The 186635-nt window shown below is 35.1% G+C and carries 132 protein-coding genes; 43 read left to right on the forward strand and 89 right to left on the reverse strand.

Features of this window, described 5'->3' with window-relative positions; genetic code table 11:
- Positions 1-49: 49 nt before the first annotated feature.
- Genes B0A67_RS05495 through B0A67_RS05505 form a run of 3 tightly spaced genes read right to left on the reverse strand, consistent with a single transcriptional unit; the run spans position 50 to position 5809 of the window.
- Positions 50-1456: an efflux transporter outer membrane subunit gene (locus B0A67_RS05495; RefSeq protein WP_072961989.1), complete on the reverse strand. Its 1407-nt coding sequence runs from the start codon at positions 1454-1456 to the stop codon at positions 50-52.
- Positions 1457-1474: 18 nt separating this feature from the next.
- A complete protein-coding gene (locus B0A67_RS05500) occupies positions 1475-4642 on the reverse strand; it encodes an efflux RND transporter permease subunit (RefSeq protein ID WP_072961992.1) in 3168 nt (1055 codons plus the stop codon).
- A 6-nt stretch (positions 4643-4648) separates the two neighbouring features.
- The gene (locus B0A67_RS05505) at positions 4649-5809 is read right to left on the reverse strand and encodes an efflux RND transporter periplasmic adaptor subunit (protein WP_072961995.1); all 1161 of its coding nucleotides are present in this window, start codon (positions 5807-5809) and stop codon (positions 4649-4651) included.
- A gap of 264 nt (positions 5810-6073) precedes the next feature.
- Between B0A67_RS05505 and B0A67_RS05510 the strand changes: the two genes are divergently transcribed.
- From B0A67_RS05510 to B0A67_RS05520, 3 genes are read left to right on the forward strand one after another with little or no spacing between them, the layout of a single operon-like run.
- Positions 6074-7123 (forward strand): sensor histidine kinase, encoded by a 1050-nt coding sequence (locus B0A67_RS05510; protein ID WP_072961998.1) that lies wholly within the window; start codon positions 6074-6076, stop codon positions 7121-7123.
- The gene (locus B0A67_RS05515; RefSeq protein WP_072962001.1) at positions 7120-7851 is read left to right on the forward strand and encodes a LytR/AlgR family response regulator transcription factor; all 732 of its coding nucleotides are present in this window, start codon (positions 7120-7122) and stop codon (positions 7849-7851) included. The genes B0A67_RS05510 and B0A67_RS05515 overlap by 4 nt, the downstream gene beginning before the upstream one ends.
- A gap of 17 nt (positions 7852-7868) precedes the next feature.
- Positions 7869-8162: a DUF3861 domain-containing protein gene (locus B0A67_RS05520; protein WP_072962003.1), complete on the forward strand. Its 294-nt coding sequence runs from the start codon at positions 7869-7871 to the stop codon at positions 8160-8162.
- A 54-nt stretch (positions 8163-8216) separates the two neighbouring features.
- Here the strand turns inward: B0A67_RS05520 and B0A67_RS05525 are convergent, their stop codons facing one another.
- The 10 genes from B0A67_RS05525 to B0A67_RS05570 all read right to left on the reverse strand — a co-directional run bounded on the left by B0A67_RS05525 (position 8217) and on the right by B0A67_RS05570 (position 13540).
- Positions 8217-8831 carry a thioredoxin family protein gene (locus B0A67_RS05525; RefSeq protein ID WP_072962005.1) on the reverse strand — a complete coding sequence of 205 codons (615 nt, stop codon included), beginning with the start codon at positions 8829-8831 and terminating at the stop codon, positions 8217-8219.
- Between the two features lie 3 nt (positions 8832-8834).
- Positions 8835-9314, reverse strand: coding sequence for a TlpA family protein disulfide reductase (locus B0A67_RS05530; RefSeq protein WP_072962008.1), 480 nt, complete (start codon positions 9312-9314; stop codon positions 8835-8837).
- Between the two features lie 121 nt (positions 9315-9435).
- Complete coding sequence (locus tag B0A67_RS05535; RefSeq protein WP_072962011.1) at positions 9436-10086, reverse strand: Imm19 family immunity protein; 651 nt, start codon at positions 10084-10086, stop codon at positions 9436-9438.
- A gap of 2 nt (positions 10087-10088) precedes the next feature.
- Complete coding sequence (locus B0A67_RS05540) at positions 10089-10403, reverse strand: aminoacyl-tRNA hydrolase (RefSeq protein ID WP_072962015.1); 315 nt, start codon at positions 10401-10403, stop codon at positions 10089-10091.
- Positions 10404-10455: 52 nt separating this feature from the next.
- Positions 10456-10971 (reverse strand): hypothetical protein, encoded by a 516-nt coding sequence (locus tag B0A67_RS05545; protein WP_072962019.1) that lies wholly within the window; start codon positions 10969-10971, stop codon positions 10456-10458.
- Between the two features lie 17 nt (positions 10972-10988).
- Positions 10989-11576: a hypothetical protein gene (locus B0A67_RS05550; RefSeq protein ID WP_072962022.1), complete on the reverse strand. Its 588-nt coding sequence runs from the start codon at positions 11574-11576 to the stop codon at positions 10989-10991.
- 14 nt (positions 11577-11590) lie between these two features.
- Positions 11591-11845 carry a hypothetical protein gene (locus B0A67_RS05555; protein ID WP_072962026.1) on the reverse strand — a complete coding sequence of 85 codons (255 nt, stop codon included), beginning with the start codon at positions 11843-11845 and terminating at the stop codon, positions 11591-11593.
- Positions 11846-11928: 83 nt separating this feature from the next.
- Positions 11929-12324, reverse strand: coding sequence for a hypothetical protein (locus B0A67_RS05560; RefSeq protein ID WP_072962030.1), 396 nt, complete (start codon positions 12322-12324; stop codon positions 11929-11931).
- Positions 12325-12459: 135 nt separating this feature from the next.
- Positions 12460-13149 carry a hypothetical protein gene (locus B0A67_RS05565; RefSeq protein WP_084074580.1) on the reverse strand — a complete coding sequence of 230 codons (690 nt, stop codon included), beginning with the start codon at positions 13147-13149 and terminating at the stop codon, positions 12460-12462.
- A 73-nt stretch (positions 13150-13222) separates the two neighbouring features.
- Complete coding sequence (locus B0A67_RS05570) at positions 13223-13540, reverse strand: winged helix-turn-helix transcriptional regulator (protein ID WP_072962034.1); 318 nt, start codon at positions 13538-13540, stop codon at positions 13223-13225.
- 166 nt (positions 13541-13706) lie between these two features.
- On the opposite strand from B0A67_RS05570, the gene B0A67_RS05575 reads away from it, so the two are divergent.
- The gene (locus B0A67_RS05575) at positions 13707-14624 is read left to right on the forward strand and encodes a DsbA family protein (RefSeq protein ID WP_072962374.1); all 918 of its coding nucleotides are present in this window, start codon (positions 13707-13709) and stop codon (positions 14622-14624) included.
- A gap of 43 nt (positions 14625-14667) precedes the next feature.
- On the opposite strand, the gene B0A67_RS05580 is transcribed toward B0A67_RS05575, so the two are convergent.
- The 3 genes from B0A67_RS05580 to B0A67_RS05590 all read right to left on the reverse strand — a co-directional run bounded on the left by B0A67_RS05580 (position 14668) and on the right by B0A67_RS05590 (position 18131).
- Positions 14668-15156, reverse strand: coding sequence for a CinA family protein (locus B0A67_RS05580; protein WP_072962037.1), 489 nt, complete (start codon positions 15154-15156; stop codon positions 14668-14670).
- A 28-nt stretch (positions 15157-15184) separates the two neighbouring features.
- Positions 15185-15841, reverse strand: coding sequence for a DUF6766 family protein (locus B0A67_RS05585; protein ID WP_072962040.1), 657 nt, complete (start codon positions 15839-15841; stop codon positions 15185-15187).
- A 139-nt stretch (positions 15842-15980) separates the two neighbouring features.
- Positions 15981-18131 (reverse strand): catalase, encoded by a 2151-nt coding sequence (locus B0A67_RS05590; RefSeq protein ID WP_072962043.1) that lies wholly within the window; start codon positions 18129-18131, stop codon positions 15981-15983.
- A gap of 262 nt (positions 18132-18393) precedes the next feature.
- Here B0A67_RS05590 and B0A67_RS24930 point away from each other — a divergent pair, with 262 nt between their 5' ends.
- The 4 genes from B0A67_RS24930 (at position 18394) to B0A67_RS05605 (ending at position 19809) form a co-directional block, all read left to right on the forward strand.
- Complete coding sequence (locus B0A67_RS24930) at positions 18394-18540, forward strand: hypothetical protein (RefSeq protein ID WP_207557313.1); 147 nt, start codon at positions 18394-18396, stop codon at positions 18538-18540.
- A 22-nt stretch (positions 18541-18562) separates the two neighbouring features.
- Positions 18563-18907 (forward strand): hypothetical protein, encoded by a 345-nt coding sequence (locus B0A67_RS05595; protein WP_072962045.1) that lies wholly within the window; start codon positions 18563-18565, stop codon positions 18905-18907.
- A gap of 192 nt (positions 18908-19099) precedes the next feature.
- Positions 19100-19498, forward strand: coding sequence for a hypothetical protein (locus B0A67_RS05600; protein ID WP_072962048.1), 399 nt, complete (start codon positions 19100-19102; stop codon positions 19496-19498).
- 29 nt (positions 19499-19527) lie between these two features.
- Positions 19528-19809, forward strand: a complete 282-nt coding sequence (locus tag B0A67_RS05605; RefSeq protein WP_072962050.1) for a PrgI family protein — start codon at positions 19528-19530, stop codon at positions 19807-19809.
- 181 nt (positions 19810-19990) lie between these two features.
- Here B0A67_RS05605 and B0A67_RS05610 read toward each other — a convergent pair whose 3' ends face one another.
- The 6 genes from B0A67_RS05610 to B0A67_RS05635 form a co-directional block, all read right to left on the reverse strand.
- The gene (locus tag B0A67_RS05610) at positions 19991-20395 is read right to left on the reverse strand and encodes a hypothetical protein (protein ID WP_072962053.1); all 405 of its coding nucleotides are present in this window, start codon (positions 20393-20395) and stop codon (positions 19991-19993) included.
- A gap of 115 nt (positions 20396-20510) precedes the next feature.
- Positions 20511-20885, reverse strand: coding sequence for a SpoIIAA family protein (locus B0A67_RS05615; RefSeq protein ID WP_072962056.1), 375 nt, complete (start codon positions 20883-20885; stop codon positions 20511-20513).
- Between the two features lie 300 nt (positions 20886-21185).
- On the reverse strand, positions 21186-22958 hold the full coding sequence (locus B0A67_RS05620) for a RagB/SusD family nutrient uptake outer membrane protein (RefSeq protein WP_072962059.1): 1773 nt from the start codon (positions 22956-22958) through the stop codon (positions 21186-21188).
- Between the two features lie 3 nt (positions 22959-22961).
- Positions 22962-26246 carry a SusC/RagA family TonB-linked outer membrane protein gene (locus B0A67_RS05625; protein WP_072962062.1) on the reverse strand — a complete coding sequence of 1095 codons (3285 nt, stop codon included), beginning with the start codon at positions 26244-26246 and terminating at the stop codon, positions 22962-22964.
- A gap of 74 nt (positions 26247-26320) precedes the next feature.
- Positions 26321-27244 (reverse strand): FecR family protein, encoded by a 924-nt coding sequence (locus B0A67_RS05630; protein ID WP_072962065.1) that lies wholly within the window; start codon positions 27242-27244, stop codon positions 26321-26323.
- An 83-nt stretch (positions 27245-27327) separates the two neighbouring features.
- Positions 27328-27852, reverse strand: a complete 525-nt coding sequence (locus B0A67_RS05635; protein ID WP_072962069.1) for an RNA polymerase sigma-70 factor — start codon at positions 27850-27852, stop codon at positions 27328-27330.
- Positions 27853-28119: 267 nt separating this feature from the next.
- Here B0A67_RS05635 and B0A67_RS05640 point away from each other — a divergent pair, with 267 nt between their 5' ends.
- Positions 28120-29181: a phosphatidylinositol-specific phospholipase C1-like protein gene (locus tag B0A67_RS05640; RefSeq protein WP_072962072.1), complete on the forward strand. Its 1062-nt coding sequence runs from the start codon at positions 28120-28122 to the stop codon at positions 29179-29181.
- A 271-nt stretch (positions 29182-29452) separates the two neighbouring features.
- On the opposite strand, the gene B0A67_RS05645 is transcribed toward B0A67_RS05640, so the two are convergent.
- The 3 genes from B0A67_RS05645 to B0A67_RS05655 form a co-directional block, all read right to left on the reverse strand.
- On the reverse strand, positions 29453-31396 hold the full coding sequence (locus tag B0A67_RS05645; RefSeq protein WP_072962075.1) for a metallophosphoesterase family protein: 1944 nt from the start codon (positions 31394-31396) through the stop codon (positions 29453-29455).
- Positions 31397-31672: 276 nt separating this feature from the next.
- A complete protein-coding gene (locus tag B0A67_RS05650; protein ID WP_072962078.1) occupies positions 31673-32311 on the reverse strand; it encodes an HAD family hydrolase in 639 nt (212 codons plus the stop codon).
- A gap of 79 nt (positions 32312-32390) precedes the next feature.
- The gene (locus B0A67_RS05655) at positions 32391-32867 is read right to left on the reverse strand and encodes an NUDIX domain-containing protein (RefSeq protein ID WP_072962081.1); all 477 of its coding nucleotides are present in this window, start codon (positions 32865-32867) and stop codon (positions 32391-32393) included.
- A gap of 163 nt (positions 32868-33030) precedes the next feature.
- Here B0A67_RS05655 and B0A67_RS05660 point away from each other — a divergent pair, with 163 nt between their 5' ends.
- The gene (locus B0A67_RS05660) at positions 33031-34200 is read left to right on the forward strand and encodes a DUF4861 family protein (RefSeq protein ID WP_072962084.1); all 1170 of its coding nucleotides are present in this window, start codon (positions 33031-33033) and stop codon (positions 34198-34200) included.
- A 47-nt stretch (positions 34201-34247) separates the two neighbouring features.
- Here the strand turns inward: B0A67_RS05660 and B0A67_RS05665 are convergent, their stop codons facing one another.
- Positions 34248-35342, reverse strand: a complete 1095-nt coding sequence (locus tag B0A67_RS05665; protein ID WP_317044079.1) for a substrate-binding domain-containing protein — start codon at positions 35340-35342, stop codon at positions 34248-34250.
- Positions 35343-35835: 493 nt separating this feature from the next.
- On the opposite strand from B0A67_RS05665, the gene B0A67_RS05670 reads away from it, so the two are divergent.
- The 13 genes from B0A67_RS05670 to B0A67_RS05730 all read left to right on the forward strand — a co-directional run bounded on the left by B0A67_RS05670 (position 35836) and on the right by B0A67_RS05730 (position 57610).
- Positions 35836-36285 (forward strand): YhcH/YjgK/YiaL family protein, encoded by a 450-nt coding sequence (locus tag B0A67_RS05670; RefSeq protein ID WP_072962089.1) that lies wholly within the window; start codon positions 35836-35838, stop codon positions 36283-36285.
- 5 nt (positions 36286-36290) lie between these two features.
- A complete protein-coding gene (locus B0A67_RS05675; protein WP_072962092.1) occupies positions 36291-36953 on the forward strand; it encodes a bifunctional 4-hydroxy-2-oxoglutarate aldolase/2-dehydro-3-deoxy-phosphogluconate aldolase in 663 nt (220 codons plus the stop codon).
- Positions 36954-37059: 106 nt separating this feature from the next.
- On the forward strand, positions 37060-37872 hold the full coding sequence (locus B0A67_RS05680; protein ID WP_072962095.1) for an SDR family oxidoreductase: 813 nt from the start codon (positions 37060-37062) through the stop codon (positions 37870-37872).
- 27 nt (positions 37873-37899) lie between these two features.
- A complete protein-coding gene (uxuA, locus tag B0A67_RS05685) occupies positions 37900-39084 on the forward strand; it encodes a mannonate dehydratase (RefSeq protein WP_072962099.1) in 1185 nt (394 codons plus the stop codon).
- 230 nt (positions 39085-39314) lie between these two features.
- Positions 39315-40955 carry a hypothetical protein gene (locus B0A67_RS05690; protein ID WP_072962103.1) on the forward strand — a complete coding sequence of 547 codons (1641 nt, stop codon included), beginning with the start codon at positions 39315-39317 and terminating at the stop codon, positions 40953-40955.
- 317 nt (positions 40956-41272) lie between these two features.
- Positions 41273-45364, forward strand: a complete 4092-nt coding sequence (locus B0A67_RS05695; RefSeq protein WP_072962106.1) for a two-component regulator propeller domain-containing protein — start codon at positions 41273-41275, stop codon at positions 45362-45364.
- A gap of 213 nt (positions 45365-45577) precedes the next feature.
- Positions 45578-48580: a SusC/RagA family TonB-linked outer membrane protein gene (locus tag B0A67_RS05700; RefSeq protein WP_072962109.1), complete on the forward strand. Its 3003-nt coding sequence runs from the start codon at positions 45578-45580 to the stop codon at positions 48578-48580.
- Positions 48581-48596: 16 nt separating this feature from the next.
- Positions 48597-50114 carry a RagB/SusD family nutrient uptake outer membrane protein gene (locus B0A67_RS05705; protein WP_072962113.1) on the forward strand — a complete coding sequence of 506 codons (1518 nt, stop codon included), beginning with the start codon at positions 48597-48599 and terminating at the stop codon, positions 50112-50114.
- Positions 50115-50337: 223 nt separating this feature from the next.
- Positions 50338-51516, forward strand: a complete 1179-nt coding sequence (locus B0A67_RS05710) for a glycoside hydrolase family 88 protein (RefSeq protein WP_072962117.1) — start codon at positions 50338-50340, stop codon at positions 51514-51516.
- 125 nt (positions 51517-51641) lie between these two features.
- Positions 51642-54059 carry a glycoside hydrolase family 2 protein gene (locus tag B0A67_RS05715; protein WP_072962120.1) on the forward strand — a complete coding sequence of 806 codons (2418 nt, stop codon included), beginning with the start codon at positions 51642-51644 and terminating at the stop codon, positions 54057-54059.
- A 176-nt stretch (positions 54060-54235) separates the two neighbouring features.
- The gene (locus B0A67_RS05720) at positions 54236-55093 is read left to right on the forward strand and encodes a hypothetical protein (RefSeq protein ID WP_072962123.1); all 858 of its coding nucleotides are present in this window, start codon (positions 54236-54238) and stop codon (positions 55091-55093) included.
- 37 nt (positions 55094-55130) lie between these two features.
- Positions 55131-56942, forward strand: coding sequence for a glycoside hydrolase family 2 protein (locus B0A67_RS05725; RefSeq protein WP_072962377.1), 1812 nt, complete (start codon positions 55131-55133; stop codon positions 56940-56942).
- 104 nt (positions 56943-57046) lie between these two features.
- A complete protein-coding gene (locus B0A67_RS05730; RefSeq protein WP_072962126.1) occupies positions 57047-57610 on the forward strand; it encodes a DUF2911 domain-containing protein in 564 nt (187 codons plus the stop codon).
- A gap of 90 nt (positions 57611-57700) precedes the next feature.
- Here the strand turns inward: B0A67_RS05730 and B0A67_RS05735 are convergent, their stop codons facing one another.
- Positions 57701-58474 carry a response regulator transcription factor gene (locus tag B0A67_RS05735; protein WP_072962128.1) on the reverse strand — a complete coding sequence of 258 codons (774 nt, stop codon included), beginning with the start codon at positions 58472-58474 and terminating at the stop codon, positions 57701-57703.
- A gap of 103 nt (positions 58475-58577) precedes the next feature.
- Here B0A67_RS05735 and B0A67_RS05740 point away from each other — a divergent pair, with 103 nt between their 5' ends.
- Together B0A67_RS05740 and B0A67_RS05745 are read left to right on the forward strand one after the other, a co-directional pair.
- Complete coding sequence (locus B0A67_RS05740; protein WP_072962381.1) at positions 58578-59333, forward strand: DUF1349 domain-containing protein; 756 nt, start codon at positions 58578-58580, stop codon at positions 59331-59333.
- Between the two features lie 369 nt (positions 59334-59702).
- Complete coding sequence (locus tag B0A67_RS05745; RefSeq protein WP_072962131.1) at positions 59703-60035, forward strand: YegP family protein; 333 nt, start codon at positions 59703-59705, stop codon at positions 60033-60035.
- Positions 60036-60105: 70 nt separating this feature from the next.
- Here B0A67_RS05745 and B0A67_RS05750 read toward each other — a convergent pair whose 3' ends face one another.
- The 9 genes from B0A67_RS05750 to B0A67_RS05790 all read right to left on the reverse strand — a co-directional run bounded on the left by B0A67_RS05750 (position 60106) and on the right by B0A67_RS05790 (position 83606).
- A complete protein-coding gene (locus tag B0A67_RS05750; RefSeq protein WP_072962134.1) occupies positions 60106-62043 on the reverse strand; it encodes a family 43 glycosylhydrolase in 1938 nt (645 codons plus the stop codon).
- A complete protein-coding gene (locus tag B0A67_RS05755; RefSeq protein WP_072962137.1) occupies positions 62043-63413 on the reverse strand; it encodes a glycoside hydrolase family 27 protein in 1371 nt (456 codons plus the stop codon). The genes B0A67_RS05750 and B0A67_RS05755 overlap by 1 nt, the downstream gene beginning before the upstream one ends.
- Positions 63414-63792: 379 nt before the next feature.
- Positions 63793-66927, reverse strand: coding sequence for a glycoside hydrolase family 2 TIM barrel-domain containing protein (locus tag B0A67_RS05760; protein WP_072962140.1), 3135 nt, complete (start codon positions 66925-66927; stop codon positions 63793-63795).
- Between the two features lie 255 nt (positions 66928-67182).
- Complete coding sequence (locus tag B0A67_RS05765; RefSeq protein WP_072962143.1) at positions 67183-68700, reverse strand: RagB/SusD family nutrient uptake outer membrane protein; 1518 nt, start codon at positions 68698-68700, stop codon at positions 67183-67185.
- A gap of 11 nt (positions 68701-68711) precedes the next feature.
- Positions 68712-71783 carry a SusC/RagA family TonB-linked outer membrane protein gene (locus tag B0A67_RS05770; protein WP_242670930.1) on the reverse strand — a complete coding sequence of 1024 codons (3072 nt, stop codon included), beginning with the start codon at positions 71781-71783 and terminating at the stop codon, positions 68712-68714.
- Positions 71784-71877: 94 nt separating this feature from the next.
- On the reverse strand, positions 71878-74301 hold the full coding sequence (locus tag B0A67_RS05775) for a sugar-binding domain-containing protein (protein WP_084074584.1): 2424 nt from the start codon (positions 74299-74301) through the stop codon (positions 71878-71880).
- Positions 74302-75106: 805 nt separating this feature from the next.
- Positions 75107-79174 carry a two-component regulator propeller domain-containing protein gene (locus B0A67_RS05780; protein ID WP_072962149.1) on the reverse strand — a complete coding sequence of 1356 codons (4068 nt, stop codon included), beginning with the start codon at positions 79172-79174 and terminating at the stop codon, positions 75107-75109.
- A gap of 284 nt (positions 79175-79458) precedes the next feature.
- The gene (locus B0A67_RS05785) at positions 79459-82014 is read right to left on the reverse strand and encodes an adenosylcobalamin-dependent ribonucleoside-diphosphate reductase (RefSeq protein ID WP_072962152.1); all 2556 of its coding nucleotides are present in this window, start codon (positions 82012-82014) and stop codon (positions 79459-79461) included.
- Positions 82015-82418: 404 nt separating this feature from the next.
- Positions 82419-83606: an MFS transporter gene (locus B0A67_RS05790; protein WP_072962155.1), complete on the reverse strand. Its 1188-nt coding sequence runs from the start codon at positions 83604-83606 to the stop codon at positions 82419-82421.
- Positions 83607-83807: 201 nt separating this feature from the next.
- On the opposite strand from B0A67_RS05790, the gene B0A67_RS05795 reads away from it, so the two are divergent.
- Positions 83808-84206 carry a winged helix-turn-helix transcriptional regulator gene (locus tag B0A67_RS05795; RefSeq protein WP_072962158.1) on the forward strand — a complete coding sequence of 133 codons (399 nt, stop codon included), beginning with the start codon at positions 83808-83810 and terminating at the stop codon, positions 84204-84206.
- A gap of 88 nt (positions 84207-84294) precedes the next feature.
- On the opposite strand, the gene B0A67_RS05800 is transcribed toward B0A67_RS05795, so the two are convergent.
- The 7 genes from B0A67_RS05800 to B0A67_RS05830 form a co-directional block, all read right to left on the reverse strand.
- Positions 84295-85197, reverse strand: coding sequence for a carbohydrate kinase family protein (locus B0A67_RS05800; RefSeq protein ID WP_072962160.1), 903 nt, complete (start codon positions 85195-85197; stop codon positions 84295-84297).
- A 176-nt stretch (positions 85198-85373) separates the two neighbouring features.
- Positions 85374-87065, reverse strand: coding sequence for a RagB/SusD family nutrient uptake outer membrane protein (locus B0A67_RS05805; RefSeq protein WP_072962163.1), 1692 nt, complete (start codon positions 87063-87065; stop codon positions 85374-85376).
- Between the two features lie 21 nt (positions 87066-87086).
- Positions 87087-90191 (reverse strand): SusC/RagA family TonB-linked outer membrane protein, encoded by a 3105-nt coding sequence (locus B0A67_RS05810; protein WP_072962167.1) that lies wholly within the window; start codon positions 90189-90191, stop codon positions 87087-87089.
- 23 nt (positions 90192-90214) lie between these two features.
- On the reverse strand, positions 90215-91822 hold the full coding sequence (locus tag B0A67_RS05815; protein WP_072962170.1) for a glycoside hydrolase family 32 protein: 1608 nt from the start codon (positions 91820-91822) through the stop codon (positions 90215-90217).
- Positions 91785-93143, reverse strand: coding sequence for a sugar porter family MFS transporter (locus tag B0A67_RS05820; protein ID WP_072962173.1), 1359 nt, complete (start codon positions 93141-93143; stop codon positions 91785-91787). The genes B0A67_RS05815 and B0A67_RS05820 overlap by 38 nt, the downstream gene beginning before the upstream one ends.
- Positions 93144-93367: 224 nt before the next feature.
- On the reverse strand, positions 93368-96112 hold the full coding sequence (locus B0A67_RS05825; RefSeq protein ID WP_072962176.1) for a substrate-binding domain-containing protein: 2745 nt from the start codon (positions 96110-96112) through the stop codon (positions 93368-93370).
- A gap of 265 nt (positions 96113-96377) precedes the next feature.
- Positions 96378-97226 carry an AraC family transcriptional regulator gene (locus B0A67_RS05830; protein ID WP_072962180.1) on the reverse strand — a complete coding sequence of 283 codons (849 nt, stop codon included), beginning with the start codon at positions 97224-97226 and terminating at the stop codon, positions 96378-96380.
- 124 nt (positions 97227-97350) lie between these two features.
- On the opposite strand from B0A67_RS05830, the gene B0A67_RS05835 reads away from it, so the two are divergent.
- Positions 97351-98319, forward strand: a complete 969-nt coding sequence (locus tag B0A67_RS05835; RefSeq protein WP_072962183.1) for an alpha/beta hydrolase — start codon at positions 97351-97353, stop codon at positions 98317-98319.
- Positions 98316-98897: an NAD(P)H-dependent oxidoreductase gene (locus B0A67_RS05840; protein ID WP_072962187.1), complete on the forward strand. Its 582-nt coding sequence runs from the start codon at positions 98316-98318 to the stop codon at positions 98895-98897. Before B0A67_RS05835 ends, B0A67_RS05840 begins: the two co-directional genes overlap by 4 nt.
- 92 nt (positions 98898-98989) lie before the next feature.
- Here B0A67_RS05840 and B0A67_RS05845 read toward each other — a convergent pair whose 3' ends face one another.
- The 7 genes from B0A67_RS05845 to rhaT form a co-directional block, all read right to left on the reverse strand.
- Positions 98990-99577, reverse strand: a complete 588-nt coding sequence (locus tag B0A67_RS05845; protein WP_072962190.1) for a LutC/YkgG family protein — start codon at positions 99575-99577, stop codon at positions 98990-98992.
- Positions 99570-100970 carry a lactate utilization protein B gene (locus tag B0A67_RS05850; protein WP_072962388.1) on the reverse strand — a complete coding sequence of 467 codons (1401 nt, stop codon included), beginning with the start codon at positions 100968-100970 and terminating at the stop codon, positions 99570-99572. The genes B0A67_RS05845 and B0A67_RS05850 overlap by 8 nt, the downstream gene beginning before the upstream one ends.
- Positions 100971-101079: 109 nt before the next feature.
- A complete protein-coding gene (locus tag B0A67_RS05855; RefSeq protein WP_072962193.1) occupies positions 101080-101820 on the reverse strand; it encodes a (Fe-S)-binding protein in 741 nt (246 codons plus the stop codon).
- A 315-nt stretch (positions 101821-102135) separates the two neighbouring features.
- Entirely contained in the window at positions 102136-103497 is a 1362-nt protein-coding gene (locus B0A67_RS05860) for an FGGY-family carbohydrate kinase (protein ID WP_072962196.1), read from the reverse strand.
- Between the two features lie 12 nt (positions 103498-103509).
- Positions 103510-104784 (reverse strand): TIM barrel protein, encoded by a 1275-nt coding sequence (locus tag B0A67_RS05865; RefSeq protein ID WP_072962198.1) that lies wholly within the window; start codon positions 104782-104784, stop codon positions 103510-103512.
- Positions 104785-104982: 198 nt separating this feature from the next.
- A complete protein-coding gene (locus B0A67_RS05870; RefSeq protein WP_072962391.1) occupies positions 104983-107124 on the reverse strand; it encodes a bifunctional aldolase/short-chain dehydrogenase in 2142 nt (713 codons plus the stop codon).
- A 25-nt stretch (positions 107125-107149) separates the two neighbouring features.
- Positions 107150-108199, reverse strand: a complete 1050-nt coding sequence (rhaT, locus tag B0A67_RS05875) for an L-rhamnose/proton symporter RhaT (protein WP_072962202.1) — start codon at positions 108197-108199, stop codon at positions 107150-107152.
- 390 nt (positions 108200-108589) lie between these two features.
- Between rhaT and B0A67_RS05880 the strand changes: the two genes are divergently transcribed.
- Positions 108590-109630: a GntR family transcriptional regulator gene (locus tag B0A67_RS05880; protein ID WP_072962205.1), complete on the forward strand. Its 1041-nt coding sequence runs from the start codon at positions 108590-108592 to the stop codon at positions 109628-109630.
- A gap of 426 nt (positions 109631-110056) precedes the next feature.
- Here the strand turns inward: B0A67_RS05880 and B0A67_RS05885 are convergent, their stop codons facing one another.
- Positions 110057-110746, reverse strand: a complete 690-nt coding sequence (locus B0A67_RS05885; protein ID WP_072962208.1) for a LytR/AlgR family response regulator transcription factor — start codon at positions 110744-110746, stop codon at positions 110057-110059.
- Positions 110743-111765 carry a sensor histidine kinase gene (locus tag B0A67_RS05890; protein WP_072962395.1) on the reverse strand — a complete coding sequence of 341 codons (1023 nt, stop codon included), beginning with the start codon at positions 111763-111765 and terminating at the stop codon, positions 110743-110745. The genes B0A67_RS05885 and B0A67_RS05890 overlap by 4 nt, the downstream gene beginning before the upstream one ends.
- Before the next feature lie 141 nt (positions 111766-111906).
- On the opposite strand from B0A67_RS05890, the gene B0A67_RS05895 reads away from it, so the two are divergent.
- Positions 111907-114297, forward strand: coding sequence for an outer membrane beta-barrel family protein (locus tag B0A67_RS05895; protein ID WP_072962211.1), 2391 nt, complete (start codon positions 111907-111909; stop codon positions 114295-114297).
- Positions 114298-114393: 96 nt separating this feature from the next.
- On the opposite strand, the gene B0A67_RS05900 is transcribed toward B0A67_RS05895, so the two are convergent.
- The 3 genes from B0A67_RS05900 to B0A67_RS05910 form a co-directional block, all read right to left on the reverse strand.
- Positions 114394-116184, reverse strand: coding sequence for a rhamnogalacturonan lyase (locus B0A67_RS05900; protein WP_455423285.1), 1791 nt, complete (start codon positions 116182-116184; stop codon positions 114394-114396).
- A 325-nt stretch (positions 116185-116509) separates the two neighbouring features.
- Positions 116510-118636 (reverse strand): hypothetical protein, encoded by a 2127-nt coding sequence (locus B0A67_RS05905; protein WP_072962216.1) that lies wholly within the window; start codon positions 118634-118636, stop codon positions 116510-116512.
- A 121-nt stretch (positions 118637-118757) separates the two neighbouring features.
- Entirely contained in the window at positions 118758-122168 is a 3411-nt protein-coding gene (locus B0A67_RS05910) for a DUF4450 domain-containing protein (RefSeq protein WP_072962220.1), read from the reverse strand.
- 421 nt (positions 122169-122589) lie between these two features.
- Here B0A67_RS05910 and B0A67_RS05915 point away from each other — a divergent pair, with 421 nt between their 5' ends.
- On the forward strand, positions 122590-124095 hold the full coding sequence (locus tag B0A67_RS05915; RefSeq protein ID WP_072962223.1) for a rhamnogalacturonan acetylesterase: 1506 nt from the start codon (positions 122590-122592) through the stop codon (positions 124093-124095).
- 118 nt (positions 124096-124213) lie between these two features.
- On the opposite strand, the gene B0A67_RS05920 is transcribed toward B0A67_RS05915, so the two are convergent.
- The 7 genes from B0A67_RS05920 to B0A67_RS05950 all read right to left on the reverse strand — a co-directional run bounded on the left by B0A67_RS05920 (position 124214) and on the right by B0A67_RS05950 (position 134949).
- On the reverse strand, positions 124214-124390 hold the full coding sequence (locus tag B0A67_RS05920) for a histone H1 (RefSeq protein WP_072962226.1): 177 nt from the start codon (positions 124388-124390) through the stop codon (positions 124214-124216).
- 318 nt (positions 124391-124708) lie between these two features.
- Positions 124709-126037: a rhamnogalacturonidase gene (locus tag B0A67_RS05925; RefSeq protein ID WP_072962229.1), complete on the reverse strand. Its 1329-nt coding sequence runs from the start codon at positions 126035-126037 to the stop codon at positions 124709-124711.
- Between the two features lie 96 nt (positions 126038-126133).
- On the reverse strand, positions 126134-127417 hold the full coding sequence (locus B0A67_RS05930) for a DUF4861 domain-containing protein (RefSeq protein ID WP_072962232.1): 1284 nt from the start codon (positions 127415-127417) through the stop codon (positions 126134-126136).
- A 92-nt stretch (positions 127418-127509) separates the two neighbouring features.
- Positions 127510-128580, reverse strand: coding sequence for a glycoside hydrolase family protein (locus B0A67_RS05935; protein ID WP_072962235.1), 1071 nt, complete (start codon positions 128578-128580; stop codon positions 127510-127512).
- 1 nt (position 128581) lies between these two features.
- Positions 128582-130114 carry a sialate O-acetylesterase gene (locus B0A67_RS05940; RefSeq protein WP_072962399.1) on the reverse strand — a complete coding sequence of 511 codons (1533 nt, stop codon included), beginning with the start codon at positions 130112-130114 and terminating at the stop codon, positions 128582-128584.
- A gap of 149 nt (positions 130115-130263) precedes the next feature.
- The gene (locus tag B0A67_RS05945; protein ID WP_072962239.1) at positions 130264-131799 is read right to left on the reverse strand and encodes a RagB/SusD family nutrient uptake outer membrane protein; all 1536 of its coding nucleotides are present in this window, start codon (positions 131797-131799) and stop codon (positions 130264-130266) included.
- A 6-nt stretch (positions 131800-131805) separates the two neighbouring features.
- The gene (locus B0A67_RS05950) at positions 131806-134949 is read right to left on the reverse strand and encodes a SusC/RagA family TonB-linked outer membrane protein (RefSeq protein ID WP_072962243.1); all 3144 of its coding nucleotides are present in this window, start codon (positions 134947-134949) and stop codon (positions 131806-131808) included.
- Positions 134950-135393: 444 nt separating this feature from the next.
- On the opposite strand from B0A67_RS05950, the gene B0A67_RS05955 reads away from it, so the two are divergent.
- Positions 135394-138192 carry a glycosyl hydrolase gene (locus B0A67_RS05955; RefSeq protein ID WP_072962247.1) on the forward strand — a complete coding sequence of 933 codons (2799 nt, stop codon included), beginning with the start codon at positions 135394-135396 and terminating at the stop codon, positions 138190-138192.
- A 23-nt stretch (positions 138193-138215) separates the two neighbouring features.
- Positions 138216-139340 carry a glycoside hydrolase family 88/105 protein gene (locus B0A67_RS05960; RefSeq protein WP_084074585.1) on the forward strand — a complete coding sequence of 375 codons (1125 nt, stop codon included), beginning with the start codon at positions 138216-138218 and terminating at the stop codon, positions 139338-139340.
- Positions 139341-139419: 79 nt separating this feature from the next.
- Here the strand turns inward: B0A67_RS05960 and B0A67_RS05965 are convergent, their stop codons facing one another.
- From B0A67_RS05965 to B0A67_RS06050, 17 genes are all read right to left on the reverse strand, one after another.
- Complete coding sequence (locus B0A67_RS05965) at positions 139420-139953, reverse strand: hypothetical protein (protein WP_123887345.1); 534 nt, start codon at positions 139951-139953, stop codon at positions 139420-139422.
- A gap of 521 nt (positions 139954-140474) precedes the next feature.
- The gene (locus B0A67_RS05975; RefSeq protein WP_072962255.1) at positions 140475-141272 is read right to left on the reverse strand and encodes a hypothetical protein; all 798 of its coding nucleotides are present in this window, start codon (positions 141270-141272) and stop codon (positions 140475-140477) included.
- A 37-nt stretch (positions 141273-141309) separates the two neighbouring features.
- Positions 141310-142131 carry a conjugative transposon protein TraN gene (gene traN, locus B0A67_RS05980; protein ID WP_072962259.1) on the reverse strand — a complete coding sequence of 274 codons (822 nt, stop codon included), beginning with the start codon at positions 142129-142131 and terminating at the stop codon, positions 141310-141312.
- Between the two features lie 17 nt (positions 142132-142148).
- The gene (gene traM, locus B0A67_RS05985; RefSeq protein ID WP_072962262.1) at positions 142149-143441 is read right to left on the reverse strand and encodes a conjugative transposon protein TraM; all 1293 of its coding nucleotides are present in this window, start codon (positions 143439-143441) and stop codon (positions 142149-142151) included.
- Between the two features lie 53 nt (positions 143442-143494).
- The gene (locus tag B0A67_RS05990; RefSeq protein WP_123887347.1) at positions 143495-143815 is read right to left on the reverse strand and encodes a hypothetical protein; all 321 of its coding nucleotides are present in this window, start codon (positions 143813-143815) and stop codon (positions 143495-143497) included.
- Between the two features lie 80 nt (positions 143816-143895).
- Positions 143896-144504 (reverse strand): conjugative transposon protein TraK, encoded by a 609-nt coding sequence (gene traK / locus B0A67_RS05995; protein WP_242670933.1) that lies wholly within the window; start codon positions 144502-144504, stop codon positions 143896-143898.
- Positions 144505-144534: 30 nt separating this feature from the next.
- Positions 144535-145734, reverse strand: coding sequence for a conjugative transposon protein TraJ (gene traJ / locus B0A67_RS06000; protein ID WP_072962272.1), 1200 nt, complete (start codon positions 145732-145734; stop codon positions 144535-144537).
- A gap of 11 nt (positions 145735-145745) precedes the next feature.
- Positions 145746-146381 carry a hypothetical protein gene (locus tag B0A67_RS06005; RefSeq protein ID WP_072962276.1) on the reverse strand — a complete coding sequence of 212 codons (636 nt, stop codon included), beginning with the start codon at positions 146379-146381 and terminating at the stop codon, positions 145746-145748.
- An 11-nt stretch (positions 146382-146392) separates the two neighbouring features.
- Positions 146393-147007: a hypothetical protein gene (locus tag B0A67_RS06010; protein WP_072962279.1), complete on the reverse strand. Its 615-nt coding sequence runs from the start codon at positions 147005-147007 to the stop codon at positions 146393-146395.
- Positions 147008-147030: 23 nt separating this feature from the next.
- Positions 147031-147720 carry a conjugal transfer protein TraI gene (locus tag B0A67_RS06015; protein ID WP_072962281.1) on the reverse strand — a complete coding sequence of 230 codons (690 nt, stop codon included), beginning with the start codon at positions 147718-147720 and terminating at the stop codon, positions 147031-147033.
- Between the two features lie 13 nt (positions 147721-147733).
- The gene (locus B0A67_RS06020; protein ID WP_072962286.1) at positions 147734-150202 is read right to left on the reverse strand and encodes a TraG family conjugative transposon ATPase; all 2469 of its coding nucleotides are present in this window, start codon (positions 150200-150202) and stop codon (positions 147734-147736) included.
- Positions 150203-150242: 40 nt separating this feature from the next.
- Positions 150243-150551: a DUF4133 domain-containing protein gene (locus B0A67_RS06025; RefSeq protein WP_072962289.1), complete on the reverse strand. Its 309-nt coding sequence runs from the start codon at positions 150549-150551 to the stop codon at positions 150243-150245.
- A gap of 18 nt (positions 150552-150569) precedes the next feature.
- Entirely contained in the window at positions 150570-150842 is a 273-nt protein-coding gene (locus B0A67_RS06030) for a DUF4134 domain-containing protein (protein WP_394364331.1), read from the reverse strand.
- 198 nt (positions 150843-151040) lie between these two features.
- Positions 151041-151577, reverse strand: coding sequence for a hypothetical protein (locus B0A67_RS06035; RefSeq protein ID WP_072962296.1), 537 nt, complete (start codon positions 151575-151577; stop codon positions 151041-151043).
- A gap of 154 nt (positions 151578-151731) precedes the next feature.
- Positions 151732-152922, reverse strand: a complete 1191-nt coding sequence (locus tag B0A67_RS06040) for a hypothetical protein (RefSeq protein ID WP_072962300.1) — start codon at positions 152920-152922, stop codon at positions 151732-151734.
- Positions 152923-152967: 45 nt separating this feature from the next.
- Positions 152968-153846, reverse strand: coding sequence for a helix-turn-helix domain-containing protein (locus B0A67_RS06045; protein ID WP_072962303.1), 879 nt, complete (start codon positions 153844-153846; stop codon positions 152968-152970).
- A gap of 308 nt (positions 153847-154154) precedes the next feature.
- The gene (locus B0A67_RS06050) at positions 154155-154844 is read right to left on the reverse strand and encodes a hypothetical protein (RefSeq protein WP_123887349.1); all 690 of its coding nucleotides are present in this window, start codon (positions 154842-154844) and stop codon (positions 154155-154157) included.
- A gap of 339 nt (positions 154845-155183) precedes the next feature.
- Between B0A67_RS06050 and B0A67_RS06055 the strand changes: the two genes are divergently transcribed.
- Complete coding sequence (locus B0A67_RS06055; protein ID WP_072962310.1) at positions 155184-156863, forward strand: AraC family transcriptional regulator; 1680 nt, start codon at positions 155184-155186, stop codon at positions 156861-156863.
- Between the two features lie 87 nt (positions 156864-156950).
- Here B0A67_RS06055 and B0A67_RS06060 read toward each other — a convergent pair whose 3' ends face one another.
- The gene (locus B0A67_RS06060; protein ID WP_072962314.1) at positions 156951-157265 is read right to left on the reverse strand and encodes a hypothetical protein; all 315 of its coding nucleotides are present in this window, start codon (positions 157263-157265) and stop codon (positions 156951-156953) included.
- Positions 157266-157852: 587 nt separating this feature from the next.
- Here B0A67_RS06060 and B0A67_RS06065 point away from each other — a divergent pair.
- The 3 genes from B0A67_RS06065 to B0A67_RS06075 are packed head-to-tail and all read left to right on the forward strand — an operon-like array spanning position 157853 to position 164891.
- Entirely contained in the window at positions 157853-160807 is a 2955-nt protein-coding gene (locus B0A67_RS06065) for a SusC/RagA family TonB-linked outer membrane protein (protein ID WP_317044078.1), read from the forward strand.
- Positions 160808-160817: 10 nt separating this feature from the next.
- Positions 160818-162209, forward strand: a complete 1392-nt coding sequence (locus B0A67_RS06070) for a RagB/SusD family nutrient uptake outer membrane protein (RefSeq protein ID WP_072962321.1) — start codon at positions 160818-160820, stop codon at positions 162207-162209.
- A gap of 12 nt (positions 162210-162221) precedes the next feature.
- Positions 162222-164891, forward strand: coding sequence for a S9 family peptidase (locus tag B0A67_RS06075; protein WP_072962324.1), 2670 nt, complete (start codon positions 162222-162224; stop codon positions 164889-164891).
- A gap of 72 nt (positions 164892-164963) precedes the next feature.
- Here the strand turns inward: B0A67_RS06075 and B0A67_RS06080 are convergent, their stop codons facing one another.
- Both B0A67_RS06080 and B0A67_RS06085 read right to left on the reverse strand, forming a co-directional pair.
- A complete protein-coding gene (locus tag B0A67_RS06080; protein ID WP_072962328.1) occupies positions 164964-165242 on the reverse strand; it encodes a DUF6520 family protein in 279 nt (92 codons plus the stop codon).
- Between the two features lie 99 nt (positions 165243-165341).
- Positions 165342-166862 (reverse strand): MauE/DoxX family redox-associated membrane protein, encoded by a 1521-nt coding sequence (locus B0A67_RS06085; RefSeq protein ID WP_072962406.1) that lies wholly within the window; start codon positions 166860-166862, stop codon positions 165342-165344.
- Positions 166863-167408: 546 nt separating this feature from the next.
- Between B0A67_RS06085 and B0A67_RS06090 the strand changes: the two genes are divergently transcribed.
- Positions 167409-167801, forward strand: coding sequence for a plasmid mobilization protein (locus tag B0A67_RS06090; protein WP_072962409.1), 393 nt, complete (start codon positions 167409-167411; stop codon positions 167799-167801).
- The gene (locus B0A67_RS06095; RefSeq protein WP_072962332.1) at positions 167786-169030 is read left to right on the forward strand and encodes a relaxase/mobilization nuclease domain-containing protein; all 1245 of its coding nucleotides are present in this window, start codon (positions 167786-167788) and stop codon (positions 169028-169030) included. The genes B0A67_RS06090 and B0A67_RS06095 overlap by 16 nt, the downstream gene beginning before the upstream one ends.
- Before the next feature lie 72 nt (positions 169031-169102).
- Here the strand turns inward: B0A67_RS06095 and B0A67_RS06100 are convergent, their stop codons facing one another.
- From B0A67_RS06100 to B0A67_RS06110, 3 genes are read right to left on the reverse strand one after another with little or no spacing between them, the layout of a single operon-like run.
- Positions 169103-171940 carry a type I restriction endonuclease subunit R gene (locus tag B0A67_RS06100; protein ID WP_072962335.1) on the reverse strand — a complete coding sequence of 946 codons (2838 nt, stop codon included), beginning with the start codon at positions 171938-171940 and terminating at the stop codon, positions 169103-169105.
- A gap of 56 nt (positions 171941-171996) precedes the next feature.
- Positions 171997-173211: a restriction endonuclease subunit S gene (locus B0A67_RS06105; RefSeq protein ID WP_072962338.1), complete on the reverse strand. Its 1215-nt coding sequence runs from the start codon at positions 173209-173211 to the stop codon at positions 171997-171999.
- Positions 173212-174804, reverse strand: coding sequence for a type I restriction-modification system subunit M (locus B0A67_RS06110; protein WP_072962341.1), 1593 nt, complete (start codon positions 174802-174804; stop codon positions 173212-173214).
- A gap of 515 nt (positions 174805-175319) precedes the next feature.
- On the opposite strand from B0A67_RS06110, the gene B0A67_RS06115 reads away from it, so the two are divergent.
- From B0A67_RS06115 to B0A67_RS06130, 4 genes are all read left to right on the forward strand, one after another.
- Positions 175320-175505 carry a hypothetical protein gene (locus B0A67_RS06115; RefSeq protein ID WP_072962344.1) on the forward strand — a complete coding sequence of 62 codons (186 nt, stop codon included), beginning with the start codon at positions 175320-175322 and terminating at the stop codon, positions 175503-175505.
- 433 nt (positions 175506-175938) lie between these two features.
- Complete coding sequence (locus B0A67_RS06120; RefSeq protein ID WP_123887353.1) at positions 175939-178464, forward strand: KAP family P-loop NTPase fold protein; 2526 nt, start codon at positions 175939-175941, stop codon at positions 178462-178464.
- 107 nt (positions 178465-178571) lie between these two features.
- Positions 178572-181460, forward strand: coding sequence for an McrB family protein (locus tag B0A67_RS24935; RefSeq protein ID WP_072962350.1), 2889 nt, complete (start codon positions 178572-178574; stop codon positions 181458-181460).
- Positions 181453-182697 (forward strand): McrC family protein, encoded by a 1245-nt coding sequence (locus B0A67_RS06130; protein WP_072962353.1) that lies wholly within the window; start codon positions 181453-181455, stop codon positions 182695-182697. The genes B0A67_RS24935 and B0A67_RS06130 overlap by 8 nt, the downstream gene beginning before the upstream one ends.
- 24 nt (positions 182698-182721) lie before the next feature.
- On the opposite strand, the gene B0A67_RS06135 is transcribed toward B0A67_RS06130, so the two are convergent.
- From B0A67_RS06135 to B0A67_RS06150, 4 genes are all read right to left on the reverse strand, one after another.
- Positions 182722-183225 (reverse strand): hypothetical protein, encoded by a 504-nt coding sequence (locus tag B0A67_RS06135; RefSeq protein WP_072962356.1) that lies wholly within the window; start codon positions 183223-183225, stop codon positions 182722-182724.
- Between the two features lie 363 nt (positions 183226-183588).
- Positions 183589-184656, reverse strand: coding sequence for a DGQHR domain-containing protein (locus B0A67_RS06140; protein WP_072962359.1), 1068 nt, complete (start codon positions 184654-184656; stop codon positions 183589-183591).
- Positions 184653-185285: a hypothetical protein gene (locus B0A67_RS06145; protein ID WP_072962362.1), complete on the reverse strand. Its 633-nt coding sequence runs from the start codon at positions 185283-185285 to the stop codon at positions 184653-184655. Before B0A67_RS06145 ends, B0A67_RS06140 begins: the two co-directional genes overlap by 4 nt.
- Before the next feature lie 48 nt (positions 185286-185333).
- Positions 185334-186269, reverse strand: coding sequence for an AlbA family DNA-binding domain-containing protein (locus B0A67_RS06150; protein WP_123887355.1), 936 nt, complete (start codon positions 186267-186269; stop codon positions 185334-185336).
- Positions 186270-186635 lie beyond the last annotated feature (366 nt).

The following is a 186635-nucleotide window of genomic DNA, read 5'->3' on the forward strand; positions in this document are numbered from 1 at the left end:
AGTTGTGAGACAGCTACTTTCTAAATATATAAATTAAGAATCACTGTGATTATTTCCATCCGCCACCTAAAGCGCGGTATAAATCAACTACAGCTTGTAATTTCTGTAAATTGTCATTAACACCGCTCAATTGAGCTGCCAAAAGGTTTTGCTCTGATGTTAGTACATCTGTATAATTGGTAGAAGAGCTATACTCTAAAAGCTGTTGTGTATAATCAACAGCTTTCTCTAAAGCTTCGATTTGTTTTTCTCTTGAATCTTCTTTGGCTACTGCCATTTCATAAGCATAAAGAGCGTTTGAAACTTCCTGTCCGGCAATTAAAAGACTTTGTTGAAAAGTATTAAAAGCCTGAACTTGCCTTGATTGTGCATTTGTTAATCTTTCTCTATTTAGTCCCTGATTAAAAATTGGCTGAGTCAATCCTCCTATTACAGAATAAAAAATAGACTGATCAAAGAAGTTTTTTAATTGCAAGGTCGATAAACCACCACTTGCTGTAAGGGTTAAACTTGGGTAAAAATAAGTCCTTGCCAAATTAGTCGTCTCAAAAGCCGTTCTAAAATTGAATTCAGCCTGACGAACATCCGGACGGTTTTCTAACAATTGAGCTGGTAAACCAATAGCTAATTTTTCAGGAATTACCTGATCGCCTAAAGCACCTCTTTCAATTGGTCCTGAAGCCTGTCCTAACAAAATATTAATGGCATTTTCAGTCTCACGAATATTTCTTTTTAAATCCGGAATCAAAACTTCTGCTGCATGTTGGTTGGCTTCACTTTGCACAACAGATGCACCTGTAACAATTGCTCCTTCTTTTAAAGCTTTGATCACTTCAACATTTTTGATACGGCTTTCCAGGGTCGATTTCGTTATTTCTAATTGTTTATCGTACGATAACAATAAAAAGTAATTGTTGGCAATATCTGATATCAATTGTGTCTGAACCGCTTGTTTAGCAGCATCTGTAGAAAGATAAGTTGCAAGGGCTGCTCTTTTAGTACTGCTTAGTTTTCCCCAAATATCAGCTTCCCATGAAGTGCTTAACCCCAACTTATATGTTGTTGTTAATGTATTGATATTAATTCCAGGAGGAAAGTTCAATGCTGCCTTAGATTGTTTGTTACGCGTTGCATTTGCATCAAAGTCTAAAGTTGGGTAATACCCTAATTTAGCCTGACGTAAAGTCGCACGTGACTGAACGATATTTTCGATAGCATTTTTTAAATTCAGGTTTTGATCTAATCCTTTTTGAATTAAAGCATTCAGTTTTTGATCTTTAAAAACAGTCTGCCAAGGCATATTGGCAATCGTAGTAGAATCGGCAGAAGCCTGATCTCTATATAACTTATCCGTCGAAATTGTCGAAGGACGTTCGTATTTCTTGGTAATCGAGCACGCACTCAAAAGTGCGGCTGCAACTACCATAAGAATATATTTATTTGAACTATGAGTCATTTTTTCTTAATTAAATTATTACTCTTTATGAGCCTCGATTAGTTGTACTTCCTCGTCATCATCTCCATCGTCATAACCATCTTTGGCCGGACCACTAATTCTTTCCTGTAAACTCTGGAAGATGATAAACAATACCGGAATAACAAATACTCCTAAAATTGTTCCAATTAACATACCTCCAACAGCTCCTGTACCAATAGATTTGTTTCCTACAGCTCCTGCTCCCGATGCAAACATTAAAGGAACAAGTCCTAAAATAAAGGCAAAAGAGGTCATTAAAATTGGTCTCAAACGCGCTACAGCTCCTTCGATAGCAGATTGTACGATTGGCATCCCTTTACGCCTTCTATCCAAGGCAAATTCAACAATTAAAATACCATTCTTCGCCAGCAATCCAATTAACATGATTAAGGAAATCTGTAAATAGATATTACTGTTTAATTTGAAAATGATCGAGAACAGATAAGCTCCTGCCAAACCAAACGGAATAGAGAATAATACTGCAAATGGCAAAATATAACTCTCATATTGTGCACTCAACAAGAAGTAAACAAAGACAAGACATAATATAAAGATAAAGACAGTTTCACTTCCAGAAGCCAATTCCTCACGTGTTAAACCTGAGAACTCATAACCATAACCTGCAGGCAACTCTTGTTCAGCAACTTCCTGAATAGCTTTGATCGCATCTCCAGAACTGAATCCTGGATTTGGCGCTCCTGTTATCGCAATAGAAGAGAAAAGGTTGAACCTTGAAATAGATTCCGGTCCAAAAACTCTTGTCATTTTTACAAACTCCGTAATTGGCGCCATTGTTCCTGCAGCATTTCTAACAAAAATTTTGTTTAGTCCTTCTGTATTAGTACGGTATTCAGGAGAAGCCTGAATCATAACACGGTATTGTTTTCCGAATTTATTGAAATTCGAAGCATACAATCCTCCATAATATCCTTGCATGGTTGACAAAATCGTATTGATAGAAACCCCCGCATCTTTGGCTTTTGCAAGATTAACCTCCATCATATATTGAGGGAAACCAGGATTAAATGGCGTTGTTGCATATTGTATTTCAGGACGTTTAGACAACTTATCTAAAAATTCCGTATTCACTTTAAAGAATTCTGCCGTTGTATGACCTCCTTTATCCTGCAATTGAAATTCGAATCCACCACTTTGTCCAAATCCCTGAATTGTTGGCGGCGATATGAAGAAAATACTTGCTTCACGAATACCGCTTGTTTTGGCAAAAAGCTGACCAATTACATCATTAACGCTTAAATCACGTTTTTCCCAGCTTTCTAATTTTATAATAACCATACTGTAAGCACTTCCTGCTCCTGCTGTAAAGTTCTGCCCCACGATACGAAGCGTATTTTTAACACCTGGAATAGTTTTGGCAATACTGTCTACTTTCTTGGCAATTACATCAGAACGTTCCATAGAGGATGACGGCGGTAAACTAATGTTGGCAAAAACAGTACCCTGATCTTCCGAAGGAACGAAAGCTGAAGGTGTCGTTTTCATCATGTAAAATAAGGCTGCTCCGGCAATAACAATAGATGCCAGTACAATCCATTTTTTTACAGAAAGAAACTGAACTGATCTTTTGTATTTACCTGTTACATTATCAAACGCAACGTTAAAGGCGGTATAAAATCTTTGTAAATAACTTTTATGTTTATGATCGTCTGCATGTGGTTTTAAAAGCAAAGCACATAATGCCGGACTCAAAGTAAGGGCATTAATTGCAGACAGGATAATCGCTACGGCTAATGTAATACCAAACTGTTTGTAGAAAACCCCAGTTGATCCTGTGATAAAAGTCACCGGAATAAATACGGCTGACATTACAAGTGTGATCGAAATAATCGCTCCTGAAATTTCATCCATGGCATCAATTGTCGCTTTTTTAGACGATTTATAACCGTGATCCAGTTTGGCGTGCACGGCCTCGACCACTACAATGGCATCATCGACCACAATACCAATGGCTAGAACCAATGCAAAAAGCGTTAGTAAGTTAATTGTAAATCCAAATAAATTAAGGAAGAAAAATGTTCCTACAATCGCTACGGGAACTGCAATAGCTGGAATTAATGTAGATCTAAAATCCTGAAGGAAAATAAATACTACGATAAATACCAATATAAAAGCTTCAATCAAAGTGTGAATTACTTTTTCTATCGAGGCATCTAAGTTTTCGTTAACATCCACAAGAGTGGTATATTTTACTCCTTTTGGAAAATCCTTTGAAGCTTCTTCAATCAGCTTCTTTGAGTTGATAATTACATCACGTGCATTAGATCCCGGAGTCTGGCTGATTGCCATAGCCGTAGACTCTATACCATTTGTTTTGGTTGTAGACGCATAACTTAATGATCCTAACTCAACTTTGGCAACGTCTTTTAATCGTAACATTTGTCCGTTTCCAACAGCTTTTATTACGATATCACCAAATTCCTGAGCACTTGTTAAACGCCCTTTGTATTTAATTACGTATTGAAAAGCCTGATTTCCGTTTTCACCAAATTTACCTGGTGCAGCTTCGATATTTTGTTCTGCCAAAGCAGCCGAAACATCACTCGGAATCAGTTTATATTGCTGCATTACATCTGGTTTCAGCCAGATTCTCATCGAGTAATCATTTGCACCAAAAACCGTTACATCTCCTACTCCAACTACACGCTGAATTTGGGGAACAAGATTGATTTTAGCATAATTCTGAAGGAAAGTTTGACTGTACTCATTTCCATCACTATATAAAGAGAAAATCAACAAGTTACTACTCTGGCTTTTTGTTACTGTTACCCCTGCCTGAGTTACCTCTACAGGTAATAAACTGGTCGCTCTCGATACCCTGTTCTGAACGTTTACTGCTGCTAAATCAGGATTTGTTCCAACTTTAAAGAAGATTTTGATAGACGCATTACCATCATTTGTCGCTGTAGAAGTCATGTAAGTCATGTTCTCTACACCATTAATCTGCTCTTCAAGCGGAATTACGATACTTTTTAAAACCACATCTGCATTGGCACCGGTATAACTTGCAGAAACGTTTACTGTTGGCGGTGCAATATCAGGATATTGAGAAATAGGCAGCTCAACGAGGCCTAAGATACCCAGAATGACAATAATAACAGATATTACGGTCGAAAGTACTGGTCTTTGTATGAATATTTTAAACATTTTTTCTTATTTTAAGTCGGCATATACTGTTTCTGCACTTTCATTATGAGCTTTAATTTCACTTCCGTCTTTCAACGCAGCTACTCCCTCTAATACAATTTGATCTCCAGCTTTTAAACCTTCTGTTACTACATAATAGTTTCCTGCAGGGTTTTCAAGTTTAGTAATGGCTACATTTTTAGTCTTACCATCTTTTCCTACTGTAACGGCAAATACTTTATCCTGAAGTTCGAATGTAGCGCTCTGAGGAACTAATATTGCATCTTTAACTTCATTAGGGATTCTTACAATTGTGCTGCTTCCGCTTCTGATAATTCCTTTTGGATTTGGGAAACGCGCTCTGATGTTAACAGAACCGGTTTCTGTATTGATTAATCCATTTACGGTTTCAATGCGTCCTTTTTCAGAATAAGTTGATCCGTCTGAAAGGACAAGTAGAACTTCCGGTAATTGTTTGATTTTTTGCTCCAGCGTAGTTCCGGCAGCACTTTTAGTAAAACTTAGAAGCGCTTTTTCATTCATAGCAAAATAAGCAAAAACATTTCCGATACTCGAAACAGTAGTCAACGGATCTGCTGTATTAGAGCTTACCAAACTTCCTAAACGAAACGGAATTGAACCTACAACACCATTAACTGGACTTGTTACTGTAGTATATCCTAAATTGACTTTGGCATTTACTAAAGCTGCATTTGCTTGTGCTAATGTAGCCAAAGCTGATTCATAAGTATATTGTGCAGATTCAAGATCATATTTACTAATAATTCCTTTTTCTACAAGTGGCTTTACTTTATTTACAGCTAATTTTGCTGAACTTAAGTCTGCCTGAGCACTTTTTATACTTGCTGTGGCTGTACGAACTTGTTGTTCGTATTCCGGCGCGCTGATTTTAAATAATGGCTGCCCCACTTTTACAACTGCTCCTTCATCAACATAGATTTTATCAATATATCCTTCGACTCTTGGACGAATTTCTATATTTTGCTGTCCCTGAATACTCGCAGGATAGTCTGAATATAATGTTGCTGATTTTGGCTGTAAAGTCAACGTTTTGTACTCTTTAACTTGTGGTGCACCTCCAGCCTGAGCTGATTTGTCATTTTTATTACCGCACGATGCGATGATAATAGATGCTGCGAGAATGCTTAAAAAGGATTGCTTATTCATTGTGAAAAATGTGTAATTATCAATTTATATCGAACAAAAGAACTAAAATATTACAAACAAAAAATTTACAATAGACAGAAGGCAAAAAACAATCGATGGATATCACATGAGAACCGATAGAACTTTATTTATAAATATCTCTGCATTTTAAAACAGGCTCGTCGGCTCTAAAATGGTTTTTAAAGGTTCTCATTCTATTTTGGGCGATTGCTTTTATATCTTTTATAAATATAATGTAATATTGTCATAAAATCAAAAAATATAATGTCACCAAACTTTTTTAAACCTTACATTTTCACCGGATTACATATTCTTGCCTGGCTTTTATTGGGCTTTATAATGTTATTCTATATTCCGATAACATGGAATGTAGTGCTTCCCACAGTTTTTTGGATTTGGCAGATCATTGTACTGGTTTTGCTTATTATTATATTTTATTCTAATGCCAAAATCATCGTTCCCAGAACCATTATAAAAGATAATACATCTCCTTTTTTACTTTGGGAGTTCTTTATGATCTTTGTTATGCAGCTGATTGCTTACTTCTATACGTCCCAAACAGATCTTCATACCAAAATCAGTCTGGTTTTAGGGTTTAAAAAATACAAAAATCCCTATTTCGACAATTATGTTTTCATGCTTACTTTATTGGTTTTGGGTATCAGTACGAGTTGGGCCATGTTACACCACTGGCAAAAAGCGGCGCAACACAAACAAAAACTGGAGCAGGATAAAACAATGGCCGAACTTGCCATGCTAAAGGCACAAATCAATCCGCACTTTTTCTTTAATTCCCTCAATAGTATTTATTCCCTTACCTATACCAATGTCGAAGATTCACGTAAGGCGCTTCATACCTTAAGCCGTATGATGCGATATTTGCTTTACAGTACCGAAGGCGAAAGAACTACTTTACTGAAAGAAGCCGATTTTATGAAAGATTTTATAGCTTTGATGAAACTGCGTGCCAATAGTAAATTGACGATAACGACAGATATTCCGGAAAAAATAATTGATTACCCAATTGTTCCCATGTTGTTGTTACCTTTAGTAGAAAATGCTTTTAAACACGGTGTACATGCCACAGATAAAAGTGAAATACATATTAAGCTGAGACAAAACGGAACCCACCTTGAATTTGAGGTCGAAAATACATTTTTTGAAAAAACTTCAATAACGGATCACGGGGGAATTGGATTAACAAATACAAAACGCAGACTGCATTTAATCTACCCACACAAACATATTTTGACATGTGGCGTGGATCAAAATGGCAAATACAGAGTAAATCTGCAAATAACTTTAGAACAATGATTGTATTAAAATGCATAGCAGTAGATGATGAACCTCTCGCGTTGAGACTTGTGGAAACTTTTATAGAACAGACACCTTTTTTGCAATTGGCTTGCAGTTGCGATAATGCTGTTGAAGCTATGACTCTGATCCGCGAGCAGCAGCCAGACATCGTTTTTTTAGACATCAACATGCCTAACTTAACCGGTATGGAACTGGCAAGGCTTTTGCAGGAACAGCCCGGACCATTACCAAAAATTATTTTTACAACGGCCTATAATCATTATGCAATCGAAGGTTATAAAGTAAATGCTGTCGATTATCTTTTAAAACCTTTTAGCTACGAAGAGTTTTTACGTGCTGCCAACAAAGTATTACAATTGTCTGAGGAAGCCTCAAATCATTTTCAGTCGATAGCGGCAGACGATGAATTTATATTTTTAAAAGTAGAATACCAATGGGTCAGAATTTCTCTGAAAGACATTTTATACATAGAAAGTTTAAAGGATTATGTAAAGGTTCATCTCGAAGATTCCCAAAAATCAGTCATGTCCCTTATCTCTCTTAAAGCGCTGGAAGAAAAATTACCGGCATCAAAATTTATGAGAATCAACCGTTCCTTTATTGTTTCATTAGAAAAAATAAATTCGATTAGTAAAAACTCCATATTCGTTAATAAAACCGAAATAACTGTTGGTGAACAGTATAAAGAGACCTTTAAAACCATTGTTGAAAAATGGTTGAAATAATTATAACATAAAGCAAAATGGAAAAAAGATCAAACAAATATTATCTGACACTTAGTCTGAAAGAATATGCAAACGGCGAAACAGCTCCTGCAAAAGAACTTGGAATGCAATTCGACAATCACGACGAAATTTTTAGCATAATAGAAAAAATAAAAGACAAAAATATTTTTCAGGATCCAAATGAAGCCGCTCAATTTGCGCTTGGCTTAAAATTATTTAGTGAAATAAAACTTAAGCATCGTAAAAATCCGCTCTTTGATGAATTGAATGAAGTGTTTCCTGTCTTCATGAAGAAACTGAAAAGTTTATAATATAAAAAATGCCTCATCTCTGAGGCATTTTTTATATTCAAAAAGAAATACAAACTACGCTTTCGCCTTTCTTTTTACTGTACAACCAATTTCTTTGGTTTCAGTAATAGCAGGTTTTTGATTGCTTTTTAATGCTGTAATCACATCTTCAGCATATTTCGTTTTCTCTGTTTTAGTTCCTTCCGGATCATTATCAATTGCTCCTACATATTCTACTATATTTCCTTTGGCTGTTTTAGAAACAATATAAAGATGTGGTGTATGTTTTGCTCCATATTGATCTGTAACTACTTGTCCCTGATCAAATAAATAAGGGAAAGGGTATTTTTTATCTTTTGCTAATTTTTGCATTTTGTCAAAAGAATCCGCTTTGGAAGCTTCAGGATCATTTGGATTTATAGCAATTACCGGATATCCTTGTGGTTTGAATTTTTTATCCAGATCTATTATTCTTTGTTCGTAAGCCACTGCATAAGGACAGGTATTACAAGTAAAAACCACAATAAAACCTTTGGCTTTTGGATAACTTGCAAAAGAGACTTCTTTGCCATCAACGTTTTTTAGTTTGAAATCCGGTGCTGTCTGACCCGCTTTTAGTGTGGCCGTTTGTGCCTGAGCAAATAAGATACTAAATACTAGTACCGTGACTGTTGTAATGAACTTTTGCATAATTTATAGTTTTTTATATTCAGTTAATAATTGTTCGTAAGTAAATTCAGACTCGATAAACTTTCTTTTATCTCCTTTGATGAAAAGTGTTGCCGGAATACTGCCTGACCAGGATTTGTCGATTCGGTCAATATATTTTTGGGGATCACTTTCGTTCAGTAAAAAAACTTCACTTTTCATGTTTTTTCTTTTTACGAAAGGAATGACAGCGGAATTTAATTTTGATTTAAAATCAACACTTACTAACAAAACAGCAAGTTTTTCTGATTTGAACTCTGTATTTAGCTTTTCAAAATGAGGCAACTCTTTAATGCAAGGTGCACACCATGTTGCCCAGAAATTCACTACATAAGTACTGTCTTGTCCGTTTTTGATTCTTTCGTTCAACTCATCGATCGTAAGCAATTTGACCTTTTGACTGTAACCACTTATGGAAATAGCGAATAAAAGAAAAATAGAAATTTTAAAGGCGTTGATTTTCATACTTGTATGTGCTTAAATTTAAATTTGCCTTACAAATATAAGCTAATGCCGATTTAGTTTTTGTTAATAAAAGTTTAATGCTTAATAAATTGGTTTTCAAATCACCAAGTCGTAAAGGCCATCATTTTAGAGACCGAAGAATGCTATTTAACTCCTTTACATCTTGCTGATAACGCGGGTATTTTATTATATTCCTTACGCTATGATTTTCATTATTTGTTATGCCAATTCCGGCTGTTTCCTGAAATGGAGACCCCATAATTAAGCCATTTAAAACACAATTGGCAATATATTCACAATGCAAGTCAAATTCAGAAATAGATTTCAGATGTTGTGTAATTACTGGCTTTAAAACTGATTTTTGATTTTCGTGTATTTCTGTCATTGGTAAAAGAAGCAAGAAGAAAACGGGGTCTTTTTCAAAAGCCAGCAATTCATCCAAGGTTAAAAACCATGCTTCAAAATGACCTCCCAAATTACCAATATAAATATCATTCAGAAAAAAATTGATTTCGTATTCCTGAAATTCAACAGCAAAATTTAGATCATCTGCCAGATTACCCGAAATATATCTTGGATTTTCTTCTATTGATTCATAATTAAAAAATATACGCTCCCAATTATAAAAATCTGTTTCATTGGTTTGTATAACTTCAACTGCTTCATCAATATTAATTTCTTCTTTATCATCAAAACCTCTGAACCAGCACAAATAAAACTTCCAGAAAAAGGTATTTCCTCTGATTTCTGCTATAGTTATTTCATTATTCATTCCTAATTGTGTTGTGGAGTCCACATTCTAAAGAACTTGAACATTTTTGGGTACTCTTCTCTGGGTACAAATGCCAAACAAACTTCCTTATTATCCAAAGCCGATTCAGTCAATACAATATTATCTGATTCTTTTTGCGCATTTTTAAATTCTGTTTCAGAAACAACGCAAACTACTTTTTTAAATATTCCGTTGATCCACGTCTGCATATTTTCATTATGTTCGAATTTTCTAAAACAGGCCAGAGAAGCATGTGCAGCTATTACAGGAACAAATTTATCAGGAACATCCTGTTTCATTAAAATATACATTTTCATATTATTCTTTTTTAGGGTTTATCCCTTACTCTTTTACGATTGAGAACCAGCATTATGCTACTAAAATGGCAACAAGCTCATCAATCGAATACTCAAAATAGTTTCCGTTTTTATCTTTGTTTCTTTGAAATAAATTAAGCCTGAATGTATTACAATTAATCTCGAGGAATTTCATAAAATATCTATTTCCGTAAACCGTATTATTATAAAACGTTCTAAAAAAATCTGATGCACTTTTTTGATCCGGTTCTTCGAAAGTTTTTAATCTTCTTACTATTTCATAAACTTCTTCTCTTGTGATCATTTTTACTTTTTCCGGCTCTGGTAAGGAAATATCGAACGCCAGATTCTCAACACCGTCTTCTTCCCACCATTCCCACAAATTAAATTTTGACATATCTTTACCCGTCATTAAATGCAGTCTTTCTTCGAGCTTTTTATATGCTATATTCTCTTGATCTCCATTTTGGTCGCAGTAATCTGTATAATCCAAAATTAATTTTAATACTCGGGGATAACGATTTTCTGCAACGTCAAATTGAGGTTCTATTTCTTTTCGTAATTCCACTTCTTCTACTTTATAAATTACACTTCAACTTTAAACGGATAAGTAAAGTCTGCCGTATAATCTGGTTTTTCTACAGAAGATTTCAATACAAATTCAAAAGTAGGTTCCATACTTTCAAATTCTTTCATTTCACCAGAAACCGTTTCTATTTCCGTTAGCTGCTTGGTTAATCCGGCTAAAACAGAAACGGTATACCAGCCATTTGGCAATTCGATCGTCGCATTTTTGAATTTCTTTAATGCTTCGACTGTAGCTTCTGTAAAATTTCTTAGATAAGGGATTGTGTAAAGATAAATTCGTCCGTTGACTACTTTTAGGCAATATCCGCCGCGCTGATGCTGAAGCTGGTTTTCCGGTTTTAGAAGCTCCGGAGTTTCAACCGAAAGATTGAAGTAGATGGTATACGGATGATTTTCGATTCCTATCATCGGTACAATTACTCCTTGTTCTACAACCTGATCACCGGTTTGCTCAGTGGTGAACTCCGTTAATAAATCATCAGGTAAATCATATTCAATTTTATATTGCAATAAATAATCAGGATCACCTAAAATAAAATAATCCATTAAATCATTTAATACTTCGTCGAATTTATATAATAACATCTTGCCTTTTTATATTATTTTGAATCATCCCAAACTCTCATATCAGGACTGCACCAACCTGTAATGATATCTAACACGTCATACGCCTTATTCTGCAGGTTTTCATTCTCTGAAAGCTTCTCAGCCAAATCCTCAACTAATCTTTTTGCAGTTTCTTGTTGCCCTCCTGAATTTTTATAGAATATTAAAAAAATTTGAACTTTTTTTGAAAAGCCTTGTCCCTGCTCAATTTCTTCGCGTATGTTTTTTAAAAATTCATTGTCTGTCATACATCTGTTAACTTTTACAATTCTCCCCGTAAAGATGACTCCGTGCAATCTCAAAATTTATAATGGCTGTTTTCCTGGAAAGGTTAGTTTTCTGCCATTATATTTAAATTATTAACAAATTTGAGTATCTCCATATTATCCATTTTAGTCAGGGATAGAATTCCATTCTTATTCACGTTTATTCCATTTATTCTGAAACAAAATTCGTTTCCTTCTCTGTCCGTTAAGGTGATATATTCAATAGTATCATCTGAATTATTCTGACAGCTATGTGAAATCGTATATCGATACATTACTTTAAAAACATCGTTGACATAATTGTAAACTCTTCCATCCTGACTAAATACCCACTTTGTACTTCGGTTTGCGTCAACATACCAAGTTCCAATGATTTTTTTAGATGATGGATCTTCACTTTGGTTACTTCCAGTCATGGGAATTTGCAATAGCAACAGCAAAATTAAAAGTAGCTTTTTCATATTTTCTAAGATATGTTAGAGTTTAAGATTTATTATTGGGTCGTATTTATTTCTTACAAAAATAATTTAAGTTACTTGAATTATCTAACATGCAACATGCAATTGTATGTATTAATTAATCATTTTAAACTTTTATTAATCGTCGTATCCCTCCTCATCATCGTATGAAAGGTAAGACCAATCAATATCTAGACTGTCTATCAGATCATCAAAACGATCGGGATCATTTGTTCCTATAAAAACTGCGACACAATTATTCTCTTTATCAAAAGACAGACTGATAAGATCATAAAAATCATCTGTATAAACTTTTTGATTTTTTCTGCTAATCTCTGGTAGTAAAGTAAAATTATCTTCGACAAAATCGACCGTCTGAGAATCAACTAAACCCAAAAAATTTCCGTTATACGGTAAGCCACCTAAAGTTCCGTTATAAACAGCCATTAGTAAAAAGAAATTTTCAGTTGTTTTGGTTTCAATCATCCAGTCTGGTTTTTCAATAGTGTCATACTTTACCCAAATTGGCGGATTATCTAATTTTAAATCTTCTTTTCTGATTCCCCAAAATGCCACAACCTGATTTTCTTCATAAAAAACTAAATATTGATCATCTGAAAATCCAATCTCGTGATCAGGTTTCAAAAGTCTGTTGTGCGAATAATTAAGATTTTCATGTTTCCCTAATTCAAGATAATATTCTTTAAGTTTTACAGGAAGCACGATATCTAATTTCTTTTCTAGTACTAAAACTTCACTTTCTGAAAATCCAAAATTTTCATATTCTGAAAGATTATAAATGTGTTTGATTTTTTGAATATTATTCATTAAAATTTATGTTTGATAAGTTGATAATGGTCACTTGAAGATGTATGGAGTCTGTAACTACGCGATCAATGATTTATTTCTCACAGAAAAACTCCAACTGCCTGAAAACCGGAATCAAAGATTTTCCTTTTTCAGATAGCGTATATTCGATATGAAGAGGTTTCTGTTTAATGATGTTTTTATCTAAGATCCCAAAATCTTCGAGTTCGCGAAGTGCTACTGCGACAGATTGTTTGTTAGCTCCTTTGATGTCTCTTAAAAGTGAATTGAAACGCAAAGGACCATTAACAGCCATTAAAAAAATCTGCGGTTTCCATTTTCCTGACAGCAATTTTAGAAGTCCCTCTGCAGGACATTTATTTTCTTTTACTGATTTATTTTCTGTAGTCATATTTTTTAGACTAATTGACTTATGATTAAAGATGAGCGAACTTTGCAGTAAAATTATGAAATTAAAAAACCGAAGCGTAAATTTAAAAGTATTATTTATGAAAAGGTTCTACCTATTATTAATTCTGATTTATAGCTTAAACTGTCAATCGCAAATAACTTCAAAAATGAACCAAAACAAAACTAATCCGTTATTGTGCGATCCGGTAACCGGAACATGCGAAATGCCAGCTGTGGAAGGATTAAATGAAAATGGTAGTATAACAACAGAAAATAAACCGGTAAAAATAGTCTATTATACAGATCCTATTTGTTCTTCGTGCTGGGGAATTGAACCGCAATTGCGAAAGCTAAAACTAGAATATGGCGCCTATATCGATATTGATTACAGAATGGGCGGTTTACTGCCTGATTGGTCTTACAACAGTGGTGGAATAAGCAAACCGGCAGATGTAGCACATCATTGGGATGAAGCAAGTTTACATTACCAAATGCCTATCGACGGAAATGTATGGCTTGAAGATCCTATGGATTCTTCTTATCCGTCTTGTATTGCGGTAAAAGCAGCACAAATTCAGGATAAGGATAAAGCGGTAAAATTTATGCGGATCCTTCGTGAGAAATTGTATCTCGAAAAGAAAAATATCGCAAAATGGAAGAACATTGCCCAAGCTGCTCAACTTAGTGGGTTGGATGTAAATCAATTAAAAACGGATTACGACGACAATGCTGAAAATCTTTTTAAAGATGATCTGAATTATGCGAAAACACTTGGCGTAAGAGGATTTCCTACTCTGTTTTTTTCTGATGGAAGTAATAATCAGCTAACTCTTTATGGTTCTAAACCTTATGTTTCTTATGAAAACGCTTTATTGGCTTTATACCCTGAAGCAAAAAAGAAGCATTTTATAAATGAAAATCCGTTATCACTTTTTGAAATTTATCCCACTTTAGCACCCAAGGAATATGCTGTTATTCTGGATACATCATATGCTGAAGCATCAGCTATTTTAGAAAAATTATTCGAACAGGGAAAATTAGATAAAAAGTCGATTAAAAACGGTTCTCTTTATAGTAGAAAATAAGCTAAAATTAAAAGTCGTAAAGATATTTCTTTGCGGCTTTTGATTATAACGCAGACTTCTGAATCTCATCGAGAATCATCTCTGCTACTGCATCGACAGCCTGATCTACAATACTGGCAGGTTTACCGCTAAAAGTAAAATGTCCGGCGATTTCTTTATCCGGAAAAATGATGTGAACAAATATAGTTCCCACAGGTTTTTTGGGTGTTTCGCTTCCTCCGGGCGTTGTTAGTCCGGTTAAGGCAACGCAAAGATCAGATAACACATAACGATGAAAATTCTGTGCCATTAACCTGGTGACTACTGGAGACTCTGCAGTATTTTTTTTAATTGCTCCATGGGGAATCAGGAGTAAATCTTCTTTCATTGAGGCGTGATAACAAACCATTCCTCCTATCAGGATCTTTCCTGAATCAAAAACTGTCGAAAACTCATAATTCAGTTTTCCTGCCGAAGCACTTTCCACAAAAGTAATCGTCCAGTTCTTCTTTATTAAAGCCTGACAGCAGGCAATAACCTTTTCTGAAGCCATAGTATTTCGTATTATATTAAACCTTACTTTATTCTCCCGTTTGATAGTGCGGCGCATCTACGGGTTTCGATTGCGAAGAACCTTTTTGCCGTAAAAAAACAGACAACACGATGATCGCAAAAACCGAAAGAAACTCACTTTGCCAGTTTTGAAAGGATTCAAACCAAAAGCGTGATTCTCCTAAATAGTTCATTAAAGAGAGTGGAGGATTTCCTTTTAACACGTTCGCTGTATTTTCATCTTTAAAACTTCCATAAAAATGAAGAAAAAAAGAAACAAAAAACAACAGGAATAAACTTACTGTGAGTGAATTTTTATAAAGCCATAACCAAGTTCCTCCTTTTCTAACGGGCCAGGGTGCGTCTTTTCGCTGTGCAGAAGGTTCTCGGTCAACTTCTTGTTCTCCATCAAAACCTTTGGATTCTGAGGATCCTTTTTGTTTGAGAAAAATAGTCAGCCATACTAATAAACCCATTTGCAGAAACTCACTTTCCCAATTCTCAAAAGTCGCTTCAATAAAATGTCCGGTCGTAAGATAATTACTCATCGTAACGGCATGTCCGCCATTTTCTATAAGCTCTTTGTTATATTCTTCTATACCAAAAATTATCTGACCGAAAAAAGCCGCGATAAAAAGCAACAGAAACACAATGGATAAACTGTTATGGTAGAAAAACTTTTTCATTTTCTTGGTGGTTAGAAATTACACTTTCTGAATCTTTTGGTAATCATATTTTAAACACATAGAAACTCAGATTTTATTTAAGGCAGGTATTTTTAAATTCTGTCTTTGTTTCTATGTGTTTAGTTTTAATAAATGTGGATTATTGTTTTTTTAATAATTCTTCTCTTTCCCAGAAACGGTGTCTTCCCATTGCTTTTATAAAAGAAGTAGCCAAAGCTTTATCTCCTATTTTTTCACTGGTTAAAATTCCCGCATCTTTATGAAAATCATCTTTTAAAGGAAGAACCTGAACGCCCTGACCTTCAGCAGCAATAAACTTACAATGGTGGTAAGCATCTTTTATAAATTCTCCTACTTCTTTCTTGTTTTTAAGGCTTAGAATTCCTTTTCCGGCGGGAATAAATACTGCATCAAACAATACTGATGCAGCAATAAGATAACTCTGATCTACCGGAATTTCCAATCCTTCTTCTGAAACAATTGTTCCTAAATGCGACGCAATAATTACAGCTTTTGCTCCAGCTTCTTTCAAGGCCAGTTTCATTGTTTTTATCGAATCGGCATTGACACCTTCAGCACATAAAAAAGCAACTTGTCTGGTCGCAATTGTATTGGATATTGTTGGATTCTTTAACATGCTCAAAGCATCAGAATTCTTTATGGATTGTTTCACTTCTTTAGGCTCATGTTTTCCCTCATCATCAGCTCCCACTCCATGATTGATAGGTTTTTCGGGCGTAGCGGGCACTTTCATTCCTAAAGCTTTACCCACTTTTGCAGCCAGATTATTATCGATTTGTGCAATCAAACCTAACATACGCTCTCTAATGGCTGCTGTTTCTACTTTACCTAATTCAAAAGACAATGCGTCGCCAATATGATTTTGCTCTATTGGTGTCTGACTGTTGAAAAAGAGTTTTGCCTGACTAAAATGGTCTGAGAAACTCTCGCTTCGCTCACGGATCTTCTGTGCGTCGATTCTCTCGTTAAAACTACTAAAACCTCCTTCATCAATTTTTGCCTGAAACGGACAACCACCGCCTAATGAATTTGGATGATAACTCACACGTCCGGTTGGAATCTCCTGACGCATGTGTCCGTCACGCTGATTGTTGTGCATAGGCGCAACGGTACGATTGATAGGGATTTCATGAAAATTTGGGCTTCCCAATCTCGATAATTGTGTGTCTGTATACGAGAACAATCTTCCCTGCAATAACGGATCATTTGAGAAATCGATTCCGGGAACGACATGTCCGGGGTGAAAAGCCACCTGCTCTGTTTCTGCAAAAAAGTTATCCGGATTTTTATTCAGCACCATTTTACCAATGATTTGTACGGGAACTAATTCTTCGGGAACCAATTTGGTTGGGTCTAAAAGATCAAATTCGAATTTATGCTCATCGGCTTCTGGAATGATCTGCGCTCCTAATTCCCATTCCGGGAAATTGCCGCCTTCAATCGCTTCCCACAAATCCTGTCTGTGAAAATCAGAGTTTTTTCCCGATATTTTTTGTGCTTCGTCCCAGGCAACGGCGTGCGTTCCTAATTTAGGTTTCCAATGAAATTTTACAAAATGAGATTCATTATTTTTATTGATCAGCCTGAAAGTATGTACTCCAAAACCTTCCATCATTCTTAAACTTCTCGGAATCGCCCTGTCGCTCATCACCCACATAATCATGTGCATGGATTCCGGCATTAGCGAAATAAAGTCCCAAAAAGTATCGTGCGCAGAAGCTGCCTGAGGCATTTCGTGATGTGGTTCAGGTTTTACGGCGTGTATTAAATCCGGAAATTTCATGGCGTCCTGAATAAAAAATACAGGCATATTGTTTCCTACCAAATCATAATTTCCTTCCTGTGTATAAAATTTAACCGAAAATCCACGTACATCACGCGCCAGATCAGTTGAACCTCTTGAACCGGCAACGGTAGAAAAACGTACAAAAACCGGAGTTTTGATACTTTTATCATTTAAGAAACCCGCTTTGGTATATTTTTCCATCGAATCGTACAATTCAAAATAACCATGCGCGGCAGAACCTCTTGCGTGAACGATTCTTTCTGGAATGCGTTCGTGGTCGAAGTGGGTAATTTTTTCCCTTAAAATAAAATCCTCTAATAATGACGGACCTCTTTCGCCCGCTTTTAGGGAATTGTTATTGTCATTAATTTTCAATCCCTGATTTGTTGTCAGGAATTGATTGTCGGCATTTGATTTATTGACTTCTAAATCTCTTTGCTTTTCATCAGCATGATCCTGACTTGGTTTTTTTGAATTTTTCATTTTTTTGATCGTTGTTTAAGATTTTTAAATAGTTAAAAAAACAGCCTTTCTAATTCTCTTTGTAGTTAAATATTGGAGATTATCAACTGTAACAAGCCTGACAAATGTAGTTTACAATGCAAACAACAGCTTACATGATTTAATTCAAATATTACATTATAAACTACTGTTAATTATACAATTAGATTTTATTTTTCTGTAAGGAATTCAGACATCTTATGAAGTAGATTTGTATCTAACGAACCGTTAAAAAATTACTATCATGAAAAATACAGATCAGAAAAACAGCAGTACGGCAACTTCAGGTGCAAAGTCAGTGGATAAAAAAATAGACAAGAAAGAAACCTCTCCAAAAAGAGAAGTAAAACATAATCCGAACGACGACAAGAAGCCTTCGGTAAAAAAATAATTAATTATAAAGTATACTAACTATGGAAAATCAAAACAATCAAAATTACGATCATCAAAATCGTGATTTTAATCAGGACTTAGATACTCTTATTGATAAAGAAAACGCCAATCAGGACAGCAAATATCATAATCAGGAGGATTTTATAGATGATGTCAATCATCAGACAAACGATTATAACCGCAATGAATTAAATCCGGGAGAAGAACCTATACTTAACGGAGAGGATCAGATTACAAATGATGAAGAGGATGAAGATCCGGATGATGACCATGACAATGATCAAGAAGACCTGAAAGACATTGAGGAAGATTTAGACGAGGTGTCACACGATCCTTTTCCAAGCACGAATCCCGGAAATTTCTAGCCATTATGACATATTTTAATTAGATAACCTTTAAAGATTTGAACTTAACGGTTATTTTTTGTAAATTCAATTTTGATATGAAATTTTATAATAAAAAAGTAAAACTATATAATTTTTCTAATTGTGAATGAAGTAATTTTAAATTATTGGTTTTAAACAAATTAAAATCGATTAAGAAAAAGTATTTGTATCATGGATATCACAATTCAACTCGTCTGGTTATTTGTTCTGGCTATTCCGATAGCCTGCATCAGCTGGACTGTTACGCATGAAGAAATATTTAAGGAACCTCGTGAATGGTGTGTAAAACATTCTAAAAATGACAGGACTATACTGTCCCGAAAGGTTTTTTATCTTTTTACCTGCGAATATTGTTTTAGCCACTACGTAACAATTGCCTTCTTGATCCTTTGTAATTATAAACTTTTGCTAAATGATTGGCGTGGCTACATTTTGGCAGGATTTTCGCTTGTTTTTATAGCTAATGTATATATGAGCCTTTTTGCCTTATTAAGACAAGCTATTAAAAAAGAAAAAGTAGAAATCGAAAAAATAGAGAACGAAACAGATAGTGAAAAGCTATCTACATAAAGAAAGTACAACTAAATAAATTAAAACTCATGGAAAATTTAAATTTTATAGATCCACTATTGCACGGAATTACACCCGAAAAAACAAACAACAAAATACCTAACCTTTCTGCTAAACAACTGGCTTGCGCGGGAGTAAGTTCTCTTATAGTGGGCGCTGTTTTAAAGAAAGCGGGACAAAACAAAGCTGCAGCTCTTATAGGCGGACTTGCTTTACCATTCTTAGCTTCAGCGGCTTACAAACAATTTACAAAAGTTTCTAAAGCAAAAAAAGAGCTTACAGATAGTAGTGGTATCGAATACAATCACTAACTTAGTGCTTCAGATTAAAACAAACAATCACACAAAGAAATATTGGTCAGTCAGGAATTCCCGAATTATGCTACATCATCAGCTATAAAGATTCGTGAATTCCTGGCTTTTTCAATTTTTTGACAATAAAAAAAGCCTAATATTTTAGGCTTTTTTGCATTTTTTAAAATTCAGTTTTACATTATTTTTTTACCGGATTTTTTATGGTATCCAAGTGAACGGGATTTGCCGTAGGATCTGAAACTACTTTTGTAGTGTTAGGCTGTTGCTTTTTTCCTAAACTTGCTTTTTGAACCGTGTTTTTATTTTTAGGGTGTTCAACATTTTTTATTGTATCAACATGTAACGGATGAGCTGTAGGATCTGATACAATCTTGGTAGTATTGACTTGCTGTTTTTTACCCGTTCCTAATTTTTCAGACTTGCTTTTCTTAGCAACAGCCTGATTCTTTACTGTATCAATTTCTTTTGGATTCGCTGTTGGGTCTGATACTATTTTGGTGGTATTCTTTTTTTGTGACGTTTGCTGGGCCATTACGGTTCCTGTAAAAAGGACCACGACACAAGCTAAAAATAAATTTTTCATAATGTTTGATTTTAAATTAATAATGGGGTAATTACATCAACCAATTTCAATTTAAAGCACACATCTGAATCACCTACTTCAATCAAAATCAATTTATAAGCGCATATTAGTCGGATTATTTTATTTCTATATTTCCTTCGGCCCAATTCAGGGCTTTATTGAAATCCAGCTTTTTGAAACCTTTGAATTCTCCGGGAACCACAAAACTAAATCCGTTAGTAAAAGTGATTATTTCTTCAGAGTCGGTAACGATAGCTGCTCTTTTCCATTTTCCGAGATGTTTTAATCCAAGTAATGCATCCTGCAGCCATGCTCCGGCAGTAAAATTCTGAATATCGGTATCTAAAACCAATAAAAAATTGATTTCATTGGTTTGCTTTACCAGATGTTCTACAGCAGGAACAACGGCTGTTAGAAAATCTTCTTTCGTTACTTCTGCTAAAGCTCTAAAAGCTACAATATTGTCTGTAGTGTCAATTTGATGTATCATTTTATTTTATTTTTTGAGTTGTTGCTAAGGGTGTTTTTATTCTGTTGATTTTCAACACATAATATAAAAACAACTCTCAAATTTAATTCTAGAATGGGTTTTAAGTGTTATATCTTCTCAATGGATTTTTATAGAATTTGAAGATTGTTTTTTTGAAGGTTCAAAGAGACAGAGTTGCAAGGGGCAAAGGTTTGTAAATTAAGATACAAATCTTATTTTATGTAGCTCAATGGCTTAGATAAAAAAAGCCTGCTTCTTTCGAAACAGGCTCTTGTAAAAAAAATAAACTAACACAAAACTTTAATTGTAACCTTCGTTTTGTTTGAACACTTTTTGATCGATAACCGTTTGTGGAATTGGAAAAGCTCTTCTAAAGGGTTGAGAAGCAGCTTTTGCAGTTCCTGGTAAATCAAATTTTCCAAAACGAATACTTTGAGGTCTTCTTTGTAATTCCCAGTACAATTCGAAGCCTAATTCTTTATATAATTGCTGTGAGTCTAAAGACGTAAGGGCTTTTCCCGGAGCATTTGCAAATAATGATTCTCTTTTTCTGCTTGTACGCAATTTATTAAGATCGATCATGGCAAGACCTGAATTTCCTTTTCTAAAATAAGCCTCAGCTCTCATGGCGTAAATTCCACCTAAACGGAATAACGGAATATCCACATTACTGTTACCATTTCCTCCTTCTGGATCAAATTCATATTTAAAAACACGAGCTCCCTGATTGATTTCGTTTTGAGCAAAAACAGATTTAGTAGGGTCAGCAAATGTTAAGGTTGGAGTAAAATTCATCCTTGTACCGGTACTTTTTTCCATTACTAATGGAGAAACTTTGATACGGTTACCTACCATTTCAAGAGATCCTGAAGCGAGTAATATTGGTCCGTATTGAAGTCCGGCCTGAATTCCTCTGTTAAAATGGAACCATGGCAATGCCGGGCTGCTTTTAGGTACAATGTCCGTTGCAGGAACACTTACATCTGTTCCGTCGTTCATAAACCAGGTACCATCAGCATATTGGTAATGCTGCTCGAATCTTGGATCATCGTGATTGCCATCCCAGGTTGCATAAAATTCCGGAGTTGTACACGCCGCATTTGTTCCTCTGTTTGCAGCAGATGTTCTCTGGTTACGCTCCATACACACATAAGCAAAACTGTTTGAACCATTACGGATATAATCTATTTTTTGAGAAATGGCGAAAATAAGTTCTTTACCATTCTCGTTATCTCTCGCAAAGTTTTTGAAGAAATCACTTTCTAAACTGTATTTTCCTGAATCGATTAGTAATGATGTATAATAAATAACGCGGTCCATATCTGTTCCTGTGCTTCCTGTTACTGCAGGCTCATTAAAATTGAATGCTGATGAAGCATTGTAACGGTCTTTAAATACAGCGCGATTCAAATACATGGTAGCTAAAAAAGCATAAGCGGCTTGTTTTGTAAATCTTCCGTGGTGTGTTCTTTGTGTACCAATGTCAGCTAAATTGGGTATTAAAGCTTCAACATCCGTGATTAATTGGTCAATCTGAGTCTCTGCTTTCAAAATTTGCAAAGGCGCCTCTACATTCAGCGGATCTCTAAATGGTGCTTGTCCGTAAAGATCTAATGTTGTGTAGGTATAATAAGCCAAAAGCGCTTTGGATTCGGCCAGAAATAATGCCTTTTCAGGAAAAGTACTTTCTTGCCCTGACTTAATTGCAGTCAAAGAACGTGTGATTCCGTTGGTCAGTAAATCCCAGTTACCCACTATAATCGCATTGCTGGACGTCCATGTAAATTCGTGCATGTCTCTCCATTTTCCACCGTCTCCCCAGTCACTTCCGCGCGTTGGTAAAATAGCTTCGTCTGTTGTATATTCCTGCATGGCAAAAACAGCACCGTGATCTGTAAAAGTTCCGTCTCCAAGCCTGTCATAAGCTGCAGCAAGTGCGCCTGCAGGATCTGTAGCGTCAGTTCCCAGTTTTTCATCTAGTACAACTTCATCAAGATCTGTACAGCTGTTTAATAGAAAAATAAAAGAGAATATTGTTAAAATTTTTATGCTAAAAAATGTCTTTGTCTTCATGTTTTATAATTTTAAAGTTGCTCCGAAACTGAACGTTCTCGAAGTTGGGTAACTAGCGTAATCAATACCAATAGATTGGTTTCCTCCGCTAGATTTCGGGCTGTTGATTAAAGGATCGTAACCTGAATAATGAGTAATGGTAAGTAAGTTTTGCCCTGTAATATAAAGTGTTAATCCGTTTAACCAGTTGACACCTTTCAAATCAAAATTATAACCAATACGAGCGGTATTCAATCTGATGAAATCTGATTTCTCTAAGAATAATGTTGATAAAATTGGCGAGTTTGCCGCATTTGCCCCAGATTCATAATAATTTGTTGCCACATTTCGGTCAGATGCAAGATTGTTGATGTTCAATGCATTCAGTCCTGTATTGTTCAACAAGTAACCTCCTGTTTGCCCAATGATAGAGAATGAAAATGTAAAGTTCTTGTATCTCATATCACTATTAAAACCGTAGTAAAATGTTGGCAAAGCTCCTTCGATAATAATTCTGTCGCTGTTATCAATTTTACCATCTCCGTTTTGATCTTTAAAAATGTTACCGCCTTTACTGTCAAATCCAATATGTTCTAACAAATAGAAGGAACCAGCTGCGTAACCACTTTTGTAAATATTTGCATTTACTCCGGATTGTCCAGGCCCTGAAATTGTTCCTGTTAAGATTTCTGAAACCGGTAAGTCTTCAATTTTATTTTTTAATGTTGCACCGTTCATATCGATGTTCCATGTAAAATTCTTAGTATCCACTAATTTTGAACCTAACATAAACTCAAAACCTTTGTTCACGATTTTCCCGTCGATATTGGTCCATACAGTCGTAGTTGGTTTTAAAGGACTTGAAGGAACATTTAAGATGGCGTCTGTAGTGGTTTTATTGAAATAATCAAGAGTTCCGTACAATTTGTCACCCCATAAATTAAAATCTAATCCTAAATTGAATTGTGTCACCACTTCCCATTTTAAATCAGGATTTGCTGTTCTGGTTACAGAAACTCCGTTTACCAGATTCAAATCATCGTATAAATAATATCCATCAGGACCGGATAGCGAATAACTTGCCTTAGTCAGTTTGTTCTGAACTTCCTGATTTCCTGTTTGTCCCCAGCTCGCTCTTAACTTTAAGTTGTTGATTGCTGTTACATTTTCTAAGAAATTTTCTTTAGAAATATTCCATCCTAATGCAGCTGACGGGAAATAACCGTATTTGTTATTTTCACCAAAACGAGTCGAACCATCTGCTCTCATCGAAGCTGTCAGAAGATATTTATTGTTGAAAGTATAATTGACTCTTCCAAAGTAAGACTGCAGTTCATTCTCCTGAGCATAACCATTGGTTCCGGACTGTATTCCAGTAAACCCGGGATTAATCGATGGTTTGATACCCGCTCCCTGAGCAGCAATTCCGTCAATACTGAAACTTGTTCCTGATCTTTCAAACTTTTGATAAGAGAAACCACCTAAAACCTCTAATTTATGTTTTTCCAGCAATAAATTATAAGTCAGATAATGCTCAATTAAAGAGTTCTTAGAATCTAAATTATTCTGAACGTATTTTCCTTTTGGGTTCAAATCCGTTACGTTTGGATAAATGGTTGTGTTTCTTTCAGCTGTAGAACGGTCGATACCAATGTTTAATTTGTATTCTAATCCGTCAACTATTCTTAATGAAGCTTCAAGATTTCCTAAAACTCTCAGTGTACGGGTCTGATCCTCATAGATACTCAATAAGTAAGCGGGATTGTAATGCGCATTCATGTTAAAGTTGGTAAACTTTCCGTTAGCATCATAAACTGATCTTGTTGGGTTTGCCATTAAAGTATGGACAATCAACTGACCGTTTGAACCTCCGTCATCACTAGTAGGAACTCCGTCATCTTTGGTTTCACTAGCCGTAAGATTCACTTTTACTTTTAAACGTTTGTTATCCAAAAACGATTCAGCAGCATTAATTCTACCCGACATACGTTTGAAATTACTGTTACGGATAATACCTTCCTGATCCATTTGTGCTACAGAAGCATAATAGTTTCCGGATTCTGTTTGTTTAGAAAAAGACAATGCATTGTTTTTTGTAACTGCCGTTCTGTAAATTACATCTTGCCAATCAGTATTTCCGCCATGATCAAAAGCTGGTTCTTTGATAGCGCTTCTGTATTGAGACGCGCTTAAAACATCGAGTTTATTAGCAACAGTAGATAAACCTGTGTAGGTATCAAAAGTTAAAGTTCCCTCGCCTTTTGATCCTTTTTTAGTGGTAACCAAAACAACTCCGTTCGATCCTCTTGCACCGTAAATCGCTGCTGCAGAAGCGTCCTTAAGAACGGTAATCGATTCGATATCACTGCTGTTCAAAAAGTTCAAAGGATTTTTTGCTGATGAAGCTCCAAAACCAACGTTGCTTCCTGAAGGGCTCACGTCATCATTTGCCAGGGGAACACCGTCAACAACGAACAAAGGTGTACTTCCGCTTCTGATAGATCCAACCCCACGAATGGTTACGTTTACTCCTGCTCCCGGTTCTCCACTTGTGCTTACAACACGAACTCCGGCCACTTTTCCCTGCAATAAATTATCAGGCGAAATCGTCACTCCCTGTTTAAAATTTGCTGCTTCAAGTTGTGTAACTGCTCCGGTAACATCTTTTTTAGATTGTTTACCATAACCTACAACCAAAACCTCATTCAACTCTGCTGTATTAGGCTCTAACTGAATTGTCATAAAACCATTCTGAATCGCAACTGTTTTAGTTTTATAACCCATGTACGAAACTTCGATCGTTTTACCCTCACCAACCGTAATTTCAAATTCTCCGTCAAAATTAGAAACCGTCGAATTTGAAGAACTCGTTTCCATAACCGTTGCTCCGGGAATTGGCACTTTGTTTTCATCAAGAACTTTTCCTTTTACCTTTACTCTTACCACTGCATTATTGCTGACAGCTTTAGGTGAACTTGTTTTTTGAATTAAAACTAATTTGCCATTTATATTGTAATTGAAATTGGCTTTTTTAGAAAGATCACTTAAAATTAAAGCAATCGATTCATTGGTATAATTTACTGTATAAGTGGTATTATCTGCAATAATGGCTTGTCCATAACTAAATTTATAGTCCGTTTGAGCACTTAGCTTTGAAAATATAGAAACAAGTGTAGCTTTTTCTATTTTATTTTTTACTTTTGATTCTCCAGGGAAATTAGTTTTACTGTAACCGCTTTGCACGGCCAGTAACGCTAGTACTAAAAAGACGATTCTCTTTAGATTTAAATAGGTAAGTTTAAAATACATGATTTAAGTTATTGGTTTTTTTACGATACTTAATTATAAATCGCAGTTGTTCTCAGCAACTGCTTTTTTTGTTTTTAATCTACTTTTACTATTTCGCCATAAACTTTGAATTTTAGGTTTGTGATGTAATTAATTTGTTGTAAAACATTCTCTAATGATGCGTCCTTCTTTATGAATACCGTTAATGGTGTTGCTAATACGTGTTCATTATTGTACTCAAATGAAACTCCGTATTTATATTGTAAAATCGTGATAACCTGCTGTAGTGTAGTTTGATTCAGCGTTACATCTGTATTGTACCAATTGACCAAAAATGCTTTATCTGCTTGTTGTTTGGTCAGTTTATGAGATTCAAACAAAGCTTCTTGGTTGGGAACCAAATCAACGCTTTGTCCTTTTCCGGAAACATTTACTTTTCCGGTTACAACAATAACTTCGCATTTTGATTTTGAAAGCTGAATGTGAAATGATGTTCCCACAACTCTGGTTTTAATATCTCCCGAAGTAATGATAAAAGGATGCTTTTTATCTTTGGCAACTTCAAAAAATGCATTTCCTTTTAATAGAGAAACTTTTCTCTCTTCTCCCTGAAATTTTTCAGGATATTGAAATAATGAATTTGCTGCCAGATAAATTTTCGAGCCGTCACTTAATTGGATAGATTTGGGGGTATCTGACGTTTTAAATGATAATTGCTTTTCGGCTATAACAGTTGGTTTGAAATAAATTCCTAAACCAACAAGAAAAAGAATACTGGCAGCTGCCATATATTTTAAATAAGGATTGAAGGTTTTCTTCTTTCCTATTCTAAGTTGAATATTTTCATATATATTTTGAGAAACTTCATCAGGATTTCCCATCGAAATTTCATTCCAACTGGAATTTTGATATTCGTTTAAAGCAAAATCATTCAGTAAATTTTCTTCTGCCTGAGATGTTTTATTTCGGGTGCTTTTATCGACAAGATATTCTAAACTATGTTTGATCCTTTTTATCATAATACTTATTATTACCAGTAAGTACCAGAAAGGCGAAATCGTACTATCGGGAAATATTATGAAACCGTTAACAGAAAGTTATCTTAAAACTTTTGATTCAAAATGATAAATGGAGCAAGCCAGGCAAGGTCTTTCAGGCCTTCTCTCAATTGTTTTAAAGCCGAAGAAATTTGGTTTTTAACAGTTTGTTTTGAGATCCCAAGTTCCTCTGCAATCTGATCAATTGACATGTCCTGAAATTTGTACATCAGTAAAACTTCTTTTCGTTTCTCGGGAAGCTGATCAAGCAAGGTATAAAGTAAATCCATTACTTCAGGATCAATCGAACTGAAATGATCAATAATATAATCTTCGAATTTATCTTCGAGAATCGTCTTGTCGAACCTGTTGTTTTGATAATGTTTGAAGACCTGGTTTTTTACTGCCCTGAACAAATAAGGTTCGATGGCATTAATATTCAAATCGTCTTTTCGTTCCCATAAATCAATAAAAACATCCTGAACAATGTTCTGCGCCAAGTCTTTATCCTGAGTCATCGTATACGAAAAGGCATTGAGCTTTTTCCAGTAATCTGTATACGTTTTTTCAAAAATTTCAGGGTTTTTCATAGCTTCTTTTGGAACTGTTTAGTGATGTAAAATAATAAAATGTTATACCAAACTTTTTTGCCTGAAGGTTATCTTTAAATTAAATAAAGAATTCTTTTGATATAGAAATACTACTATTTTCGGGCAATGTTGACAATCAGGTTGCGATTTCTTTTTTTTTTAATAACATAAAAAACAAATCCTATCTTTACTTTAGTCCTTTCTAAAAAAGGTAATTTTCTTTTGCTGCGTCCTCAGTATTAATAAAAAATTACACTTCTTAAAATCATGAAACAAATTCTGCTTACCTTATTTATTGCCGGCACACTGCATTGCAACAGTCAGATAAAAAACGACAAACTCAAAATCAATCAGCTCCAAGTAATCGGATCACACAATAGTTACCGCCAGAATATTGAACCTGAATTGTACAATCTCATTCAGGCAAAAGATACTTCTCGTTCTCTAAAAGGCCTACAATACACCCATATCTCTCTTACAGAACAATTGAATAAAGGTTTACGAAATCTGGAGATTGATGTTCAGGGCGATACTAAAGGCGGAAAATATGCGCACCCAAAAGGATTAGACCTGGCAAAATCTCAAGCTGCTTATGATCCGAACGCAGAGATGAAAAAACCGGGCTTTAAAGTCTTTCATATGATCGATATTGATTTTAGAACATCCTGCTACACGCTCCAAAATTGTCTTGCCGAATTAAAAAAATGGTCGGATGCCAATCCGGATCACATTCCGGTTTTCATTACGCTGGAACCAAAAGATGACGATAGTTTCTTAGGTACAAAAGCTGAGAAGTTCACGCCTGAATTGTTCGATGCTTTAGACAAAGAACTTCGTAAAGGATTAGCAGATAAAATCATCACGCCGGATATGGTTCGCGGTAAATACACAACTTTAGAAGAAGCTGTTTTACACCACAACTGGCCAACGCTAAAAAAAGCAAAAGGCAAATTTTTGTTTATTTTAGATAACAACGGAGCAAAAAGAGATTTGTATGCCCTTAATCATCCATCTCTAAAAGGACGTGCTGCTTTTATCAATGCCGATCCCGGAAAACCCGAAGCTGCCACTTTATTTAGAAACAATTCTGAGGATCCTCAAATTGCCGATTTAGTAAAAAAAGGTTACATTATAAGAACGCGCGCCGACTCTGACACCAAAGAAGCCAGAGCCAACGATTACAAACATTTTGAAGCCGCCAAAAATTCCGGCGCTCAGGTGATTACTACAGATTATTATTTGCCAAGTACATTTTTCGATTCTCCGTATCAGGTTAAGTATGATGATGGCAGTTATGTGAGGGTGAATCCTATTAATGGAACGGAGTAAGTTTCAAGTTTATTTTTTTTCATGTTTCAAGTTTTGCTTTGTGTGAAACTTGGAACTTATTTATGGCACGCCGATTTAAATGGAATAATGCTGATTTTTTATTCTCATTATATGTCATTTCGAAGCAGAAGAAATCACACTTGTGACTCGACAAAGATTGGCGATTTTCTTTGCGGAATTTCTTGTGTGATTTCTCCTTCATCAAAATGACAAGATTGTGGTTACTGGTTTATAAAATCAGCATAAATCCGTGTCATTCGTGTGCCATTTCTTATTTCAAACTTTTAATTGTTCCTGTTTTCAAATCGACACTAAAATGATCTGCAGGAACTTCGTGCATGAATTTATTGAAGATAATCAGAAACAATCGCATTTGGTTTTGTAATGGTTTTTCTTTTGAATTATCTCCTTTATGATTCTCGAAAAACAATTGAGATACTACTTTGTATTGTTTGGCTCTCAAGGTTCCAACATCAATTAATGCCAATTCATCTGCACTTCTGAAACGATAGAAATCCACCAGAAGATCATAACCTGTCCAATTGAAATCTTGTTTTTTAAGATTGTTCAGGGCCAGAAATTTATCTGTTTTACTTTCTGCTTCTGACCATTCTTTTTTAAAGTTTTCTTTGTCTTTCAACATCACATCAAAATCTTTATCGGATTGAATATTGGCTAAAACCAATAGATCTTCTGCCGAAACATTTAGAATAAAATTCTTGAAAGATTCTGGCCAATCGTCTTTCAGAAAACGTAAACGAACCAATTCCTTTAGATGGAAATCAGTAAAATCATGGTAATTTTTAGTCTTTAAAATATCACTATTCCAAATTCCTTTTGCGTTTTGACTTGCTAAGAATTGATATTCTATTGTATACAAATCAAAAAGTTCATCGTATCGCGGAACTTCATCGATTGTAATGGTTTGAATCTCTACCAGATTATCTTTTTTGATCGTCAGTAATTTATAAGCCGGAATATAGGCTGCCAAAGATGGCGTCTGAATATTCACTAAAGTATTTCCTTTTGCTGTGGTTCTGGTTCCTGTATCGTTAATGTGCATGTGTCCGCCAAAATGAATTTTAAGTCCCGCATCAGCAAAAACCTGTGCGACTTGCTCCACCGGAACGCGATTCAGTTGCCATTTATTCGGACCCAGAAGTTCTTTTATTTCCCCCGAAGCGTCGTCATTAAAATCGATCATCGGAAAATGACTGAAAGCAATTAGTGTCTTGCCTTGTTGTTTGGCTTGCGCCGAAATATCTTCGACCCATTTTATCAGGTGTTTTTTATTCGAAAGTACATTATTATAACCCGTACTGGCTTCAGCGTAACTTTTAGAATCTTTAGGATCTCCATCATTTTTCTTGGGGATATAAACGTTGCCGTCAATGGCAATCAACCAAAGTCCATCAACGGGTTCAACAACATAACTCACATCGGGAACTTCATATCCAGGCGCTACATTATAAACGCGATTCGATAATAAAGCGGCTTGAGAAGCTTTTTCAAAACTATAATTTTGAGACGTATAATTTGAAAAAGGTGTTGCCCAGAATTTATGTTTTTTATTGGGATAAAAGCCAAAGTTTCTCAGATTGTCTGTGATTCCTAAATACCCCATTTTAGTAATATCGGCAGTCACTACTACAGGCTGTTCAATCATTAAATTGGGCGTATACAAACCGTCTTTGCTATAAATAGGCTGACTTTTTCCTTCTTTACCCAGAAAATCTTCTTTACCGGATTGCTGAGCAAATGGGCCAACGGGATCGTGGTTTCCTGTGGTGATAAAAAATTCGATATTGTATTTTTTTCGATATTGATCCAAAATTTTCTCCAGTCCCTTTACATGAATCGGCTGACCATCATCTGTATAATCTCCCGGAAGTGCCACATATTGTATCTTTCTCTTTGCGATATCTTCCAGGGCTGCGATAAAAGCAAAATAGTTTTCATTGAAGATTCGGGTCGAATGCAATTGGGAAGCCATGGTTCGCATCAAAACATATTTACCGGTTTTCGGGTTGAGAATACCTTTATAATCATTGTCTGACAATGTTCCGAATAAATCATGCAAATGAACATCAGATAAAAAAGCAATTTTTGTTCCTTCTAGTTTTTTTTGTTTTTGTGCAGAAATAGTACCGTTACATATAATAAAAAACAAAACGATTAAAGAGGTTGTATATAAAGAGGTAATTCTAGAAATCATAGTTAAGGCTTTTGCAAATGGAAATTGATAAAATGTTTTGCAATGCTATGAATTAAAAGGTGAAGTGCGTTTATGGCAGTGTTATGTAATGATAATTTTTAATGTATTTTAGTCGAAAAGCGGGTAATGCTTTGCAATTAAGTTGTATACAAATGCAAAGTCCGCAAAGCTTTTTTTAATCTGGCTTTGCGGACTTTGCATTTATTAATCGTAATATAAGACAAAAAAATGGCATGCTTTGCGGTTAAATTTGTCAGCTCATTTTAACTTGAAAACCTAAAATTTCAAAATATCTTTTAGTTCTTCGTAACTATTGAAAAGGATTGCTCCTTCTTTTTCTAAATCTTCGTTGTTAAAGCCGTTGGCGAAACCATAGACTTTAAATCCGCCCTGGATTCCTGCTATTACTCCTGCCTTGCTATCTTCAATAACGATACAGTCTTTTACCTCAAATCCCATTTCTTTTGCTGCATGCAGAAAAATTCCCGGTTCGGGTTTCCAGCTCTTAATTTGATACGAACTGAATATTTTGTTTTCGAATTTATCCAGTAAACCCGCGACTTCAAGATTTAGCCTGATTTTATCAACTGGACCGCTCGAAGCTACACAATACGGGATTTTCAATTTATCTAAGAAAGAAACGATACCTTCCATTGGTTTAACCTGTGTTCTGAAAGCTTCAAAACTTTTTTCGCGGTAATCTGATTCAAAATTATCCGGAAGTTTTTTTCCAATAGCCTTTTCAATATGCAGGAAACATTCCTTCAAATTACGTCCGTTAAAATCACGGTACGCATCTTCTAATTTCATTTCAAAACCATATTCGGCTGCCATGGACAACATGATTCCGTTACCAATTTTTTCAGTATCTACAAGAACTCCATCACAATCGAAAATAATACACTTAACTTCCATACTCTTAATTTACATTTTTAATGATCCGTTTTGACCGGAAATGTAAATTACAAAATTATTCTCTAAAGCAAGTTAAATTTTAAAGCGAAGTAGCAATTTTCGACATTATCTGAACAATAAAATCAGCCTGTGCGGGATTTATCTTTTTTAAGGCATGTTCGGTTTGAAACCATTCGGCTCTGTCAACTTCAGCAAAAAATTGCATCTTTCCGGATTTCGGCGGCCATTCCATTTCAAATTCATTGCTTTTTATCAGTGTTACGTCAAGATCAAATTCAAGAGCCCACGCAAAAACTGTTTTCCCCGATTTGAGTTTTACAGGATGAAGTGCAATAAAATCACTTTCTGATTCGCTTTCCAATTTAAAACCCGTTTCTTCATGAAATTCCCGTTTTGCCGCTTCAAGCGGATCTTCATCACCGGTAAATTCTCCTTTAGGAATCGACCAGCTTTCTAAATCTTTATTTTTCCAAAATGGACCGCCGGGATGAACCAGTAAGAAGTAAATTGTTTTATCTGTGAATTTATAAAGAAGGATTCCGGCGCTTTGTTTCATCTGGAGCTGTATTGCTAATTAATATTGTAAATATAGCCAACAATATATTCATTCTCCCCTTTATGTACATATTTACACCTTTTATGTACTTGAGTTTAAGATTTGATTTGTAAATTTAAAAATTCATAAATGTCATAACAATCAAAACTAAAATATTCCTATTTTGAAAAAACATATTTTACTTACCGCAATTCTGGCAAGCAGTTTTGCCATGCAATCTCAAAACAAAATCATAACGATAACCAATTCCCTTTCTGTAGATCGTGAATTCGAAACTGTCGAATTGTCTAAAAAATCTCTTGGATTACCCGCTTCTGCTAAACTGGAAAATTATGCCGTTAAAGAAGTCGGCTCCAATACATTTCTAACCACACAATCTATAGATAATGATGGCGACGCAATAATAGATGTAGTACTTTTTCAACCCAAAATAAAAGCATCATCACATAAAGATTTTGAAGTTGTGGTTGCCGAAAATCCATCAAAACAAACTACCATTAGCTGCTATTCGAGATTTGTGCCGGAACGCACAGATGATTATGCATGGGAAAACAACAAAGTGGCCTTTAGAACTTACGGTCCCGTAGCGCAAAAAATGGTGGAAGAAAATATTGCCGGAGGAACGCTCACCAGCGGAATTGATGCGTGGCTAAAAAGAGTCGAATATCCTATTATCAATAAATGGTATGAAAAAGCGACGAACGGAACCGGAACGTATCACAAAGATACTGGCGAAGGTCTGGATAATTTTCATGTGGGTGACAGCCGTGGCGTGGGCGGAATTGCCGTTAAAGTGGATAATAAATACTATTTCTCCAAGAATTTTATCAGCTGGAAAACCATTACTACAGGACCAATCAGAACGAGTTTTATCCTGACTTATGCCAATTGGAATGCAAAAGGCAATAAAATAACCGAATCAAAACTAATCAGTCTGGACTATGGAAGTTACCTCTCCCGCTTTGAAATTAATATTACCGGAACAAAATCTGTTGCAGCAGGAATAACACTTCATGACAAAAAAGGAACTACGGGAACAAACCTCAAAGAAGGCTGGTTAAGTTACTGGGAACCTATCGATGATTCTGAAATTGGAACCGGAATTGTAGCTCCCAAAAATACCTTAACAAGCTTTGACAATCATATTACTACCGAAAAAGATCTGAGTAATCTGTACGGCAATATCGAAGTCAAAAACAACAAAGCAATTTATTATGTGGGCTTTGGATGGAAAAAAGGAAGTCCGTTTCAAAATCAAAAAGAATGGGAAACGTACTTGAACGATTTTGCAAAAAAGATCAATACTCCGTTGGTTGTTAAGGTGAAGAAGTAGTTTCTATTGCCCGCGGGTTTAACTGGTTAAATCCGTGGGCCAAAACGCTAAGATTTTCTTGCCGGAAAATAATTCTCTTTCAAAATAATTTCGAGCGGAATATAATGGGTATTGGCAACGGTTTCCTGCAAGACCAACTTTTTATACAAATGATTAATCCCCATATAACCCTGCTCTTCCGGTCTTTGGTTGATCAAAAAATCGATTACGCCTTTGTTGAGATATTCGATATTCTCTTTTAGAAGATCATAGCCGATAATTCGGACGCCTTTTATATTATTTTGCTCTAAAAACCTTGCTACAATATAAGCCCGGGAATTAGGAACAAAAACACTGTTTATTCCGGAAAACATCTCTAGATTCAATTGGTCGATTCCGGAATCTTTGATAGTAACTTCTGAGAATTTAAAATTCTGAAGCTCTTCATGATCTTTAAAAAAGGAATAAAATCCATCAATACGCTGCAAATACACCGAGGTACTTTCTATTTCTCTGGTAATTTTAAAAATCAAAATCTGCCTTTCGTTCTTAACCGCAAAACTAATCAGTCTTCCTGCCAGATAACCGCTCTGAAAAGCATCCTGACCTACATAAGCATGCTGGTCATTATTAGAAATATTAGAATCGATCATCACAATGGGCGTGTTTTTCTTTTCATATTCACTTAAAAAGCGAACCGATTCTTCATAAAAAATAGGCGCAAACAACAATGCGTCACAATCAAATTCCAATACTTTTTTGACGGACTCTTTAAACGAACTGATATTAAAATCATAAAAGAAATAATCCAGCACAATTCCGAACTTACTAAATTCAATTGCTGCTTTTTCTATTCCTGCAATTTGGCTTTTCCAATATTCCAGATTTTCATATTGAGGCAAAAAAACTGCAAAATGAAACTTTTTATTCAAAGCAAGATTACTGGCCAGAATATTTCGTTTGTACCCGTATTGTTCTATAATAGCATTTACCTTATCTACATTTTCCTGAGCAACCTGCCCACGATTATGAATAATTCTGTCAACAGTTCCAGGTGAAACGTTTGCTAGTTCGGCAATTTTTTTTATCGTTATGATATTGATGATTTTTAAGTTAATTGATTCTTTAAACCGCTGTAAATTATTATTATTTTTATCAAATATAAGTTGTTATACTTAACTTTTTATATACATTTGTAAAAGCCCGTGTGCGTACACGCAAATATACACATGTGCTGGTAAAAATCACAATATAAGAGCAAATATTATTACGATTTTCGCTTCTAAATAAATTTACGCTTATTTTAACGCAAAATCATACTATAAAATTTAGTTTATTAAATCAATCAAATAATTATTAAACAATTAATTATACCTCTTTATATTAAGAGATACTAAAAGTAGATTCAGAAGATAAAACATACATTTTCAGTAGGATAACAATTAAGCAAAATCATTTTTTAAATAACGCTGACATTTTATTTTTTAATAACTCAACACCAGTCATTTATAATGAATTAAATAAAGTAATACTTAATTGTTTTTAATTAAAAATAAACCATTGCTAAGAGATCATGTGACAGCTGATTTACGGGTCAAAAACCTAATTTTTAAACCATAAAATACACACAAAGAATAAAACATAAAACCAAATAAAATGATTGTAGATTCATTACAAAACGCCGCAAAATATTTCAGTCTTCATCCTAATTTCAAAAAAGCATTTGATTATGTTGATCAAACTGATATTAGTACTCTCGAAGAAGGAGCATTTGAAATTGCGGAAGGATTAAAAGTAATTGTGATTGTTGGCCAAGGCGCAACCAAAGAAGAAAGTATAAAAGGCTTTGAATGTCACGATAAAAATATCGACATTCAGATTTCGATAAAAGGTCCGGAAACTTTTGCCTGGAAACCAAGAGAAAAATGTATTAGCCCAAATGGGGAGTATAGTGACGAAAGAGATGTCCGTTTTTTCCATGATAAACCCGATATGTTTTTTGAATTGCAGGAAAAACAATTTGCCATCTTATTTCCAGAAGATGTTCACGCTGCGATGATAGGCGAAGGAACTCTTAAAAAAATTGTTATTAAAGTAAAAATCTAAAGTATATGAGCAGCATTCAAAATAGCATTGATGTTATTGCAAAACAAGGAATTCTTCCGTTGTATTTTAATACTGATGAAACGATCAGTATTGAGGTGCTGAAAACACTTTACAAAGCTGGAATCAGAGCCGTAGAATATACCAACAGAGGTTCTGAAGCTTTATCTAACTTCAAAAAAATGGTGGCAGCGAGAAACGCGGAACTACCGGGTATGCTTTTAGGAATTGGAACAATCAAAAATCTAGAACAGGCTCAGGAATTTCATACCGCTCAAGCTGACTTTTTTATCAGTCCTGGTTTTGTGCCTGAAGTCGCCCATTTTCTAAAAAGCAAAGAAGTTCTGTACACGCCGGGCTGTATGACGCCAACAGAAATTATCGCAGCCGAAAATACAGGAATAGAACTTGTGAAGCTTTTTCCGGGAAATATTTTAGGTACGGAATTTTTGAGCAGCATAAAAGACATATTCCCTTCCCTGGTCTTCATGACAACGGGAGGTGTAGAAACTACTCACCAAAGCATAGAAAGCTGGCTTTCAGCCGGAGCTTCAGCAGTTGGACTGGGAAGCAAGCTGATCAGCAAAAAACGCATGGAAGAACAGGATTACGAAACAATCGAGAGTGAAACTAAAAAAATGCTCGAAATTATCGAGACGATAAGAAGGTAATTAACTCCTGGCTAAAATTTATATTCACCACAATCATGAACCTCTTTTTAAAATTTAAAAACGTTCTCTATGTGCCGAAAAAATTATAATAATCATAAAATACAATATGGATTCAATATTTAATCTAAAAGGAAAAATTGCGCTTATTACTGGCGGTGCAGGTGTATTAGGAAGCAATTTTGCAAGCGTTTTGGCACAACAGGGCGTTATTACAGGAATCGTTTCTCAATCGATTGAAAAAGCCAATAAAACAGTAGAAGCAATAGAGAAAAATGGAGGAAAAGCTTTTGCGGTTCAGGCAAATGTCCTTAACAAAGAAGAACTGGAAAAAGCCAGGGATTTTATCGCAGAAAAATACGGCCGTCTGGATATTTTAATCAATGCTGCCGGAGGAAATATGCCCGGAGCAACAATCCAGCCGGATCAGGCGATTTATGACATGAAAACGGATGATTTGCAAAAAGTTGTCGATTTGAATATCATCGGAACCATGTTGCCGTCTCAAGTATTCTCAGAACTTTTTGCCAAACAAAAATCAGGAAACATCATCAATATTTCATCGGCATCAGCACAAAGACCTCTAACCAGAGTTGTGGGATATTCCGCTTCAAAAGCGGCAATTGATAATTTTACACAGTGGATGGCGGTTGAACTGGCTTCTAAATACGGCGAAGGAATTCGTGTTAATGCTATTTCGCCGGGATTTTTTATCGGAGAACAAAACCGTGCGCTATTGCTGACTCCGGAAGGAAAACTAACACCAAGAGGCGAAAAAATTATCGAACATACGCCAATGGGAAGATTTGGAACTCCTGAAGATATCGATGGAGCGCTTTTATTCTTATGCAGTGACATGTCTAAATTTGTAACGGGAACGATCTTAAAAGTCGACGGTGGATTTGCCGCTACAAGTATTTAAAATAATCATCAACAAAATAAATCAAAAATGGAACAAACGTTAAGATGGTTCGGACCAAACGATCCAGTTTCTTTACAAGATATAAAACAAACCGGCGCAACCGGAATTGTAACCGCATTACACCATATTCCAAACGGTCAGGTTTGGGATATCGAAGAAATTATCAAACGAAAAGTTGAAATTGAGCACGAAAATGGCGATCCTAAAAAAGGTGCGTCAGGTTTGACATGGTCAGTTGTAGAAAGCATTCCGGTACATGAAGACATCAAGAAACAAACCGGAAATTACCTGCAATACATTGAAAATTATAAAGAAAGCATTCGAAATCTGGCTTTATGCGGGATAAAATGCATTTGCTACAATTTTATGCCGGTTTTAGACTGGTCCAGAACCGATTTAGCGTATGAAACAGCAGACGGATCTAAGGCATTGCGTTTTGATATTAATGCTTTTGCAGCTTTTGAACTGTTTATTCTAAAAAGACCCGGAGCAGAAAATGAATATTCACAGGAACAGATTCAAAAAGCGACAAAATACTTTGAAGCTATGACTGATGCTGACAAAGTAAAACTACAGCAAAACATTCTGGCGGGACTTCCAGGTGCTGAAGAGGCTTATTCTGTAGAAGATTTTCTGATTACTTTAAGCGGTTACAATCATATCGACAGAAAAGCGCTGAAAGAAAACTTATTCTTCTTTCTAAAAGAAATTATTCCGGTTGCCGAGAGCAAAGGAGTTTTGATGGCGATTCATCCTGACGATCCTCCCTACCCGATCTTAGGTTTGCCAAGGGTTGTGAGTACCGAAGAAGATTTAATAGAATTGATGGCTGCAGCCGAATCAAAATCGAACGGGTTCACCATGTGTACAGGTTCATACGGCGTAAGAGCTGATAATGATTTACCGGGAATCGTACGACGTCACGGTGATAAAATGAATTTTATTCACTTAAGAAGTACAGAAAGAGATGCTGAAGGAAGCTTTTACGAAGCCAATCATCTTGAAGGAGATGTTGATATGTACGAAGTGGTAAAAGCAATTGTTGAAGTCGAAAAAAGAAATAATAGCCAATTGCCAATGCGCCCTGATCACGGTCACCAAATGCTGGACGATTTGAATAAAAAAACCAATCCGGGATATTCAGCTATTGGCCGTTTGAGAGGTCTGGCCGAATTAAGAGGGCTTGAAATGGGAATAAAAAAGTCGCTTTAAAAGTTACCGTAAAGCTGCTTTTCTTGCCACGAAGGCACTAAGACGCGAAGTTTTCATTTCAAGTCACCTTTATAAAAGGATTTAAGCGGATTTACGCAGAGATTATTTACAGATTTTTATTAATTAAATCTGCGCGATTTCCCTAAATCTTTTAAAATCTGCGTGAAACAAAAAAATGGCCTCTTTTGCGCCTTCGTGGCAAACTACTAACTAACCAAAAAACCACAACCATGAACCGCCAAACCATTCTCATTTGTTGCAGCCTTTTTGTAAATAGCATTGCATTTAGTCAGCAAACGCCAAAAATACTCACAGATTCAAAAGCGAACTATTTACCGGATTTTAGTTATGCCGGTTATCATTTTGGCGAAAAAAACCTTCCTGAAGTGCAGGGAAAAATAATTAACGCAACAGATTATGGCGTAAAGGCAAATGATGGTTTAGATGATTCGAAAGCGTTATTGAAAGCCGTAAAAGCTGCGAATGCTATTGACGGAAATGTAATTCTGCAATTACCTGCAGGACGTATTATTCTGAGTGATTTTTTATATATCGAAAGTAGCAATTTTGTACTTCGTGGCGCAGGATCGGGAGAAACGGGAACAGAAATCTATTGTCCAAGACCGATGATGTATTTTAAAGATCCTGAATCTTTAGCCGAATTAAGAGAATATTTGACCACGTTTGATAAAAGACAACGCGAACCGGAAAACAATGTCGATTTACCCTTCTCACAATATGCCTGGTCTGGTGGAATCATCTGGACACAAATTCCCGGCGAACGTGTAAAATCATATCTTGATAAGTATGAACCTACTCCAAATCCGTTGGCAAAAGTGAGTTCCGGAAATATGGGCGAACATATCCTCAATGTTTCCGAGGTAAAAGGATTAAAAGTGGGCAATATTGTTGAGCTGCAATTGTTTAATAAAGACGGTGAAAATGGCGAAATTATTAAAGACTTGTATAAAGGTGCCCATGTAAAACCAGGGTCTCATCACTGGAAATTCCCAAAACTGCCCATTGTCAGGCAACAAGTTGAAATTACGAAAATTTCAAACTCAAAAATAACAATCAAAACACCATTGACTATTTCGATAAAACCATCTTATCAGGCACAACTGGTTGAGTGGAAACACTTAGATGAAGTGGGAATCGAACACCTTCGTTTTACTTTTCCTGATATTCCCAGAGTGGCACATCATGTAGAACCCGGAAATAACGCAATATTTCTAACACGTGTTTTTAATAGTTGGGTAAAAGATGTTACCATTACAAATGCTGACAGCGGAATTTTAGGCGAAGAAATCTCTAACGTTACCATTCAGGATATTGTTACAGATGGCCCTCACATGTCGCACTATACCGTGACTTTGGGCGGCGTTCACAATGTGTTGGTGAAGAATCTGAAAATTTACAACAAAGCCGTTCACCCTTTAAGTTTCAATACTTTTGCAACAAAAAATGTGTATCAGGACTGTGAGATCTTTGCCGATGCATTATTAGACCAGCATTCCGGAGCGAATCATCAAAACTTGTTCGATCATATTACCGTACATATAACGCCGGATAAAAACAATAGTTATTACTTGTTTGGCGGTGGCGGTGCTGAGTATTGGAAGCCTTCTCACGGGCCATTCAGTACATTCTGGAATCTGAATGTTCAGGTCGATAATGCAGCCGAGATCACCAAACCTGTCTTGCTTTACGGCATGAAAGACGGACCTTTTGCAAGAATTATCGGGGTGAATGGCAATGCCAAATTTGAAGTAAAATACGAACCTGACCCTTATATTGAATTCCTGAATACACCGATGGATAAAGTTCCTTCTCTTTATGAATATCAATTAAAAAGACGCTTGAAGAAATAATATTTAAATACATAGAAACATAGCTTTTGGAACGTAAAAAAAGGCGTTTCACTCTACATTAAAAAACATAGTACTTAAGGTTTAGCTATGTGTAAAAACTAGCTTTTTGAATTACCTTATTTGACAAAGAAAATCTATGTTTCTATGTGTTAAAAAAAATGCACCCCAGATAGCCATCGGTATAAAGATTAATCCCTGGTATAAAAAATAGCCACGAATTCACGAATGATTGTGCTCAATATATTAGAAAAAATTCGTGAATTCGTGGCAAAAATAAACTTTATCACTTTGTTCCTTTGAACCTAAAAAAAAATGCTATGAAATACAAAATAGCCTTTCTTCTAACTGTACTTATTTTCGGGAATGTATTTTCCCAGAATAAATACCGCCTTAAAAATATCTCGACTACTGACGGACTTTCGCAGAGTTCTGTCATCGCTATTCATCAGGATAAGTTCGGGCAAATGTGGTTTGGGACACGAGACGGACTAAATAAATATGATGGAAGCAAATTCACCATTTTCAGAAATGATGTGACCAATAAACATTCGATCAGCAACAATGATATTTTATCTATCGAAGAAGATAATACAGGTAAAATCTGGGTAGGCACCTACAATGGACTCAATTGTTATGATCCTCTCAGCAATACTTTTACACGATATTTGCACACCAAAAACAATCACACGATAAGTAGCAATGCCATTTGGTCGATCAAAGAAATTGGCGACGAAATGTGGTTTGGAACTTCAAAAGGATTAACTGTTTATAATAAAAAATCAAAACTATTTTCGTCTGTTTTTCATTCTGACACAGACCATACAACGGTACCAAGCAACAATATTATTACGATCCTAAAAACTAAAAAAGGCGAAATATGGATTGGCACAACCAAAGGTTTATGTAAACTTACAGATCGGAAAAACGGAAAACTTTTGTTTAAAAATTATCCTTTAAATACTATTGATCTTCTGAATGTTCAGGCGATTACTGAAGATGCTTCAGGTAATTTATGGGTTGGAACAAAAAATAAAGGACTTTTAAAATTTGATAAGACCTCAAATTGTTTTGTTTCTTTTTTATCCGATGATAAATACCGTGAAATCAATACGGATATTCGCTCTTTGGCTATTGATAGTCAAGGTTCTTTATGGATTGGCGCCTACGACGGAATCTATATTTTGGGAAAAGACAAAAGCATTCAGAAAATAAACAATAGTAACAACAGCAACGGAATTGACAAAGTAAAGTCGGTTTTTATGGATCGAAAAGGCTCTGTCTGGATTGGTTGTTATTACAAAGGCGTTAATATCTGGGATATTTCCAATGTGAATTTCTCCAACTACAATCAGAATTCAAAAAAGATTCCGATGAGTTTTGATGTTGTGAGTTCGATTATTGCTGACAAAAACCACAATATCTATTTTGGGACTGAAGGCGGCGGCATTACCATTTACAATAAGAATACCCAAGCGACGAGTTACATCAACAGTAAGAGCGGTCAAACCGTTAAAAATGATATAAAATCGATGTGTCTTTCGGGCGATATTTTATGGATCGGGACATTCTTAAAAGGATTATCGGCTTATAATACCATTACAAAAAGAATCGAAGACAATAGAATTGCTCCGGATTTAAATGCTTTACTAAAAGAATCCGGCGTGTATGCTATCAAAGCCGAAGGAAATGATATCATCTGGATTGGCACTTTTGGCAAAGGTTTGATTCGGTACAACACCCTTTCTAAAACCTTTGAAACGATTCAAAACGATAATACAAAAGCCAATTATCTCACCAATACAATTGTCCGTACTCTTTTAGTGGATCAAAAAAAAGGAATTTGGGTGGGGACACAAAATGGACTGAATTACATTGCGCTCCATAATTTTGATCCTCATAAATACGCGATCCAACATTACTTTTTTGATTCGGCCTCTTTAACCGGAGATGATATTCTGACATTGTTTCAGGACAGTCAAAAGAAAGTCTGGGTAGGAACAAAAGCGAAAGGCCTGCATTATTTTGATGGAAAAAAATTCAATAAAATCAATCTAAAGGTAGGAAACACAATCATTACTTCGATACATTCTATACTTGAAGATGACGATAAAAACCTATGGATCAGTACCAATCAGGGCATTATAAAATACAGTACCACACTAAAAACCGTTGTGATATACGATCAAAAAGATGGTTTGGCGAGCAATGAATTTAATGATAATGCCGCTTTGAAACTTGATTCGAATCAATTTTATTTCGGAAGTCCATCGGGAGCCACTTATTTTGATGCTAAAAAGATCTCTTTAAATAAATATGCCCCGCAAGTATTAATTACCAACCTTAAAATTAAAAATCAAACCATAAATCCCAATGATTCCATTGGCATTTTAGAAAAAAGCATCGGTTATACCAAAACAATTACACTGGATTATGATAAGGCAAATTTCTCGATCGATTTTGCAATTCCAAATTATATTCGGTCTAAAAACAATCAATACAGCTACCGTTTGGTTGGCTTAGAAAATAACTGGACCACCACTAAAAGCACCGAAGCCATTTTTGCCATTCAGAATCCCGGAACCTATACTTTTGAAGTTCGCGGTGCCAATAATGACGGGGTTTGGAATAAAGTTCCAACAACGCTCACTGTAATCGTAAAACCGGCTCCTTGGCGCAGTATCTGGGCATTTTTATTGTACGGAATCGTAATTGGTCTTGGATTATACGGTTTAATCTGGATCATGAAATCGAAAGCCAAGCTCAAACAAAAACTCGAATTAGAATATCTGGAAACCAAGCGAATTGAAGAAAATAATATTGCCAAACTGGATTTCTTTACTAATATCTCACATGAATTCAGAACGCCGTTAACCCTGATATTAGGTCCTTTGCAGCAAATTCTCGCCAAATATAACGGAACCAATGAAATGTATAAAAAACTATTGGTGATCGAAGGAAGTGCCAACCATCTTTTGAGCCTGATCAACCGTTTAATGGATTTCAGAAAACTCGAAAATCATCAGGTTACCCTTGAATCGGCAGAGGGAAACATTGTAAAATTTACCAAAGAAATCTTTCTGTCTTTTATAGAATATGCCAAAGACGGCGGTTATACGTATACTTTCGAATCTTCTGAAGAAGAAATTCCGGTGTATTTTGATCGCTATAAATTAGAGCGTGTTTTCTATAATTTGATTTCAAATGCTTTTAGATACACTCCAAAAGGCGGAAATATTCATCTTAAAATATCCCATGACAGTGAGAATCTTTTTATAGCAATAGAAGATTCAGGAGTGGGAATTGCACCGGAACATATTGATAAAATTTTCGATTTGTTTTTTGAAGTTCCGATGCACAACAACGTGCAGAAAAACTACAACAAAGGAACCGGAATCGGACTTTCGATTGTGAAAAACATCGTTAAACTCCACAAAGGAGATATTAAAGTCACAAATAAAGAAACTCAGGGTGTGGTTTTTAAAGTCACACTTCCCTTAGGCAGGGCGCATCTTTTAGACTCTGAAATTATTACTGATTTTAAAATTAGTGATGATATCGATCAATACACCGCGCAATTACAGACAGCTGAAATAGCAGAACCGGAAGATATTGATGATTTTGTAGTCAACGATGAAAAGCAAACCATCCTGATCGTTGAAGATCATAAAGTGCTGCGCTCGTTCATGAAAAAGTTACTCAAAGAAGATTACAATATTATTGAAGCTGAAAACGGAAAAGTAGCTTTTGAAAAAGCATTGCAGCATTTGCCCAATCTAATTATCAGCGATGTTATAATGCCGGAAATGGTAGGAACAGAACTTTGTTCTAAAATCAAGGAGAATCTAAAAACAAGTCATATTCCGGTTATTCTCTTAACATCGAGAACATCGCTGGTCTATAAATTTGAAGGTTTAGAAAGTGGTGCCGATGATTATATCAGTAAACCTTTCAATTTAACCGAATTTAAACTTCGCGTAAAAAACCTGCTGAATTCAACGGAACGTCTGAAAAACAAATTCTCCAGTGAGGATAACTTTATTCCCTCAGAAATAACAGTTTCGTCCTTAGATGAAGAATTATTGAAAAAAGCGTTTAAGATTGTTGAAGAAAATATTTCGAACGAGCAATTCGATATTCCGCTTTTCTGTACAGAATTGGGCGTTAGTCGTACCATGTTATTTCTAAAAATAAAAGCCTGGACCAATTACACACCAAACGAGTTCATTCATGAAATAAGATTAAAACGTGCGGCTCAATTATTAGAGCAAAATAAATTAAACGTTTCCGAAATTAGTTATAAAGTAGGTTTCAATAATCCGAAATACTTCAGCAAATGCTTCCAAAAAAAGTACGGCGAAACGCCAACACAATTTGCGGATAAGTTTTTCAAATCTTCTGCCGTAATTTAGTAAATTCGTTATTTTAAAGGGTTTAAAAAAGGGTATCTGTATTTTTAGATACCCTTTTTTGTATTTCTATATCGTTTGCGACTCTTACATTTGCCCTTATGAAGATCAAAAAAACAAAATTCCTTTTACTGCAAATTCTATTTGTGATCATCATAATCGGAATGAGCTTATTGATTTTCTATTTTATCTAACATTAACCTAAAACCAAAATGAATGTTCACAAACCAAAATTTCAAATCGCTTAAATGGTGTTTGCTGGTAGCTTTTTTACTGGTAAATATTGTTGTAAATGCACAGGAGAGAAAAGTCACCGGAAAAGTAACTTCCAGCGAAGACTTACTCGGACTTCCCGGTGCTAATGTTTATATCAAAGGAACCTCTGTTGGAGGATCTGCGGATATGGATGGAAACTATAGTGTTATTGTTTCAGAGAAAAACGCTGTCTTAGTTTTTAATTATGTAGGATATCAAACAGTCGAAATTCCGCTGGGGAATAAAACGGTAGTCAATATCAGTTTAAAACCGGATACCAAAAATCTTGACGAAGTAATTGTTGTAGGATACGGAACCCGTAAAAAGAGCGACATTACCGGTTCAGTTTCTTCGGTAACAGCAAAAGAATTAACTGCTTATCCAACATTAAGTGCAGAGCAGGCTTTACAAGGTCGTGCGGCGGGGGTTTCAGTACAATCCAACAATGGTGGTGAACCGGGAGCTCCGGTAAAAATCAGGGTTCGTGGCGGAACATCGATCAATGCCAGCGGAGATGCTCTTATTGTTGTTGACGGTTTTGCAGGAGTAGCCATGCCACAACCCAGTGATATTGCTTCTATCGAGGTGCTAAAAGATGCATCGGCAACCGCCATTTACGGATCAAGAGGATCAAACGGGGTAATCATGGTGACCACCAAAAAAGGGAAACCAGGAAAACCAGTAATTGAATTCAGTAATTCAACATCGGTACAATCTGTAAACAACAAATTAGATTTATTAAACGGAGAGCAGTTTGTAGCCTATAGAAAAAGTTTTACCACACATACTGATGGCGGTGCAAACACAGATTGGCAGGATGTCATTTATCGTGAAGGAATGATTTCAAATACACAATTGTCATTCTCAGGAGGTTCTGATAAAATCAGGTATTATGTTTCGGGAAACTATTTCAATCAAAACGGAGTGGTTATTAATTCAGGAATTGATAAATATACGATCGTGAGTAACCTGGAAGCTGATTTATCTGATAAGTTTAAAGTAGGTTTGAATTTATTTCAAAGCAAACAAAACAAAGAAGGAATTATAAGTCAGACGGGCGCAGGAGGAACTGGTGCTGCGGGCGTAATTGCATCAGCTTACCGATTTATGCCAGACAAAGGAATTTATAATGCTGACGGAAGTTATACTACAACGGCTCCAATTGGGGATGATATTGATAATCCGTATGCAACAGCGATGGAAAATATTCTTGAAACGATTTCAATTGTCAACAGAAGTAATTTCTTTGCATCGTATCAAATTACCAAAGACTTAAATTTTAAAACTACTTTAGGTCTGACCGATAATAATGCTCAAACCGGAAGGTATATTCCATCCACTTTAATTGCAGGAAAAAATATCAAAGGAGAAGCTTCTGTAAACAACACCAGATTTTCTTCTTTCCTGACTGAAAATTATTTGACCTTTAAACGTGAAATTATCAACAAAGGAATACTGACGGTTCTTGGAGGTTACTCTTATCAAAAAAACAAAAACGAACGTGCGTATGCAGCCTCAAGAGGATTCTTGACCAATAGCAACTCTTACCACAATCTGGGCGCCGGAACAGTTTACTTAAAACCCGAATCAAGTTTGTCTGAAACAGAATTGATCTCTGCTTTTGGAAGGCTGAATTTTGATTATGACGATAAATACCTGTTTACCTTTACAGCACGTCGTGACGGTTCATCCAGCTTTAGTGAAAACTACAAATACGGAACTTTTCCTTCCGGAGCAATTGGATGGAATATTAGCAAAGAAAACTTTTTAAAAGACAACAAAACAGTTTCTAATCTTAAACTAAGAGCTAGTTATGGTGCAACGGGAAATCCGTCTATTGATGCCTACTCTACACTTTCTAAATTTGCTGAAGTTTATGATGTAAGTGGTGATGTGATTGTAAATGCGGTACAACTAACTGCAATTAATAACCCGAATTTGAAATGGGAAACTTCCTATCAACAGGATTACGGAATTGATTTAGGATTATTTGATAACAGAATCAACGTTACAGCGGATTATTATAAAACCATTACCAAAGATCTTTTGTTCAACAGACCGTTACCTGGAGTTTCAGGAATCGCATCTCAGCTTCAAAATGTGGGAGAATTAGAAAACAAAGGTTGGGAATTGGGTATCAACACCAAAAACTTTATTGGTGCTGATTTTACCTGGTCAACCAGTTTTAATATTTCTTCGAACAAAAACAAAATATTAAAATTAGCCGATAACAAAGATCTTTTAATCAACTCTACGCCCGGACATTTCCTTGCTACAGATTCTCAGATTTTAAGAGTGGGTCAACCCGTTGGATCGTTCTTTGGTTTTATTTATGATGGCGTAATTCAGCAGGGAGAAACAGTTCTTCCGGGGAATTTTGAGACTATAGCCGGAGGAGAAAAATTCAGAGATGTAAATGGTGACGGAAAATTAGATTCTAACGATAAAACGATTATCGGGAATCCGAATCCTGATTTCATCTTTGGATTCAATAATGATTTCACCTATAAAAACATTGATGTGAATATCTTCTTTCAGGGTTCAGAAGGCAATCAGATTTTAAATTATACTTTAATGGAACTGGCCTCAGGAAACAACAATGCGACTACAGAAGTGCTGGATGCCTGGACACCAACTCACACCGATACAAACGTGCCCATCAATGCTGCAAGAACCAAAAGAGTTACCTCGAGATTTGTGTATGATGCAAGTTACATCCGTTTAAAAAATGTTTCGATCGGATATAGTTTAGACGATAAAATAGTTTCAAAAATGGGATTGAGCAAAGTTCGTTTCTACATCAGTGCGCAAAACATATGGACAATTACCAAATATCCGGGTTCTGATCCTGAGGTAAATTACTTAAATGATAACAATTCCAGAAGTAATACCAATTTAGGATTGGATTATGGAAGTTACCCCAATGTAAGAACCTTCACTTTTGGTTTTAATTTAAAATTCTAGTTTAAAAAATAACGTTATGAAAAAATATATAGCTTTTCTTTTCTTGGGAATATTCGCCTTTGGATGTTCAGATCTAGAAGAACATCCGGTGGGAATTATTCGCCCTGAAAACTTCTTCAAAAATACAGATGACCTGCAAGCGGCTGTAAACGGAAGTTTTGCCAACATTGCCCACAATAATTACTGGGGAAGAGAATTTACAATTGCCCTGATGCTGCGTGATGACATGGCCGACATTGGCGACAGAACCACTCAGGCGGCGCGTATCGATGTAAACGATATGAATATGAACGATACTAATGCACTTGTTGCCAACTTCTGGCCACAGTCGTATATCATTATTGCAGCGGCCAATCAGGCTATTGCGGGTGCTAAAAAAACTCCGGGAGATCCGGCAAAAATAAATGCAATTGTAGCGCAGGCTTATTTTACAAGAGCATTTACCTATTATCATCTGGTACGTATTTTTGGCGATGTTCCCTACATTGATTTCGCCGTAAACGAAGTTTCTCAGGTTGACAAATTAACAAGATCCAAAGAAGCAGAAATCTATCCGAAAATTATTGCCGATTTAGAATTTGCCAAACAATGGCTGGAAGACAAACCAAAAGTAAAAGCAGTTCCCGGAAAAGGTACTGCAGCAGGTTATTTGGCCTCAGTCTATCTGACATTAGGCAATTACCAAAAAGCCTATGACGAAGCAAAATACGTGATCACCAACGAAGCTAAATTTGGTTTGGGTTTAGATGCTGATTTTCAGGATTTATTCAATGCCACAAAGGCATCAACCCTTAAAGAGCCTTTGTTTACCATTGACTTCAATAATCTGGTTTCAGGAAATTACGGTCAGGATTATACCGCTTTTTTTACCGGTTCTTTAAAAGACGACAGTTATAGTTACGGGCAAGGATTTTCTGTTGCCGTTCCTTCTTTAAAAGTATTTAACGACTGGGACAAAAGAGATTACAGAAGAGCTGTAAGTTTTGATACTATTATCAGAAAGAAAACGGGTCCGGGCGGAGCATTACAAATTTATCCTTCAAGTGATAATGAAAAAGCACCACGTCCGCATATTGCCAAGTATTTCCGTTTTCCGGGAAAAGCAGGTGCCAACGGAAGAACTTCTCAACACAACTATATCACGATGCGTTTTGCAGAAGTATTGCTAACTGCTGCCGAAGCCCTGAATGAGATTACTCCGGGAACAACAGAAGCTGATGGTTATGTAAACCGAGTGCGCGCCAGAGCCAGAAACAAAGCCGGAAAATTGGTTTCATTCCCAGCAAATGTAGCGCCGGGATTATCTCAGTCTGATTTTAGAAAAATGGTTATCGATGAAAGAAGATTAGAACTGGCTTTTGAATATGTGAGATGGTACGATATCAAAAGATTGAAAAGCGGACCTGAGGTTTTTGGTCCAAATGGTTTTGAGCCGCACGCTAATTTTAATCCGGAAAAAGATTATTTATTTCCATTACCGGGAACTGAGTTAGCAATCAATCCTAATTTGAAACCGAACAATCCCGGGTATTAAAATAGAGTATAAGATTGTTGGATTATTAGACTCAAAAAAATCTGCTCAATCTGCGTGAAAAATTTAAACCCATAGAAACATAGATCTTATATTTTTAAAAAGAGTTTCTCAAAGATAACTATGTAAAGTGAAGTACCTTTTTAAACTTTCCTAAAAACTATGCTTCTATGTGTTTAAAATTAAAGCCAACGAAATTAAATTCCGTTAAAAAACAATAATAAGTATGAATAAAGTTAGTTTTTTTGCTTTAATTCTGGGTTTTGCACTACTGGCGACAGCGTGCAAATCCGGGATTAATTCTACCACAAAAAATACCGCTGCAACAGCAGAAAACCTTCTGGAAACACGATATAAAATGTTACTCGATTATCCGGTTGATTCGATGTCGATGCCTAGAAGTATGACCATCAAAACAAATGATATTAAGAAAGTTCCCTCACGCGACTGGACAAGCGGATTCTTTGCCGGAAATCTTTGGCAATTGTACCGATTGACAGGCAATGAGGAATATAAAAGACAAGCCGAAAAATGGACGCCTTTCAGTAAAAAAGAAAGCGTAAACAGAAATTCTCATGACGTAGGTTTCAAAGTATATTGTGCTTACGGAGAAGCTTTAAAAGTAGAAAACAAACAAGAATACAAAGACGTCATTATCAAAGGTGCCGAAACATTATGTACTCGTTTTGACGCAAAAGTGGGTGCAATCCGTTCGTGGGATTTCAACAAAGACATTTGGGATTATCCTGTGATCATTGATAACATGATGAATCTCGAATTGCTTTTTGAAGCCACAAAACTATCCGGCAATAAAAAGTATCAGGATATTGCGATTCAGCACGCCAATACAACGCTCAAAAATCAGTTTAGGGACGATCATAGCTGCTACCATGTTATTGATTACAATCCAACAACAGGAGCTGTTAGAAAGAAAACGACACTTCAGGGGTATAATGATGATTCGGTTTGGGCACGCGGACAAGGCTGGGCGGTTTACGGATTTACCATGTCGTACCGATATACCAAAGATCCGGCCTATTTAAAACAAGCCGAAGCAACAGCACAATTTTTTATGACTGATAAAAATCTTCCGGAAGACGGAATTCCGTATTGGGATTTTAGAGATCCTGCTATTCCGAATTCAGCTCTTGATGTTTCTGCCGCAACTGTTATGGCTTCTGCTTTGTACGAATTGTACAGCTACACTAAAAACAAATCTTATCTGGCTTATGCCGATAAAGTAATTGCGACTTTACAATCGGATAAATATATTTTAGACCCAAAAATAAACGCTCCTTTTATATTCGATCATAGTACCGGAAACTGGCCAAAACACGACGAAATCGACGAACCTATTATCTATGCCGACTATTATTTTCTGGAAGCATTGTTGAGAAAAAAGTAAGAAAGACATAAAGGTACTGAGGTTCTAAGGTACTGAGGTTCTAAGTTTTTAAATTAAAGGCTAAAAAGCTTAAAAACCCTGTCCCTTAGAACCTAAATCCCTCAGTACCTAAAAAAATATAATCTATGAAGAACCAACCGTACCACAATAACACACTTCCTATTTTTGCACTTTTTGTTTTTTTTCAAATTTGTCTGAGCAGCAGTTTTGCTCAGACAAAAATGAATATCAATGAAAATTGGCAGTATCTCGAAAATCATACTCCAAATCTTAGCGAAGCACAAAAAGCGACCAACTGGATTTCCTTAAACCTGCCCCATACCTGGAACGCCGAAGATGCAACTGATCTCAATCCGGGTTACAGACGTGATGCCAGCTGGTATCAAAAAAAGCTGAACATTGCACAAATAGATCAAAACCAACGTTATTATATCTATTTTGAAGGATCAAATGTAACTACAAAAGTATATGTAAACGGTAAAGAAGCCGGCGGACATATTGGCGGATACATTGGCTTTACCATCGATATCACCTCTTTTATTAAAGAAGGAAACAACGAAATTTTTGTTAGGGTAGATAACAGTTATGATATCGAAGTTATCCCTTCTCAAAAAAGTGATTTCTTTATTTATGGCGGAATAACCCGCGATGTCTGGTTATTGTCTAAATACAAAAATCATATTGAGAATTTAAAAATTACAACTCCTGAAGTTTCGGCTAAAAAAGCTTCTTTACATATTGTGGCCTCCACAGTAAATCCTGATAATGCCAAAGATTTATCGTTGACCGTTGTTCTTAAAAATCCAAAAGGAAAAAAGATCGCCAGTAAAACAATTCCGGTTTCAGATCAAACAACGACTATCAAATTTGAGAATCTGAAAAACCCTGAATTGTGGGATACTGAAAAGCCAAATTTGTATAAAGTCACTGCCTTTTTATCACAGAAAAATCAAATCAGGGACAGTATAAACGAAAAAGTAGGTTTCAGATGGTTTGAATTTAAAGATCATGGTCCGTTTTACCTGAACGGAAAACGATTGCTTATCAGAGGAACGCATCGTCATGAAGAACAAGCCGGAGTTGGCGCTGCAATGAGCAATGCACAACATCGCGCTGATATGGAATCCATTAAAAAAATGGGAGCCAATTTTGTTCGTCTCGCGCATTATCCTCAAGATCCTGAAATTTACAAAGCCTGCGATGAACTCGGTTTATTGGTTTGGGATGAATTGCCCTGGTGTCGCGGCGGAATTGGCGGTGAACTTTGGCAAACCAATACTAAAAATATGCTGGCCGAAATTATCAACCAAAATTACAATCATCCAAGTATTATTATCTGGTCTTTAGGTAATGAAATGAATTGGCTGCCTGATTTTGCTGACGGAGATAATACTGAAAGAACCAACGTATTTCTGACCGAATTAAACGACATCGCCCATAAAATGGACCCAATGCGAAAAACAGCCATTAGAAAATACTACGAAGGGTCACAAATTGTTGATGTCTTCTCCCCTTCTATCTGGTCTGGATGGTATTCCGGAAGTTATAAAAACTACCAAAAAGCCATTGACGTTTACAAAAAAGAATACAAACATTTTATTCATGCTGAATATGGCGGTGACAGTCACGTAGGGCGTCATAGCGAGAACCCTATTACAGGCGAAAATATTATAAAAGCCGAAGGCTGGGAAGAAGCTATTGTACAAACTAAAGTAGCTAATATTGCGCAAATTGGCGATTGGAGTGAGAATTATATCGTTGATTTATTCGACTGGCATTTGCATATATCCGAGAATGACCCAACGTTCGTGGGTAATGTGCAATGGGCATTTAAGGATTTTGCAACGCCGTTACGTCCCGAAGACGATATCCCGTACATGAATCAAAAAGGACTTGTAGATAGAAACGGAAATCCAAAAGATGCCTATTATGTTTTTAAAAGTTACTGGAGCAATGAGCCTTTTACCTACATCGAATCCCATACCTGGACTGAACGTCAGGGACCTGAAAATACGCCAAGAACATTGAGTGTTTTCAGCAATTGCGACAAGGTTACTTTATTTCATCAGGGGAAATCATTGGGACAAAAACAAAGAAACCTTTCGCTTTATCCCGCAAATGGCTTAACTTGGGATGTCAATTTCATGAAGGGCGAAAATACCCTGATTGCTATTGGAGAAACAAAAAGTGGAAAAAAAGTATCTGATACTATAAAAGTCAATTATCGTTTTAACAAAAATGACACGGCAACATCCTTACAATTGTCATCAGAAAAATTAAAAAACGGAAATTATTTAGTTACAGCAATTGCAATTGATAATAATAATTTACGTTGTTTAGATTATGAGGAAAGTGTTTATTTCCAATGTTTGAAAGGTGGAAAAACCATGAAAAATCAGGGAACGCCGACCGGGAGCGAATCCATAAAAATGGCAAATGGAAAAGCTTCTATTGAAGTAATTCCTGATGGGTCAGGTATTCCGATTGAAATGACGGCTTTAAACCAGAGTTTTAAAGGAGAATATTTAAAGATTGCGAATTAAGTAAATGAGGTTAAATTAATCTCGAAAAGTCGCAAAGTTTGTTGTTTCACGCAGATTTTTTTTAATTAAATCTTCAAAATCAGCGTAAATCTGCGTGAAACAAAATCCTTTTAATCCTGATAATCTGTGGTAAAAAAACTTCTCAGGATTGCGTGAAATAATAAAGACCAACAACTATGAAAAATTCAATCTTTTACACAATAGCTGTAGCACTCACAAGTTTTGCAGGTCACACGCAAGTAACCTTAAATGCTGATGGCCCCGACGGTCTTGGCACTTATGAATTAATTACAAAAGCATTCGCGCCCGGAACGAAAGAGGGTGCTGTTGAAGCTCCGGATGCGATTCACCCAGGTTTTGGTCGTCACATTACGGAAGTTTATGATAACGATCTGAAGAAATACGTTTTTGAATTTCATCTACATGTGAGCAATACACCTCCGGACAATGAACCTGTAAAAAGCAAAACTGACCGGCAGCGTGTCGAAATAAAATCATTCGAACCTTCTCCTGATAATCTGAAGGGAATAAATGGTGAAACGGTGCAATACAAATGGCATTTTAAAATACCGGCAGGATTTAAACCAACTAAGGATTTTACCCATATACATCAGATTAAAGCGGTCGATGGCGATGCGGGCAATCCTTTGTTTACATTAACTTTAAGAAAAATGACGAACGGTTCTAACCAACTCGAACTCATTTATGTGAAGGATGAAGCTACAAAAATGATAAAATACCAAACGGTAGATATGTCTCTGTTTGAAGGAATTTGGGTTGAAGCGACAGAAACTATTAAGGTTGGTAGAAAAGGAACTTATGCCATAACTATAAAAAAAGTGGATGACGGAACTGTTTTAATGAAATACAGCAACTCAAATATTCAAACGATTCGTGCTGATAATTCTTTCATTAGACCGAAATGGGGAATGTATCGCAGTTTGAAAGATATTGCTAATATGAAAGATGAAACAATGCGATTCTCGGATTTTAGCATACAAGAATTAACTACTATATCGGGAAAAGATAATTAGTTATCCAAAATATAAAATGATCAAAATAAATATAAGAATGAAAAAACTAATTACCTTATTACTATTAACAACTGTCTTTATCGGGCACGCACAAAACCTGATTTCAAATGTTCCAAACAGAACCACAACTTCTTTAAACGGTATTTGGAATTATATCATCGATCCTTATCAAACAGGATTCTACAGTTTTCATCTCGATCAGTATGATAAACAGGCAAAGCCATCAAATGGTGCTTTTTTTAATAATTATCATGCCGTAAACAAGCAGGAATTAGTAGAATATGATTTTGATAAATCGCCTGAGATTACAATTCCGGGCGATTGGAATTCGCAGGTTCCGGAACTTAAATATTATGAAGGAAATATTTGGTTCAAGAAATCTTTCGACTATGACTTAAAAGGTAAAAAACGTCTTTTTGTTTATTTTGGAGCCATCAATTATAAGGCGGATGTTTATCTGAACGGCAAAAAACTGGGGACTCATGAAGGCGGATTTACACCATTTAATTATGAAGTAACTTCAATAGTAAAAGCAAAAGACAATTATCTGGTGGTAAAAGTCGACAATACCCGTCATAAAGAAGATGTTCCTACAATCAATACGGATTGGTGGAATTATGGCGGCATAACGCGCGATGTTACCCTTATTGAAGAAAACGAATCGTTTGTTGAAGATTACAACATTCAGCTTAAAAAAGCAAATGCAGCTTTGATTGCAGGTTTCGTAAAAATCAACAATTTCAATTCGGCGCAAAATCAAGTGGCGATTTCGATTCCTGAATTGAAAATCAATTACAAAGGAAAAGTGGGCGCTGACGGAATTTTAAATTTTGAAATTCCTGCTAAGAAAATCTCCTACTGGTCGCCTGAAAATCCAAAATTATATGATGTCGTAATTGATTATAACGGACAAAAACTGAAAGACAATATTGGTTTTAGAACCATTGAAACTCAGGAAGACAAAATTCTATTAAACGGAAAACAAATCTTTTTGCGTGGTATTTCGATTCACGAAGAGAATGCAAAAGGCGGACGTGCCAATTCTGAGCAAGATGCATTGCGTTTATTAAACTGGGCTCAGGAACTGGGCTGCAATTATGTTCGTCTGGCGCATTATCCGCATAACGAAAACATTATCAGAATGGCAGATAAATTAGGATTGATGGTTTGGGAAGAGATTCCGGTGTACTGGACAGTGGAATTCACCAACGCGAAAACCTATAAAAATGCCGAAGAACAATTGACAGCTGCCATAACCCGAGACAAAAACAGGGCTTCTATTATTATCTGGTCGATGGCCAATGAAACTCCAATATCTGATGCCAGAAATACTTTTATCAAAAACTTAGTAGCACATACAAAATCATTAGACACCACCCGATTAATCAGTGCTGCATTATTAACGCACAATGTAAACGGAGTTGGAATGATCGATGACGAAATTGGTAAATCGCTTGACATCATTGCTTTCAACCAATATTTAGGCTGGTACGGAGGTAATTTAGAAAATGCCGAAAAAACGTTTTGGAACACGCCTTACAACAAACCAGTAATCGTTTCTGAATTTGGCGGAGATGCCAAAGCAGGCTTTCACGGAGAAAAAAATGAACGCTGGACAGAGGAATATCAGGAATACCTGTACATTCAGAATTTGAAGATGATCGAAAAAATACCACATCTTAGTGGTTTAAGTCCATGGATTCTGGTAGATTTCAGATCTCCAAAAAGATTGCTTCCCGGAATTCAGGACGGTTACAATCGTAAAGGTTTAATTTCGAATGACGGTGAAAAAAAGAAAGCTTTTTATATCATGCAGAACTGGTACGCCAAAAAGAAAACAGAAAAATAAAAATTAAGTACTATTATCAATTCATTAACAAAAAACAAACTGTAATGATATGTTATTTCTTCATTATTAACTTACTTTGTAGTTATTCTAAAAATTGTAATCATATGAAAAAATTAAGTTTACTGGTAGTTACTTTATTTGCTGCCTTTACAGTTCAAGCTCAGGATGTGGTAAAATTTGCTCCGCTTGATGCAAGTCCGGTTGATATTTCTTATTTCCCTAACAAAGCAGTTAAATTCAAAAAAACGGATACTCCTAATCCTGTTATCAAAGTTACTTATGCAAGACCTTCTGCAAAAGGACGTACCATTTTTGGTGATATCGTAAAGTTTGGTGAAGTTTGGAGAGTTGGTGCGAACGAAAATACAGAAATCAAATTTTACAAAGCAGTCACTATTGGTGGTAAAAATGTTCCTGCCGGTACTTATAGCTTATTTGCTATTCCTGAAAAAGACAAATGGACGATCATCATCAATAAAGAACTTGATTTATGGGGAGGTTATGCTTATGACGAAAGTAAAGATGTTGTAAGGGTTTCAGTTCCAGTAAAACCGGTTTCAACAGTAATAGAAGCATTATCAATTGCTTTTACAACTCAGGGTGCTGTAACTAATCTTGTAATTGGATGGGATAAAACAACTGTTGAAGTTCCGATCACAATTAAATAATTGTTATCCATAAAAATGATATACAAAGAGACACTTAAATCAAATTAGTGTCTCTTTTTTTATATGTATTATTCAAAAAGAATATTTGCCTCAAATAGAAATAATTCCCATCACCATAGCTGTTTTTACAGCTTCGGTCGTATTGGCCACTTTCATTTTCTCTATAATATTTTGTCTGTGTCGGCGAACGGTATAAACTGAAATATTCAGCTGTGCTGCAATTTGCGCACTATTGCTTCCTTTGGCTACAAGGGTCAGTATTTCAAGTTCGCGCTTAGAGAGCAACGTCTGTTGATAATGTTTGTATTTTTCGATCGCAATAACTTCACCCGTTTCAATGTTGACTATTTTACCGTCAATTCCTAAACGGGATTGCGTATCTGCAGACGGCGCATAGAGACATAAGGCCAGCCAGACACTTCCGTTGCTGAAACTTTTCAGGTAAATGGTTCTATGGTTGATATAGGCACAATTCTCAACTGTGTTTTGAGTTCGTATCCTGCTTGATGTACTGTATTTATGGCTGTCCTGATATGGCAGACGTTTGAGATATTCAAAATAATTCAATTCTAAGATGTGGCGTTCGACTAAATCATCGGGATGGATTTTAGTAAAAATACACTCTTCAAAAGCAGAATCAATAACGGAGTTTTCAGAAGGCAATCCGAATACTTTTCCGAAATTACCGGCATAAATATAACTGCAATCCGCCTGAAAGTCAGACAATACTGCAACGCATTGATCAAGGCTCACATAACCTGCTACTAATTGTTTGAATGTTTCTATATCATTGCATTCTTCGATCGAAAATGTCTGTTCTAATAAAGTAGCTGATAATTGATTCCCGACGGATACATTTGACATAAACAGGATTAAAAATGGTTAATTTTACGTATTGTGGCTTTTGGAAAGCAGTGGTATTTTTGATAAACTAAAATATAATTTTTCTATTAAAAAAAAGCATTTTATGAAATCAAAATTTTATGGTCTCTGCATTTTATCAGGATTGACTTTGCTAACGAGTTGTGGGAACAATAACCAAAAAGAAAACAATGCTGCAGCTTCAACAAACAGCACAAAAGTAGATTCTGCCTTTGTCAATGGGATTCCCTGCGATATTAAACTCCCAAATATTCATTTTACAAAATCAGTTAATGGTGCCGATACTTTGGCAAAAGCAGATGCAAATGGTAAAGTAGTCTTCCGCGCAGGCGAAAAGAAGGATTATTTTTCTGATCCCAACGGCGAATTATCCAATAATACTGCTCCTATCCTATTGTCTAAAGTTGATAATACCAAACCCTTTACTTTAATCGCAAAAGTAACGCCTGAATTTACGGAGAAAGGGTTGTACAATGCAGGTGTTCTATATATTTATGTTCATGATAATTTCTATCAGAAATTCTGTTTTGAGCAGGACGAGCGCGGCAATCATCGCGTTGTAACAGTTCGAACCATTGGAACTTCTGATGATAACAATCACGATGTTGTCAAGAGCCCAACAATCTACATGAAAATATCATCTGATACACGTACTGTAGCGAGTTATTATTCTCTGGATAAAAAAAACTGGCAAATGGTTCGTTTGTATCAAAACAATTATCCTGCAACAATATGGATGGGAATTAGCACGCAATGTCCTGTAGATAAAGGAACTCAAAGCGTTTTTGAGGAAATTAGCCTGGATCAGAAAAGTGTTACTGATTTTAGAATGGGGAATTAGTTTTTGAATTAAAACTTTTTAATGCTCTTTCAAACCAAAAAGGCTGTCTAAACAAATAGACAGCCTCTTCTCATTAAACAAAACAAATTAATAAACATCAAAATTTAAATTAAAATGGGTCATTTTTAAGCCTGTTATAATTTCATAAGGTTAGGACTAATAAGCTTTAAGGAATCTTTGGTATATTTCAAATAATTTGAGACAAAATAGTGTTGCAAATTTTTATATGAAAGTAATTTAAAAACAACTTTGCTCATCTTCTACCTGATTAGCAATCAATTATTTTATTAAATTGTATGATTTATAGGATGAAGTTTTGTATTTTTATCTGTAGCAAAATAAATATTATTTAACTAAAATAAAAACTACATGGGAAAATTTGTAATTACTAAAAGAACCAATGGCGAATTCCAATTTAATTTGAAAGCTGGTAATGGCCAAACCATTTTAACCAGCGAAGGTTATACTACAAAAGCAGCTTGTACCAACGGGATTGAATCTGTAAAAACCAATTCTCAGGATGATAGCCGTTTTGACAGAAAAGAAGCTAAAAACGGAAAACCGTATTTTAATTTAAAAGCCAGCAACGGTCAAATTATTGGCTCAAGCGAAATGTATGAAAGTATTTCGGCAAGAGAAAATGGAATTGAATCTGTTAAGAAAAATGCACCGGAAGGAACCATAGATGATCAAACGGTTTAAATTACATTTATAACATAAAAAAGGGGCTGTTTCTTTCAATAGAAATAGCCCTTACTTTTATTGCCCAAAATCACTTTTTAATTGCCTTCACCCCAGCATGTGTCGGAACAACCTCTTTAATTGTCCCATCCTGATTAAACTCCAGTTTGTCTAGGCAAACTTCACGATGAAAACCTCCGGCCTCTCCCATTTTTATGCCTGTTGGGTATGAAAATCGGTGGTAAACAATATACCATTCATCTTTATTGGGTATTTGCAACACTGAATTATGCCCTGTTGCATAAATTCCCTCATTGGGGATTCCTTGTATCACAATATTATTTTCAGGAATCTCAATTGGTCCCAAAGGCGATTTCGAAATTCCGTATCTTACTTTATAATTAGGGCTTCTTGTATCATCCTGGCTCCATAAAAAATAGTATTGCCCGTTTCTGTTCATTACATACGTTCCTTCACGAAAAGTAGCATCTACTTTTATGAGTTTTGTACTTTCTTTTTTAATCGAAAGCATATCAGGATTCAATTCGGCTACAGCCATGTACATATTGCCCCAATACAAATAACTTTTTCCGGTTTCAGGATCTGTAAAAACATCCGGATCAATTTCCTGACCTCCTTTTATACCCTCAGGTTTTGTATCTATCAAAGCTTTCCCGCTGTCAGTAAAAGGTCCGATTGGATTATCCGATGAAGCAACTCCTATTTTTTGAGCTGCGGTGAAATAATAGAAATACTTGTATTTTCCTTTTATTTTTTTCTCTATAATGCAAGGCGCCCAGGCATTTCGATTTGCCCAGCTCACGTCCTTTCTAAGATCCAGAATAATTCCTTCGTCTTTCCAATCCGTTAGATTATCCGATGAGAAAGCTTTGAAATAATTTCCCGACCAGCCATCAAATCCATCACTTGTCGGGTAGATGTAATATTTCTTCGTTTTGTTGGAATATAAAACTTCCGGATCTGCATAATATCCTTCCAGAACCGGATTGTTATTTATTTTCGGGAATTTCTCCGGCGTTCCCCATTTAGCAGTTAGTCTTTTTAATTCAGATCTTGTTATAGGCATGATAGTTCCGTGACGCGGATTAAAATCCATTGCAATATCGTTGTCAATTACGGTGAAGTTTTCAAGATCCTTCGTTTTTGTAAACTGATATTTTCCTTTTGTATACACATCGTACATCAGGATATACTCATCCGAATTGTTGAGTTTGAAAACACTGGAACCTTCAACTTTATCTTTTGTTTGTTGCAGATAATCATCATTTTCAATCCATTTTCCGGAAGTTAGATCCGTTGTCGTCGCTACTTTTATTCCTGCTTTCTCTGTTTCGGTTTTATAAAAAAGATGATAAACACCTTGTTTCTCAATAATATCTCCGTCGATGCAGGCTTTCTCCGATTTTGGTACAAACAACAATTTTGGAGCACTTTCAAGGGCTGTAAAATCTTTATTGGCATAAGCGTAATATATTTTATCCGGACCTCCAGCATATTGCAAACTAAAGTAAACCAAGTACTTTGCTGCTTTAGCATCATAAATAGTCTGCGGTGCCCAAACTCGTTTCAGGTTTTCATTTCCGGGAAAAGCCGTTTGAATGTTGACCACACTACTTTCCCACTTTACAAGATCTGTACTTTTTAGTAAAATCATGGCGCGATTACTGTCCCATCCTTTTGACGAAGTCATATCGGTTAAAACCATATAAAATGTTTTACCATCATCACCACGCAAAATATGCGGATCACGAACACCTCCTGTTGAGCTGATCGTTTTACTGTCAATAACAGGCTGGTTATTATTGAGGTGATAATAATGATAACCATCAGTACTAACGGCGTAACGAACTGCTTCTTCCTCGACTTTATTTCCTGTAAAGTAAACAAACAAATAAGCCGTGAAATCTTTATCGGCAATGACCCGTGGCGTTCCTTTTGGAGGATTCTGAGCTTGTACTAAATTAAAAAGGACTAAAAAGAATGCGAGATTAAAATGTATTTTTCTCATTATTTTTTACTTTTTAATTGATACAAAACTGAACTGTGGGGTTTAAGTGTCGCTGAAATCGCTGCCGACGCAACAGTTGATTTTTCCCCTGTCCATAAATTGGAGACCTGAACTGAACCTGAGATTCCAAGATCAGAAAAATTTACCGAAATATTTTCTGTTGCAGTATCTGAGATATTAAACAACGCCAGATAGACACTACCGTCTTTAGGATTTTTTGAGGTTACGGCAATTTTTGCGTCTTTCTGAAAAAGCTGTTTGACAGCAGTACTTTCGCTGTGCATTTTTACGACCGCTTTATTGGTTAATAATGATAAGGTAAAAGCGTCATTACTGGGTAAATCTCCGCCAAAGAACAAAGGCGATTTAAAAATATTAAAAAAAGTAATCAGTGTGTATTGCTCGTCTTTTGTCAGACGGGACATTCTGTCTTCACCACGTTCTCCTCTTAACGAGATACGCCCTAACGGAATCATATCACAGTCCGGCCATGTTCCCGGTGCAATGTAGGTGTACCATTTTTGAGCTACATTCATCAAATGTGTAATGTGCGGCCAGGTATCCCAAACGTCATCAACCATACGCCACATATTGGCATGTGTGGTTACATGTGGTGCGGCTTGGATAGGAGTTTCACCCGGCGAAGTACTCAGAACAATTTTACGTCCGCATTTGTCAATCGCATTTCTGATCAGGTTAATTTCTCCTTCGTGATACGGTCTTGATAAATCATCAATCTTGATGAAATCTACGCCCCATTGTGCATACAATTCAAATAATGAATCGTAATATTGTTGTGCTCCGGGTTTATCGGCAACGATAGTATAATTGTCTTTTAACCATTCACATTGCAAGGCTGTCGTATAGATTTGATCTGCTGTGATTCCGCTTGCTCCTTTGATTGGCAATTTATCTTCAACCGCTTTTTTAGGAATTCCACGCATAATATGGATTCCGAATTTCAATCCTTTCTTGTGAATATAATCTGCTAAAGGTTTGAATCCCTGTGCGTCTTTGGCTGATGGAAAACGATTTAAAGCCGGCAAATATCTTCCGTACTGATCCATTACATAACGTGGATCTTTCTGATTGTATCCTCCAGCTTTGTCATTTTCTACAAACCATCTGATATCGACCACAATATATTGCCAACCCAATTTTTTTAGGTTTTTTACCATATAATCGGCGTTGGCTTTTACTTCATGTTCTTCGACGGTCGAACCGTAGCAATCCCAGCTATTCCAACCCATTGGCGGTGTTTGTGCCCATTGTTTAAACTCTTCGTTTTTAAAAGTTTTGTTTTGAGCATTGGAAGAAAACGATGCCAAAACGATGACTATTGCCAACGCAATTGTATTTTTTATTTTCATTTTAATACAAATAAATGTGAATACTACATTTGTTAAATATAATAAACTTTTCTTTATAATTAACAATTACTCTGTCTATTAAACAAAAAACAACAGACAAGTTAATTGATACTTTAAAAAATTACGAATTGGTTTTACCAGGCAAGTTGTGTATGTGCCATAAATACGGTTTATCAAATAGTTAATACAGGAAAATAGAAATATTCAGCACGAAAATTTTAGACAAAAAAGATTTTCAAACCTACTAATAGTACCTTATTAAAATAAGCTTAAACGAATTTTTATTCATAAAAAAACGAGGCATTTGCCTCGTTTATCTTAGTTATTATGATGATCTAAATCATTACCTATTATAGCAATGATACTTTTTAAATCCATTTTATTTCTTTTTAGGTTTTATAACAAAACCATAACTGTATTCTTTGTTCTTCAATTGATATTGCTCATGAGGTAAAGCGCCCCAGCTGGTATCACCACCAAGGCCTCTTTGTGCTAAATCAATACAGACAACAACTTCTTTTCGAGGCGTAATATCACTTGAATGACGGTATTTTTTTGTCAGGCCGGGATCAAAGTCTTCAGGATAATTGTGCAGTGCGCTTACTCCCAATGGTTGCAAACCTTCTATTTCTATACCATTTCCTGAGTTATTGCTTAGCGTTAACCAGCGAACATCTGTTTTATATCCATTTTCCTGAGGACGTATATAAGGGACATATTGATCAGCTACTTTACTTTGGTAAATTCCTTTGAAAGAGGCTGTGTTTCTATCCTGATAATTCTCCCAGGGCCCTCTTCCGTAATAAGAAAAATTATCCAGCTCTTTTTTAAGAGAAAATAGCATTCCAAAACGAGGCATTTCAGACAATTGATTATTTCCAGCTTTGAATGAATTTATCAGCGTCAAACTTCCATCTGAATTCATCGTGTAAGTAATTGTATAAGTGGAGGTAACATCTTTTAAGAAAAGATTTGCCACAACAATTGTTTTACCGGACTCTTTTTTGACTTCGATAGTGTTCAGAATAGCAGTCTTTCCTGCGGCTCTCCATACATTACTTAAAACCGGCATATTGTTTCCAAAATCATTATCTGTTGGTGCGCGCCAAAAATTAGGAATTGGCATCTGATCGAAATAATCTTCATCATCTGATTTGTATCGCTGTATTAAACCTGTATTCTTGTTGATGGTCACCTCGACACCTGCTGCGCTAAGGGTAATGGCATCTTTAGTTTCTTTTAGAACAGGATTTGCCTCTGAAACAGAAGATTTTGCAAAATAATTTCCCTCACTAATTGAGAATTGTTCGCGGGCTACTTCAAAATTTTGAGGCAAAACTTCCGTACCTTCACTCGTGTACGCATAAATATTCAAAAGATATTCAACTCCGTCTTCTCTTGTTAGTTTCGGTAATTCAAGCTGGACTTTTTTCTTAGACTGCGGTGCAAGACTAATGGCAATAGTACCTGATTTTATAACCAATCCGTTTTTTAGGACTTCATACCTGAAATTATATTTTTCTAGGTTTGTATAACCAAATCCATTTTCTACTTCAATAATTCCTTTTTTCAAATCAGCCGCTGTAAATAGAATGTCCTGATACACTTTTTTTACTTCAAAAGCGCCCGGATGAGGCGTGCGATCCGGCCAGACTAATCCGTCATCGCAACCGTTCTCGTCATTGGTATAATTTTGACTTCCCATATCGCCGCCATAGGCCCAGTATTTTCGTCCTGCTTCATCAGTCATCTCCAATCCCTGATCTACCCAATCCCAGATAAATCCTCCCTGCATGTTATTGCTGCTGCGAATAATATCCCAATATTCCTGAAAATTACCATTGCTATTTCCCATTGAATGGGCATATTCACACATAATAAACGGGCGTTTTACTTCTTTTCGACTGGCATATTCTTTCATATAATCAATACTTGGATACATTGGGCAAACCACATCAGTATTCTCCTGTTCTCCTGCCTGCTCAAATTGTACCAATCGCGTTTTATCTCTATTTTTTACCCAGTTATAGGCTTCATGAAAAACGGGTCCGTTGCCGCATTCATTACCCAGGGACCAAAGAATAACGGAGGGCTGGTTTTTATCTCTTTCCACTAAGCTGTAAATACGATCCATATGCGCCGCTTTCCACTCTGGAAGATAAGCAGGATGTTTTGTTTTATCAAATGGCCCTTGCAGTTCTGCCCCCATATCGTGACTTTCTATGTTGGCCTCGTCTACCAGAAATAAACCAAATTTGTTACATAATTTTACCCACATCAAGTTATTTGGATAATGACTGCAGCGCACCGCATTAATGTTTAATTGCTTCATTAACCTGATGTCTTTCATCATCGTTTCTTTATCCTGATAATGGCCCGTTTTAGGATTATGTTCATGGATATTCACACCATGTACCATAATTCGAATACCGTTCACTAATAATTGTCCGTTCTTTAATTCTACTTTTCTAAAGCCAATTGGTGTCGAAACCGTTTCAATAAACTTTCCATTTTCATCCTTTAAGGTCAATAGTAAAGTATATAAATTTGGTGTTTCGTTGTTCCACAATTTAGGTGAAGTGACCTTTTGTGTAAAAGTGGCGGTTGCTTCAGAATTAGCTCCTATATTTATTTTTATTGTTCTTTTAAAAACTTCTCTGCCTGACGCATCTACTAATTTTGCCTCAACGGTTTGGTTGTTTTTTGAAACAGCATTCATATTCTTTAGTTTAACATCTACAGACAGACTTCCGTTTTTATAGGAAGCGTCAAGATCCGGACGCGCAAAAAAATCTGCAATACGAGTGTTTGCCGTACTATAAAGATAAACATCGCGATCTATGCCTGATAAACGCCAAAAATCCTGATCTTCTAAATACGAACCATCGCTCCAGCGATACACTTCAACTGCAACCTGATTTTTACCGGGTTTAACGTATTTTGTTATATCAAACTCTGTTGGACTTTTAGTGTTTTCACTATATCCCACTTTTTCCCCATTGATCCAAATATACATTGCCGAAGTTCCTGCTTCAAAATGAAGATAAATACGGCGTTGGTTCCAGTTTTCCGGCAACTCAAAAGTGCGTTTGTAGGATCCCACAGGATTATCTGTGTGAGCAATAAAAGGTGGATTTTTAGCAAATGGGTAGATAATATTGGTGTAAATAGGAATTCCGTATCCCACTAATTCCCAATTTGAAGGGACTGAAATTTCTTTCCAGTTTAAGGTATTAAAATCAGTTTTAAAGAAATCTTTTGGTCTTTCGTCAGGTGTAGGCGCCCAGTTAAATTTCCATTTTCCGTCTAGTGTTAAGAACCAGGGAGAACGAGTATAATCATCTGCAATAGCAGAAGATTCGTCTGCATAGGGTAAGAATGCTGCCCGTGCAGGTTCGCGATTAATCTGAAATACGGCTGGATTTTCCCAATCATTATTTGCTGTCTTTTCCTGCGCATTGACAACTAATGATGTGATCACAGCGATATAAAGTAAAATTGTGTTTTTTTTCATATAAAATGTATTCTATTATGCATCATAAAATTTATTTCCATCAAACCATCTATATGAAACAACATCACTTTGTTTTTATAAATAAATTTCAATAGTAATTAGACGCTATTTTTGTATTCACTTGATTGATAAGCAAACAGGGGGTAAACTATCCCCCGTAAAAAATCATAAGTGATGACAAATGACTGATAACCATTAAATCAATCATTTGCCAAACACTTAAAAAAACCTAACAAATTAACTAATAAGAAACACTTACCACGGTGCGTTTTGAGTCATATTTGGATTATTATTCAATTCGCTTTGCGGAATTGGATAATATGAGTTTTTAGTGGTAAAAAGCTGGTAACCTCCTACCTGACTTGTTTTGATTACTGTTTCTAAAGTTCCCCATCTTCTTAAATCAAAAAAGTGCAGTCCTTCGCGGGCAAACTCAACATTTCTTTGGTGCATAATCTCTGTCATCATTTGGTCTTTGCTCCATCCTGTCATAGAAATATCAGCTAGCTTTGCTCTGTCTCTAATCCTTTTCACTAAGGGTATTGCCTCAGCTACTTTACCTTGCATCGTTTTTGCCTCAGCCAGCATTAAAAGAACATCTGCATAACGCATGGCATATTCATTGAGTTCACTCTTCCAATCTCCTTCGTCATTATTCCACCAGTTTTGATTTTTTCTAATCCATATCGCATTTGTTCCAAACTTTGTTGCAAAATCTGAATTGTAATAAATACACCCCGGATAATTCCACGCCAAAGTAGCCAAAGCTCTTGGATCAAATTCTCCACCAACAGTCTTTTCCTGTGTTAATGCATTCAATAATACCTTTGTTGGCAATAATTCGTTCCATCCGCCTACTTCACCCGGCGCGCATTCCTGAGCCATTGTTGTTGCTCTTGTTCTCTCGGCCGGCGTTCCTCCCCAAATGGTCGAACCACCCACTTTGCTAAACTGAATTTCAAAAACGGACTCTTTGCTGTTTTCATGTTTACCATCAAATAATTCAGCATAATTATCTAAAAGTCCATATCCGTTTGAGCCTTCGTTACTTACTAACTTATTCAACTGCTCTTCGGCTTTTGCCCAGTCTTTCATATACAAATATGTTTTTCCTAAAAATGCAATTGCTGCATTCTTTGTCACTCTTCCTTTAAGGGCAGCAGGATAGTTTTCCGGTAATTTGCTATTGGCAGCAAATTGGAAATCAGCTATAACCTGATTCCAAACTTCCGCTTCAGTAGATTTTGATTTAAAATAATCAGCCTGTGTTTCTACTAACGCTGTCGTAATAGGTACACTTCCATACTCATTGACCAAATTAAAATAATTCAAACCTCTTAAAAAAGTCGCTTCTGCTAATAATTGCTCTCTTTTAATTTCATCCATATTTTTAATTTTTGGCCCGTAAGAAATTACCTGATTGGCGCGAAAAATTCCGATATAAAGTGCTTTAAAGATATCTCCGGTCAGATTGGTACCTGCATCATTTTTATACATAGAAACGGCATAACGATCCTGCACATCATTTCTGGCAACAAAATTTTCTGTTCTGTTTTCTTTGAGCTGCATGGCCTGAATTTCCCAATAACCTGCATTATTATTGTCTACCAGAGTATTGTAAACTGTTGCTAATCCAGCCTCTAGATCTTCAGGAGTTTTCCAGTAAGAAGTAGTGGTTAGTTGACTCGGGTTTTCTAATTCAAGGTTATTATCGCATGAACTTAATAACACAAAGCCAGAGATTAGATAAAATATAATTGATTTCTTTTTCATTTTTTGTCTATTTAAAAGTTAATTTGCAAACCAAAAAGTATCGTCTTGCTTAATGGATATGATTTATAATCAACTCCTCTTCCTCCTAATGCATCAGCAGACACATCCGGGTTATACCCTTTGTATTTTGTAAAAGTATAAAGGTTGTCTGCTGCAAAATATATTCTGCATCTCTCTACAGATACTTGTTTTGTAATGCTGTTTGGAATTGTATATCCAAGTTGAACCGTTTTGATTCTAAGATAAGAACCGTCTTCCAGGAATCGATCAGAATAATCTGCTCCGTTATTGTTTTTGTCGTCAATATCTAATCTTGGGAAATCTGAATTTGGATTAAACGTATAAGAGTCTAATGTTGCACTGGAATAGTTGGTATTGGCTCTTACTGTTTCAAGATCTGTTTTATTTCCATTATAAAGTTTATTTCCCTGAGTTCCCTGCAAAGCCAGCGTAAAGTCAATCCCTTTCCAGTCTGCCTGCAATCTCAAACCGTACTCAAACTTAGGGAAAGCGCTTCCTTTGTATTGTCTGTCTTCACCGTTGATTTCACCATCGCCATTGTAATCAATGTATTTAACATCTCCCACTTGTGCATTTGGCTGAATCAGTTTTCCGTCTTTCGTATAAGAATCAATTTCTGCCTGAGATCTGAATAATCCATCAGAATCTACCAGAAAAAACGAATAAATTGGATACCCGACTTTACTATAGGTTACCGGAGCACCGTGAAAGGAACCTTTTCCTCCTTCGATTACCTGACTTCCTGTACTAAGTTCATCTACATTGTTTTTGATACTTGATACATTCGCTGTAATATTGAAGTTAAAATCTCCCAGTTTCTCATTGTACGTTAAACTCATTTCATATCCTTTATTGGTTACGTTTCCGGCATTTGTATAAGGATTATCACTTGATCCGACAGATAGTGGAATTGGCACTCTTAAAAGTAAATCTGATGTTTGTTTTTTGAAATAGTCAAATGTATATTGCAGCTTACCGTTCCATAAATCCAGATCTAAACCAAAATCTGATGTTGCTGTTGATTCCCATTTTAAACCCACTGCCGGATAATTTGTCTGAATATTACCACTCCATAATGTGTTTGGTTCTCCTGCTCCGTAACTGATCCCTGAAGTAATCAATCCTAAGTATTGATAATCCCCAATTTCCTGATTCCCTAATACACCGTAACTTGCACGTAATTTCAAATCGGATATTGGCGTTTTTAGATTGGTAAAAAAGTTTTCTTTACCAATGCTCCATGCTCCTGAAACAGAAGGAAAATTACCCCATTTGTTGTTTTGGCTAAATCTTGATGACCCGTCACGTCTTATGGTAGCTGACAATGTATATTTACTGTCATAAGAGTATATAACACGGCCTAAATAAGAAACCAGATTATTTTTCGTATTAAAACCACTTGCTGCGGGCTGAACAGCTCCGGATAACGTATAGATACCATCAGGTATACCGCTCACTGAACTTGTAACGGATTTGAAAGTATTGTTATATACCGTATATCCAGCCAAAGCATTTACATAGTGCTTGCCAAAAGTTTTGGTATAATTTAAGGTGTTTTCTACCTGCGTGTACAAATTAAATTCATCCTTATGAATTAAATCGTTATCTAAATTTTTAAAGAAACCACCTACCTCATAACGTGGTGTATAATTATCTTTTACATAATCTGAAACAGTTGCCCCGACACTCAATTTGTATTTAAAGCCATCAAAAAAGTTAGCCTCTACATATGTATTTAGTAAGGCCTGATAGGTATCACTTGTTACATCAAGAAGATTCAATGCCGCTATTGGGTTAAATATATCCGTTACAGGACCGGAAGCTCCACCGTAACCTCCTACCGCATCTTCGTTGTAAACAGCAAAACCGGGAATCATGGTAATTGCCGATCCCATAACATTACGACCTTGTCCGGGTACATCTGGTAACTCTTTTCTTTTTTCTTTGGTTAATAAAAGTGTTTCTCCAATTTTAAAGATCCCTTTTTTATAATCAGACTTTACTCTGATATTAAAACGGTCGTAATTCGTTTCTTTGATTATCCCTTCCTGATTAAAGTAATTTAAAGACATATTGTATTTTAAATTATCTGATCCTCCTGAAAAACCTAAAGAGTAATTTTGAATAGGTGCAGCTTTAAAAATGGCATCCTGATAATTTACTCCGGCTCCTCCAACTTCAGGATTAAGTGAAATAGGCAACGGATCTTTTCCTGCCGCCGCATAGGCCGCATTGCTTACTTTTGACCATTGTTCCTGGTTCAGTAAACTTAATTGTTTGGCTACAGTAGCATAACCTCCAAATACATCTAAAGAAACCTTGATATCTCCCTTTTTACCGCTCTTAGTTGTAATAATAACAACACCATTTGCTGCTCTGGAACCGTAGATGGCAGCGGCAGCGGCATCTTTTAAAACTTCGATTGATTCAATATCATTTGGACTTATGCTGTTCATGGACGCCACCTGGATATCATCTACCAAAATCAAAGGGGTGTTATTGTTTAATGAACCTGCTCCTCTTATCTGAATTCTGGTACCGGCGCCGGGGCTTCCTCCCGCCGATTCTACAGAAACTCCGGCAACCTTACCCTGAATAGCACTACCCAGGTTAGTATTACTTTGAGCATCAAGCTGTTTTGCTTTCAAACTGCTTATAGCACCAGTAGTACTACTTTTCTTCACGGTACCGTATCCTATTATAACAACTTCATTTAATGCATTACTTTCTTCACTTAGCGAAGCATTAATAACATTTCTTCCTTTTATTGCTTCTTCAACACTGCTATATCCAATGTAGGAGAAAACTAATATGGCATTTGGATTGGCTACATTTAACTTAAAAGTTCCATCAAAATCTGTAACAGTTCCATTAGTAGTTCCTTTGACAGTTACTGTAACGCCGGGGATTTTTTGAGCTGTTTTAGTGTCCTGAACTGTTCCTGTAATGGCATTTTGAGCTTGCATACTAATGCATGAAATCAAAGCAAAAACAGACAGTGCCAGTTTAGATGTAATGAAAGATCTTAAATTTTTCATTGGGTTAACATTCTCTTTTTTCATAAATTCATAGTTTTAAAATTGGTTTTGGTTAATATTTATTTTCAAGTAGTTCTAATTAAAATCACACGTATTATAAATCAAGCCTGTACAACACTTATTTTACGTTAACTGTAACTTCAACGGGTTTCAGCCACTGACTTGTAAAGGTTACTTTTATGGGTTCAGATGATATTCCGGCGGACTGAATATAAGCTGCAATATGACCGTGAAATACGCGCTGAACATTATCTGTATAATCTGTCATGTCGCTGTTATTTCCTGCTTCGAGTCCTAATAAAGTTCCTGGACCGCTTATCGTGCAAGTCACTTCATTGTCTGAAAGCATTACCGGCAGACCATTTTGATCTTTTATCTGAACCATTATTTTCGCAACTCCTTTCTCTTTTGCAATCGTGATATTTTTATCTGCAATCGTTAATTCAACAGGCTGTTGCGTTGTGGCAACAGTGTAACTACTTACGGCTACATCTTCTTTGTCTAAACCAATAACTTCCAGTTTTCCCGATACAAAAGGAATATCCCAATACATAATTCCTGTTTTTTCATCGTATAATTTGGTTTCGCCAACGACTTTTCCGTTTAATTCCAGGCGTGCTTTTGCTGCATTGGTATAACAAACCACACGAATTTTTTCGCCTTCTTGATAATTCCAGATTGCCCAGGCATCTTTAGATACGTCTTTTTCATTTTTCAACCGATACGTTCCAATGTAAGCCATTGGTTTATCTGACCATAATGACTGACGGAAATAGCCTCTTGGTTTTATAACTCCGGCAAAATCAACCAATCCTGAATAAAATCCTCTTGAGGGCCACCTTCCTGATTCGCCTAAATAATCAATACCTGTCCAAAGGAATTGTCCAAAAATATATTTGTTGTTTTTTACCGCCAGCCAAGGCTCCATATCATGAACATTCTCACTTCCGTAGATGACTCTGTTTGGATATTTTTCATGATCCGATTTGTATTTACTTTCGGTATAATTATAACCTGTAATATCTAAAGCTCCCGGATATTGGGTTTCATTTGACATTGCAACACCTGCTAAACCAGCAGTCGTTGGGCGGGACTTGTCGTATTTTTTTACTGCAGCCACCAGACGTTTTGCAATAACTCCAAGGCGCATCGCATCTGGCGCATCTTTTTTGTAACCTCCGTAAGCGGCTTGCCCAAAACCATCTTTTCCTTTGTCAAGAACCGGGTGAGAATAGGGATCATTAGGGTAATCTACTTCATTGCCAATACTCCAGGCAAAAACCGAAAGATGATTTCTGTCACGACGAACAAAATCTTCGAGATCTTTCTCGCCGTAATCGGCAAAAATATCAAACGAACCTTCGAATCCCGGAGTTCCGTAATTCCAGCCTTCCAGCCATTTGCGTTTTGGGAATTCCCATTCGTCGTAAGCTTCATTTAAAACCAATAATCCCAATTGATCACATAACTCATAAAAAACCGGAGCCTGCGGATTGTGACTTGTACGAATGGCATTTACACCAATTTCTTTAAGAGTTTTTAATCTGGTTTCCCAAACTTCACCAGGCACTGCTGAGCCTAAAACTCCCGCATCGTGATGCAGACAAACACCTTTCATTTTCATCGATTTTCCATTTAATGCAAAACCATTATTAGCATCGAATGTAAAAGTTCTAAAACCTGTTTTGGTAATAGTTTCATCTATTTTTTTACCCTCTTTTAAAACCGTTGTTCGAAGCTCATACAGATTTGGATTTTCTAAGTCCCATAACTTCGGATTTTTAATCATTAATTTAGTTGAGATTTTAGCAGTTTTATTTGCTGCAACTTCAATTTTATCAGAAGAATTTGCTACTGATTTTCCATCTTTTGAAATCAGTTCGTTAATTACCGTCAAAGTCGATTTTACAGCAGAACCATTTTCAAGATCAACCTCAATTTTCAAGGTTCCCTTTGCGTTTTTTACTTCCGGATAAGCATAAACGCCCCATTGTGCAATGTGAATGGGATTGGCATAAACAACCCATACATTACGATAAATCCCTGAACCGGTATACCATCTTGAATCGGCACTTTGGCTGTGATCAACGCGTACTGAAATGATATTTTCTGCACCATATTTTATAAACGGCGTTGCATCATAAGCAAAAGAAATATATCCATTTGGGCGTCTTCCTAAAGAATGTCCGTTGATAAAAACTTCGCTTCTGTTGTACACTCCTTCAAAATAGAAATAGACTTTTTCGCCTGTTTTACTTTGCGGAATAGTAATGGATTTTCTATACCACGCAATTCCGCCAGGTAAATAACCTGTGCAACTTGCCAATGTTGGACTCAATTGTCCTTTTACGCTCCAGTCATGAGGTACATCAACCGTTTGCCATTTGCTGTGGTCATAAGTTGCATTTTTTGCATCTGAAACATCTTCAAGTTTGAATTTCCAGTTGTCATTGATTTTTTTTGAATCTCCAAATGATATCTGACCAAAACCAGACATACAGGATAAAATAAGAATGGGTAATATGATTTTTTTGGTAAACACTAGTAATACTTTTTATTGTTATTATTTTTTTGTTTCAGGTTCTAAACTCTTCGCCTCAATTTTATTCCGGCTGACATTCCAATATTTGAGTTCTATTACACCTGTCGAAAATGTCAATCTGTTTAAGAGGAATCTATGCAGCTAAGCGTTTTGTTCATTATGCTCTTTTTATATTCTTTTACTTCTTTCTATCTGTAATGTTATCTTATATAAGGGAGTAAACTAAGAAGCGAAACGCCCTTTTAGCGTTCTCTGATACCTGCATTTTTTTCGCTTTTTGCAATTTTAACTTACCTGATAACCAATATTCTTAGATAACTGTTATAGTACCTTATCAGTATAACTATAAGTGCAAAGTAAAGTGTAGTCAGAAGGTTTCAAGAGGGGTAAATTGGAAAAAAAAGGAGGTCAAATTCGCAATTCATCTATTTTTAATCCATAAAATTACATAGTACATAAAAATAGTATTAATTTTTTAAACAAAGAATAATTGTCAAATTAACACATAAAATAATTAGCGTGATTAAAAGTCAGGTGACCAACACGAATTTCACCTACATAAAAGCCGAAAAGAATAGCTGTTGAAATAAAAATCAAACAATACATAAAAACTGCAGGCCAAAAAACAATCAGATTTAAAACCCATTATTTCTTAACCTGCAGTTTTTATTTAAGGAGACCAATAAAAAACACGATTGGACATACTGATAAAAAACAATTCTAATCCGCCGACTGTAATTCATTAAAATTCTATTACACAAGAAACATTGATCTCTATTTGCCTAAATTAAAAGAACCAATTGCGTTATTTAATAACATTTGTATCAGCGTTAAAAGAACTCTTATACTTTTTAATATACTCCGATGGGGTCATACCAAAAAGTTTTACAAATTGCTGCCTAAAGTACTTTGGATCCTCAAAACCCACCTCTGCACTTGCCTGAGTAATGTTAATATCTTCGGTCAACATTAACATCGCGGCTCTTCGAATCCGGACTGAACGAATAAAAGCATTTAAAGTCTGCCCTGAGATAATTTTAATTTTAGTATATAACGTTCTATGGCTCATCCCCATCTCCAGAGCGAAGTTTTTTATTGTAAAATCTCTTTTATGAATGTTTGATTCTACTATATCAATACATTTTTTTAGTATTTCCTGATATTCAACAGGAACTTTCTGAGTGTTTTCTTTAAGGGTTATACTGTCCAAAAAGTATTTACGTAAATTACTCCTGTTCCTTAAGAGCGATTCTACCCGCGCCACAAGCATATCGTCATCAAATGGTTTTGTAATATAATCGTCTGCTCCGTCACTTATTCCCTGAAGATGGGTTTCTGGATTCTTTGATGCTGTTAATAATATTACCGGAATATGAGACAAAGCGCTATTTTCTTTTATTTTTCGGCACAATTCAAGACCATCCATTTCCTCCATAGCAATATCACTTATTACTAAATCAGGCATGTGTTTCTTTGTCAATTTCAGACCTTCATCACCATTCTCTGCACTATAAACAATATAGGTTTCCGAAAATAATTTAATCAGATACGCTCTTATTTCTGCATTATCATCAATAATGAGAACAGTTCGTTTGTCTGTCAGCATTATTTTCTGAAAATCAGTTTCTGAAACAGCATTAGAGACTACATTATTCTCCTCCATTTCGTCCATTATAAGTTCATTAAACAATTGGCTTCTTTTTGGAGCCACTTTGGTAATTTCAATATCTCCAAAATGATTATTCCCTTTTAAAAATGTCAATTTAAAAGTACTTCCTTTTCCAGGCTCACTACTGCAGCTTACAGTTCCTTTGTGTTTGTCTACAAAATATTTCACAATATAAAGTCCGATTCCAAACCCTGTTCCTACCGATACTTTAGAATTGATTTGCCTGAATTTTTCGAATATCACATCAATATCCTTTTTCTCTATTCCGCCACCGGTATCCGATATTTCGAGTTCAACTTCCCTTTCATTTTCAGCAAGTCTAAGATGAATCTCTCCTCCAGCTGGCGTATATTTAAAGGCATTTGACATTAAATTAAATAACGAAATTTCAATTTTTTCATAATCTCCTATAATTTCAATATCATAATCAGGAATATTAAAAACGTAGTTGATGTTTTTATCTTTTGCCTGATTGACAAAACACTGATATACTTCATTGCAAAGGTTGTTGACATTAATAGTAGAAAGCCTGAGCGAATCTGCATCGTTTTCTGCTTTACGAAAAAGCAACAACTGATCTACCAGACTCAAAAGTCTTCGGGCATTTCGGTGCGCTATTGCCAAATCACTTCCCGAAGAACCATTCTGAACACTTTCTTTCTGAACTGCTTTTTTTAACGGATTTATAATCAGCGAAAGCGGCGTACGAAATTCGTGTGAGATGTAGGTAAACATCGAAGACTGTTTCTCTGCTATTTCTTTCTCTTTTTTGCTTTCCAGTTCGGCAATTTTCACTTTGTATTTTAGCTCTTCCTTGTTTTTATTGTACCTTATATACGCAAAAACAATTCCTACACCTGCCAGTAAATATAAGGTGTAAGCCCACCAGGTTCTGTACCAGGGCGGGAGAACAACAACCGTAATCAGGGTTTCTTCTTTATTCCAGCCGCCTTTAAAATTGGTGGTTTTTACTTTAAAATTATATTTTCCTTCCGGCAATCTCGAATAATTTGCTTTTCGGGTTTGCCCTGTATAATTCCATCGGTTGTCCCAGCCATCCAAATAGTAAGCATATTTGATTTTGTCGGCATTATTATAATCCAATGCTACAAACTCTATTGATAAAGTGGTTTGATCGTAAGGTAATTTTATCTTTTTGATTTTACCTGAATCCCATTGTGTAATGAGTTCATTTTTATTTTCTTCGACAGGCTGATTGTTGATATAAAGATTTGTCAGCAGCAGATTGTTTTTCTGATCAGAATCTTTAATAGCTTCAGGAAAGAAAATATTAAATCCGTTTATTCCTCCAAAGAGAAATTCTCCAGTAGACAATTTCAATCCCGCATTAAAACTAAACTGATTGCTCTGCAGCCCGTCACTTACAGAATAATTCCTGAATATTTTTCTTTTGTAATCAAATTTACAAACACCATTATAGGTACTCATCCATAAATTGCCTTGTTTATCTTCGAGTAATCTTAAAATTGTATTGGAAGGCAAACCGTCATTAGTAGTAAATCTTTTATATGTATTTATTTTGCGGTCAAACAATAACAATCCTCCTTCCTGGGTTCCCAGCCACAGGTTTTTATTTTTATCCTCCAAGACACACCTAATAGGAATTCCGATATTCATCTTACTATATTTCCCGGTCTTTTTTTCTATAACGAACAATGAGGTATAATTGCCTCCCCAAAGTTTACCATCACTGGTCTGTGTAAGACATTGTAAATTATCGATTGCTTTATCAAAGAGCACAAAAGCATTTTTAGTTCTGTCAAAAAGGTACAAGAAACCTTCATTAGTAGCACTCGCCCATATATCTCCCTGAGAATCCTTATAAACAAACCATATATTTTTCTCTGTTTGCTTTGTAACGGGATTATAACACGAAAAATACTTTATGGTGTTATTTGCCGGATTAATGCGATTGACACCTCCCGCCCAGGTCGACAGCCAAATTTCATTATTGGCATCTCTGATGATACTTGTAATAAAGTTGTTAGAAATTTTATTGGCTGTATTCGCAGTACTGCTATAAAGGGTATACTTGTTATTTTTTCTATCCCAATACTTCAGACCTGCTCCATCAGTACCAATCCATATATTTTTCTTTTCATCTTCACAAAATGACAAAATAAAATTTTCTGCAGGATCATTCGCTGCCATATATTTAATATGCTTAAAGTAATTAAGATTACTCCCTATCATGCTAATGCCTCCACGTAAAGTACCAATCCATTTGTTTCCGGCTACATCTTCATACAAACTCATGATCGAATTGCTTTTTAGAAGCTCATTATCTCTTGTAGAATTATATGCTGTGGCTTTTTTATCCTTTCCGGCAACTTTATAAATACCACAGCCATCTGTACTTAACCACAGTTCCCTTTTTTTATCTATAAAAATATGGGTAACGGCACATTTATCTAAAAAATAATTATCTGAAAGCAATCCGGATTTAGTATCAAACAAATAAAAACCTTCATCTGTTCCCAGCCAAAGATCCCCATCTGAAGAAAGCTTCATACATTTAACCCCAATTGATAAAGGAAACACAACCTTTAGTTTTTTCGAATCATAACTGTATTTGCCAATCCCGACATTTCGTACATACACCCAGCAAAACCCATTTACAACGGCATCTTCAAGAACTGCCGCATCATAATTATAGCTGACCACATTACTTTTGAATCCTTCCAGAGGTACACTCTTACCTGTAAACAAGCCGTTTTCAAAAACAATCAGGCCTAAGTTTTGTGAACCAACCAATATTCTGTCACTAGAAACGGCTCGTATCTGACGAATAATATCTTTTAAAACTTTTGGTTTACTACCGGGCACAACATATTGAACCGGATGAAATGTAGCATTGGTTTTATTATAAATACAGACTCCGTTAGAACCTCCAACCCAGATATTTTTTTTTGAATCTCCTTCGATATTCGAAATCGTATTAAACAACAATGATTTTTTATCATTAGGCCTGTTTCGGAAAACCTTAAAATCATATCCGTCATATCGATTTAGCCCGTCATAGGTGCCAAACCACATATAACCGTCGCTATCCTGAAACACTGAGTTTACCGAATTATTAGATAAACCATTGGACATATTAAGAAATTTAATTGGATAATCCTGGGAATAACCAATGGCAGCAAAACCTAATAAAAGTATCAGATGTAGAACAAAATTTTTCAAGATAAAATGCGTTTTTTAAACTTTGTTTAGAAAACACAATTATAAACTAATTTTATAGATTATTAACATAAATAACAAAACAAAAAATACATTTATTTATAATTTTATGTGTTTTTATTTTAAATCTTTACTTTCAACCAATAACTAAAAAGTAATACTTTTACGAAAGGACTACATTTTTAAGCAAAAATTCTTATTTAATTTTTCTCTGCTGACAATAAAAAAACTGCTAATGAAATTTCGATTTCCTTAGCAGTTTTTTCTTTTAAAATTCTAAATTAATATTACCCGCATTTCGACGATCCACAATCGCTGCAGGTAAGACAGCCTTCCTGATAAATAAGATTATCCGAATTACAATTGCTGCATTTTTGTCCCCGCGCTTCAGTTCCGTCAACGATATAACGTTTCAGGGCTCGCGATACACCATTTTTCCAGGTATTTATTGACTCGCTGTCTAATTGTAGACTGCCAATCAGCTCGACTACTTTATCAATTGGCATTCCGTGTCTTAATGTGCTTGATATCAGTTTGGCATAATTCCAATATTCCGGATTAAACTTATGCGAAAGCCCTTCGATAGTGGTTTTATAACCTCTGGTGTTTTTGTATTGAAAATCGTAACGGGTATTCCCGTCTTCGTTTTTATTCTTGATAATAAGTCCCTCTGATACCCAACGCGGAATAAGGATACCATCTTCATCGTCTACTAGACCTGTAAAAATTTCATAGGGTCTTCCTTCCAATACTCCGATAAAAGCGATCCATTTGTCTTTACTGTTCTGAAAACGAACGACATCAGCCTCTAAAACCTGAGGACGTTTGGTAGGAAAAATACTCGTTTGGGTTGCTGCAATTTCTTCTTTCTTTTCTGTATTGGCAATCAAAACTCCCGAGCGTGAACCATCACGATAAACGGTAACACCTTTACATCCGGCTTCCCATGCTTCCATATACAATTTATTCACCATTTCTTCCGGTGTTTCATTGGGTACATTTATCGTAACTGAAATCGAGTGATCGACCCATTTCTGGATTTTACCCTGCATTCTTACTTTGCTCAGCCAATCGATATCATTACTTGTCGCTTTATAATAAGGTGATTTTTGTACCAATACATCTATTTCTTCCTGACTGTAATTTTTTGAAGTGTCATATCCATTAACCAGCATCCACTCTTTGAATCGGTGATGAAATACTACATATTCTTCCCAGCTGTCTCCAATTTCATCGACAAAATCAATGCGCGCGTCTTTATCATTTGGATTTACTTTTCTTCTTCGTTTGTAAACCGGCAGAAAAACAGGCTCTATACCGGATGTTGTCTGGGTCATTAAACTTGTTGTTCCGGTTGGTGCGATTGTCAATAAAGCAATATTTCGGCGTCCGTATTTTTGCATTTGATCGTACAATTCACTGTCAGCCTCTTTTAACCTCAGTAAGAACGGATTATTTTTTTCTCTCTGAGTATCATAAATCCCAAACATCCCGCGTTGTTTCGCCAAATTTACAGATCCACGATAGGCTTCTATCGCAAGGGTCTTCTGTATCTTTTCAGCAAACAAAACGCCTTTCTCACTTCCGTAACGCAAACCTAATGCTGCAAGCATATCACCTTCGGCAGTAATCCCGATTCCGGTACGTCGTCCTTCATTTGCTTTATGTTTGATGTTTAACCAAAGATTTTTCTCGACTAATTTTACTTCTTCGCTTTCCGGATCCTGATTGATTTTTTCTAAAATGGCATCAATTTTCTCGAGTTCAAGATCAATAATATCATCCATTATTCTTTGGGCTGCCACAACGTGTTTTTTGAAAAGTTCAAAGTCAAAAGAAGCTTTTTTGGTAAACGGATCATTGACATACGAAAACAGGTTTATAGCCAGCAAACGACAGGAATCATAAGCACAAAGCGGGATTTCGCCACACGGATTTGTCGATAAGGTTTTATATCCTAAATCAGCATAACAATCCGGCAATGATTCATTTATAATGGTATCCCAGAATAAAATTCCGGGTTCTGCTGATTTCCAGGCATTATGAATAATTTTGTTCCAAAGTTCTTTTGCTTTAATTTCTTTAGAATATAATGGGGTATCACTAAATATGGGGTATTTTTGCTCGTATAAAGCATCTTCTTTTACTGCCTTCATAAACAAATCATCAATTCGTACAGAAACATTGGCTCCGGTAACTTTTCCCTGTTCCATTTTAGCATCAATAAAATCGGCGGCATCAGGATGATTTACAGATACTGAAAGCATAAGGGCGCCACGACGGCCATCCTGAGCCACTTCGCGTGTCGAATTGGAATAACGTTCCATAAAGGGTACCAATCCTGTAGAGGTCAATGCCGAATTTTTAACCGGCGAACCTTTTGGACGAATGTGCGACAAATCATGTCCTACTCCTCCTCTTCTTTTCATCAGCTGGACTTGTTCCTGATCTGTTTTCATGATTCCGCCATAGGAATCTGAATTGTCATTGCCTATCACAAAACAATTGGACAATGAGGCCACCTGAAACGGATTTCCAATACCTGTCATCGGGCTTCCCTGTGGCACCAGGTATTTAAAATCTTTGATCAGATCAAAAACTTCTTCTTCAGTAAACGGATCTGCATATTTATTTTCGATTCGCACAATTTCTGACGCAATACGACGGTGCATATCATCAGGTGATTTTTCGAAAATATTACCCTGAGAATCTTTAAGAGCGTACTTGCTTACCCAAACTGTTGCCGCTAGACTGTCTCCTTTAAAATATTCTAAAGAGGCCTGAATCGCTTCATCCTGAGTATAAATTGTTGTTGTATTATCTGTAGCTAATAATGTATCCATGGCTAGGGTCTTTTTGTAGTTTTTATGAGTGGTAAATTTAGAACCAAATAAACTCTAAAAAAAATGAAATGTAAAAAGTTTACAAAAATAAACATCTAATGAACTGAAAACAAATAGATTAAAAATTTACAAACACACAAAAGTTAACAAATAAATACATTATATTTTAAACATTAACAGAATTTATGATAAAAGTCATTGAATGATAAAAATCCAATTAATGCGTTAAACAAAAAGAAAAAAAGATAAAATTTCTTACTTATTGTAAACATTTGCTTTTTAATTAAGAGTTTTAGCCAATCACAACTTTTATTCTTTAGATTTATTTTGTTTCAAACAATAAAAAATACCCTCAACCAGCACTTCACTTTTTTGAGTGTATAATGAAATCTGCCTGAACTATTTTATATATTGCTGACCGTATTGATCAGTATGAGTTTTTTATTCTTACTTTCTAGAATACTTCTACAGGCCACCATCAACAAGGATAATATTCCAAATCCCATTCCTGCCCATGGAACATTGCTAATAGTACTTTGCGAAATAATCCAGCCTCCAACGGCCGTACCCAGAAATACACCCAGATTTCCGAAAGAAGTAGCTAAACTATTCGCAAATTCAAGAGATTTTGGAGCTGCAGAAATCATATAAGCTGATGCATTTAAAAAACAGGGCGCATAAAAGAATCCCCAAATTGCCACTAGCATTATAGTGATCCAGATGCTGTCTCCGGAATAAATAAGTATCACCGGAATAATTACGGTTCCCAAAAGAAAAAAAGCAACTGTTTTTGTGATGCTTTTCGTTAGCATTTTTCCGGAAAGCCAATTGGAGAAAACCCCTACAATGCCAAACAAAAGCAAAAGATAACTAATGGCTGCCATATCGACTTTTCTGGTTTTTATCAAATAGTCAGCAAAATAACTGTAAGTTGAAAACCAGGATGCTATCATAAAAAAATTCATGGCGGTACTTAAAACAAAGGACTTGTCTTTTAGAATTTTTATCTGGCTTCCATACGATTTTTTCTCCGGTATTTCTCCCCCTGGCATAATCCTGAAAATAGTAAATAAGGCTAATGCGCTAACTATTGCCTGAACAAAAAATGAAATCTGCCACGTAAAAATACTTGCTAAATAGGTCGCAAACGGTACCGTTGTCACCATTGCCAAAGCGATGCCGCCAAGAACGATTCCCATTAACTGATTCTCCTGACTTTTTTCTCCAGATGCAACGGCGGCTGCAATTGCTGTGGCGATATAAACCGGCTGCAGAAAAGCAGGTAACATCCGAACGATCATCAGAAGCCAAAAAGGCGGTGAAAACGCCGAAACAACTGTTGATAACAAAAAGATAAAAATAGTGGCGAGCATGATCTTTTTTCTGTCAAAGCCGGAAAACAGCAAGGTCATAAACGGGCCTGTAAGTGCAATAACCAATGCAAAAGCACTTAACAGATACGCCGCCTTATCGATTGTAATTCCGTAATAAACGGCGATTTGCGGTAAGATTCCAATAATCCCGAATTCTGTTGTTATGATACCAATCATTCCCAAACATCCCACGTAGGCGATTTTTTTATTTAGCTTCATTACTTTTTAGAGTTTAGAGATGAATAAATTATTTGGATGGTTTGTCCCTGAATGGGAATTCCCGTAAGTGTTATTGCCATAATAAGGGTAAAGGTGTATTGAAACATGTTTGTAATTATTTTAGGGTTGCAAAATTACACTCAGTACATTAAATTTGCATGGTAAACATCCCAATGTAGGGTACTAACAAAAAAGTAAGTAATGGCAAAAAGAAAAGAAAGTTCGACAAATTCAGAAAACAGAAACTATATCACAACCTGCGATCTTACCTATGCTGTTTGCCTTGTAGGCGGCAGATGGAAACTGTTGATATTATGCAAACTTGAAAAAGGAAAACTGAGATTTGGAGAATTAAGAAACCAAATATGCAACATTACAGAGCGCATGCTTACTTTGCAATTGCGCGAATTAGAACGAGACGGAATGGTAAAACGTACTGTTTATGCCGAAGTACCGCCCAGAGTAGAATACGAACTTACTGAAATTAGCCTGAAACTAGTACCAATCTGGGGCTTAATAAGCAATTGGGGAGCCGAACACAGAGAAACGATGCTTCAAAAAAATACTGCCGAAGCAGAAAACTTAATAGAACAGGAATAAAAGAAGCGAATCACTATAATGAAAAAACCACTCTAAAAGAGTGGCTTTTACTTCTTTGTTCTTCAAAAAGCAATAAAGGCTAAAATAGTTATGAAACTTTAGTCATTAATTCTTCAATTTTAGATGCTGAAATTATCGGATTTGCGCCCGGAGACGAAGCTACTAAAGCGCCTATTGCACAAGCAAAATCGATGGAGGACTGAGGATCTTTTCCTGTAAGTAATGAGGTGGTTAATGCTGCCAAAAATGAGTCGCCTGCTCCTACTGTATCGGCAACTTCTACAGGATAACCTTCGTTATCATAGAGTTTTCCTTCCCACAATAACAAAGCCCCGTGTTTTCCTTTGGTTACACATATCCCAGTTGCTTTTGTTTTGTCTGCAACAAAATGCATGTTCTCTTCTAAACTGGTAAAAGGGGAATGCATGGCCTGTGCAATTTCTAACAATTCTTCGTCATTGAACTTTATAAAATCAGCCGAATGCATTAATTGCTCTAAGATTTCATAGGAATAATGCGGCTTTCTTAAATTCACATCAAAAACCTTGTAGACATCTGTCTGCAGCAATTCTTCCAGAGATTTCCTGGAGACTTCGTCTCTGCAGACCAAACTTCCGTAAATTAAAACATCGGCATCAACTACAACTTTTTTTGCAAAATCATTCAATACAATTTTGTCCCAAGCCGACGGATAATTGATTTCGTACGTCGCAGAACCACGCTCGTTTAGTGTAACATTTACTAATCCTGTCGGGAAATTTTCTGACTGCATAATCGCATTGGTTTCAAGTCCCATACTTTTTACCTGATCGATTATGGCGTCTCCGTCTTCATCATTGCCTACACAACTGATCATGGCTACCTCGCAACCTAAAGTTTTCATTCGTAAAGCTACATTTAATGGTGCACCTCCGATCTTTTTTACCTGATCAAAAACATCCCAAAGTACTTCTCCGTAAGCTACAGCTTTAAGTTTTTTTCCGTTATTCATTCTAAAACTATTTTATATTAATGTTATTCCGGTTGAGCAATCTGAAGGATTAAAAAAAATAACCAACTCACCTTCAGACTGCTGCCGTTTATTATTGTCTCTTTAGAAAATAAATTTTCTTAAGTTACTGTAAGATACAACAATACTTTTCAACCCCTTTATTGTTTCACAAAAAATTAATAACCCGGATTTTGTTTGTACAATCCCTGGCTGAAATTAATTTGCTTTAACGGAATTGGACAATACTCTTCTTTATGCGCATCAAAAAAGGCATCCTGATAGTAAGTACGTTTTGTTTTTTCTTCTGTATAAAATTTATTCATCACTTCATCAGTTACACCCCAGCGAACCAAATCAAAGAAACGATTCCCTTCCATAGCCAGTTCTAAACGACGCTCCCAACGCAAAGCTTTACGGGCAAAATCCTGTGTCCAGTTGCAATTGTTTCCGTCAACATAAGTATTGATTTTAAAGTTTTTTGCATACGGAAGTCTTCCTGTACTTTGCGCAGCACGTTCTCTGATCTGATTGATTAATGGCAAGGCTTCTGATTGTCTTCCTAATTCAATCAAAGCTTCGGCGCGCATCAAAATTACATCGGCATAACGAATCTGAATTCTGTTTTTTGAGTTTCCGTAAAACGGATCAATATTGACTACACAACTACAGCTTGGGGCTACATTTTCTTTCAATGAAGCAAAATATCCGTACGTTCCCGGAGATCGTACCCAAGCTTCAACATAAAGAAATTCCGGGTCGTATTTATAAGGCAAGCCCGGCATGGCAACGGTATGATATAATCTTGGATCAACCGTATTGGCGTCTCTGTTTTTATAATCGAAATCCTGATTGTTGTAGGTATCAAATTCAGGTAAACCATTAGCTCCCGTTTTAAAAGCGTTTACTAAATTTTGGCTCGGTTTATGAAAATCACAACATCCTAAGCCTTGCGGAGTAGAAAGTACATCTGAAAAATTTAATCTTCCGTATAAGGTTCCGTCATTGTCTGAGAATTGAATGGAAAAAATAGATTCTGTTCCGTTCTCAAAAGTTCCCGGCAGGAAGTTATTGGCAAAATCAGGCTCTAAACTTGCTTTTCCAATTACTTTATCGGTTGCCGTAATTACTTCTTGTAAATGCTGCTGATTGATTCCGGTAACCTTATAGGTTTCGTCTTGTGTATACGCCTGATACAAACGTGTTTTGGCCAGATAAGCATAAGCGGCTTTTTGAGTGGTACGCCCTACTTGTGGCTGTGTTTCCGGCAAAGCATCAGCTGCAGCCTGAAAATCTTCGGCAATTTTGTTCCAAAGGTCTTCGTTTGAAAGTGCTTTATTAGAGATCGTTTTGTAATTCTCAACCGCAATATCTTCTGTGATATAAGGAACATTTCTGAACATAATTTTCAGCATAAAGTAGAAATGCCCTCTTAAGAAACGCATTTCGGCTATACGTGTTTTTTTCAACGGAAAATCAGCTTCTGATATTTGCTCTAAGGCTTTCAAGGCTTTATTTGCTCTGGAAACCCCAACATAACTGATATACCAGAAATTGTCTAACTCACCAAAATCAGGTCGGATATTATTGGAAACTTCAAAGAAGTGAAAATCCTGAAGATCATTAGTTCCGCTTCCGCCCTTGTAAGCATCATCAGAACGCACATTCCCAAAAGGCCATAAACTGTATGGTGAATCATAATGATCGTTCCCTAATTGTGCGTAGGCCGCATTCATAAATCCTTCTACTGACTGCGGTGTGACAATATCTTCTTCTGAGAGTACGCCACGAGGGTCATTTTCCAGAAAATCAGAACAGGAACCCAACATTCCAAGTACTAAAAAAGCTGTTATATATAGTATTTTTTTCATTTTTTTCGATTTAAACTTTTATTATAATGTAAAATTAAGACCGGCTGTAAAAGTCGTGGGCTGCGGATATCCAAATCCTGCATTTTCAGGATCTACACCAGTAAAACTCTTAGCATCAATGATTAGTAAATTTTGTCCACTGATGTACAATCTAAAGCTATCAAAATTCATTTTTTTCAATAAATCTTTTGGCAAACTGTATCCTATCTGCAATACACGAAGTTTAAGATAGTTTCCGTTTTCTACATAATAAGTCGAAAATCTTGATTCTGCATTTCTGTCTACAGTCGTTAAGGCAGGAATAGTAGAATTTGGATTATCCACAGACCAGGCATTTAATAAACGTGTTCCTTTATTCGAACCTACATCATCAACACTCCAGAAATCAGTTTGGTATTTGGTATTATTAATGACATCAACATCACTTGCTCCTTCCCAGAAAGTGCTGAAATCCCAGTTTTTATACCCTAATCCTAAATTAAATCCATAAGTCAATCCCGGATTTGGATTTCCTATCCACGTACGGTCTTTATCTGTAATTACTCCATCTCCGTTTAAATCTTTGTAGCGAATTCTTCCAAGGCCTTTTCCTTCCTGAGTGGCCGAGTTGTCTACTTCGCCCTGACTTTTAAAGAGTCCGTCAGTTACATAACCATACATTGAATTAAATGGACGCCCCAGGATATTATCATCAAGTCCGTCTCCTCCGTAGTTATTTCGTACTTCATCGGGCAATTTTGTCACCTTGTTTTTATTGGCAGAAACATTTGCAGAGATATCATATTTAAGTCCAAATGAAGTTTCGTCATGGTATCCTAAACTAACTTCCCAGCCTTCATTCTGCATCGAAGCGCCGTTTACCCAGCGATTTCCACCTTCTCCAATTACACCCAGATAGGCAGGTAAAACCAGAATATCATCTGTTTTTTTGATATAATAATCTACCGAACCGCTTAGTTTTTGTTTGAATAATCCAAAGTCCAAACCTATATTGGTTTGTGTGGTGGTTTCCCATTTTAAATCATCGTTTCCGGACTGAGTTGCAATGAAACCTGAGGGAAGCAAACCGTTTCCGTTTCCTGCAATATCATAAGCCGTTCCGTAAGAAGTTGCCCAGGTCGGACTTCCGCCTGCATAACTGGCCAAATACAAACTGTATACAGCGGTATTACTGATTTCCTGATTTCCGGTTTGTCCCCAGCCTGCTCTTAATTTTAAATCAGAGAAAACGGGCGCATTATTTTTGATGAAGTTTTCATTGCTGATTCTCCATCCTGCCGAAACTGCCGGAAAGGTTCCAAATTGATTGTTTTTACCAAAACGGGACGATCCGTCACGGCGAATGGTACCGGAAAGCAAGTAACGATTATCAAACTCATAATCCACTTTTCCAAAATACGACAGCAAAGAATAAGTTGTTGAAGTTCCGCTTGTAAACGATTCTCCTGTTCCTGCATCAGGATACATATAATCCGGTGTTTCGATAAGGAAATCATTTTTACGCAAAGTTGTCGTATCATAAACATCTTTGTACATCTCTGTTCCTGCCATCAAATTCAGATTACTTTTTCCGAAATTCAAACTATAAATGGCCGTATTGGTCCAGGTCCATTTATCACTCACCGACTGATCAATGGTTACCGAGGTCTGATCATTTTGTAAATAACCGGATTGGTAACTTCTTTGCAGTGTACGTTTTTTATAAGATCCGTAATCGATACCAAAACTACTTTTGATATGTAAGTTTTTAATGATTTCAAGATCGGCATACATATTTCCGAAAAGACGCAAATAATCGTACTTATTGTCTTTGTTGTAAGCCAAAAGACGAACCGGATTTTGCCTGTCGTTCATTCCCCCTACTGGTCCTCCCCAACCTTTTCCATCAACAGTATGTACCGGAATTATAGGCAAAGCGCGAAGTGCAGGATCCAGAACTCCGGGATCTGTAACTTCATTGGTACGGGTCATCGAGAAGTTTTCTCCAATTACCAGTTTCCCGTCAAAATATTTATAAGAACCATTCATACGGGCCGAAATTCTCTGGAAATCTGTCGTTTTTACAACGCCTTCATTTCCATAATACCCCAAAGAAAAAACATAACTTCCTTTGTCTGATGCATTAGAAACTGATAAGTCATACGAATTTGCGATTCCGGTTTGTGAGACAGCATCGTACCAATCTGTATCTGAAGCTTTCAAGGTCTGATTCGCATCTAAATATTCAGGAATCAAAACTTTGTTCAATTGTGGTTTGTTGTTGTTTACAGACCAGTCAAACTGATAACGCAAATTATTGTTGTTAGGGTTCAAGCCGTCGTTAATATTGGCCTGCCATAAAGCCTGCCCAAACTGATCGGCATTTAATACTTCCTGTTTTCTGGAATAATCTGAAAAAGAAGTATAAGTGCTGAAATTGATTCTCATTTTACCTTCTTTTCCTTTTTTGGTCGTGATGATAATAACTCCATTTGAAGCTCGGGAGCCATAAATACTGGCAGAAGAAGCATCTTTTAAAACCTGAATTGATTCAATATCATTTGGGTTTAGTTCGTGCATTCCGGATTTTGTTGGCATTCCGTCAATTACATAAAGAGGATCTGTGTTGTTTAAAGTTCCAATTCCACGAATCACAACTTTTGTATTGGCTCCGCTTGGAGAACCATCAGACGAAACTTTTACCCCGGCCACTCTTCCCTGCAGCGCTTTTATTGGGTTGGGTTCGGGTTGTGTCATGACTTCCTTCATGTTTACAACGGCCACGGCTCCTGTAATATCTGTTTTCTTTTGTTTTGAATATCCGGTCACAACAACTTCATTGAGTTGATTGTTATCTACTTTTAAAGTAATATTGAATGTTTTTTGTCCTTTTACTTCAATCGATTGTGGACTGTACCCTATAAATGAAATTACAATCTTGGCATCTGAAGTTACCTCTTGAAAAGAAAAATTTCCATCAAAATCTGTTACTGTACTGGTATTGGTTCCGGCAATAAGTACCGTTGCTCCGGGAAGCGGCATTCCGTCGTCTGAGGAAATTACTGTTCCCTTAATCCCTGTTTCCTGTGCCGTCATAACCAGCATTGGAAAGAAGAAAAATAGAAAATAAATGAGTTTGGTTTTCATAGTTAGTGGTTTTGGTTTTAAGGTTAGTTTATATTTAATTGGTTAATCTCTAAGTCATTCAGCTCAACTCCATTTTTTGAAGAAACGGAAAGAGCGGTATACGGCTGGTTGGGGAAAAAGATTTCAGTAATTACTTTTTCGCCGTTATTGTAAAATATCTCAATGGATGTTTTGTCCAGAATGATTTTAAAAGTCCCTTCTTTCTGACTTCCGTCTAAAGGTGCTTTGGTAATTGTTGAGGCAAATTTTTCTGAGAAGTCAATTTTTCCAGATTTCAAGCGATCCACAAATAAATAATGATCTGTATTATTGATTCCAAAGCTCACCGCTTCTCCATTTGCATTTGAAAGAGTAAAAGTGTACGTATCCTGTTTAAGATTCCTGATATTAAAATGAAGCATTGCCTTTGTCAAATCAATTTTTCCTGCTTCAGCTACAGCTAATTTTCCTTTTCCTTTCAGGCTTTTTACTTTGATTGTTTTAGCAATGTATTTATTGATTTCTTTTACAGGATTATTGATCAAAACATAATCATTCCCTTTTTTGATTACCTGAAGTTCACGCGCAATTGTCGTACTGCTTCTCCATGCCGTTGTAGGAACTTCTTGGGCATAATCCCAATTCGACATCCAGCCAATAAATAAACGGCGGCCGTCTGCAGCAGGAACATTATTCCAGGTAACTCCCGCATAATTATCTTTGCCGTAATCCAGCCAGACTGCTTTTTCCTGTTCTACTTTGTTGGCAAAATTGACATCTAAAGTAAACGTGGTTCCGTCAAAATCTCCAATAAAATATTGTGTTCCTGAACCTCCGTTCGCGCCGCCCGGATTTAAATTCTGAATCAAAACCCATTTGGTTTCATTGGTACCTTCCACTTTTATCTCAAAGAAATCAGGACATTCCCAAACACCTCCATGAGCGCCAATGTTTTTCCCGAATTCAGATAAATATTTCCAGTTTTTAAGATCCTTAGAGGCATAAAACTGGGTTCTGTCCTGTGCTGCCAACGACATGATCCATTGTTTATGCGTTTCATCCCAGTTGACTTTTGGATCACGAAAATCACGAATTCCGGGATTTTTAATGACAGGATTTCCTTGTTCAAATTTCTGCCATGTAAAACCATTGTCATTCGAATACGCGATATCCTGCTGCTCTACATCAATCTTTCCTTCTTTTTCTTTGGTCATATCATGCAGCGTGTAAATCGCCACAATAGGAGCCGTTTTTCCGGTACCTAAACCTGATGTATTATGTGTATCAACAACAGCGCTTCCTGAAAAAATATATTTGTCTTTGTCCGGGTAAAGCGCGATTGGCTGCTCTTCCCATTGAATTAAATCTTTACTAATGGCATGTCCCCAGTGCATGGGGCCCCAAACACTTTTCTCCGGATAATGCTGATAATACAAATGATAATAGCCATTAGCATAGAACATTCCGTTAGGATCATTCATCCAGCCTTTTTTAGGTGTAAAATGAAAATTGGGACGGTACATTTTTTCTTCTGTAGTCATGGATGCTGAAACGGTAGTTGTTTGTGCAACAGCCGAATAAGGTTTAAAAGCGCCTATTGATAATAATACGGCACTATACAATGCCAGGGGCAGATGTTTCTTTGATGTCATTTTTTTTGATATTTTTTTTGGTTAGATTTTCACTCAATACTTCTAAAGAAATTCCTTTAGTTTCAGGCATTATAAAAATTACGAAGAGTAACTGCAGCACCATCATCAATGCAAAAATTAAGAATACGACTTCAGGTCCGATTTCTGAAAAAAGCATAGGAATCAAGGACGGAATAATGGCCGCTAAAACCCAGTGTACAGAACTTCCAAAGGCTTGCCCCGACGCACGGATATGGTTCGGGAAAATTTCTGAGATAAAAACCCAGATCACAGCTCCCTGACCAATGGCATGTGAAGCGATAAATAAGAAAAGGAAAATAGGCACCGATAATCCTCCCCAATTGTAGAAAAACGAAGCAGAAACTAATCCTAAGGAAATAATATATCCAATTGAACCAATGTACATCAACAACTTTCTTCCTAATTTGTCAATTAATGCAACTCCGATTAAAGTAAATATAAGGTTTGTAATTCCAATGCCGATACTGCTCAATAAAGCAGTATTTTGCCCTAAACCTGCTTCTTCAAAAATTCTCGGTGCATAATATAAAAAGGCATTGATTCCGGAGAACTGATTGAAAAAGGCAATTAAAAAGGCCAGCATTAACGGAAAACGGTATTTTTTCATGAAGATATTTTCATGCTTTGTAACTCCGTTTTCTCTCGAATCATCCATAATAGATGCAAGATCTGCAGTGGGATCAATCTGAAACAAGACTTTACGGGCTTCTTCATCACGGTTTTTAGACAATAACCATCTTGGACTTTCCGGTATGGTAAGGATAAAGAGAATATAAATAAGAGACGGAAAAGCCTGAACTCCGACCATCCAGCGCCAGGCATTTTCTCCGATATCCTTTAAAAAGAAATTGGATATAAAAGCAATTAAAATTCCCAAAACAATATTGAACTGATATAAAGCTACCAAACGTCCGCGTTTGTCTGCCGGGGCGATTTCTGAAACATAAGCCGGAGCAGCAATAGTTGACGCGCCAACTCCTAAACCTCCAATAAACCTGAAAGCAGCAAATACATAAGGATCATTTGCAAAAGCGGCACCAATGGCTGAAATGAAATATAAAATCCCGATCCAGAATAATGTCTTTTTACGACCTATTTTATTGGTTGGGATTCCTCCAAAAATGGCTCCTATAACAGTTCCCCAAAGTGCCATTGCCATAACAACAGATCCATGAAAAGCATCAGATGAATGCCATAGAAGCTGCAATTGTTTATCAGCTCCAGAAATAACTACGGTATCAAAACCGAATAGAAAACCTGCCAGTGCAGCAGTAACAGACCAAATCAATATCTTGTTCATTGTAGATGTATTAAAAACTTATCGCTAAGATATCCGCAAAAAAAACAACTTATTTTTAATGATGTTACAATTTAATTCCTTAAATATTGATAGTTTGACATTTCAACATCAACAAGCTTATTTACAAGGCTTTACGCTTATTGAAATTTAATTACGAAAACCATGTAGTTTCGATTTTGTTACATTGGGTACAAAATTGATACATAAAACCAAACACTTTTATATCAATTAGAATTTGATGTTTTGTATTCTTTAGGAGAAATTCCAAATTTATTCTTAAAAGCAGTAGAAAAATAATTGGGAGAAGAGAATCCAAGTGAGTACGCAATCTCAGAAATATTCATCTGATTGGACTTTAAAAGCTCAGCGGCTTTCTCTAATTTGACATTATTGATATGATCACTAATATTGATACCAATAATTGCTTTTACTTTTCGGTACAGCTGAACTCTTGAAACTCCAAGCTTGTCGGCTAAATCCTCGACAGAAAATTTAGGGTTTTCAACATTCTTCTTAATAATATCATTCATCTTGGTAATGAAAGTCTGTTCCTGATTGCCAAATTTGGACTCAGGTTCAACACGGTAAATATTATTGGTGTAATAATAACGAAGTTTCTCTCTGTTGAAAAGCAAGCTCGAAATAGATTGTTTTAAGATCGAAAGGCTAAAGGGTTTTGTCAAATATTGGTCGACTCCGCTCTGCAATCCTTTTAATACCGATTCTTTGTTGCTTTGCGCTGTTAGAATAATAATAGGAATATGGGAAGAGCGCAGATCTTTTTTTAATTCTTTACTAATTTCATAACCATCTTTGTCTACTAAATTGATATCGCAAATAATGATATCGGGAACAATTTCCATTGCTTTTTCAATAGCATCACTGCCGTCAGAAGCGTACACCATATATTCACCGGATAATTTTGCTTTTAAAAATGAGACCAGATCAATATTGTCTTCTATGATCAAAAGGGAATGTTTCTCTGATTCAGCAATGGTGTTTACTTCTTTAAAATCAGGTTCTATATCTAAATTATCTGTTATTAGATTTGGAGTTATATTGAGATTTTCTCTTTGATTTACAATCTCTGAAGGCTGCAAATGACTGTTTCCTTTTAATAAAGTAATGACGAACTCACTTCCCTGTTTTGATTTGAGTTCGATCGTGCCGTGATGCAAAAGCACAAACTCTTTAGACAAATGAAGTCCAATTCCTGAACTGTTTTTATTATTGTTTGAAGCTTTAAAAAATGGGCTGAACACGTTGGACAATTCATTCTCCGGAATTCCAATTCCGGAATCCTTAAAGTTTATTTTTACTGTATTGTCCTGATTTTCGAGAATCGTAATGGTTATTTTTCCGTTATCCGGCGTAAATTTAAAAGCATTGGAAAGCAGGTTGAAATAGACTTTATCCATGAGGCCTCTATCGATAAACAACTCCAGGTTTTTATTTTTCATCGTCAGCTGAAAATCGATGTTTCTGCGGGCAGCTTCACCTTTAAAATTGGTCATCACCTCATTGGTAAAATCATAAATCTTAGTACTGGAAGCTCTTAGCGTAAATTTTTGCTCTTCTATTTTTCTAAAATCCAGCAGCTGATTTATTAATCGCAGTAATCTGTTCGAGTTTTTATGAATGAGTTTTACCTCGTCAATAAGCGCGGTTCCTTTTATTTTTTCATTTTCGATCAGGGATTCCACATAACTCATAATCAGCGTTATTGGAGTTTTAAATTCATGGGAAAGTCCGGTAAAGAAATTCAGTTTGGCTTCATTGCTTTTCGCTGCAATCTTTGCCATTTCCTGTATTTCATTATTTTGATCGATTACGGTTTGATTGATACTTTCAAGCTGTTTTTTCTTTCTCGAAATAGAAATCGTCGAATAAATACTGTAAATGGTCAGACTCAAAATAATCACTAAGAAGAAACTCAGCAAACGTACCAGATTGTTCTGAGAAGCATATTCTCTTTCCTGAACCTTTATCGCTCCCTGCTGCGACTCTATCACCGTTTGCTGCTGATCGACTTTATCCATTTGGTTTTCGATAATCTCAGCATTATTATGGTCGATCACAATGGTATTGAGGATATTGTTTTTAGAAATGGGTTCTTTATGGTACATTTTCAAAGCCAGTTTCAAAGCTTCATTTCCTCCGGTAGGATATAAAATGGTTCCGTCTAAAACACCGCTTTTAACCAGTTCAATCCCGCCATTGACAGAATTTAATCCGTCTACACCTAAAAATTTAATTTTATTCTCTAATCCAACTGTCTTTGCCGTTTCCCAGGCGCTCAATGCCATTCGATCGTTATGGGCAAAAATATATTCGACATCAGGATTTTGTAAAAGAATTGTTTTTAAGGGCGCATTAACAGATTCTTTTTCCCAATTGCCGTGAATGGTATTGACAACTGTAAAACGTTTATTGCCTTTAATGATCTGATCAAATCCCAGACTGCGTTCGTAGGCCGGCGAAGAACCGTTTGCGCCTGTAATTTCAACGATTTTACCTGAACCTTTACTGTGCGAAATGATATATCGGGCGGCAATTCTTCCAATTTCAATATTATCCGCTCCAAGATAAGCCGTGTAATTTTCGCCATCGATCTTACGGTCTACTACAAGAACCGGAATTCCGGCTTTGATCGACTTCTCTACAACTGCAGTTAAGGGTTTGGACTGGATTGGAGATACAATAATCACATCTGCTTTATTGGCTATAAATCGCTCTATATCTTCGATTTGTTTATTGACATTGTTATTGGCGTCGCTGATTTTTAAATCGACTTCAGGTCTGAGCGAAGCTTCAATTTTTATCGAACTGGTCATTTGTTTGCGCCAATCGTCTGTGGTCATCGCTTGCGAAAAACCAACTTTTATTTTATCTCCCTGTTTTTGACTGCACGAAACTAAACTTAATGATGCTAAAAATAGCAGCAAAATATATTTTACAAATGGATACATGAAATTATGAGTTTATGTAAATGAAAATGAGTTTTCAAAAAAAATACCTTACTGAACCAACAACTTGCCAAAATAATTAGGAAGGATTATTTTGCATAGACAAGCGGGAAGGATATATGATAAGGTAAAATTAAACTTTTATTTGATCTTTGCAACTTAGTACTGAAATATCTTAATCAAAAACAGCGATCCTGAAAAAACGCTCTGACTTAATGATCAGGCGCGTTGTACCTGTTAAATAAAAAGATACTATACACATAGATAATTAACCTGCAAAGCTTTGTTTTGTTCCCTTCATTCTAAAACTTTTCAGACTCATTCCTGTGTGTCTTTTAAAAAATTTATTAACATGACTTTCATCCGAAAATCCAAATTCATCTGCTATCTCATGAACTCTTTTATCGCTAAATTGTAGTCTGTGCTCTATCAGGCGGATCCTGTAAGAAGAAATATAATGCTGAATGGTTTCGCCACATTGCTTACGAAAATAACTGCCAAGATAAGTTGGCGATAACCCAAATAGATCTGCGATTACTGCTATTTTCAAACGTTCGGGATTACGTATATGCTCTTGAATATAATCCAGTATTTGCATAATACGTACATCTGCATTTGGAGAAATATTTTTTGGTTTGACTGCTGATATATTTCTTGCAGCAATAACAATAATCGCATTTACTAAATGACGAATCAGGTCCTGGTTATAAATATTGTCATGCTCGATAGTCTGCCCTAGCTGCCCCATAAGGATATGAACCATTTGTTTATCTTGATGGTTCGCCAAAACCGAACCTGACAAATCAGAAGCATAATATAAAAGGCATTCGATATGATCGATGCTTTTCCATTGATATTCTCTAATATAATTTTCACCAAAACGAACCACTATAAACTCACAAATACCGTACAGGTCAAATTCATGGCAATCATTGGGCGTAGTCAAAAATAAGTCTCCCGACCTAAAATCTACTTTATTTCCATTTGTAGAATAGCTTCCATTACCCGATATGACATAAACCATTTCAAAGAAGTTAAACTGCCTGTCACGCAGTGGACATGTATCTATTTTTTCATAAAATACTTCGAGTGACTGATAAATATTTTCTCTTCCCATGTGGTAAAGATACCTAAATAGACTTGAAATATACCTGTTAAGAGGCGCTTTACCGGTCTATTTTTGTCAAGCACAAATAAAGATTATTAGTTAAGGTTGTATTGAATTATAAAAATCCCTAAATATGAAAAACACCAATTTGAAGAATATAGATAGCAACCTTTGGCAAGCTATTACCCAAAGTGAGTACATACAGATAGACTATGAAAGCTTGCTGGAGAATGATCCAGCGCAAATTAGAGCCAAGGAACTAACATTGTCATTAAAGGAACAATCTGCTGAAATACCCGATGAGTTACATCTGGAAACTATTCAGATTCCTTCTTCTGAAAATAAACGTACCATCTCATTAAGAACATACAAACCTGCCAAAAAAGGCACCTTACCGGTATTACTCTATTTTCATGGAGGAGCTTTTATCTATGGAACTCCAGAGCAATATGATTTTTTATTTTTCAGATTGGCAATCGATATTAATGCAGTAATTGTTTCTGTCGATTACCGGTTGGCGCCTGAAGATCCTTTTCCGGCTGCTCTGGAAGATGGATATGATGCGCTGCTCTGGTTGTCTGAATATGCGGGGGATATCCAAGGGGATAAAAACAACATTATCATTGGTGGAAGCAGCGCCGGAGCAACTATTGCTGCTTCTCTAGCCCATATGGCAAGAGATAAAAAGCAAGTAGAAATCCGGCACCAGTATTTACTTTATCCAGCAATGGATCATCGCCTGAAAACCCAGTCAATGCAAGACTTAGCAAATGCTCCTATGCAAAGCAAAAAAGCAGCACAATGGATGTGGAAACATTACTTACCACACCCGATCACTAAGCCGCCAAGATATGCAGTGCCATTATTGCAAGACAATTTCAAAGATTTACCAACTGCAACAATCATCGTATGCGAATTGGATCCTCTAAAAGACGAAGGAAAAAAATATGCTGCAAAATTACAAGAAGCCGGTATTGCAGTTCATTTATTAGAGATAAAAGGAGCTGTGCACGCCTTTGATTTTTTTCCTTGTCTATTATCCGATACTTTTTATAGGCAGCAAGTTCAATTATACAATGAAATTTTAAATCCTGGAAAATGAAAAAAATAGTAGTTATAAATGGGCATCCTGATAAAGAAAATTTAAACAGTGCAATTGTAGATTCTTATATTAATTCTGCCAAACAAAATGGTTCAGAAGTTCGCTATATCGCCATCGGAGCGCTGGACTTCAATCCTAATTTACAGTTCGGTTATTCTCAAAGAATGGAATTGGAATCTGACTTGGTAAAAGCCCTGGAGGATATTAAGTGGAGTGAACATACTGTATGGATACATCCTATGTGGTGGCTGGGTATGCCTGCAATTATGAAAGGTTTTTTCGACAGGGCATTTCTTCCGGGTATTACCTTTAAAAGGGATGAAAAAGGTGTTACCGAAGGATTATTAAAAGGAAAAACAGGAAGAATTATTACAACGGCAGGAGATTTATCCCTAACTCTTTACAAAGAAATTTATAAGTCAAGCGGACTTGTACAATTAAAAGAAGGGATTTTAGCTTACTGTGGAATATCTCCTATCGAAAGTAATTTTATTGGACCTCTTAATGAATTAAACGAAAGTGACACATTACAATGGCTAAAGAAAATCAAACACCTAGCTTTATTAGACTCCAAATAGATTTGATTCTTTTTTATAATTAACTCATTGGGTATAATTGCTTTTAACACATAAAAGTTATATTGCGCATGGAAAATTATACCCAATTATTTTTAATCCAACATAAAAACAATCAATCCTCTTGCACCATGTGCTCCAAGAACCAATGACTGCTCGATATCAGCTGTTTTTGATGGTCCGGCGATAAAAGTCCCGAAACCGTACTGCTGATTGCCAATTCTTTCATAGGCCTGATGCATGCTGGCCAAAATATCCTTTTTATGAACTATAATAGCTAAATATTGTGCAATAAAAGGTGATACACGTTGTCCAAGTACATCATCTGTAACCCAAAGTGCACTATTTTCGGCTACACCAAAATGAGCTTTTATAATATTTAGTTCCACATCGGCAAGCAAATGCGGATCATCACTTGTCCAGTCTAAAGATGCAATTTCAGAAAGCTCCGGAATTGTGGTTATGATGCGTTTTTCGAGTGCATAATTTTTCTTTATATAATCAAGGATTTCAGCATAACTGGTTACTTCTACGGGATCACCTCCAATATTTTTCAGTACCGTTTTATAGGTTGCCAGCACATCAGGATTCTCTGAACTCAAAAGATTCAGATCAGGCAAATCTGCACTGAAAGCAGGTTGATTTTGCTTTATTTTTTTTAAAATATCCGCTTTACTACTCATTGTCTTTTGCTTTTGCTTCTCTTGAATTTTTCTTGTACCATTCTCTAAAAGATTCTTCCGGAACTTCCGGCATTTCGCGCTGATCGTACCATTTGTTCATTTTATTATTGACTAGCCCTGGCATGTTTTTCATCACAAAACGACCTGATTTTCCCGCGATATTAAAAATCGTTGGATTAGCGAGAACTTTTGCCATGGTATTCATTGCAATTGTTTTGGCTGTTGGTGTATGTCCTTCTTTTACCAAAACCTGACGCCATTTATACAATTGGTCGTGTATATCAATTTTTACAGGACAAACATTGGTACAAGAGCCACAAAGTGTACTTGCAAATGGTAAGTCGGCATTTTTACTCATGTCCAGATTGGGCGCCAATATAGAACCAATTGGTCCTGCAACGGCATTGTGATAACTGTGTCCGCCACTTCGTCTGTATACCGGACATGTATTCATACACGCGCCGCAACGAATGCATTTAAGGGAATTTCTAAAATCTTCTCTTCCCAGTTGCGTACTCCTGCCGTTATCGACAATCACAATATGAATTTCTTTTCCTGCTCTTGGTTTCTTAAAATGACTTGAGAATGTGGTAATCGGCTGTCCTGTCGCGCTTCTTGCCAATAATCTAAGGAAAACACCTAAATGTTTACGCTCGGGAATCAGTTTTTCGAATCCCATACAGGCAATATGAACATCTGCCAAATGCGCGCCCATATCAGCATTTCCTTCATTGGTACACACCACAATTTCGCCTGTTTCTGCAATAGCAAAATTAACTCCGGTCAACGCTACTTTTCTCGTCAAGAAGGTATTTCTTAAACTCAAACGAGCGGATTCGGTTAGATACTGAGGGTCAATATTTCCTTTTTCAGTTCCCAGATGTTCATGAAAAGTTTCGCTTACATCCTCTTTTTTAAGGTGAATGGCAGGTAAAACAATATGACTTGGCGGTTCTTTACGAAGCTGAACAATGTATTCTCCTAAGTCCGAATCGATCACTTCGATACCTTTCTCGGCTAAATAGTCATTCAAATGGCATTCTTCAGTAAGCATCGATTTTGATTTCACCATTTGCTTTACCTCATGTTTTGCCATAATCGAATGCACGATTTGGTTATGTTCTTTGGCATCCGCTGCCCAATGTACGATAATACCATTTTTCTGAGCGTTTGCTTCAAACTCAATCAGATAATCATGAATATTAGAAAGCACGTTATTTTTAATCTGTGAAGCGGTTTCGCGAAGCAATTCCCAATCCGGGATTTGATGCGCCGACTTATCACGCTTTTCACGAACAAACCAAAGTGTTTCGTCGTGCCAGTTGACGCGTTCTGTATCTTTATTAAAACGCGTTGCAGCTTCGCTGTGCGGTATAACTTTTTCTGATGACATCTCTTTCTTTTGTTTTTTTACCATTAAGATATTAAGTTCATAAAGCTTTGACTTAAATTATTTAATCTCTTAATGGTAAAAAGAATATTAAGTTTAATTCTAAAATCACCTAATTTCCGAGTGAATTTAATATTTCAGCAATATGAATGGTTTTGATGGGGCTTTTTTGTCTTTTCAAAATTCCTTCTAAATGCATCAGACACGACATATCCCCACCTGTAATATAATCTACGTGATGGTTTTCATGATCTTTTATTCGGTCTTGTCCCATTTTTACAGAAACGGCTTCTTCAGTCACACAGAATGTTCCTCCAAAACCACAGCATTCATCTTTTCTGGATAACGAAACCAGGTCCAATCCTTTTATATTGTGCAATAATTGTTCAGGTTTAGAGAAAAATGGCGCGTTAAGTTCTGTCATCTGCGAAAGCTTTAATCCGCGCTGACCGTGACAACTTACGTGCATTCCTACTCTGTATGGGAAATTTCCGTCGATGGAATCTACTTTTAAAATATCGGTAATAAACTCTGTTAGTTCAAATACTTTCTTCCGCATTTCTGTAGCTGCTTCTTCTTGTTTCTCATCATGTAAATGTTCTTTTACATGCAAAACACAACTTCCCGAAGGGCAGACAATATAATCGAATCCGGTAAAATTGGCAATAAAATTAGCATCACAGCCTTTGGTTAAATATTGGTATCCGCTGTTTGCCATAGGTTGGCCACAGCAGGTTTGTCCCATTGGAAAGTGAACATCGCAACCTAATTTCTGCAAAAGTTCATAGGTGGCAATGCCTACTTTTGGGTAAAACTGGTCGACATAACACGGTATAAATAATCCGATTTTCATATACTGTCTTTTTAAACGCTTTGAGTTTCTTTATCAATATGAAGGGACTTTTCAATCCAAATAAATCTCAAAGTGCTAATGTAAAAAATTGTATTTCTTTTTTACGCACAAAATTTATGTTTTATGTGTAATCTATTTTTATAATATTATTTCACACAGATTTTAAAAAGATTTAAGCAGATGTACGCAGATTATTATCTAAAATCAAATCTGATTAAATCTGTAAAATCTGCATGAAACAAAAATCCTTTAATCTGTTGCTGTTTTTCTCTCGCAGATTCAGCAGATTTTTAATTCTAAATTTTTAAGTAAACATCAATGCTTATAAAACTTCAAATCAATCAAATCATTCTGAATTGGTTTAGGATTCCAGTTTTGATGGATTGCCAGTGCAGCCCCCAGCGCACTTGCCTGCGCCATTGATGCAGCATATACTTCTATATCCGGATAAGCTTCGGCGAGTAAATTCATAAAAATTGAATTTTTACTAAAGCCTCCATCTACAAAAATCTTTTTTACAGGACTGTTATGAATTACTAAATTAGTCGAAAAAACTTGTTGTTCAACAAGATCAAGCATCAATTGATGATATGCTATTTCGTAACTTTTAAAGTGATTCAGGTCTCTTTTCTGAAAAGGACATTCTTTCAAAATGTCAAAATCATATTTCTTTGGATAAATAATCTGAAAGTTCAGCGCTCTTAAATTCGAAACTATCTTTTTATCAAAATAAACTTCTTTATAAGTATCAACCGGAACATTAAAATGTGCCGCTAATCTTTTGGTCTGCACTTCATGTTCGTTACCTGAGAACAGACGGGCTGCTTTTACAGGCTGATCCGTATATTGCATGTAACACAAACAATCGTGCTGTAGTTCTTCAAAAGTCAATTGTTTATTATTGAACGGATTCAGGGAAATGCTCCATGTTCCTGTCGATAATAAAACAAAAGGCTCTGTAAAGTTTATTGTGTAGGGAATAATAGCGGATGAACTGTCGTGTAAACCAACCCCAATTGCTAATCCGTCTTCGGTTTTAATGCTGTCTTTTCCGTAATGAAGCGGTGGGATTTTATCTAAAATATTTTCTTTTTTCAACCATTTATGGTACTTCATCTTCTTGAAATTCCAAAGATTGGTATGGCATCCAATACTTGTAATATCAGCAAAAGCTTCACTAGTTAAAAGGAAACTCAAATACTGTGGTAAATGCAGGCAATATTTTACCTGACTGAACAGTTCCGGTCTTTCTTCTTTGAATCTGTAAATCTGCATGCCCGAATTCAGGCTTCCTAAAACAGGGGAAGCAGTTTTTACTGCAAAAACCTCTTTTCCTTTGTATTTATTATAAAAGTCAGTTTTTAACTCCTCAGGATACTCTTTGAGATAATTATACAGAGGAGTTAAAACTTTTCCTTTTTCATCAATGTAGACAAAACTGGCACCATAAGTACTAAAATTGATGGCTTTTAAAACGTAATGGGTCAGATTTTTTATTTCTGATAATCGATCGAATATCCAGTTTTTCAGCACCTGAATATCTTCGCAGGGAAAACCATCTTCATCGAGGGTTTCATCAAGATTTACTGATTTTTCCCAAACAATTTTATAATTTTCATCAAATAAAAATACCTTTTTGTTTGTTTTACCAATGTCAAAAATTGCAACTACATTCATTTATGCTATTTTTTATAAGTCTGTAGCCATCGTTTTTAAACCTCTTTCTCCTATTAGATTTTTTCTAACGGCAAGACTGCGATACAATTCAACCGGATTTAATGCAGCGCCTGAACGTAAACGAGCCTCAGCCACTAATGCGCGAACATCAGTTCGGAAAGCATCCTGCAGGATTTCCTGCGCTTTTACCACATCATTTTCCTGTTGTGCAATTTCTAAAGCTTTTCTATCCACCAAAAGTGACTGTGCATAAGCAATCATGATAGCTTCTACAGATTGTAACAAATCTTCTAAAGGATCTTTTATGTTGTGTGAAGCGTCAATCATCCAGCCTAAATCTTTGGCATGATTCATTCCTCTGGCGTCCATTCCTTCCACTAATTCATTAAAGATCAAGAACAACTGATATGGTTTTAAAGCTCCGGCTGTTAAGTCGTCATCTCCGTATTTTGAATCATTAAAGTGAAAACCACCTAATTTTTCTTCCATAAGTAGTAAAGAAACGATTTGTTCGATATTCGCATTTGGCAAATGGTGTCCTAAATCAACAAGTGTCTGCGCTTTGTCTCCTAATTTTTTTACGTAAGAATACGATTGTCCCCAATCTGCCACTGTAGTGGAATAAAAGTTGGGCTCAGCACATTTGTATTCTAAGAATAATTTCCAGTTAGAAGGTAATGCATCGTAGATTTCTTCGAGACTTTCTAATGTATTTTGGTATGCTTTTCTAAAGTTTAATTGTCCGGGAAAAGAAGAACCATCAGCCAGCCAGATTGTTAGCGATTCTGATCCTAATTCTATTCCGTGTTGAATTACTTCTATATTGTGCGCAATGGCTTGTTTACGAACTGCTTTGTTCACATTTTGCAACGATCCGAATTTATACGAATTGTCCTGACCTGCCTGATCCTGAAATGTATTGGAGTTCATGGCATCAAATCTTAAATTGTGCTGTGCCGCAAGACTTTTTATTGCTTTATAATCCTGTGGAATATCCCAGGGAATGTGCAGTGAAATGGCTCCTGAAGCATTATTTAAAGCGTGAAGCAATCCTACATCTTCGATTTTTTCTTCGATAGAACGTGGTTCTCCACCTCCGGCAAAACGTCCGAATCTTGTTCCTCCTGTTCCTAAAGCCCAAGATGGAATTGCAATTTGAAAGTCTATTAATTTTTGAATAATTGCTTCTGTATCACCAATTTCTGAAATTGTGAAAGCAAATTTATTTTTATGTTTTTTTAATAATTCCTCGTTATGAGATGCGATATTGTTTGATCCGATTAACATATTATTTTATCTTTTAATAGAGATTACAATATATAAATAATATAAATTGAACTCTGGTTTAACGTTACTATTTTATGCTATTTTATTAGGTTTAATAAGGTTGTTATATCCTAAAAAAATCTAACGTTCGAATGACATCGAACGTTAGATCACAAAAAACCACTTTTGCTTTAAACAAACTTAAAAAAACTTAACAATCTATCTGTAAAAGCCCATTGATACCCCGCCGTCTACATTTAGTGCGTTTCCTGTTGATTTACCCAGTAAACCACCCACAAAAGCGAAACAAGCATTTGCAATATCATCGGGCAATATAATTTCATTGAGTAACGTACGTTTTGCATAATAAGCCGGTAATTCTGCAACTGTAATACCGTATGCTTTTGCACGACCTTCTGCCCAACCGCCAGACCAAATATTCGAATCTGAGATTACTGCATCAGGATTTACTGTGTTTACACGAATTTTATCTGCACCTAATTCAGCAGCCATCAGTCGTGTTAAATGTGCCTGAGCTGCTTTTGCTGAACCGTATCCAGGATTATTTGGACCTGCAACAACTGCATTTTTAGAAACAATATTTACAATATCGCCACCAAATCCCTGTTTGCGCATTACTTCGATTCCGGCTTTAGAAACAATAAATTGCCCTTTTACCAAAATGTCATACAATCTGTCCCATTCTTCCAAAGTATGCTCTGCAATTGATTTAGAAATACTAATTCCTGCATTATTCACTATTATATCAGCACCGCCAAAAGCCAGACAAGCTTCGTCTAATGCTTTTTCTGTACTTTTTTCATCCGTAACATTAAGTAAAGTACTCGAAACAGCATCTTTACCAAACAACTTCACAAACTCAGCGGTAGCAATTTCTAAACGTTCTTCGTTGATATCATTAATTACTACACAAGCACCTTCCTGAGCAAATCTTTTGGCAATAGCTTTACCAATTCCGCCAGCAGAACCTGTAATAACAGCTACTCTTCCTGACAATGCTTTAGGTTTAGCCATACGTTGTAATTTTGCCTCTTCTAACAGCCAATATTCAATATCAAATGCTTCCTGACGCGGCAGTGAAGTATATTCTGAAACTGCTTCAGCACCTTTCATCACATTTACTGCATTGATATAATATTCAGATGCCAGACGTGCCATTGTTTTATCTTTGGCAAAGGTAAACATACCCACTCCCGGATATAAAATCACAACCGGATTTGGATCACGCATCGCAGGGGAATTCGACTTTTTGCACGTATTATAATACTCTTTGTACATTGAGCGATACGCTTCAAATGCAGGTGTTAATTTTGCTTTGATCGCATCAACATCTGACAGATCTTCGTTTGGCTCTAAAGTCAAAACCAAAGGACTGATTTTGGTACGTAAAAAGTGATCCGGACAAGAAGTCCCCAGAGGTGCTAATTTTGATAAATCGTTAGAATTAATGAATTCCAAAACTCTTGCATCGTCTGTATAATGACCAATCATCTGACGCTCTGACGAACAGAAACCTCTTAAAATTGGTGCTACTTTTGCTGCTTTTAATTTACGATCTGCTTCTGGCAGACTTTCTATTTTTTTACCTCCAAAAACCGCACGTTTTTTTCCGTAATTACTCTCCAAGTATTCCGCACATTTCTCAATTACTTCCAGCGTGTTGATGTAGCTTTCGTAAGCAGTATCTCCCCAGGTAAATAAACCGTGAGAACCCAACATGATTCCGCGTAGTTTTTTTCCTTTTTTTTCTGCTTCTTCCAGACAGCTTCTTAACTGAAGTCCCAGGTCAAAACCGGGACGCTGCCATCCTACCCAGCCAATCTCTCCGTCGAATAATTCTTCGGTAATTTTAGCTCCGTCTTTTGCTGCAGCGATTGCAATTGCTGCATCAGGATGTAAGTGGTCAATATGTTTAAATGGTAAAAAACCATGTAAAGGAGTATCGATAGAAGGTGCTTTTGAAGCCAAATCGAAAATACAGTGATTGAACAACTCAACCATTTCATCTTCGAACTCAATTCCTCTGTATACATTCTCGAGATTGCGAAGTCTGTCTAAATATAGCGCTGCACAACCGGATTTTGTTAATGTACCAATGTCTCCACCAGAACCTTTAATCCACATGACTTCAGAGCTTTCTCCTGTTAGCGGATCTTTATCAGTAATTTTTACCGAAGTGTTTCCACCACCATAGTTAGTCAGTCTTAAATCGGCTCCTAATAAATTAGAACGATAAATGAAAAGCGCTACTTCATCTCCTGCCAGTGCTGCTGCCTTAACATCATCCCAAAGATAGCTTACATGCTTAAAAGTCATATTATTTATATTTATATTCGACATTGTTGTTATGTTATATTTTGTGTATTTATAATGAATTCCCAATTCCGACCAAAACAATCGACAGCATAATTAATGCAATTCCCCAGAGAAAAGTTCTGAAAGTCCTTTGGGAAACCCCTTTCCATTCCTTCAAATAAAATCCCCAAAGATTAGCCGTCAGAATAATAGTTGCCATATGCAGAATCCATGAACTTGCACCGTTTCCAAGTTTACTCTCTCCCATTCCGTAAAAGAAGAATTGTAAAAACCACATGGTTCCTGCCGTTGCCGACCACAGTACATTTTTAGCAATTGGTGTGTTTTTATTGGTATAATCTGAGAAAGTTCTATTTTTAAAATTAAGGTACATACACCAGATAAAATTGGTAGTCAGACCGCCCCACATCAAAACGATATAGGTAACATTATTTTGAAACAAAGGGTTGCATCCGTAATCTACTGCTGTTTCTGCCATTGGTTTTCCAGCTTCGATTCCGTAGTTAAAAAACGAACTCAGAATACCTGAGATAACCGCTATAATCAAACCTTTAACCAAGCTAAAATCTTTGTCTTTGTCTTCGTGCCCGCTGGCAAAATCCTTTTCTTTCAAAATCCCTGCTTTCCCGGAAATTGCAATACCTAAAAGACAAACTGCTACTCCTGCCAAAACCATTTGCCCGCCTGGATTAGACAACATATCGCTAAAGGAAATTTTACCTTCTGTTGGATATAAATCATAATAAATAGAAGGAACCAGAGCACCAAAAGCAGAACAGAATCCAAGGATAATAGAATTCCCTAATGACATTCCTAAATAGCGAACACCTAAACCATATGTTAATCCACCAACTCCCCAGATCAGTCCCATCGTAAATGTGAAGGCTTTTATTGAAGGCGCAGCTGTTGTAATTATTTCAACAAAATTTGGAATCGTTAAATAAGCAGCAATTGGCGGTACTATCAACCAGGAGAAAAATCCACCTACAATCCAGTAGCTTTCCCAGGCCCAATCCTTTACTTTCTTAAAAGGCATATAAAAACTACCTGAAGAAAATCCTCCGATAGAATGAAAAATAATTCCTAATAATGATTCCATTAATAATTTGTTTTTTGGTTAGATGTGATAGTTAATTTGGTTTTGTAAAATAATAGAATAGAAAAAAGAAAACTGTCCTGTACTATCCTTTATACTTTTGTTATTTATGTTAAATCTGAGGATTATTACAAAGAACAGCTTGATAATATTGGAAATATAAATTTAAAATTTCTATTTTAGCAATCGATTTCGTAATTATTATATCCTCAATTTGCAAAAAACAAATAAATCATCAAAAACATAGAGTAAGCCTTATTTAATTGCAGAGGTTTTGTGAGAAAACTACCGACTGGTCTTTATTTATATGTTTTAGATGAAACTTTTGAATGCCAGACATAATTCAGCAATTATGTTGCAGCAGGTTATAGATTAATATATAAGCCATACAAAATGATTAAACTAATTAAAATAGATGAAGATTCCAGGGTTCCTAAATACAAGCAAATTGTAGATTCGATCCTGCAAAATATAGCCAACGGAAATTTAAAAATAAATCAAAAGATTCCCTCCATAAATAGCTTCAGTGAAGAGTTTTATATGTCCAGAGACACAGTGGAAAAGGCTTATAATATTCTGAAAGAGCGAAAAATAATATCCTCTATTCGTGGCAAAGGATACTATATTACTCGAACTAAACTCGAATCTAAAGTCAATATTTTGTTTGTCCTCAATAAACTGAGCGCCTATAAAATGAAAACATACAACTCCTTTATCAATACAATTGGGGCAAATGCGCATACTGATTTGCACATTTATCATTGCGACGAAACGCTGTTTCTAAACTTATTAGACAAATTTGAAGGTGCTTATGATTATTATGTGATTACGACCCACTTTAAAACCGATGAGTTAAAGCATTTAAGTTTTACTAATGAAGTAGCAAAAGCGATTCAGGCGATACCGGACGAAAAACTGGTTTTAATGGATAATATTAAACTGGGAATGGAAGGTGAAATCATCAAGATCTATCAGGATTTCGAGAATGATATCTACAATGCCTTAAAAGAAGGGCTTTCGAAAATAAGCAAATACAATAAACTGATTTTAGTATATCCTGACAAGGCTGTTTACCCCTATCCTAGAAGAATCTTGCATGGTTTTAAGAAGTTTTGTGTCGAACACGAAATCAATTTTGAAATCCTCAGTGAGGTTTATGATGATATGATCCTTAAAAAAGGAGATTTGTTTATCACGATCGAAGAGTCGGATTTGGTGAATTTAATGAAACAAATTCGCGATGAAGAGTTTATTTTAGGAAAAGATATTGGTGTTATCTCTTATAATGATACACCACTGAAAGAGTTATTAGGCATAACGGTAATGTCTACTGATTTTAATGTAATGGGCGAAACCGCAGCCAGAATGATCCTGAATAAAGAAAAAGGAGATGTAAAAGTGCCTTTCAATTTTATTGATCGAAATTCTATTTAATTTTTTTTTGCCACGAAGACACTAAGGCGCTAAGTTTTTTTTTCTTTTTTTATAATTCGGAAATAATCATTTATAAGACGTATTAATACACAAAAAGGGACTTTCGAGTCTCTTTTTAATTTTAGAAATCACCTTCCTTATGTATTATTAGAACGCGCCCTGTTAGGGTTATAAAATGTAGCAAAGTCTGATCTCGAATCACATAACCTTCTTTCATTTATTTTTTTTTCTTAGAAAACTGACAGTGAAAAGCCGGGAGAATTTTATTAGATGTAAGATTCATTAGAACAAAAAAATTGCGCAAAGTCAGAGAATATGGCTTTAATATTTAGATTAGGATAAGAAACTACTACCAACCGCTCTACCCAATTATGACAGATCTAGAAAGAAGAACTTATAAATTTGCGTAGCATTTTAATCCTAGGCCTAACTCAACCAATCGCTAACTAACTTTCTATAAGTTTCGCCAATAGGCAGCTGTTCTCCACTTATTAATTGTATTTGATTTCCCTCAATAATTTTTATTTTATTTTTTGGAATGATATACGAGCGGTGAATGCGCACAAACTGGTTTATGGGAAGTTTTTCCAGAATGTCTTTCATGTTCTCCAGAACCATCACTTTTTCGCCCTTTGTATGAATTCTGATATAGTCTTTGAGTCCTTCGATATAAAGGATGTTTTCTGTGGCAATTTTATGATGTTTTCTGTCGGCTTTTACAAAAAGGAAATCTTCGGTTTGTTGGTTTTGAAAAGTTTCCTGCCAACGGATAAATTTTTCTACGCTTTGGTAAAAACGATTAAAAACGATTGGTTTGAGCAAATAGTCAATCACATGAAACTGAAAAACATCAAGGGCATAATCCGGATAAGCAGATGTGATGATAAAATTGTGTTTTTGATTGAACATCTGCATTAGTTCAATACCTGTTAATTGCGGCATCTGAATGTCAATAAAAACCAGGTCAACAACTTGGGTATTGAGAATTTCTATTGCCTTAAAAACATCTGAATCTGCGTATAAAACATTCAGTCTTGGTACTTTTGAGGCGTAATCTGCCATCAATTTTACAGCAAATGGTTCGTCGTCTAATATGATACAATTTATTTTTTTCATTTTAAATCTATTTCAAGTTCAGCTGTAAACTGGTTATTTTGATTCGTTAATTTTATCTGATGTTTTTGCGGATAATGAATTTCTAATCTCTTTTTTAGGTTCTCCAGTCCAATACCCCCCAGCTTATCTTTCTTTTGAATTCCAATCTCATTTATTACCTTAAAATTGAGTTTTTTATCTTCTAAAATGAGATCAATGACAATGGGTTTGAGTTGAGAAGTGATGCCGTGTTTTAAAGCATTTTCTACTAATGGAGATAAGATATAAGGCGGAATCTCTTCAGAAAAATTTTCTGCTTTTGTTTTAAAATCAATAGAAGTGCTTTCCTGATGCCTTAATTGTTCGAGTTCGATATAGGCTTTTATATAATCGATTTCATCTGCTAATTTAATCTTCTCTTTTTGCGATTCGTAGGTTGTAAAACGCATAATCTGGCTTAGCTTTTCGATTGCTGTGAGTGATTTATCAGACTGGAAATAAACCATCGAATAGATGTTATTTAAGGTATTGAAAATAAAATGCGGGTTAATCTGTGCTTTGAGGAACTTGATTTCAGTATTCTTATTCTCTTCCAGAATAATCTGATTGTACTCCAGCAAACGAATAAAATAAATCACAAACCAAAGCAGTGAACTCAAGATAATAGACATACTGCTATAATGCAGGTTATCCTCCATATAACCAAGGAAAGTTGGATTTACATAATTTATCTTATTAAATACTATTTTGGTGATCACTTGTTCAAATAACCATCGTAAAAAAGTAAAAAAGAAATAAGAAACTAATACTCCCGCAAAAAAACGTTTCCACTGAAATGATTTGAAAACCAGCTTCATTACAACAAAATAGTGAAAGTAAAAGGTCATTACAAATACGATCATATAAGTAGAAAGAAATAAATCCGGCATAAAGTTTTTGGCTAATACCAGATTTTTAACAAATGTAAAATACCCCATCAAAAGCCAGTATATGATATGAATAAGTACTTCTACTCTTTTTGATAATGTTCCTTTATACATGTTTTTGTAATTTTTTTCAAAGATATACATTCATAAAAAAGTGCAAAGCCGGGTTTGTAGATTAATCACGGGGGTTTGTCGATAAAAGTAGTTTTCGGGATTTTTTCAGCACAGTTTTGCACTGTAATTAATTTAAAAACCATGAAAAAAATCAGCCTTTTATTACTTGTACTTTTATATCAGACTTACTCTTTTGGTCAACAATACGAACTGAGAGGAAAAGTTACCAATCAAAACAAACAGACTCTCGAATTTGTAATCAGCAGTTTACTCGGCAATCAGAAAAAATTAATTGCACAGACTTCAACCGATAGTTTAGGTACTTTTTCTATAAAAGCCGAAAAAGGAAATTATCGTTTGATATTGGAACAATTTGGCACAGAATATCTCAACAAGGAAATTACAATAAATCAAAACATCGATCTGGGAACCATTGAAATTAAGGAATCGGTACAACTTGATGGTGTAACGTTAAAATCCAGAAAAAAACTAGTTGAACAAAAAGTGGACCGACTAGTTTTTAATGTAGAAAATTCGGTGACTGCTACTGGCGGAACAGCTTTAGATGCCTTAAAAGCGACTCCAACGGTAAGGGTTCAAAATGAAGTTATTTCGATTGTGGGCAAGGGAGAGATTCTGGTTATGATCGATGACCGTTTGCAAAGAATGCCTCAAGAGGATTTGGCAGCATTTCTTAAATCGATTCCTTCAGATAATATCAAAAGCATCGAAGTAATTACAACACCTCCGGCCAAATATGATGCAGAGGGCAACAGCGGACTTATTAATATTAAATTAAAAACTGCAAAAGCAAATTCCTGGAATGCCAATATTGGAACTTCATACACACAAAAAACATACGCAGGCGGAAACATCAATGGATTATTTACTTATAATCGCGATAATCTTTCTGTAGAGAGTTCTATAAGCAAAGGAAAACAGACCTATCTAACGAGTTCTGAAAGCAATATTTTTTATAAAGATGAAACCTGGAAACAAGATGTAAAAAACAAATCGAATGCCGATGTATTGAGTGTGGGTTTGGGTGTTGATTATAAATTAACGAATAAATGGAGTGCCGGAATTAAATATCTGGGAAGTTTTACAGACAAAACTGCATCAAATAATCCGTTTACGACCCGATATAATAATGATAACGCAATGGCTGATTCTTATATCGCGTCAAATGTTACGGCTGATAATAATCCGAAAATGAACGCCGTTAATCTTCATAATTCTTTTGTATTAGACACTTTAGGCAAAAATATTTCGGTCGATATGGATTACTTTGACTATAACAAAAATGATTATCGTTTCTTTTCAGGAAATGAATTCGACAGCAATAAAAATAGTATTATTAACAGTTTCTTTTCTGCAACAAATTCTAATCGTAATAAAATCAAAAATTATTCGGCCAATATTGATATTTCCCTTCCATATGACTGGGCCAACATCACTTTTGGAGCAAAAGCTTTTCATAATAATACTGACAATAATCTGGTTGTTTATGATAACGAAACAGGAATTCCGGTTTTCAATACCAATCAGTCGAATGTTTTTAATTATAAAGAATACAATCAGGCGTTGTATTTCTCCGGAAGTAAAAAAATAAATACGAAATGGGAAACACAGATTGGTTTACGAATCGAAGCTACACAAACTAAAGGTTACTCTGAAAATCTGAATCAGACTAATAAAAATAATTACATGAAGTTATTTCCAACAGCTTATGTTACTTATACTGCAAATGAAAACAATTCTCTTTCACTAAACTACAGCCGAAGAATACGCCGACCTGATTTTGACTATCTGAATCCTTTTGTAATTAAAACCAGTCCTTATTATTACTCTGAAGGAAATCCATATTTGAAACCTTCCCTGATTGATAATTTTGAATTTTCGTTTATCCGAAACCAAAAATGGGTAAACTCTGTTTATTTTTCTCAGGTTTCAGATTTCGGACAGGAATTATCGATCATCGATCCCAATACAAACATTACCAGAAACACACCTTTAAACTATGCGAATACCTATCAAATTGGACTTTCGACTTCTTACAATTTCAATAAGTGGTCGTGGTGGAACAGCTTTACCGGATTTAACCTTAACTACCAAAACGTAAAATCAAAAACAGATTTCATCGCGTCTATTGATGGGTATAATGGATATATTTACAGCAATAATGATTTTACAATTAATAATTCGAAAACATTATTTATTGGACTGAATTATGGTTTACAGCTTCCCGGGCGCTATCAAATTTTTAATATTTCTACTTTGAATATTTTAGATATCTCAGTAAAACTATTGACTGTGAACAAAAACCTGTCTATTACAATTCTTGGAGAAGATTTATTAAACGCACAAAAACCACTCATTGACTATACTTCTAACGGAATTAAAACTAATGTAAAAAGTTATAATGATACCAGAGGTTTCAGAATTTCATTGAGTTATAAATTTGGCAATCAAAATATGAAATCTAAAGAAAGAAACTTTGGGAATGACGATGAGAGAAATAGATTAAACTAAAGTAATCAAAATAAGGTCGCAAAGTTATTAGTGCAAACACCAGGCTTTGCGACTCTTTTTTTTGGATTAATTATTCTATCATTTCTAAATTAACGCCTAATTTTCCTGAAATTTAACCAGTACAATATTGGGTTTTGGTGCAGGTTTCATACCCGTTCCCATATAAAAACTGGTATGCGGAGGCTGATTATAGCCTACATTTTGCCAGGCAACACTCAGCCTGTATTGTGGATCGTGCATGAGTGTATATTGTCTTATTTCGGTTGGAATTGTGGTCGAGTAAATTCGTAATTCACTATTATCTTCAGATCTTAAAATTAATTCTTCGCGCCAGTCGCCCAGAATATCTGCAGAAAGTGCCGGCGTCGATTTTGTACCATTGTTTGCCACGGCTCCGGTTGCAGTAAACAATCTTCCCACATTGTATTTATCGATATAATTAGAGTTCAGCAATTCTCTGGAGGAATCTTCATCCCAATAAATTAAGAAATTAGTTGAAGTGGGAGCCTTTCCAATTTCGTTGCCTTTCATATCGTGCAAATGGGGAGATCCTGACCACCAGCATTGTGCTCCTTTTCGGGTTGGATCGATATTATCTGCAACTCCTCGCCCAACATCTTCGTTTATAGAACCTGTAAATAAAACTTTACCGTCAGCTGCTGAAAACAAGGTTACTCCCGGACCTGTTGTTCCGTTTTCTATTTCGTGAATTCCAAAAACTTCTAAACCCGGAACATCAAGATCAAGATCAGAAACATGCAAAGCATCTCCGTGTCTAAATCCTGTGGTATATAATCCTTTTCCGTCATGATCCACACACATCGATCCGTAGATAATTTCATCTTTTCCGTCGTTATCCACATCAGCAACCGTAAGTCCGTGATTACCCATTCCCGAGTATGGATTATCGGCATCTTTACTATCAAAAACCCATCTCGAAGTGAGTTTACCATTTCTAAAATCCCAGGCCGCTAAAACTGTTCTTCCGTAATAACCTCGGCACATGACAACGCTCGGATGAATACCATCCAGATACGCAATACAGGCTGTAAAACGATCAATCCTGTTTCCTTTAGTATCATTTCCGCCGCTGCCGCCATGTCCGCCCCAACCGGCAAGATCGCCACGTTCCGCAATATAATCGGTAGTCGTAATTAGTTTTCCTGTTCTTCCGTCAAAAACAGATAGATATTCAGGCCCTTTCAGAATTTTACCAAAAACCGGAGAATTCGGGTCGCGTTCTACCCAGTCTTTTGAGGGATCTCCAACCACATTATTCTGACTGTCTGTTGTGCCATCGGCCGTTTTACAAACAAATTCCGAAATTCCGTCTCCGTCTAAATCATAGACCATAAACTGTGTATAATGTGCTCCTTCTCGAATGTTTTTTCCCAGATTGATCTGCCATAAAAATTTACCATCTAAGGTATACGCCTGAAATATGGGTGGATCACTAATTCCGGTATGCGAATTATCATGCGCCTTTCCTGTCATGTGCACGATCAGATCGTATCTTCCGTCTCCGTCTAAATCACCTACAGAAAGATCATTTGGGATATATCCATCAATGGGTTTTAACTTAATCGCTAAATAATCTTTATCGGGACTTTGGGCAGGAATTGTAAAGCTGCCTTTTATTTCCGTTTCTTTTCCTTTCAGAACCGGTTTTACAAACCACGTATTTTCTTCTTTACTATTGGCTTTGGTGTCTACAAAATTAGTAGCGCCCAAAATAGGCTTGTCATTCAGTTTAACGGCTTTTTTATTGCCGCTTTTTCGATATAAATTAAAACCCAGATCATCAGGATCCGTTCCTAAAACCCTCCATCCTACAAAAAACTGACCTTTGTCTTTTACAGCAATTACACCACGGTCTAAATTTTCCATTTGCCTTTGAGCGAAGGAAAGAACAGTGGACAAAAGAAATAATAGTAAAATTTTATTCTTCATAATTCGTATGGTTTATCGTTATTTATTGTCCACGGATGACGCGGGTTTGAACTGATTTTTTTAATCACGCAAAGTCGCGAAGCTTTTATTTTTATATCGATTTGTCAATTCTAGAAAAAAAATTATACAAGAAATTATCTATAGGATGTTGCCAATCTTTGTCGAGTTACGAGTGTGATTTCTCGTTCCTCGAAATAACAAACCAGAACTTAGCAACTCAGTACTGAAGCTTCTGGATAGCAACTTAGTAACTCTAAAAAAATCAAAACATCTTTTTAAATCCTTCGCTTTGTACTTTCCAGGTTCCGTCTTTCGGGAAACCAGGATTTTGTTCTGTGCTTCCATCCCAACCGGCACACATCATCGCAACGGCAGTTAACAATCCTCCATTTCCAGGAAGATAAAGTGTTAGTCTTTCTGCCTGATAATTGTGTCCGTTTTTTAAGTAGGTATTCGTTGTTACATTCATAAATAAAGCATCAACAGCTTTTTCTGGCATTTGTAAACGTGCTGCCGACATTGCCGTCATCGGGAAATCCCATCCCCAGGTTTTATCCCAGGACCACGTTTTCCAAACCAGATCAAAAGTATTTTTCATGATTTTTTTATCTAAAAGTGATGTTTCCGGAAGCATACCAAAAGTTCCTAATACCGATGGGTGATCTGTTTTGAATTCCGGATTGGTATAGGAGTCTTTTGCACTTTCTGTAGCCAGATATACCTGATCTAAAATTGGTAATGGGGATAATTTTGATAAGACTGCTTCCCATTTTTCTGGTACTTTCTGGTTTAATTTTTTCTTCCAGTTGATTGCAGTTTTCAAAGCCCAGTTCCAATACGCCAATTCATAGGTTGGATTGAAAGTTTCCATTGCTTTAAAACGTTCCTGAGCCGGAATAACGCCCGGTCCTAAAACATAACGATCTGTTTTACTGTCGTAATTGGCAAAAGAAGCCATAAAATCAGCTGTTGCGAAAACACGTTCGCTGTATAAATTTAAAGTTGCTGTAGTGGGTTTGGCACGATAAATCAGTTCAGCATATGTAATAAAATGAGGCTGCTGCCAAATCAAAAATGACCCCACGGAAGAGGGACTTTCGTTCCCGTCTGCATCAACCATTTTTTGCCATCTTGCTCCTTCAAAACCTTGCCTTTTTGCTATGTTCTTTGCTTTATCAAAAACCTTTTGATACCAGGGAAGACTTTTTTCTAATAATTCAGGTCGGTTCCAAAGTGCAAAATGAACGCCATGCCACCAATGCATTTCCAAATGCGGCTTTCCGTACCAGCTATTATAGGTTAAACCCGTTTCCTGAGGCGGCACTTTTCCGGTACATTGCACCTTGGTAAGATACTGGGACAGGATTACTCTTCGCTCCAGCTCTTTTGCCCTGGGATCTGTACTTCCTGCAAAATCTACTGCGGCACCACTTTTCCAGAATTGCTCCCAACCTTTTATACTACTATTTTGAATATCTGTAAAAGAAGAATTAGGTATTTTTTTATCTGCTAAACCAAAAAGACAGCTTAATTCTAACGTATTGGTATTAGATGCTTCAACTACAAAATAATGGTCAGAAGTCTTTTTTATCTGCGCATTTCCTTTCCAGCTTAAATTGACATTGTAGGAGATACTGTCCATTACATGTGTTACAATCGCTTCTGTTTTTGATTTTTCAATCAATATACTTTTATAATCCTGTTTCCCTTCCCATTTAGTCCCCATATCCGCCCAATCTCCTGTTGGAAACGGAATTCTCAAACTGATTTTTAAACGTTTTTGTGTTAATAAATCTGATTTGACTTTTACTCCAATCGCATCTTTTTGCTGATGCGAAACAGTTAAAACCGTTACAGGCATTCCCTCTACTTCAAAATAACTTTCGATTTCTCCTGTCCAAAGATTTAACTTTTGAGCAATAGCTTTGATGTCTTCAGGTTTTGCAATACTTCCGTCTTTTTTGGTAATTTCAAAACCTAGATTCCCCAATTGCAATAAATGCGGATTCTGACGAAACCAGTTTACTGCTTCTACTCTTCGCTTTGGCTCTTTGATCTGAACGGTATATGAAATATCTCTCCCATACTGTTTGTAATCTCTTAGCGTTTCTGAGAATTTATAATTATTGGTATTCTTATAGCTGTCCCAGCCCCATTCTGACTGGGTTCCTAACGGAATTCCGTTTTCATATTTTTTAGGAAAAGTCTGCAATCCCGTGGCATCAACAGTAAAGGCAAAAGCACCGTTTCCCACAGTCAGCGAAGTCAAAGTATCGATAGCTGTTATTTGAACATTATGTCTTGTTACTAATGCTTTTCTGTCTATTTTCTGTTGGGCAAAAATGGATATTGAAAACAGAAAAGCGATAATTAATTGATATTTTTTCATTTGGTTAAATTTATAGTTTCAGGTTTCAGGTTTCAGGTTTCAGGTTTCAGGTTTCAGGTTAGCTTTGTCAAAGTTTAAAACTTTGAAAAAGCTTGGCATTTCACATTCTCTAATTGACTCATTATCTAATTAAAGTCAAACTCATCAAACCAATCACCACATCATTGGCAATAGTTCTTAAAGTCATGTTTTTTAATGTTTTATTTTTATCTAATGGTAAATCTAAAATCGTTCCTGCACCGCCATCAACTCCATAACTAGTGAATCCTTTTATGCTTTTGAAAGCCGCAAAATCTCTTGAAATTTCTCCTGTTTTAAAATAAATTCTCGGCGGTTTTGGGGCATCGGTTGTAAAGGCTAAACCATCAATAAAATAATCCTGCTCGATGGGCCACCAGTTTTCTGGATTTCTCAGGGATAAAGTTTCGGATGTTCCATCGGTATAATGCACGATAATTTCTCCGTTTACAATTCGGCTTTGCATTGGATTTGTTGTTCCTGCGAGCATGAAATACGCATGTGACGCTTTTCCGTTTAGCGGAATATTGATATTTTCCGGAAAATTATCCCACATCGATGTGAAAATAATATTGTTTAGTTTTTCATCAGAAGGCGTTTGAAACGGAACTCCGTTTGGCGTTGTAATCTGCCCATTGCCTTTTGCTTTTTCGCGTAATCCTTTATCGTCTATTTTTACGGAAATATTGGGATAACACCAATTGCCAATTCCTTGTTTCGGAAGCTGTAATGTTACTGTTTGCGGTCTTGGTGACAAATATTCATAATTGAAGATATCAACCACTTTCGCATTAAAAAATGACGTAAGCGGGATTGTTTCTATTCGTTTTGACTTGTCTATCTGAGCATCCCAGTTTGTTACTGTTTCGTTAGATTGAGTCTCTGACTTTACATTTACATGAATGGGTTTCCACCAGGATAATTCCCCTTGTTTCAATTCTACAAAAAAGAGTTTATTGCCCGCCAAATTCACTTTTGCCTTGAGCGAATACTCTGTTTTTGAAATTTCACTTAAAACGGATTGCGGATCATAAACTGAAATTATTTTAGCTTTAGACGTTTTCAAATTAAGCATTTCGTTTAATGCATAAATTTCTTTCGTTTTAACTTCTTCCAAAGACGCTCCTTTTGATTTTATTGTAATGTCATAAATAGCATTATATGGAACTTCGATACTTATTTTTGGATTTCCGATGCTCTCTGGAACTACTTTCCACGAAACTGATTTTCCATTCACAGTAATATTTTCTATAGCCTCCAGTTCAGTTTTAAGAACCAGCTTTAAACTCATTTGAGCCGAAAACTTATTTTTGATACTGTATTTCTCTTCTTTACTATCTCTTGTAAAATCGATTGAAACATCTGGAATTTCCAGAGAAGCCTGATTCCATTTTTCGGGAAAACCGGGCTGAATGGTCAAAACTCCGGCCAACGCATCGGGCTGAATTCCAAAAAGTCCTTCCACCAAAGTTCTTGAAGCCATACCAATTGGGTCTGCAAAATCCCGATACAATTCGCCACGCATGGCATCCTGATAAAGCAATTGTTCAAATCCCCCGGGAGAAGCACCTAAATACATACTTTCTACCAAAGCACTTTCCCACATTTTAAAAGCTTTTTCTGATTGTCCGCCTTGCCAGAAAGCCAGTGATGTATGCAATTGTTCTGCTAAAGCCACATTATTTGTCGACCATGTATAAGGCTGCCAGTTGGTGGTACTAATTACATAAAGGTCTTTTTTGTCTAATCCTTCGGCAGAAATTGGTATATGCGGAATCTCATTATTGACATACTCTAACATTTGATAACTCTCAAATGGATTTGATAATTCTGAATCTATCGTGTGATAAATGCTCCAGATTCCGGGCGAATCATGTAATAATCTGTTTCCTAAAGCATCTTTAAATTCGGCAAAAATCCCCTTATTGGCGATCCAAAGCTGGCTGTTTGTGGCTTTTAGAATTTTATCTGCTTCTTTGGTAAATGGATTTTCTTCCTCCTGTATTTTCTTTGCAATCTGAGCTACGGTTTTATTCGCATAATAATTATAAGCCGAAGAATGAATGACTCCGCCTCCGCTGTATTGCAAAGCATCACTTGCCCAAATCGACGCGTATGCATCATATAATCCATCACCATCAGGATCGAAATTTCTTTTTTCCCAGTTTAGATGCCGCTGTATTGTTGGCCACATTTCTTTTATGAAAGAAGTATCTCCCGTCCATTTAAAATGTCTGAGCATTTGATCTATAAAAACCAAATTCATATCATAATGGTGGGCTACATTATTTTTATTCGGGCTTCTGCTGATGTAGCCGCTGCTGAACATAGACGTTCCTAATTCTTCTTTCTGACGTGCTAAATTTCTTTCTTCATCCAATACAATCGGACCACTTTCAGGACTTGTAACCTGCGAATTGCTGTAACTGGTAAAATGTGTTTTTGCCCGATCATGCCAGCCTAAAGGATCAGCAGTATAAGCACCGCGCCAGGCATTTAAATACATTCTCCAGGCAATAGCACCATGAAGATAAGCAGGACTTTCCCAAATTCCGTCTGCTGCGATTGCAAGTGCAGATCCTAAAGTATTGATATAAGGATCCGGTGTCGACACCTTGACTCTGCCAGCCAAAAGCTGCGTTTGCTGAATTGATTTTGTATAAAGTTGAGCTATACTTTTTTGAGTGTAATTTGTTTTAGGATCTTCAGTAAGAAACAACCAATAATCTCCTTTTTCAGCAATAGATTTTATTTTTCCGGTAATAAGAGTCAATGTTTCCGCAGTCGAATCAAAAAGTGCTAATGGGGTATTTTGCATCTTCGCATTGGCTAAATGTGTAAGTGATTCGGGGAAGAAACCCGTAACAGCCTTATTATTTCCGGTTTTCTGTTTGTTACTTTCAGAACCATATTCCAATAAAAATGAATGCTTTTTTATGCTGTACTTATTATTGATACAATAGTCGGGCTGCAAATAAAAAACTGATTCCGGATCAGCACCGATATCTCCGTCGCGACTGAATTTTTTACCCGTTGCGCCTCCAAAAGCCCATATAACATTAGTGTCTTTGGGAGTATTTTTGCCGTATACTTTTACAATAAAACCTTCACTTTCTTTTAATGCCACCACATTTACAAACAACTTTCCGTTTCCTAAAATTGGATCTTCGATTGTATACTGCATAGTTCCTAAAATGTAACGCGTATCAATTTTAGCGGCTTCAGTTATCCATTTACTTTCTTTTCCATTTTGTAAACCCAGCTTAAAATTGCCTCCCATTCCCGGCATATACATGGCAAATTCAGGCAGATCTCCAGTCTCAACCCTAAATCCTGTATTGGAACCATACAAGGCACGATTGAATTTTCGGGTTCCATTTTTCAGAACAAAACTATTTCCTTCAGGCGCGTAATGTATCTTACGCGACGCTTTATTTTCCTGTCCAAACGATACCGCTGAACATAAAAAAAATAAGCCGATCAAAGTTTGAATAGAGTACTTTTTAATTTTCATAAAGCTGTAAAAATGAATTATTCCTAAATTCGAATAAGAGAATTATTTTGGTCTAATTTTATTAATTCCCTAATGCAGATGCAATTTCTTTGTTTTTTAGTGGTATAGTATCCTGTACCTACCTGATTTCTACAATATAATAATTTTCAATATTTCAATATTTTAACATCATAGTACAGGATACTATATAAAAATAGAACTCCTAGTTTTGAAATAACATCAAATTAACTATGATGCTAAAAACAGAATCGTAATACATGCACTTGTAGATTTTGTGATTTCAGGTTTCAGGTTTTTCGTTGAGAGCGGCTTCGACTTCACTCAGCCTGACATCAAGTTCTTATTATATCCGGTATCATACTGAGCGTCCCGAAGCTTCTTGAGAAAGCTGGTTTACTTTTAAAATAAAATATCATATTGCATGAAATCAATTAAAATAATTTCAATCCTTATATTAAGTATTCTCTTTTTTAACTTCACATTAAAACAAGACAACAAGCCCACTGTTTTTATGGTGGGTGATTCGACTGTGAAAAATGGCAAAGGCGACGGTTCAGGTGGACTTTGGGACTGGGGAGATTATATTGGACAGTTTCTGGATACTACCAAAGTTACAATTGAAAATCATGCTTTAGGAGGTACAAGCAGTCGTACTTTTCAGGATAAAGGATTATGGAATGCCGTTTTAAATAAACTTAAAAAAGGTGATTATGTTCTGATTCAATTTGGGCATAATGACGATGGTCCTTTAAATGATAGTCTTCGAGCGCGCGGAACAATTAAAGGCATTGGAGGCGAATCTCAGGAAATTGACAATATCATGACCAAGAAACATGAAACGGTTCACAGTTACGGCTGGTATATTCAGAAAGTTGTTCGCGAAGCAAAATTAAAAGGAGCTATTCCGATTGTTTGTTCTCCAATTCCCAGAAACGACTGGAAGGAAGGCAAAGTACCTCGCAATAACAAATCATACGGATTATGGGCCAAACAGATTGCTGAGAAAGAGAAAGTAACATTTATCGACTTGAATGATCAAATGGCCATTGAAATGGAAAAGTTGGGCGAAAATAAAGTCACCGGAACTTACTTTTATAAAAAAGACCATACCCATACATCAGCAAAAGGGGCCGTACTTTCAGCTTCGATAATTATCAATCAATTACAAAAGAGTACAAACTCTTTAAAAAATTACATTCTAAAAGACCCCAAAATCACACTTCCTGAGAAGAAAAAAGTGTATTTAATTGGGGACTCTACTATGGCCAATAACAATGATTTGAATGCTGTGGGCTGGGGAGTTTCTTTTCCTGCTTATTGTGATACTACAAGAATCGAAGTTATTAATAAAGCCAGAGGCGGCCGAAGCACCAGAACTTTTGATCATGAGGGGCTTTGGAATGAAGTTAAAAATCAATTGCAGCCCGGAAATTATATACTGATTCAGTTTGGACATAATGATGCCGGTGCGATTGATAAAGAAAAATTCAGGGGTTCATTAAAAGGAACGGGGGACGAAACTCAGGAAGTAGTTCTTGCTGATGGCTCAAAAGAAATGGTACATACTTTTGGCTGGTATATGACAAAATTCATTCGCGAGGCAAAGCAAAAAGGCGCTATCCCGATTGTTTTGAGTCAGACACCACGAAACGAATGGCCAAATAATAAAGTAGAACGCAGAGAGGATACTTACACAAAATGGTCAAAAGAAGTAGCTGAGAAAGAAAATGTGTTTTATACTGACCTAAATGAAATTGTTGCGCTTAAATATGAAGCTTTAGGAAAAGAGAAAGTAAATGTTTTTTTTCCGAAAGATCACACTCATACCAACTTAGAAGGCGCAGTCCTGAATGCATTAACTGTTGCTCAGAGCATTAAAAAACTAAAAGAATGCGGACTTAAAGATTATATTGAATTGCCAAAGTAATACTAATTAGAAAGCTTTGTGAATTTAAATCAGGATCTATCTTTTTCAGGATAAGACAACAAAACAAAAAACCTCGTTTAAAATTAATTAAACGAGGTTTTATTTTGAATAAAAAATATTATTTTTTTGATTCTTCGATAGAAACTTTTCTAAACTCTTTTAAAAGTTTTTCAATTTCTAAAGTAGATTTACGAGCTCTTGCTCCAGCAGCTTTAACACCTTTTTCTGTCAAAGATTCAGCTTCTGTTTTAAATGTTTCAATTTCGGCGTGGATTTTTCCTAATAGATCTTTCATGCTTATAAGTATTAAATTAAGGCGCAAAAATAAAAGTTTGTATGATAGATACAACATATTTCACGTTAAAATTATCACTGATTTTCAGACTTTAATTTAACATTAAATTTACCCTACTTTTTTCTCTTTTCCCCAGAAGAACCAATACCTTACTAATCAAATACTTATTAGCGAAATAATAAAATAATCTGCTTTTGCAAGCGCTAAACAGCTATTGAAAAAAAAAATTTTTTTTTTCATTAAATCACAAAAAACTGACTGAAATTTTAACCTTTTGACGTAAAACTGACCCAAACAAATTGAGAATATGGATAAAAATCAATCTACTAACTGTTTATTTATATAAACATTTTTAAAATTAACGCCGTTTATTATGCTTTTATCAATATTGGTTTTAACGGATTCTATTTTTAAATTTTCAAATGTAAAATTGGAAAGACGAACATTGGGATCGTTTTCTACACCATAAAAGGTGTCACATTTAAGGTCGATGTTTTTGAGGGTAATATGATCTCCATAAGATAGTGGTACATCCGGACGTCCTTTTAAATCAAAAAATTGTTTCCAGGCAAAAATAGCAAGACCGGTTTTAGCTTCTCCTTTTATATCTTCCACTCTGATATACTCATAGCGCTGTGGCGTATCGGGTCTCATTTTTAGCCATAACAATCTCGAAGCGCCATCGATTTTGCAATTGCGCATAATCACGTTGCGGTTATGAATGGATTCGCTTCCGTTTGTCAGAGCAGAATGGCAAAATCCGAAAGTACAATCTTCGATAATAATATTGTTGTTGGGTCCGTTGTTTTTATCCTGATCTGCATAAGGTCCTTTTCCTCCCTTTAAAGCAATTGCATCATCGTTTACAGACAAATAACACCCTTTTACCAGAAAATTGGTGCAAATATCAATGTCTATAGCATCTGTACTTGGGGCTTTCACACCAAGATGCGGGGAAAATATATAAAGATCAAGCAGTTTTACATTATTGCATTTATAAAAATGATTGGTCCAAAAACCTGAATTAATCAGTTTTACATCCTGAAGCTGCACATTATTGGAGTTCCAGACAAAAACTAGCCTTGGTCTTGATACTTCGAGGTTGGTACATTTTGGATTTTCTTTGCGACGTTCCCAAAAAGCTTCCCAATATTTTTTACCATTTCCGTTGATGGTTCCTTTTCCGGAGATCGAAAAATGATCAACTCCATACGCGTTGACTAAAGCCGGAAAATAATCCAAATTCTGACCTTCCATTCTCGAGGGCATAATTGGAAAATCCGCAATATTATCAGAACCTTTCAATACACCGCCTTCAGAAACATATAAACTGGTTTTAGGTTTAAAAAATAAAGCGCCACTCAGGAAAACCCCTTTAGGAATCACAATAACTCCTCCACCGTTTGCAGCGGCTTTATCAATTACTTTCTGAATACCGACGGTTTGGATTTTGGTACTGTCTTTCTCTACTCCAAAATCTGTAATGGTATATTTTTTACCTAAATCTTTTAATTGAATTTTAGAGTAATCCTTAAACCAATTTGTAATGGCTGTTCCGTCTGGAAATTTATCGTTTGCATAATTCTGTGAAAATGACGCTTGCGAGAATCCAATGATACAGATTAAAATTTTATAAATATTTTTCATTGTGTTTTGTGTTAATGTAATTTATGTTTTTGCATAATGCCTCTTATTTACGTTTCCAAAAAAATTTAAACTCCAGACCTAGATTGCCTTACTTGTTTACCTTACCTCAATTTTAATTTTAGCCGAAAGCTGTTTAGCCAGCCTTGTCACGTAATTGGTAAAATGTGCTGAATCCTTAAAATTCTTGTCTGCGCTCAATTCCCATGCTGCTATGGGGTAATAACTCACTTTCTGATTGTTCTTTACCGCTAGTTTTATCAAATAAGAATCTGTTAATTGTCCTGTTTTTGGCACTTCGATATAACCTTTATAAACGTCTTTTGGTACAATTACAGCAGTTCCTAAAATCCACTGGCGTTCGTAGGTCAATTTATCATGTTGTATGAAACACACAAAATCTCCGGTGTCAATTACCTGCAAAGGATTTTGATTGTTCAGGTTAGAAAATGCAACTAATAGTGTTTCGTTTCCTTTTAAACCATTGAGGGAAATCGTGTTTTTATAACCGTACATTCCCGGCCAGATTGATGTTGTTTCCTGCGCCTGGTAGCTGCTACCTGAAGCTTCCCAGTTTTGGTAAGTATAACTTAAAATAGAATTTACGGGACCTTCGCTGAGAATTTTAAAGGTTGTCTTTTCGATATTATTTAGAGTATCATTAGCAAGAATGCCTAGTCTGCTGATTTCATTATTAACCATTAAAGCAAAACCTCCAAGACCGGCAGAATTCCCAACAGGAAAAATATCTCGTCCCCAATCGTACATTACGTGATAATTATCTTCAACAGCGCCTTTGCTGTTAATCCCAACATCTTCGGGAGTGATGGCAGGTATTTTTTTCCCGAATACATCTTTTGAATTTCTTCCATCTAAATAATGCCTGAAGCCCACTTTATCATTTTCCCAGGTCGGTCCGTCGGTTTGATATTTTTGATATCCTAATTTTTTATGTACCTGATTGGCCATTAAAACCTCTTCTGTAGCTGGATGTACAGGCAGTTTTTCCCCTTCTCTTTTCCCGAATCGCACACTTGTTTTTATCGCGAATTTAGGATCTGTTTCAGACCATTTAAGTTCTAGTATCTTGCTTTGATTTGGAGCAAAATCAGTTACAAAAAATAATTCATCCCATTTTCCGTCTCCATCCAAATCGTTGACCTGAGCAGCAATGGTATCCTTTTTACTGATCAGAATAGGAAAATTAGACGTGGCATCTTTTATAGCGAGTTCCGTTCTTTTGATCGAAATTGCTTTTTGGTACAACTCTAAATTAGAGGTGTTTTTTAGAATAATATTCTTTTCTTTTTTCTGTCCATTACAGCCCGCAAAAATCAATATTGAAAATACAATTGGGACACAGGATTTAATGATATTCTTCATTTTTTATTACTTTTATTTCAAGACAATTTAATTATTAATCTAAAGGGACAATCTCTCGCAAGGGAATAACTATTGACAAATGATCTATTTTTTTATACTATTTTAAAAATAAATGCTGAAGCGGTTTCATATTTCCCCCCTTGTGAAGCGGTAAACAGATAAGTTGCTTTTGCGTTTTGAAACAATAATTGCGGACGCTCTACCCTTCCATAACGATTAAGGTGTTTCGGGGCTTCGGGCTGTTTGATATATTTACTCAGTGGCTGATAGGCAATTTTCGGATCGCTCCAGTACTTTCCATCATCAGAATCCATATACAAACCGTAATCGATACCATAAACCCCCATATCTCTTGCCAGCATTTTGAATTTCTTATTTTCATACCACACAAAAGCATCTTCGCATTGTTTGTTATCTCCTAATTTAGAGAAATCAATTACGGGATTATCTTCGTATTTTATATAAGGTCCATGCAGCGATTTCGATATTGCCAATCCGTACTTTCTATTGCCTTTTACAGGAAATTTTGGATGCTCGTAATTTTCTGTATCCAATGATTTATAGTACAGCCAGTATTCACCATTTGGATGTTTCAAAAACGAAGGATTTGTTGTTAGAAGATCATCCCACGAGCCTTCTTCTCCGGGAAGCAATAAAGGCTGATCCGGTCTTTCCCAAGGTCCGTAAAGAGAGTCCGCAGTGGCTAACCCGATACGTTTGGTATTCATTTTTCCGTTAGAATTCCCCATGAAAAACAAAGCATATTTTCCATCTACAAAATGAATACTCGGATTATGACACGTTGTTGCATCCCAAAAACCAAGACCTCGCGGCGCTAAAATGGTGCTGACATATTCATAAGGACCTTCTGGATTATGGGCAACAGCATGAGCAATCTCAGAACTATTGATCCAGCCACTCATTCCTTTTGACTTTGGCCATCTGGAAAAAAATACATGAATTTTACCATCAGGACCTTCAATTGGACTGTTGCACCAAACATAATAATCCTCAAATTCTAAGGCGCGTCCAACCGGTCGAAGTCTTTTTTCGAAATCAGAAAGCTTTGGATCGTCCATAAAATTTCCGGCTTCTACCGAAAAGGGTAAACACAAACCAACTACAGCAAGTGAATTTCCTATGATAAATTCTCTTCGATTCATTTTATTTTTTCTCTGAATTAATTACCCAATCATCTGTTCTAAAAGGAGAAGCCGGCAGGTTTTCGTTATTGAATAAATTAGGTTCTGGAATTGCTTTCCATGCAAAACGAACGGCGACAGGTTCTTTTACTTTTGAAGAAGAAACTACGATTGTTTTCCCATCAATTTTGGCATCGGCAGGATAAAAAACCTGATCTTCTCCTGCTATTTCAAATTCTTTTAAAGTCTCGCCATTTTTCTTCAAGCCAGACTCAGCGTAATCAAAAAACAATTGCACTTTTTGTTTTTTAATTTTCATATGATTAAAAATTGGTCCTGAATACACCAGATTATTTTCACCATACGTCTTAGCGCGAGCAATTAAAGAGAGTCTGTACCCAACGGTTTGTTTGTCTATGGGGTGAATATTATTGGCATCTCCAACATCAGTTGTAACAACCATTGCGCTATTGGGGATTGTTTTTAAGGCCATTAGCTGCGCTTCACGGATTTCGGCATTTTGTCCTTTATGAGGTGTAATCTGAACATAATAAAACGGAAAATCGCCTTGCTTCCATTCTTCTCTCCAGCTTTTTACCATAGCTGGAAATAAGCTTCTGTACAAATACGCTTTTCCCGAATTGCTTTCTCCCTGATACCATATTGCCCCTTTTATAGTATAATTTACTATAGGATGAAGCATCGCATTGTATAAAACGTAAGAGGTTTTGTTGAGTTCTTTCTTCGGTTTTTTCAATTGTCCTTTTGCAGCATTTTCTGCACTTGCAATTCGTTCATTTATCAGATTTAAATAATACGTTTCGAGTTTTTCCTGATATAACTTTTCATTTTTTGCATCTTGCTGAAGAATCGGCAAAAAGGCAACATCTTGTTCTAAAACACTTTGAGCTGTCCATGCTTCTGCTTTTGTTCCTCCCCATGAAGTGGAGATTAACCCAATGGGTACTTTTAATTTTTGATATAAATCCCTGCCAAAGAAATAGGCTACACCAGAAAATGTCTGAATGCTTTCAGGGGTACAGATTCTCCAGCTTCCTGTCACATCCTCAAGTGGAGTTTGCGATGCATTTATAGCAACGGTAAATAATCTGATACTAGGAAAAGAAGCATTTTTGACTTCTTGTTCATAGTTTTTAACTCCGGTTTTCCAGGTTTTATCTTCTCTTCCAACAGGAAAAAACATATTGGACTGCCCCGAACAAAGCCATACCTCGCCAATTAAAACATTTTTAAGTACAATAGTATTGGCTGCATTAATCGTAATATCGTATGTTTTTTCACTGCCCAGAGGCGTATCTACTGCTGTTTTCCAATTTCCATTAGCATCGGCGCTGATTTCTATAGGAAGATTATCCCATCCTAACTGGATCGATATTTTTTCGTTTGCAGAGGCCCATCCCCATAAATTAACTTTTGTATTTTGCTGCAAAACCATATTATCCCCTACAAGAGCTGGAAGTCTTACTTGTGCTGATAGTGATGAAATTGCACTTAAAACAAATAAAAATAAAAGAAATCTTTTTAAATAAATCATTGCTATATTTTTAAATACTAAAACTTTAAATTTAAAATAATTAAACATAAAAAGCATCCTGTGCTTCCCTGTTTGATCTAATCTTATTAATGAAAAGAAGCTGCCTTTAAAAGACAGCTTCTTTCAAAAAAAAACTTGAGTAATATCAATTAATCGTAACCTGGATTCTGATCATAAAGTCCTGGAACTGCTAACATTTCTGAGAGAGGAATTGGATACAACAATGAATTATTTTCAATTGTTCTGATTTTTCCTTCAGTATCTTCTGCCGCTTTCCAGGCGTTCATAATCGCTACGGCTTTACCTGATCTGATCAGATCAAACCATCTTGTTCCTTCTGAGAAAAATTCTTTTCTTCTCTCGGTAAAGAGTTGATCTAAAGTAATGTTTAGAGCATCTGCGGGAACTCCAGCTCTTGTTCTTACTTGATTTACAATGGCGTCAACATCTGCCTGCGATCCGCCTCCACCATGAAGTGTACATTCAGCCATAAGCATCAATACGTCAGTATAACGTGTTACCATAAAATCAACACCCCAGTCTTCACGACCGTTTCCGTATCTGGCCTGATCAATGTACTTTTTGAAAACCGGAAGTGTATAACTTCCTTTGTATGTTCCTGTTGCAACAGTATAACTCGTTGCGATACCAAATATTTTTCTTTTATCAGTGGCAGCGAATAGATTTAAAAAGCCTGCCGAAATTGGCTTGGCTTCCAAGGCGCCTTGCGCTGATAAATTTACTGATGCAAAGTAAGGCTCGTACCCCAATTCTACCATAAAATTACCTCCAACTGCAAGGGGAAGACTCTGTGTGTAGGGAATAGTTAATACATTCTCCAAATTGGCATTTCCTTCTACTTTAAAAATAGCCTCGTAATCTGTTCCAAATTTATAAAGTCCGCTTGTTTTAATGTCGTTTAATTGCTGGTAGGCTTTATCCCACTCGTTTAAGCCAAGAGTAGCCCCGTCAATTCCGTTGGTTGGGCTAGAGCGTGTCATGTACACTAAGCCCAGTAATGCTTTTGCTCCGTATTTAGTAACACGACCAAAATTGGCTGCATCATAAGCAGGAAGAAGATCCGGGATAGCCTGTTCAAGATCTGAGATGATCAATTTATAAACATCTGCAACCGGGGTTCTTTTTATTTTAGCGGCTTCCGTAGCGGTCATTGTTCTTTCCATTAAAGGAACTCTTCCAAACCATCTAATGAGATCAAAATAGCAGAATGCTCTTAAAAAACGCGCTTCGGCGGTCATAGCAGCGCGATCAGCAGGATTGGTAAAAATCTGATCTCCTTTCTCGGCTATTTTCTCCAATAACTGATTGGCTTTATTGATCGCATTATAATTACTTATATAGGCTTCCTTTACATAAGTATTAGAACTTATAGAAGTATAAAAACTATTAATACCTTCCCAATCTCTTGAAGCCAGAGTTGTTGCCAGCAAATTATCTGATCTTACTTCGCTTAAATTTAGCACTCTGTTAGCATAACCATATGTTCCCATTCCGTGAAAAGCTACTGAATAAGTGGCGTTTCTGGCCTGAACAAAATCACCGGGAGTCGCATAAAAATTCTCAATTGTCCCCTGAGATAACGGCAATTGATTTAATTCATCATTGCAGGATGAAAAGGCAAAAAATACCAAAGCACTTGCAGCTAAATAAATATATTTTTTCATTTTATTTTAATTAAAATTAATGTTAAGTCCTATCACTAAAGATTTTGCCAAAGGCGCTCCTCCATAATCTACCGGCACAGAAAAATCACTGTTTGAACTTGCAGAAGTATTTACGGCTTCCGGATTAAAACCAACTTTATACTTGTTCCAATAGAACCAGTTTTCAGCCGTTACATACAATCTCATATTATCAATCCTGCTCAATCCTTTAATGGCTTGCTTGAGATTATATCCAATTGTAATGTTTCTTATACTCACATAATCTGATTTATACAACCAATCTGAATTGGCCTGATATCCAAAAGAAGTTCTCCAGTTTCCTCTCACAGAAGGATCTACATTTAGTGAATTCTCTACAGATCCCATTCCGGTTCTGTCAATTGCTCTTCCTGTTAATCCGTAAACTGTTCCTCCGTTTTGTCCCTGAACCAAAATATTTAAGTCAATATCTTTGTACTTCAAAGTATTGGTAATCCCCCAGGTATATTTTGGTGTTGGATTTCCTAAATCTACACGGTCATCTGAATTGATTTTTTTATCTCCATTTTGATCCACATATCTTGGATCTCCTAGAACCAATTTATTGCCTCCAATGGTAGTTCCACCTGTATCGATATCAGCCTGGGTAACCACACCGTTTTGTTTGAGTCCAAAGATGGTGTACATTGGTTTTCCAACTTCTAATTTTATAAAAGGAACTCCTCCATCGTAAGCATTACTAATTTCAATTTTAGACTGATCAGGACCTAAAGCCAAAACTTTATTCTCGTTGTGGCTGATATTTGCCGATGTTCTCCATTCAAAATTAGGCGTTTTCACATTTAGAGAACTCAATTCAAATTCCCATCCCTGATTTTGTACTTCCCCCACATTGGTAAGATAACTAGTGAACCCGGTCGCGCCAACTATAGGCACTCTTAAGAGTAATTCGCTGTTTGTTTTTCTGTATACTTCAAAGGTTCCTGAGAGTCTGTTTTTAATTAGTCCAAAATCCAAACCTAAATCAACACTTCGGGATTCTTCCCAGTGTAAGGAAGGATTTGGTATTGATCCTGCTCCCTGACCAATTGCAGCTGCCCCGCCAATGGAATAATTATAAGTTGCCAGAGTGGCATAAGAAGCGTAACTTCCAATGTTGTTACTTCCGTTAATACCTGTACTGGCCCTAAGTTTTAAATCGCTAAGCCAGTCTACATTTTGCATAAACTCTTCCTGTTTAATTCTCCATCCAAGGGAAAGAGAAGGGAAAACTCCCCATTGTCTGTCTGATCCAAATTTTGAAGAACCATCGCGTCTCACACTTGCAGATATGATGTATTTTTCTTTGTAGTTGTATTGCAATCTTGCAAAATAAGAAAGTAATGTACTTTTCTCAGCATTGGTAGAACCCAGCGATCCTGTTGGCAATGTTTCAACAGTCGAACTGTTATAAAGTGCTCCAGAAGACAATGTTGATCTCATGATTTCATAAGAGCTAAAGGACTGTCCTAAAAGCAAATTAATATTGTGATTTCCTATTGATTTATCGTAATTTAAAGTATTTTCATTCACTAAATTTTGTCTTCTATAGGTATTATAGGCTCCTCTGATACTGGCCTGAACATCATTTGGGGTATACCCCTCGGTAGTATTATCTGAGTTATCAAAATTTAGTGTACTCTTCCATGTAAATCCTTTAGCAAACCCATAACTAGCATAAGTAGAAATCAAAGTTCTGTACATCGAGTTTTTATTGGTTCTGGCAAGCGCATTTAGCATATTAGTTGTACTGCTTCCCCACATATATCGGGTGGTATATTTCTCGCCTGCCGCGTTAGAGGCGCTCTCAAAAACAGGTGTTGCGGTAAGGGCTTTAAAAAGTGTATTGTCTTTTCCTTCTACTCCCGGATCATTTTTGATAGAATAAGAAGGCGCAATATTGATTCCCATTTTAAAGCTTTCTGATAGTTTAACATCAACGTTGGCTCTGGCTGAAAATAAAGTATAATCCGTACCGATGATGTACCCTGTATTTTTCTGGTAATTGGCAGATACATAATAATTCACCACATCTGTCGCGCCGGAGGCCGACAATTGATAGTTATTGAATTCTCCTGTACGGAAAACTTTATCCTGCCAGTCGATATAATCCAATCCAGGATGTCCAGGTATATCCCACCTGTCATCATACAAATAGGTGTAATATCTGGTGTTGGTTGTATTTAGAGGCGCCGTTGGATTCTTTGCATTATAAGCCGCTATTCGCTCTTGAGTATTCTGACTTGCCGAAGCGCCTGCTATCCCTGATCCTACCCACTGGGCGTCGATCATAGTTTTAGCCCTGTCGATCCATCCTTGAGAAGATAACATATCTACTCTGTTAGCTTCTTTGTTCACACCCCCGTAGGTATTAAAGGTAAATTTTGGTTTTCCCTTTTTTCCTTTTTTTGTTGTAATTAAAACTACTCCGTTTGATGCTCTAGACCCGTAGATAGAAGCTGCCGCTGCATCTTTTAATACCTCGATAGATTCTACATCATTTGGATTCATATTATCCAGTGGGCTTCCGCTGGAGAATCCTCCGTTACTGTTTGATCCTTCTGTATAGATTGGAAATCCATCTACTACATACAAAGGCTCATTTCCGGCAGTAATAGAACCTGCTCCCCTTATCTCGATACTAAAGGGCTGTCCAGGTAAACCTGAAGTTTGTTTGACACGAACACCGGCAACCTGCCCAATTAGACCCTGATCAATTCTTGAGATTGGACGTTCTGTAAAATTCTCTGTTTTAATTCCCGAGATCGCCCCTGTTGTTAGTTTCTTCTTTTGAGTTCCGTACCCAATTACAACAACTTCATTCAGGTTGGCGCTTTCTGCATCTAAAGAAATACTATAGGTGTCTGTGGCACCAATTTTCACTTCTTTTTTAATAAATCCTACGAAAGAAAAAACTAAAGTTTCTCCTTCAGAAGCCTTGATACTAAATTTTCCATCAAAATCAGTACTCGCTCCTCGGTTTGTTCCTTTAACAATTACATTGACTCCCGGTATGGAGAGTTTGGAAGGATCAGTTACTGTTCCTGTAACTGTTTTTTCTTGCGCATAACCCGATGCATGTAGTAATGCAAATAAGGCCATAATCAGCAAAAGATTCAGCTTGTTTTTCATAAAAGTTAAAATTTGGTTAGTTAAATAGTTATTTCAAATTTATCCAGAACTACCATTGGCAGTATCCTGTAGTATCCTGTTAAAGCTCAACAACTTATATTTAATTTTATATTTATTTTAACATAAAAACAGCTCAACTGCTTGATTTACAACCTCTAATTAATTAAGAATTTAATAAATATGATATATAAAATTTTATTAAAAAAATTTTAATCATTTTCCATTAATTTATCTTAAAAAATAAGAATTCACAAGACACTACACGCATTTACTGAATTTTTCATTTTTCGATATAATTACTAAAAACAGGATGCTACAGGATAGCATTTTGAGACACTACTAATACTTTTACTTTATTACAAAAAGAAAAAATTGACATTCTTCTTATTTTTTTAAATGTGTGAAGTCTGTAATTTAGTAACAACTAAAACCTTTGAATAAATAATGAAACCAACCAGATTAAATCTCTTTATTACATTATTGTTTTGCTGTGTGTTTAGTTCTTTTGCGCAAACAACAGTTTCTCCCTGGCCGGAGTCCACCAATATCAATAAACCCTGGACACGCTGGTGGTGGATGGGAAGCGCCGTTGATAAACCCAATCTGAGAAAAAGCCTGATCGATTTTTATAAGGCAGGAATTGGCGGTGTTGAGATAACTCCCATATATGGCGTAAAAGGCGAAGAGAATAATTTTATTGATTACCTGTCTCCAAAATGGATGGAAATGCTCGATTATACTATTCATATTGCCGATAGCCTTCAGATGCAGGTCGATATGGTTTTAGGAACAGGATGGCCCTATGGAGGCTCACAGGTTACTTTACCTCATGCGGCCACCAAGCTAATTGTACAAAAATATGTACTTAAGAAAAATGAAACGATCAATAAGAACATCACAATTGAAAACAGTAAGGAAAAAATACCAGCAGAACTTTTGTATGTTGTGGCCTACGCAAGCGATGGTAAATACGTGAACTTAACCGACGAGCTAAAAAAAAATAAAATTAATTCCAAGGATAAGGGAATCGAAGGTGCTCCTATGGCCTTTCCCAATCAAGCAGAGCCTTATAAACTGAACTGGAAAGCCACCAAATCAGATTACACGATATATGCTGTTTTTAGCGGCAAAACAGGACAACAGGTAAAAAGAGCTGCTCCAGGTGGAAAAGGATATACGGTGGATCATTATTCAAAGGAAGCTTTTAATTCTTATGTGGTTCCCTTTAATACCGTTTTTAAAGGACGTGAAGGAAAAATCCGTGCTATTTTCAATGATAGTTTTGAAGTGTACGGAACTGATTTTACATCTAACTTTTTTGAAGAATTCAAAGCCCTACGAGGTTATGATTTAAAAAAGCAATTGCCTATTTTACTCAATGAAACAGATAATGAAACAGGCAACAGAATCAGAAGTGATTACAGGCAGACTATTGGGGATTTACTGCTACATAAATTTGATGAGTCATGGACTGCCTGGGCGCATTCTAAAAACTTTAAAACTAAACTCCAAGCGCATGGATCGCCGGGAAATCTAATCGACCTTTACGCCTCTGCTGATATTCCCGAATGTGAAACTTTTGGTTCAATGCCATTTGATATTCCAGGCTTCAGACGAGAAAAAGAGGATATTCGCGAAGGAGATGCTGATCCTGTAATGCTCAAATTCTCATCTTCTGCAGCCCATATCGCGGGTAAAAACCTGGTGTCTTCGGAGACTTTTACCTGGCTTCGGGAACATTTTAAAACCGCTTTATCTCAATGCAAGCCTGAAGTTGAGGACTTGATGCTCAATGGAGTAAATCATGTTTTTTTGCATGGTTCTACTTATTCCCCAGAGCGCGCAGCATGGCCGGGATGGCAATTTTATGCTTCTGTAAATTTTAATGCCAACAATAGCATTTGGCAAGATGCGCCAGCTCTCTTTTCTTATATCGCCAATTGTCAGTCGTTATTGCAAGAAGGTAAATCTGATAATGAAATCCTGCTGTACTGGCCTATTTTTGATACCTGGGATAAATATCATAAGGGAGAGTTGTTCTTTCAGTTCAAAATACATTCTTTATCTGAATGGCTCTATGAAACTTCTTTTTATGACACTACTAAAACTTTAATAAAAAAAGGATATGGCGTGGATTTTATCTCTGATAATTTCATCTCTGAGGCCAAGGTCGTAAACGGGAAAATCATATTACCGGGAGGTAGTTTTAAATCATTAGTAATCCCGTCATGCAAGAAAATGCCGTTAGGAACTCTACAAAAGTTAATCGAACTCAAAAAAGCGGGGGCATCTATTATTTTCGAAGGTTTGCCTGAGTCTGTTCCGGGCTTCAATGATTATAAAAAACAAGAGCAGCAACTCCAAAATCTTTTGGCAACTAATAAAGAACAGTTAAAACCGACTTCGGATATATCAAAAGCTCTTGAAAATGCTCAGATTTATCCTGAAACACTTGTGCAGACCGGTTTAAAGTTTACCAGAAGAACAATCCACGGTGAGAAGATCTACTATCTGGTAAACCATACGCCAAAAACAATTGATAGTTTTATTCCTCTTCAAATCGCAAATAAAGAAGTTATTATTCTTGATCCCTTAACCAGAGAATACGGCAATGCTATTGTCGATAAAAAGACAAATACAACACTAGTTAAAATTAAAATTGAACCGGGACAATCCTATTTTCTAAAAACAGAAAATACGCCCTCACAAAAGAAATGGAATTATTACAAACCAACTGCCAATGCCATACCCCTTAAAGGAAACTGGAAGATCACCTTTGATAAAGGTGGGCCTGAATTGCCTGCAAATGCTAGGATGTCCAATTTAGAATCCTGGACAAAATTAAGCCCTCAAGGAGAAGCTTTTTCAGGAACAGCTACTTATACGCTGGACTTTGAGAATCCAAATTCTAAAACTGATCACTGGGCCTTGAATCTGGGTGATGTTCGAGAAAGCGCAAAAGTCTGGCTTAATAATGAATTTATTGGCTCTGCGTGGTCAGTTCCGTATCAATTGAATCTTAAAAAATTAAAACAAGGAAAAAATACTTTAAAAATTCAGGTTACTAATCTTTCTGCCAATAGAATCAGAGACAAAGAATTAAAAGGCGAAGAATGGAAGATTTTCTATGAAATTAATATGGTCGATAAAGATTATAAAAAATTCGATGCAACAAAATGGTCTCCTACCCCATCGGGACTCTTAGGCCCCGTTACAATCACGCCATTAAAACAAGAAAACTAATTACTAAATAACGAATATTAAAAATGAAAAAAATACTTTTATTTTTCGCTATAAGCCTATCGTATACTAACTCAGTGAGCGGACAAGAGCCTTTTGATAAAAAAATGGTGCTCAAAGAAATGATACTTGCCAATGATTATTTTATGCAAAAATGGCCTGAAACGGGCAAAACAATCATCACCAATAAAGAGCGTCCAAGCAATATCTGGACCCGTGGTGTTTATTATGAAGGGCTCATGGCACTGCACGAAATATTTCCTAAAGAAGCGTATTACAATTATGCCTTTGCATGGTCAGAGTTTCATAAATGGGGATTTAACGGAGGCAACACGACCCGGAATGCCGACAATTATTGCGCGGCCCAAACCTATATCGATTTATACAATTTAGAGCCGGATGCTAAGAAATTAAAAAATACAAAAGCCAATATCAATATGCTTTTAAGTACGCCTCAAGTAGATGATTGGTCCTGGATTGATGCTATACAAATGGGGATGCCTGTTTTTGCAAAATTGGGAGTGTTGGAAAAAGACAACCGTTATTTCGAGAAAATGTATCTGATGTATATGTACTCGAGAAATAAACATGGAGATCATGGACTTTTTAATCCCAAAGATGGCCTTTGGTGGCGTGATGCTGATTTTGATCCTCCCTACAAAGAACCAAACGGAGAGGATTGTTACTGGAGCCGAGGCAATGGCTGGGTAATTGCAGCGCTGGCAAAAGTGCTTGCTATTATACCTGAGAACGCGCCACACAGGGCGCAATATGTAAAGGATTTAAAGGCTATGGCAGTGGCTCTAGTTCCTATTCAAAGAGCAGATGGTTTTTGGAATGTAAGCCTTCATGATCCTACCAATTATGGCGAGAAAGAAACCTCGGGAACGGCTTTATTTGTCTATGGTATAGCCTATGGAATAAACAGTGGCATTTTGAAAAAAGAAACATATTTACCTGTTATTCAAAAGGCGTGGAATGCCATAATTAAAGAGAGTCTGCATACCAATGGTTTCTTGGGCTATTTGCAATCCACAGGAAAAGAACCCAAAGATGGGCAACCTTTGTCTTATGACAAGATTCCGGACTTTGAGGATTATGGATTAGGCTGCTTTTTACTGGCAGGGTCAGAAATCTATAAGATGAAATAGCTATAGGGTAAAATACATTTTATAGCGTGAAGAAAAAAAATTAGAATATGTCAGTGGGGGCATATTCTAATTTAAAGAATTATACTTTAATGACGGGCGTTACATTGTTTTGAAGAAAAGCAACTAATTCATCTATTTTTCTGTTTTTATATTTATTTGAAATTGAAACGATATATCCATTTTTGTCCCTGAAATACAGAAAGAAAAAGTCTTTTGTTAGAATTGCCTTTTCTATATAACACCACTTATAAGTAAAGGCTCCAAGAGGGGAATCAATACAGATAAAAGAACTGGTAAATCTGAATTTATACTTATTTACAAAGCCCTCAAATTCCAATAATTTATTGACAACCTGAAATATCGCTCTGCAAGCTGCATTTACAATCAAATATTGAAAAAATAAAAAACACGCAACAACAAAAAAAGTCCTAATAATCCAGTGGGTTAAATCGTTGTCTGAATTAAAAAAATCAAAAAAAACACTTCCAAGCAATAAAGCGCTCAAAACAAACAGAATTCTCTTATGGTATAAACCTTTAAAATACATCTTATTAAGTTTTCGTATTTCTGATAAGTTCAATTCAAACTCTAAGAAAAAATTAGTGTTAGTCATACAATTAGCATTGTGGTATTTTGAAACATTCGCTTTAAAAATTCGCTCTTATTTTACTAAATAAAAACGCCTAGCAAACATCAATCAAAATTACTACTATCCACCACTAACCACATACAAATTAAGCCATTAAAACAATAGAATAAGACTTAAATACCCTAGTAAAACCTTAAGGTTGAAGGCTCCATTTTACTACGGATTATTTTTAAGTCAGTAGCTGAGCTCTTTTTTAATGGGTTATAAAATAAATACAGCTGGGTTTATTGTTCTTAAAGGAAGGCTCGTATTTGATATACCCATATTGGCTAAGTTCACGAATGTGTTTGTGATAGGTCCTAGAGGCAGATATCTTCGCTAGTGGCATAATTTGATAGCTAAAAGCCCTAATTGGATTTGCAAACCCTTGCAAGATGCTATAGCGCAAAAGCGCTGAGAAGATCCCCAAATGAGTACTACTGATACGGTAATCTTTCTCTACTGCTGAGAAAAAAAAAGAAAATGATTTTAAGATCGTATCCTTATCAAAGAGGATTGGAGCGTTTTTGTCTTCTATTACTGGTTTGCTTGGGTAATTCATTTTGATTGTTCTCATGATGCTCAATTTTTTTTTTAGTCTCACCGACCTGTTCATACACAACCTCGATTTGTTTGACATCCTTATAATTTCGGTTGTCCATTTTTTTCATGCTTTCATCATAAATACCTATGGTCTTGAATTGCGGATTAGCCTCTATAAGTAATTTTATTTGTTTGTCTTCTTTTAAAAAAGTAACTTCTTGCAGGTTCCCTCTTTTAAGTGATCGAATAAGATCCTTTTGAAAAGTCTCGTTTTCGAGTTCCTTTATGGGATATTTCCCTAGGGTTTCAAGAAGATCATAACCATAATTTTGATGGTATTGCTTTAATTTAAAACCATTCTCATCCCCTTGTTTGAAGTCTATTAAAAGCCAGGCATTATAAGGCGCACCTTCTTTATTGGTAAGATCTTTATTGACTGCTCTTCCCATCAAAAGGTTGTAGGATTCTTTCATGGTGATATTACTTCCCTTACCCATATAAAAAGTTTGTTCCACGGCATCTGTGATATTCTCTTTTTGAAGTTCGACCTTATAGGAATTAAAAAAGTACATATCGCTATCCTTTGCCTTATTAAAAGTAAGAGTAGCTCTGGCCACACGATCCTCATGATAGGCTTCATGATATAATATAAAGGAGGGCTCTTGTTGTTTCATTTTCTCTTTTAACTCTATTTGCAAAGCTTCTCCAAATCCGGTGTATTTAAGCTGATCGCTTAAGTACTCAAAATTTTTCTCGTTCATGATATTAGATTTTTAAATTAGTATGTGATTATAAATTTTATAGTATTTCCAATTTCATCAGATCACTGTTTTTGATATTTAATTCAAGATGTCTGCCTGCGTTTTTCTCGGTTAGCTCCACGCTAAAGAGTTTCTTCTCTGGAATAGTGAACTTGGGTATTGCAAAAACCAAAGTTATTTCTGAATGATCTTTAATTGTAGAGAGCTCAGAGGAGCAAAAAAGCGGCACTATTTCCAGTTCCTGCATAGCGGTACGTTTTGATTTATTTTGATCTCTGATAAAAAAGCGCAACTGGTCCAGATCATAATTGATTCTTGAATTGTTTGCAAGGCGCACCCTGAAGTACATCATATCGTGGTGTATGAATATACCGTTTACCCTAAGTTCTACAGAAAACTTATTTGCACGAAGTCCAGACACTTTTTTTATTTTAGATAAAGCCAGCTCGGCGTAATGCCTTATCTGTTTCTGATTCTCGTTCTCTGAAGAAAAAAGCGCCTCTGTATCAAAATTCGAAACAAGTTCAGCCTTTAAGTGTAAAGTGGGACACAGCTGGTCAAAATTTAAAATAAAACCGTAGACTTTACCATCTGCGGTAACAACAGTCAGGTTAGTCTGGGCAAAATTCTGCCTGCCTGCTTTTAAAAATAGAATATTCTCCACTCCTTTTGCTTTTTGAACCAAAATCTCAGGGCTTCCTTTATCTACACTTTTAATGGCGTAGGGAAATACAATACTTGTAGTCTTAGAATAACTTAAATTGATATTATTCACCTCACTCTTAAGATCTTGTTGAGCCGATACTGAAATTGCCACTATAGAAATCCCAAAACTTAACCATAATTTACTATTTTTCATCTTCGAATATTTAAGTGTTATTTGGCATTTTTTTCTTTCTGATCATAAAGCAGAACCTGATGACCCGCTTTTAGAACCACCTTAATTAGTTTTACCTTTTTACTCATCAGGGTTTTAGCAGCCTGAACACCTAATGTTGCCGCTTGTCCTGTCCACGAATCATTCAGTCCCTCAATGCCCAGGCCCTGCACAGATCTTTCTGCCGATGCTTTTGCAACATCCCTGTTTATAGCTCCGGGAATAAAAATTCCATCAATTCCATCCATATCATAAACAGAGAGTTCAACAGGAAATATCGAGGTATTAAATTTTATCGTCTTTATCTTAACCTCGAGTCTCTCCCCTTTTAAAGAAGCAATTCCAAAAACAAAACTATTTCTGGGAATAAGGGTTCCATTAATAAAAACATCTGTGGTTAATCTGAGTTTTACCACCGAACCGTTTACAACAAACTGCGTTTGATGCACCACTGCCTCGAGTGTATTTTGCGCCTGGTTATCTAAAGGATCCTCTTCCAAAGAGTAAAAAGAATTAGAGTTTGGGATCCCTGGTCCACTTGTGTTTGTCTGCGCGAGTGAGTAAACTGGCTCTTCTTGTGTTTTTTTGCTCACTGCAAACACTTTCCCTTTTTGGCTTTTTGAAGTTTGTCTTAATTTTTCCTGCACACGCTCGGGATGCTGAATGTCCAGAATATTCTCCAGCATTGCTCCTAGTTGGCGAAGTTCTGGATCCGGCTCAGAGGGCGCATTTATTGACGAGATCATCTCTTGTACCCCTTTTATCTGCTCTAAGGCATCACTTGAAGAATTACTGTATTGAAATTCTCGCATGTCCTTCTCATTGTCTATTTTTTTTACAGGCGCTTGAATTACTTTTTGCAGCGCTTCTAATTTTTGATACATCCTTTGTTCGCTTTCCCCTTTAAGAGAACTCGTATTTAAAGCCGTTCTTGCTTTTGGAAAAATTCTCGGATCAGTTTCTAACTCCCCTGAAACCAACCCAGGATCTTCAGAGAATTCTGACCTTGAATAATTTGGATCTTTTTTAATCTGTTCCTCAAGCTTTAAAGAGTCAATTGTAGCCTTCTCATAATAACTCATTTTATTCAGGTCATCGTCTTGCTTAAATCTCGCATTAGGAAGCGTTACATTAAATCCTCTTTTTTGCTCTGTGGCAATCTCACTTGCGCTGCCTTTCCCCCTACCTAATATCCAGAAGATCATCGTTAGAAATGGTAGTATTATAATTGGCATCACCAGTAGCATTTTGCGGTGTTTGGATTCTTTGGAACTAATTGTTTTGTTTTCCATGTTTACTTTTTAAAATTCGTTTTTAAAATATTTCTCAACACCTAGAAAATGTCTTAATGGCCCGCTCTTTTCTCATGCAGGCTATCAATTCTTTTTTCTTGCTCAGTAGATTTTTTAATACTGTCCAGATAAATCCTAAAGCGCGCTGCGTTTTCAAATTCGGTTTTAGATAACGCGGGTTGATTACTTGTATCAATTGAAGGTTTTATCACAATTAAATGATCAGGAGCAATTCCCGCCCTTCGCTCCTTATGCTCTTTAGACCACAAAGCATTGTATAGAATATAAAGACTTATACCTGCGTAAATCAGCACAAAGAGAATCAGATAAAATACAAGGACTTTCTTTGATAAATTCAGAGTTAATGCGCTCATTTTTTTTGCCCATTTATCCCTTACCAGCACATAATACCTGGGACTTATTGGGACCTGCCTGTTTTTAAATAAAGCGCGCATCATTTTCTGTTTTCCACTCCTAAATCCTTATTCTCAATGGTATTCCATCGTTCAATTAAAAATCCATGCGGGTTATTATCACTTCTTGATACATTTCTAAGGGTGCCCTCAGTGATTAGGTTTCTATTTAAAATACTGGTGGTCCTTATAATATTTTGCTTTGCATAACATTTAAAATCATAAGGATATTGATTGGTATCAATAGTGATGCTGTCAATTGAAATTCTCTGGCTGATATTCCCCGATATAATACCCGAGTAATATCCATTCTCTTTTAAATTATCATACACCCTTTTGGCCGTATCATCGGCCAGATAAAGCGCTTTGGTTATATTGGTTTTAATTACTTTATCATCAGGGTCCAGGGTAAAGAAAAACCCATGAAAAGTTTTCACATGATCCCTGGCCTCCACAGGCACATTATCTTTTCTATCCGAGGAGTACGCCTCCAGCGCTTTGCCATTTACCAAAATATAAACCTTGTCCTGCATAAGGGTGATCGATGTAAAACTTTTGTAAAGCGTATAACAGCATATAATGATGCTGCCCAGAATCACCAGCATAGTAAAACTCCTTACATGGCCAAAGGCTGTGTCTATATTTTTCATTTTGCTAAACATACCTGCTCTTTATTTAAATTATTTTAAATTTCCCTTGAGCTTCTCGCCCATATAACTTTGCTTATCTTGAAAATAGTCAGAGGTGCCCGAAGAGCTGGCCATGCTCTGAGACATTTTCCCCGAAGGATTTCCCATGGAATCCATTATCATTCCAGCTCCAGCGGCTGTTCTTGTTATCACCGAAGAGCTTGAGTTTGTAAAGATGCTAGTCACCCTTTGTCCCAGCGCATCTCCCCCGGCTGCATGCACAATATAGTTGGCCACAGAGGGTACTGTAAAATACCCCACTATACCGATGATCATAAAAATTAAATATCCCATATCGGTCCGGCTAAAAAAGGTATCCCCAGATGTATTGATTTGCACTAAGTCTAGTTTTAGCATCTGCTCTTGGATTTTACCGATGATACTTCCAAAAATATTGGCAACAGGCAGCCATAAATAAACATTGAGATACCTTGCGAGCCATACCGTGAGGGTATGCTGGAATCCATCAAAAACAGAGATTCCAAAAACCAGAGGTCCCAGTATAGAAAGGACAACCAATTGAAAGGTTCTCAGTGTATCGATACAAAGTGAAGAGGCCTCAAAGAGAATTCTCAGCACCTCGCTCAGCCATTCTTTTACAGAATTTCTAAAACTATACGAGGCTTTCTCCATTGCAAATTTCACATCATTGCCGATACTGGCAATTATATTCTCTTTTGCCGGATCAGAATCACTATGGGTATATTTATACCACTCCTTGCGATCACCAGCGCCCCCAACCCCTACATACATTTTCCAGGGGTCACTTTCTTTTACCGCTTTTGCTTTCTCTTTCAAAAGAACTTCAATTGCTTTGTTGGATCCTTGCACCATTGCCCCTGTGGCCATAACAGTGGGTTTCATAACTCCATTAATTAAATAAAGTACGGAAGGGAAAATCATGATGCAAAAACCAATTACAAAGGGCCGGAAAAGCGGGTAAAAATCTATAGGCTCTGCGTTGGCAATATGCCGCCAGACTCTCAGGGCTATATACCAAAGGGTTGCAAATCCGGCTATACCCTGCCCTACTGCAATAAGATTGCTGCAAAGGGGCATCATCTCATCATAGAGTTGTTCCAGTACCCCGTGAAGGCTTTGAATCTCCCCTGCAGCCCCTTGCCCCTTAGTTGAAATAGGCGCAAAGAGCAATACCGCTACAGCCCCCATTGTTTTATTTAGATTTAGCATATCTACAAGAATTAATTTTTAATTTGATAATTGTAACGCACTACCCTTGCATCATTTTGCTCCTTTGCGCGCTGTAATACAAGGACCCCAGAAGAGGCGTTAAAATCCCGGAGAAAAAGCACTTTTTGCTGCATATCCAAATATATTTTATCAATGGCCTCTAATCTTTCATCATCGGACATTCGCAGTGTCTCAGGTGTCAAAATCATCGTGAGCTCATCGAGATTTCTAAAACTCTCCCTGGTGAGATTAAAATATACTTTCTCAAAATAATTAATTTCCTCACGGGTAAAACTGCCGCTTTTATTAAAACGATTAACAGCCGTTTTACTCTCCTTTATAAGCAGTATCTGATAGTTTATAATATCCCCCACCCTCTTATAACTCTTAACCAGAGGACTTACCTGCAAAAGGGCATCAAGGAAAGTTTTATGAAGAGAAAAATTTCCCTTCGATAAGTCTTTAACCACTTTATAGCCACCATTTAAAATATCATAGCCTTTTTTCATATCACTTAAAATCTTTTTGAACTGTGAGAGTTTCTCAATATTTAAAACCAGCTGCTGGATTTCCTCAGACTGCCCGTAAGTTTTAAAAGGCGCGCATACGAGCCAGAACATTACAAAAATGAATGCTATTTTTTTCATGATTTCTCTTTTTACAAGCCCTGTAAAAGCCGACTTTGGTTGACATCATTTTTCTCTCTAGTCCTTGAAAGGGACATAAGGGAGATCTCTTGTGTGAAATTCTCGCAGAACAAATAATCCTCCAGCATCGTTTTATAAAGCCCTTGGATCCGCTCTATTCGTTTACTATCTCTCATTTCAAGTTTATTATCAGTTGAAATAACCAAAACCTCCTGCAGGGTATCATTGCAGTTGTCTATTAAATGTCCAAAAGTTTTCTCTATGTAATCCAGTTCATTCCCATGAAACAAATCATCATGGTGTATATTCTCAAGAGTTTTTTTATGAATCTTTATAATTTTAAGCTGCAGGGAAATAATGCTGGCCACCTTTAGATAAGGTCCCACTTTTGGATTCACTTTTTTAAGGGAGCTAAAATAATCTTCATGAAAATTGAGTTCCCCTTTCTTTACATCCCCTATAAAATTGAGCCCGTTTTTTGCTATAGTATATCCTTTTTTAGCGTAACCAATGTAGGTCTGTAGTGCGGCTATTTGCAGTAGTAGCGTCTTTCTTTGTTTGGCCTGGCCCTGAATATCGTGTGAAAACAATACCATAATGCAGAGTACTAATAAGATCTTTTTCATGTTTTCTATTGCTTTGTGTTTACTTATGGAATTCCGTAAAATTGTTTGACTTTTTGCGCGTCACTACTAGTTTTGGCCCTTTGAAGGCTCATAAGAACATTCTGTTTATTAAATAGCATCAGATCATCATAATTTTCCTCTATCTGATCGGCAGCCTGGTTTATGATCTCGAGTCTTTTCAGATCGCTCATTTGGGTTGTAAAAGATTCGAGAATAAAGAATACCTGATCAATATTTTTCATGCTCTCCTCTAGAATCCCCTCATAAACCTTTTGCATGTATTGCAGTTCTGAGGCGCTAAAATGACTGTCCTGTCTCAATAAATTCCAGGCTCTTTCATACTGGTTGATCAGTCTGGTTTGTTTGCTGGTAATTTCTTTTATGCGCTGATAGTAGGTAATAATGGATTTTACTTTCTGAAGTTCCTCGTAGTACCCCTTGTAGAGATCCTGTTGTTTTTTGGTCCAATTTGAAATCTCATCAAGCTTTAATTTGGAGAGTGTATTCTCAAGCTGTTTCTGCGCGTTTTGAAGCCATATGGTTTTATTTTGCAATCTCTGAATACCAAGATCAATAGCCTTAATTACTTTTTTGGTAACCGCCTTAACAATTTCAAGTATCGGAATAGCAGCATTACTCTCCAAGGGTCTTGCCGCTGTACTGATAAAAAACAAGCACAGTGCGCAAATGATCAATTTTATTCTGCTTTTCATTTTCTGTTTTCATTTAAGTTTTGTTTCTCATATCAAATGCCAGAGCGGCAATGCCTTTTTTGATATCGCCACCATATTTTTGGGCGTACGCGTTCACTTTAACTTTCTCACTTTCTTCTGTTGTGTAGGCCAGGTATTCCTCGAGTGAAACTTCGGTTCTGTACACCTTTGAAAGCATACCTCCTAATGATATAAACACCTCTTTGTACTTCTTATCAGGATCATTGGACTTATTGACAGAGAGCACCAGCGCCTTTTCTTTTTCAGTGAGCCCGAGGAGTTCCTGAATCTGATCAAATTTATTTTGATACTTGCTTTGATCCAGAAGAATCTTGCAGTCGCTGTTATTGATAATGGCCTGTTTGACCACTGGTGAGGAGATAATATCTTCCACTTCCTGGGTTACTACAATTGCTTCTCCGAAGAATTTTCTTACAGTTTTGAATAAATACTTAATATATTCGGCCATCCCTTCCCGGGCAATGGCTTTCCACGCCTCCTCGATCAGGATCATTTTTCGAACTCCTTTAAGCTTTCTCATTTTGCTGATAAAAACTTCCATGATAATAATGGTGACCACCGGGAAAAGTATGGGATGATCTTTTATATTATCGAGTTCAAAAACAATAAACCGCTCTTTTAAAAGATCTAAGTTCTCACTCGCATTCAAAAGGTAATCAAACTCGCCATTTTTATAGTAAGGCCGAAGCACGTAGAGAAAATTATTGACATCAAAGTCTTTCTCCTTTACTTTATCTCCTTCAAGTATGGGGACAAAATCTTCTTTTAAAAATTCGTAAAAAGTGTTGAAACAAGGGAAAATATCCGGATTACTTTCCAGTTTCTCATAATACAATTGCAAAGAATTCGAAAGGGCCACATACTCGCTTCTATTAAATGTCTCATCGTCTTTTTTCCAAAGCGCCAATAACAGCGTTTTAATACTTTCCTTTTTCTCAGTATCCAGACTATCGCCCTCTCCAATATAAAATGGATTGAACCTTATGGGGTTCTTCTCATCATAAGTAAAGTAATAACCTCCTACCATCTCGCACAATCCTTTATAACTGTGCCCTACATCCACAAGGACAATATGTGTACCTTGCTCGTAATAACTCCTTACCATGTGGTTGGTAAAAAAGGACTTGCCACTTCCCGAGGGTCCTAGTATAAATTTATTACGATTGGTACAGATTCCCATTCTCACAGGCTCATCGCTGATATCCACATGAACAGGTTTACCTGTGAGCCTGTCTCCGAGTCTGATTCCCATTGGACTCAGAGAAGACTTGTAGCCGGTCTCCATGTTTAAAAAACATACCGCCTGTTCGGTGAAAGTATCAAAAGTGTCATTCATTGGAAAGTCAGCCGCGTTTCCCGGTATGCCTGCCCAATAAATTTGTGGCGCCCCAACGGTTTCCTGCTTCGCGGCCGCGTCCATTTGTGCAAGGGCTGAAGACACCTTGTTTTTGATCTCTTTTAATTCTTGCACATCTGAGCTCCAGGCCAGGACATTGAAATGCGCCTTAACTGGTACTCTTTGCTGGGATATGGCCTCGTTTAAAAAATCGTTTGTGGCATCTCTAGCTATTAAATTACCCCTGCTGTAAGCCGATAAGGATTGCAGGCGCAGTCTCTTACTTTCGAGTTTTTGAATAGTTTTCTGCCCGTCCTCAATAAAGATGTACTGATTGTAGATGTGATTACACGATAATAATTGTCCGAGTGTTGAGGCAAAGCCTACACTGAATTTTGTCCTGTCAGTTGAGTAGCGGTCATAATTTATCCTGGATCCACAGAGTCCCGGTAAATCGGCCGAGTCCCCCAAAGTAAACAATTGACAATGTTTATCGCCAACTTGTAGTCCTTGGCTGAATTTAATATCCTTATAGACAAATGAAGTTTCACTCTCTGATAAAAAACAATATTTCTCTATAAGTCCAATGCTGCGGCTTTGGCTTTTAAGCTCGTGGTTTTCTAAACGCGTAAGCTTTACAAATCCACTGTCTTCCATGATCCTTTTAAACTGACCGGTACTGTCTATGAAATCCTGAAGCAGCTCCATTTTTAGCGTTTGCTCAGGAGCCAGCGAACTTCTAATTAAATTAGAGAATAAGGAACTTGAGTTTTTTCTTCCTTGAGGTTTCTTAGTAATCATAATATAACAGGAATGATCCAAAAAGGGTCTTTCATTAAAAAACCGCTCACTGCTTCTTTTTAGAAAACTGCTGTCATCGCTTGTGAAATCTGCCTTATAATGTTTCTCTAAAAACCAGTCCTGTTTGTGCAATACACAAAACTTTGGAAGTATTTTAATGGCTTTGATCCAGGATTGATGAAACGTCTCATACTCCTGGTCTGAGAGGGTAAAAATCTCTGGAAGTTCGGCTTTAAAAACCACTGTTATATCTCCTTGTTTAGACAAAATACAATCGTGCTGAACATCCATAATCGGTAAAACATCATCTATCCCTTTTTGCATCACACTTTGATTTACTTACATTAACGCTCTTTGACTATCACTATTTAAAAATTCTTCTGCTGTAGACTTTTATATTCTTTGGAATCTGCTTTTTAGCTATGGCTTTCATCATCCCATACTGGCCATACTTACTGCTCATTTTGTAGATTTTGAAAACCAGTACACTTCCCGCGCCCCCAATAAATACCACACAGAGAATAGAAGGAATTCCAATAAAAAACAGGATTGCAAAAACAATCATAAGTCCCACAACACCCGCGCCCAAATACCAGATGTATTGGGCTTTGAGTCCTTTAAATTCGATGGATTGATTAATCCCTTTATTGATTTGATATACACTGCTGCTCATTTTTCATTATCTTTAGTCTCAAACACCAAAGAAGGATTTTATTACAGTGGCCACGACAACTAAAAACACACAGCTCCCAAACCAAGCTGCGGCTACTTTTCCGGTATCGGGATCTCCGGCATTCCACTTCTGGTACACTTTCACAGCGCCAATAAGCCCCAGTAAAGCTCCTACCGCGTACATGAGTTCTGTACCGGCATCAAAATAACTTCTGACTTTTTGGTTGGCCTCATTAATACCGGCAACACCATCCTGGGCGTAGCCTTTAAAATGAATAAAAACAACTAGCATTACTACCTGAATTGATACTTTTTTTGCCTTTGAAAAACACTTTAAATCTCCTTTACATTTTTTCATCACACATCGTTTTAAAGTTTTGATTTCTTATAAAAAATAAGCGGAGGAATACTCGCCGTTGCAACTCTATTTCCTTGTCACATAAAGCCCTACCACGCCAGAGAGAACAGGGATTATTCCTCCACTATAATATTAAATAGTCTCTTCCCACAAGGCATCAGCCTGGGAAACAGTTAAAAGTAGTTGTGGGTATCTCTGGCAACCCGCGACAATTAAAGTATTCACCTTCTGGCGTAGCGCAGAGATTTTAACAAAGGGATATTCCTTTAACAGCAATTTTAGATAGTTCTGAAACTCTTCCAAAGAGAAGTTTCTCTCTGCGCTCTCAGTAATGGCGCCCTTTATCCGATCAGATAGTTCCTTCGCATCTGCCAGGGTATCAAAAGGCTCACTGCAAGATGAAAATTCCAGATTCTCAGTACTGCTGTCTTTTGAAAGATTAGCGCCAGGCATTTCGTTTCTATTGCTTTTAAAGCTTGTGAGATTTAGGGTTTTCTCACCGTTTAGGATTTCTTTTAGCTCAGGATAGTAAAATCTAAATCCTAAAACCAAATACCAGATAAATAAAAGTACACTAACGGCAATTATATAATTGCTCCATGAAATATTTGTAAACATAGCTTTTTCATTTAATCGTTCAACATCTTTCTTTCTCTCTATGTAAATCATAATAAAAGAGTTATGATTTATTCAACAAGTCAAAGAAACAAATACAACACATGTGCTACAAGTACAACTTTTTGTTGTACCTCATCGTACCCCATTACTTCCGATCTATAGCGAAGCTTTTCTATTGTACGTTTTTTGATATTTGAAAATTCTCTTAATATGTTCTGATTTTTCTAATGATTTTTTCAAGGGTTTTAATCGCAATCTCTTTATCTCTTTCTTCCGCATTATAAGATTTACTGCGAACAGACTGATATGAAAGATCTTTTTTGAAAGGTGTAGAAAGATAAGGTATAATTGTTTTAAAAACTTGGGTCATTGATTTTGCTTTAACAATTCGGGATTCATCTGTAGCCCTAAGAATTAGCCCCATTTGATCGGTCGATAAAACACACTCTATTTTATCATCCACAACACTCATCTTATCTGACACTTTAAGATTACTTTCAAACGAAGTTAATTTAATTTTCCTTTCAAAATAGGCAATTTCATATGCAAACCAATTATCTAATACATATCTAATGTTTTGCCTGCAAGGATCAAACATAACTTTCTCACTAGAATAAAGCTGGTTGAATTCTTTGTAATAGAAAAGAAGATCATTTACATTATTGCCAAAATCTTGAATTTTCACTTTGGCAGAAATACGCTCCAATATTGAATGAATATATTGCGGACTATTAAAGTTTAAAGAGATTAACAGTTCGTCTAAACAGGAAAACAAATCTGATTCTGCTATGCCTACTACAAGTAAATCTATATTTTTTAAAAGTTCTCTTTGATAAAGAATTTGTCTATATGTAGCTTTACATGCTGTTTCACTTTGAATTGAATTTAAAAGTGTCTCAATTATAATTCCAATACTCTTTTTATCAAAACCCATAAAATCTGCCCGTTTTTTTAAGTTGTCTAGTTTTAAGAGGACTTCTTTTCTCGAAACCATTAAATAAGTTACAGGCACTTTTTCATCTAAATTTAAATAATAAGAATAACGATTTTCAACAAAGAATAGCAATTCATCTAAACTGCTTATAACAGTATCTATAATCTTTGAGAACTTACGAACTTTGAACGATTCATTCTTTTGATTCTCTACAATAGTATCTAAAAGAAATATTAATGTGGAATGATATTTTCGAACCAATAACCGTATTTGTCTTTTTCTGCGAAGGGAAAAAATTTCATTTTTAATCTGAACTTGAATCTTCTGCGTTTCATCTATAACATTCTCTGAAATAGATGCTAAATCAGTGTCTGATAATTTGTCAAAATTTGTTTTTTTTGGATTAAATTTCTCAAGTATTAAAGAGTCTAACCATTCTAGAGGATATATTTTACTCATCATTGTGCTGTTTTTAAGTTACAATTACGCAACGAAAACTAACGATTTTTAAAATTTATCGGTAGTATTCGAACGGTATTCTGATGCCGAAAAGGAGCTATGTTTTTTGAAAAATCTACAAAAACGTGAAGCGTCGCTGAATTCTAAATATTCTGCTATTTCAACAATTGACAATTGTGAGTCATCTAATAAATATTTAGCCTCAGTAACAATTTTTTCTACTATCACTTTCTTTGCAGTTTTACCTGTCATTTCCTTTATAATTATAGTTAAGTAATCTGAACTAATAAATAAAGCCCCTGAATAAAAGCTTACATTATGCTGCCTCTTATAATGAATAGATAAAATAGTAAGAAATTGAATTGCAAGGCTTTCTTTTCTGGAGAAGTTTAATGTTACTTGGGAATTGTATTTTGAATAAATCATTTTTAACTCAAAAAGAAACAAGTTAAAACTGATACGCTGAAGTTCATAATCAAAACTACTAAGGGTATGACCTTTGTTTACAAAATAAATTAGTTTATAAATAAGAGACAATACTAAAAACTCTTTTTCTTCAAGAGTAATTTTTACTGAAGCTTTTTTGATAAAAAAATAAAATGAATCTACAAGTTCTCCATGTAACTTATTTTGGAATGCAAAATCAGCAGAAAATGAAATCAAAAAAAGTTGAAGTTTATCTTCTACATCCACTATGGTACAAAATGAATCTTTCGGTATTACAAGTAAATCACGTGCAGATAAATTTGTAATGATTTCCTGCAATTGAATTTTTAATTTTCCTGATTTAATCAAAAGTACCGATAGATTTTTGACTTTAAAAGAGCTTTTTGAAGATGTTTTTACAACATATTTTTTTACAATATAAATATTTAAGCCGGCGATCGGCAAATTTTTTAATTCAGTATTTATTAAATTTTTTAACATGTTTGTCGTAAATCAAATAAATGAGTTTAAAAACTAAGGTTAATTAAAACTTATTTTTAAATAGATTTTCTATTATAATAAGGTATAGTAGATAAAGGTTTAACAAAGAGGTAATAAACAACAAATAAGCAAGTTGCCTAATACTCATTGTCTTCTTTGCCCCGCTTAAAAGGTAGCCAACTATTTCATCATAGCTAAAAAGAGCTATAATGAAATAAAGGCTTACAAGATTAATAGTGATAAGGATTATATGAAAAATGACACGTATTTTCATTTTGAAATGGATCAGAATTACTCTGAGTATGTTTTTAAATAAGTACTTTCAATAATGCTATTATGGAAATAATAGACACTTCATTGCATAAAAAGAAAGGTCTGGAAATCTTACTTCCTACTGAGGTTTCCCAGTCTCGATCTTTACGCTGGGTCTCGGAATAAAGTGAATATCTAGAAATAGAGGTTATAGTTAAAATAGTATCTTTTTCATCTTTTGTTAATACGCCATTCTCGAGAACTACATTTTCATATGATATTATATAAGAATATATAACATCAAATTCATCGTCTCTGTGCAGTATCAAGTTTTGTAAAAAAGAGGTTAGATTACTTTTTACTGAAGTGGCCAATGAACTGCCCTGAACAATATTAATCATGATATTATCAGGATCATCCATAATTGATTGGACAATTTGATCATCGAATACTATTAGATTTTTTGCAGTTTTGCTCGCACTATTGAATTTGCCGGAAATAAATTGAATCTGCTCGGTAATACCAGTAATAGAATTTGGAGCTTTCTTATTCTCACGATACAATATGAGCGCGTTATAATAAAGACTCCCTTTAAAGTCAAAAGGATTGGCTTTATTTTCTGGAACAACAGATATAGTATTTGCTTCTTTTAGGATGTCAATATATTCAGATGGATTACTCTCTGAATCTGTTGAGCACGAAACAATTAAGATTGTGAAAACGATACATAATATATTTTTTTTCATCATTAAGGTTATTAAACATGATAGAGAATTACTTCTCAATTCATTTTACCCGGGTCAGCAGAATTTTTATTCAACACGATGTTGAACGTTTTGCTTTTGAATTCACAGCAAATCTATTCGCTCAAATGATCACTCGCAACCTTATATGTATGGGTTTCCACGATTTAATGTATGGATTTCATGGAAATCCACACCCTATTTACCACCACCAAACCATTATATTTCAATAGTTTACACTATTTTTGAAGCAACCTAATGCAAATATTCCCCCTACTCCTTTTAAATCAATCCCTTTGAATTCATTTTCAAAAGTATTTAACCCCAAAACTACAATGTCATATGAATCAAAATCATCTTCTATTATTGTTTTTATGTACTGTTTTATCTATATCTGCACAGAAACAAAATCGCCTTCTCCCCGACTCTATAACAACTAAGAGTTACGACTACTTAAATGAAAAAATAGATCAATATAAAAAAGACAGTTTAAAAGCTTCGGTCTATATGTACGCATACCTAAACAAAGCTAAAAAAGAGCAAAACTGGAAAGAAATAGTCAACAGTTATCAAAACCTGTTACATCAATCTCCTGACAATCTAAGATTAGTTTATGCTGATAGTATGATTCATTATGCAAAGAAGTCGAATAATGAAGCCATAATTGGATCTGCGTACCTTTCAAAGGGTATCGTTTATTATGGTCAAAAAAAACATAATCTCGCCTTAGATAATTATTTAATTTCTAATAGCTACATTTCTAAAACCAATGATGACTACTTAATTCATAAAGTCAAGTACCACATTGCTCTTATAAAATATTATATTGGTTTTTATGACGAAGCTATTTCATTATTTAAGGAATGTATCACATTCTTTAAAGATGATAATCCACGGGCTTATCTAAACTCTCTTCATTCCCTAGGTCTTTGTTATAATAAAATTGGCAACTATAATCATTGTTCTGAAACAAACACCTTAGGTCTTCTAGAGAGTAAAAGACTAAAGATTCTGGAAATGGAGCCTTATTTTATTCATTCCCAAGGGATCAATGAATTCTTCAAGCTTAATTATGGCCTGGCAATTAAAGATATAGAATCATCACTTGGCGCAATAATAGAAAACAAAGATTTTGCAAATGAATCAATCGGCAATTTTTATATTGGCAAAAGTTATTGGAATCTCCAGAGAAGAGACAATGCTGTTCCTTTCTTTAAAAAAGTAGATCTAAATTTTAATACTAAAGCATACATACGTCCTGACCTTAGAGAAACATACGAGCTATTGATTGATTATTACAAAAGCAAAAATAACCTGGAGAATCAGTTGTATTATATTGATCAACTTCTAAGAGCGGACTCACTGCTTGTTGAAACCAATAAATATTTAATTGGAAAAGTCCATAAAGAATATGACACTAAGGAATTGCTACATGAGAAAAACAGAATAAAAGCTCAGCTCATTCTCGAAATGTATTATGACTATATTTTTATTGGTATTATTTTACTCTTGTTTCTAGTTATACTTTATGGAACATATCGTCACTATAAAAATCAAAAACTTTATAAACAAAGATTTGATGAATTAATGTTAAAAGTAAATGATAAAAATTGGGTCACATCCAAAATAAATACCATCAAACCAAAGATTCTGAGCATTAAACCTGAAGCAATTGCAAACATTCTAAAACAACTACAGAAGTTCGAAGATGATAAACGATTTTTAGAAAAAGACTGGAATTTGATAAAACTCTCCGCAGCCTTTAATTCAAATACTAAGTATCTTTCTAAAATAATATTCCACTATAGAGATAAACGCTTTGTAGAATATGTAAATGACTTAAAGATAGATTACATAATTAATTTATTAAAAGAAGATCGAATAATAAGAAATTATACAAATAAAGCTTTAGGAGAAGAAGCTGGTTTTAGTAGTACTCAAAGGTTTGTGAATGCTTTTAAATCAAAAACCAAAATGCCAACGGCTTTTTTTATTGAGCAGATTAAAAAGGAAGGACTATAAATTTGCACTTTTAAATATAAGGTGTAGAATAATATGAAACATATCCCTTTAAAATTAAATCTATCTAAAGTTGGAAAGAAAGATTTATTATTTTTTATCTAAATATTTATCAATAATTGAAATTCCAAATTCTTTTTCAAAATCAGAGAAAAAAGCTGACAATACAATATTTTCTTTACTACAGATACTAGTTATAGTCGCAAAAGGAATATTATAGCCATCAGGATTTTGAAGTTTAGTTATTGTCGATGTCGCTAAATTACAATCTTTAGCATATTGTCTTTTAGTAACCTCTTTACCGTTTTCATCAACTCTATTTACTATCCAACGTTTAGCAATATAATTACAGATATATTTATTGATAAGAATATTTCTTTGTCTCGCTTCACTTTTATTAGTCATACTCACAATTATCATTTTAGCTTTCAAACAAATTAAAGTAAACAGTATAAAAAAAGTGTTCGCGATCGCGAACAATAAGATATTTTACTTTATATTTGCATATGATCCTCAAAGGATCGTATTTTTGCGACTCTTCAAAAAAATATTGAAGCATTCGCTTTGAATCTCGCACTAGAAAACTGGTAATTTTAAAGAAACGAGATGATAAGTAAGATGCTCACGTCTATTGGCGTGGGCTCGCTTATTGTTTCCAGGTATACCAGTACCTCTAGTGCAGTAAGATGAGTTCCATGCCTTTTTTAAAACTCTCTACTATTCTTTGCAAATTGCTTCGTATAATTTTAAAATTTCGCATTTTTAATGTCGAACTCTTAAATATTCTTGCCTGTGTAATAAAAAACTTCATATGATTATTAGGTCATTACTCAATATAATATAAAAAATGGCCCTCTATATCGTCGCCAAACAACCATAGAGGACCGTAGCTAATCAAATCACTTTAACTAACCAATCCCAATATTATGAATAATTTTTCATTTTACAAGGATGGAAAAGCTCTTTATTGCCTAATTCTTTCTGGTATACTATTGTCTTTTTCATCTTCATTTGCTCGAAATTCAGTACAGCAATTCAAATCCACCTTTCAACAACATCAAATTCAAGGAACTATATCGGATGGCAGTGATCCAATGCCAGGTGTAACTATTTCGATTAAAAGCAAAACCAATTCATCTACTATTTCAGATTATAATGGACAATATAAGCTTTCAACCTTTCCAAATGATACCCTGGTCATATCATATATTGGTTTTAAAACATTAATCGTTCCCATTAACGGGCGTCAAATTGTCGATGTTAAATTGATATATGATACGACTGCTTTGCAGGAAGTTAGAATAAATGCCGGTTATTATTCTGTTAAAGAAAGTGAACGCACTGGAAATATTGCCCGAATTACTTCAAAAGATATCGAAACACAACCTGTGACCAATGTCCTAGCGACTATGCAAGGTCGTATGGCAGGTGTAAATATCATACAAAATACCGGTGTGCCAGGTGGTGGCTTTGACATTAAAATTCGAGGTCAAAACAGTATCCGTGCCGAAGGAAATGCTCCTCTGTATCTTATAGATGGTGTACCCTACGCATCAGAAACTATAGGATACAATCAAACGGCTACTATTTATCCCACAACTACGAGTCCTCTAAACAGTATAAATCCAGACTCTATAGAAAGTATTGAGGTTCTAAAAGATGCCGATGCTACAGCAATTTATGGATCAAGAGGCGCTAACGGTGTTGTTTTGATTACCACTAAAAAGGGTAAAGCGGGGAAAACAACTTTTAGAGTTAATGCCTCAACAGGTACTGGAACTGTAGGCAAGTTTATGAAACTCATGGACACGTCGCAGTATCTAGCCATGCGTAATCAAGCTTTTCAAAATGATGGAATTCCCTTTAACTCGTGGGATTATGATGTAAATGGAACATGGGACCAAAACAGATATACTAACTGGCAGAAGGAATTAATCGGTGGGACTTCGAGCATAAGTGATCTGCAGGCAAGTATTTCGGGGGGATCCGAAAGAACGCAATTTCTAATTAGTAGTAGCTATCATACAGAATCTACTGTATTTCCTGGCGACTTTATATATAAAAAAGGAGGTTCTCAAATTAATTTAAACCACCGTTCAGAAGATAATAAATTTAATTTAACATTCTCGGCAGGTTATAATCTTCAGAACAATGATCAACCCGCCTTTGACTTTACTTTCGATTCGCGATCTCTCCCTCCTAACGCGCCAAAACTTTATACTTCACAAGGAGATTTAAATTGGGAGAATGGAACATGGGATAATCCTTTACGAAACCTTAATGCAAAATTCGAATCGAGTACTAATGATTTGGTGGCCAATTCGGTATTATCTTATGAACTAATATCGGGACTGACAATTAAAGGCAGTTTTGGATACACATCTCTAAACACAACTGAAACCCGTACTGCTCCTTCTTCATTATTTAACCCTATATATAATATCACTAGCGCAAATTCATCTCTATACCTTAACAATACAGGACGATCATCATGGACAATCGAGCCTCAAATCAACTGGGAAAAACAAATAGGACTTGGAAAACTTGAAATTCTCTTTGGATCAACTTTTCAAAGTCAAACAACTTCTAGGCTTTTTCAGATAGGAACAGGATACAGTTCCAATAGTTTAATTTACAACCTTGGATCGGCTAATTATATTAAAGTGTTATTTAATGATGAAACGTTGTATAAATACCAAGCTTTTTTTGGAAGAATCAATTATAACTTCAATCAGCGTTATATTATTAATTTAACAGGAAGGCGTGACGGGTCAAGTCGATTTGGGTCAGGCAATCAATTTGCAAATTTCGCAGCAATTGGAGCAGCATGGTTAATCTCTAATGAAAATTTTATAAAAAACAGCTCTTGGCTTAGTTTTGCAAAAATAAGATCAAGCTACGGCACAACAGGAAATGATCAAATTGGCGACTATCAATTTCTTAATACTTATTCTAACACATCAGGAAAATATGATGGGACAATAGGACTTGAGCCAACCCGACTCTATAATGCTAATTTTGGATGGGAAACCAGTAAAAAACTTGAAGTAGCCCTAGAATTAGGCTTTTTTAAAGACCGGCTCTTCACAACAGCATCCTGGTATCAAAATCGTTCATCTAACCAGCTAGTTGGTGTTCCATTGCCCGGAACAACAGGTTTTACAGTTTTGCAATCCAATCTCGATGCCACTATTCAAAATAGAGGTCTGGAGCTGACTCTTAGAGCCAACAATTTCAGTCGAGAAAATTTCACTTGGTCAACAAATCTTAATCTAACATTCGCCAGAAATAAATTACTTAGTTTCCCGGGATTAGAAAGTTCTACATATAACCAACAATACAGAATAGGTCAACCTTTAAATATTGAAATTTTATATCAATACAAAGGCATCAATCCACAAACAGGTATCTATGAATTTGAAGACATCAACAAGGATGGTAAAATAACATTTCCCGAAGATCGGCAGAAAACAGCTGATCTTACCCCTAAATATTACGGTGGTATCCAAAATCAATTGCGTTACAAACGATGGAATCTTGACTTTTTATTTCAATTTGTAAAACAGAAAAATCACATATACCCAATGGGATTTGCAGGACAAATGTCCAACCAGCCTAAAGTAAAAATGGATAGCTGGCAAGTACCCACAGACATTGCGGAATATCAAATTTATACAACAGGATACAACAGTGATGTTGTAACGGCCGAATATTTATACAACAGAAGTGATGCCTCTATCACTGACGCTTCTTATATACGCTTAAAAAACATCTCACTTTCCTATCAACTTCCTTTGAATTTAAATGCTATACAATGCAAAATTACACTTCAAAGTCAAAACACATTGACTTTTACCAAATATAAGGATGGTGATCCTGAGTTTACCTCCGCGGGATACTTACCTCCTCTTAGAGTAATAACAGCAGGTGTTCAATTAACCTTTTAAATCAATTATCATGAAAACATCATATTTTAATGGCAAACAATTTATTTTAATCGCAGTTCTACAATTACTAATAAATTCCTGCGATTCCTTCGTAGAGGTTGACCTTCCTAAATCACAACTTAATAATGTTAGTGTTTTTGAAGATTATGCTACAGCAAATGCAGCACTCACAGATGTATATTCAAAAATTAGAGATAAAGGAATGCTTACCGGCATTGACACAGGATTATCCAATGAACTGGGAAATTACACTGACGAAATAATACCTTTTGGAACACCTTCAAATTCTAGCTTTAACTTTTATAATACTAATTTATTGGCAGATAATCCTGAAATTACAGAATATTGGAATGCTACCTATAATCAAATATATGCCTTAAATGCAGTGATAGAAGGTCTTGAAGCAAGTACAATACTATCCGAAAAAAATAAAACACAATTACTGGGTGAAGCGCTATTTGTTCGCGGGTTATTGCACTTTTACTTGGTGAATATTTTTGGTGACATCCCTTATATTAAAATAACGGATTATAATAAAAATAAAATTGTAAGCAGACTGCCAACAGCGCTAGTTTATCAGAATATTGTGAGTGATTTGGAAAGCTCAATTTCATTATTGCCTTACAATTATAGTTCTTCTGAAAGAATTCGTCCGAGTAAAAATGTAGCTAATGCTTTTTTATCCCGAGTGTATTTATATATGAAATCATACGTAGAAGCCTCTAATAGTGCTTCTTCTATCATAAATCAATCAGAATTATTTGAATTGGAACAAAATACGGATAAAGTCTTTTTATTAAATTCAAAAGAAACAATATGGCAGCTACAATCATCTGAACCTGGACAAAATACCTTAGAGGCGATAACATTTATATTCGAATCCGGACCACCTCTTATGTTGGCTTTGAATACTAATTTAGTTCAATCTTTCTCAACAACTGATTTAAGAAAATCTAGTTGGATAAAGACTATAAGTGATGGGACATCCACTTGGTACCATGCCTACAAATACAAAGAACAAAACTTCACTTCAGTTTCCAAAGAATATTCCATCATACTGCGCCTGGCAGAGCAATATCTTATAAGGGCTGAAGCAAGAGCGCATCAAGGGGATTTAATTGGTGCAAAAGAAGATTTAAATACAATTAGGCGCCGTGCAGGACTAGAAGACTCTTCTGCAACTACGCAGCTAGAAATATTGGATGCTATACTGCAAGAAAGAAGATGGGAACTCTTTACAGAACATGGACATCGTTTTTTTGATCTGAAGCGATTTAACAAAATTGATTCGGTCATATCGGCTATAAAACCAGGATGGAATACAAATGATGCTTTGTTACCAATCCCTCAAAATGAAATAAGCACCAATCCAAATCTTCGACCTCAAAATCCAGGATATTAAATTTAGAGAATTATGTCAAAGAGCCACAATACAAAGGAGATTTTTAGTCAACTGACAAATTTCATCTCCATCAAAACAGTTTTATTTTTATTTTTTATTTTGCCATTAGTAACCTGTTCCTTATGGGGACAGGTGGTGCAAAAAAAAGATCTTACACCTGAGCAGTATTCTCAATGGGGAATCATGAGTCTTGAAAAAGTTTCTCCTAATAACCAATGGGTAAGCTACAACATAAGTTATGATAATATTATAGATACCCTTTTTGTTCGTGAAGTAAACAACCATAAAACCTATAATTATTCTTCTGTGCAACTCTCCACATTTACAAAACACAATGCATTTGTTTGCTTAAATAAAGAGGGGTTACAAATTCTAGATTTAACAACCGGAAAAAAGGAACTTATAAAATACGTTCATGAATTTGCCTACTCTTCTCTTACTGATAATTTAATTTTTATTATAAATTCCATAAACGATCATAATAAACTAATCATCAGAACTCCTGGTGGAAAAATAGTAAAACAAATCAATGAAATTAATTCTTATTCATTAAGTCCCGATAATAACCATTTGGTTTATAGCGCTTCGTCTCAGCGCTCTTCTAGTGTAAAATTACTAGCTTTAAAAAATGTAAATGAACAAAAATCGATTACACCAAATATAAACTATAATTCTCAAGGCTTTACCTGGCAAAAAGAAGGTAAATCCCTTGCCTTTATAGCCAAATCAAATGAGACGCTCAAAACCTCATTATTCTATTATACATTGCAAGATCAAAAATTATATGAATTAAACCCTGATAAAAATTCCAATTTTCCAAAAGATAGCTTTATTTCTAATGAAGACTCATCTAATTTGACAATATCAGATGACATGCAAAGAGTTTTTTTTAATGTGAAATCTAAAACTTCAACTGACAATTTTAAAGAAACCTCAACGGTAGAGATATGGAGTACAAATGATAAATTACTCTTCCCTGAACAAGTAAAAAATGGCGAGCCCGACACGAGCCCGAAGGTTGATATGTGGATACCAGCGTCGGGAGCTATAATTCAAATCACAACAAATGAATTTCCAAACTTAATTCTTTCAGGTGATCAGCAATATGCTTTTTTATCCAATCCTCTAGCATATGAACCTCAAATTGAAAATAGGGATGGTCCAAGGGATATCTATATTATGAACCTTGCCACATTCACAAAAAAACTTTTTCTAACTAAACATAATGCTAGTTTTTTACAAATAATACCTTCTCCAAAAGGTCAATACATTTCTTATTTTCAAGATAGAGATTGGTGGGTTTATGATATCACAGCTAATACGCATTCAAATATTACAAGCAAAATAAAAACTGAATTTAGAGGAATAGATACTGCATTTTTATCCATAACAATGTCAGAGATTGCTGGGTGGACCAATGATGACAAAGAAATCCTCTTGTATGATAAATATGATTTATGGGCTATTAAAGCAGATGGAAGTTCTTTTAAAAGATTAACCAGAGGACGCGAGTCACAAATAACATACAGAATTGCAAATATTCCCAATAGAGCTGCTATAACTGGTATTTTCGATGGCCTTACTGTTTATAATTTTGATATAAAAAAAGAACTTTTATTACATGGGCAGGGTGATGATGGAAAAACGGGTTATTTTAAATGGTCCCCTAATTTAGGCGCTCAAACTATTATCTATGATGATAAATTGATTGATCAGCTTGTTTATACTTCCAAAAAGCAAAATTGGTTTTATAAAGAACAAAAGTTTAACCTTTCTCCTCAAATAATGATAAAGAATAAGCAGTTACAACCTACTGCTGTGTTTCAAAGCAATCCTCAGCAAAAAAAGTTTCATTGGGGAAGATCAGAATTAATAGAATATCAAAATTCTATTGGAAAAACAATGAAAAGTATACTGTATTATCCCGCAAATTTTGATCCTAAAAAACAATATCCTATGATAGTGAATATTTACCAAATACAGTCCAAATACCTTCATAAATATAAATACCCCACTTCCTACACGGAAGATGGTTTTAATGAAATTCTCTGGACAACCCAGGGCTACTTTGTATTGCTTCCTGATATTACTTTAGAATATCAAAATCCAGGTTTTTCAGCCCTTGATTGTGTTACTGCTGCAACCAAAAAAGTACTTACCAAAGGAATTATAAATCCTTACAAAATCGGAATCATGGGACATTCCTTGGGAGGATATGAGGTCTCATTTATAAGTTCTCAAACAAATCTATTTACAACTGCAATTGCTGGAGGGGCAATTACCGATCTTTACAGTTATTATTTTACCTTAGGTAGAGACCTAGCCAAAGGAAATATGTGGCGCTTTACAGGTGGACAATGGGACATAAAGCAAACGCCTTTTGAAATACCTGAGGTGTATTATAAAAACTCTCCTATTTCTCATGCAGACAAGATTAATATACCGCTCCTCTTATGGACAGGCAAGAATGACGGAAATGTAGATCCACATCAAACTATGGAACTTTACTTGGCTCTTCGTACACTGCGTAAAAAAAGTATAATGTTGATATATCCAGATGAAGGCCATTCTATTATGAAACCGGCTAATCAAAAAGATTTTACCGATCGTGTTCAAGCTTGGTTTGCTTATTTTTTAAAAGATGACGAGTCGGCAAAATGGGTAACCGAAGGACTAAAATAATAACTATGCATAACAAAAAGCAATGCAGTTCCATAATTGGAACTGCACCGCCTTAATCAGATCGTCAAACTTTTAGTTTGCAGGTCGATAAAGTAATTCAGTACAATTGGATTCCGGCGTAGGTTTACCAAAAGCCTGAGGTCCCGTGTCGCCATTAAGACGACAAACAGGTCCTTGCTGTGTATCACAATTTACCCTGATATTACAAATTCCTTGTGGATTACGAACATATCCATACTTGGGTAGGGGGTTCGTAGAGCTACTTTGCATTGAAGTTGTTACAAAAGCTCCCGCAATTCCAAAGGCGACAACTGCAAAAGGCATCACATTTTTTAAAAATAACGTTTTCATAATAATAAATATTAAATTAAACCATGATCTACTTTTTTCTACAGGTGTTCGATCTTTTTCCTGATACTGGCCAGTATATTTTGAGTATCATTTCGTATTTTATTTTATGACACTCATTTCTTTTTTTATTCTTGCTTCTAGGCTATAAACAGACACCTTATCATCTATCAAAGCATACAAGTGAGTACTAGTCACTATAAAGGACCTAAGTTTTTTATCCTTGATTCCATAGATAGCAAAACTCAATAAATAGCTGTTTTTTTCCAGATTATAAACATCAATTATAAAAGCTTGTTGCCATAATTTTTTGTCTTCAAAACGTCCTGGTATTTTTGAATGTACAAACAATAGGTTATGAGATTCTGCAATATGTGCATTAACTATTAGTGGAGGAGCAGCCATTTTTCTCTCAGTACTGTCTTTCAGATACGCAACTTTAATTTTAGCATGTGATATTGTATCAATTGTGTGGCCACGATAAGAAACTTTTAAATTATTATCGGCAACGATAAATTCATTTCTGTAATAGTGTACATAAATCATTTGTTTCAATTTCTGGCTATATATAAGCATACCATCAGTATCAAACACACCATCAATTTGCTGGCGTAGAAGTGTATTGTTATATGTGATTTTTGGAGACTTATCAAATTTGTAAATACCTAAAATATGTGACGCCTTTCTACCGCTATTAGACCTAAATACAACAGTAGAACTGTCTATTGGCTCACCCTCTGAAAAATATGGAATTCCTTTTAACTCTTTTGTTATTTTCCAATCCGACGTTTTCCCTCTAAAAATACAAGGAGCAGTCCCGTCGATTAAATAAAAATAAGATCCTCTTACCAAGATTTGGACCCTTTTAAAAGGAATCTCTTTCGGCTCTAAAAATATTTTAAATACTTTTTTATTATTAAAATTTCTATCAAATGATTCGATGTGTAAAGGATCTGTATAATTTCCGAGATAGATACGATGACCATCATAACCTGCAAAATAATAAGAATTGAATTTTAAATCAATAGTTTTTTGTAACAGAATAGGATGCTGAGGATAACGCCTGATAAATGGATTTTCATGCTGCATAATTTGCTCAGAGGATAAAAACAAAAGGACTATTACCAATATACTACAGGTCATTGAAATAAGGATAGCCTTTATTTCTTCAGAAGGTGGGCAAAAGAATTTACGCCCCATATTAATATTGTTCTTCAGAAGTAGTGCAGACACTCCCAGGAGTACAAAAACAATATTGAAAACTAGATGCACATTCCAGCTCATATCTTCAAGTATCCCACCACAGGAACAAGGTACAAATGAACTAAAATGCAAAACTATAAAAATATAAGCTGTAAACATTGTCATTATACATATACAAGCAAATAAACCTATCTTTCTGAGCTTGTGGATAATTAGTAAAATAACTATCATCAATTCAGTCAAAGGTACTAGCCAAGAGATCCACGAAGCGAAAGCACTTAATAAAGGAGATTGTCCCAGCTGGACTTGAAAGTTTTCAAAATCTAGTAACTTGCTTATTGAAGCGTAAACAAATAGAAGAATATATAAAAGACAAACTACTTCTGTAAATACACTTTTGAAATTGACTTGAAATTTCATAATCATGAAGTTTATAATTTTACACTTTACTTGCTTACAAAAGCAAATGGAAAAAGAGCATGTACAAATGTAAAAGTGTTATTTTAAAAATATGATGTCAAAAACCAGTCAAAAGTTTGCAAAAACCAGTCAATTTATAAATTGATTTAACACAAAAACAAACTTTCGATAAAATATAACAACTTTAATTTTTATTTTCTTACTCATAAAAAAACAGTTATTTATACGGTAGCTATATCTTTTTTAAAGAATTATTTTGCAACTTACTAATTAGAAAGATTGTGGAAAATCGCAAAATAAAAGAAAAGCGGTTACGTAAGGTTAATTCTAAAGATAGAACCTCGACATAATCCCAAATATTTTTTTTTAAACTGACTTTTAATAAGTCTTCAAGGATTATAAAAATCTCGAAGACCACCTCGTTCCTGTGGTCTGGCAAGATGAACGGTTGTTAAACAACCGCCTATCTTGCCACCTATTACCTCGGAACTCGGTGGTGGAGACACTAAAAGAAAAAGAGTTTGAAAATAATGAAAATGAAAGATGATGAAAAGAGAAAATTCAAACAGAACACGAATTGTAGGACTGCGATTCACTCCCATGGAGTATGCCGAACTGGAAAAAAGATTTAGAGCAAGTACCTGCCGAAAATTAAGTGACCATATAAGAAGGCACTTATTTAACAAACCTATTGTAACAACTTACCGCAATGCTTCTTTTGATGATTATATAGAAGAAACAATAACTCTCAACAGTGAGCTTAATTCAATAGGAAATAACATCAACCAGATTGCTAAAAAGATGAATTCTTTTAAGACTATATCGGAATTTAAAACACAGGTATTCTGGTTTGAAGTAGATAAAAAGAAGCTATTAGAAAAAATAGAGGAAATTAAAATACACTCTCAAAAACTCTCAGAGCAATGGTTGCAATTATAAAAACCAGTAATTCAGTACAGCGAATTTTAAACTACAATGAGATAAAAGGAAAAGAAGGAAAAGCAGAATGTATAAGTGCTATTAACTTTCCTCTGGAACTCGACAGGCTTAATTTTACTTTAAAACTCAACCGCTTTAGAAAACAGGCTTCGCTTAACGAAAACGTTAAGCGAAACGCTGTACATATATCATTAAATTTTGATCCTTCTGAAAACCATTCTAAAGAAAAACTCAATGAAATTGCAAAAGTTTACATGGATAAAATCGGATTTGGAAAACAACCTTATCTGATTTATCAGCATTATGATGCAGGACATCCCCATTTGCATGTGATTACAAATAATATTCAAAGAGACGGAAAAAGGATTGATCTTCATTTGTTGGGAATTAGAAAGTCAGAACCTGCAAGAAAAGAAATCGAAGAGGTTTTTAGACTTGTAAAAGCGGAGGACAGAAAAACAAGAGAACAATTTTCTTTACAACTAATTGCAACCCAGAAAATAGAATATGGAAAAGCAGAGTCCAAAAAAGCAATCAATGGAGTTTTAAACAAAGTTTTATTTGAATATAAATATTCAAGCCTTCCAGAGCTGAATGCCGTATTAAACCAGTATAATGTTCATGCTGACAGAGGAACTGAAGATTCTAGAGTATTTAAAAATAACGGTTTGCTTTACAAAATAATTGATAAAAATTCCAAACCAGTTGGAGTGCCAATCAAGGCAAGTGATTTTTACAGTAAGCCAACATTAAAATTTTTGGAAGAAAAATTTAAGATTAATGAGATAAAAAAACAATCACAAAAAAGTCATGTAAAAAATGCCGTAAGAATGGCTTTCTTTAATAAAAAAATAATATCTCCTGAAAAATTAGCAGACTGCTTGGCAAACCAAGGCATTAATATGGTTTTAAGAAAAAGCAAAGATGGACAGTTATATGGAATAACTTATGTTGATCATAAAACTCAATGTGTCTTTAATGGAAGTAGCTTGGGGAAAGATTTTAGCGCAAAAGGAATTTTGGAACGCTGTAAACAAAGTATTTCCTATAATGGAAAACATCAAAATATATCAAGCTCACTTTCTCCAGAAAATACCCAAAATTTAGCGTCTAATGAGTATTTAAAAACGAAACCAATTGAATTATTAATGCGTACCGAAAATTATAATGATTATGTGCCTAAACATCTAAAACAAAAGAAAAAGAGAAAGTTAAGAAGAGGAATATGAAAAATTTAATTTTTAAACATATCGTTTTTTTGCCAACCGATCCAAAAAATAAAAAGATTCCACAAAATAAATTTAATCATTAAAAAACATATCAATAAAATTAAGGAATTTATTTAAAACCGTCTCTCCTATTTTTGCTCGTTGCATAATTGAGGGTTGATTCTCTAATACTTCGATTACTTCTTGTTTGGTCGGAATTCGTTGGGTGAATAAATAATCTTCTGTTAATTTTTTTAGTTTGTCTGCATTTATCCTTTCATCTAATACAAACTTATCAAATGCTTTTTGCTGCTCTTCAATCATAAATGAAGCATACCCTTCCTCAATTGATGCATCTTCAAGCAATGGTAAGTTTTCTTCGACGAAACGTTCTATTAATTCGCGTTTGCTTCGTAGTTTGACATCGCCTGCTACTATATCTAATATTTCTTTTTGTTTGCGTTCTTTTTCCTCTGGGTTTGTTGCTTGTAATTTAGCTAATAATCCTAAAATATAGGTTACCGTAATATCATCCCGATGAATCAATTCTAATTCAAAATCAACTTCGTTTAGTATGGAGGCTTTTTCTTTTTTACCTTTATCGGACAACTCCAAATATTTGGATTTATAATTGTCAAATTCTTGTTGGTCTAAAATAATATCATCAAAATTAAAATCGACAAAAGATGCAATTATATTTTTTAATCTAATGATTTCACGAAATGCTTTTACAAATTCTAATTCTTCACCTTCGGTATATAAGTCGTCAACGGATTCATAAGTTGGTGCAATTGCTATTAAATTATCGTAGGCTTCATTAATTTCTTTGATGTAACTTTCATAGGGTTTTAAGATGATAATTTCTTTTGCTTTTTTATCTGAAAATAAAGCAATAGCATCATCAGTGGCTTTTTTAAGATTTCTGAATACTACAATATTTCCTTGTGACTTTTTATCTCCAAGTATTCTGTTTGTTCTTGAATAGGCTTGAATTAAACCGTGGTATTTTAGATTTTTATCTACAAATAAGGTGTTCAACGATTTACTATCAAATCCTGTTAAAAACATATTGACTACAAATAAAATATCTATTTGCTTGGCACGTACTCTTTGTGCAATGTCTTTATAGTAATTATAAAAAGATTGACTGTCTTTTGTTGTCCAATTGGATTTAAAGGTTTTATTATATTCTTCAATATAGCTTTCAAGTTTGTCTCTTTTATGGTAAGCATTATAAACTTCTTGTCGCTCGGCTACCTCATTAAAGTCTCTTTCATCATAATCATCAGTATCGCTAATCATTTCATCATTGGCACCAAAACTAAAAATTGTTGCAATATTCAGATTGTGTTTTCCTTCTTGTTTTAATTTCAGAAACAAATCGTAATATTTAATCAACATTTCTACGCTACTCACACAAAACATAGCTGTAAAGGCTTTGTTTTGTGTTTTAATTGGATGCTGTTGAATTATGTAATTGGTTATTTTTTCAATACGATCTTTACTTTCTATTAATTCCTGGATATCAATTGCTTCTACATCAATATCTATTTCGTTTTGAGAATTTTCACGTTCTTTGTACTTTCCCACATATTCTACAGAAAAACGTAATACGTTTTCATCTTTAATAGCGTCGGTAATAACATAACTATGCAGTTGCTCTCCGAATAAGCTAGCTGTTGTTTGGTTTTGCTTGTTTTTAGACAAAGCATTTTCGACAAAAATAGGTGTGCCTGTAAAACCAAACATTTGATAATTTTCGAAATATTGGGTTATTTTTTTATGTGTATCACCAAATTGAGAACGGTGGCATTCGTCAAAAATAAAGACAATTTTTTTATGTTTTAAATCGTCCATTGTTTTAAGATGGTGTTCTCGTGTTATGGCATTGTACAACTTTTGAATGGTTGTAACAATCAATTTGCTATTTGCGTCCTTGAACTGCCGAACCAAATTGGTAGTATTATTGGTTGGATCAATACAATCGGGTTTGAAGGCGTTGAATTCTTTAGCTGTTTGATAATCTAAATCTTGTCTGTCTACACAAAAAACTACTTTATCTACTTTGGGTAATTGGGATAATATTTGACTTGCTTTGAACGAAGTTAATGTTTTACCTGAACCTGTTGTATGCCAAATATAACCGTTATGATTACTGTTTTTTACTTTGTCAATAATGCGTTCTACGGCATTGAATTGATAGGGACGCAATACCATAAGCATTTTATCAGAATCGTGTAATACGGTGTATTTAGTTATCATTTTTGACAAATGACATTTCTCTAGAAACGTATTAGCAAAATCTTCGAGTTTAGAAATACGTTTGTTGTTTTCGTCTGTCCAATAAAAAGTTTGCTTAAAGTCAGGTTTTTTATTCCCGAAATTGCTAAAGTATTTGGTATTGACACCATTACTGATGACAAATAATTGTACATAATTAAATAAACCTGTCTTGGCTGAAAAGGAATGTTTTTGATAGCGAGTGATTTGATTGTAGGCTTCTTTTAATTCCAAGCCTGTTTTCTTTAATTCGATTTGAACCAAGGGCAATCCATTAATTAAAATAGTTACATCGTAGCGGTTTTTATAAGTGCCTTCAACCGTTATTTGATTGGTAACTTGGTATTCATTTTGACACCAAAAATCCATATTCAAGAACTCAACATAAACCAATTCGTTGGATTCGTTTTTGAAAGCAAACTTATCTCGAAGCAATAAAGCCTTGTCAAAAACATTATTAGATTTGGTTAAATGATTCAGTATTTGCTTAAAATCACTATCAGAAAACTTTTTTTTATTGTGCTTTTCTAATTGCTTTTTAAGATTAATCAATAAATCATCCTCGTCTTTAATGATTACTTTATCATAACCATTTGAAGCTAATTGATTTACTAAATTTTGTTCTAAAATTAATTCTGATTGTGATGTCATTTATAAAAAATATTAATACTTCGTTAATATATTTGAAACTATGGCTTTATCTTTTTTTAAATAAACATTTGTTGTAATAATCCTTTTTTATACTCTTGTGTGTCTTCTATTTGAGTGGCAATTAATTCTATTTTTTCATCAATTGAGGATAGAAAATTAGCAATTTTGGTTTGTTCTTTTAAACAAGGAATTGGAATATTGAAACCTTTAACAGTTTGCGCATTTAAATTACCTTGTGTTCCTGTGGTAATATATTCTGCAAGATGCTTTTGAAAATATTGTAAAAAATAATATACAAAGTCAGTAAAAATATTCTCTTTTAAAATTAAATTTAAAACTGCTTGTGATGTAGCTAATGGAATTTTATTAATTGCCGCAAAACCAACAGAAGCATACATTGAATAGATAATTGAATTAGCTGGTACTAACCAAGATGATGAATTTTTTAAGCCCATTTCTGAAATACTATTTGAAGTATATTCAATATATTTCCCTTGTTTTGTCATATCACTAATAGATAAAAAAGGAATATCTCCATCATAATAATCTTTATTTGATGATTTTGGTGTTCCTCCACTTTGAATTTTGACACAAATATCAGCTATAGTACTTTCTGCCCAATCTTCAAAAGCATTTCCATTATCATCTTTAAATCTTAATTCTTGATTGAATATTTGTTGCATTATGCTTTTTTTGTAGTCTTTTAAAAGTGATTTTTTTTCTTTTAAAAGGTTTAATTTTTCATCTACTGCTGAAAGGAAATTGGCAATTTTGGTTTGTTCTTCTATTGATGGAATTATTAATTTAGAATTATCAAATTCTTTTTGGCCTAAAGTTTTGTTTCTTCCAGCCCCACCTGGAGAGGCAGATTCAAGTAAAAATTTGCCTTTTTGTGATGTAAAGAAATAATTTAAAAAATTAACATCTGATTTATTATCAAAAGGTAAATACATAGGAAATCGGTGTGAAGCAATTAACCCAATTTCATTTTTTGTCGTTATAGAAACTGCCTGTTCCCAAGCAAAAACTATATTTATTATAAGTGCATTTTCTATAATCCAAAACACCCTTTTGTTTCCTAATACTATACCACTAACAAGTTCTTTATGAAATATTCCTTTACAATGTGATCGTATTCCAATCTGTTTATAATCTTTCGTCAATTCAACTTTTACTGGCTTAACATATCTTTGGATGATATGTTTTATTTTAACTTCTTCCCAATTCTTTCTGAAATATGGGAACCTTATTTTTGGTTCTGATAATTTCATTTAAAAAGGGGTTTTAATTTTTAACTCATTACAAAAAGAAGTAATAGTTTTGTCAATCTTTTGCATTTTATTATCAACTAATTGCAATTGATTCGCAATAACTTCAATGTTGATTTCAATTGCTTCTTCAAAAGTATTTATGTATTTTGGAATATTTAAATTATAATCGTTTGCTTTTACTTCTTCAAGTGTAACAATATTGGAGTATTTATCAATTACTAAACGGTTTTGATAAGTTGAAATAATTTTATCAATGTCTTCTCCTCGTAAAATGTTTTGATTTTTAGCTTTTTCAAAATCGTTACTGGCATCAATAAATAATATATTTTCTGGTGTTTCTTTACATTTCTTTAAAACCAAGATGCAAGTAGGAATACTTGTACCGTAAAACAAATTAGACGGCAAGCCAATTATTGCATCTATGTAATTTCGGTCTTCAATAAGGAATTTACGAATGTGACCTTCCGCAGCACCACGAAATAAAACACCGTGAGGTGCAATACAAGCCATAATACCGTTATCGTCTAACTGATGCACCATATGCTGAATAAAAGCAAAGTCAGCTTTTGTTCCTGGTGCTAGTCTTCCGTATTGTGAAAAACGATCATCATTTGAAAACAAAGGATTGGCAGACCATTTCGCAGAAAAAGGAGGATTGGCTACAATAGCATCAAATTTAAAATCTAAATGTTGTGGTTTTTCAAGTGTATCTTCATTTTTAATATCGAATTTATGATAATTGACATCGTGCAAAATCATATTCATTCGCGCCAAGTTGTAGGTTGTACGGTTTTGTTCTTGTCCATAAAAATGTCCTACTTCGTCTACTTCTCTGGCTACACGAAGCAATAAAGAACCCGAACCACAAGTAGGATCATAAACTGATTTTAATTTGCTTTTGCGAGTGGTTACAATTTTTGCCAAGATAGAAGACACTTGTTGTGGAGTGTAGAATTCACCTGCTTTTTGTCCTGCGCCTGCGGCAAATTGTCCAATTAAATATTCGTAAGCATCGCCTAGAACATCACCATCGGTATTGTCTAAATCAAAATCGATTTCGTCTAAAGCTGTCAGAATTTTTACAATTACATCGTTTCGGTCTTTGGTTGTTCTACCAATTTTAGTTGAGTTTAAATCAATATCATAGAATAAATTATCAAAGTCGTCTTGGCTCTCTGAACCCATTGTACTTTTTTCGATAGAATTCAAAACATTGGCTAAATCTTCGAGAATAAAAGTACTTTGAATTTGCTCTTCATCGTCTTGATTGATGATTTTTGCATTTCCTTTTTTAGCAATGTTAGTGAACAATTCAGAAGGTTTTAAGAAATACCCCAAGGCATCAACTGTGGCTTCTTTTAGCGCTTCTAAAATTGTTTTTCCATCGGTGCTGTTTTCGTCTATTTCATTAAAAACAATACCGTCAGGTTTTAGAAAATCATTGGCTTTTTTTTCTAGTTTTTCTGAAAGGTATTTGTAAAATATAAAACCAAGAATATAATCTTGAAATTGATTGGCTGATATTTTACCTCTTAATATATTGGCTATTGCCCATAATTGTGATTGTAGAAGTTTCTTTTGTTCGTCTGACATTGTAGAATTAACTGATTGTTGAGATGAATTATTTTAATTCATATAAATGGCTAAAGTAGTTATAAACTTATATAGTGTAAAAACATATTTCCCTATTTTTTGATAAAAAAACCTGTTATAGTTAAATCAAAGATTATGAAAAAAAAGATTTTAAAAGCCTAATTTCAAACTTATGCTTAAAAAGTATTTTAAATTTAGAAAAAACAGTACAAATACGTGTTGTCTACTGTCAATTAATAACTAGACTTGTAAGTACTTTACTTTACGTTACGGTTTTCCGTATAAACGATAATAAATAAATAGCAATATTTGCTAATTCTGCTAAACTAATGTCCATTGTATGTTCACCAGCTATGTATTTAATCCAACTCATGTTAATGAATTGTTAGCTTACGCCTGGGTAAGCCCAGAAATATTACAAATGATTAATGAAAGAGAAAAAAATATGTAAAAGAATAAGGTTTATTTATAAAAAGTATTTACAGTTTAGAGATAGGTAGTATAGTAAATAAAATATGAAAAAAGAATTGACAAGAGAACAAATGATATTATTAATAGCTTATGATTATGGGTGTAGTGCAGATATAACAAGTAAATTAAAAACTGAAATATTAAAAGAAGTTTGTAATTCCAGCCAGCCTTTTGTATACTTGAGTAATTTGCTTAAGTTTGGAAAAGCAGATATTTATTTGGACAATTAAATTAACCCAAAACCTCAAAAGAACTAAGCGCATAAATTAAAAAAGATCCAACATCAAGGTTTTTTAAGGATGAGCAGAATTCCGACGTTTGATTATTTCATATTGGCATTTAGCAGTCTACAAGGGATTAGAGATTTTTAGTTGATTGTGGCAATAATTAAGACATAAAAAAGTGGTTGAAATATTTTTGATGCTGTTATAATTGGGAAACAGGAAATTCAGTAATTCGTAATTAGTTATTAAATAACGTAAATTTTAAATAGTGAGAATAATTAGAGTCAATACAAAATTTATAATAGTATTTATAACAGTAATCGCATATTCGCTCATTTTTATAGAGGCAATAAGTAATCTACTTATTAAAATTGGAGAAGTTGTCCATAGTAATTCCCTATCCTTTCAACTGGGGTATTTCCTGACTATAGGATTATTAATGATCGGTTATACATATTCTCTAAATAATCGGTTTATTCAAAATAAACAAATAACTTTTTTATTATTCTATATAACTGCCATATACCTTCTATTTCGGTTCTTATTCTGCTCCTTAATTTTTTTTTCTAAGATTTATGAATCATTACGATATGCTGATATAATCATAATTATTTGTCTTTTTCATATCATAAATCTAATCATAGTTGAATTAAAATATAATTTCATATTACGAACAACTAAAGATAAAGCTTATTTCATTGAAGACGGAATTTTCATTGATGGAGAAATTGATAATGAGAAAATACTACAAAAACTAATAGATGTTGTTACAAACTTTAAACCTGATTCAGCGTTTAGCATTGGAATAAATGCCGTCTGGGGCTACGGAAAGAGTAGTTTTTTACACAGATTTAAAAATGAATATCAAAGAAAAAATACTAATGCTATAATCTTTTGGAACAGGATATGGAAAAATAAGGGATCTGTTGCAATAATTGAAAATTTCTTTGAAGAACTTAAAAATAATCTTAAACCTTTTTCTTCTGAAATATCTGGTGATATTAATAATTATGTTGATTCGATATTAAAACTATCGGACACAGACTTACATAAAATCGTTAGTTCAGGCAGAACAATACTTAATGAGAATTCGACATTGGAAAAGTTTTACAATGGAATAAATGATAATATAAAAAAAATAGATAGACAGGTAATTATTCTTTTAGATGACTTAGATCGATTAGAAAAGCCTGAAATAATGGATACATTAAAATTAATTAGAACATTGTCAGATTTTAACAATGTAATATTTATTGCTGGCTATGATAGAAAATATATAGTAGAAACTATTGAAACTCCTAAAAATAATTATTTGGATAAGATTTTTAATGTCGAAATTAATTTATTACCATTTGATGAGCAATTAATCATAGATGAATTAATTCGACTAGTTGAAATTTCATTTCCTTACAACCAAAAAGAATCTGATGAAGTAGGCTTCAATAAATCTTTTAAAGAGCTATTTAGCGTTGAAAGTATCTCAATAAGTGATATAAATCTTGATAATATATTACACACAAAATCTATTTGCACAGTTCGGGATTTAAGATACCAAGATTTTTTAAAGACATATCGTGATGTTAAAAGATTTTTTAATGAATTTAAATTCAATTCCGATTTTTTGGATAGTGAATTTGATGTAGTTGGAAAAGAATATATTTTATTAAAACTACTAAATTATCGTTTTCGAGATTTAAATAATATTCTTTTTCCTAATATAAACAGGTTATTAACCAAAAGTACTTTAGATGAAGTAAATAATACAATTCATAATGTAAATTCATCTGCCAATAACATCTATGTCTATGACGCTGAAGCTCAAAAGCGAATAAAAATAACATTAGCACAGTATAATTCAGATGAAATAGAAATAATAGAATCTGTATTATGCAAATTATTTGGAAGTAAACAAACATCTTACTATCAAAATAATCAAAATGCAATTTCTAAAATATACTATACAGAAGTGTACATAAGAAATAATATCGCTGGAGGAAAAATTTCATTATCTGATCTACAACGTGAATTTTCATCTGCATCGTTGATAAAAATTGCAAAAGATATTAACAAATCAACAGACTCAAAATTTCAAGTTTCAAACGAGTTAAAACAGTTTATTTTTAATAACGAACCGCAATCTAAAGAGCAATATTTAGACTCATTAAGAACTTTGAATATCCTTGTGCAATATGGCACCTCAATTGATGATCAAAAAATAATTGATATTCTCCGTTTAGGATTTAATAAATATTATAAAAAAGATAAAAAAACGTTTTTATTTGAACTTTTAAAAATAATAAAAAATGAACCTATAGGTTATTTAGACAAGCTTTTAAGCGAGATCAATATGGATTTCAAACGTAAAGAAAGTAAGTTGGATTATGGAGAACGAATTAAAACATTTAAAAACAACGAATTTTCTACAAAAGATTTAAAATATTTGTTTAATGAAAAAATAAAGCTTCAAATTGAAAAGAAAGAGAACCCAAACATTATAACAGCAACTTATAATTTATTTGTTGAAAAAATAGTAGTCGATAAAAAAATCATTCGGGATAAAGATCTTAATATCTTAATAGGAGAAGACATTAAAAATCGTTTCAAAGATTACTTTACTTCAACTATGTTTGAGTCAGTTAGGGAAAAAATGGATGAAACTATTGGTGAATTTATTGGTTATGAACCTAATTTTACACTAGCACAAATTTTTTCTAATCCAAAAACTCAAGAATTAGTTATTCAAAATCCAAGTGATGAATCTATACTAGATAAATTTTATCGTGAGGGATGGGACAATTTTAATTCATTTATTGAAAGTATAAATCTCACAGAGCAAAATTTTGAGTCAGATATTCAACAAAAAATACAGTTTATGAAAAATTTTGTATCTGAATATATTAAGAATGGCTATAAACCGCTGAATAAGAAACAATATGAGCATATTTTTGATGACCTACCTTTTTAAATAAAACGGTACGATAATTAGATCAAAACATGATGTTCATTTAAAAGCTCATGTTTTAGCTAATAGAAAATTATTCTTTGGTTTTTAAATCTATAAAAATTTAATTAATGACATTCTCAGAATTTATTAACCACCTTGCACCAGAACAAGTTAATACTTGGTGGAATGATATTGCCCCTAATACAGCGCCAGAAAAGGCAGAAGATGAAAACTGGAAATACCAACTTTCAAAGAATGGTAAAAGTTTGCCCTTCAAATGGACTATTAAAGAACTAGCTACATATTACATCATAAACTTTAATCTTAAAGATTTTAGTTCTACTGATCTTACGCGAAATAGTTTTTGTGATGTATTTGATTTTGATATTGTTGAAGAGCTGGTTTATAATAGAACGGAATCAAACTCTTTTGTAGATTTTTATAACAGTTTACAGAAAACACAAGCTCTTTTTCACGAATCACTAGATTACTTAAATAAAATAGTATTAAGTAATCAAATCAATCCATACAAAATTAGAATGGCAACTAGAGATTCTAATAGACAAGCTATGGTCATTATTGGAATGAGAGCTGTATTTGCCATTAGAGAAGAGAATAACAAAATTAAACTTGCTTTAATTTTAGATAAAACAATTTATGAAAATAACAGAAGTAATCTTAATGTAAAATACGAAGAACAGTTTAAAGGAAAACCTGAGAACAAAGTATTAGTTTCTATTGAAATAAATAAGTGGAATGATATTCCAAAAGAAATTTTAGAAAATAATACAGATGAAATTCTTGTGCAATATGATAATATTAAAGATTCTAAAAGATCTTCATGGAATACAGAAGCCAATACAACTAATAGTGTACTAAAATATCTGATCTTTAAAGGTGAAAATGCTGAAGAATGGGTTAACAGCAATAAGATAGTAACTTCAATTTTAAACTTCAAACAAGCAGTTGAACAGTATCGTATTCATTTATCTAATAATTCGAAATTAAATGCACGGTTTAAAATAATGGAATGCCAAAAACACTTTGTTTTTATTTATGACATTCTAAATGGTTTTACAAATTTGGAATGCCATTATGAACTAATCACTAGAGATAAAGTTAATATTGCTATTGAAATTCATTTTGAACAATCTAATAAAAAGGAATACCTACAACAATTAAAATCTGAACTTCCTGAAAAAGTTAAGATAGAAGAGAAACATAAAAAAGATGGACTTAGTATTGCTTATGAAACAAATTATGCGATTACTGATAGAGATTTATTCGATAAAATTGATAAAGCTCTAATTTATTTGAATGAAAATCTTGGTGATAGAATTCTTAAAATAAAGACTCACATGGGCAAAGTGGACGTAAAAGAGGCATTTATAGAATGGTTTATAGAAAATGATGGCAAGAATACTAATTATTTTTCACAACAATTCAGTTCAAACGCAGATCGCTTAAGATCTGAAATAAATGAATATGAAGAAATTTATAAAAACGATTTTAATACTGAACTATTTGTTATAGAAAATAAGGATCATAAAAGACAAATAGAAGTCATTAAATCTAATATCTACAATAAGTCTGGAAGTTTTGCAAAATATAGTAAAGATAAAAGTAATGATCGTCCAAGGGCAATTTTAGGCAAAAAAAACTATATAAAGTTCTTGAATCAATATTTTGAAAATAGTCAAAATTCAGAAGATAATGTAACCAAAAATAATAATGTGAAAATGGATTTAAATCGAATTTTATATGGTCCACCTGGAACAGGAAAAACATTTACTCTTCAAAAAGAATATTTTGACATGTTTACTGTTAAAGAAACATCTTTAACTCGTGAACAATTTTTAGAATCTAAGGTAGCAGAACTAACATGGTGGCAAGTGGTTAGCATTGCAGTACGAGATTTGGGAAGTTCAAAAGTAAATGATATTTACAATCATGAATTTGTTAGGATGAAGGATAAGTTGTCTTCTTCTAAAACAGTTAGACCAACTATCTGGGGGCAACTGCAAGCACATACCGTTCTGAACTGTGAGCATGTAAATGTATCTAAAAGATCGGAACCTTTATTTTTCAATAAAGATGCAAATTCTGAATGGTCAATTGATCCCGAAATGCTTTCTCAATATTTTCCTGAAGCAAATGAATTATTGGAAGCAAGTAAAAATTATAATCCACAGAACGATAGGGAAATAAGAAACTACGAATTTGTTACTTTTCATCAATCTTTTAGCTATGAAGATTTTATTGAGGGTATAAAACCAATGTTAGAGGACGGAGAAAGCGATTTGGGTTATGAAATCAAAGATGGAATATTTAAAAAATTATCTTTGAAAGCTGAAGCCGATCCAAATAGTAATTTTGCGATTTTTATTGATGAAATCAATAGAGGAAATATATCTTCAATTTTCGGTGAATTAATTACTTTAATTGAAAGCGACAAAAGAATAGGACAAGAAAATGAATTAAGAGTAAAGCTACCTTATTCTAAAACTGAATTTGGAGTTCCTTCAAATCTTTATATTATTGGAACAATGAATACAGCAGATAGAAGTGTAGAAGCATTGGATAGTGCACTACGACGCCGTTTTTCATTTACAGAGATAATGCCAGAACCTGAATTGTTGGAGGAAATTTCATTTAATGATTTTACTTTAGATGAAGTTTTAGAAACTATTAATCACAGGATTGAAATATTACTTGATCGAGATCATACTATTGGTCATTCTTATTTTTTAAAAGTCAATAGTAATAATACAGAAGAATTAACAGCAGTTTTTCAAAATTGTATTATTCCATTGCTACAAGAGTATTTTTATCATGACTACGAAAAAATAGCACTAATTTTAGGTCAAGGTTTTGTACAGGTAAAAGACAATAAAAATATTCAATTTGCTTTTGTTGATGGTTTAGGTCAACCAGAAATAACTAAACAATTTGAATTAATTAATCATATTGAAGATATTGAAAAAGCTATCGTATTACTTCTGAATAAAAATGATTAATAGAAATTCCAGAATACAAGTTTTTGAACACAATACACTCCATTATGGAAGGGTGTATAAAAATGTGTCTTTTAAGGAAAAACATTTTAATGCATTAGTTAAATTAAATGAATTACACGATAGTAAATATTTCACTGTAATTCACAAAGGACTAAAATTCAAGCAATTTGTTGGAGTTATTCAAGTTGATGACCTTACAATTGAAATCTTACCCAAAATTGACAATAACAAGGAAGATGAAAATGTTTGGCAAAATGTTTTAATTGAGATGCTTCGAGTAACTAAAAAACTTAAAGTACAACAAGTAGGTGAAGCAAACGTGAACAAGCAAAATATTCATCTGCTAGATATTTATTTCGAGTGGTTTTTAAATGAAGTTCAATTACTAGTTCACCAAGGTTTAATTAAACAATATTACAAGGAAACCAATAATGTAAAAGCCTTAAAAGGGAAACTGGAATTTTCGGGACATATAAGTAAAAATCTTGTTCATAAAGAACGATTTTACACCACCCATCAAGTATATGATAAGGATCATTTAGTTCATCAAATACTTTCACAAGCATTATGCATTGTGGAAGAGTGTTCTAAAGGAAATTATTTATACAGCAAATGTAAAACAGTGCAACTGGATTTTCCAGAAGTAAAAACCATTAAAGCGAATGAATCTACATTTGCTAAAATTCCCAAATCAAGAAAAACAGCTCCATATGAAACTGCTTTAGCAATAGCAAGGTTAATTATTTTAAATTATGCTCCAAGTGTTTCCAGCGGATTAGAAAGAATGTTAGCATTATTGTTTGATATGAATTCTCTTTGGGAAGAATATGTTCTAATTCGACTGAAACAATTCTCTAAGGATCTAACTATCTTTGGTCAGGATTCAAAAGTACTTTGGAATGGGATTACAATTCGTCCGGATATTGTAATTAAAAAAGACAATGAAAAATTTATAATTGATACCAAATGGAAAAACATAGATCATAGTAAACCATCTACTCATGATTTACGCCAAATGTATGTCTATAATGATTATTGGGAATCTACAAAGGCAATGTTACTTTATCCCTCAAATAAATCAGATTTTAAAGGATTTAAAAAATTTGAAGGAGATGATTCAAAACATAAATGTGGTTTAGGAAAAATTTCTATTTTCGAAGAAGGAACAAATATTTTAGATCAAAATATAGGTGATAAGATTATAGATTGGTTTTTAGTCGATAAATTAAAAATATAAAAACAAGGAGCGAGTTTTTAAATACTACTTTTGAATTCTTATTCCTTCTTCTTGTAATTTTAATAATGCAAAGGTTTCTGACATATCTTTTCCTTTAGAAGAACAAAAGTCTATCAAATCATATTCTATTAACCGTTGAATACTTTCTGCTTTGTCTGAAATAGCTTTAATTTTTTGAAATAATTCCTCTTTTATGTTTCCGGCATTTAAATCTTCTTCGTTTCCACAGATAACTTTGTGAACCAACCAATTCCTATGCTGTAAAAAAGCTTTTAATTCATCTTGCAATAAGAAATTATATAGTTCCTCTTTAATTCCAATTTTAATAGCCTGGCCTAAAGTATAACTTTGGTTTTGTTTTAAAAATTCATCCGCTCGTTCTTTTGTTTCCGTGGGATTCATTTTAAGAGTAATTGAATGACTCAACGCTTGTTCAACCATTTGGGTTTTCAATAGAGCTTCTCCAATAAAACTATAAAAATTAATTTCATTATTGTTGGCTTGTATTTTTATAACATTTTCTTTCATATCCTTTTCACTTTAATAAAATTTCATCTAACTTATACTTCTGACAAAACCATACATTTCCATCCTTAACTGGTGCTTTGTTTTGATTAGTATCAGTAACTATCTATTTTGCTATCTATTAATCAAAGATAATCCTTTAATACGCAGTGTTTTTGCGTAGTAAAAAAATATTCAATTTCAGAACATAATTATTATTTGCATATTGAAGATAAAGTTATTAAGTTCACTTTGTCAACGTTTTACAGCTACAAGAAGTTGGCGATTCCGGAGACGAAAACTTGTCTGCCAGTAGTAAACTTGATTCCAAGCACGATGCTTTATTTAACCACTGAACCGCCAATTTGTAGGTGCTGTTATAGGCAGTTATTCTTCGTATTTAAAAGTTGATATCGATTCTTTAATTAGATTGCTAAGTTTTGTTTGCTGTTGTTCGTTCGAAGTGAAATATTCACTAGTTAGCTTTATGTCTTTCTTCGAAATTTCCCTTTTAAAATGACTGAAGAATCTCGTGAAGAATACTTCAGAGAGGTCATTGTGCTGATTACCTAAAGAATAAATGTCATTAAATGATTTTACAATAGCCCCAAATCCAGTTGTTTTCCATAGGATGTTATTATTTGGATTCTCCCATAATTCTATAAACGCATTTTTAACGCCATTGAATAGGTTTTCTAATACTTTGAGAATAACTTCATCTTCGCTGTCAATAAAATAATCTCTTAACGGAAGTGAGTTTATTCTATCTAATTCGTCATTGTTTTTAAGTTTTATCTGGTCTGATTCTGGGTCTTTAGAAATAAGTGTCAATAACGATTTAACAAAAGTGCCTTGTGATAATGTAGCATTGTCTTGCCCTTCACTTTTCTTTCCTAACATTTTCAATCTATTGAAAAAGGCAGAAGCCTTGCTTGTATTTAGTGATCGTGCTACTTCATGTATAGTCTTTTGTGGACTTCTTGATTTAGTCAATTCAAAAAGATCATAAATCAGACTCATACTAACCTTTGTTTGTTTACTATTTATTATCGAGAAAACATAAGCCTTTTCTTCTTCAATTAAATTAAACATGAAAACAACAGGTAATTCAAATTTATTAGCTAAACCTGATTTATTAATTCCCTTTAATCTATGTTGTCCATCTAATACTTGTCCAATTTTTATTTTAGGAATATTAAATGAATTATTGTCCGAATCAAATGAAATATTTTCATAAACACTTACTATTATTGGAGTTGGGAATGTTGCATCTGGGTCAGAGCAATATTCTGCTATTTCGTTAATTCTCCTAGTGTTTTCATCTCTTTGGACAGCTTCTAATGACTCACTTCTTGGAGTAATATCAACTATGTCTAGTAGATCTAAGGCATTTAGTTTTGAGAGATAAAATGTGCCTATAGGTTGCGAAAATTCAATATAAGGTGCTCTGATCATAACTTATTGCCTTTTTTATCTGTTTTTATATGAGTTGCTGATTGCACAATTGTTTTTACTAGCTCATCTTCAACTGACGCATAATTATCATCATTAATGTCTGCATAATCGTCCTTAAAGTTCTCTAGTTCCAATAGATTGAAACTAAATAATGAAACCACGATTGCAAGGAGGAAAAATGAAAGTTGAGGCCAATCAATTCCAAAACTAGTAATTCCAATCGATTCAGGATTCGTAGTAGAGATTGAATAGAAAATGCCAGTGAAGAATAAGATAAAAATTGTTATGCTAATTGTTGTAATCTTTATAGACCTAAATTCAGTTGGGCTCTTTTCAACAAAGTTTACGAACAATGGTCCCAATGCAGATGCTATTAAGGCTATTGAAAATGTGTAAAACGAACCACTTACACTATCAAGATACAATGATTCAACTAAACTGAATTTTTCTGACGAAACTCTTATTATTATATTTATAAGAATTCCAATTTGTCCAGCAAATACGGTAAAAAGACAGAACAGGAAAAATGACATCGGTTTTCTTTTAATTATTCCCCATGGTTCTTTAAAGGAATACCAAATCCGACTTTTCTTTTTTAGATTGTTATGTTTCTCTTGCTGTGTTTCCATTTTCTATTGGTGTCTTTTATAATTGCCTATAACGGCCGTTGTGCGATGTTATTCTCGGATTCTTTTTAATTCATCTATTAATAATCTACCTTTTTTCATAGTTGCTTCAGTAACAATTTTTTTTTCAAAGGGGGAATAAGTAAAGTATTTAAAGTCAAAATCTAAATCTCTACACCAAAATGCTACAAATATTAAATAATCTTTGTCAAAATGTTTAATATTAAGATTAATAGGGAGACTTATTATTTGAACTAAAACTTGATTTGTATGATTTGACATTGAAAATTTATTACCAAGAACATCTTCTTGAAGGCTAAATTTATAAGTTGAATTTACATCTGCTACATTGTAAATATCGATTATAAAAGAAACTTTATCGGCTGGAATCTGAGATTCATTTTTGATTCTAATGAATAATTTATCATTTTGTTTATCTATTTCCGTTATAGTTACGTCAGCAGATAATAGTGGAACTCTCCTTTTGTTAAATAAAGCTTGAATAATCCCATGTGGAGCAGGTTTAGCATCTCTTTCAAGTCTTAGATAGTATTTTCCATCGGATGAGCACTGATGTGGAGGAGATAAACTTTGCGGAATATCAATTAAAAATATATTTCCATTTTCGGTTAGGAACTCTTCAATTTTTAAATTAGTTGGTGTTGGCACAATATTAGACGCTATTTTTTGATATAGCCAATCTTTATTTTTAAAACTTGAATATGTTAAATTTCCTTCGCACACTTTAATAACATTTTTACCAAGATTTTTTTTGCTTTCTCTCGGAGCACCAATTATTAATAGTCCACCTTCGGTATTTAAAAAAGCTGTTATTTCTTTGAAAATATCATTAATTTCAACTTCCCCACTTTTAAATTCTATCACAGAAGATTCTTCTTGTGGAGTTGAAAAGTATTCTTCAATATCAGATAATTTAACTTCATTTCTTGGTTTGTCAAATATCTTTTCAATGTAATTAGAGTTCATTAATTTCGGTTTTTTTATAATATCGCACAACTAGTATATACTACTGACAACATCAGACTTATTAAAAATTGCGTAGATATGTCTGATAAAGGTCAGGGTTTATTTGTTATCAAATATATAATAATAAACCTATAAACAATCACAAGAACTTTTAATTCGTTGAATGATTTTGGCACTGACATGGATATAAAATTCAGTGGACTTGGTGTTTTATTGAATCAACACAAACACGATTAACCAATAGTAATATTAACGTCGAATCAAAAAACTAAACATCATTTAAAATTTTCAAATCTGCCATTAAATGGTTCGAATTCTGTACCGCCAAGGTCACTATAAAAAAATTAAAGTAGCTGTCTCACAACT

The organism is Flavobacterium aquidurense (assembly GCF_002217195.1).
Classification (GTDB): domain Bacteria; phylum Bacteroidota; class Bacteroidia; order Flavobacteriales; family Flavobacteriaceae; genus Flavobacterium; species Flavobacterium frigidimaris.

Excerpts from the sequence above, each read along its gene's own strand:
- B0A67_RS05495 (WP_072961989.1), bottom strand. The coding sequence starts at position 1,456 with ATGACTCATAGTTCAAATAAATATATTCTTATGGTAGTTGCAGCCGCA.
- B0A67_RS05500 (WP_072961992.1), bottom strand. The coding sequence starts at position 4,642 with ATGTTTAAAATATTCATACAAAGACCAGTACTTTCGACCGTAATATCT.
- B0A67_RS05505 (WP_072961995.1), bottom strand. The coding sequence starts at position 5,809 with ATGAATAAGCAATCCTTTTTAAGCATTCTCGCAGCATCTATTATCATC.
- B0A67_RS05510 (WP_072961998.1), top strand. The coding sequence starts at position 6,074 with ATGTCACCAAACTTTTTTAAACCTTACATTTTCACCGGATTACATATT.
- B0A67_RS05515 (WP_072962001.1), top strand. The coding sequence starts at position 7,120 with ATGATTGTATTAAAATGCATAGCAGTAGATGATGAACCTCTCGCGTTG.
- B0A67_RS05520 (WP_072962003.1), top strand. The coding sequence starts at position 7,869 with ATGGAAAAAAGATCAAACAAATATTATCTGACACTTAGTCTGAAAGAA.
- B0A67_RS05525 (WP_072962005.1), bottom strand. The coding sequence starts at position 8,831 with ATGCAAAAGTTCATTACAACAGTCACGGTACTAGTATTTAGTATCTTA.
- B0A67_RS05530 (WP_072962008.1), bottom strand. The coding sequence starts at position 9,314 with ATGAAAATCAACGCCTTTAAAATTTCTATTTTTCTTTTATTCGCTATT.
- B0A67_RS05535 (WP_072962011.1), bottom strand. The coding sequence starts at position 10,086 with ATGAATAATGAAATAACTATAGCAGAAATCAGAGGAAATACCTTTTTC.
- B0A67_RS05540 (WP_072962015.1), bottom strand. The coding sequence starts at position 10,403 with ATGAAAATGTATATTTTAATGAAACAGGATGTTCCTGATAAATTTGTT.
- B0A67_RS05550 (WP_072962022.1), bottom strand. The coding sequence starts at position 11,576 with ATGTTATTATATAAATTCGACGAAGTATTAAATGATTTAATGGATTAT.
- B0A67_RS05555 (WP_072962026.1), bottom strand. The coding sequence starts at position 11,845 with ATGACAGACAATGAATTTTTAAAAAACATACGCGAAGAAATTGAGCAG.
- B0A67_RS05560 (WP_072962030.1), bottom strand. The coding sequence starts at position 12,324 with ATGAAAAAGCTACTTTTAATTTTGCTGTTGCTATTGCAAATTCCCATG.
- B0A67_RS05565 (WP_084074580.1), bottom strand. The coding sequence starts at position 13,149 with ATGAATAATATTCAAAAAATCAAACACATTTATAATCTTTCAGAATAT.
- B0A67_RS05570 (WP_072962034.1), bottom strand. The coding sequence starts at position 13,540 with ATGACTACAGAAAATAAATCAGTAAAAGAAAATAAATGTCCTGCAGAG.
- B0A67_RS05575 (WP_072962374.1), top strand. The coding sequence starts at position 13,707 with ATGAACCAAAACAAAACTAATCCGTTATTGTGCGATCCGGTAACCGGA.
- B0A67_RS05580 (WP_072962037.1), bottom strand. The coding sequence starts at position 15,156 with ATGGCTTCAGAAAAGGTTATTGCCTGCTGTCAGGCTTTAATAAAGAAG.
- B0A67_RS05585 (WP_072962040.1), bottom strand. The coding sequence starts at position 15,841 with ATGAAAAAGTTTTTCTACCATAACAGTTTATCCATTGTGTTTCTGTTG.
- B0A67_RS05590 (WP_072962043.1), bottom strand. The coding sequence starts at position 18,131 with ATGAAAAATTCAAAAAAACCAAGTCAGGATCATGCTGATGAAAAGCAA.
- B0A67_RS24930 (WP_207557313.1), top strand. The coding sequence starts at position 18,394 with ATGAAAAATACAGATCAGAAAAACAGCAGTACGGCAACTTCAGGTGCA.
- B0A67_RS05595 (WP_072962045.1), top strand. The coding sequence starts at position 18,563 with ATGGAAAATCAAAACAATCAAAATTACGATCATCAAAATCGTGATTTT.
- B0A67_RS05600 (WP_072962048.1), top strand. The coding sequence starts at position 19,100 with ATGGATATCACAATTCAACTCGTCTGGTTATTTGTTCTGGCTATTCCG.
- B0A67_RS05605 (WP_072962050.1), top strand. The coding sequence starts at position 19,528 with ATGGAAAATTTAAATTTTATAGATCCACTATTGCACGGAATTACACCC.
- B0A67_RS05610 (WP_072962053.1), bottom strand. The coding sequence starts at position 20,395 with ATGAAAAATTTATTTTTAGCTTGTGTCGTGGTCCTTTTTACAGGAACC.
- B0A67_RS05615 (WP_072962056.1), bottom strand. The coding sequence starts at position 20,885 with ATGATACATCAAATTGACACTACAGACAATATTGTAGCTTTTAGAGCT.
- B0A67_RS05620 (WP_072962059.1), bottom strand. The coding sequence starts at position 22,958 with ATGAAGACAAAGACATTTTTTAGCATAAAAATTTTAACAATATTCTCT.
- B0A67_RS05625 (WP_072962062.1), bottom strand. The coding sequence starts at position 26,246 with ATGTATTTTAAACTTACCTATTTAAATCTAAAGAGAATCGTCTTTTTA.
- B0A67_RS05630 (WP_072962065.1), bottom strand. The coding sequence starts at position 27,244 with ATGATAAAAAGGATCAAACATAGTTTAGAATATCTTGTCGATAAAAGC.
- B0A67_RS05635 (WP_072962069.1), bottom strand. The coding sequence starts at position 27,852 with ATGAAAAACCCTGAAATTTTTGAAAAAACGTATACAGATTACTGGAAA.
- B0A67_RS05640 (WP_072962072.1), top strand. The coding sequence starts at position 28,120 with ATGAAACAAATTCTGCTTACCTTATTTATTGCCGGCACACTGCATTGC.
- B0A67_RS05645 (WP_072962075.1), bottom strand. The coding sequence starts at position 31,396 with ATGATTTCTAGAATTACCTCTTTATATACAACCTCTTTAATCGTTTTG.
- B0A67_RS05650 (WP_072962078.1), bottom strand. The coding sequence starts at position 32,311 with ATGGAAGTTAAGTGTATTATTTTCGATTGTGATGGAGTTCTTGTAGAT.
- B0A67_RS05655 (WP_072962081.1), bottom strand. The coding sequence starts at position 32,867 with ATGAAACAAAGCGCCGGAATCCTTCTTTATAAATTCACAGATAAAACA.
- B0A67_RS05670 (WP_072962089.1), top strand. The coding sequence starts at position 35,836 with ATGATTGTAGATTCATTACAAAACGCCGCAAAATATTTCAGTCTTCAT.
- B0A67_RS05675 (WP_072962092.1), top strand. The coding sequence starts at position 36,291 with ATGAGCAGCATTCAAAATAGCATTGATGTTATTGCAAAACAAGGAATT.
- B0A67_RS05680 (WP_072962095.1), top strand. The coding sequence starts at position 37,060 with ATGGATTCAATATTTAATCTAAAAGGAAAAATTGCGCTTATTACTGGC.
- uxuA (WP_072962099.1), top strand. The coding sequence starts at position 37,900 with ATGGAACAAACGTTAAGATGGTTCGGACCAAACGATCCAGTTTCTTTA.
- B0A67_RS05690 (WP_072962103.1), top strand. The coding sequence starts at position 39,315 with ATGAACCGCCAAACCATTCTCATTTGTTGCAGCCTTTTTGTAAATAGC.
- B0A67_RS05695 (WP_072962106.1), top strand. The coding sequence starts at position 41,273 with ATGAAATACAAAATAGCCTTTCTTCTAACTGTACTTATTTTCGGGAAT.
- B0A67_RS05700 (WP_072962109.1), top strand. The coding sequence starts at position 45,578 with ATGTTCACAAACCAAAATTTCAAATCGCTTAAATGGTGTTTGCTGGTA.
- B0A67_RS05705 (WP_072962113.1), top strand. The coding sequence starts at position 48,597 with ATGAAAAAATATATAGCTTTTCTTTTCTTGGGAATATTCGCCTTTGGA.
- B0A67_RS05710 (WP_072962117.1), top strand. The coding sequence starts at position 50,338 with ATGAATAAAGTTAGTTTTTTTGCTTTAATTCTGGGTTTTGCACTACTG.
- B0A67_RS05715 (WP_072962120.1), top strand. The coding sequence starts at position 51,642 with ATGAAGAACCAACCGTACCACAATAACACACTTCCTATTTTTGCACTT.
- B0A67_RS05720 (WP_072962123.1), top strand. The coding sequence starts at position 54,236 with ATGAAAAATTCAATCTTTTACACAATAGCTGTAGCACTCACAAGTTTT.
- B0A67_RS05725 (WP_072962377.1), top strand. The coding sequence starts at position 55,131 with ATGAAAAAACTAATTACCTTATTACTATTAACAACTGTCTTTATCGGG.
- B0A67_RS05730 (WP_072962126.1), top strand. The coding sequence starts at position 57,047 with ATGAAAAAATTAAGTTTACTGGTAGTTACTTTATTTGCTGCCTTTACA.
- B0A67_RS05735 (WP_072962128.1), bottom strand. The coding sequence starts at position 58,474 with ATGTCAAATGTATCCGTCGGGAATCAATTATCAGCTACTTTATTAGAA.
- B0A67_RS05740 (WP_072962381.1), top strand. The coding sequence starts at position 58,578 with ATGAAATCAAAATTTTATGGTCTCTGCATTTTATCAGGATTGACTTTG.
- B0A67_RS05745 (WP_072962131.1), top strand. The coding sequence starts at position 59,703 with ATGGGAAAATTTGTAATTACTAAAAGAACCAATGGCGAATTCCAATTT.
- B0A67_RS05750 (WP_072962134.1), bottom strand. The coding sequence starts at position 62,043 with ATGAGAAAAATACATTTTAATCTCGCATTCTTTTTAGTCCTTTTTAAT.
- B0A67_RS05755 (WP_072962137.1), bottom strand. The coding sequence starts at position 63,413 with ATGAAAATAAAAAATACAATTGCGTTGGCAATAGTCATCGTTTTGGCA.
- B0A67_RS05760 (WP_072962140.1), bottom strand. The coding sequence starts at position 66,927 with ATGAAAAAAAACACAATTTTACTTTATATCGCTGTGATCACATCATTA.
- B0A67_RS05765 (WP_072962143.1), bottom strand. The coding sequence starts at position 68,700 with ATGAAAAAGAAATCAATTATATTTTATCTAATCTCTGGCTTTGTGTTA.
- B0A67_RS05770 (WP_242670930.1), bottom strand. The coding sequence starts at position 71,783 with ATGAAAAAAGAGAATGTTAACCCAATGAAAAATTTAAGATCTTTCATT.
- B0A67_RS05785 (WP_072962152.1), bottom strand. The coding sequence starts at position 82,014 with ATGGATACATTATTAGCTACAGATAATACAACAACAATTTATACTCAG.
- B0A67_RS05790 (WP_072962155.1), bottom strand. The coding sequence starts at position 83,606 with ATGAAGCTAAATAAAAAAATCGCCTACGTGGGATGTTTGGGAATGATT.
- B0A67_RS05795 (WP_072962158.1), top strand. The coding sequence starts at position 83,808 with ATGGCAAAAAGAAAAGAAAGTTCGACAAATTCAGAAAACAGAAACTAT.
- B0A67_RS05800 (WP_072962160.1), bottom strand. The coding sequence starts at position 85,197 with ATGAATAACGGAAAAAAACTTAAAGCTGTAGCTTACGGAGAAGTACTT.
- B0A67_RS05805 (WP_072962163.1), bottom strand. The coding sequence starts at position 87,065 with ATGAAAAAAATACTATATATAACAGCTTTTTTAGTACTTGGAATGTTG.
- B0A67_RS05810 (WP_072962167.1), bottom strand. The coding sequence starts at position 90,191 with ATGAAAACCAAACTCATTTATTTTCTATTTTTCTTCTTTCCAATGCTG.
- B0A67_RS05815 (WP_072962170.1), bottom strand. The coding sequence starts at position 91,822 with ATGACATCAAAGAAACATCTGCCCCTGGCATTGTATAGTGCCGTATTA.
- B0A67_RS05820 (WP_072962173.1), bottom strand. The coding sequence starts at position 93,143 with ATGAACAAGATATTGATTTGGTCTGTTACTGCTGCACTGGCAGGTTTT.
- B0A67_RS05825 (WP_072962176.1), bottom strand. The coding sequence starts at position 96,112 with ATGTATCCATTTGTAAAATATATTTTGCTGCTATTTTTAGCATCATTA.
- B0A67_RS05830 (WP_072962180.1), bottom strand. The coding sequence starts at position 97,226 with ATGGGAAGAGAAAATATTTATCAGTCACTCGAAGTATTTTATGAAAAA.
- B0A67_RS05835 (WP_072962183.1), top strand. The coding sequence starts at position 97,351 with ATGAAAAACACCAATTTGAAGAATATAGATAGCAACCTTTGGCAAGCT.
- B0A67_RS05840 (WP_072962187.1), top strand. The coding sequence starts at position 98,316 with ATGAAAAAAATAGTAGTTATAAATGGGCATCCTGATAAAGAAAATTTA.
- B0A67_RS05845 (WP_072962190.1), bottom strand. The coding sequence starts at position 99,577 with ATGAGTAGTAAAGCGGATATTTTAAAAAAAATAAAGCAAAATCAACCT.
- B0A67_RS05850 (WP_072962388.1), bottom strand. The coding sequence starts at position 100,970 with ATGTCATCAGAAAAAGTTATACCGCACAGCGAAGCTGCAACGCGTTTT.
- B0A67_RS05855 (WP_072962193.1), bottom strand. The coding sequence starts at position 101,820 with ATGAAAATCGGATTATTTATACCGTGTTATGTCGACCAGTTTTACCCA.
- B0A67_RS05860 (WP_072962196.1), bottom strand. The coding sequence starts at position 103,497 with ATGAATGTAGTTGCAATTTTTGACATTGGTAAAACAAACAAAAAGGTA.
- B0A67_RS05865 (WP_072962198.1), bottom strand. The coding sequence starts at position 104,784 with ATGTTAATCGGATCAAACAATATCGCATCTCATAACGAGGAATTATTA.
- B0A67_RS05870 (WP_072962391.1), bottom strand. The coding sequence starts at position 107,124 with ATGTCGAATATAAATATAAATAATATGACTTTTAAGCATGTAAGCTAT.
- rhaT (WP_072962202.1), bottom strand. The coding sequence starts at position 108,199 with ATGGAATCATTATTAGGAATTATTTTTCATTCTATCGGAGGATTTTCT.
- B0A67_RS05880 (WP_072962205.1), top strand. The coding sequence starts at position 108,590 with ATGATTAAACTAATTAAAATAGATGAAGATTCCAGGGTTCCTAAATAC.
- B0A67_RS05885 (WP_072962208.1), bottom strand. The coding sequence starts at position 110,746 with ATGAAAAAAATAAATTGTATCATATTAGACGACGAACCATTTGCTGTA.
- B0A67_RS05890 (WP_072962395.1), bottom strand. The coding sequence starts at position 111,765 with ATGTATAAAGGAACATTATCAAAAAGAGTAGAAGTACTTATTCATATC.
- B0A67_RS05895 (WP_072962211.1), top strand. The coding sequence starts at position 111,907 with ATGAAAAAAATCAGCCTTTTATTACTTGTACTTTTATATCAGACTTAC.
- B0A67_RS05900 (WP_455423285.1), bottom strand. The coding sequence starts at position 116,184 with ATGGAAAATTTAGACCGTGGTGTAATTGCTGTAAAAGACAAAGGTCAG.
- B0A67_RS05905 (WP_072962216.1), bottom strand. The coding sequence starts at position 118,636 with ATGAAAAAATATCAATTAATTATCGCTTTTCTGTTTTCAATATCCATT.
- B0A67_RS05910 (WP_072962220.1), bottom strand. The coding sequence starts at position 122,168 with ATGAAAATTAAAAAGTACTCTATTCAAACTTTGATCGGCTTATTTTTT.
- B0A67_RS05915 (WP_072962223.1), top strand. The coding sequence starts at position 122,590 with ATGAAATCAATTAAAATAATTTCAATCCTTATATTAAGTATTCTCTTT.
- B0A67_RS05920 (WP_072962226.1), bottom strand. The coding sequence starts at position 124,390 with ATGAAAGATCTATTAGGAAAAATCCACGCCGAAATTGAAACATTTAAA.
- B0A67_RS05925 (WP_072962229.1), bottom strand. The coding sequence starts at position 126,037 with ATGAAAAATATTTATAAAATTTTAATCTGTATCATTGGATTCTCGCAA.
- B0A67_RS05930 (WP_072962232.1), bottom strand. The coding sequence starts at position 127,417 with ATGAAGAATATCATTAAATCCTGTGTCCCAATTGTATTTTCAATATTG.
- B0A67_RS05935 (WP_072962235.1), bottom strand. The coding sequence starts at position 128,580 with ATGAATCGAAGAGAATTTATCATAGGAAATTCACTTGCTGTAGTTGGT.
- B0A67_RS05940 (WP_072962399.1), bottom strand. The coding sequence starts at position 130,114 with ATGATTTATTTAAAAAGATTTCTTTTATTTTTATTTGTTTTAAGTGCA.
- B0A67_RS05945 (WP_072962239.1), bottom strand. The coding sequence starts at position 131,799 with ATGAAAAAATATATTTATTTAGCTGCAAGTGCTTTGGTATTTTTTGCC.
- B0A67_RS05950 (WP_072962243.1), bottom strand. The coding sequence starts at position 134,949 with ATGAAAAACAAGCTGAATCTTTTGCTGATTATGGCCTTATTTGCATTA.
- B0A67_RS05955 (WP_072962247.1), top strand. The coding sequence starts at position 135,394 with ATGAAACCAACCAGATTAAATCTCTTTATTACATTATTGTTTTGCTGT.
- B0A67_RS05960 (WP_084074585.1), top strand. The coding sequence starts at position 138,216 with ATGAAAAAAATACTTTTATTTTTCGCTATAAGCCTATCGTATACTAAC.
- B0A67_RS05965 (WP_123887345.1), bottom strand. The coding sequence starts at position 139,953 with ATGACTAACACTAATTTTTTCTTAGAGTTTGAATTGAACTTATCAGAA.
- B0A67_RS05975 (WP_072962255.1), bottom strand. The coding sequence starts at position 141,272 with ATGAACGAGAAAAATTTTGAGTACTTAAGCGATCAGCTTAAATACACC.
- traN (WP_072962259.1), bottom strand. The coding sequence starts at position 142,131 with ATGAAAAATAGTAAATTATGGTTAAGTTTTGGGATTTCTATAGTGGCA.
- traM (WP_072962262.1), bottom strand. The coding sequence starts at position 143,441 with ATGGAAAACAAAACAATTAGTTCCAAAGAATCCAAACACCGCAAAATG.
- B0A67_RS05990 (WP_123887347.1), bottom strand. The coding sequence starts at position 143,815 with ATGAGCGCATTAACTCTGAATTTATCAAAGAAAGTCCTTGTATTTTAT.
- traK (WP_242670933.1), bottom strand. The coding sequence starts at position 144,504 with ATGAAAAATATAGACACAGCCTTTGGCCATGTAAGGAGTTTTACTATG.
- traJ (WP_072962272.1), bottom strand. The coding sequence starts at position 145,734 with ATGCTAAATCTAAATAAAACAATGGGGGCTGTAGCGGTATTGCTCTTT.
- B0A67_RS06005 (WP_072962276.1), bottom strand. The coding sequence starts at position 146,381 with ATGAAAAAAATAGCATTCATTTTTGTAATGTTCTGGCTCGTATGCGCG.
- B0A67_RS06010 (WP_072962279.1), bottom strand. The coding sequence starts at position 147,007 with ATGAAAAAGATCTTATTAGTACTCTGCATTATGGTATTGTTTTCACAC.
- B0A67_RS06015 (WP_072962281.1), bottom strand. The coding sequence starts at position 147,720 with ATGAAAAGCAGAATAAAATTGATCATTTGCGCACTGTGCTTGTTTTTT.
- B0A67_RS06020 (WP_072962286.1), bottom strand. The coding sequence starts at position 150,202 with ATGCAAAAAGGGATAGATGATGTTTTACCGATTATGGATGTTCAGCAC.
- B0A67_RS06025 (WP_072962289.1), bottom strand. The coding sequence starts at position 150,551 with ATGAGCAGCAGTGTATATCAAATCAATAAAGGGATTAATCAATCCATC.
- B0A67_RS06030 (WP_394364331.1), bottom strand. The coding sequence starts at position 150,842 with ATGCTAGTTGTTTTTATTCATTTTAAAGGCTACGCCCAGGATGGTGTT.
- B0A67_RS06035 (WP_072962296.1), bottom strand. The coding sequence starts at position 151,577 with ATGATTTACATAGAGAGAAAGAAAGATGTTGAACGATTAAATGAAAAA.
- B0A67_RS06040 (WP_072962300.1), bottom strand. The coding sequence starts at position 152,922 with ATGATGAGTAAAATATATCCTCTAGAATGGTTAGACTCTTTAATACTT.
- B0A67_RS06045 (WP_072962303.1), bottom strand. The coding sequence starts at position 153,846 with ATGTTAAAAAATTTAATAAATACTGAATTAAAAAATTTGCCGATCGCC.
- B0A67_RS06050 (WP_123887349.1), bottom strand. The coding sequence starts at position 154,844 with ATGAAAAAAAATATATTATGTATCGTTTTCACAATCTTAATTGTTTCG.
- B0A67_RS06055 (WP_072962310.1), top strand. The coding sequence starts at position 155,184 with ATGAATCAAAATCATCTTCTATTATTGTTTTTATGTACTGTTTTATCT.
- B0A67_RS06060 (WP_072962314.1), bottom strand. The coding sequence starts at position 157,265 with ATGACTAATAAAAGTGAAGCGAGACAAAGAAATATTCTTATCAATAAA.
- B0A67_RS06070 (WP_072962321.1), top strand. The coding sequence starts at position 160,818 with ATGAAAACATCATATTTTAATGGCAAACAATTTATTTTAATCGCAGTT.
- B0A67_RS06075 (WP_072962324.1), top strand. The coding sequence starts at position 162,222 with ATGTCAAAGAGCCACAATACAAAGGAGATTTTTAGTCAACTGACAAAT.
- B0A67_RS06080 (WP_072962328.1), bottom strand. The coding sequence starts at position 165,242 with ATGAAAACGTTATTTTTAAAAAATGTGATGCCTTTTGCAGTTGTCGCC.
- B0A67_RS06085 (WP_072962406.1), bottom strand. The coding sequence starts at position 166,862 with ATGAAATTTCAAGTCAATTTCAAAAGTGTATTTACAGAAGTAGTTTGT.
- B0A67_RS06090 (WP_072962409.1), top strand. The coding sequence starts at position 167,409 with ATGAAAAGAGAAAATTCAAACAGAACACGAATTGTAGGACTGCGATTC.
- B0A67_RS06095 (WP_072962332.1), top strand. The coding sequence starts at position 167,786 with ATGGTTGCAATTATAAAAACCAGTAATTCAGTACAGCGAATTTTAAAC.
- B0A67_RS06100 (WP_072962335.1), bottom strand. The coding sequence starts at position 171,940 with ATGACATCACAATCAGAATTAATTTTAGAACAAAATTTAGTAAATCAA.
- B0A67_RS06105 (WP_072962338.1), bottom strand. The coding sequence starts at position 173,211 with ATGAAATTATCAGAACCAAAAATAAGGTTCCCATATTTCAGAAAGAAT.
- B0A67_RS06110 (WP_072962341.1), bottom strand. The coding sequence starts at position 174,804 with ATGTCAGACGAACAAAAGAAACTTCTACAATCACAATTATGGGCAATA.
- B0A67_RS06115 (WP_072962344.1), top strand. The coding sequence starts at position 175,320 with ATGAAAAAAGAATTGACAAGAGAACAAATGATATTATTAATAGCTTAT.
- B0A67_RS06120 (WP_123887353.1), top strand. The coding sequence starts at position 175,939 with ATGATCGGTTATACATATTCTCTAAATAATCGGTTTATTCAAAATAAA.
- B0A67_RS24935 (WP_072962350.1), top strand. The coding sequence starts at position 178,572 with ATGACATTCTCAGAATTTATTAACCACCTTGCACCAGAACAAGTTAAT.
- B0A67_RS06130 (WP_072962353.1), top strand. The coding sequence starts at position 181,453 with ATGATTAATAGAAATTCCAGAATACAAGTTTTTGAACACAATACACTC.
- B0A67_RS06135 (WP_072962356.1), bottom strand. The coding sequence starts at position 183,225 with ATGAAAGAAAATGTTATAAAAATACAAGCCAACAATAATGAAATTAAT.
- B0A67_RS06140 (WP_072962359.1), bottom strand. The coding sequence starts at position 184,656 with ATGATCAGAGCACCTTATATTGAATTTTCGCAACCTATAGGCACATTT.
- B0A67_RS06145 (WP_072962362.1), bottom strand. The coding sequence starts at position 185,285 with ATGGAAACACAGCAAGAGAAACATAACAATCTAAAAAAGAAAAGTCGG.
- B0A67_RS06150 (WP_123887355.1), bottom strand. The coding sequence starts at position 186,269 with ATGAACTCTAATTACATTGAAAAGATATTTGACAAACCAAGAAATGAA.